Genomic DNA, 226,964 nt, shown 5'->3' with positions numbered 1-226,964 from the left:
CGGAAAGCGCCTTGCTGCGGCCGGAGAGCCTTATCGCAAGGAGGGCTACGCCTTTGGCTGGCACAATCACGATTTTGAATTCCGTCCTATGGCTGACGGTTCAGTGCCACAGGAGCATATCCTTGATGCTTCGCCGGATATTGCATGGGAGGCGGACATCGCATGGATCATCAAAGGTGGTGCCGACCCGCTTGAGTGGATCAAGCGCTATGGCGGCCGCATCCTTGCGGTCCATGTCAAGGATATCGCGATAACCGGTGAAAAAGCTGACGAAGACGGCTGGGAAGATGTCGGGCACGGAACTGTCGACTGGGCTGCGTTGTTCGCAGCTTTGCGCAAGACGCCTGCCCGCTATTTCATCATGGAACACGATAATCCGTCGGACGATACCCGATTTGCCAGCCGTTCCATCGAAACCGTAAAGAATTTCTGATTTGGAGAACGAAATGACCAAGACACTTGGTGTCGGCATTATCGGTTGCGGTAATATATCTGCTACCTATCTACGGCTGTCTCCGTTGTTTCGAGGTATCGAAATAAGGGCATGTGCCGATATCAATCCTGCCGCAGCAAAAGCGCGTGCGGAAGAGTTTGGTGTTAAACCACAGACTATCGATGAACTGCTTCAAAACGACGACATCGATATCATCGTCAACCTTACGGTTCCCGATGCTCATTATGCTGTCACAAAGAAAATTCTGGCTGCAGGCAAACATGCTTATTCGGAAAAACCTCTGGTTCTCTCGATGGAACAGGGGCTGGAACTGAAAGCGCTTGCCGATGGCCGCAATCTCAAAGTGGGTTGCGCGCCGGATACGTTTCTGGGCGGAGCGCACCAGTTGGCGCGGCGCGAAATCGATAGCGGTAATGTCGGGCGCATTACGTCAGGTACATGCCATGTCATGAGCCACGGCATGGAACATTGGCATCCAAACCCCGACTTTTTCTTTCGACAGGGTGGTGGACCGATCCTTGATCTAGGACCCTATTACATCGCCAATCTCGTAAATCTGATTGGCCCTGTAAAGCGCGTCGCAGCTTTGACATCGGCGGCTACACCAACGCGAATGATCAGCTCGGAACCACGCAAGGGCGAAACCATTCCAGTGGAGACACCGACGACCATTCACGCATTGCTGGAGTTCGAGCAGGGGGCCACAATAACGCTTTCAGCGAGTTGGGATGTCTGGGCGCATCGCCATGCGAACATGGAGTTGTATGGCACCGAAGGATCGCTCTATCTGCCGGATCCCAATTTCTTTGGTGGAGAGGTTCAACTGACGAAGCCGGGCAAGCCAGCTGAACCAGTGGAAAATTGGGAGCACCCCTTTGGAATTGCCAATGAACAGCATTCTCAAGGTATGATGGCTAACTATAGAACAGCTGGTTTGGCAGATATGGCGGCTGCTATTCTGGATGGCCGCGATTTGCGTTGTTCGCTGGAACGCGCACTGCATGGGGTCGATGTCATGCTGGCTGTGCTAAGATCTGGTGAAGAAAGGCGTTTCATCGACATCGAAACGCGCTGCACGCGCCCGGAAGCACTCAACATTGCGGCAGCAGAAGCTTTGCTGCGGCCAGCAGAAAACGGAAAGAAGCGGGTGGCAAACTGACTTTGCATCGCTCCTCCCGAGCGATAGGAGGCTATTCCGGTTCTACGGGGTCGGAGTGGCCTCCGCCCATTCTTACCCGATGGTCTGCAAAGACCTGACATCTACGCCGTTGATCCGGCCAAGAATGGCTTTACCGAGTTGTTGCCCAGCGAGCTTGAAACTCTCTTCAACGACGATCAGCCCCGGTCGAAACCAATGCAGAATCTGCGTTGATTGTTTGGCTGCGACATCGACTTCATTGCCAATGTTCAATCCGGCATCTTCGACGCCTGTAACGATTGCCAACGCAGCCGCACTACCGGAACAGATGATACCATCCGGTCGATCAGGTCTTTTCATCAATTGAGCAATATGCTGTCGCAACTCCTCAAGCGGCGTATCGAGATCAACACCTTCAAGGGGCGATCCGCTACAGTGAAAGGCACGAAGTCCTTCATAAAACCCGCCCACCATATGCCGGTAATAGGTGAGATGGGCCGGTGGAGTCAGCAAAGCGAGCCGCTTTCGTCCGCGCGATGACAGTTTGCCGACCATATCCAGCGAGAAATTGAAATTATCAAAGTCGTGAAAAGGGTGCTCAATGCCCGTATCAGTACGACCATGGGTGGCGAAAGGAAAATCATGTTCCGTCAGAAAATGGACTCGCTGATCGTCCGGTTCTGTACGCGAGAAAATAATGCCGTCGGCTGAACCCGTTTCCACGATGTAGCGGATCGGCTCGATCGACGCCTTCGAATGAAAATAGGGCGTGAGAATGAGATGGTATTGTGTTTCAGCTAGAACATCGGCGACGCCATGAATAACCTGACTGGTGAAACCCATGATCTCGTCCTGTGTATTCAGGACCAGCGCAATGACATTTGTCTTACCTGTTCGAAGACGCACACCCGCACGATTGGGACGATAACCGATCTGTCGGGCGATCAATTGTACGCGTTTCCGCGTTTCCAAACCAATTTCCGGTGCATCCTTCAAGGCACGGGAAACCGTGGTCACGCCAAGGCCGGCCATGAATGCAATTGTCTTCAGCGTCGGACGTTCATTCTCAAGGAATGATTTGGTTGGATTTTGCGGCTTGGAAGCCTGCGAGCTCCGTTTTTCATTCATGCGCATTTCATCCGGCGACGATGAGCGATTTATATAGGTGAACGATAGAATTCACTTTAACTATCAATAGCTTGTTTTGAGGGACTTGTCATCTTTTATGAGGCGATATTGTCATCTTCCGATGTTACTTCGGGCACAATGCATCGCGGGTCATCAGCGTTCGTTGAGGCGCATTCTCCGTTGTTCGGACGATTGTGCTCGTTAGCTAGGATGACTGCTTCCTAATTGCTGTTTTGACTGGATTGTAATGATATGTTTCAAGTATAATAAGACAATAATAGATATGTCATGATGGAGTCGGTGGACGTATGTGGGAACCCATGTTGGAAATGCGCAAGGGTGTCACCAAGCACCGGCTTTTGACCGACAAAATCGTTGACGATGTCGAGAAGGGTATTCTTCTGCCCGCCACGCGCATGCCTACCCATCGCGATTTGGCTCACAAGCTCGGGCTTTCTGTGCAGACAGTCAGCATCAGTTACAAGGAGGCTGAACGGCGCGGTTATCTGCGCGGTGAGGTCGGGCGAGGAACATATGTCTGCAATCGAGTGACGGAGCGAGCAGACCGGTTCATGCTTGATCGGGATCCCAGCGGGACAGCGGACCTGTCGATCATTCGGGCGGTTTATACCGAAGCGCATGAGAATGCCTCGCGCCGCCTGCTCGAAGAAATGAGCCAGTCGGATAATGCAAGCTTCATGCGCCCTTGTCGTCCGATTGCGGGACTGGATCGACATCGCGCGGTCGCACGGGAGTGGCTGCGTGGTCTTTCCGTAGATGTCGATCCGGGCCGGATTATCATCACAAACGGTGCCGCACATGGGCTGTTTCTTGCCGTCGCAGCGGTTGTTCAACCGGGCGAGGTGGTGCTGACGGAAAGCCTGACCGACCATGGCATCATTGGTCTTGCCAATGTGCTTGGATTTACCCTGCGCGGGCTCCCGATTGACGAACAGGGCATTTTGCCGGATGCGTTCGAAACCGCCTGCAAAGCCGGAGACGTTCGCGCACTTGTAATGATTCCGACACTTGGCAATCCGACCAGTCATCTGATGGGAGCCGAGCGCCGCATAGCAATCGCAGAAATCGCGCTGCGATATGACGTCTGCGTTATCGAGGACGAGGTTTACAAACCCATCCTTGAAGAGAAACTACCTTCCATGCCGGAGCTGCTTCCAGACCTTGGCTTCTTTGTGACCAGCTTTACCAAGACGGTCATGACCGGCTTGCGTACGGGTTATCTCATTGTTCCGACGCAATATTCCATTCGGGTTACATCCATTCTACGCGTAACGAGCTGGAGCGGCGTCAATCTTATGGGAGAAATGGCCAGCCGCTGGATCGAGGATGGCACGGCTGAGGAACTTATCGACATCCAGCGTAGCGAGTTGCGATCCCGTCAGGCGCAAGTGACCGACATTCTGGGCACACTAGTGGCAGGCAGCAATCCGCTTTCTCTATGTGCCTGGCTGAAAATTCCTCGCAACTGGTCTGAGGATGGGCTGGTGCGCGCGCTTGCCAACAAAGGTGTTGCAGTCACCCCGTCCGATCCTTTTGTTGCTGGTGCGGATCGAGGAAACGGGGGCATCCGGGTCTGTCTTGGCGGACGGCTTTCGCGTTCGGCTTTACAGACGGCACTTGAAACGATCCGTGAAACCTTTGCCCAACTGCCGCCCGTTTATGATGTTGGTTCGATCGCTTAGCGCATCCCGAAAAGTGTGAAACGGTTTTCGGAAAGGATACGCGTCAAAACAAAGAGATAGAGTGTCGATCTGATCCAATCAGATCGAAACGTGCTCTAAACGATCAATCTCAAAGTACAGACTGCAGGAATTCCTTGGTGCGAGCTTCTGTCGGGGACTGGAATATCTGTTCCGGGGTGCCTTGCTCGCAGATACGTCCCTTGTCAAAAAAACAAACGCGGTCGGATACTTCCCGGGCAAATCGCATTTCATGTGTGACAAGAAGCATGGTGAGATCATGTTCTTGTGCCAGGCTGCGAATGACGGAGAGCACTTCGCCCACCAACTGCGGGTCAAGCGCCGAGGTCGGTTCATCGAACAACAGGACACGCGGGCGCATGGCAAGCGAGCGAGCGATAGCAACGCGCTGTTGCTGGCCGCCTGAAAGTTGTGAAGGATAATGATCTTTCTTATCGGTCAACCCGACAAGCGAGAGCAGGTCAAGGGCACGAGCCTCCGCTTCATCGCGTTTCATGCCCAGAACATGAACCGGCGCCTCGATGATGTTACGTAGCACCGACATATGCGGAAACAGATTGAAGCTCTGGAACACCATGCCAACATGTGATCTGATCTTGCGCAAATGGCCTTCGCTCGCCTGAAATTGCCCTTTCCCGTTCGGCTCGTGATAGGACATGTCTGCAAGCTCAAGCGTACCCTCCTGGAATGGCTCCAATGTCATGAGGATACGGAGGACTGTTGACTTTCCCGATCCGGAGGGGCCGATCAGCGTGACCTTCTCGCCCGTTTTGACCGAAAAATTGAAGCGATCCAGTACAGTCAGGGCCCCGAAGCGCTTGGTTACGTCCTGAAAGCGGATAATTTCCTGGGTCATTTGAGAGCGATCCCGTTCTTTGGAAGTGTGCGTTCGAGCAGGCGTATAAGCGCCGAGCAGATGAGGGTCAGCACAAGGAAGATCAGGCCGACCATGGATAGTGGCACTAGATATTCGAAGGTGCGGTCGCCGATCAAATTGGCGAGGTTCAGCATGTCGACAATGCTCACGACAGACAGAACTGGTGTCTCTTTCAGCATGGAGACGAGGTAATTGCCCATGGCCGGGATGATCCGGGGGATGGCTTGCGGAATGACAATATCCCGATAGGTCCGCCATGGCGTGAGATTGAGTGCTCGCGCAGCTTCCCACTGTCCGCGCGGAATGGCTTCGATACCTCCGCGATAGACTTCCGACGTGTAGGCAGAATATTGAAGGCCAAGTGCCAGTGCTCCAGTCAGAAAGGCAGGCAGAACAATGCCGTAGACCGGCAGCACATAGTACAGGAAAAACAACTGCACCAGCAGCGGTGTATCGCGAAGGAATTCCACCACAACTGCTGTCGGCCAGGATATGATCTTGTACGGGCTGCGGCGCAGAAGCGCGAAGACAAGACCGAGAACCAGCGCAATTGCGAAGCCGGTAGCAGCAGCCTTTAAAGTTACAGTCAAACCAATTGCCAGAATTGGCAAAATGGAAATCGCGAATGAGAGCGTGGACGAGGTGTCCCAGGCATAGCCGTAGATCATACGAAACCTCCAGCCATCGTCTGACGTTTCAGACGCCGTTCCAGCCAACGAATGGCAGCAGCCAGGACGAGCGCCATCGCAAAATAACCGAACAAGGTCAGCGTATAGATCGTCACACTGTCGAGAGTCAGATTGCGTAAACGTTGGGCCTGGAAGGTCAGGTCACTGATCGCGATCAGTGAAGCAAGTGCGGTATCCTTGAGATTGTGGATTGCAAGGTTACCGAATGCCGGCATCATTTCGACCACCGCTTGCGGCAGGATGACGTGAAATAAGGTGTGCCCCTTGCTGAAATTGAGTGCGCGTGCGGCTTCATGTTGTGCTTCAGGAACTGCCTGTAAGGCACCACGAACCACTTCTGCGCCATAGGCGCCGATATTGAGCCCAAGCCCCATGATGCCGGTCGTGATCGGATCGAACGAAATGCCAATCAGCGGCAGGGCGTAGTAGAGCCAGAACAGTTGCACGAGCAGAGAGGTGCCGCGGAATATCTCGATATAGATCACCGCAATCGTGGATAGGATCGGTCCGCCTGCAAAGCGAGCAATTCCGGCTGCAAATGCCAGTATGGTGCCGATGGCCATCGAACTGAGGGCAAGAATGGCGGTGATTTGCGCCCCCTTGAAAAGGGCGGGAAGATATTCCGTCCAATGCATATGGTCGTCTCCCGGTTGAGATGAGACAATGCCCGCCGAGCCGTCAACCGGTTCAGCGGGCAGCAAATCGACTTACTTTGCGTTGCAGAGGCCGGCAGTATCCACGGTTCGTGCAGCTTCTACGCTTTCTTCGCTAAGCCCATAAGTCATAAGGATTTTCTTATAGTCGTCAGTCTTTTTGAATTCGATGAGCTCTTTGTTGAAGGCCTCGTAGAATTCCTTGTCTTCCGGACGGAAGCTGAAAGCGCCGAAGCTTCTGGCAGATTTGCCATCGACAACCGGATCGGTAAATGGATGCGCCTGTTCCAACTCTGGTGAATTGTCGACCAGCTTGGCGACTGTCAGTTCCGTTGCGGCATAGGCATCAGCTCGCCCGGTCTGGACGGTCGATGGTGCGTCGGCATTGCCCTGAATCATGACGATCTGAGATTCATCGATACCCATTCCATGCAGGAAGTCGATCTGATCCGCACCGGAAACGATTGCGACTTTCAGGGATGGATCTTTCTTGATGTCTTCATAGGAATGGATGTTCTTCGGGTTGCCCTTGGGTACTAAAAGGCCTTCACCATAACTCGAATTTGCAACGGTGAAAGTTACCTGCTTGCAGCGATCAGGCAGGACATTCTGCTCGGCTGCGACGAATTCGAACCGCTTTGCCTTCAGGCCGGGAATGAGCGAGCCGAATGGGGTAACCGTCCAGTCTATTTCCTCGATACCGAGTTTCTTGAAGATCGCAGCCGCGACGTCGGGGCCAATGCCTTTGGCGGCGCCGCTCTCGTCCATATAACCATAGGGCACTTCGTTCGCTGTTGCTCCGCGAACGAAGCCCGCACTCTTGAGTTCATCGAACGTGACGGCGTGCGACGGAAGCGTAAGTGCTAGGACTGCCGCGGCCGAAAACAGGGCGGAAATCGTATGAAGTTTCATGCGCATCGTGTTCACTCCTCTTTTTGAATGCCGGTTGTTTGTCTGTCCGGCTTGTCGGTTGGCTGGTATTGATAGGTTTATTTCGAGGCTGGTTCCTTGCTGATCGTGGCAATGACCGACAGGCAGTCACCGATCTTGATGAGGCCTGGAAAGTGCCGGGCCGCGAGAACTCCGTCGAGTGCGGCGCGGTATTCCTGCGGAGCCGCACCAGTGCGGGTTATGGTATGAACGCGGGCAATGAGGTCACCTTTGCGTATCTCGGCACCGAGATCGACCAATGGTTCAAGCAAACCTTCGGTATCGGCAAAGCCGAAACATTCCTGCGACGGCATATCGAGCCATGTCGTGGGTGAAAGCTCCACGTCTCCTTCGAGAATGCCTGCATGGCGCAAAAGGTTGCGAATGCCGCGCTTGGCTATGGAAGCGGTGCGGGCAGAAATCGTGCCGCCGCCCGAAAGCTCGGTTGTCACGAACACCTTGCCCGCTTCTTCCGCTATCGTATCGTACATGCCGACGGCGTCGATCTCGATCATCCGCATGGAAAAAGGAGCAGAGAAGGCTTTGACAGCGGCAAAGCAGCGAGCTTCCTGTGCCGTATCGGGCAAGGCATGAGCGGCAGCGTAAGGCAAAAAATCAAGTGTCCGTCCGCCGGAATGAAAATCCATGACAATATCGGCTGCCGGTAAAAGGTAGCGGGTGAAATAGTCCGCGATCTTTTCTGTGACGGTGCCATCCGGACGACCGGGAAAACTGCGATTGAGATTGCCCTTGTCGATAGGGGATGTTCGCGTCCCGGCCAGAAATGCCGGGAAGTTCATCGCCGGAACAATGATAACACGTCCGCTGATCTCTTCCGGTTTCAGATTGGCGGCGAGATCGTAGAGGGCGACCGGACCTTCATATTCGTCGCCGTGATTAGCGCCAGTCAGGAGGGCGGTAGGGCCATCGCCATTGCGGATTACGCAGATGGGCAGCATCAGCGAACCCCATGCGGAATCGTCTCTGGACCATGGCAGCCGCAAATGTCCGTGCTGAACGCCGTCGCGATTGAAATCGACGGTCGGTGTGATCGGGGAGGGACGTAAGGGAGGCGAGGTGTGCATCATCGCAGCGTCCTAATCCTTGACCACGAGCTTGCGCGGCACATTCGAAAGGCATTCCACGCCCGTTTCGGTGATAACGATACTCTCGGTAATCTCGAGCCCCATGGTTTCCAGCCAGAGACCCGTCATGAAATGAAAGGTCATGCCGGGTTGCAGTTCGGTGCGATCGCCTGGGCGCAGGCTCATCGTGCGTTCACCCCAATCCGGCGGATAGGACAGGCCGATTGAATAGCCGGTGCGGTTGTCCTTGATGATCCCGTATTTCTTCAACACGTCGAAGAAGCCATTGGCGATATCTTCGCATGTGTTGCCGGGGCGGGCTGCGGCAAGTCCTGCCTCCATCCCTTCGAGTGTGGCTTTCTCGGCGTCAAGAAAGGCCTGTGTCGGCTTGCCGAGAAATACGGTGCGCGACAGCGGGCAATGATAGCGCTTATAACAACCAGCGATTTCGAAGAAGGTACCTTCGCCGGTCTTCATCGGCATGTCGTTCCACGTCAGATGCGGCGCCGATGCGTCCGGTCCGGAAGGCAGCAGTGGCACGATGGCAGGATAGTCGCCGCCGAAATCATCAACGCCGCGCGTGCCTGCGTCGTAGATTTCAGCAACCAGATCGCATTTACGCATGCCGGGTTCGATTTTTTCGACAATACGCCGGTGCATCGCTTCAACGATACGACCGGCCTTGCGCATATAGTCGATTTCAGTTGGGCTTTTGACGGCGCGCTGCCAGTTGACCAGCCCTTGCGCGTCCTTGAAACGGGCATTCGGCAGATGTTTCTGCAAAGCATGATGCGCGGCAGCCGTGTACCAATAATTGTCGAACTCGACAGCTATGGTTTTGTTACCCCAACCCTTTTCTTCCAGCATCGAGGCCAGGAGATCCATGGGGTGGCGCTCCAGCGATTGCACGTAATGATCGGGATAGCCCATAATATTGTCGTGGCGGAGCCATGCGGTGCGTTTCGCACCGTTGCCATCCTGACCGCGACCGTACCAGATCGGTTCCCCTTCCATCGAAAGCACAACGCATTGATGGACGTAGAAGGACCAGCCATCATAGCCGGTTAGCCAATGCATATTGGATGGATCGGTGACAATGATGATATCGAAGCCTGCCTTCTCCATGGCGCGACGGGTTTTGGCTATCCGCTGGTCGTATTCCGCGCGGGTGAAGTTGAGTTCCACACTCATCGACTGGCTCCTGCAGTTTTGGTTGAATCGATTTTCGTGCCTGCATCGCGCAGGCTGGCGCGCTCCGTTGCGAGACGGGCGATAGCCGTATCCTGAACGCCTGTCCCGGTGAGGTCGCAGAAGGTTATGTCTCTCGCCTTCCGCTGGAATACGGCTGCACCGAGAGCGATCTGGCCCAGTTCCGGGAAGATAGTATCCGCTGCAACAATTCCCGCCGAAATAGCATGATGCAATTCGCCAAGCCTGCGCGTTTGGGCGAGACTGTCGGCAACATAGGTGATCGGTCGCCGGAAGACGGCAGAGTCAATCTCGTTCTTATGTTCGGCATCTGAACCCATCGCGGTAACGTGTTGGCCGGGTGCAAGCCATTCAGCCTTTAAGAGCGGCGTTTCCGACGGCGTCGTCGTGACGATAATATCAGCGGCGTCGCAAGCTTCTTGCGCATCTGCAATTGCCGTCACCAGTATTCCAAACTTCTCGGTAAAGTTTCGCGCGGCTTTTTGCGCGCTGTCGAATTTGCGTGCCCAAATCCTTGCTTCGGTGATGGGGCGCACCAGCGTCAGCGCTTCAAGCTGCATTGCAGCCTGCATGCCTGCGCCGAAGATGGCAGCCACATGGGCGTCTTCCCGCGCCAGATATTTTGCGGCGACAGCACCTGCTGCCGCAGTTCGCACGTCGGTCAGATAGCCATTATCCAGCAATAGCGCTTCAATAAGCCCGGTCCTTGCCGAGAACTGGATCATCAGTCCGTTGGTAGAGGGCAGGCCGATGGAAGGATTGTTGAAGAAACCGGGACTTACTTTGATGGCAAAACTGTCAAGTCCGGGAATATAAGCCGTTTTCACATCGACTTCGCCACGTTCGGCGGGGATGTCCAGCCGTAGAATTGGCGGCATGCTGACACCGCCAAGGGCAAGTGCCTGTAAGGCATTCTCCACGCACGCCACGCTTTCAAGATCGAGGGCTATGATCTGTCGCAGATCAGCTTCGGTCAGAATTCTCATTTCAGCCATCAGCCAGCCCTCCGATAGCGGTCTTCCATAATTGCGCGGTGTTGTTCCGGATCGATATTGCCGCCTGAGATAATGATGGCGGTGGGGCCCGTTGGCCTGATCTTGCCGCTCAACAGGGCGCCAATGCCGACCGCAGCAGCGCCTTCGACAATTTCCCCTTCGTGTGTCGCAGCGTATCTGATCCCTGCTGCAATCTCCTCTTCATCGAGCAGGACCACCTCGTCCAGCAATGAGCGACACATCGCAAAAGTCCAATGGTTGTTAAGCCCGATGCCTCCGCCCAATGAATCCGCGAGTGTCTCCAGTTCCTCGACATTCACTGGCTTACCGGCTTCGAGACTGGCATTCATGGCGGCACCGCGAGACATGGAAACGCCGATCACACGGCTATGAGGGCGTAGGACTTTGACTGCTGCGGCGATGCCTGCAGCAAGTCCCCCACCTGAAAGAGGAATAAAAACAGTTTCGGTGTCGGGTTGATCATCAGTGATCTCCAGACCGATTGTGCCCTGTCCGGCAATAATGCGCGGATCATCAAAGGGCGGAATGACGTTCATTCCATCCTCGTTAGCCAGTCGCGCCACCTCGTCCATGGCGTCATCCTGCGATTTCCCAACGATGCGCACATCCGCACCAAGATCGCGGATTGCATCGACCTTGTTGCGCGGCACGAGCGATGAAAGACAAACAGTAGCGATCAACCCTTGTTCGGAAGCGGCATGCGCAACAGCACGCCCATGATTGCCGGTTGACGCGGTCACCAGTCCACGCCTGCGATCATCGGACGACAGACTAAGGACAGCGTTGGTCGCACCACGCAGTTTGAAGCTGCCGGTCGTCTGCCGATTTTCCAGTTTCAGATAAACCGGAGTCCCGGTAAGCTCACTTAGACTCTCGGAGCGTGTCAGCGGCGTTCTCAGGACGAGGCCCTTCAGCCTGTCGCGCGCTGCTTCGATTTCCTCAAAACCAATCATTTCATTAGTCATTCTTGGCACGGCGCTGCCTCTCATAGCGTCATGGCAATGGGGAAGGCAGCATTGAGTTTTGTCGAACGCTGCAGTGGATGAGCGGACTGAAGGTGCAATAATGCACCACGTGCGAAACCGTAAGGTCGCATCCTCGTTCCCCATATGTTTGATTTTTTATTCTTGGCTCTATGTGTGAAAGACCAATAGGATCATGTCAATAATTATATTGGATCATTACAATTTTGATCTGTAACGACTTTTCGGTGTCGGCGCCTTGTCAGCGGCGCAGGGGCGTGCGAATGAGAACAGGAATGTTTGCAGATGCTGGATCAACAGAATGAAAACCGCCTTGAAGCTCGACGCCGTCGATTTGCGTATTCTCGAAGCCGTTCAGGAGAATGCGCGGATCACCAAGCTTGCCTTGGCGGAGAAGGTCGGACTTTCTGCGACACCTTGCTGGCTGCGACTGCGCAAGCTGGAAGAGGCGGGCATCGTGACTGGCTATCACGCCCGCATCGCCTATCGAAAAATAGCACCGATTGCGCATGTCATTGTGCAGATCACCTTGGGTAATCATCGTCAAAGCGATTTTGAGCGGTTCGAAAGAGCCATCACAGTTGCACCCGAAATCGTGTCCTGCTGGTCGGTTGGCGGTGGCGTGGACTATTTTCTGATGATCGTGGCGCGCGACATTGACGGCTATCAGCGTCTGATTGATCGTCTTCTGGATCAGAATATCGGCATAGAACGCTATTTCACTTATATCGTGACCAAACTGGTCAAGGACGAGAAGGCGAGCGCACCTTTGTCGCTGTTCAAGGAAATCGCGGACTAGGGTCAGGACCTATTAATTTGATGGAAATGGCACCTGAAATGACAAGGGCTGCTAGGAGAGATGCGAGAAACGGGGTGGTTTCCCCGGTCAAGCGGTTCGACGCAGCAGATCGCCAGTCATTTTGGTGTCCAGAGGATGTGGTACATCCACCCGGCTACTTTGTCGAAAAAGCTTGAAAATGAACCACATTTCCTTCGCCTTTTCTCCTCGTATCCGAATGGATGGCCTCACACCATTTTCACCAAATTAATAGGTCCTGACCCTAGCCCAAACAGACTGTCTCGCTTTTAAATTTAGTCCAATTCGATGTCCGTCAAGACGTCTTTGGTCCGAACCCAGAGCTATCTTGTGACAAACTTCTTCCTGAATTGGGAGAAGAATAATGAATGCCGTTCTGGATCATCCGATACAACATGACGGGCTTGGCAGGCTTCGCGATAAGCATCTTTTTCGTGAATTGGGCTATGTCGAAGGACGCTGGGTGGCGGGAGAAAAGGCCGAAACCTTCGCTGTTCTCGATCCTGCAACAGGCCAGCGGCTTGCCCGTGTGGCAAGTCTTGGCGAAGCTGAGGCGACGCTTGCGATCAATGCCGCAGTAAATGCGTTTCCAGCTTGGCGTGATAAGCTACCCCAGGAACGCTCCGCAATCTTGCGGCGGTGGTTCGAGCTGGTCACGGCAAATCGCGAAGATCTAGCATTGCTGATGACGCTGGAACAGGGCAAACCGCTGGCGGAATCGCGCGGCGAGATCGACTATGGCGCATCTTTCATCGAGTGGTTTGCTGAAGAAGCGAAGCGGCTCAATGGCGAAACCATAGCGAGCCATCTCCCGAATGCCGAGATGCTCGTGCGCCGTGAGGCACTGGGCGTCGTCGCGCTTGTTACCCCTTGGAATTTTCCGCATGCCATGATTACACGCAAGGCGGCTGCAGCGATTGCCGCCGGTTGCCCGGTGGTCGTGCATCCGTCTTCAGAAACACCGCTTTCCGCGCTCGCCTTGGCCGAACTGGCCGAACGTGCCGGAATGCCTGCCGGCATATTCAATGTTGTGACGGGCAAGGCTGCGCCCATCGTTGATGTATTGTGCCGTGATGAGTGCGTGCGGGGACTGAGCTTCACCGGTTCAACGGAAATAGGCAAGCTGATTGCCACCAAAAGCGCAAACACGATGAAACGGCTTGTCATGGAACTCGGCGGCCATGCGCCGTTAATCATCTTCGATGATGCCGATATCGAACGCGCGGTAGAAGTGGCTTTGGCTGCCAAGTTCGCGACATCCGGTCAGGATTGCCTGGCTGCGAACCGCATCTTTGTCCAGCGCGGAATTTTGAAAGCTTTCACCGAAGCGTTTGCAGCGCGCATTGCGGCGCTGAAGCTCGGTAACGGGCTCGATCCGGCATCTGACATTGGCCCTCTGATGCATAGTCGGGCGGTCGATAAGGTCGAAGAACATGTGCGGGATGCTCAGCAACGGGGCAGCAGGATAGTCGTGGGCGGTAACCGGAGCGGGGAAGCTGGGCTTTTCTTCGAGCCGACTTTGCTGGTCGATGTGCCAGATGATGCTGCGATCATGCACGAAGAGACATTCGGACCTGTTGCCGCCGTCACGGCATTTGACGATGAGGACGAAGTCATCGATCGTGCCAATGCCACACAATACGGTCTCGTTGCCTATGTCGTAACGGCAAACGGCGCCCGACAGCTCCGTATGGGCCGTGCACTCGAATACGGAATGGTAGCCATCAACCGCGCGAAGATCACCGGTGCGCCGATCTCTTTTGGGGGGTGGAAACAATCCGGTCTTGGCCGTGAAGGCTCCCATCAGGGCATCGAGGCCTTCACCGAACTCAAATATCTCTGCATCGATACCGCCGCGTGAGAGCGTGGCGACAGGAAAGGAACATAACTATGTTGAACAATAGCAATGAACTCACCGCCTGGGACCGGGATCATTTCTTTCATCCCTCCACTCATATGGGCATGCATGCGCGGGGCGAAACACCGACGCGCGTGCTGGAAGGCGGTGAGGGCGTTTATATTGCCGATGTGAGCGGTCGCAAGAGCCTAGATGCCTTCGCAGGTCTCTATTGCGTCAATGTTGGTTATGGCCGGACAGAAATCGCCGATGCAATTGCGGAGCAGGCGCGCAAACTTGCCTATTATCACGCTTACGTCGGTCATGGCACAGAAGTATCGATCACGCTCGCCAAGATGATCATCGACCGCGCACCAGAGCATATGAGCCGCGTTTACTTCGGTTTATCTGGCTCGGATGCGAACGAAACCAACATCAAGCTCGTCTGGTATTACAATAATATTCTGGGCCGCCCGGAAAAGAAGAAGATCATTTCCCGTTGGCGCGGATATCACGGTTCAGGCGTGATGACCGGCAGCATGACCGGTCTTGCGACGTTCCATAATGCCTTTGATCTGCCGCGTGCACCGGTTTTGCATACGGAATCGCCGTATTATTTCCGCCGCGCAGATCGCTCTATGAGTGAAGAGCAGTTCTCACAACATTGCGCCGACAGGCTTGAGGAAATGATCCTCGCAGAAGGCCCGGATACGATCGCGGCCTTCATCGGTGAGCCTGTTCTGGGCACCGGAGGTATCGTCCCGCCACCCGCTGGCTATTGGCAGAAAATTCAAGCCGTTCTTGACCGCTACGATATTCTGCTTGTTGCAGATGAGGTCGTTACCGGCTTCGGCCGTCTTGGCAGTATGTTCGGTTCCGACCACTACGGCATGAAGCCGGATCTGATTACCATCGCCAAGGGACTGACTTCGGCCTATGCACCGCTTTCCGGTTCGATTGTATCGGACCGGATGTGGCAGGTGCTGGTTCAAGGATCGGACAAGATGGGACCAATCGGTCATGGCTGGACCTATTCCGCCCATCCGATCTGTGCTGCAGCAGGCGTGGCCAATCTCAAGCTCATCGACGAATTGAAGCTCGTTGAAAATGCCGGTTCCACAGGCGCCTATTTCCGTAAGGCATTGCAGGACGCCCTTGGCGATCATAAGCATGTCGGGGAAATTCGTGGCGAGGGCCTGATGGCGGCAATCGAATTCGTGGAAGACCGTGATGATCGCAAGTTTTTCGATCCGTCGCTGAAGATCGGCGCACAGGTTTCAACCGCGCTTCTGGCTAATGAGGTTATCGGACGCGCCATGCCGGAAGGCGATATTCTGGGATTTGCGCCGCCACTTTGCCTCACGCCTGAAGAGGCCGATAAGGTTGTCGCAGCTACGAAAAAGGCGATCGACACCGTTTTTGCTTGAGCCATTGTCCCCGGAGGCATGTCTTCCGGGGACTATTCCCGCCAGGCAGGCAGATGTAACTCGGCGACCAGCCCGCCTGATGGATCGTTCTTCAAAAGGATTTCACCAGCGTTGGCATGCGCCACGTTGCGGGCGATAGTCAATCCGAGACCGAAGCCGCCGGAGTCCCGATTTCTGGATTTGTCTGCCCGGTTGAAGGGCTTGAACATTTCCTCGATCTGGTTCTCAGGAATACCCGGCCCATTATCCTTCACAAGCAACACGAGCTCATTACTGTCTTGCCGAAGCGAGAGTTTAGCCTTGCTACCATAAGCAAGGGCATTATCAATCAGATTGGTGATGCAGCGCTGGATCGAGACGGGCTGGCAGTAGGCGATAGCGTCCAGTCGGTCGGAATTTCTCTCATCCAGCGTTGCTTGCTGGTAATTGTCGGCGATGGACAGGAGAAGCGACCAGAGATCGATTTTCTCCTTCTTTTCATTGGCAAGTTCGGATGTTGCAAAGTCGATTACCGAGCGCGAAATCGCCTCAATATCATTGAGATCTTTGGCGAGTGACTTTGCCAGAACTTCATCTTCAACCAGTGCCAAGCGAAGCCGAATGCGTGTGAGCGGGGTGCGCAGGTCATGCGCAAGGGCGGCCGCAAGCTGTTCACGTTCAGCAACATAATCAAGCAGCTTTGATTGCATCGTGTTCACGGCTTGCGCAGCAGCTTTATATTCACGGCTTCCATCTTCAGGCAGTGGCGCGCTTTTCAAGTCGCCACCAATCCGGTGCACGGCGCGTTCGAGCACCCGATAGGGTGCTGTCAGACGGCGGGTCGCCCATATCGCCACGAGAACCACGCTCAGCGCCACAAGCGCAAACAGAGGAATGGTTTCGATCGTGATGATCGGATCAGCCGGTGTGATCCGTGTCGTGAAGTTCATCCAGCGCCCGTCGCCGAACTGCAGTGAGGTGGTCAGGCTCGCGCTCAAGTTCGTTGTTGCTGCAAGATCGTTGATCTGCTTTTCGACATCGCCGATATCACTGTTGTCGGTGGTCTGTGTCGAAGCGGCACGGAATCCATTTGCAACTTTATCGCGGCGTATACGGGCATCAATAACGCCATAACGTGCCAGACGCGCGACAAGCACGTCTTCGAGTTCAGCGAGGTCATCTTCGCTGGCCAGAACGGTCGGCACATCGGGTTGCGTTGTGATGGTAATGCCCTGACCGGAATTTGTCAGGCGAGTGGCAAGACTGTTCCAGTCGCTGACTGGCGTTGTGCTGAGCAGTTTGACGAGGGCCGTTGCTCTTTCGCTGAGACGGAACAGCTCCAGCGCATTGTTCGCATCCTTGCGATCCTGCGAAACAATCCAGAGCGTAGCAATCTGTGTAATCAGGAGGCCGCTGATCAGAATTGTGAGAAGCCAGCTTGGCAGGGAACGAGGAAAGGGAAACCTCATTCCATTTCGACCTCATGGCCGAACTGGTAACCGCCGCCGCGAATGGTGAGGATCAGTTTCGGGGAGCGAGGATCGTCATTCAATTTGCGTCGCAGTCGACTAATCAGGATGTCGACGCTTCGATCATAGCCGTAAACAGCCTGATTTCCAGCCATTTCCATCAGCTGATCACGGCTAAGGATGTGTTGCGAGCTTTTGACGAAAGCTTCAAGCAGATTGAACTCTGCCGTAGTCAGTTCGACGCGCACGTCGGACGGAGACGTAAGACGCCTGCGCGCGCAGTCGAGTGTCCAGCCAGCGAAGCGGTAGCTGTGCGTGACGGGGCGGCTGGGACCACGGTTGTTTTCCAGGCGTCTGAGCACAGCGCGGATACGAGCAAGAAGCTCGCGCGGATCGAACGGCTTTGCCAGATAGTCATCGGCGCCGATCTCTAGGCCCAATATCTTGTCGGCGGCATCAGCAATTGCTGTCAGCATGATGATCGGAACACGCGAATGGCGGCGGATATCCTGACATATTTCGATGCCGCTTTTGCCGGGAAGCATAACGTCCAGAATGATCAGATCGATGGCCGTGCGGCTCATTACATCATGCATCTCCTCGCTGTTCTGAGCGATGGAAACGCGCATGCCACGGCGCTTGAGAAATTCGTGCAGAAGGTCACGTATATCCTTGTCGTCATCGACAATCAGAACGTGGGCGTCTTCTTTCAATTTGCAGCTTCCATAATAGCTAAGAGTCTCTTGATATTAGCGCCCGGATTGCGACGATAAAAAGCCAGAAGCTTCGGTTTTCAACCGGCATTTGTATGGCGCTACAATTCAGAAACGAATTGCAACAGATGCGAAAAACAAGGGCAAACAAGGCGTGCAATAACGGTCTCGCTGAAGAAACTGAAGCCCAATGAAAGATCGAATTCGTATGTTCAACTCGATTTTTATATCGAAAACATCTGCGAAAGCGTTTCTTTCAACACTTTGTCTAGCGGGTCTGCTGTCCTTTCCGCTTCCCAGCGGAGCACTGGCGGCGCAACTCGTAACACGCAGCGAACGGTGTGACAGGCTTCAGCATCAACTGCAAACCGCACTTTCCGGTCGTGTCGAAACTCGGCAGGCTCGTCAGGCGGAGACCTTGCAGAAGAGGGGGATGAAATTCTGCGCAAGCAGAAGAGAGGCACAGGGCCTGCGAGCCTATGCCGAGGCCCTCAAGCTTCTAGGGGTCAAACCTGACATGGCCGATACAGGCGGACAGGAAATTGTTTTACCTCCGGCGGGGAAGCCCCCGAACGGAAAACCCAATTGAGGAACCGGAAAATGAAGAAGTCCCTTATTTCTGCTCTTGGAATGGCTGTTGTTCTGGGCCTGTCTGCTCCTGTCCTGACGGCAAGCGCTGCTAACGCTGCTCCGGCTGCTGCGGCTCACACGACCACCGCCAAGCATCATGCGAAGAAGCATACGGCTCACAAGAAGCATCACACTGCGAAGAAGTCGCACAAGAAGGCCGCTCCGGCCAAGAAGAACTAAGTTTTCCGTTTCGTGCGATAACCGGCGGCTCCCTCGCAGTCCGGTCTTCGCAATCAAAAGGCCGTTGCCTGTCGGACATGAAATGTCTGATGTGCAGCGGCCTTTTTCTTTCGCGTTCTTTTAAGTTGACTTGTCGAAGGCTTTTGCTTCGCCATATGTGTCAGCAGGATACTGAGGAGCCATTCCTATGACGACGATTGACTTGAAGCGGATTTATGATGCTCCTTCGGCGGATGACGGCTATCGTGTCCTCGTGGACAGGGTCTGGCCGCGTGGCATGACGAAGGAAAAGGCGGATATAGACCTCTGGGCCAAGGACGTGGCTCCATCGACTGATCTTCGTAAATGGTTTGGCCACGACCCTGCCAGATGGAATGAATTTCAGAAAAAATATCGCGAGGAGCTTGAAGGAAACAAACCTGCGCTCAAGGATTTGATTGCGAAGGCAAAGGGTGGCCAGTTGACGCTTCTATATGGTGCGCGGGACGAAAAGCACAACCAAGCCGTGGTTCTGCATGAGTTCATGCAATCCCTGTGAGCCAATCCGAAGGAGCTGGCTTCTCAGTCTCTGCCTTCTTCGGGTGCACCCAATGGAAAAAGACGACGAAACGGTCGCGCCTCATCCAGCGCGCGAGCATAGCTTGGTCGCGCAAGCAGGCGTTTGCGATACGCCCACACATTGGCGAACTTTTCGGGAATGGCATAAGTCCAGTCTGCATAGAGCAGAGAAGGTGCCGCAGCACAATCGGCAAGACTGAAATTGTCGCCGGAGACCCATTCACGCCCCGCCATGTGCCGATCCAGAAATGCGTAGGCTGTATCGAATGCCGCCCGCCAGCGGTCACCGCCGTCGTCGTGTTCACGACCAAGTGCAATGTAAACGAGGCGTTGTTGTGGGTAGTTTACGTAATTATCAAAGAAGCGATCCCACATTCTAACGTCCGCGCTGACCAACGGGTTTGATGGGATCAGCCGTCTGGTATGCGGGTAGGTGGCTTCTAGATATTCAATGATGCCCGTCGCCTCAAACACTAGTTTTCCATTGTCCGTTAGCACAGGAAATTTACCGAAGGGCCAAAGTGAGGTGAACTCGCTGGCCACTGGTTCTGTGCCATCCAGTATTCTTGCTTCGAAAGCTATGTCCTTTTCATAGAAGGCTGTTATTGCTTTCTGGCAGTATGACGAAAAAGGGTGAAGGTAGAGTTTCAAGGTCATCGTGGTCCTCCCAGACAAATGGCGGATGAACTTCAATCACCATTGGCGCGGTAGTCCGCGCGATTGATGCCATGGCGCTGCATCTTATCGTAAAAGGTCTTTCGAGGAATACCGAGCGCCTCAATCGTTTCCTGAACATTGCCATGATGCGCGGCAAGGGTTTCGCGAATGAGCGTTTCTTCGTAGCGCTCGAGCCGTTTTGGAAGCGCTTCCTGACTGCTGGCCATGGATTGCGGCGAATGTCCCGGTTTTGCAATACCAAGCGCCACACGGTCGGCAAAATGTGCGAGTTCGCGGACATTTCCCGGCCAGTTGTGGCTCATAAGATGGCGGTGCGTGGTGGCGTCGATCGCAGGTACATCGCGATTGAAGCGCTTCGACGCCCGCTTCAGGAAATGTGCGAAGAGTAACGGAATGTCGTCCCGCCTTTCTCTTAGAGGCGGGATGGAAAGCGTGACGACATTCAACCGGTAATAGAGGTCTTCACGAAAGTCGCCTCTTTGGGTCGGGTCGCCGAGATCTATCTTTGCCGCTGCCACAACCCGCAGGTCGACAGGGCGAACGTCATTCGTGCCAAGTGGCGTAATTTCGCGCATCTCAAGCACGCGCAGTAGCTTCACTTGCGTTGCTGCAGGCATGCTCTCAATTTCATCGAGAAACAGTGTGCCGCCACTTGCATGTTCAATCCGTCCGAGTCGCTTTTTCTGGGCACCCGTAAAGGCCCCGGCCTCATGACCGAAGAGCTCACTTTCAATCACCGTTTCGGGCAAGGCTCCACAATTGAGTGCCACGAAATTGCCTTTGCGGCGGCGGCCCCAGTTGTGCAGCAATTGTGCGACCACTTCCTTGCCACTACCGGTTTCACCAGCCACCAGCACATCGACATCCGTATCTGCTATATCGCGCAAGGTTCGGCGCAGATTTTCCATCGCCGGTGTCTGGCCGATCAGCGGTAGATCGCCCTCCACATTCTCGGCGGCTTCGCGCAGGGCGCGGTTTTCCAAGATCAACTGGCGTTTTTCCCACGCGCGACGGATGCTGTGTACGAGCCTGTCGGCTGCAAAGGGCTTGGCAATGAAATCATAGGCGCCGTCCTGAATGGTCTGCACGGCCATGGGAATATCACCGTGGCCCGTAATCAGGATTACAGGCAAATCGGGGTCGATGGCCTTGATCCGAGCAAAGAATTGGAGACCGTCGATCTGCGGCATACGGACATCGGTAACGACAACGCCATCATATTCAAAAGTAACGCTATTCAAAGCATCCAGAGCGTTTGAAAAGTCGGCAACTTCGAAACCAGCCAGTTCGAGCGTTTGACGGGTGGCGCGGCGCAGCGCCTTGTCATCGTCGACGAGAATAACGGAAGGGGACTTGTCCATCATGCTTTTCTCAATTCTATGCGGAAAGATGTACCTGCGATGCTGCTTTCGGCGGATATGGTTCCGCCATAGTCGGTGATGATCTCCTTGACGATCACAAGACCGAGGCCGAGTCCTTTTTCTTTCGATGTATTGAATGGCGAAAACAGATTGTCGCGAATATGCTGTGGTATGCCGGGTCCATTGTCGGAGACCGTGATGATGACCTTATCGTTATTCACCTGTGTGCGAACTTCTATTCGTCCGTCATTTTCTTTTAAATCAACAGCTTCCAGCGCATTTTGGAACAGGTTTATGAAAACCTGTTCAAGTCGGAGGGACTGGCCTGTCACGCGCAGTTCGGACGGCGGCAGCGCGATGTCAAGCTGATCCATGCGTCCGGAGAACCGACTTCGCAACAATACCAGCGCGCCTGAAATGACCTGACTGAGCGAAGTCGGCTCGGAAGGAGAACGGCCCTTTCGGGCGAGTGCTTTAAGGTCACCTGTGATTGTGCCGATACGGTCTGTCAGTGCCGCGATTTCATTGAGATTTTCGGTTGCATCTGAGAGGCGCTTCCGTTTGATAAAAGTTTTTGCATTGTCAGCATAGGCGCGAATGGTTGCAACCGGCTGGTTGATTTCATGTGCTACTCCAGCCGCAACTTGGCCCATGATGGCAAGCCGGTTGGCATGAACAAGATCCTGCTGGACGCCTTGCAGCATTGTTTCGGTGCGACGATGGTCGCTGATTTCGGCCTGCAGACGGTCACGCGCCAAGCTGAGATCGCGGGTACGCTCCTCCACGCGCTCTTCCAGTTCTGCTTGTGTACGTTGGGCATTGGCAATGCGTGCTGCGATTTTCTGCCTGCGTCGCAAAAGAAGTCCGGCAACCGTTGCAACTGTTGCCAGAACAATAAAGGTAAACAGACGCGCTTCACGCATGGCTGCGGTAATTTGCGGGCGGATTGGAGCGAGACTGTACATCTGCCATGGAGTGGATGGCACGGACGAACGAATGGCGAGAAAGTCTGTGTTGCGGGCGTTACCCGGCAACAATGCATCGATTAGCAGAACATCGCCGCCGCCGATTGACTTAACCGTCAGCGGCAGCGCGGTGAGAGGTGCGTCACCAAACTGCAGGCTATCACGGATGGACTTGAGTTGTTCCTGACCGATTGAACCAACGGTCATGAAGCGCCAGGACGACAGACTGGTAATCAGAACGATGTTGCGCTCGTCTGTGACGAATGTCGGTCGTCCGGCATTGTTCCAGTCGCTCTCCAGACGGTCGAATTCCAGTTTGACGACGATCACGCCCAGCGGTCCGTTCGGCCCCTCGATACGACGGGATATATAAAGGCCGGGACGATTGCTGACATTACCGAGTGCGAAATATTCGGCATCCCCATTCTTCAGCGCCTCCTGAAAATAGGGCCGGAACTTGTAATCGTTGCCGACGAAGCTGGTCGGTCCGCGCCAGTTGCTCGCAGCAACTGCAATACCATCCATGCCAACAAGATAAATGACGGCAGCCTGCGTACCTTGCGCTAATGTCTCCAGCTTCTCGTTCAAAGGATCGATTGTCGCGGAAGTTTTGTCCTGAAGTGCTGCTTCAAGTGCCCTGTCCTTTGAAAGCACCAGAGGTAGGGCGCGCTGTTTCTCGAGAACGGCACGCAGTAATGCAGTGTTGAGATTGGCATCGATCCTTGTCTGCTCGCTCAATGCCAGAATGGCTTTGTCCCGCGCAAAATCGCCGACAATCCACAAAACAAATACGAAAACCACAACCCAAAACAACCCAAACAGCGCCCATGTGCGGCGGTTGGAATTAGCGGATTGGGCCGTGATGCCCTCTGTCGAAGAGTTCGAATTCATCGCTCCCATAGTGCATTATTTCGCACATATTGAAAATGAAAATGTGCGGATATTCGCACTTCTGTTGAGGTTTGACCGTTTGGGCGAATAATAAATCTATATAAAACAATATCTTATATAAAATGAACAAACTGGCACGGACATTGCAATCACAAGGTTCAGCAGTGGCTCAGACCGCTGGAATTCCAGACTGAAGGGCTCGGGAGGCCGGACAGGTTCCGGGCTGGGTCGAACGGAGGACATCATGATTGCAGTACCAACAGGCACCGCGGCAGAGCCGCGCGGTCCGATCCCACTTTATAAGCATCTTTATGTACAGGTATTGGTAGCTATTGCTGCCGGTATTCTGCTTGGCCATTTTTATCCCGAGTTGGGCACGCAGCTAAAGCCGCTCGGAGATGCGTTCATCAAGCTCGTGAAAATGATTATCGCACCTGTCATTTTCCTGACCGTTGCGACAGGCATTGCCGGGATGACCGATATGAAAAAGGTCGGTCGCGTTGCCGGTAAGGCGATGCTCTACTTCCTGACCTTCTCGACACTTGCCCTGATTATTGGTCTCATCGTGGCTAACGTCGTGCAGCCGGGCGCCGGAATGCATATCGATCCAACTTCGCTGGATCCGAAAGCTGTCGCCAATTACGCCGCCAAGGCACATGAACAAACCATCACCGGCTTTCTGAGCAATATCATCCCGACAACGATTGTCGGCGCATTCGCAGAAGGCGATATTCTGCAGGTGCTGTTCTTCTCGGTCCTGTTCGGTATTGCGCTGGCTCTCGTCGGCGACAAGGGGAAGCCTGTTACCGACTTTCTTCATGTCTTGACCGCACCTGTTTTCAAGCTGGTTGCGATCCTTATGAAGGCGGCTCCCATCGGCGCTTTCGGTGCCATGGCCTTCACCATCGGTAAATACGGCATCGGTTCGATCGCCAATCTCGCACTTCTGATCGGCACATTCTATCTCACGTCCTTGCTGTTCGTGCTTGTCGTTCTAGGGGCGGTTGCACGTTACAATGGCTTCTCAATCCTAGCCCTTATCCGCTACATTAAGGAAGAACTGCTGCTGGTTCTGGGTACGTCATCCTCAGAAGCAGCACTGCCTGCGCTGATGGACAAGATGGAAAAGGCTGGTTGCAAGCGCTCCGTTGTCGGTCTCGTTATCCCAACCGGTTATTCGTTCAATCTCGACGGCACAAATATCTATATGACGCTGGCAGCCCTCTTCATCGCGCAGGCGACGGATATTCCTCTGTCACTGAGCGACCAGATTCTGCTTCTGCTGGTGGCGATGCTAAGTTCCAAGGGCGCTGCAGGGATTACCGGGGCCGGCTTCATCACGCTTGCGGCGACATTGTCTGTCGTTCCGGCCGTTCCAGTCGCGGGTATGGCCCTGATCCTCGGTATCGACCGCTTCATGTCGGAATGTCGTGCGCTGACCAATCTCGTTGGTAATGCGGTCGCAACAATCGTCGTGGCGCGTTGGGAAAATGAACTTGATGCGGACAAGCTCGCTGCGGCGATGAACGGAACGCCCGTTATTACAGACCTTGTTCCGCAGCTTGAGCCAGCTGAATAGAGTTTATCGGGCAGAAAATGCAACGGCCTGCTTCTGGCGGGCCGTTTTGTATTCAACGTTCGACAGGCTTTCCCTGTGTTATCAACCGGGCGCTATGCTGGCCGGAGATATAAGTCCACAGCCAGCTCCAGGCGACAGCCGCACGGCTTCTCGTTCCAATGAGGAAGAAAATGTGCGCAATTCCCCAAAACCACCAGGCGATGATCCCTTTAAGCTTGAAGCGCCCCATATCGACAACGGCAGCACCTCTACCAATGGTCGCAAGGTTGCCCTGATGCTTGTAACGGAATGGCATCGGTGGCGTTTTTCCTTCAACACGGCTTTTGATAACTTTGGCAACATAAGCCCCTTGCTGCTTGGCGGCAGGCGCAATACCCGGAACCGGTTTGCCATCTGGTCCTTCGACCCAGGCCGTATCACCGATGACGAAGATATCATCATGCCCCGGCACATTAAGGTTGGACAGCACCTTCACACGTCCCGCGCGGTCGCTCTCAGCGTTCAGCCATGTAGCAGCAGGAGAGGCGGCAACGCCCGCCGCCCAGATTGCCGTATGGCAAGGAATGAACTCTTCGCCAACAGTTACGCCCTCGGCTGTAATATCCTTGACCGGAATTCCGAGCCGCACTTCGACGCCCAGTTTTTCAAGCGCTTTCAGCGCATAATCGGATAGATCTTCTGGAAATGCCGCCAGAATGCGTGGACCTGCTTCCAGCAGCATTACGCGTGTCAGCCGCGTGTCTATATTGCGAAACTCCGGCCATATGGTTTGCTTGGCCAGTTCTGCGATAATGCCTGCAAGCTCCACACCGGTCGGCCCGCCACCTACGATGGCAAATGTCAACAATGCCTGCCGCTTTGCTTCGTCTGTCTCACGTTCGGCACGCTCAAAGGCCAAAAGCAGGCGACGGCGAATGGTGGTTGCATCCTCAAGCGCTTTCAGCCCGGGCGCCAGCACTTCCCATTGATCATTGCCGAAATAAGCGTGGCGAGCTCCAGTGGCAAGTACGAGCATGTCGTACGAAATTTCAGCGCCGTTTTCGAGCTGCACCTGACGGCGTCCGGTATCGACATCAGTAACTGTGCCCAGCAAGGTGGTTACTTCCTTGCGATCACGAAATAAATGGCGGATTGGCCATGCGATTTCGGACGTAGCGAGGATGGTTGTTGCGACCTGATAGAGAAGTGGCTGGAAGAGATGATGATTACGCTGATCGATCAGCGTTATCCGCACGTTGACGTTTCTGAGGTCGTGGATCAGTTGCAATCCGCCGAAACCAGCGCCGACAACAACGAGATGGGGGACACGCTTATCACTCATTATTTCAGCCTGCTTTCATCTTTAAACTGATCGCAATTGTTCCGTTGCGAAACGGGAGCTTTAAACTTATTTTATGCCCGGGCCACACGTTTTCCAGACCTTATGTTCTTAATATTTATGTCTGTCAGGCTTTTCTCATCGAGATGTGTAAGAATATTGTCCCTGTTCTGAAATAGGAAAACTCCGGAAAGCACTTTCAACTTTTTGATCGAAGTGTGCCTGACCGCCATTGCTTTTCCATATAGTGAATAAAACCGGCATTGTTATGTTGCCGGGCACCGGCTTTGGCACCCAGCAGGCCGTATCTCGCTGGCGAACCCCAATGAGTATGCCGCCATCGGGCATTCGCTCCGACGTATTGCGGAAAAGGTGTATGGCAAGAAATTCAATCTGCCATCAGACCGACGATAGAACCAGCAAGTCCCTGCGCACTTCATCGCCATTGCCGCTTATGAGCTGCTTCTCGATATCCGCATGCGTGGCCTTCCATATAGGTACCGCTGCAGCGAGAGCTATCTTTCCCTCAGACGTGAGCTGCAATAATCGTTCGCGCCTGTCATTCGGGTTGACGATGATCTCGACCCAACCTTGCCGCTGTAACGGCTTCAAGGCTGCCGTCAAAGTAGTCTGATCCATTGCCAGAAGTTCTGCCACAGGCTTCATCGGTGGCGGTGCCGGGCGGTTGAGCGACATCAATAAAGAGAATTGGCCGTTGGTCAGCCCGACAGGACGTAGAGCATCGTCGAAGCGGCGGGCGAGGGCGCGTGCGGCGCGCTGAACATGCAAGCAAAGGCAGGTATCACGAACCAGAAGTGTTGTTTCAAAAGGTACATCGAGGCTATTTGACATGACTTATTAATATTGATATCAATGTAAATCGTCAAGCGGGAACATTCATATATGGGCATAGACAGGGAGCAAAAGCCGGAGGAGGGCTTGCACCATGAACAAGGTCGTATCCCGAGAAGTTTGGCTGGAAGCGCGACGCGCGCTTCTGGCAAGCGAGAAAGAAGCCACCCATCTGCGCGACAAGGTCAATCGTGAGCGGCAGGCTCTGCCGTGGGTGAAGGTTGATAAGGATTATACGTTTGATACGCCTTCGGGACGGAAAACGCTTTCCGAACTGTTCGATGGGCGTAGCCAGTTGCTGATCTATCATTTCATGTTCGGACCAGACTGGGATCAAGGCTGCACAGGATGTTCGTTCCTCGCCGATAATTTTGACGGTGCGGTCACACATCTCAACAATCACGATGTCACGCTTGTTGCCGTTTCGCGTGGCCCGTTGGCAAAGCTCGAAGCATACAAGAAGCGGATGGGTTGGCACTTCCCGTGGGTTTCGTCAGAAGGCAGCGATTTCAATTTCGATTATCACGTCTCCTTTACGAAGGATGAGCTCGAGAACAATCGCGTTTTCTACAACTTCGACAAGCTGGCAGCAGAAGATGCTTTCGATGAGCTGCCCGGCATGAGCGCTTTCTACAAGGATGAAAGCGGTGCGATCTATCACACTTATTCCAGTTATGCCCGCGGCATCGAAGAGTGGATCGGCACTCTGATGATCCTCGACCGCGCGCCCAAGGGGCGGAATGAAAATGGCACAATGCATTTCGTCAAACGACACGATGAGTATGAATCGCAGAATTCCAAGCACAGCTGCTGCGGCTGATCAATCGCCCGCGAAATAAATCCAAGGGAGTACTTTCGATGAAAAACGGCTCTTCTCCGTTCGTCTGGTACGAATTGATGACAACAGATGCTGACAAGGCACAGGATTTTTATACAAAAGTCGTCGGCTGGGCGGCAAAAGACGCCGGTGTGCCCGGCATGAAATATACGTTGTTTGAAGTGCCCGGATGCATGATAGCGGGCATGATGTCGATGGCCGACATGCCTAAAGAGGATTGCGGCGGCGAGCCCGGTTGGATCGGCTATGTCGGTGTGGCAAATGCTGATGACTACGCCCGGAAAGTCGAGGCTGAGGGCGGCAAAGTTCTCAGAGTTGCGCAAGATATTCCGAACATCGGGCGATTTGCGATTGTGTCGGACCCACAAGGTGGTGTCTTTGCACTTTTTGAGCCGAAAGACGAAATGCCGCCACCGGCCGACTTCGGTTCGCGCAAACCGGGACATCCAGGCTGGCACGAGCTCTACGCCCAGAACGGCGAGACCGTATTTCCTTTCTACGAGGAGGTCTTTGGCTGGAAGCTCTCACGCAACTTCGACATGGGGCCTATGGGGAACTACAAGGTGTTCAGTATCGATGGCGCCGATCATGGCGGTATCATGACCGCGCCGCCTGGTACTCGCGTCGGCTGGGGTTTCTACTTCATGGTCGATGGCGTGAAGGACGCTGCCAGCAGGGTCAAGTCTCTCGGTGGAGCCGTTTTGCAAGAGCCGATGCAAGTGCCCAACGGCGAATGGGTTGTTCAATGCAAGGACCCGCAAGGCGTGAACATCTCGCTTGTTGCCTCGAAACCGTAGGATAGATTGTGCCTCCCGATTGACTGCCGCTACATTTACGATGATTGGATGGAACATCGAAACGTATCGGCGGATGATCAATGATGCACGACAGAAGGACGCGTCAGTCTCAACGGGCTGGAACAGTTTTCGCCGCTGATGTTGGCGGGTCCTTCATTCGGCTGGCGCGCTCAGCCAATCCGGGCGATATCGAGCTGCTTGAAAAACTGCCAACCCCGGCCGACAGTTGGGATGAGTTTGGCGAGGCACTGGAAACTGCGCTCCGAACCCACGCATCGTACGACAGGGGACCCGTTGCACTTTCCATCGCTGGATTAGTTGATCCGGATACAACTACCGCTTTCTCTGCAAATATCCCATGCATTACCGGACACAGGCTAAGCTTTGAACTCGGCGAGCGATTACAACGGCAGGTAATTGCCGCCAATGATGCCGATTGTCTGGCGCTTGCTGAGGCAATCGAAGGAGCGGGTAAGGGGCATGACATAGTCTTCTGCGCAGTGCTGGGAACAGGCGTCGGCGGTGGGCTTGTTATCGACGGTCGATTGGTTCGCGGTAAAGGTGGTTTGACTGGTGAATGGGGGCATGGCCCGATCCTCAACACGTGTGTAGAAATAGACGGGCAAACAGTGTCGGTTCCTCGCTTCGATTGCGGGTGCGGTCAAAGCGGTTGTGTCGACACGATCGGCGGTGCGCGCGGGATCGAAAAGCTGCACCAGCTTCTGAATAGTATCGACGCGAATAGCCATACGATCCTGCAGGAATGGCTGGAAGGCAGACCGGAGGCGAGGCGGACAATTTCGGCCTATCTCCAGTTGGTTGCCGATCCGCTTGCTGCCGTCGTCAACATAACCGGCGCATCAATCATACCGATTGGCGGTGGACTTGCTACCGCTTCCGAATTGATCTCAGCAGTCGATGAGGCGGTCATGGCTCGAATTCTGCGGAAGACAGACAAGCCGTTAGTTGTTCCCGGTATATTCGGCAGCGATGGCGGTTTGGTCGGGGCAGCAATATTGGGGCATCAGACGTGAGCGCACTACTTGAGGTCTGCGTGGATAGTGCCGATGGCTTGCGGTCGGCAATTGAAGGTGGTGCTGATCGGATTGAGCTCTGCTCTGCGCTCGAGCTAGGTGGCTTAACTCCTTCGCTGGGGTTGATGGAGCTTGCCTCGAAAGCACCAATCCCGGTTTACGCAATGATCAGACCGCGCGGGGGGAACTTCTGCTTTTCGGCAGAAGATGAAGCCATAATGCTGGCTGATATTCGCAACGCTAGAAATGCCGGTTTGGCCGGTGTCGTTGTCGGTGCATCGCTGAGCGACGGCTCTCTTGATGCAGTTATGCTGGAAAGACTGATTGCAGAGGCAAAGAGCCTTGGAGTAACGCTCCATCGCGCATTCGATCTTGTTCCCGATATGGAGATTGCGCTACAGCAAGCAATTGCGCTCGGCTTTGAACGTATTCTGACATCCGGACTGTCACAAACCGCCGAGGACGGGCTCGATAAACTGCAGCGGCTAGCTGAGATGGCTCGCGAGGGTATCAGCATTATGCCCGGCAGCGGCGTGAATGCGGAGAATGTGAGACGGATCATGGAGGCAACTGGCGCCGCAGAAGTTCATGCTTCATGCCGGGTCCCGGTCGAGGAGAAGGATCCTCGTGCTATCGCCTTCGGTTTTGCTGCTGAACAATCATTTCGGACATGCGCTCAACGTGTTAGAGCTTTGAAAGCTGCAATCGCGCGCGCTTAAAGGCCATTCAATCCAAATTCGCGGCGTCTGTGAGTGTAGTATTCGCATATTGATCGACGCCTGAAACGGAAATTTCTCATACACTTTAAGGTGACACTTAAACCCTATTGCCACTCCCAAAGAGTTTGAGTAGAAGTGTGTCACATCAAGAGTTGGGGAGACGCCCAACGCCAACCTGCCTCTCCGGGCAAGGTGGTACTCTCTGCAAGGAGAGGATGTGGCCAAACCGGCAAATATACGGATAAAGCCACTCGCGTCCTCACCAACATAAACTAGGGACCGCGACATGCCGATTAAAATTCCTGACGATCTGCCAGCAACCAGTGTTCTCCAGTCCGAGGGCGTCATGGTCATGCGTGAAGCAGATGCCGTTCGTCAGGATATTCGCCCGCTGAAGATCGGCCTTCTTAATCTGATGCCCAACAAGGTCACCACCGAGACGCAGATTGCGCGGCTTCTCGGAGCAACGCCGTTGCAGGTGGAATTGACCCTTGTTCGTATCACCAACCATGTGGCGCGCCACACGCCTGCCGATCACATGCTGTCCTTCTACCAGCCGTGGGAAGATGTGCAGGATCAACGCTTTGACGGTTTTGTCATCACTGGGGCTCCGGTCGAACGCCTTGAGTTCGAGGAAGTCACCTATTGGGACGAAATGCAACGCGTGTTCGACTGGACACAGACCCATGTGCATCGGACACTGAATATTTGCTGGGCTGCGCAAGCTGCAGTTCATCATTTCCACGGCATGGGCAAATACGAACTGCCGGGCAAGGCGTCGGGCGTCTATAGCCAACGCAACCTTGCGCCATCGTCTCCCTACCTTCGTGGCTTTTCGGATGACTTCAAAATCCCGGTTTCGCGCTGGACCGAAGTGCGCAAGAGCGACATTCCGTCCGACAGCGAGTTGAAGGTGTTGGTCGATAGCCTAGAGACGGGGCTTTGTCTGTTGGACGATCCGCGTCATCGCTCACTGCATATGTTCAATCACGTGGAGTATGACACGACGTCACTGGCGGACGAATATTTCCGTGACATTCAGGCCCAACCTGAAACAAAGGTTCCAGCGAATTATTTCCCTGGAGACGACGCTACACGTCAGCCGGAAAACCGCTGGCGCAGCCACGCACATCTTCTGTTTGGAAACTGGATCAACGAGATGTATCAATCGACGCCTTACGACCTGCAAAATATAGGGAAGCGTTAAGAGCACACAGCAAGGAAAGCGCGACCAGAATACATCCGATCCACGGCAGGGCTTGCAAGTGCCAGTGCCGTAAAGCAAGTCCGCCCGTGGCCGTGCCAAGCGCTACGCCTATGTGCATGGCAGATAGATTGATCCCAACACCGGCATCTGCCGTTGCGGGATCGGTCGTGATGAGAAAGCTCTGAACGACGGGTGATATCATCCAACTGATACAAGCCCAGATCATCAGTACCGCGCCGAAAATAGTGCTGGACCCTGTTGCAAACGGTATCGTTGCTAACGCCGTCAAATAGAGGAGCGGCGTCAGCACGATAGCCAGCCGAGGCGACAACTTGTCGACGAGCAAACCACCGAGATAACCGCCTGTCATTCCGGCCACGCCGAACGCCACCATCGCCCAGATGACTTTCTGTGAAGAGATGTGGACAGCCTCCAGAAGATAGGGTGACAGATAGGCGAACAATACGAAATGACCGCCGATCATCAGGATGGAAACCAATTGTGCTGATACCAGCCGGAAGGATTTCAGGTGCGGCATATAAGGTGGCAAGCCACGCAGGCTTCGCCCTGCACGGGGCAGGGAACGCAACGACAGGAGCAGCACCAAAGCTGCCGCCAGTGCCATGCACAGGAAGACTGCGCGCCAGCCCAGCCAATCGTTGAGGATCATTCCCGTGGGGACACCGGCCACCATCGATCCGCTTATGCCCATGAATATGACCCCGATGGCGCGTCCGCGCATTGCGGGACTAACCAGTTCTGTCGCCAGCATGGTTGCAATCAGGCAGACGACTGCACTTGCGGAAGCCATGCCGATGCGCGCGATAAACAGGACAGCATAATTGGGGCTAATGCTCGCGATGATATTGCTTGCGATGAAAACGCCCAAGGCGAAGACGAGGATGGCTTTCCGTTCGAAGCGCGTTGTGAGAACGAGTGCCATTGGAGCGGTAAGCGCAAAGGTAATCGAGAAGATTGATGTCAGTTGCCCAGCGGCACTGACTGAGACATTCAAACTGGGTACGATGCCCGGAAGAATGCCGACGATAATATTCTCGGCGGTGCCGGTAACAAAGGTTGCCAGCGCCAGCACAAATAACCGGATGTCCATATTTGCCTTTCCCTTTCATGGTAACACCATGCGGGCAGCAAATGGCCCGGCATGGCGATATTGCATGCCGGGTTTCGAGGCAAAGCTTCGGTTATCCCTGATATAACTTCATAACATTCAAACTGGTTTCTGGCCAGTTTCTCGCTGTTTAGCTGGCAGCGCGCGCCAGCCATCTGTGCCAGTCGTCTTCTGAGCCGTGGAAGACATTCAGGTCAATCTTTTCACTTACACCCTGCGAAAGCCCCGATCCTGAATACTGCCAGAAGGTCCATGGACGCCCCGGATAAACCTTGGACGGATGTTGGGCGACGGCACGTAGCCAGAATGGATAGTTGGTGAAGGCGCCTTTCAGATTGTCGTCATAGAAATCTGGCGCGGTATAGATGATTGGCCGCTTGCCGTAGTGCTGTTCCAGCCTGTCCATGAAGACCTGCATCTTTTCCCGCACCTGCGCCGGAGAAGGTCGCCGCTTGCAGGAGGAATCGCCGTTCCATTCCACATCGATGACAGGTGGAAGCGCATCGGCTTCCTTGGGAACATTGCGGATGAACCAGTCAGCTTGCTGGCTTGCCACACGGCACCAGTAGAAGAAGTGGTATGCACCGCGTTTGATGCCTGCGGCTTTCGCCTCACGCCAGTTCTTCCGGAACATGGGATCGAGATGGTCGCCGCCATCAGTTGCCTTGATATAGGCGAAGTTTGCACCTTGCGTACGCAGCTTCACCCAATCGATATCACCCTGCCAGCGCGAGACGTCCACACCGTGAACTGCCAGCTTGCGTGGCGATGAGCGCCCGAAATTGATCGGTTTTGCATCGCGGAAACGGTGGCTGTAGATTTTCGAGCGTTCTTGCGGCGTAAGGCGTACCGGCGGGTAGGCTGCGACTTCAGGCTTCGGAATCGAGATGCGCGCCTGGGGGCGTTCCTGCGGCTGTGGTTGCGGCGTAATGCGGGCTGGCGGCTCTGCCTTGAACGGGCCTGCATCAGGTATGGGGCCTGCCCAAGCCAGAACTTCTTCCTGTTGGGCTGCTGGCATCGGCTGCGAAGCGCTCGCCATTTCGCTCAGAGGAGCGGGCGGAACCGGGCGAGCCACCGAACTCGTCGTCTCAGCCGAAGTCTTCGACTGGAGCATGATGCTGTCGATGCCGGAACTTGACGTACAGCCCGTCAAAGCGGCGCAGGCAAGGGCAATGACTGATACAACCGAAGAACGCATGAGCACCCGTAACGCAAAACAAATGGGCTGCAACGCTCCCTCCGAGCTAATTGCTAATCAAAGCTTACTGGGAAATGCTGAATCCAAAGTTTACGAAATTGCTAATGCACACTCTCTAATTTGATTGCGCGAGAATTTTAATCAGTGCTGTTGCAGAATTCTCCAATACGGTTTCATCAAATCCTGAGAAGCCGAGGATAAGCCCCTGGCGCGGTTTCAGTTTCGTGTAGAGCGTCGATAGTGCATGAACCTCAATGCCAGACTCTGACAGAATGCCTGCGAGACGTGTATCGCTTTGCCCGTCCGGTAAAGCCAGAAGCAGTGAAAGCCCGGCAGGAGGAGCCTCAATCCGGAACAGTTCTGGCTCTCCGGGGGCCAGTGCTGCCATCAGTTTACGCCGCCGCGATGCATGTATGCGACGCATACGCCTGATGTGCTGCGCAAAGGCTCCCGTTTCTATGAAGCTGGCCAATGCTGGCTGCGCCAGTGGCGACGGCGCAGGAAACAGGGTTTGTCGCAAAGCTCTGAATTGCGCGGTCATATGTGCCGGTACGATCAGGAAGCCTAGCCGCAGGAGTGGCGAAAAAACCTTGGAAAAGCTTCCAATATAAAGAATACGGTCTGGGTCCAGCGACATCAACGCCGGCAGGGGCTGGCCGATATAACGGTGTTCGCTGTCGTAATCGTCCTCGATGATGACAGCATCACGCTCCCTTGCCCATGCAATCAATTCCAGACGGCGACCCAAAGTCATGGTTACGCCTGTCGGGTGATGTCGCGCCGGTGTGACGAACGCCCCACGTGCGTCGTTGGCTTTATCTCGCCCGGTCGAGACATCGAGACCGCCGACATCGACGGGAACAGCTATTATGTCGAGGCCATTGGTACCAAGGATCTTGCGCGCAGGCGGATATCCGGGTTCTTCCATCCACAGTCTGTCATCCGGCGCAAACAGCGCTTCCCGGATGAGGCCCAGAGCGTCTGCGCTGCCGTTGGTGATGATAATTTGTTCCGGTGAGACGATCATACCGCGCCATTCGTGCAAATGACGGGCCAAAGATGACCGCAGAGGATGAAAGCCAAACACATCGTCGCTGCTTAATAGATCAGGGGAGGGATTGCGCCAGATGCGTCCTAGCAGTTTGCCCCATTCATCGTGCGGGAAATGATCGCTATCGAACATACCGAGCCGGAAGGCTTTGGCTTCCTGACGGTGTAACCGCGGCTGGGCTATCGCGTGAAGGGGCGGTTGGTCGACTGTCAGGCTGGTTTCGGGAAGTTCGGCGGTGACATGGGTTCCAGAACCTTGACGTCCTTCCAGATAGCCTTCGGCGATCAATTGGTCGAAGGCCGCAAGAACGGTTGTTCGTGACAGGCCGAGTTCCAGAGACAAGGCACGGGTAGAAGGCAGTTTTGTATTGGGTTTCAGGCGTCCGGCCAAAACCGCTTGTCTTATCTGACCGACCAGTTGCGCAGTGAGCGAGACATCGCTGGCGCGATCGATCCCGAATTCCGGAAGCGTATTGGAAATTGGCATTATCGTATTCGTTAAAAGTGGTTATTTTCTCAAAACCACTATGGCGGCAGTTTGGCCAAACATAAAGGAGAAATATCGGCCATGACGACAGCCCCTTCCGAACGCAGCCGCGTGAAGCGCATGCATGAGCGCGGTGCCTATGATGCAGCCACGGTTCACGCAATCATCGATGCTCAGCCTCTGGCGCATGTGGCTTATGTGTTCAATGGAACGCCCTATGTCACACCAACTCTGGTCTGGCGTGAAGGCAATTTCATTTACTGGCACGGATCATCCGCCAGCCGCATGCTGGAAAGCTGCGACGAAGCAGAAGTGTGCGTGAGCTTTACACTGCTCGATGGGCTGGTCCTTGCCCGATCAGCGTTTCATCATTCCTGTAATTATCGCTCGGTCATGGCTTTCGGGACAGCGCGTAAAATCTCGGATGTCGCGACGAAGGAACATCACTTGCGCAGTTTCGTAAACGGGCTTTTTCCCGGTCGTTGGGAGGGACTGCGTCCGATGATGGCAAAGGAGCTGAAAGCCACCATGCTTCTGGAACTGGAATTGAAAGAAGCCTCGGCAAAGGTTCGTTCCGGTCCGCCGAAGGATGATGACGCCGATTATGCCCTGCCAATCTGGGCGGGCGTCATTCCTATGACTACCCAGATGGGTGCACCGGTGGATGACGGCCATATTTTGCCTGGTGTTGCTGCGCCGGAGGCCATCATGCAGTTCGGTTATGTGGCAGAAGCTGCGGAATAGGCGGTCGAAGATTCAGGCGGGTCCGAGAAAGATGTGCGTCTCGGACTTAGCAATCCCGTCCATGGCGCGGATTCCTGTTACCAGCCGGTGAAATTCGTTCATGTTTGGGACTTCGATCTCGGCGATCAGGTCCCATGTACCATTCGTGGTATTTACAGCGGAGAAGCCTGGGTTTTTGCGTAAAGTCGCTATCACGCTTTTGATGTTTCGCCCGGTCAGTTCGATCATCATGATACCGCGGATCATGTCGGTGGCGCCATGATCCTTCAATCTGACTGTAAAGCCTGCAATGACCCCTGATGCGATCAAACGTTCCATACGGCTTTGGATCGTGCCTCGCGCCACCCCCAGAATGCTCGCAAGCGTCGGGATGGATGCACGCGCATTGATACGCAGTTCCGATATTAAGCGCTGATCCAGATCATCCATCTCCACACCACCATTTGACGATTTCGTCAGTTTCATTGCGTTTATCGCAGATTACTGGACATTTCTATACCGAATTGACGTTTTCGTTGATCCTTTGCTCCGTTAGCGTGCTTGAAAACAAACAAGCCGGATAAGCAGCAACGCAACTGGCAGGGGAATTTCGGAGGTGGATCGATGGAGTTTTTCTTTCTCCCGCTCCTGGGTAACCAGGGCGCGTAGATCTTGCCTGTTCCGAATCGGTTTTCCCGAGAAATTTGCCGCCGCCCGTCGGGCGTCGACGATCTGGAAAGATGCGTCCATCCGGGCGCTCGGAACGGGCATTGCCCGTGATCGCGTTACGATCACCTAGGAGAAAATAAAATGAAAACCCTTCTGTCTTCACTCGTTGCAGCTGGCGTCGGCGCGCTGATGATGCTCGCTCCCGCTCACGCTAACGACCTCGAAAAGGTCAAGCAGAGCGGCGAATTGCGCATCGGCATGAGCGGTGTCTTTCCGCCGTTCAGCTTTGTTGATGGTCAGAACCAGGTTGTCGGCTTCGACGTTGATATCGGCGCTGAAATCGCCAAGCGCCTTGATGTAAAGCCGGTTGTCGTGACCACTGCTTTCGACGGTATCATTGCAGGGCTGCGTGCAGGTAAGTTTGATGTCGTCGTCGGCAGCATGAGCATCACGCCGGAACGCGAAAAGGCTGTCGATTTCGCAGGTCCTTACTATCGCGGTGGTCGTGGTATCTTCGTGATGGAAGCATCGTCGGTCAAGTCCATGGACGAACTGAAGCAGGGCAAGACCATTGCCGTTACGCTTGGCGAAACCAGCGACAAGTGGGCGCGCGAGCAGGGCGGCTGGACCGTCCGCACCTATAAGGGCATTCCGGAACTGCTGCTTGAGCTTCGTTCGGGCCGCGTGGACGCCATTGCCTCGGATGACATTCCAATCCTGATTGCCATCAAGGAAAGCGGCGAAAAGGTTCGTCAACTCGATACGCCTGAACTTCAGGGCACCGACAATGTCGGCATCGCTCTGCGCAAGGGTAACCCTGAGCTTAAGGACGCGATCAACAAGGCTCTCGACGACATGAAAGCGGACGGTACCTACGAGAAAATCTCGACCAAGTGGATCGGTCGCGACATCCGCTAACCGCATGAAACCTCGAGCCGGGACAGCTATTAACACAATTGTCCCGGCAACATTTCTTTCCGGCTTGGTTTTCCAGACAGGAAAGGGGAGATAATGAACTTCTCTTTGATGGTGGAGGTCTTTCCATATTTTTTGGAGGCCGCCCTGGTTACCGTCGAAATCTCGGCGCTTGCCATTCTGATCGGGTTGAGCGTCGGTGCGCTTGCCACATCTGCAAAACTATCGCGTTTCTGGCCGTTGCGTTTTATCGGTACGGCCTATGTCAGCGTTTTTCGCGGCACACCATGCCTTCTGCAGCTTTTCGTTCTCTATTTCGGCGGCCCACAGATCGGCATCAATCTTGAGCCGTTTGCAGCCGGTGCCATCGGTCTCGGTCTTAATATCGGCGCATATTACGCCGAAGCAATGCGAGGCGCCATTCTGACGGTCGATACCGGGCAGAACGAAGCTGCTCGTTCCATTGGCTTCAGCAGTGGACAGTCGATGCGCTTTGTGGTGTTGCCGCAGGCCGCCCGGCTCATGATCCGCTCGCTCGGTGTCAACACTGTCATGCTGATCAAGGGCTCTGCTCTTGTTTCCGCGATCTCCGTAGTCGAACTGACTTACACAGCCCAGCGTTTCATCGGCTCGACCTATCGTCCGTTTGAAATTTTCGGCATCGCCGCGGCCATCTACATGGTCCTCATCTATATCGTTGCACGCTTCGTCGATTTTCTCGAAGCCCGCTACGCACTCAAATAGGCGGTGATATCATGCAACTCGATTTTTCTATCGTCCCGCCCTATACCGAACTCCTGATGACCGGCGTCTGGTGGACGCTCATCATCGCCGCATCCTCATCTATCGTTAGTTTTTTCGGTGGCATCGCATTTGCCCTGCTTGTTCTCTACGGCAACTGGCTGGTGCGCTATCCGGTCCGCTTCTTCATCTGGCTGTTCATGGGCACGCCGCTGCTTCTGCAACTCTTCCTGCTCTATTACGGCCTCTCGCAGATCGGCATCAACATTCCTGCCGTATGGACTGGTATCATCGGACTTGGCCTGCATTTTGCGGTCTATAATTCGGATATCTTCCGCACCGCGATCCTGACTGTCGATCCGGGGCAGAATGAGGGCGCCCGTTCGTTGGGCTTCGGCAGTGGCCAGACACTGCGCTACATCATCGTGCCGCAAGCTGTCCGCAACGCGCTACCGCAGGTGGGCAACAATCTGATTGCTCTCTTGAAGGACACGGCACTCGTGTCGGTGATCGGCATTACAGAGCTGGTGCATGCGTCACAGCAGGCGATCAGCGAAACCTACAGCCCGTTTGAATTCTACATCACTGCCGCAGTGATCTTCTACGTACTCAATCTCATCCTGGAAGCCGGATTGCACTGGATGGAAAAGAAAGTCGAGGCTTACCGATGAGCAACAGCAAACCCATGGTGGAAGTGCGCGACGTCCACAAGGCTTACGGCGCACTCGAAGTTCTCAAGGGCATCAATCTGTCGGTCGAGCGTGGACAGATCATCGCCATTATCGGCCCTTCCGGTTCCGGTAAAAGTACGTTGCTGCGCTCCATCAACCACCTGGAAACGGTCAACTCAGGTCAGATACTGCTGGACGGCATTCAGGTGAACCAGTCGTTGAACGGGCGGGCATTCGAGCGGCATATCAATGCCGTGCGCCAGCAGATGGGCATGGTTTTTCAGCACTTCAATCTGTTTCCGCATCTCAATGTCATGGAAAACATCACGCTCGGCCCCATCAAGTTGAAGGGCAAGAGCAAGCAGGAAGCGCAGGAACTTGCCGTTTCTCTTTTGAAAAAGGTCGGCCTCGCCGACAAGGCCAGTATGTACCCGTCGCGACTGTCGGGCGGTCAGAAGCAGCGCGTGGCTATTGCCCGTGCGCTTGCGATGCAGCCCAAAGTCATGCTGTTCGATGAAGCAACCTCCGCGCTCGACCCGGAACTGGTCGAGGAGGTCAATCAGGTCATGAAGCAGCTGGCACAGGAGCACATGACCATGCTCATCGTGACCCACGAAATGCGTTTTGCCGCTGAAGTCTCCGACAAGGTGCTCTTCATGGACAAGGGCGTTGTGGTTGAGGAAGGCAAGCCGGATGTCATCTTCAGGAATCCGGAAAATGAAAGAACGAGAGCGTTCCTGAGAAAGCATCTCAACCAGTAAGTTGATGTTTGGAGCAGTTCCGGCAAAAGTGTGAAACGGTTTTGCGTCTGAAACTGCGAAAACAATTAGTCAGATCGTGAAAACCTGCCTGTGCCTTGTTCGAGGTGCGGAGACGGGGAACTATTGAGCGAGGAAAGACCGTGGCATCCCCAAATAAATGGAACCCGACAGAACGGGTGAGAGAACTCTCCTATCGCATGGTAAAATGGCCAAGCGAGACCGGAACACCTGATGAGGCATCGTTCGGTCCGAAGCTTGCCGAACTTTTGCGCGAGATTCCTTATTTCCAGAAAAACCCGGACGACATCGCTGTCATCGATAGCCACGGTTCACCGATGACCAAGAATGTCATCGCGGTCGTCCGCGGCACGGGGCGCAGAACCCTGGCTCTGGCGGGCCATTTCGACGTGGTGGAAACTGCAAACTACCGCGATTTGAAGCATCTGGCCTTCGAGCCGGATGCCTTGTTGGAAGCGCTTCTCGCCGATCTTACCAGCCGCCCGCTTGCTCCGAACGAGGAAAAGGCACGCGCCGACTTCCAGAGCGGAAATTACATCCCCGGTCGGGGCATGCTCGACATGAAGAGCGGTGTTGCCGCTGGCATCGCCACACTCGAATATCTCTCGCAGCAGCCGGATCGCGAAGGCAATCTGATCCTGTTTGCAACCCCTGACGAAGAGCGCGGTTCGCGGGGAATGCGCAGCCTGCGCGATGCTTTGCCGGAACTTGCCGAACGCTGGGGCCTCGACATCGTCGCCGGTATCAATCTGGATGCAACAAGCGATCAAGGTGACGGTGCGGAAGGCCGCGCCATTTATCGCGGCACCATCGGAAAGCAGCTTCCCTTTGCCTTCGTGGTCGGGCAGCCTTCGCATGCGAGCTATCCGTTCGAAGGTGTCAGCGCGCATCTCATTGCATCGGAAATCATGCGGGCAGTGGAAGCCAATGCAGCTCTTTGTGATACAGCGGATGATGAAGTTTCGCCGCCCCCGATCTGTCTTGAAGCGCGGGATTTCCGCGGTGGCTATGAAGTGACTACGCCGGAACGAACATGGATTGCCTTCAACTGGCTCACCCATTCCGTCTCGCCCGATGCTTTGTTCCAGCGGTTCAAGGCGGTTGTCGGCGAGGCACTGGATCGTGCGATCAAGCACTTCAATGTTGAGGCTGAACGCTTCGCAAAGCTGGTTGGCAGCGATGCAGACGCCAATCACAAGGGTCGAATTCTGACCACTGCCGAGCTGCGCGACGAAGTCCGGCGTATTGGTGGTGACGCGGCACTGGAACGGATAGCCGCATTGGAAGCCGAGCTCTCAAGCAGCGACAACCCGCTTCTCATCACGCGGGAACTCGTCAATGCGATGGTTGCCGCGGCGCATATTACAGGCCCGACGGTCATTATCGGTTTCGGAAGCCTTGTCTATCCACATGTTCGGATGGGGACCGAAACGGCAGAAGAACTGCGTTTTGCGGAAGCTCTGGAAACCGCGCGCGTGGATGCGGAGCGCCAGTTTGATACGACGATCCGATATAGGGAAATCTTTGCCGGGATTTCGGATATGAGCTTCTTCGGTCATATCCCTGACGCGATGGATAGCGAAGTCATCGCGGCCAACACGCCTGCTGCTCAGTTTATCGACCGTGCCAATCCAAAGGCGCTTTCTTATCCTGTAGTAAATATCGGTCCATGGGGACGCGAATATCATCAGCGGCTGGAACGGGTCTATGCGCCCTATGCCTTTACGGTGCTGCCGCAGTTTCTTTATGGCATCGCTGCGCGCTTCCTGAAGTCATAAAGGCTCGCTGTCCTTCACCTGGCCTGATTGACTGTTATAGCGATCATGTGGAGGACATCGTCAGCGCTGCAGCCGCGCGAGAGGTCGTTTGCGGGTTTGGCGAGGCCCTGGAGCACGGGGCCGATGGCTTGTGCGCCGCCGATGCGCTGGGCAATCTTGTAGCCGATATTGGCGGCTTCGAGATTGGGGAAGACAAAGACATTGGCATTGCCCTTCAGCGGGGAATCCGGTGATTTGGCATGGCTGATCGCTTCCACGAATGCCGTGTCGAACTGCAATTCGCCATCAATGCACAGATCGGGCTTGCGCTCCCGCACCGTCCGGGTTGCCTGCACCACCTTCGACACACGCTCATGGGCGGCGCTACCGCCGGTGGAGAAGGACAACATGGCAACGGCTGCGTCCTTTTCCATCAGTTGGCGGTATGAATCGGCCGACTGGATGGCGATATCGGCAAGCTGCGCGGAATCCGGTTCCACCACGAGGCCGCAATCGGCAAAGACGAAAGCGCCCTTCTTTTGATGATGCGACTGGCACAGCAGCATCAGGAAGAAGCTTGAAACGAGTGAAGCGCCTTCAGCCTTGCCGATGATCTGCAGGGCATGGCGCACCACATCGGCGGTCGTTGCGACTGCGCCAGCCACCGTCCCATCCGCATCGCCTTCGCGTACCATCATGGCGGCGAAGCCAAGCGGTGTCTTCACCATCGCCTCAGCCTGTTCTTCCGTCATGCCCTTGGCCTGACGCAGCCGATAGAGTTTTTGCGCATAATCCGCGCTCAAGCTCGATGTCCTGGGATCGATGATCGCGATCTTCAATCCGTCGATCTGGCTGCCGATGATGCTTTCGGACCCCAGAAGCGTGATGCGGGCAATGGCTTCACGCTCGGCACGCAGCGCCGCATCGATGATGCGCGGATCTTCGCCCTCGGCCAGTACGATGTGGCGCGGCCTCGACCGGGCTTTCTCAAAAATCTTTTCCAATGGCAGCATGGCGCAATCTTTTCAAAAGGCCGGGAGTTGCGCTCCCGGCCTGATCATTACAGCATGTCTCCCGAAAGTGGGAACCGGTTTCGGGATAAAGACATGCGTAAAAACAAACGGATAGAGCATTTCCAATGACACAATCAAAACAGGAAATGCTCTGACGAACTGGTTCAGACAGGCATTTGCTGGCGCATATCGGCCTTGTCGATACCGGCCACGACGACGGGCTTCTTCATCGCATCGCGGCGGAATGGTTCGCCCAGTTCCTGATTGAGCACGACTTCGATGAAGGTGGTCACCCCCTTGGCCTGCTCGTCGATTGCCGTCTGCAAGGCCTCGGTGAGCGCCTGCTGGCTATCGACGGTCACGCCCTTGAGGCCGCAGCCATCCGCCACCTTGGCGTAGCTCAGGTTCGGATTGAGCTCGGTGCCGACGAAGTTGTTGTCGTACCACAGCGTCGTATTGCGCTTTTCGGCACCCCACTGATAGTTGCGGAAGATGACCATGGTGATTGCAGGCCAGCCCTTGCGACCGATGGAGGTCATCTCGTTCATGGAGATGCCGAACGCGCCGTCGCCGGCAAAGCCGACCACCGGCGTGTCGGGCTGGCCGATCTTGGCGCCGACGATGGACGGGAAGCCATAACCGCAGGGGCCGAACATGCCCGGCGCCAGATATTTGCGTCCGTGCTCGAAGCTTGGATAGGCATTGCCGATGGCGCAATTATTGCCGATGTCGGTGGACATGATGGCATTCTTCGGCATGCCGGCCTGAATGGCGCGCCATGCCTGTCGCGGCGACATGCGGTCCTTTTCGCGCTCGCGGGCACCGGCATTCCAATGCGTGCCCGGATCGTCATCTTCATGATCCATCGAGGAAAGCTGCTGCAACCAGGCGGACTTGCGCTGATGGATGAGTTGCTTGCGCTCGTCACGACCGGCATTGCCTGCATTGGCTCCCAGCTGGTCGAGGATCTGCTGCGCAACCTGCCTGGCGTCGCCGCAAATGCCGACCGATATCTTCTTGGTGAGGCCGATGCGATCGGGATTGATATCGACCTGGATGATCTTGGCGTCCTTCGGCCAGTAATCGATGCCGTAGCCTGGCAGCGTCGAGAACGGATTGAGACGGGTGCCGAGCGCCAGAACCACATCGGCCTTGGAGATCAGCTCCATCGCGGCCTTGGAGCCGTTATAGCCGAGTGGACCTGCGGACAGCGGATGGGTGCCGGGAAAGGCATCATTATGCTGATAGCCGCAGCAGACCGGCGCATCGAGCCTTTCGGCAAGCGCGATGGATTCCGGGATTGCACCACCAATGACGACACCGGCACCGTTGAGAATGACCGGGAATTTTGCTTCCGTCAGAAGCTTTGCGGCCTCGGCAATGGCATCGCGTCCGCCGCTCGGGCGTTCCAGCCGCACGATCTGCGGCAGGTCGACATCGATGACCTGGGTCCAGAAATCGCGCGGAACGTTGATCTGTGCCGGTGCGCAGCCGCGCCATGCCTTCTCGATCACCCGGTTCAGCACTTCGGGAATGCGGGTCGCATCGCGCACTTCTTCCTGATAGCAGACCATCTCCTCGAACAGCGCCATCTGGTCCACTTCCTGAAAGCCGCCCTGACCGATGGTCTTGTTGGCAGCCTGCGGAGAGACGAGCAGCATCGGCGTGTGGTTCCAGTAAGCCGTCTTGATGGCGGTCACGAAGCCGGTCACGCCCGGACCGTTCTGGGCAATCGCCATACCCATCTTGCCCGTCACACGCGTATAACCGTCACAGATCAGCGCCGCATTCGTCTCATGCGCGCAATCCCAGAACGTAATGCCAGCCTTCGGAAACAGATCCGAAACCGGCATCATCGCAGAACCGATGATCCCAAATGCATGCTCTATACCATGCATCTGCAAAACCTTAACAAACGCTTCTTCCGTCGTCATCTTCATGGCAGTGAATTCTCCTAAGCTACTTTTTCATAGGTTGGCGCGGGGGCATTTTGTGCCGATAACGCGCGTTTCCTGTCTTCCAGGACCATCTGGGCCAGTTTCGCGCCGATCATCATCGCCGGTGCATTTGTATTGCCGGAGACAATTTCCGGCATGATCGAGCAGTCTGCGACGCGCAGACCTTCAATGCCGCGAACACGCAACCGATCGTCGACAACAGAGCGCTCGTCGACGCCCATCCGGCAGGTGCCGGTTGGATGGTAGATCGTGGTGGAATTGCTTCGCGCCCAATCGAGCAATTCGTCATCGCCATTGAGATCAGCTGTCGGTCTGAACTCCTGCGCAATTGCAGATTTAAGCGGTTCAGTCCGTGCGATGCGACGTGCGATGCGAATTCCCTCGACCAATGTCTGCTGGTCGTTTCTGGTTGCCAGATAGTTGGGCTGAATGACTGGATGGTCGAACGGGTTGCCGGAGCGCAAGCTGATCGTTCCACGACTTTCCGGACGTAACTGGCACACCGATTGGGTGAAGGCAGAGAAAGGATGCACACCTTCGCCGGGGCTGTCTGCCGACCATGGCTGGATGTGAAACTGAATATCCGGCGTGGCAAGTTCGGGTCGCGTCTTGACAAATCCGAAGACCAGGCTGGCGGCCATCGTCATGGGGCCGGTCCGAAACAGTGCATATTCGAGACCGATTGCAGCCTTTTTGATGAGACTGCGAACTTCATCATTGAGTGTAGGCTCGTTGCATTTGAAAACCAGCCGGGCCTGCAAATGGTCCTGCAAGTTCTGGCCCACTTCCGGCACGTTGCGATGAACAGAAATGCCGTGATTGGCCAGTTGTTCAGCCGGGCCGATGCCGGACAGCATAAGTATCTGCGGTGAGCCGATAGCTCCAGCGCACAGGATAATCTCATGTCTGGCATGGATCGTGTAGCGTGTGCCGTCCGGGCGCTGATATTCCACCCCTGTCGCGCGACCATCCTGGATGACGACACGCATGATGTGAGCATCGGTCTCGACGGTCAGATTTTGTCTATGACGGATCGGGCGCAAGAATGCCGCTGCGGAAGAGCATCTGCGTCCCTTGTGCATGGTAAACTGAAAATGCCCCACGCCCTCCTGCGTCGCTCCGTTATAGTCGGGGTTGTAATCATAGCCATTCGCACGGGCCGCCTCGATCCATTTTTCGCAGATCGCCCGCTTCAGGCGTGGGTCCGACACCTGCAACTCACCCATGGTTCCACGGTTTGTGGCTGCCGGGCGATGGAACGTTTCGAAACTCTCGAAAACTGGACCGACATCCTGCCAGGACCAGCCGGAATTGCCGAACTGTGCCCAACGATCATAGTCCTCTTTCTGGCCGCGCACATAAAGCAGACCGTTGAGCGACGACGAGCCGCCGAGCACCTTGCCACGCGGCCAGTTCAGACTGCGCCCGTTCAATCCCGAATCCGGTTCTGTCTGATAGCACCAGTCATAGTTGGGATCGTGCATTGTGCGAAAATAGCCGACCGGAACGTGAATCCATGGATTGCTATCCTTACGGCCGGCTTCCAGCAGGTGAACGGTGACCGAAGGGTCAGCACTGATCCTGTTGGCCGCGATGCAACCCGCCGAACCGGCACCCACTACGATGTAGTCTGCTACTTCATTCATAAAGAACTTCCTCCTGACGGGGGCCGTGTCGCACGATGGAAACGGCGCCCTGTCTTGCTGCACACTGCAGCCTGCTGGTTCCGCTAGTGGATTGAATTTGGCGCTTGATACCCGGGGACATGGAACTCGTTTCAAACGTCAAATTCGCCAAATCCACTAGAACCGTTTTCGCCTGCGCTCGATTGCAACAGCGGATGCCAACGACACCACAGCCGCAAACACTACGTAGACGCATACCCAGAAAGGGTCGTTGTTATTGATGGACATCAGATAGGTGGCGATCATCGGCGTCAGACCAGAAGCGATGATGCCCGAGAACTGATAGACGAAGGATATGCCGGTATATCTGACTGTAGGATCGAACAGGTCTGCGAACAGGGCAGCTTCCGGCCCGTAGCACATGGGATAGATGATGCCGAAAGGCAGTACGATGCCCAGAACGATCAGCGCTGGCACGCCTGTCGACATGAGCCAGAAAGCCGGGAAAACGCTCAAACCCAGCAGAAGAGATCCCCATGCATAGGTAACAGGTCGCCCGATCCGGTCGGACAGGCGTCCGAACAGGGGAATGAATACGATCATGACCACGGCGGCGGCGCAGACGGTCCACAATGCTGCCGTCCGATCAAGCCCGGCAAAACGGGTCAGGTACAGGATCGAGAAAACGGCAAAGATATTGAAGAATACGCCGTCAATGTAACGGGCACCCATGCCGAGAATGACGTTACCCGGATAGCGCTTGATCATGGTGGTGAAAGGCAGACCCTGATCCCGACCGCGAGACGCAGCCTTGGCTTTTTGAAATTCGGGGCTTTCCTGAATATTAGACCTGATCCATGTCCCCAGAAAGACAAGTACGATTGATCCAATAAAGGCAGCGCGCCAGCCCCATGCCATGAATTGCTCGTCGGGCAGAAGTGACAGGAGCGCCATGACACCTGACGACAGGAACAGGCCCAGAGACAGACCGATCTGCGGCAGCGAAGCGTAGAAGCCACGCTTGTCCTTGGGTGCATATTCGTAAGCCATCAGCACCGCCCCGCCCCATTCACCCCCAATGCCAATGCCTTGAAGGACACGAAGGAACAAAAGAGCCACGGGGGCCATCAGGCCGATAGTTTGATAGCCGGGCAAGAGCCCGATGGCGACAGTAGCCCCGCCCATCATCAGCAAGCTGACGATCAACATCGCCTTACGCCCGATCCGGTCGCCGAAATGTCCGAAAACGAGGCCGCCCAAGGGCCGAGCGACAAAGCCTACCGCAAAAGTCGCGTAGGCCAGCATGATGGAAACGGTTTCGTTATCCGATGGAAAGTAAAGGTGGTTGAAGACGATGCCCGCCACCACACCATAAAGAAAAAAGTCATACCACTCGATGGTGGAGCCGATCAGACTGGCAAAGACGACTTTCCTGACATCATTCGCCTGGCTGCTGCTCCTCACAGCATCCACTGTTGTATCCGACATGACGCCCTCCTGCGTTTTGACGGTTATGGCCCGACCCACACTCCTCCTGTGGATCGCGATGTCGTTAGCCTTGGTTTAAAACGCATGAGAGTCAATCATTTTTTGAGACGATTTGTCTCGAAAATATCAACTTATTGAATTCACCGGATATAAATTCGCTTGGTTACGTCTCTGGGCTGGGTTAAACCACTAGGAAATCTCAGCGTGACGTAGTGTTTTCATGAAGAATGAATCCAATAATCTGATTGCCAGTCCAAGTATAAGGAACCTGCAGATTCTTGAGTTGCTGGGTCGTCAACGACGCGCAATGACACCTGCAGAAATCATTGACGAACTCAAACTGCCCAAGCCGACAGTGCACCGTCTGCTGGCCTATCTGGAAGAGCAGGGTTTTCTCGCCAAGAACGTTGATGGGAAGAGTTATCTGCCCGGTGCTCGCTTCCGCGAGATGGCAATCGGCGCCATGCATGCTTCACTGAGCAGCCTTCCAAGCAGAAATGTTCTGATCTGGCTCAATCAGCAGATCGGAGAAACCTGCAATCTGGCGGTTCCCGACAATGATGCGATGATTTATGTCGATCGCGTGGAAACGCAGTGGCCGTTGCGCATTGCGCTTCATATCGGTTCGCGTGTGCCGCTCCATGCCACTGCGGCAGGGAAAGTCACACTCAGCCTGCTTTCGGAAGAAGCGTTCGAACGCTATCTCCTCACCGGAGACAAGCAGTCCTTCACCAACAAAACCATTGTCGATACGACGATGCTTCGCGAGGAAATCGAGCTTGTGAGGGTACGTGGGTTCGCGACGGACCAGGAAGAGCTCGTTGACGGTATGATTGCTGTTGCAGTGCCTGTCATGGATGCGCGGCGCAATTTTTGCGCCACGCTGTCGTTCCATGCACCGACCCAGCGTCTGTCTCTGGAACAGGGGCTTACCCATCTTGAAAATCTGCGACAGGCAGCGGAAAAGCTTGGCAAGTTTATCTGACTAGCCGCGACGGCGTCATCTTGTGGAAGATTGTCGGGGCAAAGCAATTGCCCCGCTCCGTTCAGCCTATCGAGACAAGCTCGCGTGAAAGAGCGTTCATCGTTTCCGCTCCATCGGGTGTGATAAGGAACTGTTCTTCGATCATCAGGGCTCCCAGTCCGTTTGCATAAAACGGGGCTTCTACTGCCAGCACCATATTCGGCTCGAAGACCATATCGTTTTCGTGCGAGATGAAAGGCCATTCCTCGATCCCGAGCGCCGAGCCGACGGAGTGCCCGAAATGCCCGCGATAATATTCGCTAAAGCCATGACTCCGCATGGTAGAGAGCATTGCTTCGTGAATCTGTCCGAATGTATTGCCGGGCTTCAGCAGCGATGTTCCGGCCTGAAAGGTTTCCAGAAGCGCTGTGTAGAGCTGTTGGGCGAGGGGAGCGGGCTTGCCCAGAACGAAGGTGCGGGCGCCATCAGACGAATATCCATTTACCAGCGCGCCGACATCGGCCTTGATGAGGCCGCCTTCTGCCAGTTGCGCCGCAGGATTTTGAAGGTTCGGTCCCACCGTGATATAGGCCCAGTGGCCGGACAGGCTCTGGCCATTTGCTTTGGTGGCACCCATGGCCCCGGTCAACCAGGCATCAGACAGTTCTGTGGCTGTTGAACCGGATCGTACTGCGTTCGCCATATTCTGCAATCCGTCTTCCGCATAACGGGCTGCATTGCGTAGCAATTCGATTTCGCGGGGGCTTTTTATCAGGCGCAGCCGCTTTACGATGCTGGAAGCATCGCGCCATTGGGCAGAAGGCAGGATTTCTTTCAATCGTGCAAAGTCGGCTGCAGGCATGAATTCAAGGTCGATGCCGAGGCTGGCTCGAGCGAGGCCACGCTCAGCAATCATATCGCCAAGCAGTTGAAAGGCTGCTTTCTGGTCGAAGGTTTCTGGACGGGGGCCGATATTGCCGCTGTTACGATAGGCGGTGTTGATGTCTTCTATCGTATGGGCGTCTCGAACCGTGACGGCATCAATCCAGATTCGATGCGAGCGAAAGTCGATATCGTCAGGCGTCGTGCCTGCTGCTGGCAGAGCCTGATCGCTCACAACGGCACCAAGACGCGCCGAGGCATCTGCCGGGACCAATGCTATGGCCGAGCCAGCGCGTCCCCACATTGTGGCCACGCCCGCCGTAAGCCCGGTAGCATAGCGAAAATTTTCCGGCTGAAAAAGCACCAGTGCATCCAAGCCCTCCGCAGTGAGCAATTTCTGTATGCGGTGCCGATCCATAAAAGTCATGGCTGATCTCTTGAGGTTATGTGCTTTGTCAGTCGCCTTATATCGAACGCTTTGCGCGATCGTCCGGATGGTTCGTCTAATAGATTGACTCTTTATGGAATAAATTTCTAATAATTCCCACCATCTCATGGTGCCGCCGCTTACCGATGCTCTCGCGGACGCGGTATAAGCGTTGCTAACGGAGAGCCTGTAGGACGCTTTCCACGCAGGAGAATAATATGGGCGGCTTAAACATTCGTGATCGCAAATCTGGACTGGCTTACTGGAGCTTGAGTGCGGCATTGGCCGTGACGCTCGGTATCGGATCGTTCAGCCAGGCGCTGGCGCAGGAAAGCGACCCGGACGCGACAATCAATATCGGTTCGCTCTACGAGCCGCAAAACCTCGACAATACTGCCGGTGCGGGGCAGGGCATCAACGAAGCCTTCAACGGCAATGTCTATGAGGCCCTGTTTCGGCTTGCTGATGACGGCAAGGTTGAGCCGGTTCTGTCGAAGGATTACAGCGTCAGCGATGACGGGCTGACCTATACGTTCAAGCTGCAGCCGGGCGTGACTTTTCACTCTGGAGCGCCGCTGACTTCCAAGGACGTCAAATTCTCCATTGAGCGCGTTGCCGCACCGGAATCGAAAAGCTCGCGCAAAAGCAGCCTCAAGACCATTTCGGCCGTTGAAACTCCGGACGATGAAACTGTCGTCGTCAAGCTGTCCTCGCGCTCCATCTCGCTGCCTTACAATCTCAGCTATGTATGGGTGGTGAACGACGAAGCGAAGGATCTGCAGTCGAAGGAAGATGGAACCGGACCTTACGAGTTGGAAGACTGGCGCCGTGGGTCGTCTCTGTCGATGAAGCGCTTCGATAAATATTGGGGCGCCAAGCCGAAAAACGGCGAGGTGGTCTTCCAGTATTTCACCGATGCCAGTGCACTGAACAATGCTTTGCTGACTGGCTCGGTGGATATCATCACGTCGGTTCAAAGCCCGGATTCTCTGGCGCAGTTCAAGGATAATCCTGATTTCACCGTCAGCGAAGGGCAATCCACCACCAAGCTGCTGCTGGCCTATAACGACCGCGTTGCGCCGTTCGATAATGTCAAAGTGCGCAAGGCGCTTGCCCGTGCTATCGACGACCAGAAGCTTTTGAAGGCTGTATGGGGCGATTACGGTACGCTGATCGGCTCGTTCGTTCCGCCGACAGATCCGTGGTATGTCGATCTCACCAAGGTTGACGCCTATGATCCTGAAAGTGCCAAGGAACTTCTCAAGGAAGCTGGTTATCCGGATGGTTTCACGTTCACTATTGATACGCCGAACTATGATCCGCACCCGATTGCCGCCCAGTTCATCCAAAGCGAGTTGGCCAAGATCGGTGTAACGGTCAAGATCAACGTCATCACCGCCAATGAATGGTACACGAAGGTCTATAAGGCACATGATTTCCAAGCCACCTTGCAGGAACATGTGAACCATCGTGACATCGTCTTCTATGGCAATCCCGATTTCTATTGGGGTTACAACAATCCAAAAGTCGTCGATCTTATCAAGGAAGCCGAAGCCAGCACGACCACGGATGAACAGACGGCCAAGCTGACGGAAGCCAACAAGATCATTGCCGAAGATGCGGCCAGCAACTGGTTCTATCTCTATCCGCAGATCGTTGTTTCGAAGAAATCAGTGAGCGGTTACCCGATCAATGGCCTGAATTCCCAGTTCTTCGCTTATGACATCGTGAAGGCGGAAAAATAACCGCCTGTCGATATCGAGAACATCAACTCGACAGAGCGCGCCGCCTGAATTAATTTCCGGCGGCGTTGTCGCATTTGCATGAGGGTCTGAGCGCTGCCCCTCACATCGGAGAGGTAAACGCTATTTTCGCCTATATCATTCGCCGATCGGCCATATTGGTTCTGTCGGTTTTCATCGCTTCAATCGTGCTGTTTCTGCTGTTGCGCCTGTTGCCGGGCGATCCTGCCAATGCGCTTGTTTCTGTCGGCGCGGACGCCGCGCAGATCGAGGCCGCGCGCAAGCAGGTCGGTTCGGACCTGCCGCTTTATGAACAATTTTTGCGTTTCATCGGCAGCCTGTTACGCTTCGATCTTGGTAATTCCTTTGTGAGCGGAGCACCGGTTCTCGCGGAGATCGGCAAACGGCTGATCGTGACCGTACCGTTGACGTTAATGGCATTCGTCGTTGCAATCATGATCGCGGTACCACTCGGCATTCTGTCGGTCGTGCGCCAGAATCGCTGGTATGGATCGCTGATATCTGTCGTTTCCCAGCTCGGCATTGCCGTGCCAGTTTTCTGGATTGGCATTCTGCTGGTCTGGTTTTTCGCAGTTAAGCTCCGGCTGTTTCCTTCGGGTGGTTTCCCGTCACGCGGATGGCAATCGGCGCCCGCTGCTTTTCAGTCGCTGATATTACCGGTCGCGACAATTGCCATCGTCATGTCGGCCTCATTGATCCGTTATGTCCGTTCAGCCACCCAGGACGTGCTTGGCAGCGATTATCTTCGCACCGCGCGGGCGCTTGGCGCAACATTCTCGCAGGCGCTTGTTCGCCACGGTATTCGCAACGGCGCCGTTCCGGTGATCTCGATACTTGGTATTGAGCTTGCCTCAACTTTGCTCGGTGCCGTGGTAGTCGAGCGTGTGTTCTCGCTGCCTGGCCTCGGTTCGATGCTTCTGCTCGGCATAGAGCAGCGCGATTATCCCAACGTTCAGGGTGTTCTGTTTGTATCGACGCTTCTGGTATTGCTGGTTGGCTTCGCCGCAGATCTCCTGCAACGGCTGATCGATCCGCGCTTGCGCCAGCGGTCCGCGGGAGGTCGCGCATGACGGGGCCTGCTGATACGACGCTCGCCGTCCGGGATGAAAAGCCTGCTTACCGACTGCCATGGCCCCTTATTGTGGGTGGATTGCTGCTGGGATTGCATCTGGCTGTCGCTCTTCTCTCGCTGGTCTGGATACCTTACGGCGTCGGCGAAATGGTGGGCGGACGACTGGAGGCTCCGTCCTGGCTGCATTGGGCCGGCACGGATCGTCTGGGACGTGATCTGATGACGCAAATCATGATCGGTTCGCGCATTGCGCTTGTCGTCGGCTGTGGAGCCATCGCGCTCAGCGCAGTGATTGGCGTGACGATGGGTGTTCTTGCTGCATTCGCGACCCAGACGCTCGATGATGTGCTGGCGGCAACGCTCGATATCCTCATTGCCTTCCCAACACTGTTGCTGGCCATGCTGATCGTGGCTTCGAGCGACGGTGCAAGCCTGACGACCGCCATCGTGGCCATCGGTATCGCCGGATCGGCCATTGTGGCACGTCTGACGCGCATTCTTGCCAAACGTGTTCTGGCGATGGATTACATTACGGCGTCACGCATTTCCGGCACATCGTGGCTTGGGCTGGTCCGCATCCATGTGCTGCCGAACATCTGGCCGACGCTGATTGTCAATTTTGCGCTTCAGTTCGGGCTGGCGGTGATCGCGGAAGCATCGCTTTCCTATCTTGGTCTTGGCGCTCCACCGCCCAATTCATCCTGGGGACGGCTTCTGCAGGAGGCGCAAGCGTCGGTTTATACGGCGCCGTTCGGTGCCATAGCACCCGGTCTGGCGCTTGTCTCATTGGTGATAGGGCTCAATCTGTTTGCCGACGGGCTGCGTGACGTGGCCGATCCAACGCGAAGGAGGCAACGTTGAGCTCATTGCTGAATGTAGAAAACCTTCAGATAGAAACGGCAGGCAGGTTTCTGATCTCCGGTGTTTCGCTGTCGGTTGGACAGGGTGAAAGGGTTGGCCTGATCGGTGAATCTGGTTCAGGCAAATCGTTGACGGCTCTTGCCATCATGGGACTGTTGCCGGATGGCATGCGGGCAAGCGGATCGATCACGCTCGACGGCCATCAGGTGATAGATGCGCGAGACCGGGACCTGGTGCCGTTGCGTGGGCAGAGCATTGCAACTGTCTTTCAGGAGCCGATGACGGCGCTAGACCCACTGATGCGGATTGGCAAACAAGTCGGTCTGGTCGTTCGTCGTCGCGCTCTTCGGGATGGTCGCAGAATTGGGCAAGCTGAAGTGAATGCAGAGGTCCACTTGCTTCTGGAGCGTGTATCCCTGCCGGACCCGGAACGCATTGCCCGTTCCTGGCCACACGAAATATCGGGCGGCCAGCGCCAGCGTGCGGCCATCGCAATGGCTCTTGCCTGTCGCCCCAAGCTTTTGATTGCGGACGAGCCGACGACGGCGCTCGATGTCACCACGCAGGCCGAGATTTTGAAACTGCTGGAGCAACTGGTGCGGGACGAGGGCATGGGACTTCTGTTCATAAGTCACGATTTGCCGGTGGTTGCGACCGTTACTGAACGCGCGCTGGTCCTGCGGCACGGAAAACTTATAGAAGAAGGGCCGGTTGCGGCACTCTTCACCGATCCGCAGCAGCCATATACGCAGGGGCTTGTGGCTGCTGCACGGGCGTTTGATGCTGCGCTGGAGGTTGCGCGATGACATTGATGGACCTTTCGGGCGTTTCCTTCGCCTATACAGGCGGCAAGACAGTTCTGCACGATGTCGATCTGAAACTTGAAACCGGAAGCAATCTGGGCATCGTCGGTGAATCGGGGTCCGGCAAGACGACCATCTTGAAACTATTGCTCGGGCTGCAGCGCGCATCATCCGGGAATGTTTCGTTTCGCGGGGAGCGTCTGGATATTCGCAATCGCAGTTTTATGCGCGACTTCCGCCGTTCGGTGCAGGCGGTATTTCAGGATCCCTATTCATCGCTCGATCCACGTCAGCGTGTCTTCGATATTATTGCCGAGCCGTTGCGGTCTCTGAAAGTCGAAACCGACATCGCGCAGGCTGTTGCGCAGGCGCTTGCTTCCGTTGATTTACCTGCGGATGCTGCCCGCCGCTATCCGCACGAGTTTTCCGGTGGCCAGCGCCAGCGTATCGCCATAGCCAGGGCAATTGTCTCGAAGCCTGATCTAATCATAGCAGACGAAGTGGTCAGCGCGCTCGATCTGACAACACGGGCCCGTATCATTGATCTCATGCGCTCTCTTTCAGAACGCACGACTTTCGTGGTGGTGTCGCACGACATCGCACTGGTTGCGCTCTTGTGCGAACGGCTGATCGTTCTGGAAAAGGGCCGGATCGTGGAACAGGGCAATACGCGGGACATTCTGGCCGATCCGCAGCATGCCTATACGAGGAAACTGCTGACCAGTTTGCCGAGAATGCCTCAACCGGCCTGATGATCGAAGCCGGTCGAGAGGTCGTAGCAAGTAACGTAAGACAACTGGCCCTTTCGGGTAGGGTTATTTGCGCAGTTCTGCTTCGATCTGATCGAGAACCTGATCCTTGCCGATACCGGTCAGGAACGGCAGGCCCTTGATGACGGGCTTGGTCACTGAAGCCGAAATGGGAGTCGTGGAAACGATGAAATCCACATTGTCGGCCAGCGACGCGACTTCAGTTGCTTTCGCCTGCTGAGCATTGAAGGTAAGCCCGCGTTTTTTCATTTCTTCGGTAACGGTTGCGTTCACTGCCGTAGACGTCGCTACGCCGGTGCCGCAAGCGAAGAGAATTGTTTTTATTCTGGCCATGGTTTCCTCCGATGTTCGTGCACTCAGCGGAACGCGCGAATGTCGTATTTTTGTTATCTCGAATTCGGTTGTAAAGGCTCAAGCCTTTCGGGTGGAATGTCTTTATTGCAGAGCAGTTTCAACATCCTCAAGCGTGCGCGCTGCCTTCAACCTGTCGAGTGCGTCAGCGTCCTGAATGGTTGCCATGATCTGCTGCAAGGTCTCAATCTGTTTGTCCTTGTCATCGATGGCAAGCAGAAACACATATCCAACGGGGACAGCTTCTTCCGGGTCTTCCATATTGGCAAAATGGATAGGCGATTTCAGGGTGGCGAAAGCAATACCAGCCCTGATAACATGCTCAGGATCGGTATGCGGGACGGCAACGTTCTCCTCGCGTTCCAGCGGCAATCCCGTCGGCATCGACAGCTCACGACTGACGACTGCGTCGGCATAGCTTGGCTTTACATAGCCCAGCTTCTCCAGTTTTCCTGCCAGAATCCGGATGATCTCTTCATTGGTCTTTGCCTCGCTCTGAAGTTCGATCGCTTGTGGATCGAGAAAATTAATCAGACCAGCAGCCATTCCATTCTCCATTCAAAGAAGGTCGCACGCCGATCTCGACGTGCGACTTGTATTTCAGGCATCGTGCATTGCCGCTGTTAAGCGGCAATTTCATCTGCAGGCTCGTCCTCGGCACCTGCGGCGCGTTCCCATGCCAATGTATTGCGACGATAGAGCATGAAAAGTGCTGCAATAACAATGGCAATCACAGCGATACCAAAAGCACCAAGCCACTGGATGGCAGAGATGATGACATAAGGCACCCACAGGAATCCATCGACCACCGAAGTGATCTGCAAGGCGTTTTCAGGCAGCTTGAAGCCAGACGAAACTGCGGCGCTGGTGAACAATGGCGCAAGTGCATTAGCGACATAGAAGCCGATGGCGAGCGTGATGGTTCCAACGACGACCATGCGGAACACGTTTCCTTTCAGGAGCGGCGCCGTCATGGCGACGATGAACGGAATGACGGCAAGATCGGCGAACAGGATCACGCGGTTTCCTGGCAGGATGACCGATAGAATGATCGCAATCGGCACCAGAATGAGTGACGACGAGATTGCAGCCGGATGTCCGATCAGGATTGCCGAGTCGAGACCGACGAGAAGTTCGCGGTCTCCTGTACGCTTGCGCACAAATTCCTGTGCCGCATCAGAAACCGGCAGCAGTCCTTCCATCAGGATTTTGACCATGCGCGGCAGAAGCAGCATGACCGCCGCCAGTGTCATGCCGGTGCCGAGAACCTTGGCGAGAACCGTGCCGAAATCTCCAGCATTGTAAAATGCGATAAGACCGAGCACCAGGCCGATGATCAGACCGAGCACGACCGGCTCGCCGAACACGCCGAAGCGGCGTTCGATGGTCTCGGTGCTGATGTTGATTTTATTGATGCCGGGAATACGATCCATGATCCAGTTGAGCACGATGGCAATCGGCAGAATTTGCGCTGAAGCCAGATGCGGTACGGAAACGCCCGGTACGCCGTAGAACTGCTGAACCGCGCGCGCGGACCAGTCTGCGAACAACAGAGACAAAGCGGCTACAAGTGCCGCAATGATGATGCCGTAGGCGAGGTTGTCCGTTGCAGCAACAACCAGCGAGCCGACGAAAGCAAAGTGCCAGAAATTCCATACGTCGACATTCAGCGTGCGCGTCCAGCGAAGCAGCAAAAGGACGATGTTGACCAGAATGCCAACTGGAATAACCCACAAGCCCACCGATGAGCCAAAGGCGATTGCAGCAGCGGAAGGCCAGCCGACATCGACGATATCGCGCTTGATGCCGGTATTGGTGACGATAGCCTGGGCCACTTCACCAATAGAGGTGAACATAAGCCCCAGAACAAGGTTGATGCCGATGAAAGCGACGCCGATGGTAACGGCTGCGCGGAAAGCTTTGCCAACTTTCGCACCGAGTACCACTGCAATGATGAAAATGACGATAGGCAGCAGCACGGTCGCCCCAAGAGTGTCGACTGCCGTTTTTAATCCGCTCAGAAATGCGTCCATTTATTTCTCCTCCCCCCGGAGCACTTCCCAAAGTGCGCCGAGCTAACAGAACGCCATTATTAGCTCGCACGTATCGACGTTTCAAAATGTGAATTGAGCGAAACGGCAGAACATTTGTATTTTATAGCAAACTAAAGTTGAATAACAAGATGGCATTTGGAATGACTGCCCGCCTTGTCTGATATGAACACTGGTATTGACTTAGAAACAAATGTTCATTAATCGATGATGCAGCAGAGGAGACTGCGAGAATTTTGCAGGGACATTCAGGAGGAAACGATGGCAACCAATGTGGCGTTGACAGGTTTGGCGCGTGACATGCAGGCGCGTGCGGATAGTGGGCGACCAATCCGCATCGGACTGATTGGTTCAGGCGAAATGGGTACCGATATCGTCACGCGTGTTGCGCATATGCCGGGTATCGAAGTTGGTGCTATCTCCGAACTGCGTATTCCCAATGCACTCAAGGCCGTCGATATTGCTTTTCAGGAAGAAGGTCATGGCCGTGAGGTTTCAACCGCTTCCGATCTGACTGCTGCCATGGAAGCGCATAAGGTTGCCGTAACAGACAACGCCAATCTGATCCTCGAAAACGATCTTATCGATGTTGTGATCGACGCAACCGGCGTTCCGGCTGTCGGTGCAGAGATTGGCCTGCGCGCCATGGAACACGGCAAGCATCTGGTCATGATGAATGTCGAAGCAGACGTGACAATCGGCGCTTATCTGAAAGCGGAAGCCGAGCGTCTTGGTGTTACCTATTCGCTGGGCGCTGGGGACGAGCCGTCATCTTGCATGGAGTTGATTGAGTTTGTGACTGCCATGGGTCATCCGATTGTGGCGGCAGGCAAGGGCAAGAACAACCCGCTCAATATCGATGCCGTCCCTGATCAATATATGGAAGAAGCCACGCGCCGTAACATGAACGTGCGCATGCTGGTGGAATTCGTAGATGGTTCAAAAACCATGGTCGAAATGGCCGCCATTGCCAATGCGACAGGTCTTGTCCCGGATAAAGCCGGTATGCACGGTCCCGCTGCAACGCTCGACCAACTCAACAAGACACTGATCCCTGAAAAGGACGGCGGTGTGTTGTCCAAAGTTGGTGTGGTTGATTATTCGATCGGTAAGGGTGTAGCGCCCGGTGTTTTTGTCGTCGCCGACATGTCGCATCCACGTATTTCCGAGCGCATGGAAGACCTGAAGATGGGCAAGGGTCCATATTTCACATTCCATCGCCCGTATCACCTGACGTCTCTCGAAGTGCCGCTCACCTGTGCCCGCGTTGTTCTTTACGGCAAGCCGGATATGGTTCCGCTTTCAAAGCCGGTCGCGGAAGTGGCCGCGGTTGCCAAGAAGGACATGCAGCCGGGCGAAAAGCTCGATGCAATCGGCGAATATTGCTACCGCGCATGGATCATGACATCGGGCGAGGCACGTAGCGCACATGCGATCCCTTGCGGGCTTCTGCAAGGCGGCAGCGTGACCAAGCCGATCAAAAAGGGCGAGCTCATCACTTACGATAATGCGGCTGTAGCTCCCGGCTCAAAAATTGCTGAACTGCGCGCGCGTCAAGACAAGCTCGTTTACGGAGCGTGAGGACAAAATATCATGGTTCAAGCCAAAAAAGTCGAACCGCAGGATACGGGCGACCGTCATAACTTGCCTTATGCCTTCCGCACCTATTCGCCGGAGCAGCTGAAGGAAGCCCTGCATAAGATGTATCTTATCCGCCGCTTTGAAGAAGGCGCGGAAGAAAGCTACACGCGCGGTCTCATTCACGGAACAATGCATCTTTCCATCGGGCAGGAAGCGAGCGCGATGGGATCCTGCCTGCCGCTAAACGATGATGACATGATTACGTCGACCCATCGCGGCCACGGTCATTGCATCGCCAAGGGCGCTGACGTGAAGCGTATGTTTGCTGAGTTTTTTGGCAAGGAAACAGGCTATTGCAAAGGCCGTGGCGGCTCGATGCATATCGCCGATGTTTCCAAGGGAAATCTCGGTGCAAACGGTATTGTGGGTGGCGGTATTCCGATCGCGGTCGGTGCTGCGCTTTCCGCCAAGAAGCAGAAGAATGGCAAGGTAGTCGTATCGTTCTTTGGTGATGGCGCAAACAATGAAGGCGCTTTCCACGAAGCGCTCAATATGGCCTCCGTCTGGAAGCTTCCTGTTGTTTTCGTTTGTGAAAACAATGGCTACGGCATGTCTACCTCCACCAAGCGCTCGACAGCTGTTGCCAATGTTGCAGACCGCGCCTCGGCCTACAATATGCCCGGCGTGATCGTCGATGGTAACAATCTGTCGGAAGTGGCGGAAGCCGTGAATGAAGCCACCGAGCGCGCACGGCGTGGTGATGGTCCGACACTTATTGAAAACAAGACATACCGTATTCGCGGTCATTCCAAGAGCGATCGCAACCGCTATCGCACCAAGGAAGAAATCGAGCATTGGCAAAATGATCGCGATCCAATCGCGCATTTTGAGGCCGACTTGAAAGCCTATGGCTTCATCAATGACGCCGAGATCGAGGAAATCCGCGCTCAAGTGGAGAAGGAAATCGCTGATGCGATCGAGTTTGCCAAGAACAGCCCGGCACCTGATCTGACCAACCTGACCCGCGACGTTTACACGGACGATATTTAAATATGGACACGACAATCCGTGAGTTGAGCTATTCGCAAGCCATCCAGGAAGCAATGGCAATTGCCATGGAACGCGACGACCGCGTATTCCTGATGGGTGAAGATATTGGCGTCTACGGCGGCGCATTTCAGGTGACTGGTGATCTGGTGCACCGTTTCGGTGAAGACCGGGTCATGGATACGCCGATTTCAGAACTGGGCGGTGCAGGTGTTGCTGTCGGTGCAGCACTGACCGGTATGCGCCCGATCTTTGAGTTCCAGTTTTCTGACTTTGCAGCACTTGCGATGGAACAGATCGTTAATCAGGCTGCAAAAATCCGTTACATGCTTGGTGGTGCAGTTTCGGTGCCGCTGGTTATGCGGTTTCCGGCAGGTTCGGGAACGGGTGCTGCGGCGCAGCACAGCCAGAGCCTTGAAGCATGGCTTGGTCATGTTCCGGGCCTCAAGGTTTTGCAGCCAGCCACACCTTATGATGCCAAGGGCATGTTGCTTGCAGCCGTTGAAGATCCCGATCCAGTTATGATTTTCGAACATAAGCTGCTCTACAAGACCAAAGGCCCGGTTCCTGAAGGCTTCTACACCGTGCCAATCGGCAAGGCGGAAGTGGTCCGCGAGGGGCGTGATCTGACCATCGTTGCGACAGCGATCATGGTGCATAAGGCACTTGATGCGGCTGCTGAACTTGCCAAGGAAGGCATTGATGTTGAAGTGATTGATCTGCGCACCGTGCGTCCGATTGATCGTGAAACTATCATTAAAAGCGTCAAGAAGACCTCGAAGCTTCTTTGCGTTTATGAAGCGGTAAAGACCCTCGGTATTGGCGCAGAAGTCTCTGCCATTGTGGCGGAAAGTGATGCCTTCGACTATCTCGATGCGCCAATTGTGCGTCTTGGCGGAGCTGAAACTCCAATTCCTTATAATCCTGATCTTGAACGCGCGACCATTCCACAGGTGCCTGATATATTGAAAAGCGCTCGTGATTTGGCCAAGGGAGTGCGCTAGCCATGGCTGTGGAAGTCATTCTCCCCAAGGTCGATATGGATATGGAGACGGGGCAGATTTCGCGATGGTACGCCAAGGATGGCGATACCGTTACGAAAGGTCAGCTTCTCTTTGAAATCGAGACCGATAAAGCAGCAATGGAAGTCGATGCACCAGCATCGGGCATCATTGCAGATATCAGTGCGGCTGAAGGGACTGTTGTGCCTGTTGGTCAGGCTGTCGCCTGGATTTACGCTGAAGGCGAAGAACGTAACGGCAAGTCGGCTCCTGTCGTTGAGGAGCCGGCTGTTGTTGCGCCCCTAGAAGCGGCTATTGAAACAGCATCCCCAAAACAGGTTGAACCCAAGTCCTCCCAAGACGATGAAGCGGGTTCAGCCAATAATGTGCGGGCAACACCGCTCGCCCGTCGGCTTGCCCGCGAAGCAGGCATTGATCTTAGGTCCATTCAGGGTTCAGGCCCGAAAGGGCGCGTTCAGAAGAAGGACGTTGAGGGCAATTTCAGTGCCAAAAAACCTGTAAACACGGCGATCGCAGCAAAGCCATCTGCAAGTGGAACTACTGAACCTATTTCATCTGGACAGCTCAATGCAGTCTGGCTGCGTGAGGGTGAAGCAGGCCGTTTGCCGGTTGTTCTGATCCACGGTTTTGCTGCTGATCTCAATTCGTGGCGTGGTTTGTTTGCCGGTGCATCGCTCGGTCATCCAATTCTGGCGCTCGATCTTCCGGGACACGGCAATTCACCACGCGTTGTTCCTGAAAGCATCGACGAGATTGCAGCAAGCGTTGAGGCAACACTCGCATCATTGGGTGTAACATCCTGTCTTTTGGTCGGACATTCACTTGGTGGAGCTGTCGCGACTGTCACGGCGGCTCGCGGTGTTGTCGATGTGTGTTCGCTGCTGCTCATTTCGTCAGGTGGCCTCGGACCGCAGGTCAATGGTGCATTCATTAAAGGTCTCGTTGGTGCGAAAAGCGAAGCCAGCATCGTTCCATGGCTGAAATTGCTCGTCGCCGATGAGAGCCATCTGACGAAACCGTTTATCAATGCAACTGTCGCTCAGGCTACCGACACTGAACTGCGCAATACACAGGAAGCGATTGGCGCCCGGTTCTTTGCGGATGGCACGCAGACCTTTGAAATTCGCTCAAGCATTGCCTCGCTTGCGATGCCGGTGCGGCTTATCTTCGGTGCTGAAGACCGTGTTATCCCCGTTGCTCATGCGCATGGTTTGCCGGGGAAAGTGGGGGTCCACATTTTCGCACGCTGTGGACATATGCCACAAATCGAAGAGCGAACTGCGGTTTTGCAAATCCTTAAGGAGTGCGCAGCCGCTGCCAATTGATGCTGTTAGAAGAAAAGCACATCGTTTTGCGACGATGTGCTTTTTGCCTTTATTCGGAATACGCCTTGTCCTTGAGCATTTGTGCCGCGCTTTCTTCATCGGTGATAAGAACGGTCGGTTTCAGAAGCTCTATCGCGCCAAGCAGAGCGGCGATTTTCTCTTTGCCGCCTGATGTAAGAATACGCTGCGGCGTCTTCTGAAGGCTCTCAATTTTGGCCGACATGACGCGATCATGCACTGGATCATCGACGATCTTGCCGCTCTTGTCATAGAAGTGGAACAGCACGTCGCCGACGGCACCGTTCTCGATCAACGAAAGCTTCTGCGCCTCATCAATCAAGCCAACACGATAAGACGTGCTGCTGGCGGTCTGAATGTCACCGACACTGAGCAAAACCATGTCGAGTTCTTCGGCCATGTCCAGCACGGTATTTAATCCACAACGCTCGATAAGAGCGATCCGCGTTTCTTTGCTATCGACCAGAGCAGGGGCGGGGATCAGATAACCTTCGCCCTGAAAAATCTGCGCAAACTGCCACGCAAATTCCGGCGGATTTGAACGACGCGGCTGTACGATGCCGCCGAGCAGGGAGATGACTTTCAAATCATTGAGGGGACGTGCACCGATATGTTGCAGAGTGCTGGAAAGGGTACGCCCCCAACCCACACCAATCGTCATCCCGTGCTGCACTTTTTCTGACAGATATGCACCTGTGGCCGCACTGATCGGCGGTATAGGGTCGATGTCAGGCGAAGAGAGCGGCGCGACAATGGCGCGCTCAAGCCCGAAGGTTTTCTCAAGCTCAACTTCCAATGATGTCAGACTTGCCAGCTTGCCCTCAATCGTAATTTTTACTTCATTACGAGCGCGGGCATCAGCAAGAAGGCGAACGATTGTGACACGACCGACGCCCAGTGCTTCCGCGATATCATTCTGGGTCATTTGTTCGACGTAATACATCCACGCAGCGCGCGTTCGCAGCCGACTTGTGCGGTTTTCCGCAGCCACACCTTCCGATCCAATGATGAGGTCCGCTGCTTCCGGATTTTTCTGCGTCTTCTTGCCGGCCTTTTTCAAAACTGTCCCTCAAATTATTGGCGTATTATTACATTATAGAAGTGGCGTTCTTACACCGAAACTATTGCTTTTCGACGTGAAGGCAAACAATAATTCATGTGCTTGGTGCATCCTGTTACGATGGCGCTGCAGTTGAGGAAAATGAACATGTTACGCATTCTTTCGGAAGAAATTGCAGTCAATCTGAAGGACCGCCTGCGCGAGGTTCGATACATGATTCGTCGCAATCGCCATGAAAGTTTGCAGGGTGAGCAATCGGCGGCGCGTCCCGGAGAAATCGTATCGCCGGAACTGTTGCTGGGACATGCCGCCAGCATGGTAGACAAGGCACTGACCACGGCTGAAACGATTTCGATTTCGCTGATTTCATCGAACCCAAATGTGCATAACAGCGCGCCGCATGTGAAAAGCCTGTCTGTCTATTTCGGTGCTGGCGCCGAGGGTGCGCGTGCTTTTCGTAAGGATATGTATTACCTCACGAAAGAAGTGCTTCGCCGCCATCAGTTGCCGAATGTGCTGATTCATGAAACTGCATTTGTCACGGTACATGCCAGGATGATGCGAAAACATGGCGCGTTGCTGAAGAGCGTCTTTTCTGCCGAGGCGGGTGATAGGAAGATTGTGGCAACGGCCAAAGCTGTTGCAGCCATGTTTCTGGAACTGCTTGACGAAAGACCGGTAAGATTTATCTCGTTGGATGGTCACTGTGACCCGCAGGCGCTGCGCAGTTTTGAAATGACATGCTTTGCGGCAGTTGGTGTTGCCTGCGGTTTGGCAACCGCAAAAGCGACCGATCTGGCAGGCGTTGATCCTCTGGAAAGCGCCATTTTGGCGCTGGATGTACGTCACGATCGTCTCATGCAGGCTGCAGAAGACCGCGATGAGGCTCAGCTCGAAATATTGTTCCAGACTTTGATTGCTCATCTTCCATAAAGGTAAAAGCCCGGATAGCGATATCCGGGCTTCTTATGGGGGGCTTGCAGGCAAGATCTAACTGCCAAACATATCCGCGATATGCTTTTTTGCGCGTGGAATTGAAGCTGGGCTCATGCTGAGTTCTGTCAATCCCATACGAATGAATTCGCCGATAAGCTCGGGCTTCCCAGCTGCTTCACCGCACATGCCCACCATGATGCCTGCTTCAGTTCCCGCTTTTGCGGTCATCTCGATTGCAGCCATTACAGCTGGATGACTGACATCATTAAGCTTCGCAACGGTTGGATTGAGCCGATCAGCAGCCATCACATACTGCGTCAGATCATTGGTGCCGATGGAGAAGAAAGCTGATTCTTTTGCAAGCTCCCGGGCTGCGAAAACTGCCGCAGGAGTCTCGATCATTACGCCCAGGTCAAACTCGGAAAATGCTTTGCCTTCGGTTTTAAGCTCAGTAATGCATTCCGCGATAAGGCGTTTGGTCGCGCGGATTTCTTCAATATCCGAAACCATCGGTAACATGACTTTGAGATTGCCGTTAACCGCTGAGCGCAACAGCGCCCGCAACTGCGGTTTGAACACATCGGGGCGGTCCAGACACATGCGAATGCCGCGCCAGCCAAGGAAAGGGTTTTCTTCCTCGGGAAACTCAATCCCCGCAATCGGCTTGTCACCACCAATATCCAGCGTGCGAACGATAACCGAGTTGGGCGCAAAAGCTTTCAGCAGTGCGGAATAGGTTTCGGTCTGCATATCTTCGGAAGGCAGATGAATGTGCTTCATGAAGAGAAGTTCGGTACGGAAAAGTCCGACCCCCATCGCACCGGCTTCCAGCGCTACATCGATCTCTTCCAGCGCACCCATATTGGCTGCGACTTCAATGATTGTTCCGTCGGCGCGACGCGGCGTGATGGAGCGGTAAGCATCCAGCGCCTGTTTTTCCTGCAACGCTTTGGAAATACGCGTTTCGATTTCGTTGCGGGTAGCCAGAACTGGATCGGCGTGAACGATGCCGAAGCTTCCATCCACCGCTACGGTTTTCGCATTTTTGAGCTGTTGAACGGCGCTTCCAAGGCCAAGAACCGCCGGAATGCCGTGTGTGCGCGCGATGATGGCCACATGTGATGTTGCGCCGCCGTGACCGCAGACCACACCTTTGATCTTCTTGAGTGGTGCGCGCGCCAAATCCCACGCGCCTATGTCTTCAGCAATGAGTACTGAGCCTTCCGGCAGTCCTTCCAGATTGATGTCTTCCTTGCCAAGCAGAGCAAGGCAAATCTGGCGGCTGACCGCATGCACGTCGTCTGCGCGAGCATTGAGGTAGGGATCATCAAGTGCCGCAAATTGTCCGGCAACCGTGGAAGCCGCAGCAAGCATCGCAGAAATGGCATCTAGACCACCTCGAATAAGCCCAAGTGCCTCGTCGGTCAGGCTATCATCCGCAGCAATATCCTTTAAGGCTGCAATGATGCCTCTGTCAGCGTCAGCGAGATTGCCGCTGGAGAGTGAAGCATCCATGCGTAGCTGCACTGTCGCGATGGCCGATTTGAAATGGGTAATCTCGGCATCTATTTCGGATGCCGCAAGCTTTCGGCCCAAAGGTTTGAGTTCTTCAGGAAAGAACGGAAAAGCTGTTCCCAAAGCAATGCCTTCACTTGCCCCGACGCCTTTAATCTGTCCGGCAGGCAATTCTACTGTATTGACTGGTTGAGCGACGGGTATTGGCGCGGTTTCGGTTTGCGGCGCGGGAGCGACCGCCGGGGCTTCTTCGAGGCCAGCCTGCGGGTTTTCCAGATAACCAATCAAAGCTTCGATGGCTTCAATGGCATCGGCACCATCGGCACGAACGGTTACTTCATCGAGCTCTTTCACACCAAGCAGCATCAGCTTGACGGAACTTTTGGCGCTTACACTTTTTCCGGCCTTGGCGATTTCGATGTCGCTTTCAAAACCCTTGGCCAGTTTAACGAAGCGGGTTGCGGGGCGCGCATGCAGCCCTTCACGCACCCGGACGATAGTCGAGCGTTCCATTTATATAAGCCTCAAAGCGACATCTGAAACATTCCAACATCATGGGTGTTGAAATCTGTTCCAATTATCTGTTTTAACACGTAATCCCAAACCCAATGATGACCAGATTCAGCCGCCGATGGTGATAATCTGCCCTTCTTTGAGGGCAGCGACAAGCTCTTCGCCGACGATTTCAGTAGCGCAAATTTCGCCCGGTCGATCTGTGGACTGTGCGCCCGTAAACGAAATAACGACGTGGCCAATTTCTCGTACTTTTTGCCAGGCGCTATCGCCGACGGCAGTAATTTCTGCGTTGAGTGAGCCAATAGTGATGCGAGCTCCGACTGCAGGTGCGGACACTTCAGGTCCTTCTTCCACGACATGCATCACGGACACTTCAGCGAGCTCGGGTGGCGAGCCATCAGCAAAAAGAATGAGAACGCCGCCTTCAGCGAGATCCGCAACTTCCGGGCCGATCGCGGTGATCCGCGTTTTGAGATGTATCGACATAGAGGCGGTCCTTTCTTGGTATGGTCGTTCGATGCCCACGAAAGTTGATCCGGAACATCGATATTGTACATGTTTGGGAAATCGCCTGCCGCTGTTTTGCTGCGGCAGGCTGAGGAGATTAAAGCACAGCCAGGCTGACAACCCATGCAATCAGAACCGATAGCGGCCCCATGATCTGACGGCTGATCAGAACTGCCGGAACACCAATTTCGATTGTTTTGGGTTTAGCTTCTCCAAGTGCCAGACCAACCGGCACGAAGTCGCAACCGACCTGCGTGTTGTAGGCAAACAGTGCAGGCAGGGCCATCGCCGGAGCGATTGTGCCATTGGCGATTTGCGGCCCGATGATCGCCACGCCGACAACCTGTGCGATAACCGCACCTGGTCCGAGGATTGGCGACAGGAACGGCAAACCGCAAATTGCGGAAAGCACGAGCAGGCCGACAATGTTATTGGCGAGCGGCCCGAGCGGTTGGGCGAGAATATCGCCAATGCCGGTATAGAGGATCAGGCCGATCAACATCGTTACGAATGCCATGAACGGCAAAACGTTACGAATAACCTGATCGATTGTGCGGCGACCAGCCTGGAAGAAGATACCAACCACACGGCCCATCACGCGGCCGATGCTGCTGATAAGGCCTACAATACCGCCTTCGCTTGGCAGTTCTACCGGAGCAGGAGTTTCTTCTTCTGCGGCTGCTGCAGCAGGAGCGGCTGCGGCCGAACCATCAGCTGGAACGATGTTTTCCGGTTTCACACCCGAAACATAAATGTCCTCGGTGATGAATTGCGCCAGAGGCCCGGATTGTCCAACCGGCGTGATATTCACCGTCGGAATGCGCTTGCGCGGGTAAACGCCGCAACGAGCCGTGCCACCGCAGTCGACAACCACAACGGCCATTTCGCTTTCGATTGGCGGCGAACGGAATCCATCAACGGCTTCCGCACCGGTCAGTTCGGCAATCCGGCGCGCAAGCGGATGAATGCCACCGCCAGTGACCGAAACCACCTTGTTGCGCTGTTCGTTAGGCTGAATGACAAGCGGGCCGCCCCAGCCGTTTGAGCCGCGGGAAATCTTTACTGCTTTATAGATCTTCACCATGTCGTCCTCCCAAATCCCGCTTAAAGCTCAATGCCCTGACGCCGCGCCATGATGGCGGTGATGCGTTCTGTGAGCATGCCCTTAAGGAGGATCACGACGAGACCCACGATGGCGTACCAGATGGCGACATTGATGTGATAACCGGTTGGAACCGCGCCCTTCTTCTCAAGCTCGAGAAGTGCAACGAGCACGCCACCCCAGACGAAATATTCGCCCGGATTGATATGCGGGAAGAGACCCAGCGGCGGATGAACGTAGGAAACTGCCGCATCATAGAAGGCAGGCTTGTATTTCTCGTCCAGAAACGAACCGAATGTATAGGCCATCGGGTTGGTCAGGAAGAATACTGAAAGAACCGGCAGGACCGTGTAACGGGTGAGCGCAATACGTCCGGCGCTGCGTGCGATACCGTGAACACGCTTTTCACCGACGAGTTCGGTTACGGCATAGAACGCGGTCATCAGTACGACGAGTGTCGGAATAATGCCCGTTACAAACCCAGCAAAAACTTCGCCGCCTTTCTGGAAAACACCGATGAAGTGCTTGCCTATCGAAGCAAGCCAGCCGAGCTGTTCTTCTTGCTGGACATTCTGAAGGCGTTCCTTGAACTGATCGACGGTAATCCCGCCACTGCCAGCATCGCCCGGCGCGGTGGTTGTTGCTTGCGCAAGCTGCAGCAAGTCATTTCCCGCGTGCTCTGCCGCATGTTTGCCATGCAGGGCCACATCGGAAATCATGCTACCGGCCATATGTATTGATTGCATTGTTACGTCGGCATGTTGTGCCAACATCGTCACTATCGACATTGCTCCTCCTCGATTGCTTGTTTCAGGCAAGCAACTCCTATGCTCCCACTGCTTTCAGACCTTCGAGCTCGATCCCATCGGATTGGTCTCTTATGCGACCGATCTGCTCCATCGCCTGTTGGGCAGCAGCCACCACTTCAGGCGTTCCTTCTTCGATTGCGGGATTGTTTTGCAACTCGCTGAGGCGCACTCCCTCGAAGCCTTCACGGCGGATGAATTTTGCGAAAACCGTCCGTCCGCTCATCTGCAGGAAGCGTCGCACCACCAGATTATGGTCTACGACGATCAATACGATAACACCTTTGCCGAAACGGCCTCGTATGTGTCCGGCACCAACAAAGCCGTCGGAATATTTCGAAGTGATGCCTTTCATCACATCGGAATAGTGGCGCATCTGGAACCAGACGCCCAGCGACTGGAAGCCCCATAGCAGGGCGAGCGCCAGCAAAGCCCATTGCCAGATAGCCATTTTGTTTTCCTCCCACGAAAGACAAACAGGATATTTTCCGAGTTTGCATTTCATCAAATAGAGAACATTTGTCTTCTGTAATGTCAATATGTATAATTTTGACGCTAAATGAAGCCGAATGGCGACTGACATTTGAATCGGTTTCGAATAATGTCTTTTGCAAACGGGAGATCGCTCGCAACATGGACTTGCTACTCAGAGAACAAATGGCATCGATGCCTGATTTGCGGCATCGATTGCGTCAGTTGCGTTGGTTCAGGGCGACGTTCCGCAGACATGCCAGCCTGCTGCATGAGCTCTATGGCGTTGAATACGACATTGATGAAAAGAAGCTTACCGAGGCGTTTTTGAATTGGGTGGAGCTGGTCAATCAGAACAAGCGCTTTGCCAAGGTGGACCGTAAGGACTTCATCACCTTTGCTGCAGGTCTTGTGCTGCGCGAATTGATCCGCTTGTCGCCTGCCAGGGTTGTTTCACCACCAAAACATGCGACAGGCGATGCTGCGCGTCTTTATGAGATTGTCGACTTCTGGCCGGAGGGTTTTCTCTATACCAACTACTGTATCTGCGCGATTGCTGCTGTACAGGAACAGGAGTTCGGCACGGTTCCAGATATAGATCAATGTGCAGATGAATTACGCACATGGTGGTCCTATAAGGAAAACATCGCTGAAATGCCTGGTTATGCCATTGCATTTCTCGATAAATTTCTTGGCGGAGAGCCTAACTGGGTCATGCCGGATCTCGCATCGGCGCGCGCAGCGGTGAAGCGCGCTTTGGGTGCGAATAGCAACAGTGTTGGGCAATTGCGCGAAAGGAAGCCAGGGTTGGATTGAATCGGAACGGCACTCTAATGGTTTGTTTTGACGTCTATCTTGTTCCGCACGCCGTTTCACATTTTCCGTGATGTGTTCCAGGCCATCAATGCGACAGGCATAAAGCAACGTGATTTTGCCTCGAACTTTATAGTCTTTTGCAAAAGCGAAGCGATCACATGCTTCTGATCAGTTTATACAGAGGGTTGCCAAAAAAACATAATTGCTCAACAAGGGTTGGAACTAGGCGCTCAATGTTGGAATTGGAACATAGCTTGAAACGCATCAAAATTGGTTTGGTTTGTCTCTTCCTGGCGGGCATTTCATCGGCGCATGCTCTTGAAGTCAGTTCACCTGCCGTTTTGAAGCCATCGCCGGAGCAAGTTGAAGCCGCTCATCTGACAGCAGAGTTTCTTACGCGTTTTCATTATCGACCTGTCGCGCTAGATGATGCGTTGTCGGTCAGGATTATGAACCGGTTTATCGACTCGCTGGATCCGGATCGGCTCATCTTTCTGCAGGCGGATGTCGACAAGTTCTTAACGGGCAACGAGGAAATCGATGACGCTATCGAACGTCAGGATTTGACCATCCCGTTTACCATCTTCAATACTTACCAGATGCGCATCATTGAGCGCATGACGTTTGCGCGCAGCCTGCTCAAGCAGGGCTTCGATTTCAGCAAGCAGGAAGATTTCGCGATCGTGCGCGACAAGGCCCCCTGGCCGCGATCGGCTGAGGAAAGCAATGACCTGTGGCGCAAGCGTGTCAAGAACGATTGGCTGCGCCTGAAGCTGGCCGGTAAGGATGATGCGACTATTCGCAAGACGCTCGATAAACGCTACGAAAATTCCATTGAGCGCACGTTTAAATATAACAGCGACGATGCCTTCCAGTCATTCATGGCTGCCTACACGACATCGGTCGATCCTCATACCGATTATTTCGGCGCAAAGGCCTCAGCCGAATTTGATATCTCAATGAAGCTGTCTTTGGTCGGCATCGGTGCCGTTCTTCAGGAAAGGGACGACTATACGACCATTCGCGAACTGGTTGCGGGTGGCCCGGCGCAGTCATCGGGCAAGCTCGCCGTGGGTGATCGTATCGTTGGCGTTGGGCAGGGCACAGAAGGCCCGATCAAGGAAGTGATCGGCATGCGTCTCGACGAGGTGGTGCAGATGATCCGCGGGGATAAGGGATCAACTGTGCGGCTCGATATTCTGCCGGTTGATGCTGGTCCGGATGGCAAGCATCATGTCATCACTCTGGTTCGTGACAAGATCAGTCTTGATAAGCAGGCCGCGCAGAAGAAGGTTCTTTCAGTGAAGGACGGGGATGCTTCGCGCAAGATCGGAGTGATTACTCTGCCAGCCTTTTATGAAGATATCGAAGCGCGACGCAAAGGCGACAAGAATTACAGGAGCGCAAGCCGCGATGTTGCAAAGCTCATTGCAGAGCTGAAGCAGGACAAGGTCGATGGCATTTTGATCGATCTCCGCAACAACGGTGGCGGCTCACTCAGTGAGGCGATTGATCTGACTGGCCTGTTTGTTGGAAAAGGGCCTGTGGTCCAGCAGCGCAATGCAAGCGGTGAAGTCAAGGTTGAAAGCGACAATTTTCCTACACCCGCGTGGAAGGGGCCGCTGGGCGTGCTGATCAATCGCGGGTCCGCTTCGGCTTCCGAAATTTTTGCTGCGGCGATACAGGATTATGGACGTGGCGTGGTCATAGGCGAAACGAGTTTCGGCAAGGGAACCGTACAGACCGTCGTTAATCTCGACGAAGTGGCCAAAAATCCCAAACCGGAATATGGCGAGCTTAAATTCACCGTCGCCCAGTTCTTTCGGGTTGACGGGGGGACAACGCAATTGCGTGGCGTGACGCCTGATATCACTTTGCCGGGGCTTTTCGATCTCAAGCTAGTCGGTGAATCAAGCTTCGACAATGCTTTGCCCTGGTCACAGGTCAAGGCAGCAAAATATAAGTTTTCGGACGCCATAAAGACGTTGTTGCCAAAGCTGCAAAGCCTGCATGATGAGCGCGTGCAGAAAAGCCCGGAATTCCAGGACTTTGTGCAAGATGTGGCAACGTTGAAGGCGCAGCGCGAGAAAACAGTCATCTCCCTCAACGAAACAGAACGTCGCAACGAGATGGCCGCTCAGGAAAAGCGAGCCAAGGCGCGCGGAAAAGTCAATGATGGCATCGATACGCAGATTGATGACGGCCTGCAGTCGAACGAGCGAAGCTTGAGTGCCGATCTCGCCATTGAGAAAAACCGCAAGAGCGCGACAGACGTTCTACAAAATGAGGCTGCGGCTATCGTGAACGATTTGGTTGATTTACAAAACAGTGCACCTAAACGTGCAGCCAACTAGTTGAAAGCAGGGCGGAAGCCCTGCTTTTCTTTATGTCGGTTGAGATCGTATGTCGAAAAGCTCGAAACGGCGTTCAGAAAGTGCGTAAAAACAAAAAGATACTGCATAAAAAAGCCGAGTCTACCCTCTATCAAAGCCGACATAGTTGGGGTGGCTCTGCCTCGGGAAATGAGTAAACCTCGTTACATCCGTCAAATCACGCCATTAAATTTCATCTATTTTGTCCCTCAGCGTCGGCCCCTTCACGAAGTCGCCCAATTCCGCGGCCATTTCTCGTATTTTCTCGTAATGTTACAGCGCTTTCGGTCCGAGCTTCACCGCAATGGCATCGATCATCAAATTGAGGACCACATTGATTGCCGCCGTGGAATCCCAATAGGTTTTGACGGCGGAATGCGCCTCGAAAACATAATCGGTATAGGGAAATGCCCAATGGCTGAACTTGTCGGTAACGATGACCAGCGGCATTTCCATATCTTTGATCCTCTGGGCCAACTTGATGCTCCATCCCAAAGCTCGGTGGTGGCGAGACTATAGGTGATCTGCTCCTCTGAAATGTCCTCGCAATTTGGTTAGTCTGTTCTCCGGAGAAGGAGACGGAACATGAAACGATCCCGCTTCAGCGAAGAACAGATCATCGGAATATTGAAGGAGCATCAGGCTTGGATGTCGATAACCCCTAGCAAGGGGTCCTTATTCCATGCCGAATGACAACGTGGCTTTTAAAGTCAATTATTTGTAAGCGGAAACCACGATTTCAATCAGCGTATCGCCACCCAGATCAGCAACACCAACGGTTGCACGGGTTGGCAGCAGCAAAGGATCAATCCATTCCTTCCAGACCTTATCCATTTCGGGCTTCTTGTTGAGGTCTGTTACGAAGATGGTGGCTGCCAGAAGCTTGGTCTTATCCGTGCCTGCCTGCGCCAGATAGCTGTCGAGCTTGGCAAGGATTTCGCGGGTCTGACCGGCCATATCCAGGCTTTCGTCATCACAGGTGGTTCCACCGACATAGACAATGCCATTGTGTTCGACGACGCGATGCATGATCGGCGTCTGAATGAAACGCTCAGCCATAGTTCAATCCTTTCAGATGGTTGGGGATTTATCCGGTTGCTCGCCGGTAACGGCGAAAATTGCATGGGGGGGGTGAGGCAGTGCTGCGATTTCGCAAAGCGGCACCGGTTTCACCGGAGCGCGCAGGCGATAGAAACCGACTGATTGAGGCGCACGGTTTTGCACCTCGGCCAGAATTTCCGTGACGGTGGAACTGCACATGCGACCCTGACAGGGACCCATGCCGCAGCGGAACATGGTTTTAAGCTGGTTGGGGCCGGCAATATTGCAGGCCGCCGCGTCGCGGATTGCGCCTGCGGTTACTTCTTCGCAACGGCAGACAATCGTTTCCCGATCCGTTGGTGCGCGAAATGCTTGTGCAGGCAGATAAAGCGCGTCGATAAAGGATCGCCCGCGTTCGACGCATCGCGCTTGCGCCTGCAGCTTTACGATTTTTGACGCCAACGATGTTGCCAGTGCTGGAAAGATATCCTGACAGGCCGCGAGCGCAGCGATACGCCCGCTCTGCTCGGCAACCAATGCACCGCCAATGCCGCTGCCATCACCGGCAATATAGATGGCCGGTATGGACGAACGCCCGTTGCCGTCGAGTTGCGGTTGAAAACATTTCTGACCGTCGTTCCAAATCAGAGCGCAGCCCGAAGCATTGGCGAGATTGTTGTTGGGGATCACACCCTGATGCAGGAAGACGCTATCGACAGCAAGCCTGTGTGTCTTGCCTTTTGCCGAAAAGCAGATCGCTTCTGCTTTGTCTTTCCCTTCAATGGTTATATTGGTGGCACTGGAATAAACCGGCACCGACTTGCGCACCTTTAAGAGAAGCGAAAGCCCCTTCAAGGCATAGGGCGAGAAAAGGAACGAAAACAGGCTTGGCGCGGCTTTCATGTAATTTGCGCCGGGCGTCGTATCGAGCAATGCTGCAACCTTGCCGCCCGCCTGCAACAGTTGCGCGGCGAACATGTAGAGCAGTGGGCCTGTTCCCGCCAGAACCACACTTCCGTTGGGCAGGAGGCCGGAAGCCTTCAACGCAATCTGTGCTGCGCCAACGGTCATAACACCGGGCAATGTCCAGCCCCTGACAGGCATCGGGCGCTCCATCGCGCCGGTCGCGAAGATCACGCGGTGCGCTGAAACAATCCCGCTATTGCCGCTTACCGATACGCGCAGATCAACGCCGTTGTTGTCCCCATCCTGTGGTTCCACACTCCAGACGAGGGCCTGCGGCACATAGGTGGCATTGCTGGCGATGAACGCTTTCAGGACTTCTTTGCCCCGCCAGTAGTCGGTGCCGAGAAACGGCCTGCGGGCAGTCGTATTGTGTTCGATGCCACGGTAAATCTGGCCGCCGGCGGCAGGGTTTTCGTCGAACAGAACCACGTTAGCGCCAGTGGCGCTTGCCTCTGCGGCTGCCGACATGCCTGCTGGTCCCGCGCCGATAATGGCGAGGTCGTAAAACGCGCCGAGCGCATGAATATCGGAAAGTCTCTTGAGCATTGTCGTCATGGTTCCACCCGACGCGCACCGGTCTGGGAAGAAATAATCATTCCATTGGCCACAAGCGTCATGCAAGCCTGGCGGTTCTGAATACCATCAATGGTGACCAGACATTCAAAGCAGATGCCCATCAGGCAATAGGGCGCTCGCGGTTGATCACCAACGACGCTGTTTCTGAGCCGGTTGATACCCTCTCCAAGCAGCGCTGCGGCGACAGTTACATTGGCAGGTACCGTCAAGGTACGCGCATCGAATGTGATCGTCACGGTTTCCTCTGGTGTCTCAGTTTTAAGGAACATTTTAGGAGACATGAAACCTCCGGCCTGAGAACGCCTCACCAGCAAGTTGTTTGGCATCGGCTGCTATTTCCTGCGCCACGATCAGGGCATGGTTGGCTGCAAGCGTGACGCCGGAATGGCACATGACGGCGTAAGCGCCCGGGTGGCTTTCGGATTGTTCATAAATCGGCAGGCCGTCCGGTGTCTTGACCCGAAACCCGGCCCAACTGCGAATGACATTGACCTCGGCCAGATGTGGGAATGTCCGCACTGCTCTGTTGGCCAGAACCGCGCTGATGTCCTGATTGGTGGCGATCCGGTCCGTGTGGGTTTCCTGACTGTCGCCTATCATGACGCCGCCTTCATCCGCCTGCCGCAGCGTCGCCGCCGTATAGGGAAAGAATGGCGCGCATTTCTCCGTTACAAGAATTTGGCCTTTGCTGCGCACAACCGGCGTATCAAGACCGACACTCTTGGCAAGCTCTGCATTGCCGTTGCCCGCAGCAAGAATGACGCGCTCGGTGAAGACCTCACCCCATGCGCCACTCAGGAGAAAGCCGCCGTTTTGCGGGGTGATGGACGAGACTTCGCAATGCGGTTCGTAGGCAGCGCCGAGTTTGATCATGCCCGTATGCAATGCGCGAAACAGGCGTAGCGAATTCACGTCGCCGTCCATCGGCGAATAGATCGAGCCGATCACATCCCGACCGATGGAGGGAACCATTTTGGCCGTTTCCTGATGGTCGAGCACGACATGTTCGGGGGCGTCATCGCCAAGTTCCCGCGCCACTGTCGAGACGTCTTCGGCAAACATTTGAAGCTCGCGCTCGTCGAGGCAGAAGGTAAAGGCACCCGTCTGCTTCAACGCCGCATCAAGTCCGGTGACATCCCGCAATTCGTCTGCAAAAGCGGGCCACAGGCGTGCAGATTGCATTGTCCAACGGGCATAGTGTGGTGCGCCTACGCCTTTGCCCTGTACCCAGATGAGCGCGAAGTTGGCACGGGATGCGCGCAGGGACAGGTCTTCTCCATCGAGAAGCATTGGACGCAGACCGGATCGGGCGAGACCCCAGGCGATGGCAGAGCCAACCAGTCCCGCTCCGATAATGACTATGTTCTGATCCGGCAATCTGCGCATTCGTAAGTTCAATCTGTTGTCACAGCGTTGTCAGGGGTGGGCCAGACGAGGGTCTGGCCCGATTGTGTTGGCTCAGTTTTGCGGGCTAACGTCCACCTTGAACCACTTCTCGGAGAGCTTCTTCACCGTGCCGTCGGCAATTGCCGCCTGAATGGCTGTATCGAAGCGACCCTTCAGGGTGGTATCTTCCTTGCGCAGACCGATGCCGATCATGCCGAAGACCTTGCCCGAAAACAGTGGGCCAGCCAGCTTCGCGCCCTTCATGTCGTCCTTTTCCAGCGCAGCAGCGAGAACCGTGGCATTGGCGACGACCGCATCCACACGACCGCTGGTCAGGTCGAAATTGTGTTCCTCCGCGGTTTTATACTCGCGTACATCCGCGCCATCTTTGAAATACTGTTCCATGAAGGCGGAAGCGGTTGTGGAACCCTGAACGCCGACGGTCTTGCCGTTGATTTTCGCGGCGATTTCCTCGAGCACCGGCTTGGCCGCATCGGAATCGACATTCAGCGGCTTGCCGCTTTCCGGCAAATCGGCGAGGTCGCTGTCATCCATGACTGCGAAGGAGTTAATGGCTGCCGCATAAGGCGACGAAAACGCGATCACTTCCTCACGCTTCGGCGTGATGCTCATGCCCGCCATGATGGCATCATACTTGCCAGCGGTCAGCGATGGAATGATGCCGTCCCAGTTCTGAGCGGTGATTTCGCATTTCGCTTTCAGGCGCTCGCAAAGGTCTTTGGCGAGATCGATCTCGAAGCCTTCCAGCACACCGTTCGGGCCGGAGAAATTCCACGGCGCATAAGCACCTTCGGTCGCGATGCGCACAACATCTTCGGCCTGCGCGGTCGGTGCGACGGCGAGAACGCCGAGGACAGAAAGGACGATTTTCAGTTTCATATGTTCACCTCTGTTAGAAAACCGATTGATCGGTTCATGCGTTTTGTTTGGAAATGAATTGCCGGAACCGTTCGCTTTTGGGGTTGCCAAAAACCTCGTCGGGCGTGCCTTCTTCTTCAATCACGCCCTGACGCAGAAACACGACGCGGCTGGAAACATCGCGGGCGAAGCCCATCTCATGGGTCACGACCAGCATGGTGCGCCCCTCTGCCGCCAGATCGCGCATGACCTTCAGCACCTCGGCCACCAGTTCTGGGTCGAGCGCGGAGGTCGGTTCGTCGAACAGCATGATCTTCGGACGCATCGCTAGCGCGCGGGCAATCGCCGCGCGTTGCTGCTGGCCGCCGGAAAGATGCGCCGGATAGAAATTGCGCTTATCGGCTATGCCGACCCGCTCCAACAGTGCTTCGGCTTCGGCAATGCACTCCGACCGGTTTCGCTTCTGCACATACACAGGCGCTTCGATCAGATTTTCCAGGATAGTCAGATGGGACCAAAGGTTGAACGACTGAAACACCATCGTCGCCTGACCGCGCAGCCGCTGAACCTGTTTCGCATCAGCGGGACGAGGCGCACGTCCCGGTTGTTGTTCGAGCTTGTATGCCTCACCGTGAATAGCCACGCTGCCCGCATCCGGCACTTCCAGCATATTGATGCAGCGCAGCAGTGTGGATTTGCCGGAACCTGACGCGCCCAGAATGGAGATGACTTCACCTTGGTGGGCCTGCATTGAAACTGAATGCAGAACCTTGTGCGCGCCGTAACATTTCTCGAGGTTCTTGATCTCGACTGCAGGCGTTTCGAAGCGTTGCATTATGAGTTTCCTCCGGCGGCATGCACGATGACAGGCTGACGCTGGGCCGCCGACAGGCGGTATTCCAGCAGTTTGAAGATTCTGGTGACCACGAAGTTCAAGATGAGATAAATCGCGCCTGCGCAGATGAAGATTTCGACAGGGCGATAGGTGGCGGAAATCAGCTTGGCCGCCAGCCCCGTTACCTCCATCATGGTGATGGTCGATGCCAGCGCCGTGGACTTCACCATCAAGATGACTTCGTTCGAATAGGCGGGCAGCATCTGTCGCAACGCTTGCGGGGTCAGAATGCGACGGACGAGGGTGAAGCCGCTCATGCCATAAGCGCGTGCCGCTTCGATCTGCCCGGTCGCAACCGACAGAACGCCGCCACGAATGATTTCGGCGCTATAGGCAGCCGTATTGAGTGCAAGAGCCAGCACCGCGCACCAATAGGGCTCTCGCAGAAACGGCCAGAGAAAGCTCCGGCGCAGTTCTGGAAACTGGCTGAGGCCGTAATAGATAATGTAGAGTTGCACGAGCAGCGGGGTGCCGCGCAGCACGAAGATATAACCTCGTGCAATGAGGTCCAGTATCAGATTGCCCGACAGACGCATCGTAGCCAGTATGGTGGCCAGCACGGCGCCGCTGATAACTGATAGCGCCATCAGTTGCAGCGTCAGCGGAATACCCCGGCATAGCTGAACAAAACTGTCGAACATGAACGGCAGGTCGAGAAAGTTCATACCGCCCTCCGGATGCCGCGCATGGCGCGCTTTTCGGCGTTCTTGAACAGCAAGCCAGATATGAATGTGATGACGAGATAAAGCAGCCCGGCGGTCAGAAAGAAGGTGAATGGTTTACGGGTTGATCCAGCGCCGATTTGCGCCTGACGCATCAGCTCAACCAGTCCGACGACTGAAATCAGCGCCGACTCTTTCAAGACAAGCTGCCAGACATTGCCGATGCCCGGAATGGCGAAGCGTGCCGCCTGCGGAACCATGATACGGCGAAACAGTAGACGCGGCGGCATGCCATAGGCCTTGGCAGCTTCGATCTCGCCTTTGGGGAGAGCAAGCACTGCGCCGCGATAAACTTCGGCCTGATAAGCGCCCGATACCACACCGATTGCCAGTGCACCGGTGATGAAGATTGGCGCACTGATGAAACCTTGCGCGCCGAACAAGGCGCCAATCTGGCCCAACACCGCACTGCTGCCGAAATAGAACAGGTAGATGACCAGAAGATCGGGGATGCCGCGAAGCACTGTCGAATAGCCGTCAGCCGCAATTCTGAGAATGCGCTGCGATGAGAATGAAGCGGCAGCGGCAATCATGCCGAATATTGCGCCTGCCGCGAAACCGCAAAAGGCTACCGCGAGTGTCATGCCTGTGGCCCGGAGCATATCGTAACCCCAGCCGTCTTCAGCAAAACCCATCAAATCCAGATATGCGCTGACCGCACCCAACTGCCTAGTTCCCTTTTTTATGTCCGGTGCTTTCGTCGCGCCGATACGTTTATGGAGTGGTTTGACAGGGGGGCTCAATACAGTCAAATTCGAAATGAAGCCTAGAGCATAACCAAATATTATGGTGAAACATGAACCTGCGTCAGGTCGAAGCGTTCCGAACCGTCATGCTGACTGGAAAAATGACGGCTGCAGCGGAACTGATGTCGATCACTCAGCCCGCCGTGAGCCGCCTGATCCGCGACTTTGAGATCGACACGAAACTCAAGCTCTTCAACCGTCGCGGAAACCAGCTGATCCCTACGCAGGCGGCCATGACGCTATTGCAGGAAGTCGAGCGGGCCTATGTCGGGCTCAATCGCATCCGGAGTTTCGCCGACGAGATTAGCCGTCAGAATGCGGGCATGTTGCGGATCGCGGCCATGCCTGCGCTTGCAAACGGGATCATGCCGCGCTTTCTCGCTCGTTTTCTCAAGGAACGGCCCAATATCCATGCCTCTCTCAACGGCATCCCCTCTGCGATGGTGGTGGAAGCCGTCGCATCGGGTCAGGTCGATTTAGGCTTTGCCGATGGTCCGCTTGACAGACCCGGTTTCAATATTGAAACCCGTGCGATACCGGCGGTCGTCGCTGTCCCGCTGGGGCATCGTCTTGCAGACTATCCTGTGGTTTCACCGGATGATCTCGCCGATGAACGCATGATCACGCTGGAGCCGGGGTCGCTTTTTGCCATGCGTGTGGAGGTTGCGCTTGCGCGCATTCCACGGTCGGCCACCATAGAGACCCGTCTGTCGCACACAGCGCTGACGCTGGTGGCGGAAGGTGTTGGTATAACAATCATCGATCCGTCGTCGGCAACGGATTTTCGCGGACGCGGCGTGGCGATCCGACCTTTCACAAGCTTCGTCGATGCTGGATTTCTGGTCATTCGCCGCAGTAACGGTCCCGATAACAGTCTGGCTCAACGCTTCATAGACGAGTTCTGGGCTTATCATGAAACGCTGCTGGCGCAGCCGTGAAGATAGGGGGCGTCCCCATCAATCCTGGTAGATGCGCTCATCAAGGGGCGTTGATGCAATGATGGATTTCAGTCCGGACAGCATGGCCTTTTCGGCCTTGTTGAGATTGGCTTCAGGATTGTGGATCAGGAAAACATCGATGGCAGGCGGATTATCATAAGGCGGCAGACGCCAGAGAAGGCCGTCATCGATTTCGCGTCGCGCGACATGCAATGGAAGCGGGCCGATGCCGAGACCGGTGATAATCATCCGGCGCACTTCCTCAAGGCTGGAAGAGGTGCCGACCACATCTGGCGAAAGTCGCGCCTCACTGCGCAATAGGGCTACCGGTCGCAGCGCATCAGCAATGTGGTCGGTCTGAAATGAAACCGACGGTTCTCCCTTAAGATCGGCGAGCGTCAGCTCGGATTGGCCAAACATCCGGTGTCGGGGACCGCAGAAAAAGCCGAAGAATTCACGATAGACCATGGTGTAGTCGAGCGCGGGATCGCGATTGCTCACCAGACCGAGGCCGAACGAAGCGCGCTTCTCCCGAACCAGCCGTGCGACTTCGGTGCTGGCGGATACATTGATCGTCAGCGTCGCTCGCGGATGCTGTTCGTGAAAAAGCCCAAGCGCCTGGTCGAAGATCGGCGAAACAATGTGGCTGGCCACCGATATGGTGACATGGCCGGTTACATCGTCACCGACGCCGCGCACAAGCTGCGGCAGTTGGGAAATGGCACCGAAGACCTCGATACTTTGTTCATAGAGGAGTTTGCCGACGTCCGTCAGTTCAAAATGGGTTGCGTCGCGCTCCACCAGCCGCTGGCCGATGCGGTCTTCCAATCGGCGCAACGCATTGCTCACGCTCGGCTGCTTCAGGTTGAGCCGCTCTGCTGCGCGGGTGATGCTTTTGACCTCCGCAATTACCACAAAACTGCGCAGAAGATTCCAGTCCAGATCCCAGACAAGGCGTTCAGGGCGATGTAACGACATGGCATCATCCATTCATGAAATCTATGCAATACATTCCCATTATCTATTTGCGAAATGCATCCATAAAAGCAATCATGAATATTGGAAGGCATCAAAAAGCCTCAAGAAAAACAAACAAAGGGAAGTCGGGAACAGCATGTTTAACAAATTCACGGGTTTCATTGCCGCTGCCGCGATTGCAGCCACCGCAGTCTTTGCGGTTGCACCTGCACAGGCGGATGATCTTGAAAAGATCAAGGCATCAGGCGAGTTGAAGATCGCCATGAGTGGACAGTACCCGCCGTTCAATTTCGTCAATGAGAAGAATGAAGTCGTGGGTTTCGACGCTTCCATCGGTTCGGCGATTGCCGAGCGCATGCAGCTCAAGCCACAGCTTATTACCACGGCATGGGACGGTATCGTCGCCGGTCTTCGGGCAGGCAAGTTTGACACGGTGGTTGGCTCCATGACGATCACGCCGGAACGCGAAAAGGCGGTGGATTTTGTTGGGCCGTATTATCATGCAGGTCGCGCGGTTTTCGTGAAGGAAGACTCTGGCGTTCAAAAGCTCGATGATCTCAAGGGCAAGACGCTGGGCGTGACGCTTGGTGAAACCCATGAGAAGTGGGCCCGTGAACAGGGTGGCTGGACCATTCGCACCTACAAGGGCCTGCCGGAACTGATGCTCGAACTGAATTCGGGCCGTGTCGACGCTATTGTTGTCGATAATATCCCGGTCATGGTGGCGATCAAGGAAACAGGACAGAAGGTCCGCAGGCTCGATACGCCCGATATCGAAGGCGGCAGCGTTGCCATTGGCATCGCCATCCGCAAGAACAATCCGGAGCTGAAGGCAGCCATGCAGAAGGCTCTCGACGAGATCATGGCCGACGGCACCTACGAGAAGATCTCTATGCAATGGGTTGGCAGCGATATTCGCTGATACGTCATCCCGGCCCGGCATATGTCCGGGCCGGTTGAGAACCGATTGACCGGAGTTTTCCGATGGATTTTGCGTTGATGCAGCGCGTCCTCCCGTTCTTTCTGGAGGCTGCATGGGTAACTGTGCAAATTTCCGCGCTGGCCCTGATCCTGGGCCTTGTGGTGGCTGCAATACTCGTGGCAGGCCGCCTGTCCCGCTCACCCATCCTGCGAGGACTGGCGGCGGCCTATGTCAGCGTCTTTCGCGGCACGCCTTGCCTTGTGCAGCTCTTCATTCTCTATTTCGGCGGTCCGCAGATCGGTATCAATTTGGAACCATTTGCCGCTGGTGTCATCGGGCTGGGACTGAATATCGGCGCATACATGTCGGAATCGATCCGTGGCGCGATCCAGAGCGTTGATCGCGGGCAGAGCGAAGCGGCGCGCTCCATCGGCTTCGGGCGCGGCCAAACCATGCGGTTCGTCGTGCTGCCGCAGGCGGCTCGACTGATGATCCGTCCGCTTGGCGTCAATGCCATTGCCCTTTTGAAAGGTTCAGCGCTGGTCTCCACCATTTCGGTGGTTGAGCTGACCTATACGGCGCAGCGTTTCATCGGTTCGACCTACAAGCCGTTCGAGATTTTCGGCGTTGCTGCCGTTCTCTACATGATCATCATCTATATCGTCGCGCGCGGGGTCGATCTTCTCGACAAGCGCTTCGCGGCGCAGTGAGGGAGGACTGGATGCAAGCCCTCGATTTCAGCATCGTCACTCCCTATACGGATCTGCTCCTGACTGGCCTTTGGTGGACGCTGGTTCTGACCGTTTCGTCGGCATTCTTGAGCTTCGTGCTCGGGATCGCATTTGCGCTAGTTGTGCTTTATGCACCAGCCATTCTGGCCTATCCGGTGCGCTTCTTCATGTGGCTGTTCATGGGAACGCCGCTTCTGCTGCAACTGTTCCTGATTTATTTCGGGCTGGTACAGATCGGCATCAATATCCCCGCGCTTGGCGCTGGCATTATCGGCCTCAGCCTGCACTTTGCCGTCTATAATGCAGATATCATCCGCGCAGGCATTGTGGCTGTCGATCCCGGCCAGATGGAAGGTGCCCGTTCCATCGGGTTCAGCCATGGTCAGGCTTTGCGCTATGTCGTCATTCCGCAGGCGATCCGCAACACGATCCCGCCCATTGGCAACAACATGATCGTTCTTCTGAAGGACACGTCGCTGGTTTCGATCATCGGCATTGCCGAACTGGTGCACAGCGCCCAGCTTGCCATCAGCGAAACCTTCAGCCCGTTTGAATTCTATATCACCGTCGCGGCCATCTATTACGTGGTCAATCTCGTTCTTGAGGCCGGGTTGCGGCGCATTGAAAGAAAAGTGGAGGTCACGCGATGAGCAGCTCCAAATCTGCAAAACCGATGGTCGAAGTGAAGGATGCCCGCAAGGCTTACGGCGCGCTGGAAGTGCTGAAAGGCATTGACCTTTCAGTGGCGCGCGGTCAGATCGTGGCGATCATCGGCCCCAGCGGTTCCGGCAAAAGCACGCTTCTGCGTTCGATCAATCATCTGGAAACGCTGAATGGCGGTGAAGTCTGGCTCGATGGCGTGCAGGTCAACCAGCCTCTGGCAGGGCAGGCATTCGAAAAGCACATCAATGCGGTGCGCCAGCAGATGGGCATGGTGTTTCAGCACTTCAACCTGTTTCCGCATCTGACGGTGCTGGAAAACATTACGCTCGGCCCGATCAAGCTCAAGGGCATGGGCAAGGACGCAGCCCGCACGCTGGCGCTCGAGCTTCTTTCAAAGGTAGGCCTTGCCGACAAGATCGACGTCTATCCTTCGCGCCTGTCAGGCGGTCAGAAGCAGCGTGTGGCCATTGCGCGTGCGCTCGCCATGCAGCCGAAGGTGATGCTGTTCGACGAGGCCACTTCGGCGCTCGATCCCGAGCTGGTGGACGAAGTGAATGCCGTCATGAAGCAGCTTGCCGCCGAACACATGACGATGCTGATCGTCACGCACGAGATGCGTTTTGCGGGCGAGGTCGCTGACCGCATCCTGTTCATGGATGGCGGCGTGGTGGTGGAAGAGGGACCGCCAGATCAGATTCTCAGCAATCCGGTGCAGGAGCGTACCCGCTCCTTCCTCAAGAAATATCTGGCTGCGTGAGGTGTCGGCATGAGCGAGAGAAACAACGAGTTTGCGAATTTCGGGGAATTTCCCGATTTCGGGCTGACCCCGGCGCAGCGGCGTGAAGCCGTGCTTGGTCATTATTACGAATATCCCGGCATGGATGGGCCGCGCGGTGAAATCTGGTGCTATACCGACGCCTATTCCTATCTGCCGGGCGCGACGGTTCATCTTCAGGTGAGTGCGACCGCGTCGCGTTTCGATATCGAAATCGTGCGGGATGGAGCGGTGGAAACGCCGGTCTTCTCCAAACGCGGGATTGACTGCAAATGGCAGGACACACCAGCGCAATGTTCGGTTGTCGGTTGCGGCTGGGAGACGACTTTCGATTTCAAGACGGATGAGAACTGGCCTTCCGGCGCTTATCGCATCACGCTGAAGGCGCATGGCAATGACGGACAGCCGATCCATTGCCATCACCTTTTCATCCTGCGCCCAGCGGCGGGTCGCAAGCAGGGCCGTATCCTGCAGGTCGCTGCCACCGGCACATGGACGGCCTATAATACATGGGGCGGTTCCAACCATTATCAGGGTATTACCGGGCCGAATGGCGATCAATATGCGACGACGGTGAGCATCGAGCGCCCGTTCTGCCGTGGCTTTGTTGTCCTGCCGTCCGATGCGCCGCGCGTGCCGCTGGAAATCGTGACGCCGCCAGCCGCCCCCCCGCGCTATCCGCATATGGAATGGGCCTATGCCAACGGCTATTCCAAGAAATATACCTCTTCCGGCTGGGCAAGCTATGACAGCCTGTTCTTCCGCTGGGCGGAACGAGAAGGCTATGCGGTCGATCTCGCCAGCCAGCACGAGCTGCATTTTTCGCCGGAAATTCTTGACGGTTATGACTGCGTGGCTTTTGTCGGTCACGACGAATACTGGACGTGGGAAATGCGCGATGCCGTCGATAATTATGTCGATGGCGGCGGTCGTGCGGCCCGTTTTGCGGGTAATTTCATGTGGCAGACCCGACTTGAGGACAATGGCAAGCGCCAGACCTGCTACAAATATCGCGCCCGCGCCGAAGATCCGGTCTATCGTTCCGCCGATCCGCGCCGTACCAGCGGGTGCTGGGAAGCGACGGAAACCGGACGGCCTGCTGCCGAAACTTTCGGCCTCAACGCTTTGCGCGGGCTTTATGTCGGCTGGGGTGGTTGCGCCCCGCGCGGCGTGCGCGGTTTCCCGGTCTATCGCCCAGAGCATTGGGCCTTTGCAGGAACTGGCATCTATTACGGTGATCTTCTGGGCTCGGAAGGCCATGCTTTCGGCTATGAGGTCGACGGGCTCGACTATGTGATCCGGGGAGGATTGCCGGAGCCGGAGGAGGGCAGCGGCGCTCCTGATGGATTACAGATCTTGGCGCTTGGCATGTCGTCTCTCAAGGAAGAGAGTGCGGATATTCCAGCCGACGACCAGTTCCTCTCCGATGCCGATGCCAAATTCGTGGCCGATACGCTGATCGGCGACAATGGTGATGCAGCCGTTGAACGCATCAAGCGCGGCTGCGGCATGATCGTCAATTTCCCGCGCGGCAAGGGCGAGGTCTTCCACGCCGGAAGCTGCGAGTGGGTAGCGGCTCTCAAACGCGGCGACCGCATGGTCCAGCGTGTGACAGCCAATGTTCTCAACCAATATCTCAAGCGCTGACAGAGTAACGCCATGCTCAACACAAAAGCACAGAACGAACGCCCGGCATCGCATCTTTTCTACCAGTCGCGCCTGCGCAGGCCGCTGGTGGATCGTGCCGAGGGCATCTACATCTGGGATCAGGACGGACGCCGCGTCATCGACGGATCGAGCGGCGCGATGGTGGTCAATATCGGCCATGGCAATCGCAACGTGCTCAATGCCATGAAAGAGCAGATGGACCGCGTGACCTTCGCCTATCGCCTGCACTTTGAAAACGAACCGGCAGAAGATCTGGCACGCATGGCCGCCGAGCGTATGCCGGAGGGTCTGGACAAGATTTTCTTCGTTTCCGGCGGTTCGGAAGCGGTTGAATCCTGCATCAAGCTTGCCCGCCAGTGGGCAGTTGCGACCGGGCAGGGCACACGCTGGAAAGTGATTTCGCGCTTTCCGTCCTATCATGGCGGCACGCTTGGCGCGCTGGCTGTCACCGGCTACGCAGCCCTGAGCGAGCCCTTCGCGCCCATCATGCGCGAAATGCCCAAAGTCCCGGCACCGACCGCCTATCTCGACCGTGACAATCTCACGATGGAACAGCGCGGCCAGAAATATGCCGACATGCTGGAGGAAAAGATTCAGGAAGAAGGCCCTGAAAGCGTACTCGCCTTCATCATGGAGCCGATCGGCGGGGCGTCCACCGGCGCGCTGGTTGCGCCCGATAGCTATTATCCGCGCATCCGCGAAATATGCGATCGCTATGGCATCCTTCTGATCCACGACGAGGTGATGAGCGGTGCCGGGCGTACCGGCAAGTTTCTCGGCGGCGATCACTGGAACTGCAAGCCCGATCTCATCGCGCTTTCCAAGGGCTTTGCCTCCGGCTATTGCCCGCTTGGTGCGATGGCAGCACCGGCCCGTATCGTCCAACCGGTTCTGGATGCAGGTGGCTTCCTGCACGGTTTCACCTATGCCGGCAATCCGCTGGCCTGTGCGGCAGGCAAGGCGGTGCTTCAAGAGATTGATCGTCTCAATCTGGTCGGCAATGCCGCCCGCATGGGCGATGCGCTGAAGGGTGAGCTGGAAGGGCTTGCAAAACGCTTTCCCTTCATCGGAGATGTGCGCGGCAAGGGCCTGCTGCTGGCGGCCGAGTTTGTTTCCGACCCCGAAACCATGAAGCCGCTGCCGAAGGAACTGAATGCCCATCAGCGCATAGTCGATCTCGCCTATGAGCGCGGATTGATCATCTATTCGCGCCGCACGCGCGGCGGTGTCGAGGGCGATCATTTCCTCGTCTGCCCGCCAATGATCGTGAGCCGCGAACAGGTCGGCGAGATCACCGCCATTCTCGGTGACACGCTGGAGGTTCTGGCGCGTGAACTCAAACTGCCCGTGAATGCGTAAGGAACCTGAATCATGACCGACAAGAAGAAGACGCGTCGCAAGGTGATCATCACCTGCGCGGTGACAGGCTCCGTCCACACGCCCTCCATGTCGCCGCATCTGCCGGTGACGCCGGACGAGATTGCGAGCGAAGCCATCGCGGCGGCGGAAGCGGGCGCATCCATCCTGCATCTTCATGCCCGCGATCCACGTGACGGCAGGCCCTCCGCCAATCCGGACCTGTTCATGCAGTTCCTCCCGCGCATCAAGCAATCGACGGCGGCGGTGGTGAATATTTCTACCGGCGGCTCGTCATTGATGACGCTGGAGGACCGGCTGGCCGCGCCGCTTAAGGCGCAACCGGAAATGTGTTCGCTCAACATGGGCTCGATGAATTTCGCGCTGTTCCCAGCGCTCGACAAACCGCGTGAATGGAAACATGCGTGGGAGCCAGAACTGCTGGAAGCCACGCGTCATTCGATATTCAAGAACACTTTCGCGGATATGGAAGGCATTCTGACCAGCCTTGGACAGGGCTGCGGCACGCGTTTCGAATTCGAATGCTACGATGTCGGCCATCTCTATTCGCTGGCGCATTTCCGCGACCGGGGGCTGGTGTCCGGCCATCTGTTCATCCAGTTCGTCTTCGGTGTTCTGGGTGGTATCGGAGCCGATCCGGACAATCTCATGCATATGAAGCGCATCGCCGACAAGCTGTTCGGTGACGACTATTCCTTCTCCGTGCTGGCGGCAGGACGGCACCAGATCCCGATGATTACCATGGCAGCGGCGATGGGCGGCAATGTCCGCGTCGGGTTGGAAGATAGCCTTTATGACGGGCGCGGCCAGCTTGCCAAGAGCAATGCTGATCAGGTGCGACGCATACGCAGCATTCTTGACGGCCTGTCGCTGGATGTTGCAACGCCTGACGAGGCGCGTGAATATCTAGGCCTCAAAGGTGGAGACAGGGTGGCGTTTTGATGCCGAAGATCGTGTTGGACAGTAAAACCGGCGTCGTGGTCCGGCTTGGCGAGCTTGCCGATGCCGAACAGATTCACGCAGCAATCTGCACGATGGGTGCGGGACTCGGCGCTACAGACAAAATCTCCAGCACGGTTGAGGATTTCCGTCGTTACGGTTTCGGTCCCTATGCTGCTTTCACCAGCCTGATTGCCGAGGTGGACGAGGTATTTGCCGGGCTGGCCCTGTTCTTCCCGATCTTCTCGACATGGTATGGCAAGCCCGGCGTCTACGTGCAGGACCTCTATGTCGATGAAGCCTTTCGCGGCAAAGGGATTGGCGAGGTGCTTTTGCGCCATGTCGCTTCCTGGTCAATGGCACGGGGCGGCGTCTATCTGCGGCTGGCCGTGGATCGGGACAATGTCGCAGCGCAAAGATTTTATGACCGGTTGGGTATCGGCTGGATCGAAGCTGACCGCGATCATGGTGCCTATGGCGATGATTTCGCCCGCTTGGCACGTATCAATCAAATCAGGGAGTAATCATGAAAGCCTTTTACGCTGTCGAGCAAAAGCGTCACGACCCGAAAGCCTTTCTTTCCAGCGGTGCGCCGCAGCCTAACCCCGAGCAGCCTGAGCGTGTCGAGCGCCTGCTCGCGGGCGCGAAGGCAGCAGGCTGTGAGATTATCCGTCCGCAAGATCATGGCCTTGGCCCGATTGCAGCCGTGCATACGCCGGAATATCTTGAATTCCTCCAGCACATCCATGCCCGCTGGCGGCGTATTGATGAGGCTTCGGAAGAGGTGATCCCGAACATTCATCCGCTGGCGCGTGACGGCCGTTATCCGGCATCCGCCGTGGGACAGGTCGGCTATCACATGGCCGATACGGCTTGCCCGATTGCTGAACATACGTGGGAAAGCGTGTGCTGGAGCGCGTGGAGCGCGGTCGATGCCGCCGATGCGGTGCTTGCAGGCGATGTCGCGGCATATGCGCTCTGTCGTCCTCCGGGGCATCATGCGTTTGCCGATGTGGCGGGCGGCTTCTGCTTCGTCAACAATTCGGCGGTCGCAGCCCAGCGCCTGCACTCGAAAGCCGAGCGCGTGGCGATCCTCGACGTGGATCTTCATCACGGCAACGGGACGCAGGGCATATTCTATGCCCGCCCCGACGTGCTGACCGTCTCGATCCATGCCGATCCGGTGCGCTTCTATCCATTCTTCTGGGGCCATGCTGATGAACGCGGCGAGGGCGCGGGACTGGGCTACAATCTCAACCTGCCGCTGCTGCGCAAATCCGGTGATGCCGAATTCCTTGCGTCACTTGATACGGCCTTCCGCCGTATTGAAGCCTTCGCACCGGATGCGCTGGTGATCGCGCTGGGCCTTGATCCATTTGAAGGCGACCCGTTCGGCGGATTGTCGGTCACCACTGACGGTTTCGGACGCATTGCCGAAGCAATTGCAAAGCTTCGTCTGCCAACTGTCATCGTGCAGGAAGGTGGATATCTGTGCGATGCGCTGGGCGATAACCTCACGGCTTTCCTCGGCGGCTATCAATCGGTGGCGAGATGAGTGGTCTTGTTACTTTTGTTGGTGTCGCGCATCCGTGGATGTGCGATGTCATGGGACACATGAATGTCCGGCACTATGCCGGTATGTTCGATGATGCGAGCTTTCAGCTCTTGGGCCACATTGCCGGGAAAATCCCGGATGAGAGTTTCGGTTGGGCGGACGTGCACTCGACAACTGAATACAAGCAGGAAGTACCGGCCGGAGACCTGCTGACGATCCGCTCACAGGTGTTGAAGGTTGGGCGTTCATCAATCACCTTTCGCCAGATGATGGTGGGTTCGCTCGATGGAGAACTGCGTGCCATCAATGAGACAACGTCTGTCTGTTTTGACAAGATTGCTCGGCACTCACTCGAACTTGAGTCAACAATGCGAAAGCGAGCGGAAAAGCTCATGTAGGGCCACAATCTGATCGGGTAGCAGCAGGACTGATCTGCTGCCGAATGGCAGCTAACTCCGTTTATAGAGCATAAGCGAATGGTCAGTGTCCGGCCCCATAACAGACGTTTAGCCTAAATTCGTTGTTAAGCAATTCAGGCAGATAGCATGCGTAGTTTCAGGATCGTAGGTTCTTATCTTTCAAGGCGCATAGGTGAAATCGGTCGCTGCTTTCTGATGAAGTCCGTAGTCTGAGAGCCAATCCTCGCTTTGAAGAAATGGAAGTAAACCTGATACAAGCACAAGCGCTGACTGAAAACTCTACTTCACACACTCTCTTGCAAAAACGCGGTATGCGCAAAACTGACAAGTAGTCAGCATCCATTAGCGAAAGCCGGAGGGCAAGCCCATGCCGGATTTGATGTCGTGGGCGAAACGGGGGCAAAGATCAGGTTCGCTGTCGAGCATGTCTTTGCCACGCAGAAGAACAAGATGAAGCTCTGCATCAGGACGATTGGCACCAACAAAGCGACGGTGAATATTGGCATCGCCAATATCGCTTACAACATGCTCCGATACGTCTTTCATGAGTGTCGAAGCATCACGCTGCCTCTGCAGCCTCCCGTTTGATAACCGTCAAGATCCCTTCCGACTGGATTGCATGAAGCGTATCACGCAGAGCTGAACCGAACGCGCCATCTGTCAGTGCTTCGGGAAGGACGTCCGGGCACACAGAGGCAACCGCATGGATTATCCCCTCCGATGTCTCGATATCTTTCAATCCGTTCAGAAGCTCGGTCGCTTTGGGATCATTCAATGAAACTGGGTGGCCTTCGTTCCTCTTTCGAGCCAGATAGGCAAGCCACGCAGCGAGAGCAAAGACAAAGGCTCTGTACGGTTTGCCCGATGTCAGTGCTTCCAGGGCTGGGGTAGTGATGCGTTGGGGGAGCTTCAGTGTTCCATCCATTGCAATCTGTGCGGTGGAATGGGCGATAGCCGGGTTGGCGAACCGCTCAGCGAGGGCGACGGCATAGGCGTTGAGATCGATGGATAGTCCTTCTACAGTTGCCGCAGCGGCAGCAAGGTGACGACGGACGAGTGCAGCATGATCGGGGTCGGCCATCACGTCTCGGACAAAGCTTTTATCCGAGAGCTGCCCGCTATAGGCGAGCATTGAATGTGCCCCGTTCAGCATTCGCAGTTTCATGTTTTCATATGGGGTGACATCGTTGACGAAGAGGGCGCCAGCACATTCCCATTCCGGCCGTCCTGCGCAGAATTTATCCTCGATCACCCATTGGCTGAAGGGTTCGGTTTCAACAGCGGCCTGATCTTCTCGTCCCGTCAATTCAGCAGCTAGTTTAGCGGTCAGGACATTTGAGGCTGGCGTGATCCGATCCACCATCGTTGAAGGGAAACTGACGTTGTTCGCAATCCAGCGAGACAGCTGCTCGCTACGAGTTTCCCGGGCAAAGACCAATGCAGCGTTCCGTAACTTCTGACCATTATGGGAGAGATTATCGCAACTGAGCACGGTGAACGGTGACAATCCACTGGCCATACGGTGGGAAAGCGCCCCCACGATAAGGCCAATCACGCTGGTCGGCCTCTCAGGATTGGCGAGGTCGGCGGCGATCGCTTGATGCTCACGGTCCAGCGTACCGTCACTGGTGATACCATATCCTTTTTCCGTCACGGTCAGACTGACAATACGGCAGCCGGGAGATGTCATCGCATCCAGTGTATCATGGCCAACCGTTGGGCCGGATAGTACCCGGTCCAGCGCTCCAATCACATGCGCTTCTGTGACGGGGCCGCGTGTGATCAATGTATAGCGGCAGTCTTGTGGATTCAGGCTGTCGGCAACGGTGGTTCCGCGCAGTGATGTCCCTGTCACCCGCCAATCGCCTCCTTTTTGTGCCAACACGGTGTCGGTATAGGACAAGAGGTGCGCGCGAGCAAAATTGCCGAGACCAAGATGAACGATCCCGACTCCATGATCTTCCGGAGTATAAGCGGGCCAACTGGCCGCTGCTGCATAGTTCACCGCTGCTGAAAGCCGTATCACTTGCCGATCCTGACATCTGGATGGGACAGGGCGGTCATGATTCCGCGCAATTCGGCCAGGCCTTTCAAGCGCCCGATGGATGGATACCCCGGCTGAGCGCGTCGGTTCAGATCATCAAGAATATCCTGACCGTGATCAGGGCGCATAGGAATGCGCCAGTCGGCACGACCTTCAGATTTGCGGCGGTTTTCCTCTGACAGAATGGCTGCAATCATTGTCACCATATCCGTATGGCCTTCAAGATGAGCAGCCTCGTGGAACGATCCACCGAGATGGCGTTCTTCAAGTGCGACATTGCGCAAATGCAGGAAATGCACACGATCACCCAGGCGTTTCATCATGCCCGGCAAATCATTATCGGCGCGCGCGCCAAGCGACCCGGTGCAAAGGGTGATACCGTTCGCCGGAATATTCACTGCATCCATGATGGCTTTATAATCGGCTTCAGTGGACATGATGCGCGGCAGTCCGAGAAGCGGGAACGGCGGATCGTCCGGATGGCAGCAGAGACGCACGCCAAGTTCTTCCGCAAGCGGACTTACCTCTGTCAGAAAATCGATTAAGTGATTTCGCAGGCGCTCCGGCGAAATATTGTCATAATGGGCGAGATGCATCTTCACATCATCCATCGACATGCGTTCGGCAGCACCGGGCAACCCAAAAACGACATTGCCGGAAAGTTCAAACCGCCGCTCCTCCGACATTTCCGCAAAACGCTTGCGCGCAGCTTCGATCAGTTCAGGCTGATAGCTGTCCGATGCGCCTTTGCGTTCGAGCAGAAACAGATCGAAGACGGCAAAATCGAGGGCGTCGTAGCGCATACACGTCGCCCCGTTTGTCAGCCGGTAGGCAAGGTCGGTACGTGTCCAGTCGAGGATGGGCATGAAATTATAACAGATGATCTCGATGCCTGCGTCACGCAGGTTGCGCATCGATGTCTTCCAGTTCGAGATATGAGTTTTCCAGTCGCCCGTCTGGCGTTTTATATCTTCTGAAACGGGAAGGCTTTCCACGACTTCCCATTTCAGTCCGGAAGGGGCACCATTCTTCATCCGGGCGATTTCGGCCTGCCGTTTTTCGATTTCGGCTGGCGACCAGACCGCGCCGGTCGCCACGTGATGCAGGGCGGTGACAACGCCTTCTACCCCCGCTTGCAGCATATCATCGATGGACACGAGGTCCTTGGGGCCAAACCAGCGCCAGGTCTGTCTCATTTAATTGTCTCTCTATTTCCAGTGCTAAGCTGACGCGTCAGCGAAACTAATCTGAACCTTGACGGACCGGGAACGATCCATGGCCGACTGAAAGGCGAACAAGGTTTCGGTCAAGGGAAGGGTCGCCGTGATGATCGGCTGGGGGTCGATAGTCTTCGATCCAATAAGGCGCACGGCCTCGGCAAACTCTGTATCGAACCGCTGTGAACCGACGAACTGGATTTCTTTGCCCACCATGACGTTGAGGGGCAGAACAGTCGGTCCGGAGACTCCAACCTGCACAAGCGTACCGAGCGGTCGCAGGCAGGAAATTGCATCGCTAATGGCCGGTGCCGCAGCCGAGCATTCAAATACCAGATCGACCTTGCCCTTGCCTTCCTGCCACCGCATGAGCCCTGTTGGATTAGTCGCAATATTGACCGTATGGTCTGCCCCCATGCGCGTGGCGATGGCCAGGGTGGCATCCTGAATGTCGGTCACGATGATTTCGGAAGCGCCACGTTGTCGCGCAACCGCCACGCAAAGTGCGCCGATCGGACCCGCGCCTGTTACCATGACGATCTTGCCGGCCAGGCTGCCTGCAATCGCTTCGCCACGATTGGCCGCGTGAAGGCAGACTGCCAGCGGTTCAGAACAGGCAGCGGCTCCTGGATCGATTCCGTCCGGGACAGGCAAGCATTGGTCAGCCGCAATTACAATCCTGTCGCGGAACATGCCCTGTTCGTGCGGAAGATACATTGCTGAACCCTTGAAGCGCATCGCACTGCAATGGCGCGGCAGGCCCTGCTGGCAGAAACTGCAGGTGCCGCAAGGTTGTGACGGATTCATCGCAACGAGCTGCCCCGGCATCAGCCCTGTCACTCCCTCGCCAAGGGCCGTGATGCGCCCCGAAGCCTCGTGGCCGAGGATGATCGGTTCCCGGACCCGGATCGTGCCAATGCCGCCTTCCAGCCAATAATGCAGATCCGATCCACAGATTCCGCCTACTTCGACCGTGACCAGCACTTCGCCCGGCCCCGGTGTTCCGACAGGCCGGGTCTCGATCCTCAGATCGTCCTGTGCGTGAAGGCAGATCACGCGCGTGTTCGACAATTCGGTCATTTCCGCCTCACGGCATCAGTGTGTTGGGCAGCCAAGTTGCCAGAGGCGGCATGTAGCTGACCATCAGAAGGACAATCAGATTGGTGACGATATAGGGAATAATTGCCCTGATCACCGGCGAGAGAGGGAGCCGTGCAATATTAGACGCGACAAACAGGCAAACACCGACCGGTGGCGTCGTCAGGCCGATCATCAGGTTCAGGACTGCAAAACAGGCAAAATGAATGGGGTCTATACCGACCGCCGAGGCCAGAGCCTGCAGAGGCACGAACAGAATGATCAGAGCTGCAATCGTCTCCATGAACATGCCGACGAACAGAAGCAGGATGTTAATCAGCAGGATAACGAGGAACTTGTTGTCGGTGATTGAGAGAACCGCATTCGCCAGTGTCTGTGGGATACGTTCTGCGACGAGAATCCAGCCGAACACATTGGCAGTGCCCACCAATACGAGAATGCCGGCCGAACTGATCGCACTATCGATGATGATTTTCGGAATCCGGCTTACCGGCAGTTCTCTGTAAACGAACAGCCCCACCACTGCGGCGTAAAGGCATGCGACCACTGCGGTTTCGGTCGGCGTCGTGATGCCGACCAGCAGGCCACCCACGATCAGTGCGGTCATTGCAATAGCCCAGATCGCGCCGGTAAACGACGACAGTAGTTCTCGGGTGCCCTTCCAGTCCTCGCGGGGGAAGTTTTTCTTCTTAGCGATGAAATAGGTCGTTACCATCATGGCAAAACCCATCAGAAGGCCGGGTACCGCACCTGCCAGAAACAGCTTGCCAACTGAAAGGCCGGAGAGCGATCCGACGATAATCATTGGCACGCTTGGCGGGATCATCGGGCCGACGGTCGATGAGGCGGCCGTGACAGCTGCAGAGAAATCCGCTGGATAACCGACCTTTTTCATGCCGGGGATCATCATGCCGCCAACGGAAGCCACATCGGCGACTGCGGTTCCTGAAATACCGCCGAAGAGCATGGAGGCTGCAATGTTGGCCTGTGCCAGTCCGCCGCGCATCCAGCCCACAAGGGCATTTGCAAAGCGAATAATTCGTTCGGTAATACCGCCGGAATTCATCAAGTTTCCGGCTAGAATGAACCCCGGAATGCAGAGCAGAACAAAGCTGTCCATTCCGGCATACATTTTCTGAGGAATAACAACCAAAGGGATATCCGCGAACAGAAGATAGGCCATCGAGGAAAGGCCCAGTGTCACAGCTACTGGCAAGCCGATGGTAAGGCCTAGCACGAACGTGCCAAGAAGAAGGGTCAGGCCCATCAATTTTCCTCCGAATTGGGGATAGGGCGCCCGTCATGACGGCCCGAAAGCATTTCAATGATGCGCATCAGAGCCCAGAGACCCAGGGCGACAAGAAGAACGAGCTGTGTTGCGTGGACGAAATCCATGCGCCAGCCAAGCGACGGGGCGGTCTGACGACTCCCGATCATGGTGTAATCCCACGCAGCGGGCAGAAGAATAACAGCAAAGACCACCGTCAATACGGCGCTGACCAGTCGCAACAGCCACGGCATACGTCCGGGCAGGCTTTCGCAAAGAAGGTCGACATTGACCATATCGCCACTACGCAGCGCGAGACCCGCGCCGAGCGCACCAATATAGAGCAGGCAGAATCTGGTCAGTTCCTCAGTCCAGACCGGAGCGCTGCTCAAAAACGTGCGTGCATAAACCTGCAGCAGCACCGCGCCCATCAATATGAGAAATGCTGCCAGTATCAGAAGGCGGCATATGCCTTCTAATCCTTTGAATAGTTTTGTCATGGTATCCTCGACGTAGCAGCCGCCGGAATAGGTCCGGCGGCCCTATTATCTCAGTCGTTGAAGACCTGTTCGACCAGAGGACGGATTTCCTGTGGTACGGAGTTGATGACGGCGTCGCGTGCCTTGTCAGCAAAGGCAGCTTGATCCACGTCAACAAACTTCACGCCCCGGCCTTCGAGATCGGTGACGAGCGCCTTTTCGTCGGCGATGAACAATTCGCGTTCGTAAGCCTGCGTGGCCTTGGCGGCTTCCTGCAATGCAGTTTGATCGGCCTTCGAAAGTTTGCCCCAGCTCCGTTCTGAAATGGCCAGATAAATCCACGAGCGAACGTGTTCTGTCTTGTTGACGACTTTCTGAACTTCGTAGAAGCCGCCGGACTTGAAAAGCGCGAGCGGATTTTCCTGACCTTCGATGGTACCGTTCTGGAGGGACGTGAAAACCTCGGAGAAGGCCATCGGGGTTGGGTTTGCACCGAGCGACTGCCATGCGGCGACAAAGATTGGCACATTCGGCACGCGAACCTTGAAGCCCTTCAAATCTTCCGGCTTTGTTACCTCGCGATTGGCAGAAAGATTGCGCGGGCCGCGCGCGAAATAGGTCAGAGGACGAATCCCCGCCTTTTCGATGATTTCTGCCTCGATCTGCTTGCCGATCTCGCCAGACGCAATCTTGTCCATATGTTCAAGCGATTTGTATGCATATGGCAGAGCAAGCAGGGCTGCTTTTGGTGCCCAGTTCTGCAGGCTTTCACCGGTGATGGTCATATCGGCGGTGCCAAGCTGCATGCCGTTGATGACATCGATTTCCTTGCCGAGCGATTCATTCGGATAGACTTCGACGGCGACGCGTCCCTCGGTACGAGATTTGACTTCTTCCGCAAATTTCAGCGCTGCCTTGTGCCAGATATTCTCTTCATTGGCGAGATGGCCGAGCTTGAGCGTTACCTCCTGCGCCAGTGATGCTCCTCCCATGACGGCGAGAATGGCACAGGTCGCTGCCAGTCGCGTAAAACTCTGAAATTTCATTGTTTCCTCCTCTAGATAGTGTCTTTGCTGTTGCTGGGCGTCCTACAGAAAATACTCGGGCCGCTCCTGTTCGATGACAGGTAGATCGCTCAGAATTCCTCGCAGATGCGTCCGTATTGATTGCTCTGCTTGAACGGCATCACCTTTCGCTATCCCATCGACCACTGCACAATGTTGCGCAATGAGGCGATCAACCGGGAAATGCATGCTGGAAAGAAACCGTACCCGGTCCATCTGCGCTTTCATCTCGACCACGACGCGCCAGGCTTTTCCTTTATCGGCGCCTTCGGCCAGAGTGCGGTGGAATATTTCGTCCGCCTCCATGAAGTCCCGTGCAGATCCGCCGACAAGCTTTTCCTGACGAACGAGTTGGGCTCGCAACTCGGTAATCAGCGTTTGATCGGGAGATTGAGCCAGAAGCTTCACGATGTCGGCTTCAACCGCTTCACGGACGAAGCGCGCATCCATTACGGCCTGAAGTGAAATTTTCGCGACGAAGGTGCCTCGCTGAGGCCGAACCTCCAGCAGTCCTTCGTTGGCTAGCTTGATGAATGCCTCACGCACAGGCTGACGGCTAACCCCGTATTGCTGAGCCACATCGGCCTCGGAAATCCGGGCGCCGGGTGACAATGCATTATCAATGATGGCAGCCCGCAGCGTTGCGTAGAGCTGATCGACCACACTGACGTGCTTTGGTTGCAATAATGGGCTTTGCATAAATTGGGCTCCTCAAATTCCGAATATACCATACTACCATACCAGTCAACGTGAATACGTGTTCTTCCTCCAGTCGAACCACAGCTCGAAATGAAACGTGGCGACAGCCGGAGTTTGGCAGAGGTGGGGATCGTTACATTCGCGACGGTCCTGTGAAGGTTTTTCTCATCTACAGCCGCCAGTCACATTCTTAACCGAGTGGCGCATTTTTCGCGGGACTGAGCGGGGCCGCTTTAGTTGCACGGGAATATATGGATTGGTTGTTCCTCTATTCTACCCAGTTCCATGCATTTTTGATCTGAGCAAAATGTCCAGCCTCCAGTCGTCTTGCCGGAGGCGGCCAGAACAATTTCACGACGGGGAGGAATGTTTGGATGATAGATATACCAACCATCCTTAAGAACAGAATCCGCAGGAGGGTCCATTCCGGCGCCAGAACCTTTGATGCGGGCTTCTGACAAGGCAAGGCCCTGGGACGTGACATTCCAGAACTCCCGCCATGGCACTTTCTCAACGCTGTGCGTCCACGAAAGAATAAAACTTGTGGCGGCGATTTTCAGTACGCCGCCAGCCGTTGCAATGCAGACCGCCATCAACCGGATGTCGCGACAACGGAAGGCCGCGACCTCCAGAAATGCCACGCAAGAAAGGCCGTACAGGCAGCAAAGCCGAGCTCATCGCTATACGGATATGTCGCGAGCATGAGCGCAATAGCAGCAAACGCCCATATGCGCTCCCATATGTTCAGCGGCGTCCGAAGATGACCGATCGCGGCTGCGCCCCAGAGCAGGATACTAAGAAGCGCCTTGATGAACATATAGGCGAATGCAGGCCAGAAGCCGAACTTTTCCGAAAGAGGTCCTCCCTCCTGAAGCATGATGGCTGGCTCGTATACTGCCATGAAAGGCACGGCGAACCCCGCGACTGCGATTCGGATCGCCTGCATGCCGATCTTCATGCCCGACTCTCGCGCGATCGGCGCCGCCGCGAAAGCTGCAAGCGCAACGGGCGGCGTGAGATCGGCCATGATACCGAAATAGAAGACAAACATATGTGATACGAGAAGCGGCACCTCGAGATGAAGAAGCGCCGGGCCGGCGATTGAGGATGTGATGATATAGTTTGGAATGGTTGGAATGCCCATTCCGAGTACCAGACAGGCAAGCATGGTCAGTATCAGCGAGAAGAACAGCGAGTTTTCTCCAACGCTGACAATCACACGGGCGAATGTCGAACCGGCTCCTGTGAGTGCCAGAACACCGATGATGACGCCAACCAGAGCACAAGCGATGCCCACCGGCAGCGCATTTTTGGCGCCTTCCGCGAGGCTTTGAAGACAAAGATTGAGCGTTTCTCGACCACCGCGCACCAGAAAATTTATCGCGACCAGAAGTGCTACAAGAGCAATGATCAGCGTAATGCCGCGTAGGGCATAACCGAAGATACTGAAGGTCGTACCAAATGCAGCGGCGGACATGACACCCAGCGCGACCCAGAACAGCACACGCAAAGGCATAGACATGGAGCCGGAAACCGGCACACCAAGAATGATGAGGGCGGTCAGGCTAAGGCCGACTGTGCCTGCAAAAAGTGGCGTATAGCCGGAGAAAAGCAGCCATACCAACGCGACAAGTGGCAGAACCAGAAACCAGCGTTTTCTGATTGCTTCGAGAGCACTTGGCATTTCGCTTTTATTGAGGCCTTTCATCTTAAGGCGACGCGCCTCGAGATCAACCATCACGAAGACAGTTATAAAATACAGAATAGCAGGCACAATTGCCGCTTTGACGATCTCAACATAAGGCAGACCCAGCGTTTCGGCCATGATGAAAGCAACCGCGCCCATGACCGGGGGCATGATCTGGCCACCCATTGACGCCACAGCCTCGACACCACCGGCAAAGGCCGGGCGGAAGCCGGACCGCTTCATAAGCGGAATGGTGAACGCGCCCGTGGTCACAACATTGGCGACGCCAGAACCGTTGATCGTTCCCATCAAGGCAGAGGAGATCACCGAAACTTTTGCGGGGCCACCGCGCGACGCACCGACCGTCCCCATGGCAATGTCGTTGAAGAGTTGGATCATGCCAGCACGTTCGAGAAATGCTCCGAACAAGATAAAAAGGAAAATATAGCTTGATGAGACATAGATCGGCGTGCCGTAAATTCCTTCCGTTCCCAGAAAAAGAACCTCGACCACTTGTTCGAAATCATAACCCCGGTGGTTGAACGGGTGCGGGAGATATTGTCCAAACAAGCCGTAAGCCAAAAAGATCGCGCAGATGAGAGGCAGGGTCCAGCCCATCATCTTTTTCCCAGCCCAGAAGACGAGAGCGACCACGAGAATGCCGATCACAATATCGAGCGTATTCGGTTCACCCGCCCTGATCACCAGATCTTCATAGAATACCCAATGATAAAGACTGAGTACAAAGGCGATGATAGCCGCCAGCCAGAACGCTGTTCGCTTTGAAGCGACAGTGCTCGCATTGGCGTAAAGGCCGAAAAGAAGCAGAAGCAGAAAGCCCACATGGACAGAGCGGACGACCTGACTTGGCAGTGGTGAATAAGCGGAAGTCCAAAGCTGGAAAACCGAAAAAGCCACGGCAATGGCAAACAGGATTTTTGCGCCTGTGCCTGTGCCCCAGGCGGGAATATGCTCGGCCGATTCTACGGCACTGTTCTCGCTCTGCGTCATGAACGGACCTTCATCAGATTGTGCATTTGAAATAAACAGTTACGGGAGCGATCCGATTAAAAAAAATCGGACATCTTCTGTCAGGACAAGGAAGGAACCCGGGAAAGTCACCCGGGTGCCAACCGCCACGCAGAATTACTGCCGGCCTATTCGATGCCTTTTTCCTTGTAGTAACGCAGAGCACCGGGATGAATCGGAACAGGAGATACGATGGTGCTTTTGTCGAGCTTGATTGCCTTTGCGGAAGAATGAGCAGCAGCCAGCTGGTCGAGATTCTCGAAGAACCCCTTGGTCATCTGGTAAACCAGTTCTTCATCCATATCGGGACGAACGATCAGATAGTTGATCACGGAAGCCGTCACGACGTCCTTGTCCTGGCCACTATAGGTATTCGCCGGGATTGTGTTGACCTGATAAGGCGCACCAATTTTCTCGATAACGTCTGCCGGAACTTCAACAACGTTGATGTCCACGGAGTTGGCAAGGTCGCGCAGCGAGGCGACGCCAAGTCCGGAAGATTGCAAGGTTGCATCCAATTGGCGATTTTTCATCAGCTCGACGGATTCTGCGAAAGGAAGATATTCGATCTTGCCGAGATCATCATAGGAAAGTCCGGCAGCCTCCAGAATGGTGCGCGCATTCAGTTCCGTTCCGGATTTTGGCGCGCCGACTGATAGCCGTTTTCCCTTGAGGTCGGCCAATGTCTTGATGCCGGATTCCTTGGAAGCGACGATCTGAACGTAATTTGGATAGATTGCCGCAAGCGTACTCAGATTGGTGAGCTTCTTTTTAAAACCAGCCGCCTCATTCCCCTCATAGGCATCACGCAGGGAATCGCCCAGCGTGAACGCCACTTCGCCACGACCGCTGTTGATGAGATTGATATTCTCAATGGATGCCTTCGTCGCCTGAACCGAAGGACGCACATCAGGAATGCCGGAATAGATCTTTTCCATGGCGACGCCGAGCGGGTAGTAGACGCCACTGGTGCCACCGGTCAGAATATTTACAAACTCCTCGGCTTTCGCTTGCGCTGCACCAAACACAAGCCCCAATGCGGTAGCCAAAGAAACAGTTGTTTTCCGAATAAAGATTTGCATATTTCCTCCTCACACCAATAGATTTTGCCATGGTGCAGGCACCACGACTAAGCGGGAAGTTTTTGCAGATTACTTCCCCCACTGCATTTCATAAGGTCCTCCCACAGAACTGCGAAGACGCTAACGCATTCTGAGGAGAATCCAAAATGTTTTTGGCCGCAATTGCCCAGTGAGTTTAATTCTCTATGTTTGTTTTGAATACGACGAGGTTCTGCCACCGTTACGCCGATGCGCAACATACGGAATCATGCGCGCGGAAAGGCTGGGTTTCGACTAGGATCAAGGCCCGCTTATGCCTGGGCAAGCAGTTAGCTTGCCAGTGAGAGGTCTGTTAATTGTTCAAACCAGGATGGAAGCTGTGCGTTTTGACCTCCTACCATTTGAGTAAAACGCGCCCGCCAATCATGCCGAGAAAGCCTGTGATGGCGATGCCGAGCGTGTACCAGATTGCAATAAACGGCATTCCGGATTCTGGACAGTGTAGTGAATAGGTGAGAACTCCTACGGCGCCAGCAACGATACCGGCGACAAGACCGGTCAGAGCAGGATTTGCCGGAGCAAGCCGTCGCATAGCAGCAAGCAGAAATCCGAGCATGGGAAGAGCTATGAGAACAATCAACCACGGACAGACCAACGCTGTCCGCCCCCATATCAACACTTCTGCTTGTCCGGGCTCAGCGTTCAGCAGCTGGATTGATGCAGCACCTGCAAGACAAGCCGGCAGTATGGCCAGCGGCAACCAGTGCAATCCCGTGCGAACGGGCCGTGACAAGGTGAATAATGCGGGGATCAGTATCAATAAAAGCAGGACTGCGTAGCCGAATTTCATCCAATAGGCTGCCGTCGTCATCGCCAACAACAAATCGTGACGTACGCCAAGGAAAACCAGCATAATCGCAAGCCCGCCTGTAATGCCTCCCGTCGCATAGCGCAAGAAAAGCTGGCGCATTGCGTGAGGGCCAACCGGTTTGATATCTGCTGTCAGCTTGTCGATCAGATCATCGGTCACGCCCTTTGCCTCCAAATCTTTGCGCTATTGTTGCAAGACCGCGGTGGATGGCGATTTTGACCGCGCTCTGGCTCAAACCGGTTTCGCGTGCGGCTTCATCTATGGATTGTCCCGCGATTTTTACTTTGCGGATCAAACCTGCCGTGCGTTCGGAAACACCGCTCAACATTCTGTCCACGTCCATGCGCGCGTCGGTGGCTTCGGCTTCATCGGACACAGGAACATCTTCTTCCAGAGGTGTAGCAGTCTCACGCCCGTGACGGCGTAGATGATCGACAAGCTTGTGATGTGCAATTCCATTCACCCAGGGCAGAAACGCCATGCCTCGATCATAGGTTATGCGTCGGGTATGGATCGCCAGCAACGTCTCCTGAATAAGGTCTTCCGCTTGCGATTTATCGCCGAAAAGACGCCGTAGAAAATATGGTTTCAGCCGGCGCGACAAATCCTCAAGCAAGGTCCGATAGGCTGCCTTGTCTCCGTCGAGCGCCAATATCATGAGTTTTTTCAACCTCTCTTCGTTCGAATAGGTCAGGTTACAACTCCCAATCACCGGCATATTCGTGAAAGAAGCGGAAAAGGTTACGTCTTCCGATGAGGTGATCACATCGTCGTGATCGGTGTAACCATTTGCCTCTGCCTGTCGAAACTCCTCCTGTTACGCGCCGCTGGCGCCCAGATGAACAGGAGTATCGTCATGACCATCAAACAGAACATCATCGTCCTCCCTGCGCTCACCCTGCTTGCCGCTATATCTTTCACGCCGGTTTCTTTCGCGCAAGACGCGATGAAAACCGACACCATGAAGTCTGACACTATGAAGAAGGATTCCATGGGCAAGCATGACGCCATGCATAGCGATACAAAAAAGAAAATGAAGAAACATGACGACAAAGCGATGAAGAGCGATGCCATGAAACAGGACGCGATGCAGTCCGACCCCATGAAAAAGCCTCAGTAATTGTTCTGGCCCGCTAGTCTTCCCTCAGGATTGGCGGGCAAATTACCGGAGCACAACATCATGAAACAGCTCGTCTATCGCCAGCGCCTGCTGACGCGCCTCACACACTGGATTTGGGCCGCAAGCCTCTTTTTTCTGCTGCTGTCGGGGCTGCAGATATTCAATGCACACCCCACGCTCTATCTCGGCAATGAATCCGGTTTCGACTATGATAATGCCGTTCTGGCAATTTATGCCGTCGATGGTGAAAGCGGCCCTGAAGGTCGTGTCGATATCTTGGGCAAAAGCTTCCAGACAACCGGTTTTCTCGGCGTATCGGGAGCTACAAGCGCTCCCGACTATCAGGCCTTTCCACCGGCATTGACCATTCCGTCCTATCGCGATCTGGCAACCGGACGCGTGGTTCACTTTTTCTCCGCCTGGGTTCTGGTGGGCACGCTCATGCTATGGCTTGTCGGCAGCATTCTGAACGGGCATTTGAAGAACGAGCTGTTGCCATCTGCATTCGATATACAAAGCCTACCCAGTGATTTTCTCAACCATCTCAAGTTTCGCTTCCAGCACGGAAAAACATACAATCCTATGCAGAAGCTGACCTATTGCATGGTGTTTTTCGGGCTTTTCCCGATCATTATAGTTACGGGGCTGGCCATGTCTCCCGGCATGGATGTCGTACTGCCGCTGACGGAATGGCTCGGCGGACGCCAGACAGCCCGCACTCTTCATTTTTTGGCCGTTTTCCTGCTTTGCGCATTCGTCTTCGTTCATATCGTGATGGTGCTTGCGGCAGGTCCGTTCAACGAAATGCGATCGATGATTTCTGGTTGGTATCGCGCCGATCTTCCGAAAAAAGACGAGGACAGGCACCCATGAGCAAGCTGAATATTTCCAGACGACAGTTCCTTACTTTTTCTGGAGCCGCAGCCTCGTCCATTATGTTGAGCGGTTGTGATGCCTTCGATTTTGTCGGCGATAACGAAAGCGCTACGCGGCATGTCCTCGAAAAGGCGAACGATCTGACCTACCTCATTCAACGGCAACTGCAGGGACCTAATGCACTTGCAAGGGAGTATGGGGAAAGCGAACTGCGTCAGGGTCAAAAACCGAATGGTGAAACCAATCCTGCAACAGAAGAATATGAAGCCCTTCGCGCTGCCAATTTCTCAAACTATGTTTTGCAGGTAGCTGGTCTCGTAGAAAAACCGCTAAGTTTTTCGCTGGAGCAACTGCGCAACATGCCAGGGCGCACCCAGATCACCCGCCACGACTGTGTGGAAGGCTGGAGTACAATCGCCAAATGGACAGGTGTTCCCTTGAGCCAGATTCTCGATGTGGCACGCCCCACGTCATCCGCGCGCTTTGTCGTCTTCCACTGCTTCGATAGGGTAGACGGCGCGAAAGGGGCAGCGTCATTTTATGGCAGCATAGATCTCATCGACGCCCGCCATCCGCAGACTATATTGGCCTACGGTCTCAACAATCAGGCCCTTCCGGTGGAGAACGGAGCTCCGCTTCGTCTGCGCGTAGAGAGACAACTCGGATACAAGATGAGCAAATATATCAAGTCGATTGAGCTTGTTTCAAGCTTTGCAAATATTCAAGGTGGAAAAGGTGGATCCTGGGAAGACTATGGCTATGACTGGTACGGTGGATTGTGAATGATTGAAATGCCCCGTCGGCAACTATATCGAAAAAGGCAACCGCGTGAGATTGGTTTTCCGAGCTTCCAAGGCTAACCGGGTCGATGAGTGACGGATCTGTACGATTGCGGATAAGAGGTTCCCACTTGCGTAATAACCTCTCCCTATTGTGGACTTTAACATGGTGTGCATTGCAGAGACACAAAGGAAGGACATATTGTCCGTCTGGCCGTTTAAGAAAGCCTAGATTCTGAGGATATTGATCGATGCGGGGTGCTTTCTCCAGGTCGCCGAGAAACTTCATGTCGCTCTTGATCGAGCATTGAGAACGTCCACTACTTCCAACTTGGAAGCTAAAAGCTGACAGGCCACTCACGGCCCTTTTCCGGTCATTGGAAATGACCAGTCACGGCATTTTCGGACAATAGAGTCTGCTTCACTTCTGACGAGTGTTTTTCCTCTTTGTAGTTCAATAAAAGCTAATAGAGCGCCGTGGACTTAAACCTAAAACACTAGCGGCTTGCTCAGACGTCAGCAGATGGTCAAGCTCATAGTTTGTTGAAGGACGGACTTAACGTTAGCGGTTTTATCTTTTTGTGCCAAAGGCAGTGCCGCGCCACACACACCAGGCACAAAAAGAGCTTGTGCAGAGACACGGCATTAGGCGACCATGTTGGGTCGTGTCTTCAAGTCGAAAAATGTTGGATTTTCAAGATATTAACTGGTGCCGCTTGCGTGACTCGAACACGCGACCCCATCATTACGAATGTGGTTTCTTTATCCCCGCTCTTGTTTTCCACAACTGCCAGAAATTTTATTTATCCAGCAAAAACAATACGATCGATCCAGATCACTCCGTATCATGTTTTCCTCGCCCTTCCCCGGCTTCCGTTTTTGTGGTGAGTATTTGGTGAGTAATGCCAAATGCCATGGAGCCATAAGTGCCAAAACTGACGAAGACGGTTGTTGAAGGATTGCAGCCCAAAGAGAAGCAATATACCGTCTGGTGTTCGGAACTTAAGGGATTTGGCGTATCCATCAACCCGGCAGGATCGAAATCATACATCGTTGACTATCGCACTGCTGAAGGTGCACGGCGGCGAATGACAATCGGTCGGCATGGTCCTCTCACGACCGAAGAAGCGCGCAAGCTGGCAATCAAGACGCTTGGCAGCACGATACAGGGCGAGGACCCGCAGCTTGAAAGAAAAACGCGCCGCAATTCGCTGACCATTGCAGAGTTGTGCGAACAGTATTTTCAGGCAGCAGAAAAGGGCCTGATTATTGGTCGGGGCGGGAAGCCGAAAAAGCAGACCACAATAGACACAGATCAAAGCATGGTCTCGGCGCATGTCTTGCCGTTGCTCGGCAGTAAGCTGGTTATCGACCTCAAACGGGCGGATATCGTCAAATTCATCCGTGACGTGTCGTCTGGCAAGACTGCGAAGGATAAAGCGCCATCCGGCAAACTGCGTGGCAGGGTGCGCGTTTCTGGTGGGGTAGGCTCGGCAACTCGCACGGTGGCGGCTCTTGGCGCGGTTTTGACGTATGCCGTTGCTGAAGGGATCATAGACCACAACCCGACGCATGGCGTGAAAAAGCCAGCCATAGGAAAGCGTGAACGCCGATTGACGCCTCCCGAATATGCGGCATTTGGCGCGGCCCTGAACGAAGCTGATTTAGATGAAACGAAAGCGTGGCAGGGTGTGAATGCCTTACGATTTATGGCCCTGACCGGTTGCCGTCTTGGTGAGGCAATCAATCTGCGATGGGCTGAGGTCCACATCAAAAACTGCCTGTTGAAGCTGGAAGACAGTAAGACAGGAAAATCAGTGCGCCCGCTTGGTGCGCCAGCGGTGGCTTTGCTCAAAGGGTTGGCGACAGGATCAAACTACGAGTTTGTTTTCCCCTCCGATACCATGGAAAATCGCCCCTATGCGGGCATCAAGAGATTTTACCGTGCCTTATTCAAAGCGGCTGGCCTTGAAGGTGTGACGCCGCATGTTTTGCGCCATTCTTTCGCCAGCGTGGGGGCCGATCTGGGATTTTCAGATAGCACCATAGGTTCAATGCTCGGCCATACGGGAAGCGGTATTACCAGCCGTTACACGCACCGTCTCGATAGTGTTCTAATCGCTGCCGCTGACCAGATCGCGCATGAGGTCGAAAAGCAAATGGCCGGGAAGACCCCGGCCAAATGATCAGCGTTCAGAAGTAGATCGGACGGCAGGCGATATCCGTTCATCGGCCCACTTGTCCAAATCGTCTTTGTGGTAGAGAGGAAACCGGCCTTGATATTGCATCGCTGGACCGCCGCCGACACTGGCAAGCTTCTCCAACGTGGCATAGGCGATATCGATACCGTGTTTCGTGCGCAGATATTCCGGAACATCCTTCCGGCGTAGACGGGGGCGATCAATCATCATCGCCACCCCCATTGTTCCTTGAGCGACACTGCTCAATCATGGCCAGTTTTCTTTCTCCAATTTCAATTCTAGCCGGGTCTCCTGATTGAATGGCAATCTTTGCTGTATGCTCTATTGGGCCGTATCTGTCAGTTTGTATCGCACCGAATTTGACAGCTAGAGCGCGTTTAGATTTGGCGATATCGAAATGAACCCACGATGCATTCCGATGCCTCCCAAACGACAGGTAAGGATGACCTTGAATCCATTTTCGTTGAATACCGATCCGGTCGGCCATGGCGAGTAATTCCTCGTCCGTATCGGCCCACATGTGGCACATAACCATATTACCGAACGGAGCGGCCATATCATCAACATAAACGCTCATTCCTGATCCTCCTGCGCTGGTGTGACAGGCAATGGGATACGACGCCATTTTGTGAAGTGGTTGGCGGAAAGATGCTTAGGGGTGCCTGTCCTTCGAGCGCTATGGAAGTACTCAGCCTTCCATATCATCGCCAAGTCAGGATGGTCCGGCGACCACACCATAATGAAGCCGTCTGTAGGCGTGCTATCGTCAATATCTCTCCACCCGTTTGAGACAGACTCAGGGTATAATGCCGGTGATATGCGCTCTATCCAGTGAGCTTGCGCTTTGGATTTGCCGTCTTCCGCTCCTTCGCAGATAAATTCTTCTTCGTCGTAATATTCATCAAAGCAGTATCGCCATTTCCAGCACCCGTCATATGGCTCAACTGTGTAAGAGCCGAACGGCGTATGAGCTTGCCATCCGTCGCACCAGACAACCCATTCTAATGGCTTTACACCCGTAGAAATATGAGGCAGTGCGGCAGAAAGTGCCGCATCTACGTCTTCAACATCGACCGTCAATGCAGGACCGGTTCTAGCATACAACACTTCCCATGCTGCATTTGCAGCTTTGCTTGTCATGGTCATATCACCCCCTCCAATACCTGAAGGCAGCAACAGCGACCGCAACCAGCACAAAGCCGGTGTTGCAGACGAAAACGAGCGTCCAAAACCGAACCGCGAAACGGTCGGGATCGAGATGTTTTTCAGGGCGGGTCATTGAAGCGCCCCTTTGGGTTTGCTGCTGCCAACCAGCACGGCACTTTCGACGGGGCAGAACATGATTGGAGAATTGCCGCCCTTATTTTTCGGGAAAACAACCCCCATAAACTCGCCATCCATCCACGCTTCAAGCGCTTCTGACAGTTCATTGGCGAGACGTGTAACCCGCTCTACGGGCTGCTCAGTGTTGCTTGATTTTTCTTGCATGATTGGAGCCTACCTTAATGGGCAGATCGGCTGATAGCGTATCGGTGCGCTTCGCTTCTTCGTGCCTTTGAATGGCCTCAATTATGCATTTACGGATATTTAATGCAATATTAAAAAATCCCTAAACGGATAATTATGCACAAGCGCATAAAATCGCTCATGAATTAATTTAGTCCCTAGGCTTAATCCAATCGATAGGCGCAGCCCACGTAACTGGAACGTCAACAATGTCGCTCGCATTGAAGCTGCTGAGCGTCCACAGGCCCGGCTCTGATCCAACCCGTAGTGTTTTGACAAGCCTGCGTCCGTCCTCAAGGTGCACAACGCATAGTTTGTTTATGAGTTCGGCAGGTGGAAGTTGCCTTGACCAAAAGATTAACCAGCGATCCTGAAAGACCGGGAACATTGAATCCCCGATAACTTCAGCCGCAACGGTATCGGGATGGGCATCTAACGGGGCTTCCACTTCATCATACCCGCCATCTTCCAGCGGGTACACGGCTTGGCCAGCGCCAATTCGGCCAATCAATGGCACAGTGCGCGTTTCCCCTTCATCGGGGAATTCTGAAAGGAATATCTCGTTGATGCGATCCCGGTGCGCGCCTTCAGGCTCAGTTCCTTTTAGCCAACGGTTCACAGTTGACTGAGACACACCGACTGCATCCCCAAACTTGGTTTGGGTCCAGTGCTTCAGAGTGAGAATTGCTTTGACTTTGCGTGAGATATCCATGTCACGGATATTATCCACAAGCGGATAAGAATAAAACTGCCATTCACGGATAATGGTTAATTGACAGTTAATCCGTTTGCGGATATTTCTGAATTATGAACACGATCCGCTTTATCCGAAAATCAGTCTTCAAGGTGGGGCAGGGCGAATTCGCAAAAATCGCGAATGTCGCACAGGCGACGGTTTCGCGGTGGGAGCGGAGCGAGTCCTCCCCGACGCTCGATGAAATCAAGCGCATCCGCGATGAAGCCGCCGCAAGGGCAATCCCTTGGAGCGATGATTGGCTTTTCCGTCCGGTGCCTTCTTCGATGCAGGAGGTCGCATGAATACGAACGCAGCCACGGTAGGGCAGCGTATTGCCGGTTCCGGTGTTCTGGCGGACCTGCCGGAACCGGCAACCTTCACAATGCCAACGCCGCCAAGCGCAAATCACCTGTTCAAGAATGTCAAAGGTGTGGGTCGCGTTAAATCGGCTCATTACGATGAATTCATTCGCATGGGTGTTGCCGCGATCCGGCGTCAGGGTGTGAAGCACGTTCCCGGTCATGTGCTGGCAATCATTGGCGTGGAACGCATGTCAGCGCGCGCCGATATCGACAACAGGTTGAAGGCCACGCTTGACGCAATCGTCAAGGCCGAAGTGATCGAGGATGACCGGTTCGTTACCGGCATCGCTCTGGTCTGGCTTCCGAAAGCTAACGGCCTGTCTCACGTCTCAATTCTTCCGGTCCAGACCTTGGACCTGACGTTTCACCCCTCGCAGGACGGCGCAAGCGGCGGGTGGTTCATCAATGCGCCTTCACTCACAGGAGATAATGACGATGGCTATCAGCCTGTCTAACCTCAAGAAAGTCAAAGCGGACAAGCCGCCGCGCATTCTTGTCTATGGCCCGCCCGGCATCGGCAAGACCACGCTTGCGAGCGAGTTCCCGAACCCTGTTTTCCTTCAGGTCGAGGAAGGCACGCCTTCCGGCAAGGAACTGGACGCATTCAGCGACCTGAAGACATTCAGTCAGGTGATGGAAGCACTCGCCGCCCTTTATACCGAAGAACATGAGTTCAAAACGGTTGTCATCGACAGTGTGACGGCTTTGGAAAAGCTCATTTTCGCAGAAACCTGCGCACGCGGCGACGAACGTGGCAACCCGAAAGCCAACATCGAAGATTTCGGTTACGGTAAAGGCTACGTGTTCGCAACTCGCGTTGCCGGTGAATTCATTGAAGGCATCAATGCACTGCGCCGGGATCGCGGTATGGTTGTTGTTCTTATCGCACATTCGACCGTGCTTCGCTTTGATGATCCAGAAACGGTGTCCTATGACCGTTACGAAATCGCGCTGCGCACTTCCGATAAGCCGAACGCCGACATTCGCGGCATGTTCGAACGCGATATGGATGCGATTTTCCTTCTGAAACAGCCGGTCACCGTGAAAACCGAAGAAGTGGGCTTCAACAAGGAACGTGCCTTGGCCACTGGCGGCGGCACCGTCCTTATCCACGCAGTTGGGAAGCCCGCATACACGGCCAAGAACCGTTACGACATGCCGCCGACAATCCGTTACGACAAGGGGCAGGGCTTCGCTGTCTTGGCTCCTTACTTCCCCACCTTTGCAGAAGAAACCAAGCAGGAGGCCGCATAAATGGTTGATATTGCAGGAAGCTACGACCAGAACGCCGAAGCGTCATCTTTCGAGCCGATCCCGGCAGGAGAATACCGGGCAAAGATCATCGAAGGCGACATTCAGCCAATTTCCAGCCGTGACGACAAGGGCAAATGCCTTGTTCTGACGTGGCAGATTGAAACTGGCCCGCACGATGGCCGTCTGATCTGGCAGCGCCTTAACCTCTACGGCAAGAACATGAACAATCTGGACAAGGTGATTAATATTGCCAATTCGCAGTTTGCTGAAATTCGGCAGGCTACCGGCAAGATCACCCCGTCCAATACGCAGGAACTGGAACACATTCCCTGCAATATCCGGGTTGCCGTAGTTACTGACCCATCGGGCCAGTATGAACCGAAAAACGAAATCAAGCGCGTTTCTGCCGTGGGCGGCACTTCGGCGCAGAACAATGCGCCGCAGAATTCTGCGTCCAACGGCAATCAGCAGCAGGCGCAGCGCCAGCAGGCGAGCGGCGGCGGTAGCTCCGCGCCGTGGAAGTAAGACAGCAGCCGGGTAATCAGACGGCCTAGGAAACCAGATTACCCGGCATCCATCCCGAACAACATTTTTCAACATTGCTCGAAAGGAACCGAGACAATGAACAATATTGCTACGCCTGTAAACAGGCACCCCGTTGACCAGTTGGCGGATATCCGCGCGACCATCAAGGTTCTTGAGGAACGCGAGGCCGAGCTTAAAACCGAAGTTTCCGACTTGATGGGCAGCGCTGACGTTCTCGGCGGCGATGAAAATATTGCCCGTCAGACAGTCACGGAACGTGCGGGCGCTGTCGATACCAAGGCCATGGCCAAAGACGGTATCGACATTGAGAAATATCGCAAGCCGAAGGTCACTGTCTTTTCCATCCGCACCGAAAAGCGCATTCAGGGGGAGGCATAATCATGGCCGCTTCGAAGAAAACAGCCGTCGCAACCGTTGTTGCATTCAAGGGCTTCTCTGCCGATCTGGTTTGCCGCGATTTTCAGTATGAAATCGGTAAGACCTACACCCATAAGGGCAAGGTCAAAGCCTGCAATAGCGGCTTCCATGCCTGCGAGCATCCGCTTGATGTGTTCAATTATTATGCTCCGGCGTCCAGCCGCTTTGCTCTGGTTGAAATGTCAGGCGATATCGACCGTGACGAACACGATACGAAAATTGCGTCTGCGGAAATCACCATCAAGGCAGAACTGAAAATTCCTGATCTGGTTGCCAAGGCGTGGGATTACGTGTGGTCGCGCGCCAAAGTAGAAGATGGGGAGCATGCCACCGGCTATCAGGGCGCAGCGTCTTCCACCGGCGACTATGGCGCAGCGTCTTCCACCGGCACTCGTGGCGCAGCGTCTTCCACCGGCTATCAGGGCGCAGCGTCTTCCACCGGCACTCGTGGCGCAGCGTCTTCCACCGGCACTCGTGGCGCAGCGTCTTCCACCGGCACTCGTGGCGCAGCGTCTTCCACCGGCACTCGTGGCGCAGCGTCTTCCACCGGCGACTATGGCGCAGCGTCTTCCACCGGCACTCGTGGCGCAGCGTCTTCCACCGGCGACTATGGCGCAGCGTCTTCCACCGGCAAAGCTTCAGTAGCCATGTCATCCGGCTTCGCCGGAAAAGCAAAGGCGTCTGAAGGCTCCGCGATCTTCCTTGTTGAGCGTGATTTTGATTGGAACATTGTCGCGGTGTTCGCTGGTATCGCAGGGAAGGACGGCCTCAAGCCAGATACTTGGTATCGCCTTGAAAGCGGCCAGCCGGTTGAGGTCGTGTAATGGTCGCCCTTCCTGTAACCGTATCGCCAACGATTGCCGCTATTGAAGCGGCAGTCGAGGCGGCAGAGAGCCGGGACTTTGACCGCGTTATTCGCGGTTCGTCTATCGGTCACCCCTGCGAGCGGCACCTTTGGTATCGCTTCCGGTGGGCGCATCTGCCTGAACAATTCGACGGGCGCAAGCTGCGCCTGTTTCATACCGGACACGCGGAAGAAGCCCGCATGGTTGCATGGCTTCGCATGGCCGGTGTCGAGGTCGAGGACGTTGACCCGGAAACTGGCGAACAGTGGGAAGTTGTAGCGGTTGACGGCCATTTCAAGGGACATACAGACGGCAAACTGACTGGCGTTATGGAAGCGCCGGTAGTTCAGCACCTTTTAGAGTGCAAGACACACAACGCTAAAAGCTTCGAACAGTTGAAGAAGTACGGGGTTGAGGTTGCGAAGCCTGAACACGTTGCGCAGATGCAGGGCTATATGCACCTTCTCGGCCTGACGCGTGCTTTTTATCTGGCCAAGCATAAGGATACGGACGAGCTTTACGCAGAACGCATTCATTACAATGCTGCGCAGGGCGCTGCACTGATAGCCAAGGCGGAACGCATCAAAGATGCCAATTCGGCCCCGGTGCGCGTCAGTGATGATCCGAACTACTTCATGTGCAAAGCCTTCAACTGCGCATCCTATGGTGTTTGCCATGGAAGTTGCTTTGCCCTGCGCAACTGCCGGACCTGCCTTCATTCAACGCCTATCAATGATGGGCAATGGTACTGCCAGCGGCACGAGAAAGAGCTTTCGACCGCTGATCAGAAGGCAGGCTGTCCGACGCACCTTTTCCTTCCCTCGCTCGTGCCCGGCGAACAGATCGACGCAGACGAGCAATCCGAAACAGTCATTTACCGGCTTGGCGACGGGTCCGAATGGATCGACGGGCCGAAGGAGGCATAATCATGTCTAAGTCAACTCTATATATCGAAACGACCGCACGTCATCTGGCTTCGGCTCTTAAGCTGGCTGGCAAGGTAGTTGAGCGCCGCAATTCTATCCCGGTGCTATCCATGGTTCTATTCGAGGCCGGGCGTCTGTTCGCCACTGATCTTGATATGGAAATCAGCATCGCATTGCCAGTAACGCAATCTCGCGGAACGGCTGCGCTCGATTATATCTCGCTTTTCAATCTGGTCAGTCATCTGCCACAGGACGAAATTGTCAAGATAGAGGTCAACGACCAGAGAGCCACAGTCTCATTCGAGAACGGCAAATACGAAATTCCGGCGTTGCCCGCTTCTGATTGGCCGCGTCTTTCAATCGGTAAATGGAATACTATCAGCATTGACGGTGATGATCTGAAGAAGGGTATGCAGTTCATCCAGTCTTTCATATCGACCGAGGAAACACGCTATTATCTCAATGGTATCTGTCTGGACGGTAAAAATGCGGTCGCCACAGATGGTCACCGCCTTGGATGCTACCCACTGAAGTCTGATTTCGAGAAAGCCAAGCGCGTTATCATACCGCGCAAGGTTGTGTCGATCATGTGCGGGCTTCCTGCGCCTAAAACCTTTTCCATTTCCGATAAACCCGCCATCCGTTTCTATTTTGACGGTATCACGATCATTTCTAAGGCTATTGATGGCACTTTCCCAGATTGGCCGCGTGTAGTGCCATCCTATGAACCCGATGCCATCAAGTCGGTAACGTTTGACCGTGAAACTGTTCGTCGGGCTGTTGGGCGTGTCGCTTCTGTGCTTCGCAGCAGGGAGGTTCAACACGGCTGTTTTGCCTTCGCCAATAATAAGATTGTCCTGAAGCGCAACCATTCGGAAGTGTCGGGCAGCGAATGCATTTCAGCAGAAACGGCATCTGAATTGTCGCTTGGCCTGAACCTTGGCTATCTGTCGGCGCTTCTTCGCGCCATCCCTTCCAGTGAGAAAATCACTCTGCTTGCGAAGGATAGCGGTTCGCCAATGAAGTTCATGGCACCGGGCCGCGATGAATATGTGGTCCTAATGCCTGCCCGCGTCGATGATCGCGTTACCATTGCCGCATTGCATGAAGCCAAGGCCGGAGGGCTGGCATAATGAACCGGCGCGATATCATTGAACAGAAAATCAGGGAGCGGGTGATTATTGACCCGTCTTCCGGCTGCTGGAACTGGACCGGTCCCACGTCCGGTTCTTCTGGTCGCGGTCATTCATATCCTCGCATGAGCCTTGATGGGCAGACCGTTGCTGTGCACCGCGTCATGTTCACCAACGTGCATGGCTATGTGCCGGGCCGAAAGCAAATCGACCATCTTTGCAAAAACCGCTGCTGTGTGAACCCGGATCATCTGGAAATGGTGACGCAGAAGACGAATTGCGCAAGAAGGGATGGCCGCGCATGATCGAGCTTCGCAATTATCAGAATGACGCTATCGAAGCGGCTATGGACTACTGGCGCGAGGGCGGCGGCAATCCCCTGATCGATCTGGCGACCGGCACCGGGAAAAGCGTTGTCATCGGCAAAATGATACAGGACTTGCTCACACAATATCCTGACATGCGCGTCCTGATGCTGACCCATGTAAAGGAACTGGTGCAGCAAAATTTCATCGCGTTGAAGCGGGTCTGGCCCGACAGCCATGCAGGCATTTACAGTGCTGGTCTGAACCGGCGTGATGTTCATCACCGCATTACGTTCGCCTCTATCCAGTCGGTTTTCAAGAAAGCATCTGCTCTTGGCCGTCGCGATCTGGTCTGTATCGATGAGGCCCATCTTGTTCCAATGTCCGGCGTCGGAATGTATCGCCGCCTGTTGGATGATCTGCACGCAATCCAACCTGACGCGCGCGTGATCGGTTTCACTGCAACACCGTACCGGCTCGATAGTGGGCGGCTTGATGAAGGTTCAACGCGCCTTTTTGACAAGGTGGTTTACACTTACGGGATTGCGCAAGGCATTGATGACGGCTTTCTGTCGCCGCTTCGCTCGCCTGCGACTGCCATTGAAATCGACGTGTCCAAGGTCGAGCGCCGGGGCGGTGAGTTCGTTCCTGCGTCTCTGGAAATCGCTTCAGATGCAGTGACCGCCGAGGCTGTGGCCGAAATCTGCCAGTTTGGCCAGAACCGCCGCGCGTGGCTTGTTTTCTGCACAGGCGTCAAACATGCGATCAATGTTCGCGATGCGATCCGGGCGGCTGGCTTGTCATGTGAGACTGTGACAGGTGCAACGCCAACCGGCGAGCGCGACAGCATAATTCGCCGGTTCCGCAATGGTGAAATTCGCGCTCTGACGAATGCAAACGTTCTGACAACAGGTTTCGACGTTCCGCATGTTGATCTTGTCGCGATGTTGCGCCCCACGCTATCGACAAGCCTTTATGTCCAGATCGTCGGGCGTGGCACTCGAAAGGCTCACGGAAAGGAAGATTGTCTAATTCTGGACTTCGCAGGCAATATCCGTCGCCACGGTCCAGTTGATGCCGTGTCTGTGCTTCCGAAGGGTGGAGACAATGCCAAGGGCAAGGTTTCCGTCACTGACGTTCGGGCGAAAGAATGCCCCGGCTGCAACGAGCTTGTTGCGCTCAATGTGTTTGAATGCAAGTTCTGTGGCCATCAATGGCCGCGTGACGAAAAACCTAAGCATGATGCTCATGCAGATAAGGGCGTAGGCATTCTTTCAACCGAAGCCGTGCCGCCTACAATGTTGCCGGTCGTGGACTGGAAGATTGAACGCTATGAAAAGTTCGGATCGCGCGACAGTGTGCGCGTCACCTTTCTTGCCGGTTTGAATTCATACCCTGAATGGCTGGCGTTCGAACATGGCGGCAGCGCCACGCAGCGGGCGCAACAGTGGTGGATTTTGCACGGTGGCCAGACGCCTTTTCCCAAGACGACAGATGAAGCTTTAAGCCGATCTGCGGAACTCACGCGGCCCGATACGATCAGCGTCAAGCCGCGCTCCGGAACGAAATTTCATGACATTGTGCATCGCAACTTCCCGCGCAGGCAGATCGAGGCAGCAGAATGAGCTTTGTTAACCGAACTGAACCCGGCCTGTGTGCTGTTTGCGCCCGGCGCGAAATCGGCATTGGCTTCACTGACAATCCAAGCCGTAGCCATCCTATTTTGTGGCTTTGTGATGACCCGGAATGCATCACCATTGCACAAGGAACCTATTCGATGAGACAGGACAACTTTGACCGTATCGAAAGCCTTGCAGCAGGCAAGGGCGGGCAAAAAGCTGGTGCGTTCCTTGAGGAAATCGGCAAAACTGATCTGCAATCGCTAACCGTTGATGAGTGGCACGAATTCTGCCGCCGCATGATTGCCGGCTATCGTGTCTCGCTGAAGGAAGAACTCAAAAACGAGGCTCCTTTCTGATGATTGCTGCCAAGGAACATAATCTCGAAACCGCGCTTAAGCTGGCGGCATCCGGTCTGTCTGTGTTCCCATGCTTTGCAGGTGGAGAGCAGGCAAAGAGGCCGATGCCGTTCATCAAGTGGCGTGATGTTTCCACGACAGACGTTATGCAAATCAGACAGTGGTGGGCCAAATGGCCCGGCGCTGCAATTGGTCTTGATCTGGCGAAGTGTGGCTTTGTCGTTATCGACTGCGACCGCCACGATGCTGACGCTGACGGTGTGGAAGCTTTCGGTCAATTGGCCGCTGCCCATTCGCACGATATCGACGCATCGCCATTGGTCGCCACGCCGAAAGAGGGAAGCCACGTCTATTTCCGTCAACCAGACGGCAAGAGCTACGGCAACGCGCGCGGCACACTGCCTGCCGGTGTAGACGTTCGCGGCACTGGCGGTTACGTCATTGCGCCCGGCACGGTTATGGAGGATGGGCGGGCCTATGAGCTATTCGGCAATTTGTCTGCCGCGCCCGTTCTTCCGCAATGGGTGGCTGACATTATAGATACCGGCGAGGAACAGCCGAAGGCGCAGCCGGTACCGGTTCCGCGAGAAGCCCATAGCGATGCCCGGGTGAATGCGTATTGTGAAGCTGCTATATCCGCCGAGATTTCCAAGGTAGAGAACGCAGCGAAGGGCGGTCGCAACAACACCTTGAATGAAGCTGCCTTCGCACTTGGCCAGCTTGTCGGCGCAGGTTGGAAATCAGAGGCAGAGATTGCGGGCCTGCTTATGAACGCGGCTGCTGCATGCGGTCTTAATCCTGTCGAAAGCCGCAAGACGATCCAGTCAGGCATTCGCGCCGGGGCAAAAGAACCGCGTCAACTGCCGCCGAGCGAAGGCCCAGAGCTTGAAGCTCCTGAAGAACTGGCGCGCATTAACTCCATGATCCTTGCAGCGTGGGAGAAGCAGCAGCGCGAGAAAGAGGGCACGCGGCAGATTGTCGAGCAACAGGACGGAACGATTGCTGACGCTGAAACCGGTGAAATCATCGAAACTCCGAGCCTGCAAGTTCAGGCAGAGGGCGGCATTGATTATCCACCAGGATTAGTTGGCGATATTGCGCGCTGGATTGTCGATACATCCCGCCGTCCGCAGCCAGAGCTTGCCATAGGCGCAGCGCTTGCGATTGTCGGCACGGTGGCTGGCCGTCAATTCGCCGGGCCGACGCGATCCGGTACGCATCTATATGTTCTCGGCCTTGCGCCAACTGGGAAGGGCAAAGACCATCCTTTGCAGCAGATTTCCCGCATCATGAGTGCGGCCAGCCTTGGCCATCATATCGGCCCGTCTGAATTCATTTCGATGCCTGCCGTTGTCAACTTCCTGACCCGCAAGCCTCTCTCTATCTGCCCGATGGATGAATTCGGCGGCTTCATGAAGCGCATCAATTCCCGGCGCGCAAGCGGGTTCGAAAGCTCGATATCGAAGGTGTTGCGCACCATGTGGTCATCTTCCTTCGCGCCATATCTGACGCCAGAGTGGGCCAGCAAGCCGAGCGAGACTATCCATTCGCCATCCATCACCATTTTCGGGGCTTCGACGCCAGAGCAGTTTTATTCCGCTATGGAGGGGGCAAGCCTTGAGGATGGAACGCTCAACCGGTTCCTTCTCATGTCAGGCCGTGCCAGTGCCAGCGAGCGCGACCCATTGCAAGACGCTGCCGTTGTTCCGAACGACATTATTGATCGCCTGCGCCGCATCTATTTCAGGTCTGGCGAATTGGCATCCGCGATCCGCAATGATCCGAATGCAGACCCTTCAACCTCTAACCAGCTTCGCTTGCTGCCGTGGTGTCCAGACGGGGCGCAAACCCGGTACGGGGATTTTTCTCGCGAGATTGAACGCCTGATGGATAAGGATGTGGAGGCGAGCGCGTTTTATGCCCGAACCGTCGAAATGTCACTGCGCATTGCCACCATCGTTGCAATCGGGCGGCTAGATGATGAGCAGGTACGCCGGGTTGATATGGAATTCGGTATCGAGGTTGCGCACCAGTCCGCGCGGTTCATGGCTTCCGGCGCTGCCGATTATATGGCCGACAATGAGAACCAAGCGAACGCGCAGCGCATCATGCGGGCAATCAAGGGACGCAAGGGACGGGCCAGCCAGCGCGACCTTATGCGCTCCCTTCAGAACTCAATTCGCCCCCGTGATCTGCGAGAACTGCTGCAAGCGCTTTGCGAGGCCGGGCAGTTGGAGCGGCAGGAGGTAAAGCCGCCGCAAGGCGGGCATCCCGTTATATGGTTCCAGATTGGCAAATGACCCGCTCAGGCGGGTTTTTTGTTGTCCGGCTTTAGTCTGTCGGGAATGTGTTCCGCGATGATTCTTGCGCGGTGACGAACCCTGATTATCCGTTCTGGCCGCAACACAATGGCTTCCCGATATCCACCAAGCGCCACCAGTGCATTCATAGAGCAGCCAATCAGCGTATCCACGTGCAAATCATCATCCGTCCATTGCTCGATGTTGAATTCGCAGTCCTTATATTGCTGTGGGGAATAGGTAGCCATTTCATTCACTCCTACGTGTTGGGGAGGAAAGCCTATTACTCTTTTATCGATAGGAACAAAAGCAGAACTTTTTATGAAAATAATCCTTTGTGGATATCGGGGCAACCGTCAATTTTCGCTTGGTGCCACTTGGTCGAAATTTGTTGACGCTTGCCGAAATCAGAAGTTGACGGTTGACGCTTGAGTTGACGCTTGTAAGTACAAAAAATATAATAAAAACAATTAATTAATATCAAGCGTCAACCGTCAACTGAAATTACAAATCCTATTTTATTAGGTAGGTTTAGTGGTAGTCTATATAGTATGAGTGACGCTTGACACTCGCTATATGTAGTTGCGTGCACCGTTGAAATCGCATATGTTGTGTCTGCCCTACCGTGGTTTTTCCTTCAGGTCCGCCAAACCGAGGAAGCCACATGAAGACCATCACCGTGATACCTACACAGGACGGCCATTATCTGGCCCGTTGTTTGTCGTCTGGCGCTGTTGCCAGCGGTAAGACGCATAATGCTGCTCTGGAAAATGTTCGCCGCCTCTCTCAGAACGGGGAGGGCGAATAATGGGCAACGATCTAATTCTAAGCCCGGCTTACTTCTGGTTTCCGGGGAATATCTATAATCAGGCAATGATGCCACCTGAGCAGAATAATAGCGTACGCTTTTGCGCGTCTCAGTCTGCCAGCCTGCCAGCTACCGTTGATGAGCTTCTCCGGTTGCTTTCTGTATCGCCTACCTATCCACTTATCATCCTGTCGGTCTGTGTTTCTCTGGTGACGATAGCAATAGGCGTGACCTTTGCTTTGCTCGATTGGTGGCAGTCATGACCATCCATTGCAAACAGGATCGTGACCGCATCCGCCAACATGCAGTGCGCCAACGCAAGGATAACGAGCGCATAGCGAACCTTGCCCGTCGCCTTGTCAAAGAATGCCAGCAGGGCCGTGCGGCATCTGCCTGCATGATCGATTTGACCAAGATCGTGAAGGGCTGACAACATGGCACCCTTTCACGTCTATTCATCACGCAACAAGAAGGGCGGTAAACCGCATCCTGTTGTCTTTCGTCGCAAGGATCGGGCATTGACCATGTGGTGGGAATATCGAACCGCCGCAGAGATTGCCGAGGAACTGGATATCTCGATTGAGACAGTCCGCCGCTATATCCGTAGTGGACGTAAAGCAGGCGATCCGCGCGCAACCCGCACACGTCCAGCAAAGCGCATCATGGCGGCAGAAGCCCGGCGAAGAAACATCATCGAATTGAAAACACGAGGTCTGGAAGTGAAGGAGATAGCCAAGGCGCTATCGATCCACCCCCGGCTTGTGCAAATGCGACTGAAGGAGGCGACGGCCTATGCCACCTAAGAAAACCACGGCGAATAAAGCTCCGGCGAAGAAGAAGGCACCACAGAAGGGGCGCGACGAAAAGGGAAAGTTCCTGCCCGGTAGCCGCTTCTGGGAAGCCCGTTCATCGCATGGCCGAAATCCGAAGTTTGAAAATCCTGACGATCTATGGTCAGCCTGCTGTGAGTATTTCGATTGGGTTGAGGCTAACCCTCTCTATGAGGATAAGCTTGTCACCTTCCAAGGCTTTGCCTCGCACGAACCCGTTGCCAAAATGCGCGCTATGACGCTCGCTGGCCTGTGCTTCTTCATCGACATATCCCGCAAACAGTGGACGGAATGGCGTGAAAGCCGTCCCGATTTAGGTGACGTCATTTCTCGCGCCGAGGACGTAATCTATCAGCAGAAGTTCGCCGGGGCCGCTTCGGACTTGCTGAACGCCAATATCATTTCTCGTGACCTTGGCCTTGCCGACAAGTCCGATGTGAACAGTCAGACAACCGTTACCTTCAACACGGTCTACGAGGCGGGGCCTGACGACGAATGATGCATGAATTTCGCGTCCGGTGGTATCAGCGCGCCTTTCATGAAGCGCTGGTACAGCAGAAGAAAAAGCGCCTCATAGAGATTGCGCACCGGCGATGGGGCAAGGATGAGATTGTGCTGAACGGCTTCCGCGAGCTATCGCAGAAGCGCATAGGCACATATTGGCATTGCTTCCCTGAATATGCGCAGGCCCGGAAGGCGATCTGGAACGGGATCAACGGGCGCACAGGCAAGCGCCGCATTGATGAGGCTTTTCCGCCTGAAATCCGTAAGCGCGTCAATGACAATGACATGTTCATTGAAACGGTATGGGGTTCCACATGGCAGCTGCTTGGCTCCGACCGGTACAACGCCACGGTTGGTTCCGGCCCTGTCGGCATAGCATATTCAGAATGGGCGCTCTGTAACCCTGCCGCATGGGCGTATCACAAGCCCATGATTGAGGAAACAGACGGCACAGCCGCATTCATCACCACGCCGCGCGGGAATAACCACGCCAAGACGATGTATCAGCGCGCGGTGGGGAATGACCAATGGTTTGCCCAACTGTCCAGCATCCACGAAACCAAGGCCTTGAGCGCTGAACAGCTTGCGGAGAGCCTTGAGGAATATAAGGATTTGTACGGGGCCGATCTGGGGCTGGCGATGTTCGAGCAGGAATATTATTGCTCCTTTGCCGGTGCCATGGTTGGCGCTTACTACGGCTCCGAGATGAATTCAGCCGAGCGGGAAGGGCGTATAAAGACTTTCCAGATTGACCCACGCTATCCAGTGCATACGGCATGGGATTTGGGCAAGGCAGCAAATAACCCGATATGGTGCTTTCAGGTCATACCGGGCGAGGCCGGGCCGCGTATAGTTGATTTCTACCGGCCTGACAGTGACGATCTGGAAGAATGGGTAAAGTGGCTGGATGGCAAGGGATACAAGGGCAATGACTATGTGCCGCATGATATTCTGGTTGCCGAGTGGGGATCGAAGCGGACGCGGTTCGAAACGCTGAAGCTGTTGGGACGCAGGCCGGTTCGTGTCGCCAAGGTGTCGGTAGCTGAAGGCATTCACGCATCACGCCAGACCATCAAGGTAGCCGTGTTCGATAGTGAACGCTGCGAGCTTGGTATTGAAGGCCTGAAGCAATTCCGCCGTGAATGGGACGATGAACTGAAGGTGTTTCGCGATAACCCGGTCAAGGACTGGTGTGAGCATATCGCGTCCAGCTTCCGCTATTTGTCGCTGGCTTGGAAGATGGCAAAGCCGAAGGATGAGCCACCACCGCAGCCGAAAGAGCTTGTCTATCAGGTTGGTCCGACCGGCCTTATTCGAGGCAATATGAGTGTGAAAGAGGCGGTCGAGGCCATGGTTAAGCGAAGAAGGCAGAGAGATGGATAACTTTAATACCCGGTTCGAAGCGGGTATTCCAACTCTCGTTCACCTATGGTGTAGCCTTCGCTGTTCTCTTCCAACTCATCCCAAATGTGCTGTGGTATATAGTGTGGCCAGTCAATCGCACTATGCGTGCCGCCCGCCCTAGCCACGTAGCCAAGCTGAATTAATGCGACCAAGCGAGGGTGATTGAACATAGCAGGGAACGCCCTTTGCTTGGTTGTGTAGAAATAGGCAAGTATATATTTTTGATCCCTCGGCAGGCTGTGAATGCCTTCAGCGTGGGCCTTCAATTTACTCTCTACGTCTTTTTTTGATTTTCGTTCCGCGTAGACCTTGAACGGATATGCTATAACTTTGGCAAGCTGGGCGACCATATAAGAAATTAGGATTGCGCCGGATACAATACCCACAATGAATGCGCCATTTATCACCCATCGCGAAGTGTCAGCGACATATTCAAGTTTATACCAATCTGCTGCCAAAAGTGCGGTAGATGCTACTAGAGCAACTAAGGCAACGCGCCAACTCGCGGCAAAAGCGTCCAGCAAATCCTTGATTGTAGGCATGATAACCCCCTAAGCCTTTTTCTCATTTTAATCTGATTCTCATGCAAATCCCTCTCTCTTTCGCGGTGCAATTCATAGCCTGCGATCATGGAACAGAACCCGACCGCACAGCCTGAATTGACCGGTGAACAGTTGCTCGAAAAGGGCAACAAGTGGCTTGAGCGCATTAAGGCAGCGGAAGGCCGCGAAGATGACTGGCGCAAGGATGCTGAGGCGGCGGAAAAGACCTATGCTTGCGACCCGAAGGCTCGACACGGCAAGCTGTACGATTTCAACATTCTGCATTCGAATGTCGAAACGATTGTCCCAGCGATTTACAATTCCACGCCGGTGCCGGACGTGCGCCGACGCTTCACCCTTGCGATAGGTGAGCCACCGCAGCCGCCACAGCAGCAGCCGGGGCCGGACGGCCAGCCAGCGCAGCCAGACCCGCAGGCGATGGAGTTATTCAAGGCGGAAATGCAGAAGTGGCAGGCAAAGCTTGCTTCTGATCAGGCAGCAAAAGACTTCGGGACTATGATCGAGCGGACGATTACCGTTCTGATTGATGACAACCGGCTTGATAAGGAAGTCGAAAGCGTTTCGCAGGATAGCTTTTTGGGCGGTCGCGGTATCGTCCGACTTGCATTCGAAGCCACATTCGTTCCGCAGTCTGTCGCTGGCGAAGATGGCCAGCCTACCACTGATGAGGACGGAGAGCCGGTCACAGAAGACAAGGCCACCGGTGAAACTATCGATTTTCAGGCATGGTCATGGCGTGATTTCCGCATGGGTAAGGCCAAGCGCTGGAAGGATGTTCCGTGGATTGCTTTCCGCCACTGCATGCCACGCGAAGACCTTGAAGATTTTCGCGATGCTGATTTGTATTCGTCGCAGGCGCAGCCGACTGATAGCGCCGACGATGACGAAGACGATATTCAGGTTTGGGAAATCTGGGACAAGCGCACGAAGCAGGTCTGGTTTATCGACGCTAATAGCGGTCGAGTGCAGAAGATCAGTGAAGACCCGCTTGGATTGCCCGGCTTCTTCCCGACGCCTGAGATTGTCCAGCCTATTACGCTCACCGGCAATATGACGCCGGTTTGCCCTTTTACGGTCTATAAGAAGCTGGCAGACGAACTGGACCTTTGCACCAAGCGCATCAATGCTATCATGAAGGGCCTGAAGGTTCGCGGCGGCGTCATCGGTGACGCTTCCGATATCAAGCGACTTTCCGAGGCAGGCGATAACGAGCTTATCGCAATCGAAAACGTCGAGCAGTTGGCGCAGACTGGCGGTCTGGAAAAGGCCATTGTTTGGTGGCCGATCCAACAGGCGATTGCCGTTCTTCAGCAGCTTTATCAGCAGCGTGGGGAAATCAAGGCTGCGATTTACGAGATTACCGGCATTTCCGATATCGTGCGCGGTGCATCGAACGCCAATGAAACCCTTGGCGCGCAGCAGATCAAAACGCAATGGGGATCGCTTCGCATTCAGAAGATGCAGCGAATGATTGAACGCCTTGTGCGCGATGTTTTCGGGATGATGGCTGATATCATCATCACCAAGTTTTCGCCGGAAACGTTGCAGGAAATGACGGGTATCGAGATTACCCCGGATATCATGCAGCTTATGAGCCAGCCGGTTTCGTCGTCATATCGCGTTGATGTTGAGAGCGATAGCACCGTCAAGGCCGACATGAGCCGTATCAAGGGCGAAATGTCTGAATTCCTGCAAGGCACCGCTCAATTCTTCAACGTCATGGCTCCTGTCATCGGTCAAGCCCCTGAAATGGCTGAGCCCATGTCGGAAATCTACGCATCGTTCGCGCGCGCCTTCCATCTTGGCAAGCAGGCTGAGGACGCGATTGACCGCATGTCACAGGGTGCGAAGGACGCGGCAAAGCAAGACAAACCCGATCCGGCGCAGGAAGCCGCTCAAAAGAAGCTTGAGCTTGAGGCCAAAAAGCTGGAGCTTGATTTCCAGAAGGCCCAGACCGAGTTGCAAATTAAGCAAGCTGAACTGCAACTGAAGATGCGCGAGCTTGGCATCAAGGAACAGGAAGTGCAGCAGAACGGGCAATTCCGGGCCGCTGAACTCTCTCTTGAGGCGCAGCAGGGCAGGCCTGTGTTGGTGGGGGCATAGTCGCCCCCGCTTGTTTACTCTGCCGTGAAGCCGACGCGGAACGGCTTTTCCTCAAACTTAGGCAGCGCCACCAGCATGACAGCGGCTTGGGTATGATGCTGGATTAGCTGCACGCCATTACCTTCAGCATCAAGGCCGGTGAAAATCAGCATGTCGGGGTTAGAAGCTCGAATGCTACGAAGATGGAAGGCGTTTCCAGCGCCGACAACTAGAATTCCAAGTTCCTTGTCTTCACCCAGTGATTGTTCCTGTCGTTTGATCAATGTCAAAAGACGATCAGCCATATACTCAGCAGGGTTATTTTTCCTTTCGTTTATTTCTTGCGCCCTGTTCATAGATGCATTCAGTCTGTCAAAACTATTCACGGTTCTTTTCTCCGTCAGGGTTGGATAGCGAGCATCTCAATAAGCGGCGATGTGCGCAACACCGACCGCCAGCTATCAACAAATCCCTCTTTCTTTCGCACGAATAATCCGAGGCTGTGACTGTCTTTAAAGGAGGCAGTTTTGGGCGCGTACGTCTGGCGAAATGGTGCATTTGTAGACAAGCAGACCGGTGAGGCGATGCATAAGCCTTTTGCGGGTCAGGTTTGTATGCCGACCGTCATTTCGGACATTCCAGAATATCGCTCCCCAATCGACGGCAAGCCTATCACTTCGCGTTCCGCGCGCCGTGAAGACCTGAAGCGCAACAATTGCGTGGAATATGAGCCGTCTATGTCTCCGACAAAAGGAAAGATCAGAAACAAGGCCTTTGCCGATAAACGCGGACTGAAGGTTTCAGAGGAATTCCTATGACTGTCGAAAACGCACAAATTTCATCCCCCCAGATCGAGAGCGCGACGCCACCGGTCGAGCAGGCCAATATTGGCGGCGAAGGCGGCGAGCTTTCCGAAGATGACGCCATGGGCGCAATCTTCGACCGCCTGTCTGCTGAAGGCATTCAGGATCGCGGCGAGGACGGCAAGTTCAAAGCCAAGCCCGGTGAAGGTGGGGAAGAAGGTCAAGATTCGCTGGAAGGCGAGGAAGGGGCCGAGGTTGAGCCGGGTTCGACAGCCGAGCAAGTTACTTCGGCCCCTGCACATATGCCGCAGGCCATCAAGGATCAGTGGGCCAATCTGACGCCAGAAGCACAGAAGGCGATCGCAGCCCATCAGGCTGAAATTGACCGAAAGTTTGGCGAGTATGGCCGGTTCATGGGCGAAAACAAGCCTGTGATTGATCGTCTGGCCACTGCCCGCCAGCAGATGCCGGAACTATTCGACGGTATGACCCCGGAACAGCTTGCGCAGGGTGCGCTTGAGCTTGGAGCCGTTCAGGTCAACCTCAATCGCGATCCGGTGGGCACAATTCTACAGATCGCACAGACATATGGCGTCCTTGGTGGACTGGCGCAGGCACTTACAGGTCAGCAGCCGACTGGGGATCAGCAATTGGTGCATGGGTTGCAAAGAGAGATAGCGAGCCTGAAGGGCCAGCTTCAATCCCTTGGCGATCCGGCAGCAATAGACAAGCATATCAATGCCACGCTGGCGCAGAAGGACGCCGAGAGGATCATAGGCGATTTTGCCAAAAGCAAGCCGCACTATGCTGAAGTCGAGGCCAGCCTTCCAGCGTTCATAGACGTTGCATTGAAGACCAAGCCGGGTTCGTCCCTGCCGGACGTACTTGAGGCCGCATATGACATGGCAGTCAACGCAATACCGGAAGTCAGGGAAAAGATACGAGCATCCGAAGCCGAGGCAGCAGCCAGAGCGACGGTAGCCAAGTCGGACCCGAAGCGGACCGAGGCAGCGCGGAAAGCCGCATCCATCAACGTGAAATCAAATTCGAACGGTCGCGATAAGCCAAGGAGCGAAGAAGAAGCTATGGCAGATGCGTATGACCGCGCGATGAATAGCTAACAGGAAAAGTAGATGGCTACTCCCTCACAGGTATTCACGGAAATGGTGACGACTACGGACCGCAACTGGTCCACGAAGGTCACCGACAACGTGAGCAAGCACAATGCCCTTCTGAACATTCTGAAGAAGAAGGGGAAAATTCTCACCGAAAGCGGCGGTTATGAAATTGCCCGCCCGCTCGAATATGCGGAAAACAGCACCTATCAGCGCTATTCCGGCTATGACGGCCTGAACACCAACGCTTCTGACGTGCTGACGACTGTGAAGTATGACTTCCAGCAGGTCGCACTTCATGTCACCGCGTCGGGCCGGGAAATCCGTATGAACATGGGTTCGAAAGAACGCATGATCAATCTCGTCAAGGCGCGCAAGGATAATGCGCTGAAGACGGCAGCAAACGGGTTTTCGACCGATATCTATTCGGACGGTTCGTTGCTCAACCAGATCGGCGGGCTGGCCCAGATCATTCAGGTTAATGGTCAGGGAACCGTTGGCGGCATCCCTTCCGATACCTGGACTTTCTGGCGCAACAAGTTTCGGGAAATTACCGGCACTGACGCCTATACGCCGCAGACGCTGAAGGGCGAGTTCAACAAGCTCTGGCTTCCGCTCAATCGCGGTGCCGACAAGCCTGATCTGATCGTCCTCTCTCACGATTTCTATTCGGTCTACGAGAGCGGCGAGCAGCAGCTTCAGCGTTATCAGGATGCCGATCTGGCGCAGGCTGGATTTGTGGGCCTGAAGTACAAAACGGCGAACGTCATCTTTGATGACAATACCAACTTCGCGACCAATGCCGAGAAGGGATACTTCCTGAATACGGACTATCTCTACATCGTGCAGCACAAGGAAGCGCAGTGGACGCCGGACGACGAAAAGCGTCCGACCAATCAGGATGCCGTTGTGGTGCCTATCTACTGGATGGGCAACATGGTGTGCACGAACCGGTCGCTTCAGGGCGTCCTTATCGATCAGGCGTAAGGAGAAAATCTGATGCCTTATCCAATCACTCCCTTTGTCGGCATGAAGCCCGGCGAAAAAAACGATCAGGCCAGCAAGGTGAAGCTCGGAACGACTTTCACCGGTGATGACGGTCACGTCTACATTTACGCCAAGGCGTCGGCAGCAATTGCCGCCTCCACGGTGTCGGTGCTGACCGAACCGGCCATGACCATGGCTGGCGGTGCTGGTGACTGGACTTCTCCCGCATTCGCACTCGCGAACGGTGATGAAGCTTGGTTCATGAAAACCGCGATCTGACGAACGGGCGGGGTTTCGGCCCCGCTCTCTGCCTTCCAACGATAGAGGAATAGAGAAATGGACGCTCCGACGATCCGGGTTATCGGGTTCAAGACTGAATATCTTTTCAACCCGAAGACCAAGAAGAATGACCGCGAGGTTGAGCTTGTCGAGTATGCCCCTGTGCATGCAATCATGACTTCGCGCATCACCGACCGCGTGGCCAATATGATGCCGCCTGACGCCATCGATAACGACGATGACGGCAAGAAGCTCGGCTTCATGCGTGCGCGTTGGGAAATGATCGAGCCAGCTTACAAGGCTTGGAAAGAGGGCCGCGAAATGCCTCTGGACGGTACGCCGCTCGCAGCTTGGCCCGGCGTAACAGCGGAACAGGCGGAAGCCTTGCGCCGGGTTGGGCTGCGAACCGTGGAAGACGTGGCCACCCTGACCGATAGCGTTATTGGCAAGGTCCATCTTCCGAACGTCCGCGATCTTGTCACGCAGGCAAAGGCCTTCCTTGAAGCCGCTGACCGCAGTGTTGTTGCCGACCAGATGGCCAAGCAGCAGGACGAAATTGACGCCCTGAAGGAGCAGCTTGCTGCCGCAATGGAGCTTCTCGAAGAAGCGAACAAGCCAAAGGGCAAGGCTAAGGCGAAAGCCGAGGACGAGCAGGAAGAAACTGAGGAAACGGAGAAAGCCTAATGGAAAGAGGGCTTGAATTCATCGGTTTCGCACTCAGCGCCAGCATCTTTGCTGCCGTGTTTCTCGTGGGGATCATCGTCTATGGCGGTGATTTCTCGCGCGCGTTCGCGCTGATTGCCGCCTTTCTGGCTGCTGCATCGCAGTTTGTCGGGCAGGATCGCCAGCATTGGCGAATTTCCATCATGCTTGCATATGGTTCGTTCGCTCTCGGTCTTTTCAGCCTGTTTGCTATGATCGGGGGCAAGTAATGGCCAAATTGTCGGAACTCATGAACCGGGCCGCACGTGAGTGCAGGGTTAAGCCGCCTGCCGCGTGGGTTCCGGCAACCGCTCTTACGTTCGAGGACATGAAGGATTACCTCAAAGACACCTGCGAGGAACTTCTTCAACGTCTGGACTGGCCGAACCCGGTTACCATTGACTTGCCAATCGTCGGCACCGGTGCCGAAAACTACAATCTTCCACCTGACTTCCTGCGTGTGACACGCGACGAACTGGCGGTCTACGAGCCGACCACAACCCGGCGCGCTTGCATTCCGATTACGAGTAACGGCGCATGGTCGCATCTGAAGCAATTGGGTTCGGCTGGCGGCAATCGCTATTACCGCATTCAGGGCAGCGACGGCGCTTACAAGATCGGCTTCTATCGCCCGCTTGAACCAAATCAGCGGGTAATCGCCTCTTACGTCACCAGAAATTGGAATGTGTCGGGCACGACCTTCAACAACGAATGGAACATTGAAGAAGCCGAATGCCTGTTCCCTGCCGATCTGGTGCGCCTTGGTGTCGTCTGGCGCTTCCGACGCGCCAAGGGCATGCCATACACCGACCGGCTGAATGAGTACGAAGGCCGACTATCGCGCCTGATCAATGACGCACGCGGCATTCGCTCGATCAGCTTTGGCGAGCCGCCATCCATGCGCAGCCCGTTTGATATCCCGGTCCCCGATTTCATCCCGCCAGCGTGAGGGCAGGTCATGTTTTTCAGTCGTATAGGCTCGCCGCCTACCGCCGATGTTCAGGTGTCGGCAACCAAGACTTTTCCAGCGCCACGCCGTGGGATTATCCAGAATGACAGCTTGGCCGTGCCGCAGGGTGAAGGTGCCGAGGTCATGGACAACTGGTTTCCGACGCCGCAGGGCGCACGAATGCGGCGCGGTAGCATGAAGCGAGCCAATGTAGGATCGGCTGATATTCGCACCTTTATGATTTACGAGACAGGCGGCGTGAAAAAGCTGTTCGCCGCCACTCCTACAGCTATTTTTGACGTGACTGCGCCTGCTGACCCCGAAACTGAAATCGCTCCTGCGCTCTCTGGTTTGGGCGGCGGCAAGTGGTCGAGTGTCATGTTTGCCAACAGTGCAGGGGATATTTCACTGATCGGCGTCAATGGCGCTGACTATATGAAGCGGTTCAACGGAACGGCTTGGACCGATATTTCCGATACGACAACGCCGGGCATTACTGGCGTTGATACCCGAAAGCTGTCAGCCATCTGGGCTTATCAGAACCGGCTCTTTTTCGTCCAGCAAGACACTATGTCAGCTTGGTATCTCCCTACGCTATCGTATGGCGGTGAAGCCAAAGAACTGCCGATGGGTAGCACCTTCACCAAGGGCGGCGTGCTTTTGTTCGGCGGCACTTGGTCTACCGACAGCGGCAGCGGCATGGATGATATGTGTGTTTTCGTGACCGATATGGGCGAGGTTGCAGTTTTCCAAGGCACAAACCCGGATACAATTGATACATGGTCGAAGGTGGGAACGTACGTTATCGGCAAGCCTCTCGGTAAGAATGCGTTCTTCAAGACTGGTGGCGACATCGCGATTATCACTGATGACGGCATTGTCAGTATTTCGCAGATCATGCAGAAGGATCGGGCCGGGCTTGCATCGGTCGCTATCACCTTTCCTATCGAAACACTTTGGCGCGATGTTGTGTTCTCTCGCGCCTTTGCCGGGTATGATTTCAGCGCCATTGTTTGGCCGACAGAAAGCCTTTTGCTTGTCGTTGTACCGTCTTTTGCAGGTGGCACAAAATTCAGTCTGGTCGCTAACACAAAAACCGGGTCATGGTGCCGCTATACCGGTTGGGATGCGCGCTGCGCTGTCGTTTTTGATGATAAGCTGTACTTCGGGACAAGCGACGGTAGAGTAATTCAGGGTGAAACTGGCGGCGCTGAATGTGGCGAACCTTATGCAGCAACAGTGTTGCCTCGCTTTGACAACATGGGATCGCCGGTCAGCAAAAGCGCTCTGCATGCTCGATGCGTCATGCGTTCGAACAATAAGTTTGAACCCATCATGTTTGCCAATTCGGATTATGAAGTTGATCTTCCGAACGCCGGTATCAGCTATGGCGATGCAAGCGGGAATGTCTGGGGCGGCGCGATCTGGGGTGAAAGCACATGGGGGCAAGCTGAAAGCAAGCGGTATCTGACCGAATGGCAGTCTGTCGCCGCGAACGGCGAAGCTCTTTCGGCTGGTGTTGTCGTCACTTCAGGCCGCGTCTCGCCTCCCGATCTGGAATTGATTTCAATTCATCTGCTTTATGAAGTGGGCAGCGTTCTATGAATATTGTCTGGGGAGACAGCAGTAACCCGCTATTGCGCGCTCACCTATGTGCTTTCGTTGATAAGCAGATTGGCGGCTCTGGCCTTGGTTTCGGTGATAGCGCTGTTGCCATGGGTGTGAGTGAGGATGACGGGCGCTTGGCCGGGGCAGTTGTTTTCCACAATTACGAGCCGCGCGCCGGTGTCATTGAAATGTCTGCTGCCTCATTGTCTCGCCGGTGGCTGACGCGACCAGTTTTACAGCGGTTGTTTGATTATGTTTTTGACGATGCCGGTTGTCAGATGGTCGTTATGCGCGTTTCAGAACGCAATGCGCCGATGATCCGCATTGCACGTGCATATGGATTTTCCGAAGTCCTTATTCCCCGGCTGCGTGGTAGGGATCATAACGAATTCATTTTTACCCTGACAGATGACGACTGGCAGGCAAGCCGCTTCAATCGCAAGTCCCTCAGTCTTTCGCACTAAAAATTTCATTCTTCGGTCATGTGATGAACTGGCCGGAGAATATGCCGTGGGTAAGAGCAAGGCTCCCAAATCCCCTGATCCGAAGGAAACGAGCGCAGCCCAGACCGGCACCAACATTGGAACGGCGGTTGCAAACTCCTATCTGAACAATATCAATCAGGTCACGCCTGACGGCTCGCTGACATACAGCCAGACGGGCATGCAGAAATATTATGACCCGTACACCGGTAAAACATATGATATTCCGCAATTCACGGCTACGCAGCAGCTTTCGCAGCAGCAGCAGGCTATCAAGGATCAGGAAGATGCTACCAACCTGAACCTTGGCAAGCTCGCCAATTCTCAGTCATCGCGCTTGAATGATCTGCTCGGAAAGCCCTTTGACTTGAGCGGCGCACCGGCAGCGGGGAATGCTGGCAATATGACTGCCCCGCAGTATCAGCAGTACACAGGCGGGCCGCAGCTTCAGACCAGCTATACCGACGACTTCAGCGCTGATCGGCAGAAGGTCGAGGATGCGCTTATGTCGCGCATCAATCCGCAGCTTGAACAGGATCGGTCAGCACTGGAACAGCGTTTGGCCAATCAGGGCATTATGCCGGGTTCGAAGGCGTTTGAAACTGCCATGAACCAAAATGCGCAGGCGTCGAACGATGCCCGCATGCAGGCCATTCTTGCCGGTGGGCAGGAACAGAGCCGCCTTGCGGGCTTGTCTCGCGATCAGGCGACATTCGGCAACAATGCCAATCAACAAATGTGGAATAACCAGTTTCAGGCCACGCAGGGCAATAATGGCCTTGCCGGGCAGCAGTTTGCCGATCAGCAGACTATGTTCAATGCACAGAACGCACAGCGTAACCAGTGGCTTCAGGAGCAGTATCAGCAGCGCAACCAGCCGATTAATGAAATCTCGGCGCTTCTTTCCGGCGCGCAGGTTACCGGGCCGAATTTCGTCAATTCGGCAAATAGCCAGATCGCAACCACTGACGTGGCCGGTATCATCAACCAAGATTATCAGAACCGACTTGGCGCGTGGCAGCAACAGCAGGCCCAGACGGGTGGCATTCTTGGCGGTCTATTTGGCTTGGGCGGCAAGCTTATTGGCCTGTCTGACGTTCGGTCGAAAGAGAATATCCGCCGTGTCGGCGTGCTTGATAACGGCCTGCCGGTCTATGCCTACAACTATAAGGGCGACGGCATGACACATATCGGCCTGATTGCTCAGGAAGTCGAGCAGGTGAACCCTGAAGCGGTGAGCCGTATCGGTGACGTTCGTATTGTCGATTACGGCAAAGCCGTGGAGGCTGCATAATGGTGAGCTTTATCTTCGGCGGCGACACTGGCGAAACGCCTGAAAGCATCAAGCGCAAGCGGGAAATCGCATTGGCCCTGCTTGGTCAGAACCGTGCACCGCGCACGATTGGCGAGGGCATCAACGCTCTTGGTGACGGCATCGTTGCCAACGTCATGAACCGGCGCGCAAATGCTGGCGAGAAGGCCGGACGCGAAAGCGCCGATCAGGCTTTTGGCGGTATCGACTTCAGTTCGCTATTCGGCGGCGGTGGCGCGGCCTATCCATCGGCTGTTGCTGGCGGCGCATCGCCCACGAGCGGCACGGCGACCGGCACAACGCCCACCACAGGCGCTACGGTTGATCTTTCTGGCGACAAACAGAAATTCATTGATACGCTTTTGCCAGCAGCAATTGAGCATGGGCAGCGTATCGGCGTTGATCCACGTATCATCGTCGCGCAGGCCGCACAGGAAACCGGATGGGGAAAATCTGCGCCGGGCAATAATTTCTTTGGCATCAAAAGCCACGGTCAGGGCGGCGGTCAGAACCTTACCACGCACGAGGTTATCAACGGCCAGCGGGTCAAGATCAATGACAGTTTCCGCACCTTTGCCAGCCCACAGGATAGCGTTGCCGGGTATGCTGATTTCATCGCGAGCAATAAGCGTTATCGTCCTATGCGGGAGGCGCAGGGATTGGACGCACAATTGCAGGCGCTTGGCGCTTCTGGTTATGCAACAGACCCGAACTATTCACGCTCTGTCGGCGCAATTGCTCGCTCCATCAACCTGCCACAGCAACCGCAGGGCACGCAGGTTGCCAGCCTTGATCCGTCTATCGGAATGTCACCGGCTGTACAGAGTGATTTTACACCGATCCCGGCGCAGCCGATGCCTGACACTACCAACGGGGCGGCGATTGACCCACGGCAGGCATTGCAGCCCATGGCAAAACAGCCGGAGGCTGCGCCCGCTGTTGCTCCGTATGATTTTACGGGAAACCCGCAGCTTTCGGCAGGTGCTGGCATGCCTTTTCAGGGCGGTCAGCCGCAGCAAATGGCATCGGTAAACCCGCAGCAGCAGGCCGACCCGAAAGCCGCGATCCGCGATGCGCTTTTGCGTCAGAATGATATGATGCTTGGCGGCGCTCTCGCGCCACAGGGGCAGGCACCACAACAGGTTGCCGATGCTTCTGGCGCTTTCCCGCCAGCGCCAACTGGTCAGCCGTTTGCTGGTCAGCAGGGTGGTGACGCTCGCGGCGCTATGGTGCAGAAGCTTATGCAGGCAGCGCAAAACCCATGGCTGAACGACAATCAGCGCGCCATGGTCAATGCGTTGTTGCAAAAGCAGATGGAACAAGGCGACCCGATGCGCCAGCTTCAAATGCAGAAGCTCCAGCAGGATATTGCGCGCGGTGGGCAGACTTCTGATTGGTCAAAGCTGGACGATAACCGGCTGTTTAATCAGCGCACTGGCGAAATTCGCGACCTGCCAACGAACCCTAATGCTCCTTCCGGTGACCTTGGCCTTAATCCGCAATACGGTTTGGACAAGGACGGGAACCCGGTTCTGTTGCAGTTGGGTAAAAACGGCAAGGTTGTTCAATCTCAGATGCCGGAAGGGGTGACGCTCTCGAAAGAGCCTATCAAGCTTGATGCTGGCACGCATTTTGTTCTAATCAATCCCATAAATCAGCAACCTATCGGGACAATCCCGAAAGACGTTGCGGGCGCGGCGGCGGAAGGGGCCGCAGGAAAGGCGCAGGGCGAAGCGTCAGCAAATCTGCCAGTGGTTGAGGCAAACGCCAACTCCATTCTTGGCATGATCGATAGTCTGGATACTGACCCTTATCTTGACAGCATGGTGGGGCCGGTCAGTAGCAGACTGCCGAACGTCTCGGCGGAAGCCGCACGTGTTCAATCGAAAATGGATCAGATCGGCGGTCAGGCGTTCTTGCAGGCGTTTAACTCACTCAAGGGTGGCGGTCAGATCACCGAAATCGAAGGCCAGAAGGCAACGCAAGCTATTGCGCGCCTGAATGCTGCACAAAGACCGGCTGATTACCGTCAAGCCCTTGGAGAGCTTCGGCAAATCGTCATGACCGGCGTTCAGCGCGCCCGGCAACAAGCTGGCGGCGGTGCATCAGGTCAAGCTGCCTCCGTCCAGCAGCCACAAGCGCCAGCACCGGCCAATAACGGTGGCTTCCGTATCATAGGAGTTGAATGATGCCCGTTTACAAAATTCAGGCTCCTGACGGCAAGGTATACTCTATCGAAGGGCCAGACGAGCAAGGCGCTATCGGCTTCCTGCAACAGCACCTTTCCTCGCAGCAACCTGCACCGCCTGCGCAGCCTGTCGCAGAAGACCGGGCCGCACTCGATCAGCTTTCGCAACTCACGCAGGGTGACGGATCGCAGAACAAGCGCTCCACGCTCGGAGCCATCGGCCATAGTGTTGACAGCTTCGGACGTGGCGTTGCAGACGTGGCTTCATTCGGATTGGCTGATGAATTTGCCGCTGGCATGGGCGCGCTTACTGGTCTGGGGGGTGACTTCGGAGATTATGACCGCAACCTTCAGCGCCAGCGTATCGAACAGAAAGTGCGCGACAACTACAACCCCTATGCGTCAACCGCAGGCCGGGTAACTGGCGCGCTTGCTGGCGGTGCTGCGCTTGCCAAAAATGGCGCATCATTGGCAGCGAACGCAGCAAATTCAGGTGCAGGATTGAACAGGCTTGCCGCCATGTCAGCGATTGACGGCGCATTGATGGGCGGAGCTTATGGATTTGGTAGCGGTGAGGGTGAAGGCCGACTTGCTGAAGCGTCAAAAGGTGGGGCATTTGGATTGGCTACGGGTGGCATTGCGCCATACGCTATCGCGGGCATTTCCGCCGCAACCAAGCCGCTGATCGCACCAATTGCTGCACGTCTTCAGCCGCAGAAGTATGCCGACGCCGCTATTGATACCGCTATGCAGCGCGCTGGAACGACGCCTGACAAGGTTTCTCGCGCTCTGGAAAATGCGGCTGCTGACGGGCAGGATATGTTTACCGTGGCCGATGCCATGGGCTTAAATGGCCGTCGCCTGCTATCCACGGTCGCGCGAACCCCGAACGATGCCCGGCAGGATGTTATTGAAGCGCTCGTGCGCCGACAAACTGGACAAGGTGACAGGCTGGCTAATACCGTTGCTGAAGGCTTCGGGGCGACCGATACCGCCGCGCAGCGCGCAACCAGTCTTACCGCTGCACGTGACGCCTTGGCAGATACGAACTATGCAGCAGCCCGGAACAATGCAGGCTCGGTAGACCTGTCGTCTGCCATCCAGCATATCGATGATACTATTCGTCCCGGCGTCCAGCAGATTGTTTCACCCGCTGACGATATCGCAGGTGATAGCATTGAACGCGCCCTGACCGGGTTTCGCGCCCGGATGACCGATGACAAATCGATATTGTCAGATTTCAACCGGGTATTGACGCTCAAAAAGGACGTTAGTGATGCTGTCGAGGCGGCGAAGCGTGCCGGGCAGGGGAACCGTGCCCGCGTTCTCGGTCAATTGAATTCTCAGCTTGATGCCGCACTGGAAAGTGCTTCGCCAGCATATCGCGCGGCTAATGATACCTTCAAAAGCCAGAGCAAGGTTATTGACGCAATCGACACCGGCACACAGGCAGCATCCAGCCGGGCGCGTGCCGCTGATAATATCGGCGTTTTCAATGATCTTTCCGCTGGCGAGCAAACGGCTTTCCGCTCTGGCTATGCAGACCCTTGGATTTCCCGTATCGAAAGTGCATCTTCAGCACCTACCACGAACAAGGCCCGTATGCTGATTTCAGAAAAGACAGGGCAGGAATTCCCCGCTTTCGCCATGCCTGATCGAGCGCAGCAGATGGGCCGCAGGATCGCGCGGGAACAGAAAATGTTCACAACCGCAAATGAGGCTATGGGCGGCTCAAAGACTGCCGACAATCTGGCAGACATGGCGGACATGGCCAAGTTTGATCCTTCGATCATGGCAGGCCTTATGCGTGGCAGCGTGAAAGATGCTATGGTAGCTGCTGCCACAAAGGTTCTGACCGAGGCGAAAGGCACGCCGCCTGCCGTGGTCGAGCGGGTGGCCAAGATCATCATGGAAACGAACCCGCAGCGCGCCGCCGAAGCTTTGAACCGTGCCACGCTCAAAGGTGTCAGTGACGCCAATAGGCGTGCGCTCATCAATACAATTTTGAATTTGGGTGTCGCAGCAGGAGGGAACCGGGCGCTGAATTAGCGTCTGGTTTTCCAGCTATCTGGAACGCGATTTGCAGTCTTATCGATTGCCCATGACACAAGAATGGTGGCACTGCCCGCACCGACAGCTAGCGACCATAAATCAAGCTTGTGATAAGCGAGATACCCTGCCCAGATCAGACCGACGACAAGCCACGCTGCCCACCAGGGGAACGGGCGGCGATCAATCCTTGGCTCATAGGGATCGTGATCTATTTCGTTCATGGTCCGTACCATGCCGCAGAAAGATTAGAATTAAAAGCATTTTTCCAAAGGCCTCAGTCTTTCGCGTGTATTTTTCAACAATCAGTCCAGATATTTAATCTGGAAGGAAGCCAATGCCCCGCAACGGACAAGGCGTTTACTCGCTGCCGCCAGTCTATGAGGCGGTGACCGGCGAAACGATTGAAGCTCAACAGCATAATGTGCCGCTTGAGGATATTGCCTCAGACCTGAACAATGCCCGGCCAATATCGACAGGTGGCACAGGTGGGCAGAGCGCTACGCAAGCACGAGAAAATCTCGATGTTTACAGCAAAACCGAGAGTGTGCAGGCGGCGAAGGACGCTATAGGCGAACTTGAAGCCAAGGAAACTCCGGTTGACGCTGATAGCGTTGTTATAGTTGACAGCGAAGACGGCAACAAACCGAAGAAGTCGCTTTGGTCCAAGGTGAAGGCGCTCGTCAATACCGCAAGCGTGGGGGCGGCTGTCGCTGGCGCTAACGGTAAAGAAACACCTGAAGATGGTGATTTCTTCGCTGGCGTTGGCGCTGGCGGCTCTACCATGTTTAAAACAACTTGGGGCAATATCAAAGCTGCACTGGATTTGCGCTTTCTTCGCCTTGTCGGCGGCACACTGACTGGACAACTTGTTAGCTTGGCTAACATGTACATTCAAAAGGACGTACCAAGATTTTTATTTATCAGCCCCAGTGGCGCTGTAGAGTGGTCATTACAGGCAAATATAACCAATACTAATAACTTAGGGTTTCAGATTAAGTGGGGCTCAGTTGAAATAGGATCATTTAAGACGGACGGCAGTTTTACTGCTTTTGGCCTTGTTTATGCAGGAAATGGGACAGCGTTTCTAAGCGGAACCGGCGACATTAACGGTGCGCAATGGGGCGGTTATCTGAGTGAATATCTGAATACTCAGATCGCCGCTTTGAATGCAACGATAGAAACAAGAAGCTATCAGCGCACGCAAGATTTCCTTGTAAATCAGGTGCCGGGAAGCCTCGGCTCTTATGGCTTCTTTTACTATACGGGTTCTGGAATAGTGACGCCGGGAACAGCCATAGCGGGTAGTCAACTTGTATGGTCATCTGCATGGGGTAATTCATCAACAGGAAGCCCCCCAACGGGGTCGTATTACAGTATGGGATACTGCGATGCTGGTCCGCAGACTGCAAGAACTACGCTTTTCTTAAGGAGGGCATAACAATGGGTACCCATATATCTGAAGATGTTTTAAATGATTGGCACAACAGAACGGTAATTTCCGTATCTAATCTGCATTGGGTGGATGCAAACAATACCATGTTAGATTGTTCTGTGCTATTTGAAGAACTTGAGCCTTTGGGTGCTATTCCATTCACAACATGTGATAGTGCTGACACCCACCATGGGAGGCTCATATGGGAGCGTGCATTAAGGGGTGACTATGGCAAAATTGCTCCTTTTATTAAACCTACACCGGAAGAACAGCGCGCCAGAATGCCGAATTTAGAGAAGTGGCGCGTTGATACCATTATTGATCTTGAACTAGGCCTGCGCGATAAAATCAACGCTGCAATCGATAAGTGGCCGGAACCGAAACGGACTATATCAAAAAACAAATTCAAGAGCGTAACTAACTTTAGCCGCCTTGACCCTCTCTTTGATGATGTGGGTGCCGACCCAGAGGTTGGCAAGACGCCAGAGGATATTGACGCGATGTGGGCGGCTGGTGCGGCTTTACCGCCGTCGCTCACCTGACTGCTGCCATTCGGCCCGCCGCTGCCCCGGCAGCACGAGACGACAGCCAACGTGTCAATGGGCGCTCTATAAAGGAATAGTAGAGCGCACCAGCAGTGAGAGAAGCGGCTATAGCGCTCATCATCAACCATAATCCTGTAACGCCGAACGGTGTGAGCGCAGCTTTTGCGATGCTCAACACTATGATGTGCGTAAGATATACTGAGAACGATATATCGCCAGAAAAAACCAGCCACTTGGGAACGTACCGTTCGATCTGCTTTCGCGCCAGAACTGCGACAATGAATAGCGGGAAAACCGCCAACCCCATACCGGTCAGACCATGGCCGTTCATTCCGGGTGAACCGTAGCAGTAGATCAGAAAGAAGATCGAAGCCGATGTAAAAAGCGCCGTTGCAGCTTTGGAGCGCAGAGAAAATCCGCGCTGTTCGATGAAGTGGACGAGTGCCCCAAGTGCGAACAGCCAGCACAATGGGTTTGTGATGACATAAGCGTTTGCGTCGGCACGTCCAGCATCTATCAGTTGATAGATAGAAAGACCCGGCTGTATCGTCAGCGGGATCAGCACCAATGCTGTGAGGAAAATTGCAATCGCTGCCTGCCATCGCCAGCGCGGCAACAGCAACACGAGCGCCATCACAACATAGAAGAACATTTCATAATTCAGCGTCCAACCGACAACGAGCGATGCGAACCCATAATACGGCGGTTCGTCAGATAATTGTATGAATGCAAGACTCCGTAATAGCTCTGGGAAGACCGGTGCCGTGCCGTTTTTTAATGCGTATGCCGCGCAGAAAATGGCGGTGGCAATGGCGTAAGGTGGCCAGATGCGAATTAGGCGCTTCATTAGGAATAAACCTGCCGAAGTGCCGCCGCTTGGGTATCGGCTTACGGACGCGGCAATAATGTATCCGCTTATCAGAAAGAAGATATCAACGCCGAATGGCGCGAGCGGGCCAAAAATCGACTGTTTGGCGTCGGTAGACAGGTCATCCAGAAGTAAGCTGGCGTGAAAAATCACGACAGATATTGCAGCAATTCCCCTCAATGCCTGCACAACAAGATTTTTCCGCACGGCGACCCCAACTTGATTTTCATTGTCATACACTTTTACCGGGTGCGCAGACAACTGTTTTGAACTGGCATCAACTGCAAGTGCCTCAGTCTTTCGTCTCTAAAATGAAAATCTCAAGCCGTCCTTCGGGGCGGCTTTTTCATTTGGCGAAGGAATACCCATGAACCTCAATCTTGGCGATACGCGCCTAATCATCGCAACCGCCGCGAAGTATGGGCTTTTGCGCAATCAACTCGCCTATGTGCTGGCGACCGCCTACCACGAGACGGCATTCACGATTAAGCCTGTGCGCGAGACGAAGGCCAACACAGACGCCAAGGCGAAGGAAATCCTTACAAAATCTTGGAAGGCCGGAAAGCTGCCATGGGTGAAGGCTGATTACTGGTCAAGCGGCTTTTTCGGGCGCGGATACGTACAGCTTACCCACCAAGAGAATTATCAGAGGGCAGGGCAGGCAATCGGCGTTGATCTTGTTGCAAACCCGTCTTTGGCGCTAGATCAAGATATTGCAGCAAAAATCATAGTCCTCGGCATGAAATACGGCTGGTTCACCGGCAAAAAACTGTCCGATTTTATCACCTTGCAAAAGTCTGAATTTGTCGGGGCACGCCGGATTGTAAACGGAACGGATAAGGCGGGTGAGATTGCCGGGTACGCATCACAATACAACACGCTACTGAAGGCTGAAGGTTATGGCGAGGCGATCAGTCAGCCGGTTTCGCTTGAGCCTTCAACTGCGCCAAAAGTCCGTCCCAGTGTTAACGCCCCTCCCTCAACTGGCTTTTGGGCTTTCATGTTTGCAGCCATCGCTGCGTTGTTCGGCGGGGGTAAGTAATGGATATCGCCCTTCTTATCCCAATCATCCGCCAAATCCTTCAGGTTGTTGGCGGCATGTTGATTGCGCGCGGCTGGCTGGATGACGGCGCAGCCGATGCCCTGATAGGCGTCATCGTGAATGGCATCGTGTTTGTCTGGTGGCTCTACGACCGCCACCGGATCAACAAGAAAGCCCGGCTTCTGCGATACAAGGTAGGAGAAACAGACCATGCTTGAAGCAATTCTTGGCCTTATCGCCGCTTCGAATGGATGGGTGGCCTACATTGGGCTCGCCATTGCCGGGGCGCTCGGTCTGTACCTGAAGGGCCGGGCAGACGGCAAAGGCGCTGAAAAGACCCGGCAGAAAGATGAAAACTCTGCTGCTCGATCTGTTGCCGATGAGATTGACGCGGCCATTGCGGGCCGCGATCCGCAGCAGAACCGCGAAAGGCTGTCGAAATGGTCAAGGTAATTGCACTGGCGGCATTTTGCATCCTGTCAGCTTGCGCCAGCCCGCAAGGTTCATTCTGTCTGGTATCGGCCCCTATGCGCCCTTCGCCTGCCGCTCTGGCTGCTATGACTGATCGGGAGGTATCAGCGATGCTTTCTCACAATGAGAAGGGTGCGAAGCTTTGCGGGTGGAAGGCATGACGCCAATGGACAACGATGCACCAACCGTTAACCGCATGGTCGAGCTTCCAGAGCGAACGAAGGATTTTCTTTCCAAGCTGGACGAAGACGATATCGACAATCTGGAAGACGCCATCAAGTTTTATGCGACCGTCCGCACCATGGGCCATGTCGTGAAGTGGCTCGCGATAACCGTTCTGGCAATCATTGTCGGCATCGCATCACTGTACGAGAACACGCTTAAAATCTGGGGCTGGTTTCACAAATAGCGATCTTACTCACTTGTGAGTATGTGGTGAGTAGGTTTTTTGCTGGATTGTTTATCAAGTGCTAAGTGCTTGATTTTACTGGTGCCGCTTGCGTGACTCGAACACGCGACCCCATCATTACGAATGATGTGCTCTACCAACTGAGCTAAAGCGGCCCGGAACATTGCGTTCCAATTTCCCGAAGGAAGCCATCCGTTTCCGGCTGGACGGTGCGCTGATAAACAAAAGCATGGAGGAAAGCAAGGGCCAAATCAAACAATCTCGATGTTTGTTCAAAAGCGCTCACAAGATGCACATCGTGAGCGCCCGACAAGGCTGCACCAAACCTGTTTTGCACGGTGCAAGCGGTGAGGGTCGGAAAGTATGAGAACCGAGCCAGCCGTCGAGCTGGCGCAGTCCCGTGACCGTCGCAGAATCAGGCGCCCGCGCAAAGACGCTGGCGAGCGTCCTTATATTCGCGCTCCAGCCGGTCGATCAATTGTCCAGCGGGTGCCACTTCATGGATCGCACCGATGCCCTGGCCGCAGCCCCAGATATCCTTCCAGGCCTTGGCGCCTTCCTGTTGCGTGGTCTCGAAGTCCATCTTGGAGGGGTCGGCTTCCGGAAGGTTATCCGGGTCGAGTCCCGAATTGGCGATGGATGGCTTCAGGTAGTTGCCTGCGATGCCGGTGAAGTAATTGGAATAGACGATGTCGGATGAATTCGAGTCGACGATCATCTGCTTATAAGCATCGGTTGCGCGCGCTTCGGCCGTGGCGATGAAGGGGGAGCCGATATAAGCGAGATCAGCGCCCATGGCCTGTGCCGCAAGGATGGAACCGCCATTGGCGATGGCACCCGAAAGGAGCAGGGGGCCATCAAACCAGGAACGGATTTCCTGCACGAGCGCGAAGGGTGACAGGGAACCCGCATGACCACCGGCACCCGCAGCCACGGCGATAAGACCATCCGCACCCTTGCGGATTGCCGAATTGGCGTGGCGATTGTTGATGACGTCATGAAGGACGATGCCGCCATAGGAATGGATCGCGGCGTTCACTTCCGGTACTGCCCCGAGCGAGGAAATGACGATCGGCACCTTGTATTTCACGCAAAGGCCGAGATCGTGCTCAAGGCGCTTGTTGGAACGATGCACGATCTGGTTGACCGCGAAAGGAGCGGACGGTCGATCCGGATTGGCCTTATCGTAAGCGGCAAGCCCTTCCGTGATCTCTGCCAGCCACTCATCAAGCTGTGCTTCAGGACGGGCATTGAGCGCAGGAAAGGAACCAACGACGCCTGCCTTGCACTGCGCCATCACCAGGGCCGGATGCGAAATGATGAACAGGGGAGCACCAACCACCGGGATGCGCAGTCTGCTTTTCAGGATATCAGGCAAGGCCATGTTCAATCGTCCTCCGTGATTGACGTTTCCGTAAACGTAACAGTTCTAGCATCTCCTTGCCCAACGGCAATATCAAAAGCGCGCGAGCATGTCTGTCGCCGTTGGCTACCTTCGACAATTGCGACGGGAGGCGTCGAAACCAACGGATGTCAGTATTTCCACACACAGGGATGCGGTTGCGATCGAAATGCAGTGCCCAAAGGGAATCGCCGCTATACTTCAGGATGTTTCGCCCACCTGCAATGGGGGCAGTTCGGTCCTGTAAAACTATACGGACGGGGGAAAACCGTAGTCAGAGTTAATATTTGGTGTCTCCAACATGCTTATCGGCTAGTCAAAGCGGGTGATGAACAGGTAAATGCCTTGATTCAGACGTTAATTTCGCTGAGGCTTATGAAATCGTCTGTATCGGGGACCGCTTGCTCTTGTTGAGGGCGTGACGAAATGGCGGGAAGAACGAACAAGGGAAGAGCAGCCTTTGGAAAGTATTGAGCGCGCGATCAGGAATGCATTTGCCAAGGCGGATGCGCATAATCCGGCGACCCGCCAGCGAATCTACGAATCCGCCTGGGGTGCGCATGAGCGCGCTCTTACGGCAAATACAGCACTCAGCGATGCGCAGAAGGAACAGCGCCGGCAGAAGCTGAAGGACGCTATTTCCCGGATCGAAGAAGAATTCAAGACGGGCGGCGAGGCGAACGACCGTCGCGAGCCGTCGCTCGACGCTCCGCACAGGGAAGACCCTATCCTTGGTGGCAGGACGGAAGAAGCATCGCCAGCACTCGACACCGGCGATATTCGTGCGACCTCGCGGCAGAAGAAGCGCAGCAGCGCCGACCTTGGCTATGAGGGCGGTGTGTCGCGCAAGGACCGTAGGAAGAAGAAACGCCATTCGCCTTTCTACAGCTATGGCATTCCGGCACTTGTGCTGGCTGTCGCCGCTTTCATCGGTTACTCGCTCTATAACAGCTTTATCGATCTGAGCCGTGGGCCGACGAACAATCCGCTGCATAGCGATGGCAATATTGCGCCCTTGAAGGAAGGCGAGGAGCCAGGCGGGCTGAAGTGGATCACCATCTTCCAGCCGTCCGAGGCGACACGCATGTCGGTCAAAGGACGTGCGACGGCTGAAATCAAACAGGAAGGCACGCGCAGTTTTGCCCGCATCCAGTCTTCCGGTGCTGAAGATACGGTCACATTCGATGTGGGCGAAGGTATTTTGAACCAGCTTGAAGGCAAGAAGGCGACCTTCGACATTGTGGCACGCGCTGACGACGGCAAAATGACCCAGATGTCGGTCAATTGCGATTTCGGGGGACTTGGCGATTGCGGGCGCAGGCGCTACGACGTTCGCGATTCCGCAAGCGACTTCCTGTTCGATATGGATATTCCGTCCGGCCAGAAGGCAGGTCGCGCAGGTACCATCACGGTCAATTCGGATTTGAGCGGTTCCGGCAAGCCGGTCAACATCTACGAAATTCGCGTTTCGACGGCTGCTGATTAGAGCGCATCCCGAAAAGTGTGAAACGGTTTTCGGATAAGATGCGCGTAAAAACAAGAGATTAGAGCGCCTTTCAATCTGATTCCATCAGATTGAAAGGCGCTCTAATCAGGTCAGCAGCTTTTCCAGCATTTCAAGCCGGTCCGCTTCGCGGGGCGGCTTGTCCCAGCGTAGTCGTGAAAACCGCGGAAAGCGCATGGCGACGCCGGATTTATGACGTGTAGAGCGGTTGAGCCCCTCAAAAGCCACCTCCACCACAAGGCCGTGATCCGGCTCGGCACGTACCGACCGCACCGGCCCGAAGCGTTCGGTGGTATTCTCGCGCACAAACTTGTCCAGCAATTTCAGTTCTTCGTCCGTAAAGCCGAAATAGGCCTTGCCGACCGGCACCAGCACCGGCTCGTCTTCCGGTCCCGTCCAGACGGCAAAGGTGAAATCTGAATAATAGCTGGAGCGCTTGCCGTGCCCACGCTGGGCATAGACGATCACGGCGTCGACGGTGAAGGGATCGCGCTTCCACTTGAACCATGGCCCCTTGGGGCGTCCGGGCAGATAGGGGCTGTCGTGACGCTTCAGCATCACGCCTTCGATGACGGGATGGGGCGGATTGGAGCGAAACTCTGCCAGTTCCTGAAAGTCGCCAAAGGGCAGGACGGGCGAGAGATCAAAGCGGCGCGGATCGAGCTTGGCGACGAAATTTTGCAGGCGGGCGCGGCGCTCTGAAAAAGGCAACGTGCGCAAATCGCTGCCCGTTTGCTGGTTTCCTTCCTGCAACAGATCATAGGCTCGCACGAAAGCCGGATAATCTCGTAATTGCTTCGCGCTCACGGTCTTGCGGTTCAGTCGTTGCTGGAGATCGGAAAAAGTGGCTGTTTCTATGCCGGTTTCGCCGTGATGACCAACGAGTAGTTCGCCGTCGATTGCACCTTCGAAATCCATAGCTTCCAGAATATCGGGGAATGCGCCGGAAATATCGTCACCGGTGCGTGAATAGAGACGGCGCACGCCGTTTTCCGAGACGGCCTGCACCCGAATACCGTCCCATTTCCACTCGGCGCTGTAAGCGGATGCATCGAGCAAGGGGATTTCGGATTCATCAAGCGCCGTCGCCAGCATGACTGGGCGAAACGGTGCGGCGGCGGTGGCCGCAGGTTTTTCGCCTCTGCCTTCCAGCCAGGCGAAAAGCGCCTCATAGGGCGGTGACTGGCCGTGCCAGAGTTCCTCGATTTCCACGACGTTGACGCTGCCGAAATCGGCAAGAGCCTGTTTGGCCAGACGGGCTGAAACCCCGACGCGCAAACCGCCTGTAACGAGCTTTAACAGCGCGTAGCGTTCAGAAATGCCGAGCAGATCGAGCCATCCTGCCACGAGCATCGGGCCTTCGCGACGCGAAGCATTCTGCAATTCGTGCACCACGATCCCAAGTGGCAGATTTGCGCCGGGCGCGGTTTCGCTCGGACCGGGCCAGATAAGCGAAATCGTTTCGGCGAGGTCTCCCACATAATCATAGGAATAGGCAAAGAGCGTGGGATCGCTGCGCTCGGTTATCAGCGCCCTCAGCATGGCGGGTTTCACACTTTGCAGTTCGAGATCGCGCGTGATTGCCGCCAATGCCAGACCGCGATCCGGGTCGGGCGTGGCGCGGAAATAGTCAATAAGCAGACGAAGCTTGCCGTTACGCTGCGGCGTTAGAACCAGCCGGTCAAGAAGTTCAGCGAAAGCGCGCATCAATCGCCCTCATCTTCATAGCCGACGAGATGCAGCGGCTTTGCCGGTACGTTCTGCAGCTCGCACCAGCGAACGAGCGCTTCTTCCCGTCCATGCGTGACCCACACTTCGGCAGGTGCAATTTCCGTAATTGTTGCCGTCAGCTCATCCCAGTCGCAGTGGTCGGAAATGACGAGCGGCAGCTCTACCCCCTGTTGTCTGGCGCGCTGGCGGATGCGCATCCAGCCGGAGGCGAAAGCCGAAATGGGATCGGGAAAACGCCGTGCCCAGCGGTCGGAGAAAGCCGATGGAGGACCGACGATGATCTTGCCTGCAAAATCCGGCTGCGCTTCGTCACGTTCCAGAGTGGCTGGTTCCAGAGGACCAAGATTGATGCCTTGCGATTGATAATAATCGCAGATCTTTTCCAGTGCGCCGTGAATATAGATCGGTTCCGAGTAGCCAGCATTGCGTATGAGTTTGATTACTCGCTGTGCCTTGCCCAGTGAATAGGCACCGACGAGATGTGCGCGTTCGGGAAATTGCCGGGTTGATTTGAGAAGCGTTGCGATCTCGTGTGACGCATTAGGGTGACGAAATACCGGCAGCGCAAAGGTTGCTTCGGTGATGAAGACGTCACAGGCGACAGGCTCAAAGGGCGCGCATGTTGGATCGGTTGCGCGCTTGTAATCGCCCGAAGCGACAATGCGGATTCCATCTTTTTCAACCGCAATCTGGGCTGAGCCGAGCACATGGCCTGCGCCATGAAAACTGACCCGTACACCGTTGATAGTCAGCGTTTCACCGAGGTTTATGGGTTGCGTGGTTTCGGCGAAATTTGCTCCATAGCGCAGCGCCATGATGTCGAGCGTTTCGGGCGTTGCCAGCACATGGGTGTGGCCAGAGCGGGCATGATCGGAATGCCCGTGGGTGATGAGTGCGCGTTCCACCGGACGCACGGGGTCGATGTAGAAATCACCGGGCGGGCAATAAAGGCCTTTGGGAGAGGAGCAGAGAAGCTGGTTGAAACGCATGGTTTCAAGATAGGTCACGAAGTTCGCGCCGAAAAGAGAGGGAGCTTGCATCTGCTGACAAAATGAGAACAAAAGTGAACAAACATCTTGGCGGCTTGCCTTGCTGCGATTAGATTGACGGCGTGACACTGAACCTGAAACCCGCTGCTGCTTCTGCCGCTTTTCCCTTGCCGGACCGTTTTCTTGAATGGTTTGCGGCCAAGGGCTGGTCGCCGCGCGCGCATCAGCTTGAGCTTCTGGCCCGTGCCGAACAGGGACAGTCTACGCTTCTGATCGCGCCCACCGGGGCGGGTAAAACGCTGGCCGGGTTTCTGCCGGCGTTGGTGGATTTGGAAAAACGTGGGCGCTTAAAGCCCGGCTTGGCGAAGCGCGGCGTGCATACGCTTTATATCTCGCCCCTGAAGGCTCTGGCCGTCGATATTCATCGCAATCTGACGGTGCCGGTCGAGGAAATGGGTCTCGACATCTCAATCGAGACCCGGACCGGCGATACGCCTGCGCACAAACGCCAGCGGCAGAAGCTGGCACCGCCGGATATTCTGCTGACCACGCCAGAGCAGCTTGCACTGTTGATCGCATCCAAAGGTGCGGAACAGTTCTTCAAGGGGCTGCGCTATGTGGTGCTGGACGAATTGCATTCGCTGGTGATTTCCAAGCGCGGACACCTTCTGGCGCTGGGGCTGGCACGGTTGCGCCGCTTGCAACCGCAATTGCAGACCATCGGCCTTTCCGCCACGGTGGCTGAGCCCGATGAACTGCGCCGCTGGCTGGTGGAACAGGACGCCACCGGGCCGATGGCCGGTCTTGTGACGGTGGATGGCGGCGCCAAGCCGGAAATAAGCATTCTCGATTCCGATGAGCGGGTACCGTGGTCTGGCCATTCGTCCCGCTATGCTATCCCTGACATTTACGAGGCGATCCGCCAGCACAAGACGACGCTCCTGTTCGTCAATACGCGCAGTCAGGCAGAGATGCTTTTTCAGGAACTCTGGCGGGTCAATGAGGACACGCTGCCGATTGCGCTGCATCATGGCTCGCTTGATGCCAGCCAGCGCCGCAAGGTCGAGCAAGCCATGGCTGCCAACACATTGCGGGCTGTGGTCGCGACCTCGACACTTGATCTCGGGATCGACTGGGGCGATGTCGATCTGGTCATTCATGTCGGCGCGCCGAAGGGGGCGAGCCGCCTTGCTCAGCGCATCGGCCGCGCCAATCACCGCATGGACGAGCCAAGCCGGGCCATTCTGGTGCCCGCCAATCGCTTCGAGGTGATGGAGTGCCGTGCCGCACTCGACGCCAATTATCTGGGCGCGCAGGATACGCCACCCCTGATCGACGGGGCGCTGGATGTGCTGGCGCAACACGTGCTTGGCATGGCCTGTGCCGAGCCTTTCAACGCCGATCAGCTTTATCGTGAGGTGCAGAGTGCGGCGCCCTATTCGAACCTTCCGCGAGACACGTTCGACCGTATTCTGGATTTCGTGGCGACCGGCGGCTACGCGCTCAAGACCTATGAGCGGTTCGCGAAAATCCGCAAGACTGTGGACGGCACGTGGCGGGTGTCCAATCCGCGCATCGCGCAGCAATATAGGCTCAACATCGGCACGATTGTTGAAGCGCCAGAGCTGAATGTGCGGCTTACTCGTAGCGGCAAGGGCGGAAATGCGCGTGGCGGACGTGTTCTGGGGCGGATCGAAGAATATTTCCTTGAAACGCTGACGGCTGGCGACACGTTCCTTTTTGCCGGAAAGGTGCTGCGGTTTGAAGGCATCCGTGAAAACGAATGCATCGCCTCCAATGCTGCCGGGCAGGATGCCAAAATTCCTGTCTATGCAGGCGGCAAGTTTCCGCTTTCCACCTATCTCGCCGCGCAGGTGCGCGCCATGCTTGCCGACCGCACGCGCTGGCAGTTTTTGCCGCAACAGGTGCGGGAGTGGCTTGAAGTGCAGCAATGGAAATCCGTGCTGCCTGCAACGGATGAGCTGCTGATCGAAACCTTTCCGCGCGGCAATCGCTTCTACATGGTCGCCTATCCGTTCGAGGGCAGGCTGGCGCATCAAACGCTCGGCATGTTGCTGACGCGCCGTCTGGAACGCATGGGCGCGCATCCGCTTGGCTTTGTCGCTACCGATTATTCGCTGGGGCTTTGGGGCCTCAAGGATATGGGCGCGCTGATCGGCACCGGAAAGCTCAATCTCACCCGGCTATTCGATGAAGATATGCTGGGGGACGATCTCGAAGCCTGGCTCGATGAAAGTTACCTGTTGAAACGCACTTTCCGCAATTGTGCCGTGATTTCAGGGCTTATCGAGCGCCGTCATCCGGGACAGGAGAAAACAGGCCGTCAGGTTACGGTTTCCACCGACCTGATCTATGACGTGCTGCGGACCCATGAGCCTGACCATATATTGTTGCAGGCGACGCGCGCGGATGCTGCGACAGGGCTGCTTGATATCAAGCGCCTTGGCGACATGCTGGCGCGGGTGAAAGGTCATCTGCTGCACAAGCCGCTCGACAGGATTTCTCCGCTGGCGCTGCCTGTGATGCTCGAAATCGGGCGTGAGCGTGTGGCAGGCGATGGTGATGAAATGCTGCTTGAAGAGGCCGCAGACGACCTGATCAGAGAGGCCATGCAATGAAGACTGCGGTGTGGGGCAACGGAGAGGCCTACAGTCTGGCCCATGCGGAAGTGCGTGGCGTTGCGGCTGTGTGCGATCCATCCGGCGCACTGTTCCTGCCCGATCTGCATATGCTCATCGTTTCCGACCTGCATCTGGAAAAAGGCTCATCCTTTGCCCGGCGCGGCCAGCTCATCCCGCCTTATGACACAGCAGCGACGCTCGACATGCTGGCGCTGGCAATTGCGCGCTATCAGCCGCGAACTGTCATCAGCCTCGGTGACAGTTTTCACGATGCGACGGCCAGCGAGCGCCTGCCTTCGCTTTATGCCATCCGGCTGAAATCGCTGATGGAGCATCGCGACTGGTTCTGGATTACCGGCAATCACGATCCGGATCGCCCGGTGGACCTGCCGGGCGATTGTGTGGAGGAACTGGCAATCGGACCGCTTACCTTCCGGCATGAACCATCGCGCAAGGCCGGGCAGGGCGAGATTGCAGGCCATCTTCATCCGGCGGCCCGCATCGTGCGACGGGGACGGTCGGTGCGCCGCCCCTGTTTTGTAAGCGACGGCGAAAGGCTCATCATGCCTGCTTTTGGTGCCTATACGGGTGCGCTGAATATTCTGGATCGTGCTTTTCGGGGGCTGTTCGCCGACGAGAGCCTGCGTGCCTATATGCTGGGGCAGGGCAAGGTCTACCCGATAGCGCGCGGTGCGCTTTACGGTGGTTAATCCCTGCGGAACAGAATGCGCCCGAACCAGCCGGTGAAGACAGCAAGGAAAACGGCGAACAGGCCGTAGAGAAAGCTGTTCTGGTGGGCGGCGTTGTAGATGCTCTGTTCAAAACCGGCCTTGACGATTTCAAGACTGGCATTGGCTTCACGCAGAAAAACACCGTTGCGGAACAGAAGAGCGCGGGCCTTATGGCGCCCGACCGGCACGTTCGCGGGCAGGTTCAACGTGGCGCGAAACAAGGTGCGGGAAATGAACTCCACGCCCCCAATGCGCTGCGTATAGAGGCCCTGGCGAATTTTCATCTCACGCAATTCGTTGCCGAATGTCGGGATGTTGCCCGACAGACTACCCGGATCTTCCGGGACGAGATAGAAGTTGCGCACGCCCACCGAAAGTTGCCGGTAGATTTTTTCCTCGGCAATGTCCTGTAGATTGCGGGTAGAGGCGAGCGAATAGGAGAGCGGGACGCCCATGAAGGTTTGCGAATCCGCATTCACCCAGACTCCGAGATAACGGTCCTTCTTGCGCACCACGAGATCGCGTGAGGGGCCTTGCAGCACGACGATGATATCGTAACGACCCTGTCGCTGGACCATCGGATCGGCATTGTCGAGCGCACCGAATATGGTGAGATCAGTGCCGCCGAAATTCGATGTGATGGCGATGGTTTCCGTTGAAAGCCCGATCTCGATGGTTTCGTCGGCGGGGTTCTGCAATTGCGGAACCGTGTTGCCGTTGCCGCTGGAATCGACCTGCGCCAGAGTACTTCCCGTCATCAGAAGGAACATCAATGCGGAGGAAAGCGTAAGGCTCCGCATGTCAGATATCCGCAATTGAAATGGAAAACAGATTGTCGGGCCGCACGAACAGGCCAAAGGCGAGACGCAGGCCAACGGCGAGCACGAGAAGCGCCAGCAAAAGCCGCAACTGTTCGCCGCGCAGCTTTTGTCCTGCGCGTGCGCCATATTGAGCGCCGATAACGCCGCCGACCATCAGCAGGAAGGCGAGCACGATGTCGATGGACTGGTTGGTCGTTGCCTGCAGAACGGTCGTGACCGCAGTGACAAAGGTGATCTGAAACAATGAGGTTCCGACAACCACATTGGTCGGAACATGCAACAGATAGATGAGCGCCGGAACCATGATGAAGCCGCCGCCGACACCCATTACCGATGACAAAAGACCGATGAAGAATCCGATGCCGAGAACCGGAATGATGCTGACATAGATGGTCGAGGCGCGAAACCGCATCTTGAATGGCAGTCGGTGTATCCACGTGTGCTGGCCGGACCGTCGCACGGCGCCGGCCTGGCCCTTTTTCACGCGGCGGAGCGCTCGCAGGCTTTCCACCAGCATCAAGCCGCCAACGGTGCCGAGAAAGAAGACGTAGAGTATCGAGACGATAAGGTCCAACTGGCCTAGATCGCGCAGCCACGAGAACACGAAGATACCGACGAGAGAACCCAATATGCCACCCGCCACGAGAAACAGGCCGAGCTTGATATCGAGCGTTCGACGCTTGAAATGCGCCAGCGCGCCGGAAACCGACGAGGCTATGACCTGATTGGCGCCGGTGGCGACCGCGATTGCAGGTGGAATATTATAAAAGATCAAAAGCGGCGTTATCAGAAAACCGCCGCCGACGCCGAACAATCCGGAGAGAAAACCCACGGCGGCGCCCATGCCGAGAAGAACCAGCATGTTGACCGACAATTCCGCAATGGGAAGGTAAATACCCAATTCCGAACCCGGCTTTCACCAACGCATGACACACAGCTGCTTGCGGTCGCGCTTCTCCGCAAGATGTTGCACCCTACTAAAACATCTCCGGCAAAATTATGAAACTGTTTTGCGTACGGAAATGCATGAAAACAAGTAGTTAGGCTTAACTCCACATGTGAGTTTCAGCCCTGCCACTCCTCATAATGTCTTGCTCTGTCGCCGCCGCGAAGTCAAACGCCGATTGCCGATAAACTTATCTCGCGGAACTCTATTTGAGGAAAAATGCGGGGTGTTGTTTAAGAACAACAAAAAGAGCTCTGAAGAGTGCTGAAAACCGTTATTTCTGGCATAATCCCATAAAATATATAGGAAATATATGGGCGCATACTGGCCGCGATGCACTGTGGCTCAGTCGGTAGCGTTCTGGCGATTACTGATGATAATATTGATATCTTCTTTCGGTGTGATGACGGAATAGCCAGACGACGGGTAAAACTGCGCACGGATTGAAATGTTGTCGGACATTTTACTGTCGGTCAGGCTGCCGTTTTTGATGACATAAAGATAGGGGTTGGTCAGGTTCACGCTGAAGTTTCCAGCAAAGCGGCTGCTGGACTTGAAACCGAAGCAGTTCATGCTTTCGGCATAGTAACTGCCATTCATTGCATTCCATTCTTCCATGGGATTGGACCGTGTCAGACAGGTCTTTTTGCCATCTGGTGTTGTAAAATTCGCATTGAACGATACGGCTATGAAGATGTTCTTCAGCTCGAAACTGCCGGATAGGACTTTGAAAATGGATTTGTAGGGATGAATATCCTCCGCCGGGATAAGCTGCTTGTCGCCGGATGAAATCTCGAAGTCGATCGCATCCCCCTGGAAATTTTTGATATCCTTGTCGAGCGCGAGGGGAATCTTCGCAATGATCCCGTTTTCCATGTCGTTGTTTACGTGCAAGAGCATCGTCTATCCCCTCGTTGATAGGCGGTAGATAATAAGCCTCGACGAGTCGATTCAACCTGTCACTTTTTTCAGACGCCTGTGATTGAAACGAGAAAGGGCAGCACATGCTGCCCTTCGAAATCCAAGTTGCTTCAATGCGTTATTTATTCTTCTCAAGAAGAAGCTGAACCAGTTTCTGGTCAACGTCGCCGGTGGGCGTCTGTCCGTTTGCCTTCTGGAAGGCAGCAATCGCGGCGCGGGTCTTGCCGCCCATCAATCCATCGGCAGTGCCGACATCGTAGCCGTTCTTCTGGAGAATAAGCTGGATGTTGCGAACAGCCTTCTTCATATCCACCGAGCCGGTGGTGAGTGGCTTGTTTTCCGCCCATGCATCCGGGACGTCAATGGAGTTGGTCGCCTCATCGAGCGGCTTGGCCTTCCAGAGCTTGACCAAATCCTTGGCGCGTTCAAGCTGTTCCGGCTTCATTGCCTTCGCAATCTGGTCACGCTTGTCGGCGGCATCCTTGTCGCCGGCATTGGCGGCGAGCGAGAACCACTTGTAGCTTTCTTCCAGATTGACCGGCATGCCCAGTCCCTTGGCCGCAAGGATGCCGAGATTGAACTGGCTGTCCTTCACGCCGAGTTCGGCAGCATCGGTGAACCAGCGCACGGCGGAGGCATTGTCCGGGTTGCCATTGGCGCCGGTTGCGAAAAGGACGGCGAGATTGTGCATCGCGCTGGCGTTGCCCTGCTGAGCCGAGAGCTGGTACCAGGTCTTGGCCTTTTCCAGATCGCGGGACATGCCAAGGCCCTTCTCGTTGAAGTTGCCGAGACGATATTGCGCGGGTGCAAAGCCCTGACCGGCAGAGATTTCGTACCATTTCGCCGCCTTGGCAAAGTCGGCGGCAACGCCGCGACCTTCCATATAGCGATTGCCGACCTCGAAGAGCGCACGAGCATCGCCCTTGGCCGCAGCCTCGCGAAGCGCTGCCGGACCGGCTTCTTCCGGTACAGGCGGAATGGCCGTCTGAGGCTGTGCGGCAGGTTCGGCCGATGCCGCCGTTTCAACGGGTTTCACCGGATTGGCGGCCGTTGCGGCAGGCTGTTCAACCTGTGTCGGGATTTCAACCGCTGCCTGCTGTTCATCTGCTGGTGCCGGGGTTTCTTCCTGTACAACTTTCTCCGAGCGCGGTTCCGTAACCGGAGGCACTGTTGCGGGGGCGGACTGCTCGAGCGCGGGTGTCGTGTCCGATGCGATCTTCGCGGCGATTTCGTCGGCTGGTGCAGGCGTGTTTTCGGTTGCAGTGGTGTCGATCTGCGGCGGTACTGTATCGATTGCCGTTTCCACCGGCTCATCACGGTTCAGGAAGGCGGAGCCGATCTGCAAACCGGCCATGGCAATCATCACGGCACCGATTGCCATCAGGATCGGCTTGCGCTGACGCTGGATCATATCGCCGACTGACGACTTCTTCTTGCCGGTGCGCTTGGTCGCGCCTTTCTGAAGCTGTTCGGATTCGGCGGCGGCAAGCTGGGCGGCACGCCGGGCTGCTGTGATGAAGTCCACCTTGCCATTGGCGGCAAGGGCTGCATCGGCAGCATCTTCGCGCTGGCGACGCTCTTCGCGCACCCGCTTCATAATCGAATTGAGATCCGGCATGCCTTCGCCTTGAGGGCGAGGGGACGGGATCGTCTCCAGCTCCGGTTCTTCGCGGGTGATCGGCTCAATGGCGGCAAGATCACTTTCAAAGGCTGGTGCATCAAGCGTCGTGTCGAAAGCGCTGGCTTCGAGCGTTTCGTCGCTCTTTCCGACAGACTTGTCGGCGCGGCGACCACGTATCGCCTTGGCAAAGCCGCCGAAAAGCGATGACTTGCCAGCCGATTCAGCTAACTGCATATCGGCGGGACCGGCTTCGCTCTGAACGGTTGCAAAAGCTGCTTCGGCGGCTGCGGCCGCCGGTGAACGCGGCGTCGATGGGCGCGGTGATCCGGCGTTGGGGCTGGTGAAGACCGGATTTTCAGCGTCCGGCGTGTCTGATTTACCCGCCACGTCCTGCTCAAGCCTGGCCAGACGGTCAACGATCTTGACCAATGTGTCGTGGACGGTCTCGAATGTCTTGCCGTTGCGCTCGTCGGAATTACGCGCCAGGGCTTCCAGCGATTTCATGTCGTCGGCGAGTTGCCGGGCGATCACGCTGTCGCCATGCGATCCATGCTGCAGAACACGCGCGACTGCACTTTCGGCAGCTTCACGCGCTGCATCCAGCACTGTTTCGCGATTGGATGCGATGGAACGTTCGATAGAATCGAGACGCGGCTTCAGTTCCGCGATCTCGGCTACAGGTTGCGCGAGATGATGGGCGATATTTGCGATCTGATCTTCAAGGCTGCGGATCGCCTTCATGTCCAGTCCCGGACCTTCATAGGTCGGCGCCTGAAGAAGACCCAGCGAAATCTGCTGCGAGAGATCGTCCAGACGACCTTCCAGCGTGTGGATCGCACTGTTGTCGACATGCTGCGTGGCGTATTGCGTGTCGAGACGCTCGGTCAGTTCTGCAAAGCGACGGTCGATCGTGTCCAGAACAGAAGGATGCGGCTCTTCGGCCCGGCGCTCGGCAGCTTCGAGCTTTTCGCCAATGGCTACGAGGCGCGCCTCGACGGCATGGTAGTCGGACTGGCTGAGATTCTCCATAACCTTGCCGACCTGATTGGCAAGCAGGTTGATCTGGTGTGCGAGCTGGTCGATGACGCCGTCCGGCAGCGCTGAGCCGCCTGAAAGGCCGTCGATGCGCGAGGAAAGTTCGCCGAGCTTGCGATAAAGCGTGTCGGAATTCTGCTGCGTTGCCGAAGTGGCGAGTTGTTCTGCGAGCTCCGCCAGACGGCTTTCGATGCGCTCCAGACGGCGTGCGCCATCCTGATCCGGGCGCTGGGCGCGGCTTGTGGCAATGATGGCGCGGCTGATCTCGTCCAGCCGCTCATCGATCTGCTGCAGGCGGTTCTGCTCCAGCGACGACACATGTTGCGGGCTGAGCGACTCCTCGATGGAACTGGCGAGCTGGCCGATGCGATCTTCGATTGCGCTCAAGCGGTTGGACTGGGGCAGGGTGCCGATAGCATCGCGCACCTGCTCAAGCCGCGAACCGATGGCATCGAGCGCCGGGTCAACGGCGTTATGACGCTGCTCGAATGCCTCGAAACGCGCGTCGAAGCGGTCCCAGCGATTGTTGAGACGGTGCAGGGTTTCTTCGCGGGCAAGGCTCTGGACCGTGCGGTTGAGTTCTTCGAGCTGGCGGCGAAGCGCCTGTGCATTGGCCTCGCTGCTGCGGTGGGCGAGAAGGCGGACGCTGTCGCTGATACGGTCGAAGTCGTCGCTCATCCGCTGCGAAAAGCCTTCTTCGCTTGCGGCGCGCTGAATGCGGGTCATCTCGCGGCTGGCCCAGCTGACTTCGGCGCTTGATGCATAATTCTGTTGCGGCTCTTCATGGCTTCCGCGCATGCGGCGCAGATTTTCGGCAATCTCGGCAAGGCCGGTGACTGTTTCGTCCGGATGGCGAACCGGCTGACGTTCCGAGCGCAGAATATTGCGCATGTCGGGGGCATCGTCCTGTTCGAGATCCATCAGGCGCTTTTCAAGGCTCGCCAAAGTGCGGTTGAGTTCTTCCATGGCTGGCGAAGGCGCCCGGCGCTCACGGCGGGCGTTCAATTCGTCAATGATGGATCGTGAACCTGACGCCAGATCTGGGTTTGCCATGAGAAATTCACTTTTTCCAATGATAGAGACCGCCGGAAGCAAATTCTGCGACGCAACTGGCAAGAATTTGCTCTGCTTACATTTGTCCAAACGTGGTAAATAACTCGTTAATATATGCGGCTAAGTGCGTGCTTTAGTGGGTACGGAAAGGCATCCCACGGTTGAGCGGGTTGAATTCGGCAGGTCGAAGGCAGTCCGGCATGAAAAGCGGACCTATCGGGTATGGAAGATGCGTGAATCGCGGCGGCAAATGTAAATCGAAGCTGCGGCACTGACAGCAATGTCAATGTGGGCTGTCATCAACAGTGGTTCCATCGCGCAATCGCGCGGTGACCGGGCGTTTCCGGGGGCGGAAACAGGGTAGAACATGAGTAAACAAACAAACGCGCCAGGGCAGGTGGCAGATATAGCGATTGCAGATTTGCTGACCGGTGCAAGCGGGAATGCACGAAAGGAAAATCAGTCAGGCGGTCAGCTATACCGGATCGGCGATCTCGCAGAAGAGTTCGACCTGACGTTGCGGGCCTTGCGCTTTTACGAAGACAAGGGACTGCTTAATCCGCGTCGTGCAGGTGTGACGCGACTTTACGATTACAACGACCATACGCGCTTGCGTCTCATCCTGTTTGGACGGCGCATTGGCTTCACGTTGAGCGAGATGGGACAACTGATCAGCGTGTGGGAAAATGGCACCACCGATCCGGCGGATACAGAAGGCCTGCGCACGCGCTTCAAGGAAAAACTCCTGGAACTTGAGATGAAGAAGGATGAGATTGATCGGTCCGTTGAAGAGCTTCGGGCCATTCTGGCACGGATGGAGCGACCAATACGCTGATTGCACGCATCTGGCACAATTAAATGTGGCTGCCTTTGTCTGGATGATGGGACAGACAAGGGCAGCCTATTCATTCGTAATAAAAAATATAATCAAAAATCAACGCTTCCAGAATGCAATCCAGACCCTGACGCCATACGGGGGAATGACGGAATGGCCTAACCCTGTATCAGTATTATACAAGCCGTTTTGCATTCTCCGTTTTTCTCTACAGGCGTGTTTCAGTCTAATTGACCAACACAGATGTTGCTTGCAAAGTGAGAACGGGTTGCGCTTAGCAATATGAAAAAGTTTAAAAACCTCCTGTTCATTGAAAACACGGCCATCTTAACTGGATTTAGATCGATCTTAAAATAGCAATTTGCTGGGTAAAATTTTTCAATCGGCGACGCCTAATTTAATTATCACTAAAAAACAAAATGTAATTTCCGGATCGCTGATTTATCTGCAAGGCGATCTCCCGAAGCCAGGGGCCTGGGAGTTCTGGAGAATATGTATTAACTCGTGAATCGCTGCGCTCGTTCTGGAGCAATTTGAACGATCAAACTACTGTTCACAATTATTCGACCTTATCTTTTTAGTTTGGGTATATTTGCGCACGCTCGAATGTGTTGCCTCAGCCAGCTCGGCCGCGTGAGCGCCACCTGCAAGGGGAATGTTTCAGCCTGTCGCAGGAAGTGTACCCTTCTGCCGGAACTTCGACATATCAGCCCGGTTATTTCAGCCTTGCGACTTAACGCGAAAGTGAGGCTGAAAATGAAGAAAGCTCTTGTTCTGACCGCAGCGGCGTTTCTCGCCAGCTCCGGTTTTGCGCTGGCACAGGATCGAGTGCTTATCGAAGTGCCTCAGGCAGCGCGTGATTATGTCATCGCAAACCCTTCGGACCCGGTCGTCGTTGAGGGCGATATCAGTGACGGCTATGTTCTACCCGATGCTATCGCGGTTCATCCGATCCCTGACAATCCCGATTTCGGTTACGTCTATGTCAATGGTGAACCGGTGATTGTTTCCATGCAGAACCGCCAGGTCGTTTATTATACCGAAGGGCCGAATGCCGGGCCGCTGGTTCCAAACGAAGTTGTAACCTACATCGAAACCAATCCGGTCGATCCGGTTGTCATCGAAGGCGATATTGCCGAAGGCACGGTCATCCCTGATAATGTGCCGCTGGTCGCCGTTCCTGAGCAGCCGGCCTATGCCTACGTCTATGTGGAGGATCGTCCGGCGCTGATCGATACGCAGACGCGCCGCGTTGTATGGGTCAAGTAAGCCTTGGGCGGCAAATGGATAGAAGAAAGGCGGCAATTCTGCCGCCTTTCTTTCCGGTTACATGTGGTGCATTGATGCCGGGCCGACAAAATCGGCGTGATCATCGCCGTTCAGATTGCTCTGCCAGTCAACGACAACCCGTTCACCAGGCCGTACATTCGGATGATAAGGCGGATAGAGTTCGAAGCTCTGACCGTTGGTCAAAGTGACGACCTGGCTCGCCCGATCGTAGGATTTCAGTGTGCCTTTAGTGAAATCTTCTGCATGTGCAGCAAATGAAAACAGCGAAACACCTGCCGCAATGGCAGCCATAAGGTGGTACCGCATTTCAGTCATCTCCCGAATAGCGCCAATCGGATTGCGCTCCTCCGTGGGATCGTCAACTCGCATATTCATTCAACTATGCCGGGCCGATCCGCATCTATTGAGGTAGCGATGAATTTGCCTGGTTCCATAGCGAACCCGATCAAAACAATTCACGCGCGATCACAGCTTCGCGACTGGAGTTCAAGGGCAGAAACACCTGTCTTTCGCCCGCAATAGAATTTGAATTGTAAATTTTTGTTCGCCGAAAATGTTCAATATTTTTTGGTATTTCTGGCATGCATATCGCCCGATTTCCGGTGTTATTGAAAGAATTATGGCGAAATCGAATTGATGGTGAAAAAATAAAATTAACCTGCTACCCTTGTAGAGGGTGGAATAAGGGTATATCTATTAAAAATCGATTTTGTCATCGAACGACAAGGCGCATAAAGCGTCATGACTTTTCTTTCAATTTCGTAAAATCGCGACGAAAATTATTTCGTTATTCTTCAACCATGCGAATTGAAAGGAATTCTCTATGGCAAACGGAACAGTAAAATTCTTTAATAGCGGCAAAGGCTTCGGATTTATTCAGCCTGATGATGGTTCACCGGACGTGTTTGTTCACATCTCTGCAGTTGAGCGTGCAGGTATGCATACGCTCAATGAGGGTCAGAAGGTGAGCTTCGAGTTGGTGGCGGATCGTCGCTCCGGCAAGAAAGCCGCTGATAATCTTCAGGCGCTTTAACTCGGGCGCTAAGTTATTGTCTCCGATCTTTGACCACGGATGTACTGGCACTGATTGTTGAGGCGATTGAAAGGTCGGGTTTCTCCCGGCCTTTTTTATTTTGGAGTCCATCCTGAAGCATGTCTCTCGAAAGTGGGAACCGGTTTCGGGACAAAGACATGCGTAAAAACAAATGGATAGAGTGGTTCCAACGACTCCGCTTTAACCAGAGCCGCTCGAAAAGTGTGAAGCGACTCTTCATCGGGAGTAAGTAGAATGCTCGAACAAAAATCGGCAGGACTGACCGAGGATACGCTGTTCAAGAAGCCGCTTTCGCGTATGGAAGCCAAGAGCGCCATAACCGACAAGACGGCAAAGGCTATCCTGAAGCATGAAAAAGCTGCGGTGGATGCCAAGACCGAACGATTGAAAGCTGCGCGCCTTGAGCGCGATAGGCTCGCACTATAGCCGGTCCCATAGCTGTATTGTGCAATCGTGCAAAACGGATGAATAGAGGCAGGTCGTAGCCAGTACGATGAAATGATTGCATTTTATCGGTTTCTGTGCGGCCAGGAAAGGAGCTAAATTGCAAGTACTGGTAAGAGATAATAATGTTGATCAGGCGCTGCGTGTGCTCAAGAAGAAGATGCAGCGCGAGGGAATTCTCCGCGAACTGAAAGAACGCAGGGCTTATGAAAAGCCTTCGGAGAAGCGCGCGCGTGAGAAGGGTGAGGCTATTCGCCGTGCGCGCAAGGATGCGAAAAAGCGGGCGCAGCGCGAAGGTTTGCTGCCGAAGCCGAAGAAGAAGGTTGCTCCCGCACGGTCGAGAACCCCGGTCGCTTCCGCACCTGCGACCTCTTCTGCTGCGTAACATAATTCCCGAAAATTTCGGATTTTAAAACCGTCCAGACAGGCCGCCGGATCGAAAATGCTCAGGCGGTTTTTGCGGACGTTGAACGAATATAGTGAGGCCCTCGTACCGGCGGATCGGCACGAGGGATCGTTTTGAGCTTATGCCTGTGCGCGGAGAGCCTTTGCAGCGGCCACCATATTGACAAGAGCCGGGCGGACTTCTTCCCATTTGCGTGTCTTCAAACCGCAATCCGGATTAACCCAGAGTTGACCGTCCGAAAGTCGTTGGCGAGCGAGCGAAAGCAGGTTCGTCATTTCAGATACTTCCGGTACACGCGGCGAGTGGATGTCATAGACGCCCGGTCCGATCTCATTCGGATATTTGAACGACTTGAAAGCATCAAGCAATTCCATGCGCGAGCGTGATGTCTCGATCGAAATCACGTCTGCATCCATATCCGCAATCGCATCGATAATGTCGTTGAATTCCGAATAGCACATATGCGTGTGAATCTGCGTCTTGTCAGAAACGCCGCTCGAACAGATGCGGAAGCATTCAACCGCCCAGTCAAGATAGTTTTTCCAGTCCGGGCGGCGCAATGGAAGCCCCTCGCGCAAGGCAGCCTCATCAATCTGGATCATAGCCGCTCCGGCCTTTTCAAGATCGATCACCTCGTCGCGGATGGCAAATGCGATCTGGCGGCAGGTTTCAGCGCGTGGAATATCGTCACGAACGAAAGACCAGTTCAGGATCGTCACAGGCCCCGTCAGCATGCCCTTGACGGGGCGTGAGGTCAGGGACTGGGCATATTTCCACCATCCGACGGTCATCGGTTCGGGGCGCGAAACGTCTCCGAAGATGATCGGCGGGCGAACGTAGCGCGATCCGTAGCTTTGAACCCATGCATGTTTGGTGAAAGCGAAGCCCGATAGCTTTTCGCCAAAGTACTGCACCATGTCGTTTCGTTCGAACTCGCCATGAACCAGAACATCGAGATCGATTTCTTCCTGCCAGCGGATGGCCGCTTCGGTGGCCCTGCGAATGAAGGTTTCATAGTCGCTGTCGCTGATTTCTCCCTTGTTGTGAGAGGCGCGGGCTCTGCGGACCTCAGCGGTCTGTGGAAAAGAACCGATTGTCGTGGTGGGAAAGCGCGGCAGGCCAAGCCTGTCACTCTGCAACCTCTGGCGTTTACCAAAAGCGCTGGTACGCTTTTTCATACTGCTTTCAACAGATGCAACGCGCTGTTCAACAGCCTTGTTGTGAACCTTGGCCGACGCTGCACGCGCTGCGATGGCCTCGCTTGCGGCCTTGAGCTGTGGCAGAACAGTACTTTTCCCGGATGCCAATGCCTGTCCCAGAACGGCCAGTTCTTCAAACTTCTGGGCTGCAAAGGCCAACCAGTTCTTCAGATCGGCGTCGAGATCGGCTTCAAGCGTCAGGTCGATCGGTATATGAAGCAGCGAGCAGGAAGGCGCGATTTCAACGGATTGCGGACCACGTCGCTCGATGACCGGCTGCACCTCGTCAATGATCGAAACGAGGTCCGTGCGCCAGATATTGCGACCGTCGATCACGCCGAGAGAAAGGATTTTTTCCGGAGCGAGTTTCGATACGACTTCGGAAAGTTGCTTCGGTGCCCGGGCAAGATCGACATGCAGGCCGGCCACTGGCAGGGATATGGCGGTATCGAGGTTGGCACCCAGCGCTCCAAAATAGGTTGTGAGCAAAATTTTTGGCCCGGATACTGATGTCAAACGCTTATAGGCGAGTTCGAATGCAGCCAGCTCGTTGGGAATGAGATCGAGTACGAGTGCCGGTTCATCGATCTGCACCCAATCGGCGCCTGCAACAGTAAGTTCTCGCAGCAATTGTTCGTAGACAGGCAGAAGCTTTGGTAAAAGCGCTATGGGATTGAAGCCGTCGGAAGTCGATTTTGCAAGCTTCAGGAACGTCACCGGGCCAAGAATGACAGGGCGCGTGTGAATGCCCAAAGCCTTGGCTTCCAGAAAATGGTCGATAATCCTGGTGCTGGAAAGCCTGAATTCCTGATCGTCGGAGAGTTCCGGGACCATGTAGTGATAATTTGTGTCAAACCACTTGGTCATTTCCATCGCGGTTATGCCATGGCCATGATGGGCATGCCCGCAGGAATCCACTTCCCCCTGACTTCCGCGCGCCATTGCGAAATAGGTGTCGAGTGAGACTTCGCCGCCGTTCCACCCGTAACGAGCCGGAATTGCGCCGACCGTGACCACCATATCCAACACGTGGTCGTAAAGCGAAAAGTCGTTGGACGGAATTTTCACGATGCCCTGATCGCGTTGCTCTTTCCAGTTGGCGGCGCGCAAGGCACTGGCGATAGTCAGCAACTCCGTTTCAGATGATTTCCCGGCCCAATAGGCTTCAAGCGCGAATTTCAATTCGCGGCGCCGACCGATGCGCGGTACGCCCAAGGTGGCTGTTGTGATGGTAGCTTTAGACATGACTGCATAACCCCGATACAAGTTGGGGGCGAGGTCATTTGAATGTGCGTGACACAAACCGGCCTCAGGAAGCTGGTTGTAAATGCGACACATCAGGACACCCCGCCCATGGACGATATATGTCGGGGCAGGTCTCCTGGCTTACGGGTCATCGCCTCTATTCGCCTTCCCGGATTTGCACCAGTGGCGTCATGAATATCGGCTCGCCGCTTACAGTTGCGGGGGCAGCTCCGGCCTTGCCATAAGGCGCACCGGCTTCCCTCTTAGCTTCACCAGACCATTCCGGTGAAGAACCACGACAAAATCCAGTCTGTCGCAATTGCGTGTGAGTGTCAATATTACATAAAGAAATGTTTATATCTTTACATCATTATTTGATCTGAATTAGGCGAGCCGCCAGTTGCAACGGATTCAGGTCGTTGGGTATTGCTGCCGGATAGACGCTCTCATTGCCGGAGGAGAACAGGCATTGTTGGGCGGCAAGCAGTGTAGGAAATCAACGCGACGCGGCGATTACAGCAGCATTTCCCCATCCCGCACGAACTTGTGTAATTTTTGACGTTTACGGAAACGTCAAAGTAGGTTAGCTTCGATCCGGAATTGATCGGGTGAGTGCGGATTCCGTGAGACGCTCGGTCGAAAAAGCGGCAAAAATGGCTATTTTCGCAGGAAATCATCCCTTTTTGTTGCAACATGCGCGCTGTCACAACGTTTTGCTATAATGTGGCATGCAGGCATGAAACGCGGTTACGGGCTCGTTCCAGCCATCGCGGAACGGCTCAGGTGGTGAATTTGGAGGATTTCTATGCCGAGCTATCGCGCGCCAGTTGAGGATACCAATTTCGTTCTCAACGACGTTCTGAATTATCAGCGCTACAACAACCTGCCGGGCTTTGCCGACGCGTCGCCCGATGTCGTCGAGGCAATCCTGTCTGAAGGCGCGAAGCTCGCCGAAGGCACCCTGTTCCCGGTCAACCAGACCGCTGATCGAGAAGGCTGCAAGCGTCATTCGGACGGTTCGGTGACGACGCCGAAGGGCTACAAGCAGGCTTATGATCTGTATCGTGAAGGCGGCTGGCTTGGTCTCGCTGTGCCCGAACAATATGGCGGACAGGGGCTTCCCTATCTCCTGCACACGGCTGTCGGCGAATATATGTCGTCGGCCAATATGGCGCTCACCATGTATCCGGGCCTGACACAGGGCGCGATTGCCGCGATCCTGACCCACGGCACCGATGAGCAGAAGGACACCTATCTGCCGAAGATGGTGGAAGGCACCTGGACCGGCACCATGAACCTGACCGAACCGCATTGCGGTACGGATCTGGGCCTGCTGCGCACCAGCGCCACGCCACAGCAAGACGGCAGCTACAAGATTTCTGGCCAGAAGATTTTCATCTCGGCTGGCGAACACGATATGTCGGAAAACATCATCCATCTGGTGCTGGCCCGTATCGACGGCGCGCCGGAAGGTGTGAAGGGCATTTCGCTGTTCATCGTGCCGAAGTTCATTCTTGATGCCGATGGCAATCCGGGCGAGCGCAATGGCGTTTCCTGCGGTTCCATCGAAGAAAAGATGGGCATTCACGGCAATGCCACCTGCGTCATGAATTATGACGAGGCAAAGGGCTTTCTGATCGGCGAGGCGCATAAGGGCCTGCGCGCCATGTTCACGATGATGAACGAAGCGCGGCTTGGTGTGGCGCTGCAGGGCCTTTCGATCGCCGAAACCGCTTACCAGAATGCTGCTATCTATGCGCGTGAGCGCATTCAGGGTCGTGCGCTTTCGGGTGCCGCAGCACCGGACAAGAAGGCCGATCCGATCATCGTGCATCCGGATATTCGCCGCAACCTCATGAACATCCGCGCTTTTAACGAAGCCGGTCGCGCGCTTATCCTCTGGACGGCACTCAATTCCGATATTGCCCATCGTGCAGGCGATGAAGCGGAACGTCAGGCAGCAGACGACCTCGTTGGGCTTCTGACGCCGGTTCTGAAAGGCGTTCTGACCGACAAGGGTTTTGAACACGCCGTCATGGCGCAGCAGGTCTTCGGCGGCCACGGTTATATCGAAGAACACGGTATGAGCCAGTATGTGCGCGATGCGCGCATCGCCATGATCTATGAAGGCGCAAACGGCATTCAGGCGCTCGATCTCGTCGGTCGCAAGCTGGCACTGAATGGCGGTCGCGCGGTTACTGCCTTCTTCAAGGAAGTGGGCGAATTCTGTGAAGCCAATCGCGAGAACGAAAAGCTTTCCTTCTTCACCAAGCATCTGAAGAAGGGCCTCAACGATCTTCAGGCCGCTACCATGTGGCTGATGCAGAATGCGATGGCCAAGCCCGACAATGCCGGTGCAGCCTCCAATGACTATATGCATCTCTTCGGTCTGGTGGCGCTCGGCTTCATGTGGGCGCGCATGGCCAAGATCGCCGAAGAAAAGCTTGGCAGTGGTGAAGGCAACAAGGCTTTCTTCGAAGCCAAGCTTGTCACCGCACGCTATTATTTCGAGCGGATCATGCCGGAAAGCGCAGCACATCTCGCACGCATCCAGTCGGGTGCGGATTCGATGATGGCGCTCAACGCGGACAAATTCTGAGTTAGGGATTGAGCTAAATTTCGAATTTAGCGGGAAGGAGTCAACATGGCTGAGGCTTATATTTACGATCACGTGCGCACACCGCGCGGACGTGGCAAGAAGGATGGCAGCCTGCACGAAGTGCCTGCCGTGCGTCTGGGCGCGAAGGTTCTGGAATCCCTGCGCGACCGCAACGGCATCGATACTGCAAAGGTCGATGACATTATTTTCGGCTGCGTCGATCCGGTCGGCGAAGCTGGCGCAGTCATTCCGCGTTCTGCCGCCTTTGAAGCCGGTTACGACTTCAAGGCGCCGGGCATCCAGATTTCGCGCTTCTGCGCTTCGGGCCTCGATGCGGTCAATCTGGCGGCAGCCAAGGTCGCCTTTGGTTCCGACGATCTGGTGATTGCTGGCGGCGTGGAAAGCATGTCGCGCGTGGGCATGGGCATGTCGGGCGGCGCCTGGTACATGGACCCATCGGTCGGCTTCCCCGGCTATTTCATGCCGCAGGGCGTTTCCGCCGACTTGATCGCCACGAAATATGGTTTCAGCCGCGATGACGTTGATGCCTATGCCGTCGAAAGCCAGAAGCGCGCTGCCAAGTCGTGGGAAAAGGGCTATTTCAAGAATTCGGTCATTTCGATCAAGGACCAGAATGGCCTGACCATTCTCGATCATGACGAGCATATGCGCCCGACGACCGATATGCAGGCTCTGGGCCAGCTCAATCCGTCCTTTGTGATGCCGGGTGAGATGGGCGGCTTCAATGCGGTCGGCATTCAGGCCCATCCGGAAATCGAAACCGTCAATCACGTCCACCATGCCGGTAACTCGTCGGGCATCGTCGATGGTGCGGCTGGCGTTCTGGTTGGCTCCAGGAAGGCTGGCAAGGCCTTCGACATCAAGCCGCGTGCGCGCATTCGTGCTTTTGCCAATATCGGTTCCGAACCGGCGCTCATGCTGACCGGTCCGGTCGATGTGACGGAGAAGCTTCTCAAGCAGGCGAAGATGAAAATCTCGGACATCGACCTGTTCGAGCTGAACGAAGCCTTCGCGGCTGTTGTTCTGCGCTACATGCAGGCCTTCGACATTCCGCACGACAAGATCAACGTCAATGGTGGCGCCATTGCCATGGGCCATCCGCTCGGTGCAACCGGCGCAATGATCCTCGGTACGGTGCTGGATGAGCTGGAACGCCGCGATCTCAACACCGCGCTGGTGACCTTGTGCATCGGTGCCGGCATGGGCACGGCGACGATCATCGAGCGCGTTTAAGACGAGGGAGGTTCTACGAATGGCTTACACGAATTTCAAAGTTGAAACCGACGCCGATGGCATCGCTCTCGTTACCTGGGACATGCCTGAAAAGTCGATGAACGTCTTCACTGTCGAGGCGATGCAGGAATTGAATTCCATCATCGATGCGGTGACTGCCGACGACAAGATCAAGGGTGTTGTTATAACATCCGGCAAGGAGAGCTTCTCCGGTGGCGCCGATCTGACCATGCTGGAAGGCATGTTCAAGGAGTTCCAGAAGCAAAAGGCCAAGGACCCACAAGGTGCGGTCCAGGCCCTGTTCGACAATGTCGGCAAGATGAGCGGCCTTTTCCGCAAGCTTGAAACCTGCGGCAAGCCTTGGGTTTCGGCGATCAACGGCACCTGCATGGGCGGCGCGTTTGAAATGTCGCTCGCCTGCCATGCCCGCGTGGCATCCGATGCGCCGGGCGTGAAAATGGCCCTGCCGGAAGTGAAAGTCGGTCTGTTTCCGGGCGCTGGCGGCACGCAGCGCGTTCCGCGCCTTGCCAACCAGCAGGACGCGCTTCAGATGATGACGACCGGCTCCAGCCTGACTGCGCAGCGCGCCAAGGCAATGGGTCTCGTCACGGAGATTGCTCCGGCCAAGAAGCTGGTCGAAACTGCAAAGAAGCTCATCAAGGGCGGTCTCAAGCCGGTTCAGCCATGGGATGAAAAGGGCTTCAAGCTTCCGGGTGGAGCGATCTATTCGGCTGCCGGTGCGAACCTTTGGCCTGCTGCAACCGCAATTCTGCGTCGCGAAACATCCGGCAATTATCCGGCAGCGCTCGCTATCCTGAAGTCGGTTTATGAAGGCCTGCTGGTCCCATTCGATACTGGCCTCAAAATCGAGCAGCGCTACTTCACGGAAATCCTCCAGACGACCGAAGCGGGCATGATGATCCGCTCGTTGTTCGTGTCGCTGCAGGAACTGAACAAGGGCGCACGCCGTCCGGTCGATGAGAAGCCGACCAAGCTCAAGAAGATCGGCGTTATCGGCGCTGGCTTCATGGGTGCAGGCATTGCCTATGTCACGGCCAAGGCTGGCATCCCGGTTGTGCTGATCGACCGCGATCAGGAATCAGCCGATAAGGGCAAGACGCACACGGCTGACCTTATCGCCAAGGAAATGCAGAAGGGCCGCGCCACGGAAGCCGACAAGGAAAAGCTCCTGTCGCTTATCACGGCAACGCCGGATTACGCATTTCTCGAAGGCGCCGATCTGGTGATCGAGGCCGTGTTCGAGGACCGCGAAGTCAAGCGCGTGGCGACTGAAAAGGCCGAGGAAGTGTTGAAAACTTCTGCTGTCTTCGCGTCGAACACCTCGACCCTGCCGATTACCGGTCTTGCGAAAGTCTCCAAGCGTCCGAAGAACTTCATCGGAATCCACTTCTTCTCGCCTGTCGACAAGATGATGCTGGTGGAAGTGATCCTCGGCAAGAAGACCTCCGACAAGGCATTGGCCGTAGCACTCGACTATGTTCGTGCGATCAAGAAGACGCCGATTGTCGTCAACGACACGCGCGGCTTCTACGTCAATCGTTGCGTGCTGCGCTATATGTCGGAAGCCTACAACATGCTCGTTGAAGGTGTGCCTGCTGCGATGATCGAAAATGCCGCCCGCATGGCCGGCATGCCGGTTGGTCCGCTGGCGCTCAACGACGAAACCGCTATCGACCTGTCGCAGAAAATCCTCAAGGCAACGCTTGCCGATCTTGGTGAGAAGGCTGTTGATCCGCGCCATGTGGAACTGGTGGACCGTCTCGTCAACGAGTTCGACCGCAAGGGCCGCAAGAACGGCAAGGGCTTCTACGATTATCCGGCAAAGCCCGCCAAGAAGCATCTATGGCCGGGCCTCAAGGATCTCTATCCGCAGCAGAATCCTGACAAGATCGATGTGAAGGAGCTGAAGGAACGCTTCCTCGTCACCATAGCTCTGGAAGCTGCCCGCGTGATGGAAGAAGGCATTGTCACCGATCCGCGTGAAGCCGATGTCGGCTCCATTCTCGCTTTCGGTTTTGCGCCTTATACAGGTGGTACGCTGTCTTATATCGATGGCATGGGCGCGAAGAAATTCGTCAAGCTTGCCAAGGAGTTGCAGAAGAAATACGGCCAGCAGTTTAAGGCGCCGAAGCTTCTGCTCGACATGGCCGAAAACGGCGAAAGCTTCTATCAGCGCTTCAACCCGTACAAGACGGAGACGAAGAAGGCAGCGTAAGCTCCTTCCTTCGCAAAATTATCAGGCGCGGCATGTTTCATGCCGCGCTTTTTGTTTGCGCGTTCCGCTTTTGCTGAAATGCCATAGTCTGAAAATAAGAAAATTTTCCCTGTTAATTCAGCCGGCTTGCGTAATTATCGCTTTTTCGGTAGGTTGAAGCCGAAGATGGGACGGAAATTAGGTTTAAAATCCTTTGAAGCATATCTTTCCTGATGGGGACTGTTCAGGAAGATATGTTGGAACCTACGTGGCGGATCATGACTATGTTTTCTCACGAGAGCGTGTGGGCGGCCATTGATGCTCTGGCTGAACGTCATTCCCTGAGTGCGTCCGGGCTGGCGCGCCGGGCGGGGCTGGACCCAACGACCTTTAACAAATCCAAGCGCTATGCTTCCGACGGGCGCGCGCGCTGGCCTTCGACGGAATCGCTCGCCAAGGTGATGGAAGCAACCGGCTCGAGCTTCGATGAGTTCACGCGGCTCATTCAGGGCGAAAACCGCACGCCGCAATTCGGCGAATATACGCAGGACATGCAGTCCATTCCATTGCTCGGCATGGCTGAAGCCGGTGCGGGCGGCTATTTCGACGATGCCGGTTTCCCGGCGGGGCAAGGCTGGGACATTGTGGAATTTCCCGCCGGATCGGGGGAAGGTGTGTATGCGCTGGAGGTTTCGGGTGACTCGATGTTGCCCCTTTACCGTGATGGCGATACGCTGATCGTTGCACCCAATACCGCCATTCGCCGGGGCGATCGCGTGGTGGTGCGAACGAAAGACGGAGAAGTGATGGCCAAGATCCTGCATCGCCAGACGCCGCGAACCATTGAGCTTCACTCGCTCAATCCCGAACATCCGAACCGCATCTTCGAGTCGAAGGATATCGAATGGGTCGCCCGCATTTTGTGGGCGAGCCAGTAATGGCGCAATCGCAGGACAGAAGCCATGCACGTGCCGTTTTCGGCGGTCTGGCTGGCATAACAGGTGCAGTTCTGGTCGCAGCCTTCGCGGCGCCGTTTTATGGTGCGCTGGATCGACCTGTCGTCGTCATCAATTCCGGTGACACACAGACCGGCTCTGGTGCGGGTAACGGCATCGTTGTCGAACAGTTCGACTATAATGAACCGGGAACACAGCCTGAAACGGGCAATGCACCGGAGGGGACCTCACCGCAGCCGGGCGAGGCCGCACCCGCTGAAGGGCAGTCGCCTGCATCGCCCGAAAACGGCAAGGCTAACGATCAATCCAATGAAGGTGACATACAACGCGAGGCACCGCGTCCGCCGCTGAGCGATCTCGGTCTTGCATCCACGCCCAAGCCGCCAGAGCCGCCTGCACCGGCCACACCTGTCGATGCTGGCGAACAGATGCAGCTTTTGCAGCGCCCTGTCGCGGTGGCGGCCGGACGGCTGGAAAGCCAGGGCCGCATGATCGAACTGCAGGGCATTGAAATCGTGCCGGTGGAACAGACATGCCAGACAGCTTCCGGCGAAAGCTGGCCATGCGGCATGCAGGCGCGCACTGCCTTCCGGCAATGGCTGCGCTCCCGTGCCGTCATGTGCCGCCTGCCTGAAAACGACAGCGGTGCGGCAGTCGCAACCGAATGCACGCTGGGCAATGAAGATGCAGCCGCATGGCTCGTCGCCAATGGCTGGGCGAAGGCTGTTCCAGGCGGTGCCTATGACGAAGCGGGCCGCAAGGCTGTGGAGGCTCGCCTCGGCATCTTCGGCGAGAAGCCTGATACGTCGCTGCCCAATCCGGAGCCGGATAGCGGCAATATGATGGATAATCCTTCGCCGCTGGCCCCTGAAACGGAGCCGCAGCCGTCTTCGCCGCCCCCACAGCCACAGGGGGATTTTCCGCCCGCGCCGCCTGCACAATGACAAAAAAACGACACCTCTTGCGGTAATTCCGGTCCTGAAATGAAAAAAGCCCCGCACGATGCGGGGCTTTTTCGTTCTGTATCTTGAAGCTTACGCCAGTTCGCCAGCCAGAGCTTTCTTGATCAGCGCGCGGGTTTCGTCGATGCCGTAGAGCGCGACGAAGGAACCGAAGCGCGGCCCGCGTTCCTGGCCGATCAGTACTTCATAGAGCATCTGGAAGAAGGAAACCGAAACGCCGGGACCGCCTTCCGGGCTCTTCTTGGTATGGTCCTGATAACGCTCAATGGCGCGAGCAACATCAAGAATGGCATTCTGGATGTCGTTGCCATCGGTGCCGGCAGGCAGCGTTGAAAGCTTGGCATCCAGCGCTTCGAGCGCTGCGCGTTCTACATCGTCAGGGGCGCGGAACTGCTTGGTCGGCTTCACGAAATCGTTGAAGTAACGGATCGCATAGCCGACGAGCGCGTCGAGCTCCGGATTGTTTTCCGGCGTAACACCCGGCACGTGGCGCGAGATGAAACCCCACAGCACAGCCGGATTTTCGGCATTCGATGCACTGACCAGATTGAGCATCAGCGCGAATGTAACCGGCAGGTTCACCTTCGGCGGGTTGCCGTAATGAATATGCCAGACCGGATTGTTCAGCCTGTCCTTCCACTCCATGTTTCCTTGGCGGTGATAGGCCGAAAGATGGGCGAAATATTCGTCCACCGCCTTCGGGATGACATCGAAGTAAAGCCGCTTGGCGGTCTTCGGCTTCTGGAAATTGTAAAGTGCAAGGCTTTCGGTCGGCGCATAGGCCAGCCATTCATCGATGGAAATGCCGTTGCCCTTGGATTTGGAAATCTTCTGGCCAAGCTGGTCGAGGAACAGTTCATAGACGAAATGTTCCGGCGCGCGGCCGCCGAGGATTTCGCAAATGCGGTCATAAACGCCCGCATTGGTCTGGTGGTCCTTGCCGAACATTTCGAAATCGACGCCGAGCGCTGCCCAGCGCATGCCGAAATCTGGTTTCCATTGCAGTTTCACCTTGCCGCCTGTGACGGACAGCGTGGTTTCAACACCGTCCTCATCGTCGAAGGTGATGGTGCCAGCCTTGGCATCCACGCTCTTCATCGGCACGTAAAGCACGCGGCCGGACTTCGGCGAGATCGGCAGGAACGGGCTATAGGTCGCCTGGCGTTCTTCGCCGAGCGTCGGCAGCATCACCTTCATGATGTCGTCATAGCGCTCGACGGCCTTGAGAAGCACGGCGTCGAACTTGCCGGACTTGTAATATTCGGTCGCGCTGGCGAATTCGTAATCGAAGCCGAAAGTGTCGAGGAAGCGGCACAGCATGGCGTTGTTGTGGTCGGCAAAGCTCTTGTAGTCGCCGCCGAACGGGTTCGGAACGGTCGAAAGCGGCATTTGCAGATAGGGCTCAAGGGCTGCCTTGTCCGGCACATTGTCCGGAATCTTGCGCATGCCGTCGAGATCGTCCGAAAAGCAGATCAGGCGCGTCTTGACCTTGTCTTCGGTCAGGATGCGGAAGGCATGGCGCACCATCGAGGTGCGCGCCACTTCGCCGAACGTGCCGATATGCGGCAGGCCGGAAGGACCATAGCCGGTCTCGAAGATCACCGTCTCCGGCAGTCCGGTCTTTGCATAGCGCTTGAGGATTTTATTCGCTTCTTCAAAAGGCCATGCTTTCGCTTCCGCAGCCGCCACGGTCAGTTCCGGGGTCAGCGTGATTTCGGGAAGGCGGTGCGAGGTCATGGTTCAATCCTGTGAAGGGGGCTACTCGTTAAAACTTACGCGCAAGTAAGGCGCATACTGCTCTATGGCGCGGCAACCACTGTCCGTCAACGGTTGCGACCGAATTTCCTTGCGCAACGGGATGCGGCTTCCTAACTTTCAAACCAATTTGGGCCGTTGGATTTGATTCCGGCCATTGTTGTGCAGGAGTACGCGATGAAAAAGATCACCCCGCAGGATGCACTCGTCTATATCATGATTACGACGTCTGCAGCCGACACCACCATGACCGATGCCGAGCTGGAATCCATCGGCAATGTGGTGACGCGCCTGCCGGTTTTCCGTGGTTTCGATACCGGGCGTCTGCCGCAGCTTGCCAATGATTGCTATGCGCTGCTGGCCTATGAAGACGGTCTGGAGAAGATTCTCGACCTCGCTCATGAAGCCCTGCCGGAACGCCTCTACGATACGGCCTATGCGCTGGCTGTCGAAGTGGCTGCCGCCGATCTGCATGTGGAGCAGGAGGAGCTGGAGTTCCTCCAGATGTTGCGTGACCGCTGGACGCTCGATGAACTGACCGTTGCCGCCATCGAACGCAGCGCCCGCGTGCGGTTCCGCAAGCTCGATCCCGTTGTTTAGAGCCTGTTCCAAAAGTCATCCTGTTTGGCTGCAAATGGCAATTTGCCTGCGTTCCAGCGCTCATGCAGCTTTTTGTTTCAGGCTCTTAAGCGCTGGTGGCCGGATAGGCTCGGCTTCCTTCATCCAGAACTGTCGAACCTCATCCTGAGCTTGTCGAAGGATCAGCAGTCGAATGCAAAACGGGCGGAAAATCCGCCCGTTTCCTTTGTGGGGTTCGGGAAAATCAGCACACGACCGGGAGCCGTCGTGCCTTGCGCCCTTCCAGAGCAGCGCGCATGATGCGGGCTGCTTCTGCAAATGTGGGCGTTTCCTTCCAGTGTTCGGCATGAATGAAGCCGGTCGGAACGATATCCTTCAGCGCTTCCAGCGTGTGGCGCGGCACCATATCGGTGCAGTTCCACAGGCGACGGAAGATAACGCTGATCCGTGTGACCTTGCCGTTTACCTGAACGGACGGCTCGGTCGTTTCCAGAGCCCAATCTTCATAGGCGTCGACTGCATCCTGGAATGCATGATGCAGATAGATCGGTGCGTGACCGTCATGAAGCGGGGGCAGCAAACTAGACATTTCTGTTTCCTCTCTTCCTATTGGTTCAGCTTTCAGGGGGCATTTGTTGCCAGGTGAATGAATTGGGGCGAACAAATGCATTTAAACAAGAGCCATGAATTGCTCTTCAGTGGTCTATGTGTGCCGTGTCAAAATGGAAGCTCACGAAATGCGACAACACATAATTAACCATGATCTACGGAAGAATGCCTGTTTGGCAAGAGGCGATTTTCTTTAAATAAGCTTTTATCGGAAAAATAATTCAAACGCATAGGTTGAAATACTGCAATAATAAGCTAGCAAACTGTTGAAATATTATTTTTACTTGACGGTTAAATATGCCGGAAAACGAAGTGTTTTTCGATATTTATTGTTCGGGTGACAGGTTTTGCTCCTGTCATTTGCAGGCGACTGGTATAAAAAAATCAGAGCCTGAATCAAAAAGCGGCATGTGTGTGCGAAAATGGTAATTTTCGCACGCACAGGGCGACTTTTGGATCAGGCTCTTAGCAAATGAAAATGTGATTGCGGGGCAATGGATATGGCTCAACTGGTTCTGTCGCGTAGGGCTTTTCTGGCGGGGTCGACCGCTTTAGCCGCTGTCGCCGTCTGGCCGCAACGGTCGAAAGCGGCTGGTGAGGTGCAGAAAGGCGGGCGGCTGGTCGTGGCCGCAGATTCAGAGCCGCGCAATCTGAACCCGGCCATCGTTGCGTCCAATGGCGTTTTCTTCGTCGCAAGCAAGGTGGTTGAGCCTCTGGCGGAAGCGTCTTTCGAAGGTGAAAATGGTCTCGCGCCGCGGCTTGCCACGAGCTGGGAAGGTTCGACCGACGGGCTGACGGCGACGTTCCACTTGCGCGAAGGCGTCAAATGGCATGACGGCACGCCTTTCACATCGGCGGATGTGGCATTTTCGGCCATGGAAGTCTGGAAACCGCTGCAAAACCTGGGACGTGTCGTGTTCAAGGCGCTGGAGAAGGTTGAAACGCCGGATGACCTTACCGCCATTTTCCATTTCTCCGAGCCGACGCCTTTCCAGCTTATCCGCAATGCCTTGCCCGCGCTGACCGCAGTGCTGCCGAAGCATGTCTTCGCAGGAACTGACATCATGGCCAATCCGGCCAATGAGAAGCTCGTCGGAACCGGTCCGTTCAAATATGCCGAACACAAGACCGGCGAATATTACCGACTGACGCGCAACGACGATTACTGGGGCGAGGGTGAGCCTTATCTGGATGAGATCGTTTATCGCGTATTGCCGGACCGTGCCGCAGCGGCAGGCGCGCTGGAGGCTGAAGAAATCGACCTCGCCGCCTTTTCCGCCGTGCCGCTCGCCGATCTGGACCGTATCTCGAAGGTTCCGGGCCTCACGGTCATCTCCAAAGGCTATGAAGCGCTGACCTATCAGCTCGTGGTGGAAATCAACCATCGCCGCAAGGAACTGGCGGACCTGAAGGTTCGGCAGGCAATCGCTCATGCGATCGACCGCGATTTTGTGGTGAAGACGATTTTCCTCAGTTACGCCAAGACCTCGACTGGTCCTGTGCCGCGTTATGACAGCCAGTTTTATACCGATGACGTGCCATCCTATCCGTTCGACGTCGCGAAGGCGAATGCGCTTCTGGACGAGGCTGGTTACAAGCTGGGCAAGGACGGCACGCGCTTCACGCTCAAGCTTCTTCCTGCGCCCTATTTCAATGAAACGAAACAGTTCGGCGATTATCTGCGTCAGGCGCTCGCAGCAGTTGGTATCGATGCGCGTATTGTCAATAATGATTCCGCCGCGCACCAGAAGGCGGTTTACACCGACCATAACTTCGATCTGGCAATTGCACCGACGGTTTATCGCGGCGATCCGGCCATATCCACGACAATTCTGGTCGAAAGCGGTATCCCGGCAGGCGTGCCGTTTTCCAATCAGGGCGGCTATGCCAATGCTGAACTGGACGCGCTGATCGCCAAAGCCGCACGCGAAATCGATGAGAAAAAGCGCACGACGCTCTATCATCAGTTCCAGCAGATGGTGGAGGCGGATTTGCCACTGATTAACGTGGCGGAATGGGGTTTCATCACCGTTGCCCGTGACCGCGTGCAGAATGTTTCCAACAATCCTCGCTGGGCTGTTTCCAACTGGGCGGATACGTGGCTGGAGCAGTGACGAACCTTTCCGATTGATTGTATCCTGTCATTGTGAAACAGATTCTGGCCCTTTTCCGCAAACGACTGCTCGGCAGCTTCATCGTGCTGCTGATTGTCATTGTCGGCTGCTTTTTCCTGGCAGAAAGCGCGCCGGGCGATGCCGTTGACGCCTATGCCGTGACATTCGGCGGCGATGCGGCAACGATTGCCGAAATGCGCGCGCGCTGGGGGCTGGATCAGTCGGTCTGGCATCGGCTCGGGGCCTATCTGGCAGCCCTTGCGCAGGGTAATCTTGGCTGGTCCGTCAGTTTCAACCGGCCCATTCTCGACGTTATACTGGAACGCTTGCCCAACACACTTCTTTTGATGGGGGCGGCGACTGCCTTGTCTTTTGCCGCAGGGTCGCTCCTTGGCATCGTGGCAGGGGCAAAGCCTGGAAGCTTTCGCGACCGGTTTCTCTCCGTGGCCTCGCTGATCCTCTATGCGATCCCCGGTTTCTGGCTGGCGCTCGTGCTGGTCATCCTTTTTTCAATCAGGCTGCGCTGGTTGCCGTCGAGCGGCATTGAAACAATCGCTTCCGGCAAGCATGGGCTGGCGCGGGCAGGCGATATTGCAGTTCATCTGGTGCTGCCGGTCGTTTCGCTGGCGGTGATTTATCTGGCGCTTTACCTGCGGGTCATGCGCGCCGCCATGGCCGACATATGGCGCATGGATTTCGTGCACGCCTTGCGGGCAAGGGGCATTTCGCATTCGCGCATTGTCCTGCGCCACGTGGCGCGCAACGCGTTGCTGCCGCTCGTCACCGTGCTGGGCCTGCAGGCCGCATCCATGCTCGGCGGCAGTGTGGTGATCGAAAGCGTTTTCGCCGTGCCAGGGCTGGGACGGCTTGCGCAGGAGGCCGTCGCAAGCCGTGACACGCCGCTTCTGCTCGGCGTCATTCTGGTCAGCGCCATCATGGTAATCGTGGTCAATTTCCTGATCGACCTGATCTATCTCTGGCTCGATCCGCGTATCGCGGCCGGAGGCGGTGGGATATGACCGGGGTGAAACGTTATTTCAGAACGAGTGAGGGTTTAGCAGGCGCAATCCTGCTGGCGTTGCTCGTGCTGGCAGCACTTGCCGCACCTCTCATCTTTCCCGCCGATCCTTTAAGCATTGTCTCAACGCCGCTGCTGCAACCGTTTGACAATACAGATTTTATTTTCGGAACCGACCGGCTTGGACGCAATGTTCTGGCCGAGCTTTTCTATGGTGCGCGCACATCGCTTGGCGTTGGGCTGGCCGCTGCCTTGGCCTCAATTATCCTCGGCAGTATCATCGGGACGCTGGCCGGTTTTGCGGGCGGCATCGTCGATGAAGTCCTGATGCGGATCACGGAAGCCTTCCAGACCGTGCCGGGCTTTCTGCTGGCGTTAGCGCTGGTCAGCATTGCCGGGCCGACACTGCCGGTGCTGATTGCAGCAATTGCGCTTTCAAGCTGGACGCAGGCTGCGCGCCTCACGCGCGGGCAGGTGCTCACAATCCGCGAAAGCGATTACGTGGCTTCCGCCCGCGTCATCGGCATGCATCCGATGGAAATCGCTTTCCGTCAGATGCTGCCCAACGCTCTGCCGCCGGTTCTGGCGCTGGTGCCGGTGATCGTCGCTTCCGCCATATTGATCGAAGCGGCTCTGTCCTTTCTGGGGCTGGGCGATCCGAACCGCGTCACCTGGGGCGGCATGATCGCCGAAGGGCGCACGGTCCTGCGTTCCGCACCCTGGCTTTCGATCCTGCCGGGACTGGCGCTGGCATTGACTGTTGTGGGCGTCTATCTGGCGGGCGAGGGACTGACGAACGCCTTGTCCCGGCGCGAGGTGCAGTCATGACGGTGATCGTCCGGCTGGAGCAGCTTTGCGTGCGCTATGGCCGTGAAACGGCCCTAGAGAATATCGATCTTGATGTTCGGCGCGGTGAAACTCTCGCAATCATCGGCGAAAGCGGCTCGGGCAAAAGCACGCTGGCGCTGGCGCTGGCTTCGCTCCTGCCAGCCAATGCACGCATTTCGGGCAATATGGAATGGGCAGACGGTAAGCTGCTGCCGGGACGCGACATTGGCTTCGTGTTTCAGGACCCGGCATCGAGCTTCGATCCGCTGATGACGGTGGGCGCGCAACTTGTCGAGACCATTCGTGCCCATGCGAAAATCGACAAAGCAGCAGCGAAAGCCAAAGCAGTCAGCCTCTTGCAGCGGGTTCATATTCCGCAAGCTGAGCTAAGTTTTTCGCGCTATCCGCACCAGTTTTCAGGCGGGCAGAAACAGCGCATCGCAATTGCGCTCGCCATTGCCGCCGGTCCGCGCCTGCTGATCGCGGATGAGCCGACAAGCGCGCTCGACACCATCGTGCAGAAGGAGATTGTTTCTCTCCTGCGCGAACTGGTGCGTACAGATGGGATGACGCTGATCTTCATTACCCATGACATCGCTTTGGCATCGGGACTGGCGGATCGTATCGCGGTTTTCCGGCGGGGCGTGCTGGTGGAACTTGGCTCCGCTCGAACGATCATTTCTGACCCACAAACAGATTATACGAAGGCTCTGATCGCTGCCGTGCCGGTGCTGGAGGCAGCCCATGGTTGATCCGATTCTGAAGGCCGACGATCTCATTTTACGCTATGGCGACGCCCTTGCGCTCAATGGTGTCAGCCTCACGATCCAGCCGGGCGAGACACTGGCGCTGGTCGGTCCGTCTGGCAGCGGCAAGTCCACGCTGGCGCGGGCACTGCTGCGGCTTCACCCGCTTGCAGGCGGTACAATCCGTTTTGAAGGCGAGGACTGGCTGGCACTCAAAGGGGCCGATCTCCGCAAGCAGCGGGCGCGCTTGCAGATGGTGTTTCAGGACCCGCTCTCGGCTTTTAACCCACGTGCGAGCGTCTACGATCTCCTGCGCGAACCGCTACGCATTCATGGGCTCAAGCGCGATATTGCCAGCCTTCTGCAAACGGTCGGGCTTGATCCGGCGCTGGCACGGCGCGGCGTCCATGAGATTTCCGGTGGGCAGCGCCAGCGCGTCGCGATTGCGCGGGCGCTTGCAACCGCTCCGTCGCTGATCGTGCTGGACGAGGCGGTTTCGGCGCTCGATGTTACCGTGCGCGGCGCCATTCTCAACCTGCTGCGGGATATACAGAAAGCCGCACAGACGGCCTATCTTTTCATCACGCATGATCTCGCCGTGGCAGCGCAAATGGCGGATCGTATCGCGGTGATGGAGCGTGGGCGGATTGTCGAATGCCGCCCGACGCGGGAACTGCTGGCGGCACCGCAAACGCCTGTCACCAAAGCGCTCATCGAGGCGGTGCCGAGACTATTTGTCTAAGCCTTGCCCAGTTCCACCGAACGCTTGCGGGCAGCTTCCACGGCTTCGGCCACCAGCGTCTTGAGCCGGTCACCGCCCATCAGAACTTCGAGCGCGGCAGCGGTGGTGCCGTTCGGGCTTGTCACCTGTTCGCGCAGCTTTGACGGAGTGTCCGTGCTGGCATCGGCCAGAGCGCCGGCGCCCATTACGGTTTGCATGGCCAGAAGTGCGGCCGTTTCATGCGGCAGACCGGCGGTCACACCGGCATCGGTCAGTGCCTCGATGAAGTGGAACACATAGGCAGGCCCGGAACCCGAAACGGCGGTTACGACGTCCATAAGCGCTTCATCATCCACACTTGCAACCTTGCCGGATGTCTCAAGCAGGCGCGCGACGAAGGCTTCATTTTCATCGCTTACATTGGCGTTCTTATATGTGACGAGCATCCCCTTGCCGATGGCGGCAGGCGTGTTAGGCATGCAGCGAAGAATGGCTGCATCGTGGCCAAGCTTGCTTTCAAAAAGGGCGACCGGAATACCCGCTGCAACGCTGACGAAAGTGGCAGCGGGTGCGAAGCGCTTATAGGTTGGCAGAACTTGTGCCATGACCTGCGGCTTGACTGCGACGAGAACCATGCGGGGCTTCAGATCGCCGGGCAGGGCTTCAGCATCGGCAAAGGCATGGACGCCGGCACCGGCAGCGCGATCACGAAGCGCTTCGGTCGGCTCCACGACATAAACGTCTTTCGCCTTGAGGATACCGCTATCGAGCCAGCCTTTCAGCATGGCGAAGCCCATATTGCCGCAACCGACCAGAATTACCGTGTCATGCATAGTGATTGTTCCACCTTTGGATTTCATTGGGACATGGTCCGCGATGGTATAGCCCCGCCTTATTACGCTGCGCAAGTATATGCGGCGTATCCACGAATTTCTGAGGTTAAATCATTGATTGCCCAAACTATATCGACCAATATGAACCAAAGTTGAGTGAAGCTTCGGAGGGGAAGAATGGATCCGGCTTTGACAACGGGTGTGCCGCCAGCCGAAGCTTTCGGCCACGTCCGCATCATCATTGGGATGATCCTGGGCCTTTGCGTTTCCAGACTTCTCACCGGGCTGGCACGCTTTATCCAGCATCCGGGCAAGCAGAAAATCTATCCGGTTCATCTGGCATGGGTAGGTTTCATTCTGCTTTCGGTCATCCATTTCTGGTGGTTCGAATTCGGTTTGCGAACCATTCCACTCTGGACCTTCGAGAAGTATCTGTTCGTTATCTTCTATGCCGGGCTTTATTTCCTGCTCAGCACGCTACTTTTCCCCGACAGTATGGAAGAATATACGGGTTATCGTGACTACTTCATTTCCCGGCGCAAATGGTTCTTCGGCATTCTGGCCCTGGTCTATGTGGCCGATTTCATCGATACGCTGCTGAAAGGAGCCGACCACTACCGGGTCTATGGGATCGAATATCCGATTCAGGTCGCTTGTTTCATCCTGTTCAGTCTGATCGCGGTGTTCTGGGGCAACCGGCGTTATCATGCGGTTTTTGCCGCCGTTGCGCTGGTTTACCAGATCACCTTCACACTGCGCCATTTTGCAACGTTGAGTTAGAACATGTCTCCCAAAAATGGGCCGCTCTACGACTGCTTTTCCGCATTGCGCCGGGTTTCCGCATCCACGATTTCGCGGAACTGGCGCAGCAGCGGGTGGCGTGCTGTCTGCCTGACGCCGTAATCGAGATTGAACGCATAATCGAAATCCGGCGGATTGAGCCCGATATTATGCTGCATCATGGTTTCGAGCTTGTCGAAACCCTTGGCAAAAATAGCTTCCGTCGATTTGCCTTCGCTGTAATCCGCCCACAGTTCCATGATTTCTGCGCTGAGATCATCCGGCAGCGGTGCGCACAGCGTCATCAGGTCGCCTTTTTCGCGCTCAGTTCGTCCATCATCGGCGGATTGATGGATAGCGGGTACATCGCCGGAAATCGCTTCGCCCAGATCGTGGATGATGCACATCTTGATGAGTTTCAGCCGGTCGCAATCGCCCAGCTCCCGGTCGAACAGCGTCACCAGCAGGCATAGCCGCCAGCTATGTTCGGCTGTGCTTTCCGGTCGGCCCTGAGAGGTATGGCCGGAACGCAAAGTGCTTTTCAGCCGTTCTGCATGTTGGATAAACTGGATTATGCCGCCAAGCCGGGCTGGATCGATCGGGTATTCCGTTTCGGCCTTCATGGCGGTCTCCTGATTTATCTGTATGAATCAATACATATAATTGCAATTTTAACGGTTTGTTTGCCATGATGAATATTAATCTGGATCAATAGCCACGGGTGAAAAGCGGGACGGAGCGATGGTAGAACGGGACGGAGAGAGGAGACGTGCGGCTGTACGCCCACTTCTGGCCTATGCGCCGGAATTCCTCGGGCCTGTGCCATCCGTCCGTGCTACCGGAAACAATGACGAAGACCGCGAGCATCAAAAGCGCCGCGAGGAATTGCTCCGCCGCAAACAGGATTTGTTAGACGCCGAAGAGAGTGAGCGGGTCGATCCGAAGGCGGATATGCAGGGCCGGATGAATGCCGTGCGGGAGGCTCTGCAAGCCAATCTTGACGGTGCGCCGATCAACGAACCATCCGTATCGGAAGCATCTGTATCAGCCGCCGTTCCGAAGCTTGAAAAGCCGATGCAATTGCCGCGCCGCAGGCGGCGCTGGGGGCTTCTGGCCGGTTTCACGATACTGGGCGGAATTATCGGAACCACATATGCTGTTCTGGAACCGCCCCAATATGCCGCGACGGCATCCTTGCAGGTTTTTCCGCCCGAGCGGCGCAGCGAAATTGCCTCGAATGTCGTGCTTGAGCGCGCCGCACAGATGGCGCACATTGAACGTGCAGCCGATCTCGGCGCGCCTTCCTTTCTGGAAGAATTGCGCTCTCGCCTGACCCGATTGCTGCCCGAAGATCAGCAGTCTCCAGCCGTGGCTGGACCTAGAAAGATGTCGGGCGCGCAATTGCTGCGCCAGCGTCTTGATTTCACACAGGCGCTTGACAGTGGCACGGTGAATGTGGAGGCCACGGCTGACAGGCCGGAAACGGCAGCACTTTTGGCCAATGCTGTTGCGCAGGCGTTTCGCGATCATCTGCAGGGCGGCGGAGAGTTGAACGGGGTTGAGGGTGATCTTCCGGCGCGTCTGCAAAGTCTGGAGGCCGATGCAGAAGCGGCGCAGCAGGCGGCAGGGGCTTTTCGCGTCAGCCGGGATTTTGGCGATGACGACAACAAAGCCGCACTTCAACGCGAGTTCGCCGACAGCAAGGCCGAGACAGCGCGCATCGCAGCGGAGGCCAACAGCCTGAACGGCGCCACCGCCGAGAGCCTCGCTAGCAAGGGCGTGCCCGAATCCATGCGTTCCGGAGCACTGGGCGCACTGGTGGAGCGGTATCGCGCCGCAGGGCAGGGGGCTGAAGTGAGCCAGATCGAAGCGGAAATCGACAAGGAGATTTCCAGCCAGCGTAGCCTGTTACAGGCAGATCTTAAGAATGCGGTCGAACGTGAGCAAAAGGCAGCGGCTGCCATTGCCGGTTTCGGTTCAGCGCCCGCAACAGATGAAGACAAAGCTCGGCTGCAGATGCTGGAACGAGATGCGGCGGCAAAGCAGGCACTCTTTGAAGATTTGCAGATGCGTGCGGCACGGGGCGAGCCTGCCTCGGCGGGGTCTGCTGCGACAGTGCGGATTGTTACGCCAGCCATGGCGGAACCGAACCCTCGCAATCTCTCCCCGCAAGGGGTTGTCGCCCTTGGATTGCTGGGCGGGTTTTTGCTTGGTCTTCTTTCGATGATGCTGGCCGGTCGCAAGCCCCGATCGTCCGCCAGAAGCGAAGTCGAGCCGGACGAGGTTCTGGAACCCTACGGCGAAACCCGGCTTGCTGCCGTTATCCGCGAAGCCAATGCGCGCTGGGAAGCCGAGAATGAAGGCGCCAACCGCACCACGGAAAACGCCGCCCTCGGTCTTGCCATCGACGACGTGCGTTCATCCCGTATCACGAGACCCTAACTGGTTCTTACAGGACTCTGCGTTCTGAAACTTCATAAAATCCTGCATTGTCGCGCATTCGCCAATTGTCATCGAGCGTCATGACGCTTATGGGCATGTGTACGAAAAAGATGTCGTGTATCTCCCAGACACTTAAGCCCGATATCACAAAAGAACGGAGCGCTCGCTATGGCTCAATTGATTGATGGCAAGAAGCTCGCCGAGGATGTGGTTTCCACGGTGAAGCGCGAGACAGAAAAGCTCGTGGCCGCTACCGGCATTGTGCCCGGCATCGCGGTGGTTATTGTCGGCGAAGACCCGGCAAGTCAGGTTTATGTCGCTTCCAAGAGCAAGAAGGCCAAGGAATGCGGTTTCCACTCGGTGCAGCACGATCTGCCGGAAACGGCGTCGGAGCAGGAGCTTCTCGACCTGATCGAGAGCCTGAACAACGATCCCGCCATTCATGGTATTCTGGTGCAATTGCCGCTGCCGAAGCATATCGATTCAGGCCGGGTGATCCAGACGATTTCGCCCGACAAGGATGTTGATGGCTTCCACTTCATCAATGTCGGCAAGCTTGGCACCGGCGAGGTCGAAACGGCTTTCGTTCCCTGCACGCCAGCGGGCGCGATGATTATGATTGAGCGCGTTCATGGCCGTGATCTTTCGGGTCTCAACGCTGTGGTGATCGGGCGTTCCAACATTGTTGGCAAGCCGATGTTCAATCTTCTGCTTGCAGCAAATGCAACCGTTACGGTTGCGCACAGCCGCACGAAAGACCTGTCCGCGATTGCCCGCACGGCGGATATCCTGGTGGCGGCGGTCGGACGCCCGCAAATGGTCAAGGGCGATTGGGTCAAGCCGGGCGCGACGGTAATCGATGTTGGTATCAATCGCATTCCGGCTCCCGAACGGGGTGAAGGCAAGACACGACTGGTCGGCGATGTCGATTTTGCGGAAGCCGAAAAGGTCGCCGGAGCGATCACGCCGGTTCCGGGCGGTGTCGGTCCGATGACCATCGCCATGCTGATGGCAAACACGCTTACCTCGGCGTGCCGCACTGCTGGCGTGAAAAAGCCAGTTTTTTGACACAATTGAACTGCGCTTTTTGCGTAAGTTTATTCCGGTTTTGATGGTTTGAGAGGCAAAACAGCTTAAATCGCTGTTTTGCCTTAATTTCATTCCGGCTGTTTTCAGAACACCGAAGCGCCTTCGTCAGCCCGTCCGGCGATCTGGCGGAAAGCACGGAACAATTCACGTCCCATGCCATGTTCGTTGCCGGAAAGATCAGGGCGATCTTCACCGCGATCATTCAGCAGCATCACATTGACGAGAACTTCCAGAGTGCCGTTTACTGCATCCAGACGAATGACATCGCCGTCGCGGATTTTTCCGATGACGCCTCCATCAAGTGCTTCCGGCGTGACATGGATGGCGGACGGAACCTTGCCAGATGCACCGGACAGGCGACCGTCGGTGACGAGGGCCACGCGCTGGCCGCGATCCTGCAGAATGCCCAGAACCGTCATCAGCTTGTGGAGTTCCGGCATGCCATTGGCTTTCGGCCCCTGATAGCGGACCACCGCAATGAAATCACCGGTCAATTCGCCAGCCTTGAACGCGGCCTGCATCTCCGCCTGATCGTTGAAAACCTTGGCGGGTGCTTCGATGACCTGGCGCTCCGGCTTTACAGCAGAAACCTTGATGATCGCATTGCCGATATTGCCGGTCAGAACCTTGAGGCCGCCGGTCGGCTGGAATGGTGCATGGATCTTGGCCAGAACCTTTTCGTCGCCGCTTTTTTCCGGCACCGGCTCACGCACGACGGTGCCATCGGCGCCAAGCTTCGGTTCGATCGCGTAAGGACGCAGACCTTCGCCGAACACGGTGCGCACATCCTCATGCAGGATGCCGCCATCGAGCAGTTCACGGATCAGAAAGCCCATGCCGCCAGCAGCATGGAAATGGTTCACATCGGCAAGGCCGTTCGGATAGACGCGGGCGAGAAGCGGCACCACATCCGAAATTTCCGAAATATCGTGCCATGTCAGCTTGATACCGGCGGCGGCTGCCATGGCGATCAGGTGGATGGTATGGTTGGTCGAGCCGCCGGTCGCATTGAGACCAATGACGCCATTGACGAAGGAACGCTCATCCAGCATCTCGCCGACCGGCGTATATTCATTGCCGCAGGCTGTGATGGCGAGCGCGCGTTTGGCGGCTTCGCGGGTCAAGGCGTCGCGCAGCGGTGTGCCCGGATTGATGAAGGATGCGCCCGGCAGATGCAGGCCCATGATTTCCATCAGCATCTGGTTGGAATTGGCGGTGCCGTAGAAAGTGCAGGTGCCGGGGCCGTGATAGGACTTCGATTCCGATTCCAGCAGCTCGGCGCGCCCGACCTTGCCTTCGGCATAGAGCTGGCGGGTCTTGGCTTTTTCGTCGTTCGGCAGGCCGCTGGTCATCGGCCCGGCAGGCACGAACACGGCGGGCAGGTGACCGAAGGTCAGCGCACCAATGATAAGACCGGGCACGATCTTGTCGCAGACGCCGAGATAGACTGCTGCATCGAACATATCGTGCGACAGACCGACGGCGGTTGCCATCGCAATCACTTCGCGGGAGAACAGCGACAGTTCCATGCCCGCAAAACCCTGCGTAACCCCATCGCACATGGCCGGCACGCCGCCAGCAACCTGCGCCACGCCACCTGCTTCGCGCGCAGCCTGCTTGATAAGCTGCGGGAATGTTTCGAATGGCTGATGCGCCGACAGCATGTCGTTATAGGCGGTGATGATGCCGAGGTTCGGAATCTCGTCGCCGATCAGCGCCGCCTTGTCGTGCGGGCCGCAGGCGGCGAAACCATGCGCGAGATTGGCACAGCCCAGCACGGCGCGCTTTGGCTTGTTGGATGAAGCCTCGCGCACACGGCCAAGATAGGCTTCGCGTGTCGGCTTGGACCGTTCGCGAATGCGCGCGGTGATTTCCTGAATGCGTTTATGTGCCGTCTCGGTGGGCATGGGTATCACCTGTGCCAATCTGGCTTGATCGAGTTCAGAGCATTTCCAGTTTAAATTAGACCATTGGAAATGCTCTAATTCTTTGTTTTCACGCGCATCTTTCCCGAAAACCGTTTCACACTTTTCGAGATGCGCTTTAACTCGTCCAGTAGAGCTGGATCGGTGTGCGCGCATGGTGGAAGACAGCGCGCACGGGCATTTCATTCTCGTCATCGCCGGAAAGCGCCTTTTCCAGCGTTGCCTGCTTGGCAGCGCCTTCGATATGCAGAACCAGCATGTCGGCTTCGGCAATGATGGGAAGGGTCAGGGTCAGGCGCTTTTCGCCAGCGCCCTCGGCATGGATCGGCAGCACAAGCGCCCTTGTTTCCGGGTTGATCGCCTGATCGAGCCGGTCGGCACCAGGAAAGAAGGAGGCAGTATGACCGTCATTGCCCATGCCAAGCACCACCACGTCGAAAGGACGACGCAACGCATCGATGCGGCTGGCGGCAGCAAGCGCCGCCGTTTCGGCCGTCGCCGCCGGATTGTACAGGCCGACGAACCTGGCCACGCCCGCATGATCGCGCAAAAGATGCTCACGCACCAGCTTTTCGTTGGAACGGTCGCTATCGACGGGGACGAAACGCTCGTCAACGAGGGTGATCGTGACGAGGTTCCAGTCGATCATCTTGCGTGATAGCACCTCGAACAGCTTGAGCGGCGTGGTGCCGCCAGAGACGGCCAAAGTGGCCTGTCCCCGTTCAGCGATGGCGGCATTCAGCTTGTTCGCAATGGCTTCCGACAGTGCCTGCGCCAGTTCCGTTCCGCTGGTAAAATCGTGCCGTTCAATGCTCATTCCATACCTTTCCAAAGCAGTAACTGAAGCGCTAGGCTCCAGTGTCACAGGCTTTCGTGCCATGTGCGCCCGTCACGCTCGATAAGCGCGATGGACGATGACGGCCCCCATGTTCCTGCCGTGTAGCCCTGCACAGGCTGGCTGTTCAATTCCCATCCCTGAAGGATCGGATCGACCCAGCGCCATGCCGCCTCGACTTCGTCGCGGCGCATGAAGAGGGTCTGGTTGCCGCGAACGACATCCATGATGAGACGTTCATAGGCATCCGGATTGCGTTCGCTGAAAGACTGGGCGAAGCTCATATCCAGCGGCACGTGGCGCAGGCGCATGCCGCCAGGGCCCGGATCCTTGATCATCAGCCACTGCTTCACGCCTTCATCCGGCTGGAGACGAATGACGAGCTGGTTTGCCATCACCTTGCCAGCGCTTTCACCGAAGATGGAATGCGGGATCGGCTTGAAGGTAACGACGATTTCCGAAACGCGCGTGGCAAGCCGCTTGCCGGTGCGCAGATAGAAAGGCACGCCAGCCCAGCGCCAATTGGCAATTTCAGCCTTCAGCGCCACAAAGGTTTCAGTATTGCTGGTCTCGCTTTCCAGATCTTCGAGATAGCCGCGCACCGGACCACCTGCCGAGGCACCGGCGCGATACTGACCGCGTACCGTCATGTCTTCGACATTGAGGTTGGTAATCGGCTTCAACGAGCGCAGAACCTTGACTTTTTCATCATGGACGGCATCGGCTTCAATCGATGAAGGGGGCTCCATCGCAACGAGGCAGAGAAGCTGGAGAATGTGGTTCTGCACCATGTCGCGCAGCGCGCCTGCCTTGTCGTAATAGCCCGCGCGGCCTTCCAGGCCGACGGCTTCTGCAACGGTGATCTGCACATGGTCGATATGGGCGGAGTTCCACAGCGGCTCATAGAGCGCATTGGCAAAGCGCAGAGCCATCAGGTTCTGCACGGTTTCCTTGCCGAGATAATGGTCGATGCGGAAGATCTGGTCTTCGCGGAAAACGCTGCCCAGCGTATCGTTGAGCGCCATGGCGGATTCCAGATCGCGGCCGATCGGCTTTTCCACAATGATGCGCGTATCACGGGTAATCAGGCCATGCGTCTTCAGACGGGTGGCGATATCGCCGAAGAGCGTCGGGCTGACGGCGAGATAAAAAGCGCGAATCTTTTCCGGCTTCTTGCCAATCAGGGTCTTGAGCGCATCCCAGCCCTCTTCGGACTTGGCATCGACAGCCACATAGCTGAGGCGGGCGAGAAACTTGTCGACTTCCTTCTCGTCAACTTCCGTAGCCTTCACATGTTCATGAATGGCATCCCGTGCGAACTGCCGATATTCGTCATCGGTCATGGCGCTGCGCGATGCGCCGATGATGCGCGTCGGGTCGGTGAGCTGGCCTGCACGCTGACGCTGATACAGTGCCGGAATGAGCTTGCGTTCGGCAAGATCGCCGGAGCCGCCGAACACGATGCAGTCGAAAGGCTCTACCGGAATTGTCTGGCTGGTCATCTATCGCTCTCTTCTCTTCTTGCGCAAATCAGTCTGCCTGTGGGCAGCATGCGATTTTCAAGCTGCCCTTGTCTATTATCTAATCGATTTAAATTCAACAGTCGCAATGCCGCAATCGCACGAAATTGAAGGCGCCTTGCCATAATTGACGGATTAACGGCTTGTGCATACATGACATGTTCATTTTGGTTCAGGCTCTTTACGCCATATTGAAACAAATAATCTGGATTCAAGTGATTGCACTTTACTGGAAATGCTCAAAAGGAGAATGACATGAAGAGGCTGCAGGATAAGGTCGCAATCATCACCGGTGCCGGTTCAGGCTTCGGTTCAGGCATGGCGCGCCGATTTGCAGCCGAAGGTGCAAAGGTCATCCTCGCTGATGTGAACGTAAAACGTGTCGAGGATGAACTTGCCGATATTGGCAAGAACGCCCTTTCCGTGCAGGCGGATGTTTCTCGCAAGGATGATATGGAGCGCGTGGCGCGCACGGCCTTCGAAGCGTTTGGCCGCATTGACATCATGGTCAACAATGCCGGTTTCACGCATCGCAATATGCCACTGACGGAAGTGACGGAGGACAGTTTCGACCTGATCTCATCCGTGAATATGAAGGCGCTCTATTATTCGACGCAGATCGTTGTGCCGATCATGGAACATCAGGGCGGAGGCGTCATCATCAACACTGCTTCGGCAACCGCGTTGCGTCCGCGCAAGGGCCTCGTCTGGTACAGCGCGTCCAAGGGCTGGATCATCAGCGCGACCAAGGCGATGGCGCTGGAACTGGCAGACAGGAATATCCGCGTGAACTGCATCTGCCCGGCTGAAAGCGACGGTGAGGCATTGAAGCTGTTTCTGGAGGAAGACACCCCGGAGGCGCGTGCAGCGCTGAAACGCACCATTCCTCTCGACCGGTTTTCGACGCCCGACGATGTGGCAGAGGCCGCTCTATGGCTGGCCTCGGACGCCGCCTCCATGGTCACCGGAACCGCGCTTAATATCGACGGCGGTTACTCTATCTAGCCATCGGCTTCGGCGAGGAAGTCATCGAAAATGGCTTCCAGCCGTCTGTGCCGTTCGGCGGCCATGAGCTTTCCGGTTTCCGTCTTGAAACCGGAGGCGAGGCCAAACAGTTTCGTGCGAAAATGGTCGAGCGCAAAGCGCTTGTCATCCAGCGGGCGGTTTTCGGCGTGCGGGTCGCGCCAGTCGTAAAGCGCACTGCCCATGCGGCCCGCAATGTAGAAACACCGGGCGGCACCAATGACGCCGATGGCATCAAGCCGGTCGGCATCCTGCAGAATCTTCGCTTCTGTCGTGACGGGCTCGATATTGGCCGAAAAACTGTGCGCTTCGATGGCATGGGCGACGAGGCCGATGCGCGCATCATTCCAGCCGAGGCTGTGCAGGAGTGCTGATGCTTTTTCCGCTGCCAGTCGCGAAGCGCGGTTTCTGTCAGGCGAATTCTTCTCCACGCTCACGCAATCATGCAGCAGGGCTGCGGCGCAAAGCGCTTCGCCATCGCCGCCTTCCCGGCGCTGGATCGCAGCCGCGTTTTTCCAGACGCGGGCAATGTGGGACAGGTCGTGCGACCCGTCCTCGCCATGTTCGAGCGCATGGGGCAGAAGCCTTTCGGCAAGCGTTGCGAAAGGCGCGAAGATATGAGCTGTCATCCTGGTCCTGCCCTGGGTTTCGGGGATTCGGGAGATGACGCAAACTATCGGCACTTGCGCAGGACGGTCCAGTTATAAATCGCGCCGAGAGCCATGATCAGGCATGTGCCTAAAAATACGGAACGCATGCCGAAGTGACCGCCGACGAAGCCGCCGGCGACGGGGCCTGCAACCTGCCCGACATATTGGGCCGAGACGGAAAGCCCAAGAATGCCGCCCGCTACCCGGTCGGGCACATTGTGCCGGATGACGCTGGTGATGCAGGGCAGGAGACCGCCCAGCGCCAGCCCCATCAAAAAACGCAGGCCGATCAGTTGCCAGGCTTGCGTGACGAAAGCCTGCGGGATCAAAAGCAGCGCGGAAGCCGACAGCGCCCCGATGATGACGCGGGTGTGGCCGATGCGGTCGGCAAGGCGACCCAGCCGCGAGGATGACAGGATGCTGCCAAGCGCGGCGGCTGCCATCACTACGCCGGAAATCAGCGTCACTTTCGTCCGGTCGTCCATCAGTTGCATCACATAGACGGTGATGATCGGCTCGATCGACATATTGGCGAAAAGCAGCAGCATGCCCGTCACCAGCATGGCGATGACCGGCTTTCTGTCGGGAATGGCAGCCCAGATGGATTGCGCCTTCTGCTCCCCGGTCGGCTTCGGCGGCCTGCGCTCCTCGCGGATCAGGAAGGTGGTTGCGAGGAAGCTGAGGAAGATCACGCCGCCGGCCAGCCAGAAGGTTGCGCGGATGCCGATCAGCGGCGGCAGCGCGCCGCCGAGCAAGGGGCCAGCCAGATTGCCCGCCATGATGCCCGCCGAAAGCGCGCCCAGCGCCCAGCCGGTCTTTTCTTTTGGCGTCTGGGTCGCGACGAGGATCATCGAGCCGGACGAGTAGCCACCCGCAATGCCCACGAACAGGCGCAGCGCCACCAGTTGCCAGACGCTCGTCACCATGCCGATCAGCGACATGGCGATGGCCATGCCAAGGCTGGCGCGGATGAGCATCAGCTTGCGCCCGTATCGGTCGCCAAGCCTGCCCCACAGCGGTGCGACGAAGGCTGCGGCCAGAAAAGTAGCGCCGTAGGCGACGCCCGACCACTGCACGATTGCCGCATGATCGGTGACGCCCAATTGTTCCACATAGAGCGGCAGGAAGGGGAGGAGCAGCGACATGGCAATGAGCGTCGTGAACGAACCGATGAGGCAGATCAGCAGGTTCTGCTTCCAGTAGCGTTCGTGGTTTTCCTCGGTGGCCACATTTTCCTGGCGGGCTGTGGCGACGGTTTCGTCGCTTGCAGCGGCTTGGGCGGTGCTCATGTCATGTCTCGCGATTGCAATGTATTCCATTTTGGGATACCAAACGGTATGCATGAATGCGCCTGTTGATGAGACTTGTCAATTGCAGCGCTAATCGAAAATGGAGAATGGTCGCCAATGTCACAGATGAGGCAGGTTGAAACGCAGCTTCGCGACATGATCCTCGGTCTGGAACTGGGGCCGGGCGAACGTTTGACCGAGCGCTGGATCGAGGCGCAGTTTGAAGCCTCACGCACGCCGATCCGGGCAGCACTTTTGCGGCTGGAGGCGGAAGGGCTCGTCTGCCGCGAGGGGCGCGGCTGGACGGTCTCGCCGATCAATCTCAGCGAAATCGAACAGATCGGTGTCTATCGTGAAGCGCTGGAAATTGCTGCGCTGAAGCTCACCTGTGCGCTTGAAGATCGCAGCGGCGTTGAGCTGATTCTGGCGATGCTGGATAGCTGCGATGCCAACACGTCGCGCGAGGAATGGCACCGGATCGGCATGGATTTTCATATCGAGCTGGCGCGGCTGTCAGGCAACGAGTTTCTCAGCCGTGGCGTGCGCGATGCCATGCAGCGCCTCTCACGGGCGCGCTGGCTGGAGGTGCGCGACGAGGCGGCGCTCGCTCGCGCATGGGCCGAACACCGCGCTATTCTCGACGCGGTGCGCGAAGGGAATGCCGATAAGGCGACGGCGTTGATGAGCGCGCATCTGGACGGCAGCCGCAGCCGCCTCGTCAGCAATCTGCACGAGGACCGCCGCGGCCTCAAGGCGCGGGGCTTTGCCGTCATCAGCGCGTAACACGGTTACCGCCATTCGGGCAGTTTATGGCCGTCGCGTGAATAATATTGCGTGCGCCCATCACCGATGCCGATATCCCGCAGGATGTATTCCGGCGAGTGTTCGGTAATGACGATATGGGTGCGTTTACGCGAAAACAGGCGGGAGAAAAGCGCGCTCCAGCCGCTTTCCGATCCGTGGCTGACCGTGGGCGCTGTGGCGGTAGTGCAGGTAGAATCGAGGTTTTTCATGATCTCACCTATCGAAGGAAGCGGCCGTGGGAGGCAGCTACTTGTTAAACTGTGCCTATAGGTATGCGCCTGAAAACCTTTGTTTTCCAATCGAACCTCGATTAGTATGCATAAGGAGGATTTATGCATCATGACGACAGCGCTTCCCCCTTTATCGGCCATTCGCGTTTTTGAATCCGCCGCCCGCCATGCAAGTTTTACCCGCGCTGCGGAGGAATTGGGCATGACGCAGGCTGCGGTCAGTTATCAGATCAAGATTTTGGAGGAGCGCGTCGGCGCGCCCCTGTTTCTGCGTATGCCGCGACAGGTGGAACTGACGGAACTTGGCAAATGTCTGGCGCCTTCCATCACGGAAGCCTTCGAGACGATGCGCAATGCCTTTGCCAGCCTGCGGGAAGATGCGGAGGGCACGCTTTCGATCAGCGTGCTCGCCACTTTTGCCGCCAATTGGCTGGCGCATCGGCTTGGCTCGTTCCAGATGCGGCATCCGTCGCTCGCGGTCAGGCTCGATACGTCCGACAGCGTCATTGATTTCGCAACGTCCAATGTGGATATCGCGATCAGAAGCGGTTTCGGTAAATGGCCGGGCCTGGAAGCGCATCAGCTCATCAAGGCGAGTTTCACGCCCATGCTCAGTCCGGCTCTGGCCGCAACCATCGGCGGAGTGAAGGAACCTGCCGATCTGCTGCGGCTCAAGATCATCGACGCGAGCGACCCGTGGTGGAAAATCTGGTTCAAGGCGGTGGGGATCGAAAATCCGCAATTGCAGGGCAACACGCAGAGCCGGCTCGGAGCGCAGCATATTGAAGGGCGGGCGACGGTCGCAGGGCAGGGCGTGGGCATTCTCACGCCTGCTTTCCACCAGATCGAAATCGCCACCGGCCAGCTTATCCAGCCTTTCGACATTCTTGGCGATGATGGACGCGCTTATTGGCTCGTGTACCCCAAATCCCGTCGCAATACGCCCAAGGTGCGCGCATTCAGGGAATGGATATTGAGCGAGCTCGACTGCGGATAGACGGCAGCCGGGACAGGCTCAATCTTTCGATATGGCGAGGAAAACCGCGTGCTGGGCGTCATAGGCACGCTTGAAGGCAGGGCGGCCTTCGCCGCGCGCGACATAGGCTGCAAGGTTCGGGTAGTCGTTCAATATGCCTGAACTCTTTAGCCTTCGCAGCACGGTGACCATCAAAAGATCACCGGCACTGAAAGCTCCATCCAGCCAGTCATTGCTGCCGAGACGGGCGGAAAGTGCATCCAGTCTTTTGCGGATACGCGCTTCCATGATGGGCATACGCTGCTCGTGCCAGCTTTCCTGCCGTTCCACGAAGCCGGCCGTTTCCCGCTCGATGATTACCGGTTCGATGGTGTTGTGCGCGGCGAACATCCATGTGATGGCGCGTGCCCGGCCATTGGCGTCATCTGGCAGAAGGCCGGGGTTCTGTTCCGCAATATGAAGCACGATCGCGCCGGATTCGAACAGCGCCAGGTCGCCCTCTTCATAGGTGGGGATCTGCCCGAAGGGTTGAAGATCGAGATGGGGGCTGGCTTTCATCGCCTTAAACGAGACGAGGCGCACGTCATAGTCCTGCCCGGTCTCTTCAAGCGCCCATCGAACAGGCATGTCCCGCGCCATTCCCCGGCCGCGATCAGGCGAATTTTCAAATGCGGTGATGACGGGACGTGCCGGACTGTTGCTGCTGGTGGACGCATTTTTCATAATGGCTCCTCCTCAATGTCGCGTTCATTCCCCCGGATGTAAACCGATGCCTCCCGGTTCCGGTTGCAGTCTTCTGCTGCCTCTTTCCAGCAAGCTGATCCGAAATAGCCGGGTTAAAACCTTCTACCAAATAATACCGACCAGTTGGTATGTTGTCAACGTAAGTGGAAAGTCAGGAAGGTGAAGGAGAGGAAAGGGGGGAAGGGGTAGGGAGGCAGGTTGTGGAGATCAGGCTGAGGAGAACAAGAAAGGAGCGGGGACGCTGAGAAAGGAGAGACGGATCGGGAAACGGAGGAAGAAGCGAGTGGAGCGAAGGAGGGGGCAGGAGAGGGATCCACAGATTGGTCTGACTTAGTTTCATGCCGACACTGAATCAGATGTTGACCACTTATGGAAGATGTATAGCCTTGCCGCATGAAAGGTGCCCCTGAGATGTTCCTCCCGGACACGCTGCGATCTGCTGCTTGCCGCAGCGGCGGTGAATGGGGCTGGCAACCTGAAACGATACCTCTGGTGATCGATGCAGCCGAGAAATTGGGCCTTCTCAACGTTGGTGGGCAACTGCAATTCCTCATGCCGGAAGGTACCTGCGAATGTTATTGGGTAGAGGTAAATGCGTTAATAGGCGAGCCATACGGCTTAACCTGGGCCGAGCGCGTTGCACTCTCCGCAACAGCTGCACGCCACCAGATGGTTGATATCAGCCGTCGCTACGATTTTATCGAAGAAGGGCGCAAAGCATTTGCCGACCCTTTTGCGGCTTACGAAGCTACCGGTGGCAACGTCCGTGACCGCATGCGCTTTATTTGGTACTTACGAGCCGACCGCAAATAATCGCCCCGCTGGCTTTCATGGGAGGTGCGTGTCACGCGCTTTGGTCGGGTTCGGCAAGCGATAACTATGGAACAGACAGAACCAGCGGATGGCGCACGAAAGCCGAAATCTCTATGCATTCAAAATTTTTTTCTGCCGAATGTCACATACGGCATTGCTGTCTCGTCATGTCTATCGAACCCCTTGAACCGAAAGGAACGATACCATGACCCCTCTGCTCAACCCGTTCAATGTTGCCCCTGCCACGATGAAGTCCTGGATGAACGCTTCGATGACGATCGCATCCAGTCTGGAAGCGAGCCTGATCGAGCTTGTCAAAATCCGCTCCTCGCAGATTAACGCCTGCGCCAATTGCATCAATATGCATACGCTTGAAGCACGCTCTCTTGGCGAGACCGAACAACGCATCTATTTGTTATCGGCATGGCGGGAAGCACCGTGCTACTCTGAGCGCGAACGTGCGGCTCTGGGATGGGTCGACGCGCTGACCCGCCTGTCGCAAGGCCATGATCTGGAAGACGCCCGCACTGCCATGCAGGCACAGTTCACTGAGGAGGAGCAAGTGAACCTTACGCTGATGATCAACATCATCAATGGATGGAACCGCATGGCGGTTGGCTTTGGTCTCTGGTTCGAACCGGAAGCCAAGAAGCCGGCAGTAAAGGCAGCCGTCTGATGGTCGACATATCCTCGCAAGGCGATGCAGCCGAAAGCTTCGATCCGCTGCGCCCGAAACTGATCCGTGTTGCCTATCGCATGTTGGGATCGGTCGCCGATGCCGAGGATATGGTGCAAGAGGCGTTCATCCGTTGGATGAACGCCGACCGCAGCGAGGTGCGTGAGCCGGAAGCCTTTCTGCGCCGCACCGTAACCCGCCTGTGCCTTGATTTTCTGAAATCCGGGCGCAACCAGCGCGAAACCTATTTCGGGCCGTGGATTCCCGATCCGGTTGTCGAAGAGGACGCGGATGACGATGTTACCCTTCCGCTCATGCTGGCGCTGGAGCGGCTCTCGCCGCTGGAACGCGCCGCCTTCCTGCTGCACGATGTCTTCGGGCTGGATTTCGACGAGATAGCCAAAACAATCCAGCGCGATGCTGCGGCCTGCCGCCAGCTTGCTGCGCGGGCACGCAAGCATGTGCGCGAGGAGCGCCCCCGTTTTCAGGTCGACAAACAGCGTGGGCTCGAACTGGCGCAGGCCTTTTTCACGGCGTCGCGCAGCGGCGATATGAATGCACTTGGTGCGATGCTGGCAGCCGATGTCAACCTTCAGGCCGATGGTGGCGGCAAGCGCCCGGCTTTCCCGAAGCCTGTTTTCGGCTTCGAAGAGGTGATGAAAACCCACGAGAAACTGGCGGGCTATTTCCGTGGCAACCAGTCTACGCTTTTGCGTACGGTGTTCATCAATGGTTTGCCCGGCATCATCACGCGTGAAGCCGATGGCGAAATCCAGACGACAGCTCTCGATATTGAGGACGGCAAGATTGTCGGCATCTATGTGGTCCGCAACCCGGACAAGCTAAAGCATCTGCACTGAGCGATACCTGGTCCCGCTTTTTGGAGACATGCTTTACCCGATCAGGTAGCGGCAGGCGCCTGCCGCGCCAATGCCGATCAGCACGGTTGGCAGCATGGAAAAGCGCGTCGCAGCGAAGATAGTGATTGCAAGCGCGATCAGGTCGGCAGGCTTGTCGGACACGAAATCGGGCGCGATGACCGAAATCAGAACACAGCCGGGGGCGGCTTCCATCACCGCCGTCGCACGCTTGCTGAGCGTGCGGTTGCGCAGCAGTACATAGCCGCCGATCCGCGTGAGATAGGTGACACTTGCCATCAAAACGATGGTCAGAACAGCCAATGGATCGATCATTCTTCACCTGCCAGCAGATAGGCTGCAACAAGACCGGACAAGGCACCGGCGGCGACATACCAGGCGCCAGGAATGGTGAGATAGGTCAGCGCGGCCACCACAAGGCTGACCAGCCATGGGCGTGCTGCCGCAAAACCTTTCCACATGCCTGCCAGCAGAACCAGAAACACTGCCGGGAATGCCATGTCGAAACCATAGGGGCGCAGGTCTCCCATCATCGGCCCGAAGGCTGCGCCAAGCGTCGTGAAGACGACCCAGGCGAGATAGAAAGGAATGGCCACACCGGCATAGAAGGTGAGGCTCAGCGCCGGATTGACGCCTTTCGACTGGCGACGTTTGGCATCCGCAAGGCCGAGCGCCCAGCTTTCATCGCACATTAGAAACAGGCTCGCAAAAGCCTTGCGCTTGGGCAGGTGGCGGATGAAGGGTGCCAGAGCCGCGCCCATCAGCAAATGGCGGCTGTTGACCAGAAAGGTGATCGCAACAATCAGGAGGACATGCGGCGGCGAGGTCCAGAGCTGGATGGCTGCAAATTCCGATCCACCTGCAAAGTTCAGTCCGGTCATCATGGGGACTTCAATGACGCTAAGGCCCTTTTGTGCGGCCTGCGCGCCCAGAACCAGAGCATAGGGAATGATGCCAAGCAGAACCGGCAGGCCGGCTGCGGCCCCGCGACGGAATTCCGAGCCGCGCCCGGATCTGCTTTTTTGAGGCACATAGGCCTGTGAAATATCCATAAAATTCCCGTTGACCAACCGGTAACTGGTTGCCCTTTGCTCAGTCTCTTGCGTGTTTGCTTGAGAAGTTTCGCGACTATAACCAATATCGCGAGCAATTTGGTTGCGAATTATGCCCTCATGCATCAATATTTGGCAGGGAATGCCAATAAGAGTGGCATAAATGGAATCGAGCGCCAATGAAGCTGGATGAGATCGACAAGCGGATTCTGCGCGTGCTGCAACGCGATGGCCGCATCGCCAATAATGATCTCGCACGCGAGGTCGGTCTTTCGCCGTCTCCATGCCTGCGGCGGGTGAAGCTTCTGGAAGAGGCGGGCGTGATCGACCGTTATGTCGCCGTGCTGAACCCAGCCAAGGTCGGCAAGGGGCTGACTTTCTTCACACGCATCCGGCTGGACAAGCAGGACGAGGAAACGCTTCAGACCTTCGCCAAGGAGATATTGAAGCTGCCGCAGGTGCTCGAATGCTATTTCATGCTCGGCGATTATGATGCGATGATCCGGGTGGTTGCGGCGGATATCGAGGATTACCGCCGCTTCCAGTCGGAATATCTGAGCCGGATCAAGGGCGTTCAGAACCTGAAGACCGACGTGCCAAGCCAGACGGTCAAGCAGACTTCCGAAATGCCCCTGTAGCCTCCTCCTCTGCGGCAATGAACGGATCGGGCCGCGCCAGTTCCGCATTGACACGATCTGCCAGTTCAAAGAAACGCCTGCGCACCTGCGGAGCATAGGGATTGGCATGTTCTATGGCCTGAAACACTTCCGGCGCATCATGGCGAACCATGCCGACCGCCTGCATCAGAAGGTCGAAGCTCTTTGTTGTCATGCGGGTTGGTAGCGGCTCCATCTGCACCAGAACCTTGGCGATCAGATGCGTCAGCCCCTGAACCATTGCCGCCTCGCGGTCATGATCTTCCGGCGTCGTTATGATGACATCGAGCGCAAGTTTCCTTTTCAGGAAAGCGGCAACACGATGGAATCGCGTGCCGCGCACAGGGCAGACGGCGATTTTCAGTCCGACAATGCCGTCGCGCGCACTCTGCGGACCGAAGAGCGGATGTGTGGCGACAATATCGACATGCGCAGGCAGGCCGCGCCGCATGGTATCGGCTGGCCCGACCTTGACCGAGCCGACATCGAGAACAAGCGTGCCGGGGCGCAGATGCGGGGCGATCATTGCCACCACGCGCTCAAGCGTTGCGACCGGCGTTGCAAGGATGACGATCTCGCAGAGGGCGACCTTTTCCAGAGAGGTCAGGGGGACGCCATGCATCAGCGCCGCCCGTTCGATGTCTGCGGCAGGGTCGTAAGCATATAACTGGAAATACGGGTTCAGGTGACGGGCGATAAGCTGCCCGAATGCGCCAAAGCCGATAATGCCAATTTTCATATGCTGATTGTTGTCGCGAGACATGGACTGACCTCTTTAGGGCCGCATGGCCAGAGGTGCTGTCCTTGAAACTCAACCGCTGGCAATGCAGCGGTTGAACTATGACAAAGCAAACCCGCCGCTATATGAGCGGGGCGTAATAAGACCGGGTGCTGATGAGTGCTTTGTTCATGCCGTCTAGCTATTCCTGCTTCGGGCGCATGTCAACAGCTTCCCTTGGCACACGATGAAGCCCTTACGGGAACATCTTCGCGGCTTTACCCTCGGCAAGCGTTTTGCCACTGGCGTCGAGTGCCTTCACCGTCCACGAATAGTTATGGGAACCGCCCGGAGGGCAGGGCCCCTTATAGCGGAATGCGCCATAGGGAATAGCGGCCTTGCCATTATAAGCCACCTTGCCGCCGCCATGCTGAAAATCCATGGCATTGCGATCCACCATGTGAAACGTCAGCGTTTTCGTTTCCTTTGGAACGCCGGTGATGTTGAACGGCGGCGATTTTGAATCGAAGCATTTCTTCGTCGGTCCCCACTGGAACGACACGCCGAGATCTGCCGACAGCGCAGGCGTTGCCATTGCGGCCATCACGGCGGCCACAACAATCAGTTTCTTTTTCATTCGTAATTCCTTCCAAGCCCCGACATAGACTCGCTATGCCATGGCTGGAAGGTTAGTATTTTTCTGCTTGCACGCAATAGGAGAAATGTATCTGGCCGCTTAACCTCGATCAGGCTTCACGCGGCCGGGATTGGCAAAAACCCTCCGTCTTTCGAGGTAGGGCTTACGCCTATTCGAGAAGCCTTATGGCCTGATTGCCGGAATCTTTTCGGGGTCGGGATCGGCTAAGATCAGTTACGTTAACTTGGGGCAAAGTATCGAAGCGCCGCTGGTCCGGGCAACACGGAACGACGCTTCAGATTTTGAAGCTGCGCATCGTGCTTTGCTAGAAATCCACGCTGATTTTCAGGCCGGTGCCGTAACGAGAAGAGCGGAGGGATACATGTCTTCAGGAAAGAATGCGCATTCGCCGCGCAGTCGTGCGCGACGGCATTTTCTGGGTCTTACAGCGGCCACTGCCGCCAAGGTCGCGGCACTGGGTGTGTTTGCTTCAACGGTGTCGTCACGTCCGTCGCAGGCCCTTGGCAACAAGTGGTGGCATGGCGGCCACGGCGGTGGTCATGGTGGCGGCTCCAATTGCCTGTTGAAAGGCACGCTGATCGAAACGCCGATGGGTCCGGTGGCGGTGGAGACATTGTCCGTCGGCGACCTCGTAACTACGGCCCGTGGCGAAACGCGTCCGGTCAAGTGGATCGGCTGGCAGAGCCACAGAAAAGGCGGCGTGGTTTGGAATGAAAGCGTGATGCCGATCCGTATCAAGCGCTATGCCATCGACAGCAAAACCCCGCAGCGCGACCTCTATCTCTCGCCCAATCACGCGCTGCTTATCGATGGCGTCCTGATCCGCGTGAAGGATCTGGTTAATGGCCAGAGCATAGCGCGCGTGTCGATGGATACGGCTATCGACTATTACAATATTGTTCTCGACAGTCATGAAGCAGTATTGGCTGAAGGGGCTGCCGTCGAAACCTATCTGATGCACGGCGACAGCTATAAGAGCTTCACCAACTTTGCCGAGTATCAGGAATTATATCCAGATGAAGCCAATATCATCATGCGGCCCTATGCGCCGCTGATGGGTTATGAAGGTGCTCGCCAGCATATGCATGCATTGTTGTGCATGAGCGGCATTTTTCCGCTGCGCGACGTGGTTGAGGAAACCTATCAACGTCTGGCAGCGAAAACGGGCGAAAGTGTAGCGTAAAGTAATGAGCAATACCGGGCGGTGGTAAGAAAGGCGGGGTGCCGGAAGGTGCCCCGCTTTTCTTTTATCAAGCGGATTCAGCCAGCTTCCGCAGCGCGCAGGAAGGACTTTCGTTCCGTTTCGCTGCCATTGATCTGGCCTCTCAGTTGCAGGAGATCTTTTCGGCTGACCAGTCCGCAGAGCTTTCCGTCGCGCGTCACGATCGGGATACGTCCGCAATCAGTTGCGATCATCATGTCGGTGATGAACGCCACGCTGTCGTCCTGATGGCCGACAGGTGTGGAGGTGTCGGAAACGGCATCTGCAAGCGTCTGGCTGGACAGTTCTGTCTTCCGCTGCCATTCCAGCGCATCGGCGCGCGTCACGACGCCGATCAGTATCCGGTCGTTGTCGATGACCGGGTAAAGGCGATGCCGTGCTGCTTCCGAAGCAAAAAAGGCTGAGGCTTCCTGCACGGTCATGCTTGCGGGCAGCGTGTCCACATTCGTCACCATGACTTCATGCACACGAGCAGATTCGAACGGGCTTACGCCATATTCGCGGGTGATGTGCTGTCCGCGCCGCGCAATTTTCTCCGTCAGGATGGAACGCTTGAGCAGAAGAACAGTCACTGCATAGGCGGTCACCGTTGCCACGAAAACCGGGACGATCTGGCCGAAATCGCTGGTGACTTCGACGGCAAAGAACGTGCCGGTCAGCGGCGCGCGCATCGTGCCGCCCATCATGGCGGCCATTCCAAGCAGTGCCCAGAAGCCCGGTTCTCCACCGGGCACGATCAGGCCGAGCAGCCAGCCCATCGCGCCGCCGAAGATCAGAAGCGGGGCCAGAACGCCGCCGGAAGTGCCCGATGCCAGAGCGCAGAGCCAGATCGCGCTTTTGACAAGCAGGACCACCAGCACTGTGGTTGCCAGGAATTTATCGTTGAGGAAACCGTCGATGAGATCATAGCCGACGCCCAGTGCACGTGGTTCGATCAGGCCACCAATGCCGATGGCGATGCCGCCGATTGCCGGCCACCACATCCAGTGAACGGGCAACCGCTCGAACGCATCCTCCAGCTTGTAGAGGAGTGTCGTGAGCAAGCCGGATTGCAGGCCGGCGACGATGCCGATCAGGGCACATGCGAAAATCCCCCACCAGGGTAGCACCAGATGAAAATGGGTCTGGAACAGCGGACCTGTCTCGAAGAACAAGGGCCGGTTTGTGTGGGCGACTGCTGCTGCAGCCGCAACAGGAATAAAGCTGCGGGGCTTCCACTCGAAGAGCAGCAATTCAACACCCAGCATCACAGCGGCAATGGGCGTGCCGAAAATGGCAGTCATGCCCGCAGCAGCACCGGCGACGAGCAGGGTCTTCCGCTCGGCTGAACTCATCTGGAACAATTGCGCAAAAAGCGATCCGATGGCCCCGCCCGTCATGATGATCGGACCTTCGGCGCCAAAGGGGCCGCCTGTACCGATCGAGATCGCCGATGAAAGTGGCTTCAGTATCGCCACTTTGAGCGACATGCGACTGCCACCGATCAGGATGGCTTCAATCGCTTCCGGTATGCCGTGCCCGCGAATTTTCTCGGAGCCGTAACGCGCCATCAGCCCGATTGCCAGACCGCCCAATATGGGGATGAGCACGATCCAGAAGGATGGCGAAAGATGCGCCAGTGTTGCCGGGTCAATGCTGATGCGGCCAAACCAGACCAGATTGGTGACGAGGGCGATCAGGCTCACAAGAACCCAGGCGGCAGCGGTGCTGGCGGCACCGATGACGATCGCCATCGCGATCAGGAGCAGCATTCGCCTGTCGGCGGTAAAATCACCTGCGACGCGGCGCGCCACGCCGCCGGTGAAATCGTGCGGTCTTCGAAACTCGTTTTGCCGGGCCATAGCAAATTCCTGTTCTTCTTCAGCAAGGATACTGGTTGGGAAACAACATCCTCAAACGGCGGGTTAAATATATCGTAATGCGATATAAATCAATTGCCATCTTTGTGTTTGGGCGAGCGGCTTGCTATTGGGGAAGGGATTGCTGAAAAGCGCCTTCGGGAAAAGCCGAACGGGCGTGTTTATATCGAGGTCAGGGAAGAAGCGTGTTGTGAAACAAAATCCGGATTCTTTGACACAAGCCGATTATCAGGCGCTTGCGGAACTTCGTTATCGTTTGCGCCGGTTCATGAGTTTCAGTGCAACGGCTGCGGAAGCCGAAGGGCTTCCAGCGCAACAGCATCAGGCGCTGCTTGCGATCAAGGCCCATGCGGCTGACGCGCCGATGACGGTCGGCAACCTTGCTGAGTGGCTTGTCATTGCTCCGCACACGGCAACGGAGTTGGTCGGCAGGCTGGCGGATGCCGATCTGGTGATGCGGATGGTCGATCCTTCGGACCGCCGCCGCCACATACTGGCTTTGACCGACAAAGCTGAGCATGTTCTTGAGCGGCTCAGCGCCGCGCACCTTGCCGAGATACGCGAGCTTGCCCCCAATCTGATCGAGGTGCTGACCAAGCTGGAACGCGCAGCGAACAAGCCGAAGTAACGGCTTAGAGCGCGTATCGATCTTATTCAACCAGATCGATACGCGCATCTTGTTCCGAAAATCGTTTCACACTTTTCGGGATGTGCTCTAAATCCTGTCCATCAGTGCATACCACGACAAGGCAAGGAACAGCAGCGGCGAGCGGAAGGTGCGACCGCCGGGAAAGGCGGGAATGCGCAGTTCCTCGAACAGTTTCAGCCTGTCGCGATTGCCCGCAACGGTTTCCGCGTAAAGCTTGCCCATATAGTTGGCCAGCATGACGCCATGGCCGGAATAACCGCCTGCCGAAATCACACCGGGCATCACTTCGCGGACAAAAGGCTGGCGCGGCATGGTGATGCCGACCGAACCGCCCCAGGCATGAGTAATCTCGACATTGGCAAGCGCGGGATAGATTTCCGCGATCTGGCGACGGATATGCGTGCTGATCTCACGCGGATTATCGGCAGTATAGGCTTCGCGCCCGCCGAACAGCAGCCTGCCGTCCTTTGAACGACGGAAATAACGCACAACGAAGCGGGAATCGTCGATGGATTCACCACCCGGAATAACGGGGCTGTCGTCGCCGAGCGGCACCGTTGCGCCGATGAAGGAGCGGATCGGCATGACATGCGATGCGCTGACCGGCTCAAGCAATCCGCCATAGGCATTGACGGCGATGAAGGCGTTTTTCGCAACAATGGTTCCGCGATTGGTTTCGACCTCGACCCGTCCGCTTGCGGTGCTGATTTTGGTGGCTCTGGTGTCTTCAAACAGCTTTGCGCCTGCCGCTTGCGCGGCTTTTGCAGTTCCGACAAGCAGTTTCAGCGGATGGATATGGCCGGTGCCTGCGTCATAGACGCCGCCAAAATAGCGCTCTGAACCGAGCAGGCTCGCCGTCTCGGTGCGGTCGAGCAGACGCAGATGCTGATAGTTGAAGCGGCTCGCCATCAGTTCGACATGGCGTTCATATGACTTCAGATAGCGCGGCTTGTGCACGACCGAAATCTGGCCGGGCACATATTCCATGTCGATCCCGTGTTCATCGGCAAAGGCAAGGAGATAGGCCTTGGCTTCTTCTGCAACGTCGAACAGGGCCTTGGCGCGCTCAAAGCCATATTCCGCTTCAAGGTCTTCGGCCCATGTGCGCTGGCCGGTGCCGAACTGGCCGCCATTGCGCCCCGACGCCCCGTCGCCGAACCGCGCTCCGTCGATGAGCGTGACATCCACGCCTTGTCTCGCCAGATGATAGGCAGCCGAAAGCCCGGTATATCCGCCACCAATGACAACGACATCGGCCTGTCGCGAGCCATCCATCTCGGGATATTGCGGTCGGTCGGGAATGGTCGCCTCGTACCAGGAATAGCCGGGTGAGATTGGGGACTGGTAGGGCATTGGCGGCTCCGGGTGGTTAGGGCAGTAAGGCAGTAGGGCAATAAGGCATTATGTTATTGATCGGAGAGTTTCCGGATCAGAAGCCTGAGAAGTTTGCCAATGCTTTCGCTTTTCACCAACATTGAATTAATTGTTTCATTCTGCATGAAGCCAAGCCTTTCGGCGATGAGGAGATGCGTTTCCATTTCCTTGAGGGAGCCTTGGGCAATGCGCAGGAATTGCTGGTAGGAGCCGCGATTTTCTCGCCCAAACCCTTCAGCGATATTAGCAGGAACGGAAACGGCTGCGCGGCGAACCTGGCTTGTTAAACCGTAGATTTCTTCCTTGGGCCAGCAATCGGTCACCTTGTAAATTGAGGTGACCATCTCCATTGCTTGCTGCCAGACAAGGAGATCGCGATACGAATTGACTGCCATGATCCCCCGGTTAGCTTTTCCCTACTGCCCTACTGCCCTACTGCCCTACTGCCCTACTGCCCTACTGCCCTGACTAAACATTGAGCAACAAAAACTCGCGTTCCCACGGGCTGATGACTTCCATGAAGGTTTCGAACTCGGCGCGCTTGATGGCGGCATAGGTCGTGACGAAGGAACTGCCGAACAGATTGCGCAGCTCCGTGTCCTCCTCAAACAGCTCCACCGCGTCGATCAGGCCGCGAGGCAGCTCGATTTCCTTGGTGTTGACGCTGGTGGTCGCAGGCTGTTCAGCTTCAATCTTGTTCACAAGGCCGATCAGGCCGCAGGCAAGCGAAGCCGCCAGCGCGAGATAGGGGTTGGCGTCGGAGGAGGGGATGCGGTTTTCCACGCGGCGCCCGTTGGGGTCCGAGCGCGGGACGCGGAAGGCAGTGGTGCGGTTGTCGTAACCCCATTTGACGTTGACGGGTGCGGAAGCATCCGGCGTCAGGCGGCGATAGGAGTTCACATAGGGCGCGAACATGACGAGCGCATTCGGCACATGACGCTGCATGCCGCCGATAAAATGGCGGAAAGCCTCGCTTTCACTGCCATCCTCATTGGTGAAGATGTTGCGTCCGGTCTTCTTGTCCACGATGGACTGGTGGATATGCATTGCCGAACCGGGCTGGCCCTGAATGGGCTTGGCCATGAAGGTGGCATACATGTCGTGCTTGAGTGCCGCCTCGCGGATCGTGCGCTTGAACATGAATACCTGATCGGCCAGTTCCACCGGGTCGCCATGGCGCAGATTGATCTCAAGCTGGCCAGCGCCTTCTTCGTGGATCAGCGTGTCGATCTCCAGCCCCTGGCCTTCGGAGAAATGATAGATATCGTCGATCAGTTCGTCGAATTCGTTGACGCCAGCAATCGAATAGCCCTGGCCGCCGCCAATGGCGCGGCCCGACCGACCGACAGGCGGTGTCAGCGGATAGTCGGGATCAGGGTTTTTGCGAACCAGATAGAATTCGATTTCAGGGGCAACGACCGGTTTCAGGCCGCGCTTGCTGTAGGCGGCGACGACGTTGCGCAGAACATTGCGCGGTGTGAACTCGACGGCACGCCCGTCCTGATAGACGAGATCGCAGATAACCTGCGCCGTCGGGTCGGTTTCCCAAGGAACAGCCGACAGCGTGGAAAGATCAGGCAGCAGTCTCAGGTCGCCGTCGTCTTCGGGATAATGGAAGCCGTAACCGTCTTCCGGATAATCGCCCGAAATCGTCGTCATGAAGACGGCAGAAGGCAATGCCAGCGAGGTATTGGAGGTGAATTTCTTCGACGGCATCATCTTGCCGCGGGCAACCCCGGCCTGATCGGGGGTGATGCATTCGATGTCTTCGATATCACGCCAGGCAAGCCATTCGGTCGCCTGCTTCCAGTTCTTCACACCGCGAAGAGATTTGACATAGGCAGGCGTACGGCGACGCGGGGCGCGCGTAACCTTCTTTTCCGTCGTATCAGCAGACATCAATCACCAGAAAATGATTTCGATAGTGGCATGATAGCTGCGACCGGCCTCAATGACAAATGGGTCCGGCAAGCTTTTGTGTGCGCCATCGCAGAAAGCGCACACAAAAGAAATTTGATGCATCAGAGGCCGAAATGGCCCTTGAGTGCAGGCACGTTCGCTACCAGCTGGTCAACCAGTTTAGGGTCGTGATCGCGCACATAGTTGATTACCTGTCCGCCTGCTTCGGTGATCTGGTCGCTGGAGAGGCCGCTGGAACGAAGCGTGGCGGCGGCTTTTAGAAGCGCGCTCATCTTTTCGCCCGCCACATTGTCCATCAGGCCCGACAGCGCACCCATGATGCCGCCAGTGCTCGACGCAAGCACGTCGTGAGCAGCGGCGAGCTGCTGCGCGTCCGGCAGGAGCGCGAAAATCTTGTTGCCGATTTCAGGCGCGCTGTGCTGCAGCACGGAAAACACCGAACCGGCCAGCTTTTCTGCAAGCTGCGGATTGATGTTGATCTTGGTTGCGATACTGTCGATGAGAGACTGAACAGACATGAAAATTCCGTATTCCTTGCCCCCACAAGGGGCGGTTCAAACCGCAGTTGACGGGTAAGCCGCTATGGCTTCCACGACCAACCATCTACAAGCGACCCGAAGGCTGGTGCGCCGGATCGGGATGCAGGGACCATCAATGGTGCGCCGACGTCAATGCATAAGATGCGGCTTTGTTGGGGTTCGGTGAATTTTCAGTCAAGATTCAGTTTGCGGAATATTGAAGTGGCTTTTCAGCGCCGGGACGAAAGCAAAGAGCTTTCGCGCAAGTTCTCGATCCCTTTGCCTTATATGGCGGATGACCGTCAGGAATGCCTGATTGGTCTGATCCATGCTCATGCCTGTCGATTTCAACGCCGCCAGACCACAGACTAGTGCGCCTATTCTTTCGCCCGCGAAGTTTCCTGCGACATTGGAAACTGTTCCGAGGATGCCATCCGCATGGTGATTTTCGGGATTGAGCACGTCATTGGCGCGTGCCAGTGCAGGCGCACCGGGAATCAGGTTGAATATTTGTGGCGCGACAATCGGAGCTTCATGCTGGATGATGGAGAGCAATATTCCAACCGTCTGCTCGGCGGTTCCAGGATTTATATTGGCGTTTGAGGCAATATTGTCTATCAGGGATTGGATTGACATTTCTCACCCATGAAAATTGATAAAATAATATTTGTCTGAATAATTTTATGAGAAATAATACTGCTATTTAGAATAGTGGAATTTTGTATTCTCTTATACGGTAAGAAAATACAGGGTGCTTCTGGCCGTGTGTTGCAAGAAGGCGTATAGGCTGCATTTGCCCATCTTCGTCGGACCCAATTGAAATGATCGTTCGCCCGCGTCCTCCTTTGTGGCAGCTCTTCTTCATTCTCAAGGGCTCCATCATCCTGCGTATCCTGCCGCAGATTTTTGCGGTTTTCCTTCTGTCGGTGCTGGTTGTGTGGGCGCATCGCGCTTTTCCCGGCTGGGTGCCGGCCGTCAACAACGGGACGGCCCTGGCACTACTCGGTATTGCGCTTTCGATCTTTCTCGGTTTCCGCAACAACGCCTGTTATGACCGCTGGTGGGAGGCTCGCAAAATCTGGGGCAAGCTCGTCTATACGACGCGCGGTCTGGGGCGTCAGACGCTGTTGCTGGAGAATGTGCCGGGACTGGAAGGCGGACGGGAAAAGCTGCTTCGTTATGCGATCGCGTTTTCGCAGGCCATGGTCAGCCATCTTCGGCCAGAGGAAACCGGTGGCTCACACAAATACGACAAATGGTTGTCTTCGGAAGAGCGGAAAGCGTTGGCGGAAAGCCGCAGCAAGCCCGATTTCATCTTGCGCAGGCTTGGTGCTGCTCTGGCGGATATGCGTGTGAAAGACGCTCTGCATCCGGTCGATTTCCAGACGCTGGACAGTTCAGTGTCCGCATTGGCAGAGGTTCAGGCGGCCTGCGAGCGGTTGCGGTTCACGCCTGTTCCCTTCGGCTATACGCTGCTTCTGCATCGCACGGCCTATCTGTTCTGTTTCTTCATACCGTTCGGCTTTGCCGATATGCTCGGTTGGGGAACGCCATTTGCGACGACACTGGTGGCCTATACTTTCTTTGGGCTGGATGCGCTGGGCGATGAGCTGGAGGAGCCGTTCGGAACACTGCCGAACGATCTGCCCATCGGTGCCATCGCCGACACAATCGAAATCAATCTGCGGGAAGCGCTGGGTGAGGGAAATCTGCCCGCCCTTCCTCAGCCCGTCGATTATCTTCTGATGTAAAAAAAGCCCCGACTGGCAGGGCCAGCCGGGGAGGTCAGTTGAGGAAATCCGACCATAAAGCGATTGGCAGATCAACCCCGTTTCATCGAATTTTACGGGCAACTGCCAGTTTGGACATTGTGTCGCTGCCAAAAGCGCAGTGTGCGAGCATGGCGGCGAGCGCAAGAGTGAGGACTGTCATCATTTGTCGTGGGTGACGATGACTGGGATCAGTAGATCACCCCAGTTGCCGTCGCCGTTCCCGTGCTGCCGAAGGCACGCGAAATGAAGGAACATGGCGGCGACGGCGATGGTCGGGAGCATCATCATTTGTCGTGGGTGACGATGACTGGGATCAATAGATCGCCCCAGTTGCCGTCGCCGCCATGATGCCGGGCCGAGCGGACCAGTTCCACGGAAACGCCTGCCTCGACCGCCTTCATGACGGTGTAGTTGAGGCGATGCAGATCGTTGGCGAGCATACGGATAACGGTCTGCTGATCCGTGGTCATGCTTGAAGATTGTTCTTCTGCTCTTTCCTTGACGCGTGCTGGCGAATTCATGGAACTGTTCCTCCTGTTTGTCGCCGGGATTCCGTTTATTTACGCATTTCCGAACGCAAAACCGGTTCCCACTTTTACTGGTAATGCTTTATTCAGCAGCCGGTCTGAACTGTGCTGTTTCAGTCGATTCCTTCATGGCGGTGGTCGAAGACTGGCCGCCGGTGATTGCGAGTGACACGGCATCGAAATAACCGGTGCCGACTTCACGCTGATGCTTGGTCGCGGTGTAGCCGTTGGCTTCGGCTGCAAATTCCGCCTGTTGCAATTCGGAATAGGCTGCCATCTGCCGGTCCTTGTAACCGCGTGCCAGTTCGAACATGCCGAAGTTGAGCTGGTGGAAACCGGCCAGCGTGATGAACTGGAACTTGTAGCCCATCGCGCCCAGCTCACGCTGGAACTTGGCAATCGTGGCGTCGTCGAGGTTCTTCTTCCAGTTGAACGACGGCGAGCAGTTATAGGCGAGCTTCTTGCCCGGATGCGCCTTGTGCACGGCTTCCGCAAAGCGGCGAGCCTGTTCGAGATCGGGCTTGGATGTTTCCATCCAGATCAGATCGCAATAGGGCGCATAGGCAATCGCACGGGCGATACACGGCTCGATGCCGTTCTTCACCTGATAGAAGCCTTCAGCCGTGCGGCCCGCATCGTAGTCGACGAAAGGCTTGTCGCGTTCATCGATATCCGAGGTCAGAAGCTTGGCGGCTTCCGCATCCGTGCGGGCGATGACCAGTGTTGCCGTTCCCATCACGTCTGCTGCGAGGCGCGCCGCATTGAGGTTGCGGATATGCGCTGCCGTCGGGATCAGAACCTTGCCGCCAAGATGGCCGCACTTCTTTTCCGAAGCGAGCTGATCTTCATAATGCACGCCAGCCGCACCTGCCTCGATGAAGGCCTTCATGATCTCGAAAGCGTTTAGCGGACCGCCGAAGCCTGCTTCCGCATCGGCAACGATTGGGGCAAACCAGGTGTCGACCGAAAGTCCCTTGCCTTCGGCGGTTTCGATCTGGTCGGCACGCTGCAACGTCTTGTTGATGCGCTTTGCCAGCTCCGGGGCGGCATTCGCCGGATAGAGTGACTGGTCCGGATACATGGCCGAAGCCGTATTCGCATCCGCTGCAACCTGCCAGCCGGAGAGGTAGATCGCCTTCAGGCCGGCGCGAACCATCTGCATGGCCTGATTGCCGGAAAGCGCGCCGAGCGCATTGACGAAATCTTCCTCATGGATCAGCTTCCAGAGGCGGTTCGCGCCCATTTCAGCGAGCGAATACTTGATCTCCACCGAGCCGCGCAGCCTTTTTACATCTTCGGCCGTATGCGCACGCTGGATGCCGTCGAAGCGACCCTTTGGTGCCGAAGGAATAAGGCTGTAAAAATCTGTCATTTCGGTGTCTCCTCGTGTTGTAGTCGGTATTTGTAGAGCATTTGATGGTCGCTCTTTCTGTGACCAGATTTACAATCGCGATTATTGAAGTGCCAGAGAAACCGGAGAAATGGGCACATAATTGAGGTAATGCTGTCGGAGTTTTGACTGGGTGGCGATGTAAATTTGTAAATCTTGTCAAAATCGAATTTTGCGTCTATTTTGTCATGAATTGTAAAATTGCCGTTTCGGGTCGGGAGAACTAGGTGAGCGAACGCAAGATATTTGCCGGGCCACGCATCAGGCGTATCCGCAACGAGCGGGGCTTGACCCAGACGGCGATGGCCGAGGCGCTCGGCATTTCGCCCTCTTATCTGAACCTGATCGAGCGCAATCAGCGCCCGCTGACGGTACAGCTTTTGCTGAAGCTTGCCAGCGTTTACAAACTCGACCTCGACAGTCTTCAGGCCGAAAGCGGCTCCACGATCACGGGCCTCAAGGAAGTCTTCTCCGATCCACTTCTGACCGGCGAATTGCCCGGCGATCAGGAACTGGTCGAGATCGGCGAGGCTGCGCCCAATGCTGCCGTCGGCATCATGAAACTTTACCGTGCCTATCGCGAGCAGCAGCAGCGCCTCTCCGATCTGTCGCAATTGCTGTCGCATGAGGGAAGCGGGGCGGAGCTTTCGGCGACACGCCTGCCGCTGGATGAAGTGCGCGACGTGATGGCGCGGCGGGCCAACCATTATCCGCGCATCGAGGAAGAGGCCGAGAGTTTCTACACCCTGCTGAAACCGGATGGCGATTTGTCGAGCGCGTTGAAGGATTGGCTGCGGCGCGAGCATGGAATCACGGTTCGCGCGCTGCCGGTTGCCACCATGCCGAACTGGCGCAGGCGTTATGACCGGCATTCGCAACGGCTTTTCATCTCGGAGCGTCTGTCGCCCTTCGATCAGCTGCAGGAAATTGCCATGGAGGCGGCGCTGATCCGAATGCAGGTGGTGATCGGCGCAGAGACGGAGGGTCTGAAACTGTCATCAGGCGAGGCGAAGCGCATCGCGCGGTTCGAACTGGCGCGCTATGCGGCGCAGGCTTTGATGATGCCTTATCGCCAGTTTCGCGATGCAGCCGTGCGAGCCCGTTACGATGTCGATGTGCTGCGCACACGCTTCGGGGTCTCGTTCCAGCAGGCAGCAAACCGGCTGACCACCTTGCAGCGGCAGGGGGCAAGTGCGCTGCCCTTCTTCGTCATGGAAATCGACCATGCGGGCAACCGCCTGCGCGTCGCTGGCGCCGAAGGTTTTCCAACCCGCTTCGGCGGTCAATGCCCCAAGCTGCCGGTCTATGCGGCTTTCGCCCAGGCGGGCCAGGTGCTGGTGGAACCTGTGGAACTGCCAGACGGTTCGGCTTTCCTGACAATTGCCCGCACGCTGGAAGGGCCGCAGGGCGCATTCAGCGAGCGCCCGCGCAGGACAGCGCTGTTGCTTGGTTGTGCGCTGGAAGCGGGGAGCGACACGGTCTATGGCGCGTCACTTTCAAAGGCTGGCAATACAGAGATCGGTCCGGCCTGTCGTCTGTGCGAAAGGCAAGGCTGTATCACCCGCGCCGAGCCACCGCTGACGCGCCCGCTCGGGCTGGACGAGATGGTGGCGGGGTTGTCGGCTTTCGACTTCCAGTAGGGGCGCGATATTTCGGCTTTGCTGGTCTGCAAATGGCGTGGCTTTTCGCTTCCGGTGCTCGCGTACCCAAAAGTACGCTCCGCTCCGGTTCTCAAGCCCCACCATTTTCGACTCAGTACAGCCCAAATCTCGTTGCCCCACGGATGGGGGCGGGTGGGTCCTGCGATGCAATTTTTATGTTCGTCCTGTCACGACCCTGTTGACGAATGCTGTGCAATCTAAAAAAGTGCAATAAAGAAACAGTATATCCACCTTGAACCTGCACCGGAATTTATCGTGCAGATTGGAGCAAATGATGGGGATCAAATCCTTCCTTCTGGCAACGACCGTCGTGACGGGCTTTGTAGCGGCTGCCACATTTTCCGCGAATGCGCAGGAGCGGGTGGTCAATATCTATAACTGGTCGGATTATATCGACGACTCCATTCTCAAGGATTTCACCAAGGAAACCGGGATCAAGGTCGTCTACGACGTTTACGACTCCAACGAAATTCTGGAAACCAAGCTTCTGGCCGGCGGCAGCGGCTATGATCTGGTCGTGCCATCGGGTGAGTTCCTTGGCCGTCAGATTCCGGCAGGCGTGTTCCTGAAACTCGACAAGGATAAGCTGCCGAACCTCAAGAACATGTGGGACGAAATTTCGAAGCGCGCGGCAACCTACGATCCGGGCAACGAATATTCCGTCAACTATATGTGGGGCACGACCGGCATCGGCTACAACAAGGCCAAGATCAAGGAAGCGCTCGGCACCGACACGATCGACTCGTGGGCTGTGCTGTTCGACCCGGAACAGTCGGCCAAGCTGAAGGATTGCGGCATCTATCTGCTCGATTCAGCCAGTGAAATGCTGCGTCCGGCCCTTAATTATCTGGGTCTGGACCCGAATTCCCCATCGCCGGACGATTTGCAGAAGGCGCAGGACCTTTATCTCAAGATCCGCCCGAATATCCGCAAGTTCCACTCGTCGGAATACATCAATGCACTGGCCAATGGCGATATCTGCATGGCGATCGGCTATTCAGGTGACATCTTCCAGGCACGTGATCGCGCCGAAAAGGCAAAGCAGGGTGTCGAGATCGGCTATTCGATCCCCAAGGAAGGCGCGCTGATCTGGTTCGACCAGATGGCGATCCCGGCAGACGCAAAGCATGTGCCGGAAGCGCTTGAATTTATGAACTACATGATGCGTCCGGAGGTGGCTGCCAAGGCTTCGAACTACGTGTTCTATGCCAATGGCAACAAGGCCTCGCAGGAGTTCATCGACAAGGAAATTCTTGACGATCCGGAAATCTATCCGACCGAAGACGTCATGAAGAAACTGTTCGTGCCGACGCCTTATGACACCAAGACCCAGCGCGTGGTCACCCGCGCCTGGACCAAGATCGTCACCGGCCAGTAAGAGCCAAAAAACTATGGGACCGGTATGTCCCGCCCGACATCGTGAAGAGCGGCCCACTGTGCAGACGGAGGGCCGCTCTGCGTCTTGTAACAAGTGGGTTTTGCCCGCGGGATCAGGTTCCGGTTAAAGCATTTCCAGCAAAAGTGCGGAGCGTCTACGCGGGGAAATCAATTCGCTGGACTGATTTCTAATCCCGCTTCGATGCGTCGGATAATGCGTAAGGCAAAGAAATAGAGCGGTTCCATGGTTCCGTTTAACTGGAACGGCTCTGGTTTATAGGGGAACGGAATGGAATCTTTTGGCAGCTTTCGCCGCAAATTTGCGCCCTGGAACGATCCGGCGGCCAAGCCCTTCATTTCTTTTGAGAGTGTGACGAAAATATTCGGCGATTTTACTGCCGTCGATGACCTTTCGCTCAATGTTTTCAACCGCGAGTTTTTCGCGCTGCTGGGTGCTTCCGGCTGTGGCAAGACCACGCTGATGCGCATGCTGGCAGGTTTCGAGGAGCCGACATCGGGTCGCATCACGCTCGACGGTCAGGATATGCGCGGCATCCCGCCCTATAAGCGCCCCGTCAACATGATGTTCCAGTCCTATGCGCTGTTTCCGCATATGACGGTCGAGAATAATATCGCTTTCGGCCTCAAGCAGGACGGCATGGCGAAATCGGAAATCGATGCGCGCGTGGCCGAAATGCTCAAGCTCGTGAAGCTGGAGCAATATGGCAAGCGCAAGCCACATCAGTTGTCCGGCGGTCAGCGCCAGCGCGTGGCGCTTGCCCGCTCCGTTGCCAAACGCCCCAAGGTGCTGCTGCTGGATGAGCCGCTGGGCGCGCTCGACAAGAAGCTGCGCGAGGAGACCCAGTTCGAACTGATGGATTTGCAGGTCAAGCTTGGCATGACCTTCATGGTCGTCACCCACGATCAGGAAGAAGCCATGACCATGTCCGACCGCATTGCGGTGATGGACAAGGGTCGCATCAAGCAGGTGGCGACGCCGGCGGAAGTCTATGAGGCGCCGCGCTCCAAATTCGTGGCTGACTTCATCGGCAATGTGAACATCATCGAAGGCGAAGTGGTGAAAGCCGCCAATGGCGAGGCCGAGATCGCTACCGAAAAATTCGGTTTCCACATTCAGACCGAGACCCGCGAAGAACTCAATCCGGGCCAGAAGGTCTGGTATGCGGTCCGTCCTGAAAAGACGCGGATCACACGCGAAAAGCCGGACGATGCATCGGTCAATGCGGTGGAAGGCGAGCTTTGGGATATTGCCTATTTCGGCGATATGACGGTGTTCCACGTTCGGCTCGACAATGGGCGCACGATCAAGGCTGCAAGCCTCAATGCCGTGCGCAGAACCGAAAATCCGCTGACCTATGACGAACGTGTCTGGGTTTCCTTCGATACCGATGCCGGTCTGGTGCTGACTGCCTGAGGAGGCCACCATGCAGAAGCTTATCGCTTCCATTGCCAGCCGTCTCGTCATCGCAGTGCCTTATATCTGGCTGCTGGTATTCTTTCTTGTCCCGTTTTTCATCGTCTTCAAGATTTCCCTGTCGGAAGTTGCGATGGCGATCCCGGCCTATACACCGACCTTCGATCTGGCGCAGGGGTTTGCTGCGACCTGGGAGAGAATAAAGCAGCTCTCATTCGACAATTATCTGTGGCTGCTGGACGATCCCCTTTATTACAAGGCCTATCTGTCGAGCGTCCGCATTGCGGCTATCTCCACCTTCCTGACCTTGCTGGTGGCCTATCCGATGGCCTATGGCATGGCGCGTGCGCCAACGACGATCAGGCCGACGCTGCTGATGCTGGTGATATTGCCGTTCTGGACGTCGTTTCTGATCCGCGTCTATGCGTGGATCGGCATCCTGAAGCCGGAAGGCCTGCTCAATCAGTTTCTGATGTGGCTTAACATCATCGATACGCCGCTCAATATCCTCAACACGGATACGGCTATCTTTATCGGTATCGTTTATTCCTATCTGCCATTCATGGTGCTGCCGATCTATTCCTCGCTGGAAAAGATGGATTATTCACTCATCGAAGCGGCACAGGATCTCGGCTGCACACCGTTCGCCGCTTTCTGGAAGATCACCTTCCCATTGTCGCTGGCGGGTGTGCTTGCGGGCTGCTTCCTCGTGTTCATTCCGGCCGTGGGTGAGTTCGTTATTCCCGACCTTCTCGGGGGATCGCAGACATTGATGATTGGCAAGACGATTTGGAGCGAATTCTTCTCCAATCGCGACTGGCCGGTCTCGTCGGCGGTGGCCGTGGTGCTCCTGATCCTGCTGATTGTTCCGATTGTGATCTTCCAGCAGGTGCAGGCGCGGGCACAGGAAAAGGGGAAATAGGATGCAAAACAACTGGTCCCGCTTTAATATCGCATCGGTGGCTCTGGGCTTTGCCTTCCTCTATCTGCCCATCGTTCTGCTGGTCATCTATTCGTTCAATGAATCCCGGCTCGTTACCGTCTGGGCGGGGTTCTCGACCAAGTGGTATGTCGAGCTGTTTCGCAATCAGGCTCTGATGGATGCGGCTTGGGTGACAATCCGCGTCGGGCTTCTGTCTGCAACGATTGCGACGGTTCTGGGCACGCTCGCAGCACTTGCGTTGACACGTTATACGCGCTTTCGCGGACGTATCCTGTTTTCAGGCATGGTCTATGCGCCGCTGGTCATGCCGGATGTCATTACCGGCCTGTCGCTGTTGCTGCTCTTCGTGGCGATGAATTTCGACCGCGGCTTCTGGACGGTAACGCTCGCGCACATCACCTTTTCGATGTGTTTCGTCGCAGTCGTCGTGCAATCGCGTCTGGTGAGCTTTGATCGCTCGCTGGAAGAAGCGGCGATGGATCTGGGTGCGCCGCCGGTCACAACCTTCATGAAGGTAACGCTGCCGGTGATCCTGCCTGCGGTGGTTTCAGGCTGGATGCTCGCATTCACCCTATCGCTCGACGATCTTGTGATCGCAAGCTTTACCTCCGGTCCGGGGGCAACGACGTTGCCGATGAAGATCTACAGTCAGGTGCGCCTTGGCGTGACGCCGGAAATCAACGCGGTCTGTACGATCCTCATTGCACTGGTGACCATCGGCGTCATTATTGCTTCGGTCGTCAACAAGCGCCGTGAAGTGCAGCGCCGCCGCGACGAGCAGGCGGCATTCCGTATGGGATAGTGAAAAACAGAAAAACGGGGCTTACTGCCCCGTTCCCATTGAAGACGGCGAAATAAATGGCCGATCCCACGAGCCACCGACGAAGAAATTGAGCGGAGGCTTGGCGGGTGGATTTTCGGCAGGCTGCTGGTTGTCCTGACCGTCCGTGCTGCCTTCCTGTGGCTGCTGCGGCTGGCTGTTCGGGAACACGACTTCGCCGCTCAGCGCCAGACTGCGATCCACGAAAGGCACGATTCCTGCCAGTGTCAGCGTGCTGTCGGATGTGTCGAGGCGCGCATTTTCCAGCGTCGCCACTCCGTCGGACAGATTGGCTTTCACATCCAGACGATTGAAGGCGAGCGCAACATTTTCCTTCCGCTCAAGAGCGAAGAAGCGCCGGCTCTGCGCTTTGGTGAGAAAATCCTGCACGGCAAAGCCCTGCATCTGGCCATTGTTGAGCTGAATGGAAACATTGCCCTGCGCGTTGGTCAGAAGGCCGGACCAGCGATTGGCCGGACCTTTCATGAAAAGCGAGACATTACCTTTGCCGCTCACGAACGGCTTGTCGAAGCCAAGTGCGGTGAAGAACTGCGAACTGTCGATATCCGAGGCGTTGAAACGCAATTCGCCGCTGGCGCTCTTCAAGTCGCGCACAATCTGAACATTGGCTTGCATGATGCCGTTGAAGGCTTTGGCATCGCCGATGTCGAAGATGGCGCGGCCACCGCGTATCTGTACCGCAGCCGCTACGCCCGTCATGGTCACGGGGCCTGCCGTTGCGTTTTGCGCGGAAAGGCGAAGATCAACTTCCGCACGATCGATAAAGCTCGTATCCACGACATCGCGGTCGGGATTGTTGCGCTCGTTCGGCGAACGCGCTCCGCTGTCAGGCAGCGGAATGAAAGCTGAAAACAGGCGGCGAAGGTCGAGCTTGTCGAAAGCCAGCGTGCCGGTCACAGCCGGTTGCTCCTGCTCCAGACCGATCTCGATCACACCTTTGGCCGGGCTGTCGCTGGCGGTCATTTCCACATCTGCGAATTTCAGCCGCTTCGGCGTCGCGGTAATAGTCGAATCCAGTGAGAAAGCGCCAATTTCGGCGCTGCCTGCAATCGGCGGAAGGCTGAGCCAGCGCACTGCGCCACTGAGCGACGGGGTCTTGGCGGTCAGATCGCCTTCGAAAAAGCGATCCTTGGAAATATTCGCCTTACCCTGAAAGGTAAGGCTTAGCGGATTGGCAGTCAGGCTCGCGGTCACATCCGATGTGCCGCCAGCCAGAAGCGGCAGGGCTTGTGCTGCAGTCAGGCTGAACTGGGAGGTTTCGTCACGCCATTTGGCGCTGCCCTTCAGCGTTGCGGCGCTCGATGTGCGCGGCCATTCCAGCGTTGCACTGACATTGGTTATCTGTTCGTCATTGGTGATTTCCGGCTCGCTGCCCGGACGGTTGAAAGCAATCGTCCCATCGCGGACCACGACGCGACCGAAGGGTTGCGAAGCCTGCTGTGCCGCCTGCGCATTGTCGCCGGAGCCGCTTTTTTGCAGGGCGCGTTGCGCGCGGATCGCAGTGCCGAGCCGTCCGTTGGAATTGGCGATGGCATCGAGGAGTTGCGAGAAATTCGAAACCGGGCCGTCGAGATTGACATGCGGGCGGACGATCTGCGTTTCGGAAAAGGAGATATGTCCCATGATGGCATCGAGCGGCGAGAGCTCCACGTCGATACGGTCTGCGCTCATGAGCGGTTTCTGTCCCTGATCCGTAAGTTTGCTGAGCGTCACACCATTCAGGGACGCGCGCAGAACAGGAAACACTTTCAGACGAGGGGCTTGCCTGAGTTCGACGCTATAGCCGGTCCAGGCGCTGATTTCCTGTGCAACGCGAATACGGATGGCATCGGTTGAGACGATGAAAGGCACCACGGCCAGCAAGGTTGCTGCAGCCGCGGCGCAGAGAATGACGAGCGCAATTATGAGGCGCATAAATCGGGGCCAGCGCATCAACCATCCAATCAGTGAGCTTGACTAAGCTGTAAACCAGCAATCGGTTAAAGCAAAGATGCTAGTTTTATGACCATCCGCCTGCCGTGGCAGAGGATGGAATCAAATCACCAGCACTGCTTCTATCCTATGGTTAATCAATTGCAGCACGGAATTTAACCCTGATTTTACAGTCGCTACCAATAGGTAAATTGCGAATGAAGAATTTAAGGCATTGTTAACCGGCTTCACGCGATAAGGAATGCAACACTGAGTGATGATCGAGCTGCCGTTTCCGGTGCTCCGTTGCGAATTGCTTTTGTGTCCTTTGTCTCTGAGATTCTGATAGCGCCGGTTCGTCCGGCGCTTTTTTTGAGCTTGAACAAGGACATGAAAAAACCTCCCGCAAGGGGAGGTTCTTTAGCCTTTGAAGATACCGATCAGTCGGCCAGAACGCGCGTCGGCGGAAAGGCAATTTCAACCACAGTTCCATGCCCCGGAGTGGAATCGATAGCAAATTGCGCACGATTGGCTTCCACCATGGCTTTTGTCAGGGGCAGGCCCAGTCCGGTTCCTTCGCTGCGCCAGTCTTTCGCGGTCTCGGCCTTGCGGCGTTCCAGTGCATTGACCTGCCGGAATGGCTTCAGCGCCTGCTCGACCTCGGATTTGGTCATGCCGATGCCGGTGTCGCGCACCCGCATCACGACGTCGCCGTTCATTTCATAGCTCGTCGATACGATCACCTGACCGCCCGGCGCGGTGAAGCGCACGGCGTTGGACAGAAGGTTCAGGGCCACCTGCTTGATCGAACGCGTGTCAGCCACGATGTCGGGCAGGTTGGACTGGAAGCTCGAACGGATGATGACGCGTTCGCGATTGGCCTGCGGCTGCATCAGCGCGATGGCCTCGGCAATGGCATCGTTGAGCGAAACCGCTTCAAACTGCATGTCGAGAGCGCCAGCTTCGATCTTTGAAATGTCGAGCAGATCATTGACCAATGCCAGCACGTGATTGCCGGAACGATTGATGTCGCGCAGGTAATCCCGGTAGCGATCATTGCCGATAGGGCCGAACTTTTCGTCGGCCATCAACTCCGAAAAGCCGATAATCGCATTGAGCGGCGTACGGATTTCGTGGCTGATGCGTGCCAGAAACTCGGTCTTCTGGCTCGAAGCGCGTTCAGCTTCCTTGCGCGCGTTGGTCAGTTCTTCCTCGGTGCGCTTCCACTGCGTAATGTCGCGCAGGACAGCACAGTACCCACCCGCATGGGGCAGTTTGCCGATGGTCATGAACAGCGGAATGAACCCGCCCTTGGCTTCGCGACCAATCACTTCGCGCCCGTCATTGAGGACACTCAGAACGCCGTTGCCGGAGAGGCCATGCAGATAGTCCATCGCGGCGCGCTGGCTTTCGATGGCAAACAGCATCGAGAAGAACTTGCCTTCCGTCTCGTCGCGTTCATAGCCGAACAAAGCCGAGGCCGAATGGTTCATGGAACGGATGCGGCCCTCCGGGTCGATGAGAACAACACCGTCCGTTGCCGTGTCGAGAATGGTCTTCAGTTCTTCGACATGATCTGCAAGCGCCTGCTTCTCGTCATCCGTATTGATAGCGACATTGCTAGCGACCGGCGTTTCAGCCGGGGCGGCAACAGTTTCAACGGCTGCCGGGGCAGCAGCTACCGGCATCAGGCTCAACATAAGTGCGCGGCCATCGCGCCAGGAAATGGCATTGAGATGCGCATCGACAGATTCTTCGCTGCCATTGGCACGGCGCAGCACCATGCCCTGTCGCGTTTCACCATCATCGCTTTCGCTGTTGAACAGCACGTCCACGCCACCCGCATCGCGAATATCGTCGAGCGATTCATAGCCGGTGAGATCGAGCAAAGCCTGATTGACGTAATGAATCTTGTCGCCCGAATGAATAATCACCGGCACAGGAAGATTGGCCAGAAGAGCGGTTTCATCGCCGTAGGTCGCTGCGGAGGCCGCAAGTGGGACTTCTTCCGTTGCAACGTCATCGATGAACGGTGCTTTCGCATCAGTCTGTTCGACCGGCTGAGAGCTGTCGGCAACGGTTTCTTCCGATATGGGAGCCGTTTCGGTTTCGGCGCGCGAATTGGCAAGACCCTGCTTGCGCAGACGGTCAGCGATTTCGCGAAATGCATTGCGTTCAGTCTTGGTCAGCCCGCCTTCGGGGCGCTCTTCGCGCTCCTGTTCCTTCAGCATGCGTGCCTGATCAGCAGCCACTTTTTCCTGCGCGCAGGCATTCAGCAGGCTGATGACCTTGTCGGATTCGCGGCGCCCCGGTGTCGGCGCGATATCCAGCGGTGGCTTGGGCAACGTTGCAACAGGACTATCGTCATTGGCGACTTCTTCGCTCAGCGCCAGAACGTCGTCGTCTTCGACAGATGTTGCCGTTTCAACCGGCTCGTTGACAGGCTTGCGCGTCTGCGGAATGCCACCTGCAAGCACCAGCCCGATTTCCTCGGGGTCCTTTTCGGCCTCTGCCGGACGCACCAGACCAAAGCCGCGAAAACCGGTAAACTCCCGGTCGCGGGAATAGACGGGCAGGGCGGCAAGCTCGACCGGCACGCGCAAATCCGTGCCCTCTACCGGCCACATCAACCGTTTTCCCGACCATGTGTCACGCTTGTCCAGCAGGGCCGCAATGCTGCCATCCGGATCGAAGCCGAAGACATTGGCGACATCGGCAAAGCGACGTCCAACGACGTCAGCCGCATTCGGCCCAATCGTTGCGGCAAGGTCCGGGGATACTTCGCTGAAAGTGCCGTCGGGGCCTACCTTCCAGATGAAGCGCGCTGGCGGAGCATCTTGTTCGAACACAAAGCTGCGGGGCTTGGGCTGATCGGCAGAGGCATCTTCAGTATTTGCGCTTGCTGCGGGCTCTGGAAGCATCTCTTCCAGTATCTCTTCGGCTTCACCCTGCATGGCGACAGGTGCTTCCAATGTCGCGAGGGGAGCGTCACCGACAATGAAGAGAAGGTGCATGGGCGGCGTGTCGGTCAGTCGCGCAATCCCTCCGGGTACGGAGTGCTTTCCAGAGCGGATGCGACGTTTGACGATGCGGTCGCTCGCGTCTGCGGCTTCGATGACAAGGTCTTCCAGCGTGGTGGAGGAAATGTCGAGCGCTGCAAAACGTGGGCTTGCGGCAATCACCCGGCTGCTTGCGTCAATCAGTGCAATATGCGTGCTGTCATCGCTCAGGCCGGAAATGATGGCTTCAGCTTCTGCGTCCTTGCCATCGGCAGTCAGCAGCAGCCCGGACACGCCGTCGGGAAGGGTGATCTGCGAAACACTGAAACGGATGAGATCGGAACGCAATCCGCCACCCAGACGAACGGAAACGGTTCGGGTTTCACCCTCCGCATTGCTGTTCGACGAGGCGATCTGCCGGCGTGTGGCTATGGGCAGATCAAGGCCGCCGCCGATCATGTCTTCCACGCGATCGAAGCCGAAAAGCTTCGCGCCGGGGCCGTTGACCCAAAGCACTGCCGAAAGGTCGTGCGTCAGCACGAGCTGCGCATCACCCTTTGCAAAGCCTTCGCGGATAGAATCCAGCGCGGCAATATCGATGAAGGGGTATGATCCTGACATACCTGTCCTTACCTGTTCTTTCGACCGCCCGCAGTGCTCGTTAACACCCTGTTAATAAGCCTCTTATGGGCGCGGGTCCACATTGCCATTGGGTATGGGCTGCATTTTCTGTTTCATTAGTTAATGTGGGAAAGGCAATTTTACAGGCTCGGGCCAATATCCGGGTTGTGCACAGCCGGTCTCCTATAATGGTTACCAGCCCGTGACCTTTCACAGCAGGATTTGATATAGAATCCCGCAATTGGGAATTTCTGAAAAAAGAGAGCTATAATCACTTGCAATATGGATCGATTCTCCGTATGTGACCCCCTGTCGGCGACGCCAGAGCGTCACGCAGCCGACACAAAGGTACGCGGTCGTAGCTCAGTTGGTTAGAGCGCAGGATTGTGGCTCCTGAGGTCGTTGGTTCAACTCCAACCGACCGTACCATTATTTCAAGCCACCAAGCCCAAATTATATAGCAAGATCATCGAATTGGCAGAATGCCTGCCTGCTGGCAGCGTCTCCTCCGTATTGCCTTTATGGCCGGGCATCGCATGTGGCGCGCGTTGTCTGCGGACGAATAGGCGCCAACACAAATGCACGTCGGGAAAATACAACTCGATCCTCAGCGATTATTGAGGGTTTGAGATTGTGATCGTTCGCGCAATTGTGGAACATGCGGACCTCTGGATGATTGGAGATCGCAATGGCCCATGCCGATGAGAATGACACTGGCTTTCGTCACGAGGTTGCAGAACGAACT

Annotated in this window: 225 protein-coding genes, 2 tRNA genes and 2 riboswitches (2 of these 229 only partly in view); of the genes, 125 read left to right on the top strand and 102 right to left on the bottom strand. The window is 55.8% G+C overall.

Going from position 1 to position 226,964, the window contains the following annotated elements:
• Together F9K94_RS18045 and F9K94_RS18040 are read left to right on the top strand one after the other, a co-directional pair.
• On the top strand, nt 1-433 hold the 3' portion of the coding sequence (locus F9K94_RS18045; RefSeq protein ID WP_061347870.1) for a sugar phosphate isomerase/epimerase family protein. 314 nt of this gene lie to the left of the window's left edge; 433 of the gene's 747 nt are visible here — the last part of the coding sequence; its start codon lies beyond the left edge, outside the window; the stop codon is at nt 431-433.
• A gap of 13 nt (nt 434-446) precedes the next feature.
• Nucleotides 447-1,613, top strand: a complete 1,167-nt coding sequence (locus tag F9K94_RS18040) for a Gfo/Idh/MocA family protein (protein ID WP_151647411.1) — start codon at nt 447-449, stop codon at nt 1,611-1,613.
• Between the two features lie 72 nt (nt 1,614-1,685).
• Here F9K94_RS18040 and F9K94_RS18035 read toward each other — a convergent pair whose 3' ends face one another.
• Entirely contained in the window at nt 1,686-2,720 is a 1,035-nt protein-coding gene (locus F9K94_RS18035; RefSeq protein WP_151647409.1) for a LacI family transcriptional regulator, read from the bottom strand.
• A gap of 308 nt (nt 2,721-3,028) precedes the next feature.
• On the opposite strand from F9K94_RS18035, the gene ehuR reads away from it, so the two are divergent.
• Nucleotides 3,029-4,423 (top strand): MocR-like ectoine utilization transcription factor EhuR, encoded by a 1,395-nt coding sequence (gene ehuR, locus F9K94_RS18030; protein WP_151647407.1) that lies wholly within the window; start codon nt 3,029-3,031, stop codon nt 4,421-4,423.
• Nucleotides 4,424-4,532: 109 nt separating this feature from the next.
• On the opposite strand, the gene ehuA is transcribed toward ehuR, so the two are convergent.
• The 8 genes from ehuA to eutB all read right to left on the bottom strand — a co-directional run bounded on the left by ehuA (nt 4,533) and on the right by eutB (nt 11,865).
• Complete coding sequence (gene ehuA / locus F9K94_RS18025) at nt 4,533-5,297, bottom strand: ectoine/hydroxyectoine ABC transporter ATP-binding protein EhuA (protein ID WP_061347874.1); 765 nt, start codon at nt 5,295-5,297, stop codon at nt 4,533-4,535.
• A complete protein-coding gene (gene ehuD, locus F9K94_RS18020; protein ID WP_061347875.1) occupies nt 5,294-5,986 on the bottom strand; it encodes an ectoine/hydroxyectoine ABC transporter permease subunit EhuD in 693 nt (230 codons plus the stop codon). Before ehuD ends, ehuA begins: the two co-directional genes overlap by 4 nt.
• The gene (ehuC, locus tag F9K94_RS18015) at nt 5,983-6,642 is read right to left on the bottom strand and encodes an ectoine/hydroxyectoine ABC transporter permease subunit EhuC (RefSeq protein ID WP_151647405.1); all 660 of its coding nucleotides are present in this window, start codon (nt 6,640-6,642) and stop codon (nt 5,983-5,985) included. Before ehuC ends, ehuD begins: the two co-directional genes overlap by 4 nt.
• A 72-nt stretch (nt 6,643-6,714) precedes the next feature.
• Complete coding sequence (ehuB, locus tag F9K94_RS18010) at nt 6,715-7,578, bottom strand: ectoine/hydroxyectoine ABC transporter substrate-binding protein EhuB (RefSeq protein WP_151647402.1); 864 nt, start codon at nt 7,576-7,578, stop codon at nt 6,715-6,717.
• 71 nt (nt 7,579-7,649) lie between these two features.
• Nucleotides 7,650-8,678: a N(2)-acetyl-L-2,4-diaminobutanoate deacetylase DoeB gene (gene doeB / locus F9K94_RS18005; protein ID WP_151647400.1), complete on the bottom strand. Its 1,029-nt coding sequence runs from the start codon at nt 8,676-8,678 to the stop codon at nt 7,650-7,652.
• Nucleotides 8,679-8,687: 9 nt separating this feature from the next.
• Nucleotides 8,688-9,866: an ectoine hydrolase DoeA gene (gene doeA / locus F9K94_RS18000; protein WP_151647398.1), complete on the bottom strand. Its 1,179-nt coding sequence runs from the start codon at nt 9,864-9,866 to the stop codon at nt 8,688-8,690.
• Entirely contained in the window at nt 9,863-10,879 is a 1,017-nt protein-coding gene (locus F9K94_RS17995; RefSeq protein ID WP_151647396.1) for a cyclodeaminase, read from the bottom strand. Before F9K94_RS17995 ends, doeA begins: the two co-directional genes overlap by 4 nt.
• Entirely contained in the window at nt 10,879-11,865 is a 987-nt protein-coding gene (gene eutB, locus F9K94_RS17990; RefSeq protein ID WP_235920642.1) for a hydroxyectoine utilization dehydratase EutB, read from the bottom strand. The genes F9K94_RS17995 and eutB overlap by 1 nt, the downstream gene beginning before the upstream one ends.
• Before the next feature lie 331 nt (nt 11,866-12,196).
• On the opposite strand from eutB, the gene F9K94_RS17985 reads away from it, so the two are divergent.
• From F9K94_RS17985 to F9K94_RS17975, 3 genes are all read left to right on the top strand, one after another.
• On the top strand, nt 12,197-12,682 hold the full coding sequence (locus F9K94_RS17985) for an Lrp/AsnC family transcriptional regulator (protein ID WP_192799538.1): 486 nt from the start codon (nt 12,197-12,199) through the stop codon (nt 12,680-12,682).
• 382 nt (nt 12,683-13,064) lie between these two features.
• Entirely contained in the window at nt 13,065-14,561 is a 1,497-nt protein-coding gene (locus tag F9K94_RS17980) for an NAD-dependent succinate-semialdehyde dehydrogenase (protein WP_151647392.1), read from the top strand.
• A gap of 29 nt (nt 14,562-14,590) precedes the next feature.
• Entirely contained in the window at nt 14,591-15,964 is a 1,374-nt protein-coding gene (locus tag F9K94_RS17975; RefSeq protein WP_151647390.1) for an aspartate aminotransferase family protein, read from the top strand.
• A 32-nt stretch (nt 15,965-15,996) separates the two neighbouring features.
• Here the strand turns inward: F9K94_RS17975 and F9K94_RS17970 are convergent, their stop codons facing one another.
• Complete coding sequence (locus tag F9K94_RS17970; protein WP_151647388.1) at nt 15,997-17,412, bottom strand: ATP-binding protein; 1,416 nt, start codon at nt 17,410-17,412, stop codon at nt 15,997-15,999.
• Nucleotides 17,409-18,125 carry a response regulator gene (locus F9K94_RS17965; protein WP_061347886.1) on the bottom strand — a complete coding sequence of 239 codons (717 nt, stop codon included), beginning with the start codon at nt 18,123-18,125 and terminating at the stop codon, nt 17,409-17,411. The genes F9K94_RS17970 and F9K94_RS17965 overlap by 4 nt, the downstream gene beginning before the upstream one ends.
• A 190-nt stretch (nt 18,126-18,315) precedes the next feature.
• On the opposite strand from F9K94_RS17965, the gene F9K94_RS17960 reads away from it, so the two are divergent.
• The 3 genes from F9K94_RS17960 to F9K94_RS17950 all read left to right on the top strand — a co-directional run bounded on the left by F9K94_RS17960 (nt 18,316) and on the right by F9K94_RS17950 (nt 19,473).
• A complete protein-coding gene (locus tag F9K94_RS17960) occupies nt 18,316-18,714 on the top strand; it encodes a hypothetical protein (RefSeq protein WP_235920641.1) in 399 nt (132 codons plus the stop codon).
• An 11-nt stretch (nt 18,715-18,725) separates the two neighbouring features.
• The gene (locus tag F9K94_RS17955; protein WP_061347887.1) at nt 18,726-18,935 is read left to right on the top strand and encodes a hypothetical protein; all 210 of its coding nucleotides are present in this window, start codon (nt 18,726-18,728) and stop codon (nt 18,933-18,935) included.
• Between the two features lie 187 nt (nt 18,936-19,122).
• The gene (locus F9K94_RS17950) at nt 19,123-19,473 is read left to right on the top strand and encodes a DUF488 domain-containing protein (RefSeq protein ID WP_061347888.1); all 351 of its coding nucleotides are present in this window, start codon (nt 19,123-19,125) and stop codon (nt 19,471-19,473) included.
• 23 nt (nt 19,474-19,496) lie between these two features.
• On the opposite strand, the gene F9K94_RS17945 is transcribed toward F9K94_RS17950, so the two are convergent.
• Genes F9K94_RS17945 through F9K94_RS17935 form a run of 3 tightly spaced genes read right to left on the bottom strand, consistent with a single transcriptional unit; the run spans nt 19,497 to nt 23,397 of the window.
• Nucleotides 19,497-20,150, bottom strand: a complete 654-nt coding sequence (locus tag F9K94_RS17945) for a glutathione S-transferase family protein (RefSeq protein ID WP_061347889.1) — start codon at nt 20,148-20,150, stop codon at nt 19,497-19,499.
• 32 nt (nt 20,151-20,182) lie between these two features.
• Nucleotides 20,183-21,532: a sigma-54-dependent transcriptional regulator gene (locus tag F9K94_RS17940; protein ID WP_151647726.1), complete on the bottom strand. Its 1,350-nt coding sequence runs from the start codon at nt 21,530-21,532 to the stop codon at nt 20,183-20,185.
• Nucleotides 21,532-23,397: an ATP-binding protein gene (locus F9K94_RS17935; protein WP_151647386.1), complete on the bottom strand. Its 1,866-nt coding sequence runs from the start codon at nt 23,395-23,397 to the stop codon at nt 21,532-21,534. The genes F9K94_RS17940 and F9K94_RS17935 overlap by 1 nt, the downstream gene beginning before the upstream one ends.
• A 235-nt stretch (nt 23,398-23,632) precedes the next feature.
• Here F9K94_RS17935 and F9K94_RS17930 point away from each other — a divergent pair, with 235 nt between their 5' ends.
• Complete coding sequence (locus F9K94_RS17930) at nt 23,633-24,967, top strand: dicarboxylate/amino acid:cation symporter (protein ID WP_061347890.1); 1,335 nt, start codon at nt 23,633-23,635, stop codon at nt 24,965-24,967.
• A 52-nt stretch (nt 24,968-25,019) separates the two neighbouring features.
• Here F9K94_RS17930 and F9K94_RS17925 read toward each other — a convergent pair whose 3' ends face one another.
• Nucleotides 25,020-26,288, bottom strand: coding sequence for an NAD(P)/FAD-dependent oxidoreductase (locus F9K94_RS17925; protein WP_151647384.1), 1,269 nt, complete (start codon nt 26,286-26,288; stop codon nt 25,020-25,022).
• A 396-nt stretch (nt 26,289-26,684) separates the two neighbouring features.
• On the bottom strand, nt 26,685-27,137 hold the full coding sequence (locus F9K94_RS17915) for a MarR family winged helix-turn-helix transcriptional regulator (RefSeq protein WP_151647382.1): 453 nt from the start codon (nt 27,135-27,137) through the stop codon (nt 26,685-26,687).
• Nucleotides 27,138-27,231: 94 nt separating this feature from the next.
• Between F9K94_RS17915 and F9K94_RS17910 the strand changes: the two genes are divergently transcribed.
• From F9K94_RS17910 to metA, 5 genes are all read left to right on the top strand, one after another.
• Nucleotides 27,232-27,957, top strand: coding sequence for a DUF899 domain-containing protein (locus F9K94_RS17910; RefSeq protein WP_151647380.1), 726 nt, complete (start codon nt 27,232-27,234; stop codon nt 27,955-27,957).
• A 38-nt stretch (nt 27,958-27,995) separates the two neighbouring features.
• Nucleotides 27,996-28,772: a VOC family protein gene (locus F9K94_RS17905; protein WP_151647378.1), complete on the top strand. Its 777-nt coding sequence runs from the start codon at nt 27,996-27,998 to the stop codon at nt 28,770-28,772.
• A gap of 83 nt (nt 28,773-28,855) precedes the next feature.
• Complete coding sequence (locus F9K94_RS17900) at nt 28,856-29,806, top strand: ROK family protein (RefSeq protein ID WP_151647724.1); 951 nt, start codon at nt 28,856-28,858, stop codon at nt 29,804-29,806.
• Complete coding sequence (locus F9K94_RS17895; protein ID WP_151647376.1) at nt 29,803-30,525, top strand: copper homeostasis protein CutC; 723 nt, start codon at nt 29,803-29,805, stop codon at nt 30,523-30,525. Before F9K94_RS17900 ends, F9K94_RS17895 begins: the two co-directional genes overlap by 4 nt.
• A gap of 137 nt (nt 30,526-30,662) precedes the next feature.
• Nucleotides 30,663-30,772, top strand: a riboswitch (SAM-I-IV-variant riboswitch).
• A 39-nt stretch (nt 30,773-30,811) separates the two neighbouring features.
• A complete protein-coding gene (metA, locus tag F9K94_RS17890) occupies nt 30,812-31,732 on the top strand; it encodes a homoserine O-acetyltransferase MetA (RefSeq protein WP_151647374.1) in 921 nt (306 codons plus the stop codon).
• Here the strand turns inward: metA and F9K94_RS17885 are convergent.
• The 3 genes from F9K94_RS17885 to pdxR form a co-directional block, all read right to left on the bottom strand.
• The gene (locus F9K94_RS17885; RefSeq protein ID WP_151647372.1) at nt 31,677-32,843 is read right to left on the bottom strand and encodes an MFS transporter; all 1,167 of its coding nucleotides are present in this window, start codon (nt 32,841-32,843) and stop codon (nt 31,677-31,679) included. The two genes, metA and F9K94_RS17885, sit on opposite strands and share 56 nt — an antisense overlap.
• 148 nt (nt 32,844-32,991) lie before the next feature.
• Nucleotides 32,992-34,059 carry a glycoside hydrolase family 25 protein gene (locus tag F9K94_RS17880; protein ID WP_151647370.1) on the bottom strand — a complete coding sequence of 356 codons (1,068 nt, stop codon included), beginning with the start codon at nt 34,057-34,059 and terminating at the stop codon, nt 32,992-32,994.
• A 115-nt stretch (nt 34,060-34,174) separates the two neighbouring features.
• Nucleotides 34,175-35,596, bottom strand: coding sequence for a MocR-like pyridoxine biosynthesis transcription factor PdxR (pdxR, locus tag F9K94_RS17875; RefSeq protein ID WP_151647368.1), 1,422 nt, complete (start codon nt 35,594-35,596; stop codon nt 34,175-34,177).
• 81 nt (nt 35,597-35,677) lie between these two features.
• On the opposite strand from pdxR, the gene F9K94_RS17870 reads away from it, so the two are divergent.
• On the top strand, nt 35,678-36,340 hold the full coding sequence (locus tag F9K94_RS17870; protein ID WP_151647366.1) for a pyridoxamine 5'-phosphate oxidase family protein: 663 nt from the start codon (nt 35,678-35,680) through the stop codon (nt 36,338-36,340).
• Nucleotides 36,341-36,352: 12 nt separating this feature from the next.
• Here the strand turns inward: F9K94_RS17870 and F9K94_RS17865 are convergent, their stop codons facing one another.
• The gene (locus tag F9K94_RS17865; protein WP_010658693.1) at nt 36,353-36,769 is read right to left on the bottom strand and encodes an Lrp/AsnC family transcriptional regulator; all 417 of its coding nucleotides are present in this window, start codon (nt 36,767-36,769) and stop codon (nt 36,353-36,355) included.
• A gap of 360 nt (nt 36,770-37,129) precedes the next feature.
• On the opposite strand from F9K94_RS17865, the gene F9K94_RS17860 reads away from it, so the two are divergent.
• From F9K94_RS17860 to F9K94_RS17840, 5 genes are all read left to right on the top strand, one after another.
• Nucleotides 37,130-37,906, top strand: a complete 777-nt coding sequence (locus tag F9K94_RS17860) for an ABC transporter substrate-binding protein (protein ID WP_151647364.1) — start codon at nt 37,130-37,132, stop codon at nt 37,904-37,906.
• A gap of 93 nt (nt 37,907-37,999) precedes the next feature.
• A complete protein-coding gene (locus F9K94_RS17855) occupies nt 38,000-38,647 on the top strand; it encodes an amino acid ABC transporter permease (RefSeq protein ID WP_151647362.1) in 648 nt (215 codons plus the stop codon).
• Nucleotides 38,648-38,658: 11 nt separating this feature from the next.
• Nucleotides 38,659-39,315, top strand: coding sequence for an amino acid ABC transporter permease (locus tag F9K94_RS17850; protein WP_151647360.1), 657 nt, complete (start codon nt 38,659-38,661; stop codon nt 39,313-39,315).
• On the top strand, nt 39,312-40,076 hold the full coding sequence (locus F9K94_RS17845) for an amino acid ABC transporter ATP-binding protein (protein ID WP_151647358.1): 765 nt from the start codon (nt 39,312-39,314) through the stop codon (nt 40,074-40,076). Before F9K94_RS17850 ends, F9K94_RS17845 begins: the two co-directional genes overlap by 4 nt.
• Before the next feature lie 197 nt (nt 40,077-40,273).
• On the top strand, nt 40,274-41,872 hold the full coding sequence (locus F9K94_RS17840; protein WP_151647722.1) for a M20/M25/M40 family metallo-hydrolase: 1,599 nt from the start codon (nt 40,274-40,276) through the stop codon (nt 41,870-41,872).
• A 14-nt stretch (nt 41,873-41,886) separates the two neighbouring features.
• Here the strand turns inward: F9K94_RS17840 and pta are convergent, their stop codons facing one another.
• The 4 genes from pta to F9K94_RS17820 all read right to left on the bottom strand — a co-directional run bounded on the left by pta (nt 41,887) and on the right by F9K94_RS17820 (nt 47,935).
• On the bottom strand, nt 41,887-42,864 hold the full coding sequence (gene pta, locus F9K94_RS17835; protein ID WP_151646443.1) for a phosphate acetyltransferase: 978 nt from the start codon (nt 42,862-42,864) through the stop codon (nt 41,887-41,889).
• Nucleotides 42,865-43,028: 164 nt separating this feature from the next.
• Nucleotides 43,029-44,804: a sulfoacetaldehyde acetyltransferase gene (gene xsc, locus F9K94_RS17830; RefSeq protein ID WP_151646445.1), complete on the bottom strand. Its 1,776-nt coding sequence runs from the start codon at nt 44,802-44,804 to the stop codon at nt 43,029-43,031.
• Between the two features lie 14 nt (nt 44,805-44,818).
• The gene (locus F9K94_RS17825) at nt 44,819-46,468 is read right to left on the bottom strand and encodes a GMC family oxidoreductase (RefSeq protein WP_151647356.1); all 1,650 of its coding nucleotides are present in this window, start codon (nt 46,466-46,468) and stop codon (nt 44,819-44,821) included.
• 156 nt (nt 46,469-46,624) lie between these two features.
• Nucleotides 46,625-47,935: an MFS transporter gene (locus tag F9K94_RS17820; protein WP_061345679.1), complete on the bottom strand. Its 1,311-nt coding sequence runs from the start codon at nt 47,933-47,935 to the stop codon at nt 46,625-46,627.
• A 220-nt stretch (nt 47,936-48,155) separates the two neighbouring features.
• On the opposite strand from F9K94_RS17820, the gene F9K94_RS17815 reads away from it, so the two are divergent.
• Nucleotides 48,156-48,920 (top strand): IclR family transcriptional regulator, encoded by a 765-nt coding sequence (locus F9K94_RS17815; protein ID WP_151647352.1) that lies wholly within the window; start codon nt 48,156-48,158, stop codon nt 48,918-48,920.
• A 61-nt stretch (nt 48,921-48,981) separates the two neighbouring features.
• Here the strand turns inward: F9K94_RS17815 and F9K94_RS17810 are convergent, their stop codons facing one another.
• Nucleotides 48,982-50,208, bottom strand: coding sequence for a M24 family metallopeptidase (locus F9K94_RS17810; protein WP_151647350.1), 1,227 nt, complete (start codon nt 50,206-50,208; stop codon nt 48,982-48,984).
• 218 nt (nt 50,209-50,426) lie between these two features.
• Here F9K94_RS17810 and F9K94_RS17805 point away from each other — a divergent pair, with 218 nt between their 5' ends.
• The 5 genes from F9K94_RS17805 to F9K94_RS17785 all read left to right on the top strand — a co-directional run bounded on the left by F9K94_RS17805 (nt 50,427) and on the right by F9K94_RS17785 (nt 55,459).
• Nucleotides 50,427-51,953 (top strand): ABC transporter substrate-binding protein, encoded by a 1,527-nt coding sequence (locus F9K94_RS17805; protein ID WP_151647348.1) that lies wholly within the window; start codon nt 50,427-50,429, stop codon nt 51,951-51,953.
• Between the two features lie 134 nt (nt 51,954-52,087).
• Nucleotides 52,088-53,041, top strand: a complete 954-nt coding sequence (locus F9K94_RS17800) for an ABC transporter permease (RefSeq protein WP_268906963.1) — start codon at nt 52,088-52,090, stop codon at nt 53,039-53,041.
• The gene (locus F9K94_RS17795; protein ID WP_151647346.1) at nt 53,038-53,904 is read left to right on the top strand and encodes an ABC transporter permease; all 867 of its coding nucleotides are present in this window, start codon (nt 53,038-53,040) and stop codon (nt 53,902-53,904) included. The genes F9K94_RS17800 and F9K94_RS17795 overlap by 4 nt, the downstream gene beginning before the upstream one ends.
• The gene (locus F9K94_RS17790) at nt 53,901-54,710 is read left to right on the top strand and encodes an ATP-binding cassette domain-containing protein (protein ID WP_151647344.1); all 810 of its coding nucleotides are present in this window, start codon (nt 53,901-53,903) and stop codon (nt 54,708-54,710) included. Before F9K94_RS17795 ends, F9K94_RS17790 begins: the two co-directional genes overlap by 4 nt.
• Nucleotides 54,707-55,459 carry an ABC transporter ATP-binding protein gene (locus F9K94_RS17785; RefSeq protein ID WP_151647342.1) on the top strand — a complete coding sequence of 251 codons (753 nt, stop codon included), beginning with the start codon at nt 54,707-54,709 and terminating at the stop codon, nt 55,457-55,459. The genes F9K94_RS17790 and F9K94_RS17785 overlap by 4 nt, the downstream gene beginning before the upstream one ends.
• Before the next feature lie 63 nt (nt 55,460-55,522).
• On the opposite strand, the gene F9K94_RS17780 is transcribed toward F9K94_RS17785, so the two are convergent.
• The 3 genes from F9K94_RS17780 to F9K94_RS17770 form a co-directional block, all read right to left on the bottom strand.
• A complete protein-coding gene (locus F9K94_RS17780) occupies nt 55,523-55,810 on the bottom strand; it encodes a PTS sugar transporter subunit IIB (RefSeq protein WP_061345673.1) in 288 nt (95 codons plus the stop codon).
• A 102-nt stretch (nt 55,811-55,912) separates the two neighbouring features.
• Entirely contained in the window at nt 55,913-56,374 is a 462-nt protein-coding gene (locus tag F9K94_RS17775) for a PTS sugar transporter subunit IIA (RefSeq protein WP_151647339.1), read from the bottom strand.
• A 77-nt stretch (nt 56,375-56,451) separates the two neighbouring features.
• Nucleotides 56,452-57,861, bottom strand: coding sequence for a PTS galactitol transporter subunit IIC (locus F9K94_RS17770; protein ID WP_151647337.1), 1,410 nt, complete (start codon nt 57,859-57,861; stop codon nt 56,452-56,454).
• A gap of 279 nt (nt 57,862-58,140) precedes the next feature.
• Between F9K94_RS17770 and F9K94_RS17765 the strand changes: the two genes are divergently transcribed.
• From F9K94_RS17765 to F9K94_RS17750, 4 genes are read left to right on the top strand one after another with little or no spacing between them, the layout of a single operon-like run.
• The gene (locus F9K94_RS17765) at nt 58,141-59,460 is read left to right on the top strand and encodes an NAD(P)H-dependent oxidoreductase (protein ID WP_151647335.1); all 1,320 of its coding nucleotides are present in this window, start codon (nt 58,141-58,143) and stop codon (nt 59,458-59,460) included.
• A gap of 12 nt (nt 59,461-59,472) precedes the next feature.
• Nucleotides 59,473-60,510, top strand: coding sequence for a thiamine pyrophosphate-dependent dehydrogenase E1 component subunit alpha (locus F9K94_RS17760; protein WP_061345669.1), 1,038 nt, complete (start codon nt 59,473-59,475; stop codon nt 60,508-60,510).
• A 2-nt stretch (nt 60,511-60,512) separates the two neighbouring features.
• Nucleotides 60,513-61,511 (top strand): alpha-ketoacid dehydrogenase subunit beta, encoded by a 999-nt coding sequence (locus F9K94_RS17755; protein WP_151647333.1) that lies wholly within the window; start codon nt 60,513-60,515, stop codon nt 61,509-61,511.
• A gap of 2 nt (nt 61,512-61,513) precedes the next feature.
• Nucleotides 61,514-62,854 (top strand): acetoin dehydrogenase dihydrolipoyllysine-residue acetyltransferase subunit, encoded by a 1,341-nt coding sequence (locus F9K94_RS17750; RefSeq protein ID WP_151647331.1) that lies wholly within the window; start codon nt 61,514-61,516, stop codon nt 62,852-62,854.
• Between the two features lie 49 nt (nt 62,855-62,903).
• Here the strand turns inward: F9K94_RS17750 and F9K94_RS17745 are convergent, their stop codons facing one another.
• Entirely contained in the window at nt 62,904-63,932 is a 1,029-nt protein-coding gene (locus F9K94_RS17745; RefSeq protein WP_061345666.1) for a sugar-binding transcriptional regulator, read from the bottom strand.
• 147 nt (nt 63,933-64,079) lie between these two features.
• Here F9K94_RS17745 and F9K94_RS17740 point away from each other — a divergent pair, with 147 nt between their 5' ends.
• Nucleotides 64,080-64,865 (top strand): hypothetical protein, encoded by a 786-nt coding sequence (locus F9K94_RS17740; RefSeq protein WP_061345665.1) that lies wholly within the window; start codon nt 64,080-64,082, stop codon nt 64,863-64,865.
• A 57-nt stretch (nt 64,866-64,922) separates the two neighbouring features.
• Here F9K94_RS17740 and ptsP read toward each other — a convergent pair whose 3' ends face one another.
• From ptsP to F9K94_RS17715, 5 genes are all read right to left on the bottom strand, one after another.
• Nucleotides 64,923-66,896 carry a phosphoenolpyruvate--protein phosphotransferase gene (ptsP, locus tag F9K94_RS17735; protein ID WP_151647329.1) on the bottom strand — a complete coding sequence of 658 codons (1,974 nt, stop codon included), beginning with the start codon at nt 66,894-66,896 and terminating at the stop codon, nt 64,923-64,925.
• Between the two features lie 108 nt (nt 66,897-67,004).
• Nucleotides 67,005-67,385 carry a PTS glucitol/sorbitol transporter subunit IIA gene (locus tag F9K94_RS17730; protein ID WP_061345663.1) on the bottom strand — a complete coding sequence of 127 codons (381 nt, stop codon included), beginning with the start codon at nt 67,383-67,385 and terminating at the stop codon, nt 67,005-67,007.
• A gap of 118 nt (nt 67,386-67,503) precedes the next feature.
• A complete protein-coding gene (gene srlE / locus F9K94_RS17725) occupies nt 67,504-68,490 on the bottom strand; it encodes a PTS glucitol/sorbitol transporter subunit IIB (protein ID WP_151647327.1) in 987 nt (328 codons plus the stop codon).
• Between the two features lie 20 nt (nt 68,491-68,510).
• Nucleotides 68,511-69,296 (bottom strand): PTS glucitol/sorbitol transporter subunit IIC, encoded by a 786-nt coding sequence (srlA, locus tag F9K94_RS17720; RefSeq protein WP_151647324.1) that lies wholly within the window; start codon nt 69,294-69,296, stop codon nt 68,511-68,513.
• Nucleotides 69,297-69,333: 37 nt separating this feature from the next.
• Nucleotides 69,334-69,765 carry a transcriptional regulator GutM gene (locus tag F9K94_RS17715; RefSeq protein ID WP_151647322.1) on the bottom strand — a complete coding sequence of 144 codons (432 nt, stop codon included), beginning with the start codon at nt 69,763-69,765 and terminating at the stop codon, nt 69,334-69,336.
• Between the two features lie 182 nt (nt 69,766-69,947).
• Here F9K94_RS17715 and F9K94_RS17710 point away from each other — a divergent pair, with 182 nt between their 5' ends.
• Both F9K94_RS17710 and F9K94_RS17705 read left to right on the top strand, forming a co-directional pair.
• Nucleotides 69,948-70,601, top strand: a complete 654-nt coding sequence (locus F9K94_RS17710) for a hypothetical protein (RefSeq protein ID WP_151647320.1) — start codon at nt 69,948-69,950, stop codon at nt 70,599-70,601.
• Nucleotides 70,602-70,834: 233 nt separating this feature from the next.
• Complete coding sequence (locus F9K94_RS17705) at nt 70,835-72,955, top strand: carboxy terminal-processing peptidase (RefSeq protein WP_151647318.1); 2,121 nt, start codon at nt 70,835-70,837, stop codon at nt 72,953-72,955.
• A 291-nt stretch (nt 72,956-73,246) separates the two neighbouring features.
• Here the strand turns inward: F9K94_RS17705 and F9K94_RS17700 are convergent, their stop codons facing one another.
• The 9 genes from F9K94_RS17700 to F9K94_RS17660 all read right to left on the bottom strand — a co-directional run bounded on the left by F9K94_RS17700 (nt 73,247) and on the right by F9K94_RS17660 (nt 80,073).
• A complete protein-coding gene (locus F9K94_RS17700) occupies nt 73,247-73,450 on the bottom strand; it encodes a MurR/RpiR family transcriptional regulator (RefSeq protein WP_151647316.1) in 204 nt (67 codons plus the stop codon).
• 237 nt (nt 73,451-73,687) lie between these two features.
• Nucleotides 73,688-74,032 carry a RidA family protein gene (locus F9K94_RS17695; protein ID WP_151647314.1) on the bottom strand — a complete coding sequence of 115 codons (345 nt, stop codon included), beginning with the start codon at nt 74,030-74,032 and terminating at the stop codon, nt 73,688-73,690.
• A gap of 12 nt (nt 74,033-74,044) precedes the next feature.
• On the bottom strand, nt 74,045-75,535 hold the full coding sequence (locus F9K94_RS17690) for an FAD/NAD(P)-dependent oxidoreductase (RefSeq protein ID WP_151647312.1): 1,491 nt from the start codon (nt 75,533-75,535) through the stop codon (nt 74,045-74,047).
• On the bottom strand, nt 75,532-75,825 hold the full coding sequence (locus F9K94_RS17685; protein WP_061345656.1) for a (2Fe-2S)-binding protein: 294 nt from the start codon (nt 75,823-75,825) through the stop codon (nt 75,532-75,534). The genes F9K94_RS17690 and F9K94_RS17685 overlap by 4 nt, the downstream gene beginning before the upstream one ends.
• 1 nt (nt 75,826) lies before the next feature.
• Nucleotides 75,827-76,942, bottom strand: a complete 1,116-nt coding sequence (locus tag F9K94_RS17680) for an NAD(P)/FAD-dependent oxidoreductase (RefSeq protein WP_151647310.1) — start codon at nt 76,940-76,942, stop codon at nt 75,827-75,829.
• A 72-nt stretch (nt 76,943-77,014) separates the two neighbouring features.
• Entirely contained in the window at nt 77,015-77,842 is an 828-nt protein-coding gene (locus F9K94_RS17675) for a lysine/arginine/ornithine ABC transporter substrate-binding protein (protein ID WP_151647308.1), read from the bottom strand.
• 34 nt (nt 77,843-77,876) lie between these two features.
• The gene (locus F9K94_RS17670; protein WP_151647306.1) at nt 77,877-78,656 is read right to left on the bottom strand and encodes an ABC transporter ATP-binding protein; all 780 of its coding nucleotides are present in this window, start codon (nt 78,654-78,656) and stop codon (nt 77,877-77,879) included.
• A complete protein-coding gene (locus F9K94_RS17665; protein ID WP_151647304.1) occupies nt 78,656-79,381 on the bottom strand; it encodes an ABC transporter permease in 726 nt (241 codons plus the stop codon). Before F9K94_RS17665 ends, F9K94_RS17670 begins: the two co-directional genes overlap by 1 nt.
• On the bottom strand, nt 79,378-80,073 hold the full coding sequence (locus tag F9K94_RS17660; RefSeq protein WP_151647718.1) for an ABC transporter permease: 696 nt from the start codon (nt 80,071-80,073) through the stop codon (nt 79,378-79,380). The genes F9K94_RS17665 and F9K94_RS17660 overlap by 4 nt, the downstream gene beginning before the upstream one ends.
• A 161-nt stretch (nt 80,074-80,234) precedes the next feature.
• On the opposite strand from F9K94_RS17660, the gene F9K94_RS17655 reads away from it, so the two are divergent.
• Nucleotides 80,235-81,122 (top strand): LysR substrate-binding domain-containing protein, encoded by an 888-nt coding sequence (locus tag F9K94_RS17655; protein ID WP_061345651.1) that lies wholly within the window; start codon nt 80,235-80,237, stop codon nt 81,120-81,122.
• A gap of 18 nt (nt 81,123-81,140) precedes the next feature.
• Here the strand turns inward: F9K94_RS17655 and F9K94_RS17650 are convergent, their stop codons facing one another.
• Nucleotides 81,141-82,100, bottom strand: a complete 960-nt coding sequence (locus F9K94_RS17650) for a LysR family transcriptional regulator (protein ID WP_151647302.1) — start codon at nt 82,098-82,100, stop codon at nt 81,141-81,143.
• Between the two features lie 136 nt (nt 82,101-82,236).
• On the opposite strand from F9K94_RS17650, the gene F9K94_RS17645 reads away from it, so the two are divergent.
• The 10 genes from F9K94_RS17645 (at nt 82,237) to F9K94_RS17600 (ending at nt 91,128) form a co-directional block, all read left to right on the top strand.
• Nucleotides 82,237-83,022 (top strand): ABC transporter substrate-binding protein, encoded by a 786-nt coding sequence (locus F9K94_RS17645; RefSeq protein ID WP_061345682.1) that lies wholly within the window; start codon nt 82,237-82,239, stop codon nt 83,020-83,022.
• 62 nt (nt 83,023-83,084) lie between these two features.
• Entirely contained in the window at nt 83,085-83,732 is a 648-nt protein-coding gene (locus F9K94_RS17640; protein ID WP_029928208.1) for an amino acid ABC transporter permease, read from the top strand.
• Between the two features lie 11 nt (nt 83,733-83,743).
• Complete coding sequence (locus F9K94_RS17635) at nt 83,744-84,403, top strand: amino acid ABC transporter permease (protein WP_011982599.1); 660 nt, start codon at nt 83,744-83,746, stop codon at nt 84,401-84,403.
• 23 nt (nt 84,404-84,426) lie between these two features.
• Entirely contained in the window at nt 84,427-85,173 is a 747-nt protein-coding gene (locus tag F9K94_RS17630) for an amino acid ABC transporter ATP-binding protein (protein WP_010660811.1), read from the top strand.
• 9 nt (nt 85,174-85,182) lie between these two features.
• Nucleotides 85,183-86,838, top strand: a complete 1,656-nt coding sequence (locus F9K94_RS17625) for a N,N-dimethylformamidase beta subunit family domain-containing protein (RefSeq protein ID WP_151647300.1) — start codon at nt 85,183-85,185, stop codon at nt 86,836-86,838.
• Between the two features lie 12 nt (nt 86,839-86,850).
• A complete protein-coding gene (locus tag F9K94_RS17620) occupies nt 86,851-88,218 on the top strand; it encodes an aminotransferase family protein (protein WP_151647298.1) in 1,368 nt (455 codons plus the stop codon).
• 12 nt (nt 88,219-88,230) lie between these two features.
• Nucleotides 88,231-89,178 (top strand): BKACE family enzyme, encoded by a 948-nt coding sequence (locus F9K94_RS17615; RefSeq protein WP_010660814.1) that lies wholly within the window; start codon nt 88,231-88,233, stop codon nt 89,176-89,178.
• Complete coding sequence (locus tag F9K94_RS17610; protein ID WP_151647296.1) at nt 89,178-89,699, top strand: GNAT family N-acetyltransferase; 522 nt, start codon at nt 89,178-89,180, stop codon at nt 89,697-89,699. The genes F9K94_RS17615 and F9K94_RS17610 overlap by 1 nt, the downstream gene beginning before the upstream one ends.
• Before the next feature lie 2 nt (nt 89,700-89,701).
• A complete protein-coding gene (locus tag F9K94_RS17605; protein WP_151647294.1) occupies nt 89,702-90,730 on the top strand; it encodes a histone deacetylase family protein in 1,029 nt (342 codons plus the stop codon).
• Nucleotides 90,727-91,128 carry an acyl-CoA thioesterase gene (locus tag F9K94_RS17600; protein ID WP_151647292.1) on the top strand — a complete coding sequence of 134 codons (402 nt, stop codon included), beginning with the start codon at nt 90,727-90,729 and terminating at the stop codon, nt 91,126-91,128. Before F9K94_RS17605 ends, F9K94_RS17600 begins: the two co-directional genes overlap by 4 nt.
• A 363-nt stretch (nt 91,129-91,491) precedes the next feature.
• On the opposite strand, the gene F9K94_RS17595 is transcribed toward F9K94_RS17600, so the two are convergent.
• The 13 genes from F9K94_RS17595 to F9K94_RS17535 all read right to left on the bottom strand — a co-directional run bounded on the left by F9K94_RS17595 (nt 91,492) and on the right by F9K94_RS17535 (nt 104,323).
• On the bottom strand, nt 91,492-91,695 hold the full coding sequence (locus tag F9K94_RS17595) for a hypothetical protein (protein WP_151647290.1): 204 nt from the start codon (nt 91,693-91,695) through the stop codon (nt 91,492-91,494).
• Between the two features lie 13 nt (nt 91,696-91,708).
• The gene (locus F9K94_RS17590) at nt 91,709-93,175 is read right to left on the bottom strand and encodes a mannitol dehydrogenase family protein (protein ID WP_151647288.1); all 1,467 of its coding nucleotides are present in this window, start codon (nt 93,173-93,175) and stop codon (nt 91,709-91,711) included.
• Nucleotides 93,172-94,389: a mannonate dehydratase gene (gene uxuA, locus F9K94_RS17585; RefSeq protein WP_151647286.1), complete on the bottom strand. Its 1,218-nt coding sequence runs from the start codon at nt 94,387-94,389 to the stop codon at nt 93,172-93,174. Before uxuA ends, F9K94_RS17590 begins: the two co-directional genes overlap by 4 nt.
• A gap of 24 nt (nt 94,390-94,413) precedes the next feature.
• A complete protein-coding gene (locus tag F9K94_RS17580; protein ID WP_151647284.1) occupies nt 94,414-95,490 on the bottom strand; it encodes an L-idonate 5-dehydrogenase in 1,077 nt (358 codons plus the stop codon).
• A gap of 7 nt (nt 95,491-95,497) precedes the next feature.
• A complete protein-coding gene (locus F9K94_RS17575) occupies nt 95,498-96,775 on the bottom strand; it encodes a TRAP transporter large permease (protein ID WP_151647282.1) in 1,278 nt (425 codons plus the stop codon).
• Nucleotides 96,775-97,275, bottom strand: coding sequence for a TRAP transporter small permease (locus tag F9K94_RS17570; protein ID WP_061345637.1), 501 nt, complete (start codon nt 97,273-97,275; stop codon nt 96,775-96,777). Before F9K94_RS17570 ends, F9K94_RS17575 begins: the two co-directional genes overlap by 1 nt.
• A 50-nt stretch (nt 97,276-97,325) precedes the next feature.
• On the bottom strand, nt 97,326-98,300 hold the full coding sequence (locus F9K94_RS17565) for a TRAP transporter substrate-binding protein (RefSeq protein ID WP_151647280.1): 975 nt from the start codon (nt 98,298-98,300) through the stop codon (nt 97,326-97,328).
• Nucleotides 98,301-98,342: 42 nt separating this feature from the next.
• Nucleotides 98,343-99,017 (bottom strand): GntR family transcriptional regulator, encoded by a 675-nt coding sequence (locus F9K94_RS17560; protein ID WP_061345635.1) that lies wholly within the window; start codon nt 99,015-99,017, stop codon nt 98,343-98,345.
• Nucleotides 99,018-99,250: 233 nt separating this feature from the next.
• Complete coding sequence (locus tag F9K94_RS17555; protein WP_151647278.1) at nt 99,251-99,610, bottom strand: DUF1850 domain-containing protein; 360 nt, start codon at nt 99,608-99,610, stop codon at nt 99,251-99,253.
• A complete protein-coding gene (locus F9K94_RS17550; RefSeq protein ID WP_151647276.1) occupies nt 99,610-101,715 on the bottom strand; it encodes a TRAP transporter permease in 2,106 nt (701 codons plus the stop codon). The genes F9K94_RS17555 and F9K94_RS17550 overlap by 1 nt, the downstream gene beginning before the upstream one ends.
• Before the next feature lie 146 nt (nt 101,716-101,861).
• The gene (locus F9K94_RS17545; RefSeq protein WP_061345632.1) at nt 101,862-102,815 is read right to left on the bottom strand and encodes a TAXI family TRAP transporter solute-binding subunit; all 954 of its coding nucleotides are present in this window, start codon (nt 102,813-102,815) and stop codon (nt 101,862-101,864) included.
• A gap of 373 nt (nt 102,816-103,188) precedes the next feature.
• Nucleotides 103,189-103,824 (bottom strand): NrsF family protein, encoded by a 636-nt coding sequence (locus F9K94_RS17540; protein ID WP_151647274.1) that lies wholly within the window; start codon nt 103,822-103,824, stop codon nt 103,189-103,191.
• Entirely contained in the window at nt 103,814-104,323 is a 510-nt protein-coding gene (locus tag F9K94_RS17535; RefSeq protein WP_151647716.1) for a sigma-70 family RNA polymerase sigma factor, read from the bottom strand. Before F9K94_RS17535 ends, F9K94_RS17540 begins: the two co-directional genes overlap by 11 nt.
• A gap of 198 nt (nt 104,324-104,521) precedes the next feature.
• On the opposite strand from F9K94_RS17535, the gene F9K94_RS17530 reads away from it, so the two are divergent.
• From F9K94_RS17530 to F9K94_RS17515, 4 genes are all read left to right on the top strand, one after another.
• Entirely contained in the window at nt 104,522-104,785 is a 264-nt protein-coding gene (locus F9K94_RS17530; RefSeq protein WP_151647272.1) for a pentapeptide MXKDX repeat protein, read from the top strand.
• A gap of 60 nt (nt 104,786-104,845) precedes the next feature.
• Entirely contained in the window at nt 104,846-105,658 is an 813-nt protein-coding gene (locus F9K94_RS17525; RefSeq protein WP_151647270.1) for a cytochrome b/b6 domain-containing protein, read from the top strand.
• A complete protein-coding gene (locus F9K94_RS17520; RefSeq protein ID WP_151647268.1) occupies nt 105,655-106,443 on the top strand; it encodes a molybdopterin-dependent oxidoreductase in 789 nt (262 codons plus the stop codon). The genes F9K94_RS17525 and F9K94_RS17520 overlap by 4 nt, the downstream gene beginning before the upstream one ends.
• Before the next feature lie 923 nt (nt 106,444-107,366).
• Nucleotides 107,367-108,626, top strand: a complete 1,260-nt coding sequence (locus tag F9K94_RS17515) for a tyrosine-type recombinase/integrase (RefSeq protein WP_151647266.1) — start codon at nt 107,367-107,369, stop codon at nt 108,624-108,626.
• Here the strand turns inward: F9K94_RS17515 and F9K94_RS17510 are convergent, their stop codons facing one another.
• The 5 genes from F9K94_RS17510 to F9K94_RS17490 all read right to left on the bottom strand — a co-directional run bounded on the left by F9K94_RS17510 (nt 108,627) and on the right by F9K94_RS17490 (nt 110,859).
• Nucleotides 108,627-108,851, bottom strand: coding sequence for a hypothetical protein (locus F9K94_RS17510; RefSeq protein WP_151647264.1), 225 nt, complete (start codon nt 108,849-108,851; stop codon nt 108,627-108,629).
• Complete coding sequence (locus tag F9K94_RS17505) at nt 108,841-109,218, bottom strand: DUF4031 domain-containing protein (RefSeq protein WP_151647262.1); 378 nt, start codon at nt 109,216-109,218, stop codon at nt 108,841-108,843. Before F9K94_RS17505 ends, F9K94_RS17510 begins: the two co-directional genes overlap by 11 nt.
• Entirely contained in the window at nt 109,215-109,787 is a 573-nt protein-coding gene (locus F9K94_RS17500; protein WP_151647260.1) for a hypothetical protein, read from the bottom strand. Before F9K94_RS17500 ends, F9K94_RS17505 begins: the two co-directional genes overlap by 4 nt.
• Nucleotides 109,788-109,916: 129 nt before the next feature.
• Nucleotides 109,917-110,129 carry a hypothetical protein gene (locus F9K94_RS17495; RefSeq protein WP_151647259.1) on the bottom strand — a complete coding sequence of 71 codons (213 nt, stop codon included), beginning with the start codon at nt 110,127-110,129 and terminating at the stop codon, nt 109,917-109,919.
• 169 nt (nt 110,130-110,298) lie between these two features.
• On the bottom strand, nt 110,299-110,859 hold the full coding sequence (locus tag F9K94_RS17490; RefSeq protein WP_151647257.1) for a S24 family peptidase: 561 nt from the start codon (nt 110,857-110,859) through the stop codon (nt 110,299-110,301).
• Between the two features lie 95 nt (nt 110,860-110,954).
• Here F9K94_RS17490 and F9K94_RS17485 point away from each other — a divergent pair, with 95 nt between their 5' ends.
• From F9K94_RS17485 to F9K94_RS17430, 12 genes are all read left to right on the top strand, one after another.
• Nucleotides 110,955-111,185 (top strand): helix-turn-helix domain-containing protein, encoded by a 231-nt coding sequence (locus tag F9K94_RS17485; RefSeq protein WP_151647255.1) that lies wholly within the window; start codon nt 110,955-110,957, stop codon nt 111,183-111,185.
• Entirely contained in the window at nt 111,182-111,700 is a 519-nt protein-coding gene (locus F9K94_RS17480; protein WP_112586999.1) for a RusA family crossover junction endodeoxyribonuclease, read from the top strand. The genes F9K94_RS17485 and F9K94_RS17480 overlap by 4 nt, the downstream gene beginning before the upstream one ends.
• A complete protein-coding gene (locus F9K94_RS17475) occupies nt 111,681-112,499 on the top strand; it encodes an ATP-binding protein (protein WP_192799526.1) in 819 nt (272 codons plus the stop codon). The genes F9K94_RS17480 and F9K94_RS17475 overlap by 20 nt, the downstream gene beginning before the upstream one ends.
• Nucleotides 112,500-113,024, top strand: coding sequence for a DUF669 domain-containing protein (locus F9K94_RS17470; protein ID WP_151647251.1), 525 nt, complete (start codon nt 112,500-112,502; stop codon nt 113,022-113,024). It begins immediately after the preceding gene.
• Between the two features lie 96 nt (nt 113,025-113,120).
• A complete protein-coding gene (locus F9K94_RS17465) occupies nt 113,121-113,423 on the top strand; it encodes a hypothetical protein (RefSeq protein WP_112587004.1) in 303 nt (100 codons plus the stop codon).
• A gap of 2 nt (nt 113,424-113,425) precedes the next feature.
• On the top strand, nt 113,426-114,286 hold the full coding sequence (locus F9K94_RS24480) for a DUF7666 domain-containing protein (RefSeq protein ID WP_192799525.1): 861 nt from the start codon (nt 113,426-113,428) through the stop codon (nt 114,284-114,286).
• Nucleotides 114,286-115,233, top strand: a complete 948-nt coding sequence (locus F9K94_RS17455) for an oxidoreductase (RefSeq protein WP_151647249.1) — start codon at nt 114,286-114,288, stop codon at nt 115,231-115,233. Before F9K94_RS24480 ends, F9K94_RS17455 begins: the two co-directional genes overlap by 1 nt.
• A 2-nt stretch (nt 115,234-115,235) precedes the next feature.
• Nucleotides 115,236-116,366, top strand: a complete 1,131-nt coding sequence (gene dnaN, locus F9K94_RS17450) for a DNA polymerase III subunit beta (protein ID WP_192799524.1) — start codon at nt 115,236-115,238, stop codon at nt 116,364-116,366.
• On the top strand, nt 116,363-116,671 hold the full coding sequence (locus tag F9K94_RS17445; RefSeq protein ID WP_151647245.1) for an HNH endonuclease signature motif containing protein: 309 nt from the start codon (nt 116,363-116,365) through the stop codon (nt 116,669-116,671). The genes dnaN and F9K94_RS17445 overlap by 4 nt, the downstream gene beginning before the upstream one ends.
• Nucleotides 116,668-118,296 carry a DEAD/DEAH box helicase gene (locus F9K94_RS17440; RefSeq protein ID WP_151647243.1) on the top strand — a complete coding sequence of 543 codons (1,629 nt, stop codon included), beginning with the start codon at nt 116,668-116,670 and terminating at the stop codon, nt 118,294-118,296. The genes F9K94_RS17445 and F9K94_RS17440 overlap by 4 nt, the downstream gene beginning before the upstream one ends.
• Nucleotides 118,297-118,448: 152 nt before the next feature.
• Nucleotides 118,449-118,649 (top strand): DUF6511 domain-containing protein, encoded by a 201-nt coding sequence (locus tag F9K94_RS24610; protein ID WP_151647241.1) that lies wholly within the window; start codon nt 118,449-118,451, stop codon nt 118,647-118,649.
• On the top strand, nt 118,649-120,949 hold the full coding sequence (locus tag F9K94_RS17430) for a bifunctional DNA primase/polymerase (protein ID WP_151647239.1): 2,301 nt from the start codon (nt 118,649-118,651) through the stop codon (nt 120,947-120,949). The genes F9K94_RS24610 and F9K94_RS17430 overlap by 1 nt, the downstream gene beginning before the upstream one ends.
• Nucleotides 120,950-120,954: 5 nt before the next feature.
• Here the strand turns inward: F9K94_RS17430 and F9K94_RS17425 are convergent, their stop codons facing one another.
• On the bottom strand, nt 120,955-121,197 hold the full coding sequence (locus tag F9K94_RS17425) for a hypothetical protein (RefSeq protein ID WP_151647237.1): 243 nt from the start codon (nt 121,195-121,197) through the stop codon (nt 120,955-120,957).
• A 416-nt stretch (nt 121,198-121,613) separates the two neighbouring features.
• On the opposite strand from F9K94_RS17425, the gene F9K94_RS24470 reads away from it, so the two are divergent.
• The 6 genes from F9K94_RS24470 to F9K94_RS17405 are packed head-to-tail and all read left to right on the top strand — an operon-like array spanning nt 121,614 to nt 124,474.
• The gene (locus tag F9K94_RS24470) at nt 121,614-121,757 is read left to right on the top strand and encodes a hypothetical protein (RefSeq protein WP_192799522.1); all 144 of its coding nucleotides are present in this window, start codon (nt 121,614-121,616) and stop codon (nt 121,755-121,757) included.
• The gene (locus F9K94_RS17420; RefSeq protein ID WP_151647235.1) at nt 121,757-122,020 is read left to right on the top strand and encodes a hypothetical protein; all 264 of its coding nucleotides are present in this window, start codon (nt 121,757-121,759) and stop codon (nt 122,018-122,020) included. Before F9K94_RS24470 ends, F9K94_RS17420 begins: the two co-directional genes overlap by 1 nt.
• A complete protein-coding gene (locus tag F9K94_RS24465; protein ID WP_176588836.1) occupies nt 122,017-122,187 on the top strand; it encodes a hypothetical protein in 171 nt (56 codons plus the stop codon). Before F9K94_RS17420 ends, F9K94_RS24465 begins: the two co-directional genes overlap by 4 nt.
• A 4-nt stretch (nt 122,188-122,191) precedes the next feature.
• Nucleotides 122,192-122,560: a helix-turn-helix domain-containing protein gene (locus tag F9K94_RS17415; protein WP_151647234.1), complete on the top strand. Its 369-nt coding sequence runs from the start codon at nt 122,192-122,194 to the stop codon at nt 122,558-122,560.
• On the top strand, nt 122,550-123,086 hold the full coding sequence (locus F9K94_RS17410; protein WP_151647232.1) for a DNA-packaging protein: 537 nt from the start codon (nt 122,550-122,552) through the stop codon (nt 123,084-123,086). The genes F9K94_RS17415 and F9K94_RS17410 overlap by 11 nt, the downstream gene beginning before the upstream one ends.
• Nucleotides 123,083-124,474: a hypothetical protein gene (locus F9K94_RS17405; protein WP_151647230.1), complete on the top strand. Its 1,392-nt coding sequence runs from the start codon at nt 123,083-123,085 to the stop codon at nt 124,472-124,474. The genes F9K94_RS17410 and F9K94_RS17405 overlap by 4 nt, the downstream gene beginning before the upstream one ends.
• 2 nt (nt 124,475-124,476) lie before the next feature.
• On the opposite strand, the gene F9K94_RS17400 is transcribed toward F9K94_RS17405, so the two are convergent.
• Entirely contained in the window at nt 124,477-125,037 is a 561-nt protein-coding gene (locus tag F9K94_RS17400) for a super-infection exclusion protein B (RefSeq protein ID WP_151647228.1), read from the bottom strand.
• Between the two features lie 87 nt (nt 125,038-125,124).
• Here F9K94_RS17400 and F9K94_RS17395 point away from each other — a divergent pair, with 87 nt between their 5' ends.
• A complete protein-coding gene (locus tag F9K94_RS17395; RefSeq protein ID WP_151647226.1) occupies nt 125,125-127,161 on the top strand; it encodes an OmpH family outer membrane protein in 2,037 nt (678 codons plus the stop codon).
• A gap of 14 nt (nt 127,162-127,175) precedes the next feature.
• On the opposite strand, the gene F9K94_RS17390 is transcribed toward F9K94_RS17395, so the two are convergent.
• Nucleotides 127,176-127,526, bottom strand: coding sequence for a hypothetical protein (locus F9K94_RS17390; protein WP_151647224.1), 351 nt, complete (start codon nt 127,524-127,526; stop codon nt 127,176-127,178).
• A gap of 141 nt (nt 127,527-127,667) precedes the next feature.
• Between F9K94_RS17390 and F9K94_RS17385 the strand changes: the two genes are divergently transcribed.
• Genes F9K94_RS17385 through F9K94_RS17330 form a run of 12 tightly spaced genes read left to right on the top strand, consistent with a single transcriptional unit; the run spans nt 127,668 to nt 139,614 of the window.
• A complete protein-coding gene (locus F9K94_RS17385; RefSeq protein ID WP_151647222.1) occupies nt 127,668-127,958 on the top strand; it encodes a hypothetical protein in 291 nt (96 codons plus the stop codon).
• Nucleotides 127,955-129,064: a hypothetical protein gene (locus F9K94_RS17380; RefSeq protein WP_235920639.1), complete on the top strand. Its 1,110-nt coding sequence runs from the start codon at nt 127,955-127,957 to the stop codon at nt 129,062-129,064. The genes F9K94_RS17385 and F9K94_RS17380 overlap by 4 nt, the downstream gene beginning before the upstream one ends.
• Nucleotides 129,065-129,076: 12 nt before the next feature.
• A complete protein-coding gene (locus F9K94_RS17375; protein WP_151647220.1) occupies nt 129,077-130,045 on the top strand; it encodes a phage major capsid protein in 969 nt (322 codons plus the stop codon).
• Between the two features lie 12 nt (nt 130,046-130,057).
• Complete coding sequence (locus F9K94_RS17370) at nt 130,058-130,324, top strand: hypothetical protein (protein WP_008936504.1); 267 nt, start codon at nt 130,058-130,060, stop codon at nt 130,322-130,324.
• Between the two features lie 57 nt (nt 130,325-130,381).
• Nucleotides 130,382-131,008 (top strand): hypothetical protein, encoded by a 627-nt coding sequence (locus tag F9K94_RS17365; RefSeq protein ID WP_151647218.1) that lies wholly within the window; start codon nt 130,382-130,384, stop codon nt 131,006-131,008.
• Nucleotides 131,008-131,256 (top strand): hypothetical protein, encoded by a 249-nt coding sequence (locus tag F9K94_RS17360; RefSeq protein WP_151647216.1) that lies wholly within the window; start codon nt 131,008-131,010, stop codon nt 131,254-131,256. The genes F9K94_RS17365 and F9K94_RS17360 overlap by 1 nt, the downstream gene beginning before the upstream one ends.
• The gene (locus F9K94_RS17355; RefSeq protein WP_151647214.1) at nt 131,256-131,975 is read left to right on the top strand and encodes a phage adaptor protein; all 720 of its coding nucleotides are present in this window, start codon (nt 131,256-131,258) and stop codon (nt 131,973-131,975) included. Before F9K94_RS17360 ends, F9K94_RS17355 begins: the two co-directional genes overlap by 1 nt.
• Nucleotides 131,976-131,984: 9 nt before the next feature.
• Nucleotides 131,985-133,580: a hypothetical protein gene (locus F9K94_RS17350; RefSeq protein WP_235920638.1), complete on the top strand. Its 1,596-nt coding sequence runs from the start codon at nt 131,985-131,987 to the stop codon at nt 133,578-133,580.
• Nucleotides 133,577-134,047: a GNAT family N-acetyltransferase gene (locus tag F9K94_RS17345; protein ID WP_151647212.1), complete on the top strand. Its 471-nt coding sequence runs from the start codon at nt 133,577-133,579 to the stop codon at nt 134,045-134,047. The genes F9K94_RS17350 and F9K94_RS17345 overlap by 4 nt, the downstream gene beginning before the upstream one ends.
• Before the next feature lie 46 nt (nt 134,048-134,093).
• Nucleotides 134,094-135,359 carry a tail fiber domain-containing protein gene (locus tag F9K94_RS17340; protein WP_235920637.1) on the top strand — a complete coding sequence of 422 codons (1,266 nt, stop codon included), beginning with the start codon at nt 134,094-134,096 and terminating at the stop codon, nt 135,357-135,359.
• A complete protein-coding gene (locus F9K94_RS24880; RefSeq protein WP_328593676.1) occupies nt 135,359-137,566 on the top strand; it encodes a glycoside hydrolase family 73 protein in 2,208 nt (735 codons plus the stop codon). Before F9K94_RS17340 ends, F9K94_RS24880 begins: the two co-directional genes overlap by 1 nt.
• The gene (locus F9K94_RS17330) at nt 137,563-139,614 is read left to right on the top strand and encodes a hypothetical protein (protein ID WP_235920636.1); all 2,052 of its coding nucleotides are present in this window, start codon (nt 137,563-137,565) and stop codon (nt 139,612-139,614) included. Before F9K94_RS24880 ends, F9K94_RS17330 begins: the two co-directional genes overlap by 4 nt.
• On the opposite strand, the gene F9K94_RS17325 is transcribed toward F9K94_RS17330, so the two are convergent.
• A complete protein-coding gene (locus F9K94_RS17325) occupies nt 139,611-139,838 on the bottom strand; it encodes a hypothetical protein (RefSeq protein WP_151647208.1) in 228 nt (75 codons plus the stop codon). The two genes, F9K94_RS17330 and F9K94_RS17325, sit on opposite strands and share 4 nt — an antisense overlap.
• Nucleotides 139,839-139,951: 113 nt before the next feature.
• Here F9K94_RS17325 and F9K94_RS17320 point away from each other — a divergent pair, with 113 nt between their 5' ends.
• Together F9K94_RS17320 and F9K94_RS17315 are read left to right on the top strand one after the other, a co-directional pair.
• Nucleotides 139,952-141,055 (top strand): hypothetical protein, encoded by a 1,104-nt coding sequence (locus F9K94_RS17320; RefSeq protein ID WP_151647206.1) that lies wholly within the window; start codon nt 139,952-139,954, stop codon nt 141,053-141,055.
• Nucleotides 141,056-141,057: 2 nt separating this feature from the next.
• A complete protein-coding gene (locus F9K94_RS17315; protein WP_151647204.1) occupies nt 141,058-141,591 on the top strand; it encodes a hypothetical protein in 534 nt (177 codons plus the stop codon).
• Here the strand turns inward: F9K94_RS17315 and F9K94_RS17310 are convergent.
• Nucleotides 141,584-142,702 carry an acyltransferase family protein gene (locus F9K94_RS17310; RefSeq protein ID WP_192799520.1) on the bottom strand — a complete coding sequence of 373 codons (1,119 nt, stop codon included), beginning with the start codon at nt 142,700-142,702 and terminating at the stop codon, nt 141,584-141,586. The genes F9K94_RS17315 and F9K94_RS17310 overlap by 8 nt on opposite strands.
• Before the next feature lie 127 nt (nt 142,703-142,829).
• On the opposite strand from F9K94_RS17310, the gene F9K94_RS17305 reads away from it, so the two are divergent.
• The 4 genes from F9K94_RS17305 (at nt 142,830) to F9K94_RS17285 (ending at nt 144,384) form a co-directional block, all read left to right on the top strand.
• Nucleotides 142,830-143,504 (top strand): glycoside hydrolase family 19 protein, encoded by a 675-nt coding sequence (locus tag F9K94_RS17305; protein ID WP_151647200.1) that lies wholly within the window; start codon nt 142,830-142,832, stop codon nt 143,502-143,504.
• A complete protein-coding gene (locus F9K94_RS17300; RefSeq protein WP_008936516.1) occupies nt 143,504-143,722 on the top strand; it encodes a Pam3-gp28 family putative phage holin in 219 nt (72 codons plus the stop codon). The genes F9K94_RS17305 and F9K94_RS17300 overlap by 1 nt, the downstream gene beginning before the upstream one ends.
• Nucleotides 143,715-143,957 (top strand): hypothetical protein, encoded by a 243-nt coding sequence (locus F9K94_RS17295; protein ID WP_151647198.1) that lies wholly within the window; start codon nt 143,715-143,717, stop codon nt 143,955-143,957. Before F9K94_RS17300 ends, F9K94_RS17295 begins: the two co-directional genes overlap by 8 nt.
• 184 nt (nt 143,958-144,141) lie before the next feature.
• Nucleotides 144,142-144,384 carry a hypothetical protein gene (locus F9K94_RS17285; RefSeq protein WP_151647711.1) on the top strand — a complete coding sequence of 81 codons (243 nt, stop codon included), beginning with the start codon at nt 144,142-144,144 and terminating at the stop codon, nt 144,382-144,384.
• Nucleotides 144,385-144,463: 79 nt separating this feature from the next.
• On the opposite strand, the gene F9K94_RS17280 is transcribed toward F9K94_RS17285, so the two are convergent.
• Together F9K94_RS17280 and F9K94_RS17275 are read right to left on the bottom strand one after the other, a co-directional pair.
• Nucleotides 144,464-144,539: transfer RNA gene (locus tag F9K94_RS17280), tRNA-Thr, on the bottom strand.
• A gap of 260 nt (nt 144,540-144,799) precedes the next feature.
• Nucleotides 144,800-145,768, bottom strand: a complete 969-nt coding sequence (locus F9K94_RS17275) for an NAD(P)H-dependent flavin oxidoreductase (RefSeq protein ID WP_151647194.1) — start codon at nt 145,766-145,768, stop codon at nt 144,800-144,802.
• Between the two features lie 478 nt (nt 145,769-146,246).
• Here F9K94_RS17275 and F9K94_RS17270 point away from each other — a divergent pair, with 478 nt between their 5' ends.
• A complete protein-coding gene (locus F9K94_RS17270) occupies nt 146,247-147,272 on the top strand; it encodes a hypothetical protein (RefSeq protein WP_061346898.1) in 1,026 nt (341 codons plus the stop codon).
• Nucleotides 147,273-147,377: 105 nt separating this feature from the next.
• On the opposite strand, the gene F9K94_RS17265 is transcribed toward F9K94_RS17270, so the two are convergent.
• A complete protein-coding gene (locus tag F9K94_RS17265) occupies nt 147,378-148,997 on the bottom strand; it encodes a cisplatin damage response ATP-dependent DNA ligase (protein WP_151647192.1) in 1,620 nt (539 codons plus the stop codon).
• Nucleotides 148,997-150,010, bottom strand: a complete 1,014-nt coding sequence (locus F9K94_RS17260; protein ID WP_151647190.1) for a ligase-associated DNA damage response exonuclease — start codon at nt 150,008-150,010, stop codon at nt 148,997-148,999. The genes F9K94_RS17265 and F9K94_RS17260 overlap by 1 nt, the downstream gene beginning before the upstream one ends.
• 122 nt (nt 150,011-150,132) lie before the next feature.
• On the opposite strand from F9K94_RS17260, the gene F9K94_RS17255 reads away from it, so the two are divergent.
• Nucleotides 150,133-152,649: a ligase-associated DNA damage response DEXH box helicase gene (locus F9K94_RS17255; RefSeq protein WP_151647188.1), complete on the top strand. Its 2,517-nt coding sequence runs from the start codon at nt 150,133-150,135 to the stop codon at nt 152,647-152,649.
• On the top strand, nt 152,646-153,362 hold the full coding sequence (gene pdeM, locus F9K94_RS17250; protein ID WP_151647186.1) for a ligase-associated DNA damage response endonuclease PdeM: 717 nt from the start codon (nt 152,646-152,648) through the stop codon (nt 153,360-153,362). The genes F9K94_RS17255 and pdeM overlap by 4 nt, the downstream gene beginning before the upstream one ends.
• On the opposite strand, the gene F9K94_RS17245 is transcribed toward pdeM, so the two are convergent.
• From F9K94_RS17245 to F9K94_RS17230, 4 genes are all read right to left on the bottom strand, one after another.
• Nucleotides 153,359-154,183 (bottom strand): TIGR02186 family protein, encoded by an 825-nt coding sequence (locus F9K94_RS17245; protein ID WP_151647184.1) that lies wholly within the window; start codon nt 154,181-154,183, stop codon nt 153,359-153,361. The two genes, pdeM and F9K94_RS17245, sit on opposite strands and share 4 nt — an antisense overlap.
• Before the next feature lies 1 nt (nt 154,184).
• Entirely contained in the window at nt 154,185-155,066 is an 882-nt protein-coding gene (locus tag F9K94_RS17240; protein WP_029926549.1) for a sulfite exporter TauE/SafE family protein, read from the bottom strand.
• 429 nt (nt 155,067-155,495) lie between these two features.
• Nucleotides 155,496-156,050: a hypothetical protein gene (locus tag F9K94_RS17235; RefSeq protein ID WP_151647182.1), complete on the bottom strand. Its 555-nt coding sequence runs from the start codon at nt 156,048-156,050 to the stop codon at nt 155,496-155,498.
• A 139-nt stretch (nt 156,051-156,189) separates the two neighbouring features.
• The gene (locus tag F9K94_RS17230; protein WP_151647180.1) at nt 156,190-159,780 is read right to left on the bottom strand and encodes an SEL1-like repeat protein; all 3,591 of its coding nucleotides are present in this window, start codon (nt 159,778-159,780) and stop codon (nt 156,190-156,192) included.
• A 367-nt stretch (nt 159,781-160,147) separates the two neighbouring features.
• Between F9K94_RS17230 and F9K94_RS17225 the strand changes: the two genes are divergently transcribed.
• Both F9K94_RS17225 and F9K94_RS17220 read left to right on the top strand, forming a co-directional pair.
• Nucleotides 160,148-160,615 carry a MerR family transcriptional regulator gene (locus tag F9K94_RS17225; protein WP_151647178.1) on the top strand — a complete coding sequence of 156 codons (468 nt, stop codon included), beginning with the start codon at nt 160,148-160,150 and terminating at the stop codon, nt 160,613-160,615.
• Between the two features lie 756 nt (nt 160,616-161,371).
• Nucleotides 161,372-161,884 carry a DUF1236 domain-containing protein gene (locus F9K94_RS17220; protein WP_061346905.1) on the top strand — a complete coding sequence of 171 codons (513 nt, stop codon included), beginning with the start codon at nt 161,372-161,374 and terminating at the stop codon, nt 161,882-161,884.
• 57 nt (nt 161,885-161,941) lie between these two features.
• Here F9K94_RS17220 and F9K94_RS17215 read toward each other — a convergent pair whose 3' ends face one another.
• Nucleotides 161,942-162,211 carry a hypothetical protein gene (locus tag F9K94_RS17215; protein WP_151555602.1) on the bottom strand — a complete coding sequence of 90 codons (270 nt, stop codon included), beginning with the start codon at nt 162,209-162,211 and terminating at the stop codon, nt 161,942-161,944.
• Between the two features lie 517 nt (nt 162,212-162,728).
• Between F9K94_RS17215 and F9K94_RS17210 the strand changes: the two genes are divergently transcribed.
• From F9K94_RS17210 to rpsU, 3 genes are all read left to right on the top strand, one after another.
• Nucleotides 162,729-162,938 carry a cold-shock protein gene (locus F9K94_RS17210; protein WP_061346907.1) on the top strand — a complete coding sequence of 70 codons (210 nt, stop codon included), beginning with the start codon at nt 162,729-162,731 and terminating at the stop codon, nt 162,936-162,938.
• A gap of 255 nt (nt 162,939-163,193) precedes the next feature.
• Entirely contained in the window at nt 163,194-163,385 is a 192-nt protein-coding gene (locus F9K94_RS17205; protein WP_151555603.1) for a hypothetical protein, read from the top strand.
• 118 nt (nt 163,386-163,503) lie between these two features.
• Nucleotides 163,504-163,788, top strand: a complete 285-nt coding sequence (gene rpsU / locus F9K94_RS17200; RefSeq protein ID WP_061346909.1) for a 30S ribosomal protein S21 — start codon at nt 163,504-163,506, stop codon at nt 163,786-163,788.
• 140 nt (nt 163,789-163,928) lie between these two features.
• Here the strand turns inward: rpsU and metE are convergent, their stop codons facing one another.
• Nucleotides 163,929-166,253 carry a 5-methyltetrahydropteroyltriglutamate--homocysteine S-methyltransferase gene (gene metE / locus F9K94_RS17195; RefSeq protein WP_151647176.1) on the bottom strand — a complete coding sequence of 775 codons (2,325 nt, stop codon included), beginning with the start codon at nt 166,251-166,253 and terminating at the stop codon, nt 163,929-163,931.
• Between the two features lie 109 nt (nt 166,254-166,362).
• Nucleotides 166,363-166,566, bottom strand: a riboswitch (cobalamin riboswitch).
• Between the two features lie 492 nt (nt 166,567-167,058).
• Between metE and F9K94_RS17190 the strand changes: the two genes are divergently transcribed.
• The 5 genes from F9K94_RS17190 to F9K94_RS17170 all read left to right on the top strand — a co-directional run bounded on the left by F9K94_RS17190 (nt 167,059) and on the right by F9K94_RS17170 (nt 174,221).
• Nucleotides 167,059-168,852, top strand: coding sequence for an acyl-CoA dehydrogenase C-terminal domain-containing protein (locus F9K94_RS17190; RefSeq protein WP_151647174.1), 1,794 nt, complete (start codon nt 167,059-167,061; stop codon nt 168,850-168,852).
• A gap of 45 nt (nt 168,853-168,897) precedes the next feature.
• On the top strand, nt 168,898-170,106 hold the full coding sequence (locus F9K94_RS17185; protein WP_061346912.1) for an acetyl-CoA C-acetyltransferase: 1,209 nt from the start codon (nt 168,898-168,900) through the stop codon (nt 170,104-170,106).
• Nucleotides 170,107-170,125: 19 nt separating this feature from the next.
• Nucleotides 170,126-172,342, top strand: a complete 2,217-nt coding sequence (locus tag F9K94_RS17180; protein ID WP_151647172.1) for a 3-hydroxyacyl-CoA dehydrogenase NAD-binding domain-containing protein — start codon at nt 170,126-170,128, stop codon at nt 172,340-172,342.
• A 263-nt stretch (nt 172,343-172,605) separates the two neighbouring features.
• A complete protein-coding gene (locus F9K94_RS17175) occupies nt 172,606-173,259 on the top strand; it encodes a S24 family peptidase (protein WP_061346914.1) in 654 nt (217 codons plus the stop codon).
• The gene (locus F9K94_RS17170; protein ID WP_151647709.1) at nt 173,259-174,221 is read left to right on the top strand and encodes a thermonuclease family protein; all 963 of its coding nucleotides are present in this window, start codon (nt 173,259-173,261) and stop codon (nt 174,219-174,221) included. Before F9K94_RS17175 ends, F9K94_RS17170 begins: the two co-directional genes overlap by 1 nt.
• Before the next feature lie 90 nt (nt 174,222-174,311).
• Here the strand turns inward: F9K94_RS17170 and F9K94_RS17165 are convergent, their stop codons facing one another.
• Nucleotides 174,312-175,976: a lysine--tRNA ligase gene (locus F9K94_RS17165; RefSeq protein WP_151647170.1), complete on the bottom strand. Its 1,665-nt coding sequence runs from the start codon at nt 175,974-175,976 to the stop codon at nt 174,312-174,314.
• Between the two features lie 195 nt (nt 175,977-176,171).
• On the opposite strand from F9K94_RS17165, the gene F9K94_RS17160 reads away from it, so the two are divergent.
• Nucleotides 176,172-176,594 (top strand): tellurite resistance TerB family protein, encoded by a 423-nt coding sequence (locus F9K94_RS17160; RefSeq protein ID WP_061346917.1) that lies wholly within the window; start codon nt 176,172-176,174, stop codon nt 176,592-176,594.
• Between the two features lie 223 nt (nt 176,595-176,817).
• Here the strand turns inward: F9K94_RS17160 and F9K94_RS17155 are convergent, their stop codons facing one another.
• Nucleotides 176,818-177,162 (bottom strand): BRA0787 family protein, encoded by a 345-nt coding sequence (locus tag F9K94_RS17155; RefSeq protein WP_151647169.1) that lies wholly within the window; start codon nt 177,160-177,162, stop codon nt 176,818-176,820.
• Between the two features lie 520 nt (nt 177,163-177,682).
• Here F9K94_RS17155 and F9K94_RS17150 point away from each other — a divergent pair.
• The 5 genes from F9K94_RS17150 to F9K94_RS17130 are packed head-to-tail and all read left to right on the top strand — an operon-like array spanning nt 177,683 to nt 182,630.
• Nucleotides 177,683-179,296, top strand: a complete 1,614-nt coding sequence (locus tag F9K94_RS17150; protein ID WP_151647167.1) for an ABC transporter substrate-binding protein — start codon at nt 177,683-177,685, stop codon at nt 179,294-179,296.
• Between the two features lie 17 nt (nt 179,297-179,313).
• A complete protein-coding gene (locus F9K94_RS17145; protein ID WP_151647165.1) occupies nt 179,314-180,315 on the top strand; it encodes an ABC transporter permease in 1,002 nt (333 codons plus the stop codon).
• Nucleotides 180,312-181,142 carry an ABC transporter permease gene (locus tag F9K94_RS17140; RefSeq protein WP_151647163.1) on the top strand — a complete coding sequence of 277 codons (831 nt, stop codon included), beginning with the start codon at nt 180,312-180,314 and terminating at the stop codon, nt 181,140-181,142. Before F9K94_RS17145 ends, F9K94_RS17140 begins: the two co-directional genes overlap by 4 nt.
• Entirely contained in the window at nt 181,139-181,894 is a 756-nt protein-coding gene (locus F9K94_RS17135) for an ATP-binding cassette domain-containing protein (RefSeq protein WP_151647161.1), read from the top strand. The genes F9K94_RS17140 and F9K94_RS17135 overlap by 4 nt, the downstream gene beginning before the upstream one ends.
• On the top strand, nt 181,887-182,630 hold the full coding sequence (locus F9K94_RS17130) for an ABC transporter ATP-binding protein (RefSeq protein WP_151647159.1): 744 nt from the start codon (nt 181,887-181,889) through the stop codon (nt 182,628-182,630). The genes F9K94_RS17135 and F9K94_RS17130 overlap by 8 nt, the downstream gene beginning before the upstream one ends.
• On the opposite strand, the gene proC is transcribed toward F9K94_RS17130, so the two are convergent.
• Complete coding sequence (gene proC / locus F9K94_RS17125; RefSeq protein WP_151647157.1) at nt 182,627-183,442, bottom strand: pyrroline-5-carboxylate reductase; 816 nt, start codon at nt 183,440-183,442, stop codon at nt 182,627-182,629. The two genes, F9K94_RS17130 and proC, sit on opposite strands and share 4 nt — an antisense overlap.
• Before the next feature lie 177 nt (nt 183,443-183,619).
• Between proC and F9K94_RS17120 the strand changes: the two genes are divergently transcribed.
• Nucleotides 183,620-184,222 (top strand): hypothetical protein, encoded by a 603-nt coding sequence (locus F9K94_RS17120; RefSeq protein WP_061346924.1) that lies wholly within the window; start codon nt 183,620-183,622, stop codon nt 184,220-184,222.
• 26 nt (nt 184,223-184,248) lie between these two features.
• Here F9K94_RS17120 and F9K94_RS17115 read toward each other — a convergent pair whose 3' ends face one another.
• A complete protein-coding gene (locus F9K94_RS17115; protein WP_151647155.1) occupies nt 184,249-184,845 on the bottom strand; it encodes an HD domain-containing protein in 597 nt (198 codons plus the stop codon).
• Nucleotides 184,846-184,963: 118 nt separating this feature from the next.
• Here F9K94_RS17115 and F9K94_RS17110 point away from each other — a divergent pair, with 118 nt between their 5' ends.
• A complete protein-coding gene (locus tag F9K94_RS17110; protein WP_151647153.1) occupies nt 184,964-186,664 on the top strand; it encodes a GumC domain-containing protein in 1,701 nt (566 codons plus the stop codon).
• 168 nt (nt 186,665-186,832) lie between these two features.
• Nucleotides 186,833-187,732 (top strand): bifunctional methylenetetrahydrofolate dehydrogenase/methenyltetrahydrofolate cyclohydrolase FolD, encoded by a 900-nt coding sequence (gene folD, locus F9K94_RS17105; protein ID WP_061346927.1) that lies wholly within the window; start codon nt 186,833-186,835, stop codon nt 187,730-187,732.
• Nucleotides 187,733-187,836: 104 nt separating this feature from the next.
• Here folD and edd read toward each other — a convergent pair whose 3' ends face one another.
• The 3 genes from edd to zwf all read right to left on the bottom strand — a co-directional run bounded on the left by edd (nt 187,837) and on the right by zwf (nt 192,015).
• Nucleotides 187,837-189,660: a phosphogluconate dehydratase gene (gene edd, locus F9K94_RS17100; RefSeq protein WP_151647151.1), complete on the bottom strand. Its 1,824-nt coding sequence runs from the start codon at nt 189,658-189,660 to the stop codon at nt 187,837-187,839.
• A gap of 136 nt (nt 189,661-189,796) precedes the next feature.
• Nucleotides 189,797-190,495: a 6-phosphogluconolactonase gene (gene pgl, locus F9K94_RS17095; protein WP_151647149.1), complete on the bottom strand. Its 699-nt coding sequence runs from the start codon at nt 190,493-190,495 to the stop codon at nt 189,797-189,799.
• Nucleotides 190,496-190,539: 44 nt separating this feature from the next.
• Nucleotides 190,540-192,015, bottom strand: coding sequence for a glucose-6-phosphate dehydrogenase (gene zwf / locus F9K94_RS17090; protein ID WP_151647147.1), 1,476 nt, complete (start codon nt 192,013-192,015; stop codon nt 190,540-190,542).
• 273 nt (nt 192,016-192,288) lie between these two features.
• Here zwf and F9K94_RS17085 point away from each other — a divergent pair, with 273 nt between their 5' ends.
• Nucleotides 192,289-193,038 carry an SDR family oxidoreductase gene (locus tag F9K94_RS17085; protein WP_151647145.1) on the top strand — a complete coding sequence of 250 codons (750 nt, stop codon included), beginning with the start codon at nt 192,289-192,291 and terminating at the stop codon, nt 193,036-193,038.
• Here the strand turns inward: F9K94_RS17085 and F9K94_RS17080 are convergent.
• Complete coding sequence (locus F9K94_RS17080; RefSeq protein ID WP_151647143.1) at nt 193,035-193,685, bottom strand: HD domain-containing protein; 651 nt, start codon at nt 193,683-193,685, stop codon at nt 193,035-193,037. The two genes, F9K94_RS17085 and F9K94_RS17080, sit on opposite strands and share 4 nt — an antisense overlap.
• A 44-nt stretch (nt 193,686-193,729) precedes the next feature.
• The gene (locus tag F9K94_RS17075; protein ID WP_151647141.1) at nt 193,730-194,995 is read right to left on the bottom strand and encodes a multidrug efflux MFS transporter; all 1,266 of its coding nucleotides are present in this window, start codon (nt 194,993-194,995) and stop codon (nt 193,730-193,732) included.
• Nucleotides 194,996-195,112: 117 nt separating this feature from the next.
• On the opposite strand from F9K94_RS17075, the gene F9K94_RS17070 reads away from it, so the two are divergent.
• Nucleotides 195,113-195,778: a GntR family transcriptional regulator gene (locus F9K94_RS17070; RefSeq protein ID WP_151647139.1), complete on the top strand. Its 666-nt coding sequence runs from the start codon at nt 195,113-195,115 to the stop codon at nt 195,776-195,778.
• 5 nt (nt 195,779-195,783) lie between these two features.
• Here F9K94_RS17070 and F9K94_RS17065 read toward each other — a convergent pair whose 3' ends face one another.
• Entirely contained in the window at nt 195,784-196,008 is a 225-nt protein-coding gene (locus tag F9K94_RS17065; RefSeq protein ID WP_151647137.1) for a hypothetical protein, read from the bottom strand.
• Nucleotides 196,009-196,138: 130 nt separating this feature from the next.
• Between F9K94_RS17065 and gcvA the strand changes: the two genes are divergently transcribed.
• A complete protein-coding gene (gene gcvA, locus F9K94_RS17060; protein WP_061346936.1) occupies nt 196,139-197,026 on the top strand; it encodes a transcriptional regulator GcvA in 888 nt (295 codons plus the stop codon).
• Between the two features lie 18 nt (nt 197,027-197,044).
• Here the strand turns inward: gcvA and F9K94_RS17055 are convergent, their stop codons facing one another.
• A complete protein-coding gene (locus tag F9K94_RS17055; RefSeq protein WP_151647135.1) occupies nt 197,045-197,728 on the bottom strand; it encodes a glutathione S-transferase family protein in 684 nt (227 codons plus the stop codon).
• A gap of 432 nt (nt 197,729-198,160) precedes the next feature.
• Here F9K94_RS17055 and F9K94_RS17050 point away from each other — a divergent pair, with 432 nt between their 5' ends.
• The 3 genes from F9K94_RS17050 (at nt 198,161) to F9K94_RS17040 (ending at nt 200,098) form a co-directional block, all read left to right on the top strand.
• Nucleotides 198,161-198,562 carry a hypothetical protein gene (locus F9K94_RS17050; RefSeq protein ID WP_151647133.1) on the top strand — a complete coding sequence of 134 codons (402 nt, stop codon included), beginning with the start codon at nt 198,161-198,163 and terminating at the stop codon, nt 198,560-198,562.
• A 205-nt stretch (nt 198,563-198,767) separates the two neighbouring features.
• Entirely contained in the window at nt 198,768-199,238 is a 471-nt protein-coding gene (locus F9K94_RS17045) for a carboxymuconolactone decarboxylase family protein (protein ID WP_151647131.1), read from the top strand.
• Nucleotides 199,238-200,098, top strand: a complete 861-nt coding sequence (locus F9K94_RS17040) for a sigma-70 family RNA polymerase sigma factor (protein WP_061346939.1) — start codon at nt 199,238-199,240, stop codon at nt 200,096-200,098. The genes F9K94_RS17045 and F9K94_RS17040 overlap by 1 nt, the downstream gene beginning before the upstream one ends.
• 33 nt (nt 200,099-200,131) lie before the next feature.
• Here the strand turns inward: F9K94_RS17040 and F9K94_RS17035 are convergent, their stop codons facing one another.
• Both F9K94_RS17035 and F9K94_RS17030 read right to left on the bottom strand, forming a co-directional pair.
• A complete protein-coding gene (locus F9K94_RS17035) occupies nt 200,132-200,431 on the bottom strand; it encodes an AzlD family protein (RefSeq protein WP_010659133.1) in 300 nt (99 codons plus the stop codon).
• A complete protein-coding gene (locus F9K94_RS17030) occupies nt 200,428-201,168 on the bottom strand; it encodes an AzlC family ABC transporter permease (RefSeq protein WP_061346940.1) in 741 nt (246 codons plus the stop codon). Before F9K94_RS17030 ends, F9K94_RS17035 begins: the two co-directional genes overlap by 4 nt.
• 179 nt (nt 201,169-201,347) lie before the next feature.
• On the opposite strand from F9K94_RS17030, the gene F9K94_RS17025 reads away from it, so the two are divergent.
• Nucleotides 201,348-201,806 carry an Lrp/AsnC family transcriptional regulator gene (locus F9K94_RS17025; RefSeq protein WP_061346941.1) on the top strand — a complete coding sequence of 153 codons (459 nt, stop codon included), beginning with the start codon at nt 201,348-201,350 and terminating at the stop codon, nt 201,804-201,806.
• Here the strand turns inward: F9K94_RS17025 and F9K94_RS17020 are convergent.
• On the bottom strand, nt 201,778-202,587 hold the full coding sequence (locus F9K94_RS17020; RefSeq protein ID WP_151647129.1) for a prephenate dehydrogenase: 810 nt from the start codon (nt 202,585-202,587) through the stop codon (nt 201,778-201,780). The genes F9K94_RS17025 and F9K94_RS17020 overlap by 29 nt on opposite strands.
• 211 nt (nt 202,588-202,798) lie before the next feature.
• Complete coding sequence (locus F9K94_RS17015) at nt 202,799-203,179, bottom strand: YbhB/YbcL family Raf kinase inhibitor-like protein (RefSeq protein WP_235813510.1); 381 nt, start codon at nt 203,177-203,179, stop codon at nt 202,799-202,801.
• Nucleotides 203,180-203,561: 382 nt separating this feature from the next.
• Between F9K94_RS17015 and F9K94_RS17010 the strand changes: the two genes are divergently transcribed.
• Nucleotides 203,562-204,383, top strand: coding sequence for a Hint domain-containing protein (locus F9K94_RS17010; protein ID WP_151647127.1), 822 nt, complete (start codon nt 203,562-203,564; stop codon nt 204,381-204,383).
• A gap of 77 nt (nt 204,384-204,460) precedes the next feature.
• Here F9K94_RS17010 and F9K94_RS17005 read toward each other — a convergent pair whose 3' ends face one another.
• Nucleotides 204,461-206,263 carry a chloride channel protein gene (locus F9K94_RS17005; RefSeq protein ID WP_151647125.1) on the bottom strand — a complete coding sequence of 601 codons (1,803 nt, stop codon included), beginning with the start codon at nt 206,261-206,263 and terminating at the stop codon, nt 204,461-204,463.
• A 286-nt stretch (nt 206,264-206,549) separates the two neighbouring features.
• On the opposite strand from F9K94_RS17005, the gene F9K94_RS17000 reads away from it, so the two are divergent.
• Nucleotides 206,550-206,909 carry a MarR family winged helix-turn-helix transcriptional regulator gene (locus tag F9K94_RS17000; RefSeq protein ID WP_235920654.1) on the top strand — a complete coding sequence of 120 codons (360 nt, stop codon included), beginning with the start codon at nt 206,550-206,552 and terminating at the stop codon, nt 206,907-206,909.
• 87 nt (nt 206,910-206,996) lie between these two features.
• On the opposite strand, the gene F9K94_RS16995 is transcribed toward F9K94_RS17000, so the two are convergent.
• The 5 genes from F9K94_RS16995 to F9K94_RS16975 form a co-directional block, all read right to left on the bottom strand.
• A complete protein-coding gene (locus F9K94_RS16995; protein WP_151647123.1) occupies nt 206,997-208,283 on the bottom strand; it encodes an NAD(P)/FAD-dependent oxidoreductase in 1,287 nt (428 codons plus the stop codon).
• A gap of 53 nt (nt 208,284-208,336) precedes the next feature.
• Complete coding sequence (locus tag F9K94_RS16990) at nt 208,337-208,699, bottom strand: four helix bundle protein (protein WP_109989539.1); 363 nt, start codon at nt 208,697-208,699, stop codon at nt 208,337-208,339.
• Nucleotides 208,700-208,772: 73 nt separating this feature from the next.
• Nucleotides 208,773-210,203, bottom strand: coding sequence for a glutamine synthetase family protein (locus F9K94_RS16985; protein ID WP_061346947.1), 1,431 nt, complete (start codon nt 210,201-210,203; stop codon nt 208,773-208,775).
• A gap of 122 nt (nt 210,204-210,325) precedes the next feature.
• Nucleotides 210,326-210,742 (bottom strand): DUF2267 domain-containing protein, encoded by a 417-nt coding sequence (locus tag F9K94_RS16980; RefSeq protein WP_151647121.1) that lies wholly within the window; start codon nt 210,740-210,742, stop codon nt 210,326-210,328.
• A gap of 195 nt (nt 210,743-210,937) precedes the next feature.
• Complete coding sequence (locus tag F9K94_RS16975; protein WP_151647119.1) at nt 210,938-211,378, bottom strand: hypothetical protein; 441 nt, start codon at nt 211,376-211,378, stop codon at nt 210,938-210,940.
• A gap of 185 nt (nt 211,379-211,563) precedes the next feature.
• On the opposite strand from F9K94_RS16975, the gene F9K94_RS16970 reads away from it, so the two are divergent.
• On the top strand, nt 211,564-212,493 hold the full coding sequence (locus F9K94_RS16970) for a bestrophin family protein (RefSeq protein WP_151647117.1): 930 nt from the start codon (nt 211,564-211,566) through the stop codon (nt 212,491-212,493).
• A gap of 305 nt (nt 212,494-212,798) precedes the next feature.
• Here F9K94_RS16970 and F9K94_RS16965 read toward each other — a convergent pair whose 3' ends face one another.
• Together F9K94_RS16965 and aceA are read right to left on the bottom strand one after the other, a co-directional pair.
• A complete protein-coding gene (locus F9K94_RS16965) occupies nt 212,799-213,035 on the bottom strand; it encodes an SMc00767 family acetate metabolism repressor (protein ID WP_010659117.1) in 237 nt (78 codons plus the stop codon).
• An 88-nt stretch (nt 213,036-213,123) separates the two neighbouring features.
• A complete protein-coding gene (gene aceA, locus F9K94_RS16960) occupies nt 213,124-214,413 on the bottom strand; it encodes an isocitrate lyase (RefSeq protein ID WP_061346951.1) in 1,290 nt (429 codons plus the stop codon).
• 245 nt (nt 214,414-214,658) lie between these two features.
• On the opposite strand from aceA, the gene F9K94_RS16955 reads away from it, so the two are divergent.
• From F9K94_RS16955 to F9K94_RS16930, 5 genes are all read left to right on the top strand, one after another.
• Nucleotides 214,659-216,071, top strand: coding sequence for a helix-turn-helix domain-containing protein (locus F9K94_RS16955; protein ID WP_151647115.1), 1,413 nt, complete (start codon nt 214,659-214,661; stop codon nt 216,069-216,071).
• Nucleotides 216,072-216,366: 295 nt separating this feature from the next.
• Nucleotides 216,367-217,470: a polyamine ABC transporter substrate-binding protein gene (locus F9K94_RS16945; protein WP_151647113.1), complete on the top strand. Its 1,104-nt coding sequence runs from the start codon at nt 216,367-216,369 to the stop codon at nt 217,468-217,470.
• Nucleotides 217,471-217,758: 288 nt separating this feature from the next.
• The gene (locus F9K94_RS16940) at nt 217,759-218,904 is read left to right on the top strand and encodes an ABC transporter ATP-binding protein (RefSeq protein ID WP_151647111.1); all 1,146 of its coding nucleotides are present in this window, start codon (nt 217,759-217,761) and stop codon (nt 218,902-218,904) included.
• Nucleotides 218,905-218,914: 10 nt separating this feature from the next.
• A complete protein-coding gene (locus tag F9K94_RS16935) occupies nt 218,915-219,826 on the top strand; it encodes an ABC transporter permease subunit (protein WP_151647109.1) in 912 nt (303 codons plus the stop codon).
• 1 nt (nt 219,827) lies between these two features.
• Complete coding sequence (locus F9K94_RS16930; protein ID WP_010659111.1) at nt 219,828-220,649, top strand: ABC transporter permease; 822 nt, start codon at nt 219,828-219,830, stop codon at nt 220,647-220,649.
• A gap of 21 nt (nt 220,650-220,670) precedes the next feature.
• Here the strand turns inward: F9K94_RS16930 and F9K94_RS16925 are convergent, their stop codons facing one another.
• Together F9K94_RS16925 and pdhS are read right to left on the bottom strand one after the other, a co-directional pair.
• Nucleotides 220,671-222,620, bottom strand: a complete 1,950-nt coding sequence (locus F9K94_RS16925; protein WP_151647107.1) for an AsmA family protein — start codon at nt 222,618-222,620, stop codon at nt 220,671-220,673.
• Nucleotides 222,621-223,039: 419 nt separating this feature from the next.
• Nucleotides 223,040-226,219 carry a cell-division control histidine kinase PdhS gene (gene pdhS, locus F9K94_RS16920; protein ID WP_151647105.1) on the bottom strand — a complete coding sequence of 1,060 codons (3,180 nt, stop codon included), beginning with the start codon at nt 226,217-226,219 and terminating at the stop codon, nt 223,040-223,042.
• Between the two features lie 352 nt (nt 226,220-226,571).
• Between pdhS and F9K94_RS16915 the strand changes: the two genes are divergently transcribed.
• Both F9K94_RS16915 and F9K94_RS16910 read left to right on the top strand, forming a co-directional pair.
• A tRNA-His gene (locus F9K94_RS16915) sits at nt 226,572-226,648 on the top strand.
• Between the two features lie 259 nt (nt 226,649-226,907).
• Nucleotides 226,908-226,964, top strand: the start of a protein-coding gene (locus F9K94_RS16910; RefSeq protein ID WP_061346958.1) for a DUF1003 domain-containing protein. Its footprint extends 522 nt past the window's final position; 57 of the gene's 579 nt are visible here — the first part of the coding sequence; its start codon is at nt 226,908-226,910; its stop codon lies beyond the right edge, outside the window.

It is taken from the genome of Brucella tritici (genome assembly GCF_008932285.1).
Lineage (GTDB): Bacteria > Pseudomonadota > Alphaproteobacteria > Rhizobiales > Rhizobiaceae > Brucella > Brucella tritici.
This window is presented reverse-complemented; position numbering and strand designations above follow the sequence as displayed.

Coding starts and splice junctions, on each gene's coding strand:
- F9K94_RS18040 (WP_151647411.1), top strand. CDS start 447: ATGACCAAGACACTTGGTGTCGGCATTATCGGTTGCGGTAATATATCT.
- F9K94_RS18035 (WP_151647409.1), bottom strand. CDS start 2,720: ATGAATGAAAAACGGAGCTCGCAGGCTTCCAAGCCGCAAAATCCAACC.
- ehuR (WP_151647407.1), top strand. CDS start 3,029: ATGTGGGAACCCATGTTGGAAATGCGCAAGGGTGTCACCAAGCACCGG.
- ehuA (WP_061347874.1), bottom strand. CDS start 5,297: ATGACCCAGGAAATTATCCGCTTTCAGGACGTAACCAAGCGCTTCGGG.
- ehuD (WP_061347875.1), bottom strand. CDS start 5,986: ATGATCTACGGCTATGCCTGGGACACCTCGTCCACGCTCTCATTCGCG.
- ehuC (WP_151647405.1), bottom strand. CDS start 6,642: ATGCATTGGACGGAATATCTTCCCGCCCTTTTCAAGGGGGCGCAAATC.
- ehuB (WP_151647402.1), bottom strand. CDS start 7,578: ATGCGCATGAAACTTCATACGATTTCCGCCCTGTTTTCGGCCGCGGCA.
- doeB (WP_151647400.1), bottom strand. CDS start 8,678: ATGATGCACACCTCGCCTCCCTTACGTCCCTCCCCGATCACACCGACC.
- doeA (WP_151647398.1), bottom strand. CDS start 9,866: ATGAGTGTGGAACTCAACTTCACCCGCGCGGAATACGACCAGCGGATA.
- F9K94_RS17995 (WP_151647396.1), bottom strand. CDS start 10,879: ATGGCTGAAATGAGAATTCTGACCGAAGCTGATCTGCGACAGATCATA.
- eutB (WP_235920642.1), bottom strand. CDS start 11,865: ATGACTAATGAAATGATTGGTTTTGAGGAAATCGAAGCAGCGCGCGAC.
- F9K94_RS17980 (WP_151647392.1), top strand. CDS start 13,065: ATGAATGCCGTTCTGGATCATCCGATACAACATGACGGGCTTGGCAGG.
- F9K94_RS17975 (WP_151647390.1), top strand. CDS start 14,591: ATGTTGAACAATAGCAATGAACTCACCGCCTGGGACCGGGATCATTTC.
- F9K94_RS17970 (WP_151647388.1), bottom strand. CDS start 17,412: ATGAGGTTTCCCTTTCCTCGTTCCCTGCCAAGCTGGCTTCTCACAATT.
- F9K94_RS17960 (WP_235920641.1), top strand. CDS start 18,316: ATGAAAGATCGAATTCGTATGTTCAACTCGATTTTTATATCGAAAACA.
- F9K94_RS17955 (WP_061347887.1), top strand. CDS start 18,726: ATGAAGAAGTCCCTTATTTCTGCTCTTGGAATGGCTGTTGTTCTGGGC.
- F9K94_RS17950 (WP_061347888.1), top strand. CDS start 19,123: ATGACGACGATTGACTTGAAGCGGATTTATGATGCTCCTTCGGCGGAT.
- F9K94_RS17945 (WP_061347889.1), bottom strand. CDS start 20,150: ATGACCTTGAAACTCTACCTTCACCCTTTTTCGTCATACTGCCAGAAA.
- F9K94_RS17940 (WP_151647726.1), bottom strand. CDS start 21,532: ATGGACAAGTCCCCTTCCGTTATTCTCGTCGACGATGACAAGGCGCTG.
- F9K94_RS17935 (WP_151647386.1), bottom strand. CDS start 23,397: ATGGGAGCGATGAATTCGAACTCTTCGACAGAGGGCATCACGGCCCAA.
- F9K94_RS17930 (WP_061347890.1), top strand. CDS start 23,633: ATGATTGCAGTACCAACAGGCACCGCGGCAGAGCCGCGCGGTCCGATC.
- F9K94_RS17925 (WP_151647384.1), bottom strand. CDS start 26,288: ATGAGTGATAAGCGTGTCCCCCATCTCGTTGTTGTCGGCGCTGGTTTC.
- F9K94_RS17915 (WP_151647382.1), bottom strand. CDS start 27,137: ATGTCAAATAGCCTCGATGTACCTTTTGAAACAACACTTCTGGTTCGT.
- F9K94_RS17910 (WP_151647380.1), top strand. CDS start 27,232: ATGAACAAGGTCGTATCCCGAGAAGTTTGGCTGGAAGCGCGACGCGCG.
- F9K94_RS17905 (WP_151647378.1), top strand. CDS start 27,996: ATGAAAAACGGCTCTTCTCCGTTCGTCTGGTACGAATTGATGACAACA.
- F9K94_RS17900 (WP_151647724.1), top strand. CDS start 28,856: ATGCACGACAGAAGGACGCGTCAGTCTCAACGGGCTGGAACAGTTTTC.
- metA (WP_151647374.1), top strand. CDS start 30,812: ATGCCGATTAAAATTCCTGACGATCTGCCAGCAACCAGTGTTCTCCAG.
- F9K94_RS17885 (WP_151647372.1), bottom strand. CDS start 32,843: ATGGACATCCGGTTATTTGTGCTGGCGCTGGCAACCTTTGTTACCGGC.
- F9K94_RS17880 (WP_151647370.1), bottom strand. CDS start 34,059: ATGCGTTCTTCGGTTGTATCAGTCATTGCCCTTGCCTGCGCCGCTTTG.
- pdxR (WP_151647368.1), bottom strand. CDS start 35,596: ATGCCAATTTCCAATACGCTTCCGGAATTCGGGATCGATCGCGCCAGC.
- F9K94_RS17870 (WP_151647366.1), top strand. CDS start 35,678: ATGACGACAGCCCCTTCCGAACGCAGCCGCGTGAAGCGCATGCATGAG.
- F9K94_RS17865 (WP_010658693.1), bottom strand. CDS start 36,769: ATGGATGATCTGGATCAGCGCTTAATATCGGAACTGCGTATCAATGCG.
- F9K94_RS17860 (WP_151647364.1), top strand. CDS start 37,130: ATGAAAACCCTTCTGTCTTCACTCGTTGCAGCTGGCGTCGGCGCGCTG.
- F9K94_RS17855 (WP_151647362.1), top strand. CDS start 38,000: ATGAACTTCTCTTTGATGGTGGAGGTCTTTCCATATTTTTTGGAGGCC.
- F9K94_RS17850 (WP_151647360.1), top strand. CDS start 38,659: ATGCAACTCGATTTTTCTATCGTCCCGCCCTATACCGAACTCCTGATG.
- F9K94_RS17845 (WP_151647358.1), top strand. CDS start 39,312: ATGAGCAACAGCAAACCCATGGTGGAAGTGCGCGACGTCCACAAGGCT.
- F9K94_RS17840 (WP_151647722.1), top strand. CDS start 40,274: ATGGTAAAATGGCCAAGCGAGACCGGAACACCTGATGAGGCATCGTTC.
- pta (WP_151646443.1), bottom strand. CDS start 42,864: ATGCTGCCATTGGAAAAGATTTTTGAGAAAGCCCGGTCGAGGCCGCGC.
- xsc (WP_151646445.1), bottom strand. CDS start 44,804: ATGAAGATGACGACGGAAGAAGCGTTTGTTAAGGTTTTGCAGATGCAT.
- F9K94_RS17825 (WP_151647356.1), bottom strand. CDS start 46,468: ATGAATGAAGTAGCAGACTACATCGTAGTGGGTGCCGGTTCGGCGGGT.
- F9K94_RS17820 (WP_061345679.1), bottom strand. CDS start 47,935: ATGTCGGATACAACAGTGGATGCTGTGAGGAGCAGCAGCCAGGCGAAT.
- F9K94_RS17815 (WP_151647352.1), top strand. CDS start 48,156: ATGAAGAATGAATCCAATAATCTGATTGCCAGTCCAAGTATAAGGAAC.
- F9K94_RS17810 (WP_151647350.1), bottom strand. CDS start 50,208: ATGACTTTTATGGATCGGCACCGCATACAGAAATTGCTCACTGCGGAG.
- F9K94_RS17805 (WP_151647348.1), top strand. CDS start 50,427: ATGGGCGGCTTAAACATTCGTGATCGCAAATCTGGACTGGCTTACTGG.
- F9K94_RS17795 (WP_151647346.1), top strand. CDS start 53,038: ATGACGGGGCCTGCTGATACGACGCTCGCCGTCCGGGATGAAAAGCCT.
- F9K94_RS17785 (WP_151647342.1), top strand. CDS start 54,707: ATGACATTGATGGACCTTTCGGGCGTTTCCTTCGCCTATACAGGCGGC.
- F9K94_RS17780 (WP_061345673.1), bottom strand. CDS start 55,810: ATGGCCAGAATAAAAACAATTCTCTTCGCTTGCGGCACCGGCGTAGCG.
- F9K94_RS17775 (WP_151647339.1), bottom strand. CDS start 56,374: ATGGCTGCTGGTCTGATTAATTTTCTCGATCCACAAGCGATCGAACTT.
- F9K94_RS17770 (WP_151647337.1), bottom strand. CDS start 57,861: ATGGACGCATTTCTGAGCGGATTAAAAACGGCAGTCGACACTCTTGGG.
- F9K94_RS17765 (WP_151647335.1), top strand. CDS start 58,141: ATGGCAACCAATGTGGCGTTGACAGGTTTGGCGCGTGACATGCAGGCG.
- F9K94_RS17760 (WP_061345669.1), top strand. CDS start 59,473: ATGGTTCAAGCCAAAAAAGTCGAACCGCAGGATACGGGCGACCGTCAT.
- F9K94_RS17755 (WP_151647333.1), top strand. CDS start 60,513: ATGGACACGACAATCCGTGAGTTGAGCTATTCGCAAGCCATCCAGGAA.
- F9K94_RS17750 (WP_151647331.1), top strand. CDS start 61,514: ATGGCTGTGGAAGTCATTCTCCCCAAGGTCGATATGGATATGGAGACG.
- F9K94_RS17740 (WP_061345665.1), top strand. CDS start 64,080: ATGTTACGCATTCTTTCGGAAGAAATTGCAGTCAATCTGAAGGACCGC.
- ptsP (WP_151647329.1), bottom strand. CDS start 66,896: ATGGAACGCTCGACTATCGTCCGGGTGCGTGAAGGGCTGCATGCGCGC.
- F9K94_RS17730 (WP_061345663.1), bottom strand. CDS start 67,385: ATGTCGATACATCTCAAAACGCGGATCACCGCGATCGGCCCGGAAGTT.
- srlE (WP_151647327.1), bottom strand. CDS start 68,490: ATGGTGAAGATCTATAAAGCAGTAAAGATTTCCCGCGGCTCAAACGGC.
- srlA (WP_151647324.1), bottom strand. CDS start 69,296: ATGTCGATAGTGACGATGTTGGCACAACATGCCGACGTAACAATGCAA.
- F9K94_RS17715 (WP_151647322.1), bottom strand. CDS start 69,765: ATGGCTATCTGGCAATGGGCTTTGCTGGCGCTCGCCCTGCTATGGGGC.
- F9K94_RS17710 (WP_151647320.1), top strand. CDS start 69,948: ATGGACTTGCTACTCAGAGAACAAATGGCATCGATGCCTGATTTGCGG.
- F9K94_RS17705 (WP_151647318.1), top strand. CDS start 70,835: ATGTTGGAATTGGAACATAGCTTGAAACGCATCAAAATTGGTTTGGTT.
- F9K94_RS17695 (WP_151647314.1), bottom strand. CDS start 74,032: ATGGCTGAGCGTTTCATTCAGACGCCGATCATGCATCGCGTCGTCGAA.
- F9K94_RS17690 (WP_151647312.1), bottom strand. CDS start 75,535: ATGACGACAATGCTCAAGAGACTTTCCGATATTCATGCGCTCGGCGCG.
- F9K94_RS17685 (WP_061345656.1), bottom strand. CDS start 75,825: ATGTTCCTTAAAACTGAGACACCAGAGGAAACCGTGACGATCACATTC.
- F9K94_RS17680 (WP_151647310.1), bottom strand. CDS start 76,942: ATGCGCAGATTGCCGGATCAGAACATAGTCATTATCGGAGCGGGACTG.
- F9K94_RS17675 (WP_151647308.1), bottom strand. CDS start 77,842: ATGAAACTGAAAATCGTCCTTTCTGTCCTCGGCGTTCTCGCCGTCGCA.
- F9K94_RS17670 (WP_151647306.1), bottom strand. CDS start 78,656: ATGCAACGCTTCGAAACGCCTGCAGTCGAGATCAAGAACCTCGAGAAA.
- F9K94_RS17665 (WP_151647304.1), bottom strand. CDS start 79,381: ATGAACTTTCTCGACCTGCCGTTCATGTTCGACAGTTTTGTTCAGCTA.
- F9K94_RS17660 (WP_151647718.1), bottom strand. CDS start 80,073: ATGGGTTTTGCTGAAGACGGCTGGGGTTACGATATGCTCCGGGCCACA.
- F9K94_RS17655 (WP_061345651.1), top strand. CDS start 80,235: ATGAACCTGCGTCAGGTCGAAGCGTTCCGAACCGTCATGCTGACTGGA.
- F9K94_RS17650 (WP_151647302.1), bottom strand. CDS start 82,100: ATGTCGTTACATCGCCCTGAACGCCTTGTCTGGGATCTGGACTGGAAT.
- F9K94_RS17645 (WP_061345682.1), top strand. CDS start 82,237: ATGTTTAACAAATTCACGGGTTTCATTGCCGCTGCCGCGATTGCAGCC.
- F9K94_RS17640 (WP_029928208.1), top strand. CDS start 83,085: ATGGATTTTGCGTTGATGCAGCGCGTCCTCCCGTTCTTTCTGGAGGCT.
- F9K94_RS17635 (WP_011982599.1), top strand. CDS start 83,744: ATGCAAGCCCTCGATTTCAGCATCGTCACTCCCTATACGGATCTGCTC.
- F9K94_RS17630 (WP_010660811.1), top strand. CDS start 84,427: ATGGTCGAAGTGAAGGATGCCCGCAAGGCTTACGGCGCGCTGGAAGTG.
- F9K94_RS17625 (WP_151647300.1), top strand. CDS start 85,183: ATGAGCGAGAGAAACAACGAGTTTGCGAATTTCGGGGAATTTCCCGAT.
- F9K94_RS17620 (WP_151647298.1), top strand. CDS start 86,851: ATGCTCAACACAAAAGCACAGAACGAACGCCCGGCATCGCATCTTTTC.
- F9K94_RS17615 (WP_010660814.1), top strand. CDS start 88,231: ATGACCGACAAGAAGAAGACGCGTCGCAAGGTGATCATCACCTGCGCG.
- F9K94_RS17610 (WP_151647296.1), top strand. CDS start 89,178: ATGCCGAAGATCGTGTTGGACAGTAAAACCGGCGTCGTGGTCCGGCTT.
- F9K94_RS17605 (WP_151647294.1), top strand. CDS start 89,702: ATGAAAGCCTTTTACGCTGTCGAGCAAAAGCGTCACGACCCGAAAGCC.
- F9K94_RS17600 (WP_151647292.1), top strand. CDS start 90,727: ATGAGTGGTCTTGTTACTTTTGTTGGTGTCGCGCATCCGTGGATGTGC.
- F9K94_RS17595 (WP_151647290.1), bottom strand. CDS start 91,695: ATGAAAGACGTATCGGAGCATGTTGTAAGCGATATTGGCGATGCCAAT.
- uxuA (WP_151647286.1), bottom strand. CDS start 94,389: ATGAGACAGACCTGGCGCTGGTTTGGCCCCAAGGACCTCGTGTCCATC.
- F9K94_RS17580 (WP_151647284.1), bottom strand. CDS start 95,490: ATGACCGAATTGTCGAACACGCGCGTGATCTGCCTTCACGCACAGGAC.
- F9K94_RS17575 (WP_151647282.1), bottom strand. CDS start 96,775: ATGGGCCTGACCCTTCTTCTTGGCACGTTCGTGCTAGGCCTTACCATC.
- F9K94_RS17570 (WP_061345637.1), bottom strand. CDS start 97,275: ATGACAAAACTATTCAAAGGATTAGAAGGCATATGCCGCCTTCTGATA.
- F9K94_RS17565 (WP_151647280.1), bottom strand. CDS start 98,300: ATGAAATTTCAGAGTTTTACGCGACTGGCAGCGACCTGTGCCATTCTC.
- F9K94_RS17560 (WP_061345635.1), bottom strand. CDS start 99,017: ATGCAAAGCCCATTATTGCAACCAAAGCACGTCAGTGTGGTCGATCAG.
- F9K94_RS17555 (WP_151647278.1), bottom strand. CDS start 99,610: ATGGCGGTCTGCATTGCAACGGCTGGCGGCGTACTGAAAATCGCCGCC.
- F9K94_RS17550 (WP_151647276.1), bottom strand. CDS start 101,715: ATGACGCAGAGCGAGAACAGTGCCGTAGAATCGGCCGAGCATATTCCC.
- F9K94_RS17545 (WP_061345632.1), bottom strand. CDS start 102,815: ATGCAAATCTTTATTCGGAAAACAACTGTTTCTTTGGCTACCGCATTG.
- F9K94_RS17535 (WP_151647716.1), bottom strand. CDS start 104,323: ATGATATTGGCGCTCGACGGAGACAAGGCAGCCTATCGGACCTTGCTT.
- F9K94_RS17530 (WP_151647272.1), top strand. CDS start 104,522: ATGACCATCAAACAGAACATCATCGTCCTCCCTGCGCTCACCCTGCTT.
- F9K94_RS17525 (WP_151647270.1), top strand. CDS start 104,846: ATGAAACAGCTCGTCTATCGCCAGCGCCTGCTGACGCGCCTCACACAC.
- F9K94_RS17520 (WP_151647268.1), top strand. CDS start 105,655: ATGAGCAAGCTGAATATTTCCAGACGACAGTTCCTTACTTTTTCTGGA.
- F9K94_RS17510 (WP_151647264.1), bottom strand. CDS start 108,851: ATGATGATTGATCGCCCCCGTCTACGCCGGAAGGATGTTCCGGAATAT.
- F9K94_RS17505 (WP_151647262.1), bottom strand. CDS start 109,218: ATGAGCGTTTATGTTGATGATATGGCCGCTCCGTTCGGTAATATGGTT.
- F9K94_RS17500 (WP_151647260.1), bottom strand. CDS start 109,787: ATGACCATGACAAGCAAAGCTGCAAATGCAGCATGGGAAGTGTTGTAT.
- F9K94_RS17495 (WP_151647259.1), bottom strand. CDS start 110,129: ATGCAAGAAAAATCAAGCAACACTGAGCAGCCCGTAGAGCGGGTTACA.
- F9K94_RS17490 (WP_151647257.1), bottom strand. CDS start 110,859: ATGGATATCTCACGCAAAGTCAAAGCAATTCTCACTCTGAAGCACTGG.
- F9K94_RS17485 (WP_151647255.1), top strand. CDS start 110,955: ATGAACACGATCCGCTTTATCCGAAAATCAGTCTTCAAGGTGGGGCAG.
- F9K94_RS17480 (WP_112586999.1), top strand. CDS start 111,182: ATGAATACGAACGCAGCCACGGTAGGGCAGCGTATTGCCGGTTCCGGT.
- F9K94_RS17475 (WP_192799526.1), top strand. CDS start 111,681: ATGGCTATCAGCCTGTCTAACCTCAAGAAAGTCAAAGCGGACAAGCCG.
- F9K94_RS17470 (WP_151647251.1), top strand. CDS start 112,500: ATGGTTGATATTGCAGGAAGCTACGACCAGAACGCCGAAGCGTCATCT.
- F9K94_RS17465 (WP_112587004.1), top strand. CDS start 113,121: ATGAACAATATTGCTACGCCTGTAAACAGGCACCCCGTTGACCAGTTG.
- F9K94_RS24480 (WP_192799525.1), top strand. CDS start 113,426: ATGGCCGCTTCGAAGAAAACAGCCGTCGCAACCGTTGTTGCATTCAAG.
- F9K94_RS17455 (WP_151647249.1), top strand. CDS start 114,286: ATGGTCGCCCTTCCTGTAACCGTATCGCCAACGATTGCCGCTATTGAA.
- dnaN (WP_192799524.1), top strand. CDS start 115,236: ATGTCTAAGTCAACTCTATATATCGAAACGACCGCACGTCATCTGGCT.
- F9K94_RS17440 (WP_151647243.1), top strand. CDS start 116,668: ATGATCGAGCTTCGCAATTATCAGAATGACGCTATCGAAGCGGCTATG.
- F9K94_RS24610 (WP_151647241.1), top strand. CDS start 118,449: ATGAGACAGGACAACTTTGACCGTATCGAAAGCCTTGCAGCAGGCAAG.
- F9K94_RS17430 (WP_151647239.1), top strand. CDS start 118,649: ATGATTGCTGCCAAGGAACATAATCTCGAAACCGCGCTTAAGCTGGCG.
- F9K94_RS17425 (WP_151647237.1), bottom strand. CDS start 121,197: ATGGCTACCTATTCCCCACAGCAATATAAGGACTGCGAATTCAACATC.
- F9K94_RS24470 (WP_192799522.1), top strand. CDS start 121,614: ATGAAGACCATCACCGTGATACCTACACAGGACGGCCATTATCTGGCC.
- F9K94_RS17420 (WP_151647235.1), top strand. CDS start 121,757: ATGGGCAACGATCTAATTCTAAGCCCGGCTTACTTCTGGTTTCCGGGG.
- F9K94_RS24465 (WP_176588836.1), top strand. CDS start 122,017: ATGACCATCCATTGCAAACAGGATCGTGACCGCATCCGCCAACATGCA.
- F9K94_RS17415 (WP_151647234.1), top strand. CDS start 122,192: ATGGCACCCTTTCACGTCTATTCATCACGCAACAAGAAGGGCGGTAAA.
- F9K94_RS17410 (WP_151647232.1), top strand. CDS start 122,550: ATGCCACCTAAGAAAACCACGGCGAATAAAGCTCCGGCGAAGAAGAAG.
- F9K94_RS17405 (WP_151647230.1), top strand. CDS start 123,083: ATGATGCATGAATTTCGCGTCCGGTGGTATCAGCGCGCCTTTCATGAA.
- F9K94_RS17400 (WP_151647228.1), bottom strand. CDS start 125,037: ATGCCTACAATCAAGGATTTGCTGGACGCTTTTGCCGCGAGTTGGCGC.
- F9K94_RS17395 (WP_151647226.1), top strand. CDS start 125,125: ATGGAACAGAACCCGACCGCACAGCCTGAATTGACCGGTGAACAGTTG.
- F9K94_RS17380 (WP_235920639.1), top strand. CDS start 127,955: ATGACTGTCGAAAACGCACAAATTTCATCCCCCCAGATCGAGAGCGCG.
- F9K94_RS17375 (WP_151647220.1), top strand. CDS start 129,077: ATGGCTACTCCCTCACAGGTATTCACGGAAATGGTGACGACTACGGAC.
- F9K94_RS17370 (WP_008936504.1), top strand. CDS start 130,058: ATGCCTTATCCAATCACTCCCTTTGTCGGCATGAAGCCCGGCGAAAAA.
- F9K94_RS17365 (WP_151647218.1), top strand. CDS start 130,382: ATGGACGCTCCGACGATCCGGGTTATCGGGTTCAAGACTGAATATCTT.
- F9K94_RS17360 (WP_151647216.1), top strand. CDS start 131,008: ATGGAAAGAGGGCTTGAATTCATCGGTTTCGCACTCAGCGCCAGCATC.
- F9K94_RS17355 (WP_151647214.1), top strand. CDS start 131,256: ATGGCCAAATTGTCGGAACTCATGAACCGGGCCGCACGTGAGTGCAGG.
- F9K94_RS17350 (WP_235920638.1), top strand. CDS start 131,985: ATGTTTTTCAGTCGTATAGGCTCGCCGCCTACCGCCGATGTTCAGGTG.
- F9K94_RS17345 (WP_151647212.1), top strand. CDS start 133,577: ATGAATATTGTCTGGGGAGACAGCAGTAACCCGCTATTGCGCGCTCAC.
- F9K94_RS24880 (WP_328593676.1), top strand. CDS start 135,359: ATGGTGAGCTTTATCTTCGGCGGCGACACTGGCGAAACGCCTGAAAGC.
- F9K94_RS17330 (WP_235920636.1), top strand. CDS start 137,563: ATGATGCCCGTTTACAAAATTCAGGCTCCTGACGGCAAGGTATACTCT.
- F9K94_RS17325 (WP_151647208.1), bottom strand. CDS start 139,838: ATGAACGAAATAGATCACGATCCCTATGAGCCAAGGATTGATCGCCGC.
- F9K94_RS17320 (WP_151647206.1), top strand. CDS start 139,952: ATGCCCCGCAACGGACAAGGCGTTTACTCGCTGCCGCCAGTCTATGAG.
- F9K94_RS17315 (WP_151647204.1), top strand. CDS start 141,058: ATGGGTACCCATATATCTGAAGATGTTTTAAATGATTGGCACAACAGA.
- F9K94_RS17305 (WP_151647200.1), top strand. CDS start 142,830: ATGAACCTCAATCTTGGCGATACGCGCCTAATCATCGCAACCGCCGCG.
- F9K94_RS17300 (WP_008936516.1), top strand. CDS start 143,504: ATGGATATCGCCCTTCTTATCCCAATCATCCGCCAAATCCTTCAGGTT.
- F9K94_RS17295 (WP_151647198.1), top strand. CDS start 143,715: ATGCTTGAAGCAATTCTTGGCCTTATCGCCGCTTCGAATGGATGGGTG.
- F9K94_RS17285 (WP_151647711.1), top strand. CDS start 144,142: ATGGACAACGATGCACCAACCGTTAACCGCATGGTCGAGCTTCCAGAG.
- F9K94_RS17275 (WP_151647194.1), bottom strand. CDS start 145,768: ATGGCCTTGCCTGATATCCTGAAAAGCAGACTGCGCATCCCGGTGGTT.
- F9K94_RS17265 (WP_151647192.1), bottom strand. CDS start 148,997: ATGCGCGCTTTCGCTGAACTTCTTGACCGGCTGGTTCTAACGCCGCAG.
- F9K94_RS17260 (WP_151647190.1), bottom strand. CDS start 150,010: ATGCGTTTCAACCAGCTTCTCTGCTCCTCTCCCAAAGGCCTTTATTGC.
- pdeM (WP_151647186.1), top strand. CDS start 152,646: ATGAAGACTGCGGTGTGGGGCAACGGAGAGGCCTACAGTCTGGCCCAT.
- F9K94_RS17245 (WP_151647184.1), bottom strand. CDS start 154,183: ATGCGGAGCCTTACGCTTTCCTCCGCATTGATGTTCCTTCTGATGACG.
- F9K94_RS17240 (WP_029926549.1), bottom strand. CDS start 155,066: ATGCTGGTTCTTCTCGGCATGGGCGCCGCCGTGGGTTTTCTCTCCGGA.
- F9K94_RS17235 (WP_151647182.1), bottom strand. CDS start 156,050: ATGCTCTTGCACGTAAACAACGACATGGAAAACGGGATCATTGCGAAG.
- F9K94_RS17230 (WP_151647180.1), bottom strand. CDS start 159,780: ATGGCAAACCCAGATCTGGCGTCAGGTTCACGATCCATCATTGACGAA.
- F9K94_RS17225 (WP_151647178.1), top strand. CDS start 160,148: ATGAGTAAACAAACAAACGCGCCAGGGCAGGTGGCAGATATAGCGATT.
- F9K94_RS17220 (WP_061346905.1), top strand. CDS start 161,372: ATGAAGAAAGCTCTTGTTCTGACCGCAGCGGCGTTTCTCGCCAGCTCC.
- F9K94_RS17215 (WP_151555602.1), bottom strand. CDS start 162,211: ATGCGGTACCACCTTATGGCTGCCATTGCGGCAGGTGTTTCGCTGTTT.
- F9K94_RS17210 (WP_061346907.1), top strand. CDS start 162,729: ATGGCAAACGGAACAGTAAAATTCTTTAATAGCGGCAAAGGCTTCGGA.
- F9K94_RS17205 (WP_151555603.1), top strand. CDS start 163,194: ATGCTCGAACAAAAATCGGCAGGACTGACCGAGGATACGCTGTTCAAG.
- metE (WP_151647176.1), bottom strand. CDS start 166,253: ATGTCTAAAGCTACCATCACAACAGCCACCTTGGGCGTACCGCGCATC.
- F9K94_RS17190 (WP_151647174.1), top strand. CDS start 167,059: ATGCCGAGCTATCGCGCGCCAGTTGAGGATACCAATTTCGTTCTCAAC.
- F9K94_RS17185 (WP_061346912.1), top strand. CDS start 168,898: ATGGCTGAGGCTTATATTTACGATCACGTGCGCACACCGCGCGGACGT.
- F9K94_RS17180 (WP_151647172.1), top strand. CDS start 170,126: ATGGCTTACACGAATTTCAAAGTTGAAACCGACGCCGATGGCATCGCT.
- F9K94_RS17175 (WP_061346914.1), top strand. CDS start 172,606: ATGTTTTCTCACGAGAGCGTGTGGGCGGCCATTGATGCTCTGGCTGAA.
- F9K94_RS17170 (WP_151647709.1), top strand. CDS start 173,259: ATGGCGCAATCGCAGGACAGAAGCCATGCACGTGCCGTTTTCGGCGGT.
- F9K94_RS17165 (WP_151647170.1), bottom strand. CDS start 175,976: ATGACCTCGCACCGCCTTCCCGAAATCACGCTGACCCCGGAACTGACC.
- F9K94_RS17160 (WP_061346917.1), top strand. CDS start 176,172: ATGAAAAAGATCACCCCGCAGGATGCACTCGTCTATATCATGATTACG.
- F9K94_RS17155 (WP_151647169.1), bottom strand. CDS start 177,162: ATGTCTAGTTTGCTGCCCCCGCTTCATGACGGTCACGCACCGATCTAT.
- F9K94_RS17150 (WP_151647167.1), top strand. CDS start 177,683: ATGGCTCAACTGGTTCTGTCGCGTAGGGCTTTTCTGGCGGGGTCGACC.
- F9K94_RS17140 (WP_151647163.1), top strand. CDS start 180,312: ATGACCGGGGTGAAACGTTATTTCAGAACGAGTGAGGGTTTAGCAGGC.
- F9K94_RS17135 (WP_151647161.1), top strand. CDS start 181,139: ATGACGGTGATCGTCCGGCTGGAGCAGCTTTGCGTGCGCTATGGCCGT.
- F9K94_RS17130 (WP_151647159.1), top strand. CDS start 181,887: ATGGTTGATCCGATTCTGAAGGCCGACGATCTCATTTTACGCTATGGC.
- proC (WP_151647157.1), bottom strand. CDS start 183,442: ATGCATGACACGGTAATTCTGGTCGGTTGCGGCAATATGGGCTTCGCC.
- F9K94_RS17120 (WP_061346924.1), top strand. CDS start 183,620: ATGGATCCGGCTTTGACAACGGGTGTGCCGCCAGCCGAAGCTTTCGGC.
- F9K94_RS17115 (WP_151647155.1), bottom strand. CDS start 184,845: ATGAAGGCCGAAACGGAATACCCGATCGATCCAGCCCGGCTTGGCGGC.
- F9K94_RS17110 (WP_151647153.1), top strand. CDS start 184,964: ATGGTAGAACGGGACGGAGAGAGGAGACGTGCGGCTGTACGCCCACTT.
- folD (WP_061346927.1), top strand. CDS start 186,833: ATGGCTCAATTGATTGATGGCAAGAAGCTCGCCGAGGATGTGGTTTCC.
- edd (WP_151647151.1), bottom strand. CDS start 189,660: ATGCCCACCGAGACGGCACATAAACGCATTCAGGAAATCACCGCGCGC.
- pgl (WP_151647149.1), bottom strand. CDS start 190,495: ATGAGCATTGAACGGCACGATTTTACCAGCGGAACGGAACTGGCGCAG.
- zwf (WP_151647147.1), bottom strand. CDS start 192,015: ATGACCAGCCAGACAATTCCGGTAGAGCCTTTCGACTGCATCGTGTTC.
- F9K94_RS17085 (WP_151647145.1), top strand. CDS start 192,289: ATGAAGAGGCTGCAGGATAAGGTCGCAATCATCACCGGTGCCGGTTCA.
- F9K94_RS17080 (WP_151647143.1), bottom strand. CDS start 193,685: ATGACAGCTCATATCTTCGCGCCTTTCGCAACGCTTGCCGAAAGGCTT.
- F9K94_RS17075 (WP_151647141.1), bottom strand. CDS start 194,995: ATGAGCACCGCCCAAGCCGCTGCAAGCGACGAAACCGTCGCCACAGCC.
- F9K94_RS17070 (WP_151647139.1), top strand. CDS start 195,113: ATGTCACAGATGAGGCAGGTTGAAACGCAGCTTCGCGACATGATCCTC.
- F9K94_RS17065 (WP_151647137.1), bottom strand. CDS start 196,008: ATGAAAAACCTCGATTCTACCTGCACTACCGCCACAGCGCCCACGGTC.
- gcvA (WP_061346936.1), top strand. CDS start 196,139: ATGACGACAGCGCTTCCCCCTTTATCGGCCATTCGCGTTTTTGAATCC.
- F9K94_RS17055 (WP_151647135.1), bottom strand. CDS start 197,728: ATGAAAAATGCGTCCACCAGCAGCAACAGTCCGGCACGTCCCGTCATC.
- F9K94_RS17050 (WP_151647133.1), top strand. CDS start 198,161: ATGTTCCTCCCGGACACGCTGCGATCTGCTGCTTGCCGCAGCGGCGGT.
- F9K94_RS17045 (WP_151647131.1), top strand. CDS start 198,768: ATGACCCCTCTGCTCAACCCGTTCAATGTTGCCCCTGCCACGATGAAG.
- F9K94_RS17040 (WP_061346939.1), top strand. CDS start 199,238: ATGGTCGACATATCCTCGCAAGGCGATGCAGCCGAAAGCTTCGATCCG.
- F9K94_RS17035 (WP_010659133.1), bottom strand. CDS start 200,431: ATGATCGATCCATTGGCTGTTCTGACCATCGTTTTGATGGCAAGTGTC.
- F9K94_RS17030 (WP_061346940.1), bottom strand. CDS start 201,168: ATGGATATTTCACAGGCCTATGTGCCTCAAAAAAGCAGATCCGGGCGC.
- F9K94_RS17025 (WP_061346941.1), top strand. CDS start 201,348: ATGAAGCTGGATGAGATCGACAAGCGGATTCTGCGCGTGCTGCAACGC.
- F9K94_RS17020 (WP_151647129.1), bottom strand. CDS start 202,587: ATGTCTCGCGACAACAATCAGCATATGAAAATTGGCATTATCGGCTTT.
- F9K94_RS17015 (WP_235813510.1), bottom strand. CDS start 203,179: ATGAAAAAGAAACTGATTGTTGTGGCCGCCGTGATGGCCGCAATGGCA.
- F9K94_RS17010 (WP_151647127.1), top strand. CDS start 203,562: ATGTCTTCAGGAAAGAATGCGCATTCGCCGCGCAGTCGTGCGCGACGG.
- F9K94_RS17005 (WP_151647125.1), bottom strand. CDS start 206,263: ATGGCCCGGCAAAACGAGTTTCGAAGACCGCACGATTTCACCGGCGGC.
- F9K94_RS17000 (WP_235920654.1), top strand. CDS start 206,550: ATGAGTTTCAGTGCAACGGCTGCGGAAGCCGAAGGGCTTCCAGCGCAA.
- F9K94_RS16995 (WP_151647123.1), bottom strand. CDS start 208,283: ATGCCCTACCAGTCCCCAATCTCACCCGGCTATTCCTGGTACGAGGCG.
- F9K94_RS16990 (WP_109989539.1), bottom strand. CDS start 208,699: ATGGCAGTCAATTCGTATCGCGATCTCCTTGTCTGGCAGCAAGCAATG.
- F9K94_RS16985 (WP_061346947.1), bottom strand. CDS start 210,203: ATGTCTGCTGATACGACGGAAAAGAAGGTTACGCGCGCCCCGCGTCGC.
- F9K94_RS16980 (WP_151647121.1), bottom strand. CDS start 210,742: ATGTCTGTTCAGTCTCTCATCGACAGTATCGCAACCAAGATCAACATC.
- F9K94_RS16975 (WP_151647119.1), bottom strand. CDS start 211,378: ATGTCAATCCAATCCCTGATAGACAATATTGCCTCAAACGCCAATATA.
- F9K94_RS16970 (WP_151647117.1), top strand. CDS start 211,564: ATGATCGTTCGCCCGCGTCCTCCTTTGTGGCAGCTCTTCTTCATTCTC.
- F9K94_RS16965 (WP_010659117.1), bottom strand. CDS start 213,035: ATGAATTCGCCAGCACGCGTCAAGGAAAGAGCAGAAGAACAATCTTCA.
- aceA (WP_061346951.1), bottom strand. CDS start 214,413: ATGACAGATTTTTACAGCCTTATTCCTTCGGCACCAAAGGGTCGCTTC.
- F9K94_RS16945 (WP_151647113.1), top strand. CDS start 216,367: ATGGGGATCAAATCCTTCCTTCTGGCAACGACCGTCGTGACGGGCTTT.
- F9K94_RS16940 (WP_151647111.1), top strand. CDS start 217,759: ATGGAATCTTTTGGCAGCTTTCGCCGCAAATTTGCGCCCTGGAACGAT.
- F9K94_RS16935 (WP_151647109.1), top strand. CDS start 218,915: ATGCAGAAGCTTATCGCTTCCATTGCCAGCCGTCTCGTCATCGCAGTG.
- F9K94_RS16930 (WP_010659111.1), top strand. CDS start 219,828: ATGCAAAACAACTGGTCCCGCTTTAATATCGCATCGGTGGCTCTGGGC.
- F9K94_RS16925 (WP_151647107.1), bottom strand. CDS start 222,620: ATGCGCTGGCCCCGATTTATGCGCCTCATAATTGCGCTCGTCATTCTC.
- pdhS (WP_151647105.1), bottom strand. CDS start 226,219: ATGTCAGGATCATACCCCTTCATCGATATTGCCGCGCTGGATTCTATC.